The organism is Embleya scabrispora DSM 41855, from assembly GCF_000372745.1.
GTDB classification, from domain to species: domain Bacteria; phylum Actinomycetota; class Actinomycetes; order Streptomycetales; family Streptomycetaceae; genus Embleya; species Embleya scabrispora.
Map to the genome: position 1 here is coordinate 1 of NZ_KB889730.1, position 228,139 is coordinate 228,139.

Here is a 228,139-nt window from a genome sequence, read left to right on the forward strand (position 1 = left end):
ACTTTTGGCACGCTGTTGAGTTCTCAAGGAACGGACGCTTCCTTTGGTGCGGAGTCAACCGCGCCCTCCGGGCGTTTAACGTTCAGGTGTTTCGTTGTGTTTCTTTTGTTTCGCTTTCGCGTCTCCAGCNTAGCACACCGTTTCGGCGGCTTCGCTTTCCTCGCTTTCGGCTTCCACCGCGTTTCCGCGTTTTCCGCCTTCCGGACTCTAGCAGATCCTGCGACCCGCTTTTCGTCCGTTGCTTTCCGCCTTCGAAACTCTCGTTTCCTTGGCTTCCGGCTCTTCGAGCTTAGCAGGTTTTTCGACCCGCTTCGCTCACCGCTTCGGCTTCGGAAATTTGTTCTTCCCGCTGCTTTCTGCGACGCCCCGAACATTAGCGGATCGCATTTCCCACCGTCTAATCGGCAGCAATGTGCGTTCCGGCAATCTGCGGGGACACCCGACACGGAACGACGCGTGTGATGCGCATGCGCATCACACCCGGTTCAAGTGATCGGAATGGCCGCCCCGGGACCAGCCAGCGCGGGCGCCTAGGCTCGCGTCTGTCTCAGGTCTCCCTGTCGGGCAACTTGGAGGACCCTACCGGGGGTCGGGGCCGACTGCAAACCGGCACGAGGTGGCTCCGTTTCGGGTGTTCGAACCCGAGCAGACTCCCGGCATGGTGACCTCTACTGCACGACGAGTGAACCCGATCGCGACGGTCGTCAGCATCGTGGCCGCGGCGATCGCAGTCGTCATCGTCCTCCACATCATTCTGTTCGTCTTCGAGGCCAATCCCGCCAACAGCGCGGTGGAGACCATGGCCGACTGGTCGGACTGGCTGACCCGTTGGTCGAGGGACCTCTTCACCCCCGACAACGACAAGGCACGAGTGGCGGTGAACCAGGGACTGGCCGCAGTGGTCTACCTCGCTGCCGGTGCGCTGATCTCCCGTCTGGTCGGCCGGGTCTGATCGCGAGCGCGGTCGGCTCGATACTTCCGTACGGTGGCGGCGCACCACTCGTAATGATTGGTGTGGAGTACCGAACTGCACCGCCGCCGACCGGAGGGCCCCATGTCCCTGCTCACCCCGGACAGCCTGGGCGATCTCCTGGGCTTGTTCGACTTCGGGAACGGGTGTGTCACCCGAGTACAGATCGATGACCCGTTCAGCCCGGGCGGGGCCACGGCACGCGTCCTGGTCGACGCCCGGGACCGGGAACACGGCTGGCCGTGGATTCCTGTCGAGTTCACCCTCTCGGGGCTTCGCGACTACCGGGTCGAACACGGCAAGGGTTTCTCCGGAATGCTCTATTTCGACCCGGTGCTCTCGCGATTCACCGATGAGACGTACGGCGATCTCTTCTATCTGGACTTCGATCCGGTGGACGGCCCCGGAGCGTACGAACCCGTCGACGCCGGCGACGTCGTCGGACGATCCCAGTGCTTCTTCGCCGCCGAGAGCTGCTCGTGGCGTGCTCTTCCGCCTACGGAGAGTCCTCGACTCAGGCTTATTGGTAACGCTTAGGTCTCAAACCTTTCACTCACTAGGTTCAGCTTCTACGTTCACTCGCACCTGAATCGGCCGCGAGTGTTCGAGTCGTGAGCACTCGACTGTCGATTCCTCCGTATTCGGTATGACATCGAGTCGAGGAACCATGAAGCTTCAGCGGAAGCGCTTCGCCGCCCTGCCCGCCGCGCTCGGCGCGGCTGCCCTGCTCCTGGCCCTGACCGGGAGTGCCGACGCGGCCCCCGGCCACGGCGACCACCGCCCGTCCGTAGCCGGGATGCGAATCCTGCTGAGCAACGACGACTCGATGCAGAACGCCAAGGCCGACGGCGGCGACGGCCGGGGCGTCTACGAGGTACGCCGAGCGCTGTGCGCCGCCGGGGCGGACGTCGTGGTGATGGCGCCCTGGCAATTCATGAGCGGCTTCGGCACGGCGGCCACCGGCAACGGCGCGCTCACCGTGTCCAGGCGCACCGCCATGCCGGCGGGCTTCGAGGGCGACTGTGCCCAGGCCCCGAGCAAGGGAGCCGTCTTCGGTGTGTGCAAGGGCGACGCCACGTGCGGCCCGACCACCCCGAGCGCCACCCCCGTGGACACCGTGCGGCTTGCCCTGCGCGGCGGACTCGCCGCCAAGGTCGGCTGGCACGACGGCCCCGACCTGGTGCTCACCGGGATCAACTCCGGGCCCAACGTCGCCTCCGTCACCAACGACTCGGGCACCCTGGGCGCCGCCATCGCCGCGATCGACAACGGCAAGCCGGCCATCGCGCTCAGCGGCGGCTTCGACATGGAGTCGTTCAAGGTGACCCCGGCCACCTACCGTGCGTTCGCCGACTTCCTGCCCTCGTATGTGGCGCAGCTCAAGGATCGCAAGGCGCTGTCGGACGAATACGTGATCAGCATCAACCACCCGAACGTGGTGCCGGGGAAGCTGCCCGGCCGACCGGTGTGGACCGAGATCGGTACCGAGACCGTGGTCGCGATCCGGTACTCGGCCGCGCCCGGCGGCGACACCTTCGCGATCGGCCAGGGCGACTGCGAGGTACCGGGCACCTTCTGCCGGCCGGAGACCAAGCGGCACGCCGACTGGACCGAGCTGAACAAGGGGAACATCACCGTCTCCGCCGTGACGGGTGACCGCACCCTGCGCGGTGGCGCGGACGACCGGCTGGAGCGTTTCGTCAAGACCGGCCGCTGATCCTTCGGCGGAGGTGCCTGGACCGTCCCGATCCGAGCTCGGACCGGGACGGTCCACCTCGGGCACCGACCGGCTCGATACTGGTCGGATGGCAGACAAGCAGCGTCGACGCGGTCGCGCGCCCGAGCCGGTCCGCGCCGAGGTGGGTTCCGGCAGCGCCGAGTTGGAGCCCGATCCGGATCGGGCCGGGGCGTGGACGCTGCGCCTGCACGGATCACCGCAGTCGCACGTGGATCTGGGCGACCCGACGTGGTTGGAGTTCGAGTACGTGCGTCGGCTCGGCCACGTGGTCGACCTGATCGCGGACACCGGCAAGCCGTTGCGGGCCTTTCACCTCGGTGGCGGCGGACTCACTCTGGCCCGCTACGTGGCGGCCACCCGGCCTCGGTCGCGACAGCAGGTGGCCGAGTTGGACGCGGAGTTGGTGGAGTTCGTCCGGCGGGAACTGCCGTGGGAGAAGAACTGGCAGATCCGGGTACGCACCGGCGATGCCCGCGAGGTGGCGGGCAAGGCGCCGGACGCGGTGTTCGATCTCGCCGTGGTCGACGTGTTCGCCGATTCCCGGGTGCCCGCGCATCTGACGTCGGCCGAGTTCGTCGGCGAGGTGGCCCGGACGCTGGCCCCCGACGGGGTGTACGCGGTGAACCTGGCCGACGGCGGGCGACTCGATTTCGTCCGGTCGCAGGTGGCGACGGTGCGCTCGGTGTTCCCGAATCTGCTGTTGATCGCCGACCCCGCGGTGTTGCGCGGGCGGCGGTTCGGCAATGTCGTCCTGATCGCCTCGCACGGCGAGCTGCCGGTCGCCGAGTTGGCCCGGCGCACTGCCGCCGACCCGTTCCCGGGACGGGTCGAGCACGGCTCCACATTGGCCGACTTCCCCGGCGGGGCGGCCGTGGTGCACGACGCCGGCGCGGTCGCGTCACCGGCTCCGCCCGCGCGTACCTTCGGCCGGAACTGAATTCACGCGAACCGGGTACGCCGGACCGCTACCGTCGCCGCTTGCGCTCCTCCACCCGGCCCTTGAGCAGGCCGACGAGCAAGAGCACGATCAAGGTCGCCACCAGCAGCACCACGGTGACCGCGGAGCCGAGCAGCACCTTGCCCCGGTCGGTCAGGGTGAAGACCGAGACCGGCAGCGTCCGCCACTCGGCCGGGTAGACCATGATCGTCGCGCCGACCTCGCCCATCGACAGCGCGATCGCCAGGCTCGCCGCCGCGGTGATCGACGGGAGCAACATCGGCAGCCGGACCCGCAGCAGCACCCGGGCGGCGCTCGCGCCGAGCGAGGCGGCCACGTCCGCGAAGGCCGCGTCGGTCCGGTCGAGTCCGGCCGACACCGTGGAGTACGCGAACGTCACCACCAACACCGCGTGGGCCGCGATGACGATCCACTTGGTGCCGTTGAGCAGGATCGGGCCGTCGCTGAAGGCCACCAGCATGCCGAGTCCGACCACCACCGACGGCACGGCGACCGGCAGGTGGAAGACCGCGTCGGTGAGCCGGCGGACGAAGCGCGGCGCGGTCCGGGCGGCGATCGCGGCCCAGGTGCCGACCACGATCGCGATCAGCGACGCGCCCAACGCGGTCTCGATGCTGACCACGAGGCTGTCGTAGTTGGTGCCCGCCGTGGCCTCGCGGATGTTCTCGCTCGTCCAGGACGCCGGCAGCACGCTGTTCCAGTCGCCGGCGAACGCGGCGATGCCCAGGATCGCCAGCGGGGCGAGCACGAGTGGGGCGAAGACGAGTGCGAAGAGCGCCCAGACGAAGGCGCGTCCGCTACGCGACCAGACCAGCACGGCCGGCTCCTGTCCGGGAGAAGACGAATCGGTAGACCGCGTACAGCGTGAGCGACAGCGCGACCTCGACCACCGCGACCACACACGCGCCCGGGTAGTCGAAGGTGACCGCGCCCTTGGCGTGTACGAGCATCGGCAGCGTGGTGACGTCCTTGGCGCCGATGAACAGCACGATCCCGAACTCGTTGAGGGTGAGCAGCAGGGTCAGGCTGCCGCCGGCCGCGAGCGCGGGCCATGCCTCGGGCAGCAGCACCCGGCGGATCACCAGCAGCGGTCCGGCGCCGAGCGAGGCCGCGACGTCGAGCCGGTCCCGGGGCACCAGCGCGAACGCGGCGAGCAGCGGGCGCATCACGAACGGGGTGTAGAAGGTGATCTCGGCCAGCACCACGCACCACGGCGAATACAGGAAGCCGACGAGCGGTTCGCCCAGGCCGAGGTTGTCCGCCGCCGCGTTGACCACGCCCGCCGTGCCGTACAGGAAGGTGAACGCCAGCGCGATCAGGAAGGACGGGAAGGCGAGCACGGTATCCACGATCCGACCGACCGCACGGGCACCGGGAAACGGGACGAAGGACAGCACCAGGGCGAGGAAGAAACCGACCACCAGGCAGCCGAGCGTGGACAGTACGGCGATCTCGACCGTGTTCCACAGCGCGTCGCCGAACGAGGGCGAGTTCAGCACGTCGCGCCACACGTCCAGGCCCACGTGCTCGTTCTTGTCGACGAAGGACTGCTTGACCACGAGCGCGAGCGGATAGAGGAAGAATCCGGCGGCGAGCACGAGCGGCGGGAGCACCCACAGCGCACGGGACGCGCCGCCGCGGGCCTTGCTCGCGCGCACCGGCACCGGGACCGGCTCGGCCGCGATCGGCGATTCGGTCAGGGTCGCGGTCATCCGGCCACTCCCGCCGGGACCAGGACGCACGGCTCGGCGGGCAGCGCCACGCCGAGCCGCTCACCCAGTGCCGGGACCTCGGCCAGGTCGGTGACATCGATCCGGATCTCCCGGCCCGACTGCCCCGACTGCCCCGACGCGCCGTCGAGCACGCAGGTCAGCCGGTAGTCGGCGCCGCGCCACTGGGTCGCGGTGAGCGTCGCGGACAGCGTGTCCGGGTGGTCGACCGCGGTCACCTCGAGGCTGTGCGGGCGGACCACCAGCAGCGCCCGCTCGCCCTCGGCGAACGCGCGGGTGGGATCGGCGGCGACGGTCAGTCCGCCCACCGCGACCTCGACCGCGTCGTCCCCGGCCGCGCACGCCGCGAGCACCCGCGCGCCGAGCAGGTTGGCCGCGCCCAGGAAGGAGGCGGTGAACTCGCTGGGCGGGCGACGGTAGAGCCGATCCGCGGCGTCCAGGTCGACCAGCCGCGCGTCGCGCATCACCGCGATCCGGTCGGCGAGCGCGAGCGCCTCGGTCTGGTCGTGCGTCACGTACATGATCGCCACGTCCGGCAGGTCCGCCCGCAGCCGCTGCAACTCGCCGAGCAGGTCGGCCCGCAGCGTCGCGTCCAACGCGGACAGCGGCTCGTCGAGCAGCAGTACGGGCGGGCGGATGGCCAACGCCCGAGCGATCGCCACCCGTTGTTGTTGCCCACCGGACAACTCGCGGGGATAGCGCCGGGCATAGCTCGCCATGCCCACCATGTCCAGCGCCTCGGTGACCCGGCGGGTCACCTCGGCGCGCGGCACCCGGCGGGCCTTGAGGCCGAACGCGACGTTGTCCGCGACCCGCATGTGCGGGAACAGCGCGTAGTTCTGCACGACGACGCCGATCCCGCGCTTGTTCGGCGGTTCGTACGTCACATCGCGTCCGGCCAGGGTGATCCGCCCGGAGGCGGGCCGGAGGAAACCCGCGACCGCCTTGAGCGCCGTGGACTTGCCCGAGCCGGACGGGCCGAGCAGCGCGACCGTCTCGCCGCGGGCGACCTCCAGGCTCAGCCCCTCCAGGGCCACGACGGATCCGTAGCGGACCGTCAGATCCTGGATGCCGATCGCCGCTGCGGCCGGCGCGGCGCCGACGGTGCTCGCCTCGGTGCGCTCGATGGCTGGTGCGGTCATGCGGGTTCCCTCCCTGTCCGCGGTTTCCTTGGGGTGTGGGTCGAGCCTCGGTCGACTCAGCGACCGACGGCCTTGTTGTACGCGGTCAGGTCGGCGTCCAGGTCCTTGAGGACCGTGTCCCAGTCCGGCGCCCAGATCTCCACACCCTCCAGGGCCTTGGCGATCTCGGCGGCGTTGGCGTCGGTCGGCTTGACGTCTTCGCGGGCGGGCAGGCCGAGCGCGTCGGCGGAGACCGAGGTCTGCGCCTCCGGGGAGAGCAGGTAGTCCATCAGCTTGCGGCCGGCGTCGGCGTGCGGGGCACCCGAGGACAGGCCCATGAAGTACGGCAGCGCGAACGTCGATGCCTTGCCCGCGTCGTCCGCCGGGAACCAGACCTTGAAGTCGGACTTGTCGTTGTGGATCGACGCCAGGTTCATCTGCAGGTCGCCGTTGGCCACGCTGAGTTCGCCCTTGCCGACCTTGGGCTGGAGCTTGCCGGTGGAGGAGGACGGGCCGACGTTGTTCGACTCGAGCCGCTTGAGGTAGTCGAGCGCGCCCTGCTTGCCGTACAGGTGCTGGAGCTGGATCAGCACGGCGGTGCCGTCACCGGCCTGGCCCGGGGTCGAGTACTGGAGCTTGGACTTGAACCGGCCGTCGGTCAGCTCTTGGAACTTGGTCGGCGCGGGCTTGGCCCGGTCGGGGTTGTAGATCCAGGACGCGTAGTTGTTGACCACCGCCACGAAGCGGCCCTGCGCGTCCTTCGAGGTCGCGGGCACCTTGTCGGCGCCGGCCGGCGCGTACGCGGTGAGCAGGTCCGCCTGGGCCGCGCGCTGGATGAACGGCGGCAGCGTGATCGCCACGTCGGCCTGCGGGTTGCCCTTCTCCTTCTCCATGCGCGTGACCACCTCGCCGGACCCGGACTCCACCAGGTTGACCTTGATCCCGGTCTTCTTCTCGAAGTCCGCGAAGCGCTTGGTGTACCAGTCGGCGAGCCCGTCCACGGAGTAGACGGTCACGCTGCCCGAGCCCTTGGCCGGGGCACTTCCGGGGGCGGCGTTCGCGGCGGGCTTGGTGTCGTCCGAGCCGCTCCCGCCGGTCCCGCCGCAGGCGGTCGCGGTGAACACGACCACGGTGGCGGCGGCGGTGAGGCCGAGGATGCGTCGCATGGGAAATCGCCCTTTCGAAAAGACGAATCAGCCCTGGAGCAGGGCGGGGAGGTCACGGATGGAGCCGAGTACGTGGGTGGCGCCGGCCGCTTCGAGCGCGGCGCGGTCGTGTGCGCCGGTGAGCACACCGGCGGCGACGCAGGCGCCGGAACGCAGCCCGGTGAGCACGTCGAACGCGGTGTCGCCGACCACGGCGACCGCGCGCAGGTCCTCGACGCCCAGCCGCAAGACCGCGGTGAGCACCAGGTCGGGGTAGGGCCGGCCGCGCCCGGCGTCGGCCGGGCACAGGGTCAGGTCGGCGAGGTCGGTCCAGCCGAGCGCGGCCAGGATCGCGTCCTGGGTGGGCCGTCCGAAGCCCGTGGTGAGGGCAACCTTGACGCCCGCCGCGCGCAGTGCGCGGATCGCGTCCTCGGCGCCGTCGATCGGCGTGCAGCGGCCCTGCGCCACCAGGTCGGCGTAGGCCGCCTCGAACGCGAGGTTGGCGGCCTGCGCGCGCTCCTCGTCGCCGTCGAGCAGGGCCCGGAAGACGGTGATCTTGCTCTCGCCCATGGTGGCATCGACGTAATCGAGCTTGCGCTCGAAGTCGGCGGAGCCGATCTCGACTCCGGCCGCGCCGATCGCGCGGGTGAACGCCTCGACGACGAGGCCGTCGTCGGCGACGGTGGTGCCGGCCATGTCCAGGACGGCGAGTTGAAAGTGCGTCATGAGTAGTGCTCCGGTTGGGCTTTCGGCGACGGGTGGCGGGATGGGGCCGGCGCGGCGGGTCGGTGCGCGGCCACGGCGGCGGGACCTGTCCGGCCTCAGAGGCCGGCGAGGTTCGCGGTGTGTTCCGCGATGGCGGGTGAGCAGGTCATCCCGCGTCCGCCGGGGCCGGTCACCAGCCAGGTCGCCGGGGCGACCTGCTCGCGGTGCACGACGCGGGCGGTGTCGGTGGTCTGCGCGTACACCCCGGCCCAGCGGCGGCGCACGGCCGGCAGCGGGCGGCCGAGCAGCCCTGCGGCGACCTCGGCCAGGTGCTCGTAGGGCGCGGAGTCCACGTCGAAGGTGAACGGCTCGTCGTATTCGTGGGTGTCGCCGATGGTCAGGCCGCCGTCCAGGCGTTGGACCATCAGCAGCTGCATGCGGTGTTCGGCGGGCACCGGTGCCTGCGGGTGGGCGCTCCGGAGCGCTTCCAGCGCGGTGCCGGCGTAGGCCGGGTAGTAGCGGAAGCTGTCGCCGTCGGCGACCGAGGTGGTCAGCCGCTCGTCGAGCGGGTCGGTCTGCATCATCTGCAGGCGTACCCGGCGCACCGGCAGTTCGGGGGCCAGCTCGCGGACCAGGCCGGTCAGCCAGGCGCCGGTGCACAGCAGCACCAGGTCGCCCTCGTGGCTGTGTCCGTGGTCGTCGCGCACGCCGGTGCCGCTCGGCAGCAGGTCGCGCACCTCGCGGCCGGGCAGCCAGGTGTAGCGGCCGCCGGCCGCGAGGTGCGCGCGCAGCGCGGGCAGCGCGATCCGGGACTCGACCGCGCCGTCCCGCTCGCACCACAGCGCCGCGTCGAAGGTGCCGCGCAGCGCCGGGTTGTGCTCTCGGGCCTCGCCCGGGGTGAGCAGCTTGAGGCCGCGCTCGGCGGCGTCGGGGAGGGCGAGGGCCGCCTCGGCCACCGCGACCTCCTCGGCGCCTCGGCACACGGTGAGCGAGCCGTTGGGCCGAAAGCCGGTGCCGGGCACGTCGGCGCCGATCCGCTCCCACAGCTCCCTGGCCCGAAGCGCGGTGTGCAGTTCGTCGCCGCCGGCCCGGCCACCGATCCACACCAGGCCGAAATTGCGCACCGAAGCACCGCGCGCCTCGCGCTCGCGCTCGATGTGCACGACCTCGTGACCTCGATCGATGGCCTGCCAGGCGTGCATGGTGCCCAGCACGCCACCTCCGACGACGATGACTCGCACCGGCTTCCTCCACGTTCTCGGGGGCGAATGCGACCAGCTTGGGAGTGGTCGATGCCGAGCATGCGGAGGCGATATGTCGCCCGGGTGAACAGTCCGTTAAGGTCCGAACCTGTTATCTTCTCGTTATCAAACCCGCCGAGCCTACGCCCGCAGGCGCGTGGCGAAACCCATCCGGTCCCCTCGGAACAGCGCCCGGACCCGCTCGATGGGCACCCCCTCCGGGTCGTAGGACGTGCGCATCACCAGCAACATCGGCAGCGCCGGGTTGGTCTCCAGGAGCAGCGCCTCGCGCGGCGCGGCCAGCACCGTCTCCACGGTCTCGTCCATCTCCGCGAACACCACGCCCAGGTCCTTCTGCAGGCACAGGTACAGCGAGCCCTCCGGGCGCAGGACGTCCAACAGCGTGGGAAAACGGTCCAGCGGCAGGTAGGTGCTCTCCAGGCCGATCGGCTCGTCGTCGGCGAGCAGCACCCGCTCCAGGTGCACGGTCAGGTCGCCGGTGCGGATCCGCAGCCGGTCGGCCAGGTCGGACTGCGCGACGTGGTGTTCGAGGGTGACCACGCGGCGGCCCGGGGTCAGTCCCATCGAGCGCACCGCCTCGGTGTAGCTGCCGAGGCTGACCGGCTGCATGAGCTTGGGCGGCGCGACGTAGGTGCCCCGACCGCGGGCGGAGCGCAGCCGGCCCTCCATCACCAACTCGCCGATCGCCGCCCGCAGGGTGCTGCGGGCGACGCCGTAGGTCGCGGCGAGTTCGCGTTCGGAGGGCAACAACGCGTCCTCGCCCAACTCGTCCATGAGTTGGAGCAGGCTCATCTTCACCGTGTACGACTTGGGGACACGGCCGTGTTCGGGGACGCCGTCGCGATAGGGACGGGCCGTGGAGTCTGGGCTGGGCACGCACGGAGCCTATTCGGCTGGCGCCGGGTACGTGCGACCCTTCCACGCCGCACCCCGCCCGCGGGCGTGCCGAACCGCCGAGTGCACGGTCATGCCCAGGTACAGCGTGGCCGCGAACGGCAGCAACACCGCCGCCGCGGCGGGCCGTTTGTAGTAGCGCACCATGGGCACGTAGGTCGCGGTCATCAGCGCCCACACGGCGAGCCCGAGCAGTGCGAGCGGGGCGTGTGCGCCGACGATCCCGGCGAACAATGCGACGGGTGCGGCCAGATAGACCAGGGCCAGGCCCACCACCGTGCCCGCGAGCAACAGCCAGGAATGCCTCAGCTGGGCGAACGCACTGCGCGCGACCATGTTCCACAGGTCGGCGAGCGCGGGGTAGGGCCGCACACTGTCCACGTGGTGTGCGGGGTCCGCGAGCACCAGTCGGATCCGGCCGCCGGAGCGCTTGATCGCGGTGCCCAGCGACACGTCGTCGATCACCGCGTCCCGGATCGCCGCCACGCCGCCGGCCCGCTCCAGGGCGGTGCGCCGGACCAGCACGCAACCGCCCGCGGCGGCCGCGACCCGCGAGTTCGGCCGGTTCACCCGGCGGAACGGGAAGAGCTTGCCGAAGAAGTACACGAAGGCGGGCACGATCAACTTCTCCCACCGGGTGTGTGTGCGCAGCCGGGCCATCACCGACAGCAGGTCGAGCCGGTCCCGCTCGGCCTCGCCGACCAGCCGGGCGAGCGAATCGGGCGCGTGCGCGATGTCCGCGTCGGTGAACAGGATCCAATCCACCTCGCCGACGGACTCGACGCCGTGCCGCAGCGCCCACACCTTGCCGGTCCAGCCCGCCGGCGGATCGCCCGGCGAGGTCACGGTCAGCGACACCCGGCCGGCCGCACCCAGCCGCCGGGCCACCTCGCCGGTCCCGTCGGTACTGCCGTCGTCGACCAGGAGCACCCGGGCCCGGCCGGGAAAGTCCTGCGCGAGCAGCGTGGGCAGGCTGTCGCCGAGCACCGCCGCCTCGTCCCGGGCGGGCACGATCACCGCCACCGACGCGGCGTCGGCCGCCGTCCCGGTCGAGCCCGCCAGGCGCACGTCGGTGCGCCAGAACCAGCCATGGCACAGCGTCAGATAGAGCCAGGCGAGGCCGGACACGGCGGTGACCCACAACAAGACGTCCACATCGAAAGCCTGCCGGCTCGCCCGCGCCACCCGAGCGCTCCTTCCGGGTGAAGTCCGCGCGCGAACGGAGTCCTCGTCTCAAGAGCGTGCTCGCGCGGCCCGATAGCGGGTACGGGAACTGTTCTCGACAGCTGAGTGAACTACCCATCGGCAGAAGGGCGGTGCCCGTCATGGGCGACGCGACGACGAGGACCCAGGAGCATGTTCGTGGCGGAGCCACCCGCCTGCAGGGATTCGAGGTCGGTACCCGCGTGCTCGTGCAGGTGGGTCTGAGTACCGGGCACATCGGCGAGGTGTGCGAGGTCTTCGCGGACGCGCATCGGCCGCCGCTGTCCCCGTACCAGTGGTACACGGTGCGTTTCGCCGACGGCTTGCGCCCGCTGTATCGCCACGACGAACTCGTCGAGCTCTCGTAGTCCCGTTCCCCCCGACCGGCCCCTTCCTTCGCTCTGCCGAGCTGCCCTCACAAACCGCGTGCGCCCGCGCCCCGATGGCGGGCGCACGCGGCATGCGACACCCGCGCGCCGCCCCGCGGCGGGACGAAAGGCGAGGTCGACGGGCCTTCGGCCGCGTGTCCAACGACACCGTCGGTCGGGTCTTGCGCTCGCACGCCCGCCGAGGCAGGGTGCGGGCACGGGATCTGAAAGGGCGTCAGAATGACGATCAAGCTGGGCGTGATGGCGCCCTTCGCGGACGGTCTGATCACCTCCGGCGGCTTCCTGCGCGACTTCGCCGGGACGCTGGAGGAGTGCGGCGTCGAATCCGTATGGACCGTCGAACACGTCGTGGTCGCCGAGGACTACGAACCCCTGTACCCGTACTCGGATTCCGGTCGCACCCCCAGCGCCGCCGGCGTCGTGCCGATGCCCGACCCGCTGGAGACCATCGCCTTCCTCGCGGGCGCGTCGCGCACGTTGCGGTTCGGTACCGCGATGGTGGTCGCCCCCCTGCACAGCCCGGTGGTGCTGGCCAAGCGGGTCGCCACCATCGACCGACACTCGGCGGGCCGATTGATGCTGGGCCTGGGCATCGGCTGGCAGAAGGAGGAATACGCCGCGGTCGGCGCGTCCTTCGCCGAGCGCGGCGCCCGACTGGAGGAGTGCGTCGGCGCGATGCGCGCGCTGTGGGCCGACGCTCCCGCCACCTTCCGCGGCCGCTTCACCACCTTCGAGCGGGTGCACTGCCTCCCGCGCCCCGAACGCGGCACGGTACCGGTGATCCTGGGCGGCAACAGCGAGCCCGCCGTGCGCCGAGCGGGTCGGATCGGCGACGGCTGGTTCCCGTACACGATCACCGCCGAAGAGTTCGAGGCGCGCGCCGAATTGTTGCGCGCGTCGGCGGCTTCGGCCGGTCGGGCCGAGGACGCGGTCGAGATCACCGCGTGGCCCGGCTCGTGCGACCGGGACCTCCAGCACGACCCGAACTGGGTACGTCGGTTCACCGACGCGGGCGCGAGCCGCCTGGTGTTCGCGCCCAACCCCGCCGAACTGGCCGGGCCGGGTGGACTGGACACGCTGCGTGAGCGGATCGCGCAGTACCGCGAGGCAGTCCTGGACAAGTTGTGAACACCACCGCCGAACCCGCCCCCGAGACGGTGAACATCCTCGACCAGGTCACCCTGACGAACGATCAGGTGGCGCTGTGGCTGGGCCAGTTCCATGATCGTTACCTGCCCGGCGCGCAGCGGCGCGGGATGCGGTTGGAACGGGTCTGGCGCTCGCCGGCGGGCCGGGACGCGACCACCGTGCACATTCTGTGGGTGTTGCCGGGCATTCGCGCCTTCTACAGGATGCGTGGTGCCGCGGCGGCCGACCCGGACGTCGCGGCGTTCTGGGCGGCCACCGACCGCTACGCGTTGAATCGGCAACGTCGAGCGTTGCAACCGGCGATGCCCGAATTCGTGGACGCGCCGGAGCCGGACCCGGCGGCCCCGGACGCGGCCTCCACCACCGGGACGGGCCCCAAGTCCGGTGCGGCGGAAACGAATCCCACCGAGACCGATTCCGCCGCCGCGGCCCCCACCGAGGCGGGCCGCACCGTACACGGCACCGGAGCACACGCATGACACGTTGGGTGGTGCTGGCCGCGACCATGCCCGGTTCCGGTCTCGATGGGGTGCGCTCGGCCGGTCCGGATCTGCCCGGCAGCGTCGGTGGGCACGGCTTCTCGTGGGATCTCGACGCCAACGCCGCTCCCGAACTGCCCACGCGTGCCGAGGCGGTCGCGCTGTGTCCGGTGCGCGCCGGGTTCGTGCCGCTGACCGGGCCCCGGATCAAGCGCACACTGTTGTTGACCGTGCGTGACGGCACATCCACCGACGTGCTCGCGGAGTTCGAGGCGGATCTGTCGGCGATGCCGGAGCACATCGCGACCATCCGTTCGTGGGCGCTCTCCAGGGTGGCGGGGCGGGCCGGGCCGGCGTCGCCGTGGACGCATGTGTGGGAGCAGGAATACGCCACGGTCGAGGGGCTGACCGGCGAGTATCTGCTGAACCCCTATCACTGGGCGCATGTGGACCGCTGGTTCGACGGCGAGGTGCCCGGGTCGATCGTCGAGCCGCGCCTGGCACACGTCTTCCGCCGCAGCGATCCGCCGGTGCTCACCGCGGCCGCTTCTGATTGACCGTCAATTTCGGCGCCCGACAAGGGCAACCAACAGGTGGGTCCACTCTCGGTCGGTGAACCGCAGGACGGCGCAGGCGCGTTGCTTGGAGTCGCGCACCACCACCTCACAGGGGCGACGGTTCACCACTTCGACGCAGTTCCCCTGCACGCTGCTGTAGGAGCTCCGTCGCCATGTCGGCGCGTGGGTTTCCTGCGACAAGGTCGCCATCGGCCCGTCACCCCTGACTCGTCGAGGCCACGCCGACGGGCGAGCAGAACCCGCTTCCTCCATGTGAGGGCCGGGGACATCGCCCGATCGGGTGAACCGTGTACACGCGGACACCGAAGTGGCGGCGAGAGTTGCACCACCGGGTTTCGTGGAGCATCCTACCGAGCACCCTCACTTTACGCGCTTACAAGATCACTTAAAGCGACCGGACGGGGCGGGGCCGCTTGCGGGGGCAAACGCAGCCCACGCAACAGGAGGTAGCTGCATGACCACCCTGGCCGATGCGGAAGTGGCGGATGCAGAGGACGAGATCAGCCCGACCATCACGCTGCCGGCGATGCCCGCGTGCGTGTCCGCCGTGCGGGAGCATGTCCGCGTGGCTCTGACGGTCTGGGAGCTCGACTCCTTGTCCGACATCGCCGTACTTCTCGCCTCCGAACTGGCGACAAACGCCGTACGCCACGCGGGCCTGGGACGCCCGTTCAGCGTCGTGGTCCGCCGAGATCGCGCCCCCGACGGCGCCGCGTGCGTATGGATCGAGGTGCACGACACGGACAGCCGGACGCCACAGGTGGTCGAGGCCGGCGACGACGACACCAGCGGCCGCGGCCTGCTGCTGGTCGAATCACTCGCGGACGGCTGGGAGTCGGTCCCCGAACCCGGCGGCAAGTGTGTGCGCTTCCGGCTCGCGATGACCGCCTGACCCCGCCCGCCCGGCACCCCGCTCACCGCCACACTCGATCGGCGCGCCCTCCGGCTCACCCCACCGGTGGCTCGCCCGCCGCCGACCCGGCCACGTACACCGGCAGTTCGTGCACGTGGGCGCGGCCCGGCGCGAGCGTGTCCACGGCGAGCCGGCCCAGGTGCGGGTGGTGGGTGAACAGCACCACCTGGAACCGGTCGGCCATCGCGTCCAGCACCGTGAGCATCGCCCGCGTGCGCCCGTCGTCGAAGGTCATCGCGATGTCGTCGAGCACTATCGGCATCGCCCGGCCGGCGTCCGCGTACGCGTCCAACGAGGCCAGCCGCAGCGCCAGATAGAGCTGGTCGCGGGTGCCCTCGCTCATCTCGTCCACACCGATCGACGCGGCCGTGAAAGCGGCGTCGAAGCCGTGCGCGGGGGCGGACGAGGAGCCGCCGGCGCGGCGCGCGCGCAGCACCGGGGCACCCTTGCGGCCGTCGGTCTCCACGAGCAGCCGATCGAAGCGCCCCGCGGTGAGCGCGGTGAAGACCTCCTCCGCCCGGGCCAGCACCGGAGCCTGGTTCTGTTTGCGGTAGTCCTCCATGCAGCGCAGCAGCACCTCGCGGGCCAGCCGCAGCCGGACGAACTCCTCGGTGTCCTCGGCGATCGCCGCGACCGTGCCGGCCGCCTCCTCCTGCGCCCGGGCGGCAGCCGTCGACTCGCGTTCCATGTCCAGCACGATCTGCCGGCGCCGGCCCAGTGCCTCGCCCGCCGCGGCGTACGCCGCCTCGGCCTCCTCGACGCGGCGCGCCGCGTCCTCGATCTCCACGTCGAGTTCCTCGGGCGCGTAGCGCGCGGCCTCCTGTTCGACCTCCGGCGACAACAGCTCGCGATGCTCGGCCAGTGCCCGCTCGATCTCCCGCAGCCGTGCGGATCGCCCCACCGCGCGGCGCAGTTCGTCGGTGTCGGCGGCGCCGGCCTTGGCGACCAGCGCGGCGAGTGCGCCCGCGATGTGCTCGACGGCCTCCCGCCCGGCCGCGACCGTCCGCTCCAGCCGGGCGATCCGCTCGGCAAGCCGATCGCGGGCCTGTTCGGCATTGCGGGCCCGGACGAGCTCCTCGTGCAGCGCGAGCACCGCCGCGAACGGCGGCCGGCCGTCGACCTCGGTCGGCACCGGGCGCCCGCAGCCGGCGAACACCTCGGCCACACGCGCACCGAAGCCGGCCACCCGGTCGGCCGCGCGGACCCGACGCAGCTCCGCCTCGGCCGCGTGGCCGACCGACGCCGCCACCTTGGCCAGCGTGCCCACGGCGGCGGCGACCGTGTCGGGGTCGCCCTCGGGCAGGTCCAAGCCGTGCACCAGGTCGTACCAGCGCTGCTCCCACGCGGCACGCTCGTCCCGGGCCCGATCCGACTCCGCGCCCGCCTCGGCGAGTTCGGCCTCGGCCTCGCGCACGGCCGCGAGCGCGCTCTCGCGCACCCGCGCCGCGTCGGCGAGCGCGTCGCGGCGGGCGTCCGCCTGTTCGATCAGCGCGGCCAGGGTGCTCGTCGTGGTCGGTGCGCCGGACTCGGCCAGCGCGGTGCGAAAGGCGGTCACCAATTCGTCGACTCGCTCGCGGCCGGCGGCCGATCGGGCCCGCGCCGTGCGCGCCTCGACCTCGACCCGGGCCAGGTCCCGGATCGCGTCCAGCAACGCGGCGGCGTCGTGCGGATCCGGCGCGGGCAGGCCGGCGGCGGCCCACGCCCGCGTCCACCGCTTCGCGAGCTCGTCCCGACGCTCGATCGCCTCCTGCCGCCGCTCGGCCAGTCGGGCCAGCGTGCGTTCGTCGTGGTCGAGGTCCACCAGGAGTCGGCCGCGCCGGACCGCGTCCTCGGCCCGGCGGGCGATCCGCTCGGCGATCTCGTCCGCGGCCCGAACCGCCTGCTCGAACGCGTCGATCCGGTCGTCGGTCAGCGGCGGACTCGCGCATATCCGCGTCCACAGCAGATCGCGCTCGGTGCGGGCGGCGGCCCAGTCGCCCGACGTGGGCGGCGGATCGGCCGGCGAGAGCCGGGCCAACTCGCGGCACCGCGCGTCGTGCTCGGCCACCGCCGCGTCCTGGGCCTTGGTGATCGTGTGCAGTTCGTCCAGGACCCGAGTCGTCTGCTCCACGTGCTCGGCGACCCACTCCCGGCCGGGCAGCCGCAGCCGCGCCGCCCGGTCGTCGGCGAACAGGGCCGGGTCGTGCAGACCGTGCCGGGCGCGCAGATCGTCCGCTTCGCGTTCGAGCTCGGCCGCCCGCTGCTCGTCGCGGGCGATGTCCTCGATCAGGCCGCCCGGCACCGCCCGACGCAGCGCGCGCAACGCGGCCGGGTCGCCGGGCTCGGGAATCAGGTCGCGGGTCGCCCGGGCCGCCTCCAGCCGGGCGCGACGATGGGCGACCTGCTCGGCGGCGCCGGTGAGCCGGGCCTCGCACATCTTGAGCCGGTCGCGCAGCTCGGTCACCCGTTCGCCCACGCCGGCCGGCACGTCGTACGCGGTCGGGTCGTCGAGGGCGCGGTCCGGGCGCACCCGGGACAGCAGTTCGGCGGCGCCCGCCCGGGTCTGCGAGGCCTCGGCGTCGGCGTCGGCGGCCAGGTCGACCGCGTCGCGAACGGCTGCGACGTCCGCGTGCAGCGCGTCCACCTCGGCGGCGTGCGCCGACAACGCCCGGTCCAGCACCACCTCGGCCGACTCTCGGCGGGCCTCGGCGAGATCCCGCGCGGCCCGGGCGGCCTCCCCCGCCGCCTCGCGGGCCCGCTCGTCCAACGCGGCGAGTTCGGCCGCGAGGTCGGCGGCGACCGGTGGGCCCTCGGCGAGCAACGCGGCCCGCTCGGCGTCCAGCGCGCTCCTGCGGGCCAGTACCGGAAGCGCCTGCCGTATGCGATCCAGCCGGTTCGCCGCGGCGCGCGCGTCGCTGCGGTCGCGGCCGAGCCGGTCGCGCTCCTCCTCGGCGCGCCCGGCCTCCTTGACCGCCTCGCCGAACACCGAGGGCGCCAGGCCGTCGTCCTGGACCCGCTTGCGCAGCCGGCTCAGCTCGGTCAGCCCGGCGTTGATCCGCTGGTTCTTTCCGCGCGTCTTGTACAGCTCGTCGGCGCGCTCCTCCAGGCGGGTCAGCACCTCGCCGAGCCGGGCCGAGGAGCGCGATTCGAACAGCGCCCGCCCGATGTCGCCCTCGCCCCGGAGCAGTTCGGCCCCGCCCTCGCGCAGCCCGGCGTGGTCCAGCGCGAACACGTGCCGGAAGTCGTCCCGGCCCACACCCGCGAGCACCCGGGTCAGCTCGGTCTCGGCGAGCACCGTGCCGTCCGCGCGGGTGAGCGGGTTCTTGTCCCGCTTGTGCCGCACCACGTCCAGCACGCCCCCGTGCTCGTCACGGACCAGCGCGCCGAGCCTGAGATCGCGCATCGCGTGCACGAAGTCGTACGAGGTCTGCCGGTCCATCCCGTACAGGAGTTGGTCCAGGGCGTGCCGCACGGTGGACTTGCCGGCCTCGTTCGGGCCGCAGATCACGTGCACGCCCGGCGCGCCGAGCTCGATGTGCCGGTCGGTGAAGCAGCCGAACGCGATCAGGTCGAGCCGATCGATTCTCATCCGGACTCCCCGTCGGTCCCGGTGACCAGCGCGGTGAGCAGGTCGACCGCCTGATCGAAGATGTCCGCGCGCCAGGCCGGGTCCGCGGGCGCGATACCCTCCTCGGCCACCTTGGCGTCGAGCGTGCGCAGCCCCGGCACGGCCCGGACCAACTGTTCCAGTGCGGTGGGATCGGCGCGCAGCATCCTGGCGGTGCGCGCCAGGTCCTCCACCAGCGCGGGCAACTCGACGCCCGCGTCGCCCAAATCGCGATGCCGGGTCTCCAGGCGGACCTTTTCCAGCCACACCCCGGAGAACTCGGCGGCCAGGGCGCGGGTTTCGAACACGAACCGGCGTTCGTCCCGCCACAACGCCTCGTGTGCGTCGCTGGCGCCGACGATCCGGACCCGGGTGGCCAGCAACCGGTCGCCGGCCGCGGACCGCTCCTCGGCCAGGTGCCGGCGGACCGAATCCAGCACGTCCTCGATTCCGGTCGCCTCCGTCGCGTCCACGTCCAGCCGCGCCCAACGCACCACATCCAGGTCGCGGTGCTCGATCACGGCCCGGCCCCGGTCGCCGTCCACGGTGATCAGCGTCGCGCCCTTGGGGCCGGTCTCGCGGGCGTGCCGGCCCTGCACGTTGCCCGGGAAGACGATCCACGGCTCGGCCTCGTGCACCACCTCGCGCGTGTGCACGTGGCCGAGTGCCCAGTAGTCGTAGCCGCGCGAGACCAGGTCGCCGACGCTGCACGGGGCGTAGTTCGCGTGGCCTTCGGCGCCGGTCAGCGCGGTGTGCAGCAGTCCGACGTTGAACATCCCGCCGCGCGGCGCCGGGTAGCTCACCGCGAGGTTGTCGGTCACGTCCCGGACGGCGAAGCCCTGGCCGTGCACGGCCAGTCCCAGGTCCTCGAACGCGATGGTCTCGGGCCGCACGGTGGAGAACCTGTGCACGTTGGCGGGCAGGCGCAACTCGCGGGTGATCCGGCTGTCCGCGTCGTGGTTGCCCGCGACCAGCAGGACCGGGATGTCCGCCTCGGCCAGGCGGCGCATCTGCACGGTGAAGAACAATCCCGTGTGGTAGTCCTTCCAGTCGCCGTCGTAGATGTCGCCCGCGAGCAGCACCGCGTCGACCGCCTCGGCCAGGGCCAGGTCCACCAGGTTGACCACCGCGTCGCGGGCCGCGCCGCGGATCCGGGTCGCGGGCGCTCCCTCGTAGCCGGAGAGTCCCCGCAGTGGGCTGTCGATGTGCAGGTCGGCGGCGTGCAGCAGCTTCATCGAGCGGGGCGCCTCCGGTCGGCGGTCACACGGGCAGCCCAGGATAGGCATACGACACCGACAGGGCGGCGGTTTCGGTCCGGTCCGGCAAGGGTGGGGCTGGCCCCACCCCCTATCCGCCAGGCACCTACCTGGTTCGCGGGCGGTCGTTTGGCCAGGCTGGAGGAAACGCTGCACATCCGTCCGGGAGTCGCCGTGACAGTTCGCCCCACCGACCGGAGCCGGTCGGCCCCGACTGCTCTCGCCGCCTGCGCGGTCTGCGCGGTGGCCGGCGCGATCCTGTGCCTGGCGGCCGCCCATCGGTACGGGTTCTCCGCCGACGTGGACCTGATCGGATTGTTGCGCCGGCCCGCGCCGCCGCTCACGCTGGTGTTCGGCGTCTGCGGTCTGCTGGTGGCGCTGCGCGCCCGGCCGGGCAGCGGAAAACCGGTTGAACCGGACCGGCGTTCGGCGGCACTGTGGAGACTCCGCCGAAGGGCGGTGGGTACGAGCGGGCCGCCCCGTCACGGGGAGGGGGCGACCCACTCACGCACTACTGGTTAGGATGTGCACGAAACCTACGCAGGCTCGCGTAGCTCAGCGGGAGAGCGCCTCGTTCACACCGAGGAAGTCACTGGTTCGATCCCAGTCGTGAGCACCGATCATCGGATGATCCGCATCAATCGAGGGCCGCTCCTGTGAGCGGCCCTCGGCACGTCCAGGAGAGTGCCCGGCAACAGTCGGTCCGGATCCGGGCCGATCACATCGCTGTTCGCCGCGTACAGCGCCCGCCACCCGCCGATCACGCCCAGGTCGCGAGCGATCGAGGACAGGGTGTCGCCCGCCTTGACCGTGTAGGTGGCCCCGAGCAGCCCGGCCTGTCGGGCACACTGCGGCCACGCCTCCCAGCCCTGCGTCCGCAGGATCTTCTCGGCGACGGTGATCTGTTCCCGGCGGGTGGCCCGATCCGGGCGGGTGGCGTACTCCTGCCCGCCCGCCTCGTTCCAGGTGCTCGGCATGATCTGCAGCCCGCCGTAGTAGCCGTTCCCGGTGTTCATGTCCCAGCGACCACTGCTCTCGCAGTCCGCGATCCGATCCCAGATCCGGTCCTCGACCGCCATGGCGGGTGCGGCCGGCACCACGACCAGCCCGGCACCCACAACGCCGGCGAGCAGGAACAGGACGGACGATCCGATCATCAGCTTGGCCATGCCAGCCGACAGTAGGCAGTGAACGCCCGGAATCGGGCGACCCGACCGGCGGCAGGCCGACGAATCACCCGAGTGCCCCAACGCGGACAACCCCGCGCCGGGCACGGTCGCCCGCGCGGGCGGCCCCGGGTCGTGTCCGGGGCAATTCGTGTCCGGAGGCGGGTCCCGGTGCCGGGACCGGAAACGTCGACCGGGAAGGTCGACCGGTTCTCGGCGGTCCTAGCCGAGGTCCGGCAGCAGGCCGGAGGGGATGTCCAGCCCCGAGGGGATCAGTCCGGACGGCAACAACCCCGAGGGCAGACCCGGCTGTTGGGGTGCCCGGGTCACGGGGGTCTTGCTCGGGCTGTCGCCGCCGTCGTCGCCGCGGGCGATCAGGATGATCACGGTCACCACGGCCGCCACCACCACGAGCGCGATCACCAGCGTGATCAACGGGTTGCCGCGCCGGCCGCCGCGCTGTGCGGGCGGGGGCGGCTGCCCCGGTTGTTGCGGATAGGGCGATGGCGGTTCGTGGTGCGACACGGCTTCGACTCCCCCAAGCGACCGGTGCCGGGGCCGAAATATCCCCGAACACCCATGCTGTCACGATCGGGATGCCCAGGTGTCGGTCTACCGAAGTCCAGGCAAAGTGATCACCGAATCGAGGGGAATCCCGAACCGAACCGGCACGGAACGACCGTTTCCGACCCTGTCGCCGGACGCCCGGAACGGTGCGTCACCCGCCCGCGCCCTCGGTCGGCACGGACCCTCGGTCGGCCAAGTCCTCGGTCAGCTCAGGTCCTTGGTCAGCAGTTCGAACTCCAGATCGTCGCGCAGCGGCCTGCCGAAGCGTTCGTTGCCGTACGGGAAGGGGGACAACACGCCGGTGCGGGCGAAGCCACGCCGCTCGTACCAGGCGATCAGCTCCTCGCGCTGGCGTATGACGGTCATCTGCATGCGCTTGGCGCCCCACCGCTCCACCGCGACCCGCTCGGCCTCGCCCAACAGCGAACGGCCCAGGCCGCCGCCCTGCCGGCCCGGTCGGATCGCGAACATCCCGAAGTAGACGACCGAGTCCGCGCGGTGCTCCAACTGACAACAACCCAGCGGCACACCGTCGCGCTCGGCGATCCACATCACACTGTCGGCCCCATCGACCACCGCCGCGACGCCCTCGACGTCGGTGCGTTGCCCCTCCAGGAGGTGCGCTTCGGTGGTCCAGCCCCGTCGGCTCTCGTCGCCGCGATAGGCGGACTCGATCAGCTCCACCAGGGCAGGGATGTCGGTTGATTCGGCTTGGCGGAAGGAAACGGATATGAGCCCCTCGGGGGACTCGTGCGTCCGCGTCGACGCGTCCTGCGGCACCATTGTTGTTTCTCGCCCCTCGTCGATTCGGCGATGTGTTCCATGCCGCCCCCGAGCGTACGGCGCGGGTTCCGCGAGGACCCCTCCGCTTTCGGTCCCGCTCGGGCGGTGACAAGGTGTCCGGAGCGTGGCAACCGGGTGGCCTCGCCACGGATCGAGGGCCATCGGGCGACAAGACACGGAAAAACGGGAGAAGTCGCACATGGTGAGGGCAGGTGTTCGCCGGCTGCTGGACATACGAAGGACCAGGCTCTCCCTGGCCCTGGTGGGTCTGTGGCTGCTCGCCGCATGCGTCGCCGTCCGACAGGCCAACGAGGTACTCGACCGACCCCATGACCGCAGGCTGCCGGATCTGGACGCCTGGCTCGGCCCCGAGGGCGTCCTGCACCTGCCCGGGTCGCTCTACGACACCGACTCGCGCGGCACCACGTTCAGCGGCACGCCGTTCGCGGGTTGGGTGCTGCGCCCACTCACCAAGGCGGCGGAGAACGCGTTGGGCGTCGCCTGGACGATCGTGACGCTGCTGATCGTGGCCGCGATCGGAGTGCTGGTCACGTACGCCCTCCCGGCGTTTCGCACACGTCGTGCCCGACTGCTCGCGGCCCCGCTGATCATCAGCCTCCTGGTGTTGTCGCTGCCGGTCCGAGGCAACCTCTCGCTGGGCCAGATGAGCCTGCTCCCGGTGCTGCTCGTGCTGCCCGCGATGCTCCGACCCGCTCCGGGCAGGCTCGCCTCGTTCGCCGCGGGTGTCGGCGCCGCGTTGCACCCGGCCATGCTGCTGTTCGCCGGCTACCTGTGGATGACCGGCAAACAGCGGGCGGCCGCGAACACGGTCGCCACCTTCCTGGGCTGTACCGCGCTGGCCTGGATCACGATGCCGCGCGACTCGTTCACGTACTGGGTGCACCACGTCGCGGGTGCGGGTCTGGGCGGCGACGCCGACGCGCTGTCCAACCAGTCGCTGCACGGCCTGCTGTTGCGGATCGGGCTCTCGGGGCCGCTGGAGATCGGGCTCGTGGTGCTGCTGTCCGCGGCGGTGTTGTGGTTCGGCATGCCGCGCGCGGTGGCCTACGCCAGGGACGGGCAGGCCCTGCTCGGCGTCGCGCTGGCCGGCTGTGTCATGGTCGCGGTGGCCCCGGTGTCCTGGCAGCACCAGCAGTTGTGGATCCTGCTCGCCGCCGCCGGTCGTCTCGGCGCCCGGCAGACCGACCGCATGGTGTGGCCCGTCGCGGTCTTCATGATCATGACGTTCGACAGCAAGACGCTGATCTGGGGCAAGTTGTCCGCCGTCCGGGTGATCGCCGACAACGGGCCACTGCTGCTCGCGATCGCCTCGGCGTGCGCGGTGCCGTTCATCACCAAGGCGTCGGTCAAGTGGACCCCGCAGCCGATGCCGCAGGGAGCCGCCACGCGGAGCCGGTTCTCCTGGGTCCCGGCGCTGCCGTTCGGCTGGCGTCCGCTGTCCCGGCCCAATCTGCTGCTCGAACTGCTGATGATCCGGGTCGGCTACCAGGTCTACTCGTTCATCCGGGCGTCGGTGCCCGACCAGCGCCGGGTCGCCGAGACGCACGGGCAGCAGATCATCGACCTGGAGAAGTTCCTGCACGTCGACGTCGAGCGGAGTCTGAACCACTTCGTGGCGAGGATCGGCTGGCTGGAGAACGGCATGAACTTCTTCTACGAGACGTTCCACTTCATCGTGCCGCTGACCATCCTGGCGATCCTGTACGTGCGCAAGCCCGCCGCGTACCGCTCGGCCCGCACCGTGCTGAGCGTGGCCACGATCACCGGCCTGGTCGGCTTCTGGCTCTACCCGCTCGCGCCGCCGCGGCTGATGCCCGGCTACGACTACATCGACACCGTGCACGGCGTGCAGGACCTGAACAATCCGGACTTCGGCGCACTCACCAAGATCTCCAACCAGTACGCGGCGATGCCCTCGCTGCACGTCGGCTGGTCGTTGTGGTGCGGCCTGATGATCCTGGCCATCGCACCCAAGGGTTGGCGCTGGCTGGGCCTGCTCTATCCGCTGTCCACCACGCTGGTGGTGATGGGCACCGCCAACCACTGGATCATGGACGCGGTCGGCGGCGCCGCGGTGGTCACCCTCGGCTTCGCGGTCCAATACACGCTCACCGGACGCTCGGCCTTCTCGGTCGAGCCGCCCGCCGAGCCCGTCCCGGTGTCGACCGGCGAGTCCGGTGTCGGGGTCGCCGAGGCGGCTAACACAACGGTGCCACCCGGGGCCGGCGAGTCGGTGACGATCACTCGTTCGCTGGAGTCAAACCAGGGTGATCCCGATCCTCGCGATGATCCCGACAAACAGCCGGTCAGTCACAAATAGTGACAATACTCCTGGCCATTACCAATACTTTGCCAACAGCGCCCGCATCTCGATCGTGCTTCGAGCGGTAGTCACTGTGGTCGGTGCCGGAGGGGCCCGACCTCCAGTGACACCACGAGGAGCACCATGACGCACATCTCGCGCCGCGTAGCCCAGGCCGCGCTGCTCATCGCCGCGGGCGCCGCCCCGATCATCGGCGCGTCGGCCGCGCACGCGGTGGACCTGCCCACGGGTGGCCTCGGCGCGCTGACCCAGCCGGACGTCGGCGGCCTCGCCGACGTCCCCGCAGCCTCCGAGAGCGCGGGCGACGTGGCGGCCGGGACGGCCGCGAAGACCCTCCCCGTGGCCTCGAAGACCGCAGGTCGGACGGCCGGTACCACCGCCGTCAACGCGAACAGGACGGTCGGCGAGACCGCCGCCGTGGCCGCCCCCGCCGCCGGCCAGACGGTCGGGCAGGCGGCTCCCGCCGCCGGGCAGCTCGCCAGTGGCGGCCTCCCCGCGGCGCCGTCCCTGCCCGCCGCGCCCTCCCTCGGCGGACTCCCGCTGGGCGGCTGATTCATTCGGCCGAAATTCCAGTGAAACCGGCGGGGCCGGTGCGGCGTGTCCATTGATGCCGCACCGGCCCCGCCGTATGTCCGAACCGGGCTCCTCCACCATTGGGAGTAGCAAACGATCGGGTATCCCTCCGTGGGATGACGTACAAAGAGCCGACGTGCGCATCCAAATGACTTGGTGCATGTCTACGCTGTTGTGCGAGCGTTACGAAGAGTCGCAATCCTGGACATAAGACACAGGAGACCCTTCCACCACCCCACAATCGAGGAGCACGGTGTCTGCCACGACGCGGGCCGCCGCGAACGGCCACAACAAGAACGGCACCGGCACCCCGGCCGCCGAGCGCGTGCGCGGGATCTCGGCGGGGGTGTTGATCTGGTACCTGCGGATCGTGGCGGCGCTCGACCTCGTGTCGGCGATCTCGGTCCCGCTGCGCGACCGGGTACGCCACCACGACACCGGCGAGTACTACACCCCGTTCCTGGTCACGTCCGGTTTCACGTCGGCAGCGCTCGCCGCGTTCCTCGCCATCATGCTCGGCCGACGCAAGCGCGCCGCCTGGGCGTTCACCGCGATCCTGCTGGTCCCCTCCACCGCCGTGTACATCTGGGCGCTGTGGTTCGACGACCTGCGCCAACACCCGTTCAACTGGTCCTCGACGATCATCACCCTGCTGATCTGCGTCGCGCTGCTGCTGAGCTTCGCCGAGTTCGGCGCCAAGGGTGACCGGGGCAACGTGCTCAAGGCCGGCCTGGTGCTGGCGGGCGGCGCGGTGGTCGGCGTGGTCCTGGGCTCGACCCTGGTCAACGCCACCGACCGGATCTCCACGTCGAGCATGGGCGACCGGATCCTGTACGCGGTGCTGCGCATCTTCACCCTGGCGCCGGACAGCGACCTGGGCTCGGTGTCGGTGCCGCGCTGGGTCGACATCGTGATCAACGTGGCGGGCGTGGCGCTGTTCCTGCTGGTGCTGTTCGTGCTGTTCCGCGCGCCCAAGGGCCGCGAACTGCTCACCCCCGACGACGAGGTGCTGCTGCGCGAACTGCTCGACAAGCAGGGCGAGCGCGACTCGCTGGGCTACTTCGCGCTGCGTCGGGACAAGGCGGTCATGTGGTCGCCGAGCGGCAAGGCCGCCGTCGCCTACCGGGTCGTGGGCGGCGTCTCGCTCGCGTCCGGCGACCCGATCGGCGACCCCGAGGCATGGCCCGGCGCGATCGACCGCTGGCTGGCCGAGGCCGAGGACCGCGCGTGGGTGCCGGCCGTGATGGGCGCCAGCGAGGAAGCCGGCACGATCTTCGCCCGGCACGGCCTGGACGCGCTGGAGTTGGGCGACGAGGCGATCGTCGAGGTGGCCGAGTTCAGCCTGGAGGGCCGCGCGATGCGCGGTGTCCGGCAGGCGTACAACCGGGTCAAGCGGGCCGGGTACACCACTCGGGTGCGCCGCCACGAGGACATTCCCGAGGGCGAGATGCGCGAGCTGCTCGACCTCGCCGACCACTGGCGGGACGGGCAGACCGAGCGCGGCTTCTCGATGGCGCTGGGTCGGCTGGGCGACCCCGACGACGGGCGCTGCCTGATGGTCGAGTGCATGGACGGCGAGGGCCGGCTGCGCGCGGTGCTCAGCTTCGTGCCGTGGGGGTGCAAGGGCGTCTCGCTCGACCTGATGCGCCGTGACCGGGACTCGGACAACGGTCTGATCGAGTTCATGGTGCTCGACGTGATAGAGGGCGCGAAGGCGTTCGCCGCGGCCAACGCCAAGCCCGCCAAGGGCAAGGGGAAGGGCCGGGCGCCGGAGCCGGAGGCCGAGGCCGCTCCCGAGCAGTCCTCGGCGATCGACATCGAGCGGATCTCGCTCAACTTCGCGATGTTCCGCTCGGTCTTCGAGCGCGGCAACAAGCTCGGCGCGGGTCCGGTGCTGCGGCTGTGGCGCACCGTCCTGGTGTTCTTCTCGCGCTGGTGGCAGATCGAGTCGCTGTACCGGGCCAACGAGAAGTACCGGCCGATCTGGGAGCCGCGCTACATCTGCTTCCGCAAGGCCAGCGAGCTGCCCCGGATCGGCATCGCGGCGGCTCGGGCCGAGGGCTTCCTGACCACGCCCACGCTGCCCCAGCTGTTCGGCGCCCGGCACGAGCAGCGGGTCGCGGCGCTGGCCAAGCGCAAGGCCGGGGACGCGACTCCGCCGCTCACCGGGTGGGCCGCCGAGCAGCGTGAGCCGGCCGAGCACAAGCAGCCCTGATCGTCCTGTCCGCCGGTTCGACCACGCCGAAGGGCGGCGCCCCCACTCGGGGGCGCCGCCCTTCGGCGTTCCGGTCCGCGCGTTCGCCGCGCCGGCCGCGTGCGGCTCAGACCAACCGGCGGATCTCGCCGCGCACGCGGTAGAAGCCGCCGCGTTCGGCCGGATGCACCGCGTCCACCACGTAGCGCGCACCGGCGACCCGCACGTTCTTCGGGAACTGCACGTTCCAGCCGTTCTCGTAGCCCGCCGTGACCACGTGCACCCGCAGCCGGCCGCCGCCCTGGTCGACGCATTCGACCACGACACCGGTGCCCGCGTCGGTGGTGGTGGCCACCTCGGTGGTCGGCACCACGGCCTCGATCGTGGCCGCCTTGACGTCGCGCACCTGCGGGACGGTGCCGCTCTGGGCCGCCTCGATGGCCGCCTCGCTCACGTCGATGCAGGCCAGCGAGCCGTCGGTGGTGACGATGTACAGCCGCTCGTCGCGGTATTGCATCGAGTAGGCCGAGCCGCACGTGGTGCCCAGCTTCCACAGCCGCTTGCCGTCCTCGGCGAAGCAGTACACCGTCGAGGAACTGTCGCCGGCGAACACGTACTTGCCGTTCTCGGCGGTCGCGCAGGAGAACACCGACGCGTCGCAGTCGTAGGTGGTGCGGATCGTGCCGTCCGACTTCGCGATCCGGTGCACCTTGTTGCCGGAGGTGCCCGCGTACACGTCGTCCTTCTCCTGCCAGCCGAAGAGCACGCTGCCCCTCGTCTTGACCCGCCACAGCTCCTTGCCGTCGGCGGCGGCGAACGCCTGCACACCGGCGCTGTGTCCGTGGTAGATCGCGTTCTCGTCGCAGCGCACCATCCAGGCGCCGGTGCCGTTGGTCGCCGCGGCCCACAACGACTCGTCCTCGTGGTCGATGGTGGTGCAGCCGCCGTTGGAGTCGGACACGCCCAACACGCCGTCGTGGATGTCGAGCCAGTAGATGTCGATGTTGTCGGTGATCTCGTAGGCCACGCGCGGGGCCTTGCCGCCGACGTCGTACACGTTGCCGTTGTCGCAACCGGCGTAGATCCACGAGTCGTCCGCGACGATGCACTTGACGCCGTTGGGCAGCTGGTAGCGGCCGGTCACCTCGCCGTTGTGGTCGAGGAACCACACGTCGCCGCGCTGGTTGCCGACCAGCACCCGCTCGGCGTCCACGAAGATGCCGAACGCCGAGGAGCCGGTGCGGTAGCGCCACAGCACGGGCGCCGAGTTGCGGGCCGTGGTCGGCCGGGACACGATCTCGCGACGGGTGATCGAGCGCGGCTGGCGCACGCCCTGGACGGCCGGTTCGTAGCCCTTGCGCAGCTTCGCGGCGACCTTCTTCTTCGCGTCCGCCTGGGCCTTCTCCGGACTCGCGTGGGTGGCCGAACTCGTCTGGCCCTTGGCCCCGATCCGCCCGTACGTGACCGTGACGTCGACGCCGTCGACGACGACCTCGTAGTACTTGTGCGCGCCGTCGCCTTCTTCGGACAGCTCAAGATAGGTACGGGTCTCGGACATGACGACTCCTCGGCTCCGCTGCTCTGTTCGGGATGCGGTGACTGTGGTGGCTGTGGTGTGCATGCTGTGGGTGCTGCCGGCGCGGCTGCGGGCCTCGCGGTCGTGGAGGTCCGCCGCGAGACTCGCGGCGGGGCGGGGAACCGTGCCGTACAAGGGGACTGATGCGCCGTCATCCCCCGTGGCGATGGGCAAGACCCTACTCACGCGAGCCGACAGCCGGCGGGCCGGTTCGGTGCGGTCTCACTCACTCGCACGGCGCAATCCGGGACCGAGGGTCCGTTGTCGGGCAAAGTGCCCCCTCGTCCGGCCGTCCCCTACTCCGGGCGGAGGAGTGGTGGGGGTGGAGCCCCTCCCCGGGGACGACGTTTCAGCCTCCGAGGCCGGGTTAATCTCCACTCATCCCGATCACCGGTCGCCGGTCCGGCCCCAGTACGGTCGGCCGAAGGCCCCGCTTGCCCGAGGAGTCCATGTGGCCGGGCACTTCAACACGTCCTTGGCTCCTGCGGCCTTCGGCGCCAGACCCGCCGGTGAGCGGCTGGCGCGCATCCGCAGATCCCCGCACTTTCGCGACGGTGCGTTCCAAAATCCCGTGCCGACCCGTCGAGGCAGCCCCGGCGCGGTCGGCAAGTTGTTGCGCGCGCAAAAGGCCGCGGCCGGGCTGCGTCGGCCGGCCGGCGCGATTCCGCTGGTCACCGCGTCCGCGTTGGACTTCGCCCGGGCGCCGCTGACCGGGCTGCGCGCCTGCTGGCTCGGGCACGCGACGGCGCTGGTCGAAATGGACGGCGTACGGGTGTTGTTCGACCCGGTCTGGAGCACTCGCTGCTCGCCGTCCGCGGCGTTCGGCCCGGCTCGGATGCACGCGGTGCCGGTGCGCTTCGCGGATCTGCCCGACCCGGACGTCGTGGTCGTCTCGCACGACCACTACGACCACCTCGACATGGCCACCATCCGAGCGCTGGGCAGGGGCGATGCGGCGTTCGTGGTGCCGCTGGGCATCGGCGCGCACCTGGAGCGGTGGGGCATCGCCGCGGACCGGATCACCGAGTTGGACTGGCACGAGGCGGGCAAGGTCGCCGGGCTGACCTTCACCGCGACGCCGGCCCGGCACTACTGCAATCGCGGCGCACGAGTGCTCGGCACCGTGCTGTGGGCGTCGTGGGTGGTCGCCGGGCCCGGGCACCGGGTGTTCCACAGCGGGGACAGCGGCTACTTCCCGGGCTTCGCACAGATCGGGCGCGAGCACGGGCCGTTCGATCTGACGATGATTCAGGCCGGCGCGTACGCGGAGGCGTGGCCGGAGGTGCACCTGCACCCGGAGGGCGCGGTCCAGGCCCATGCGGATCTCGGCGGCGGATTGATGTTGCCCATCCACTGGGGCACGTTCGACCTGGCGCCGCACGCGTGGGAGGAGCCGGCCGAGCGGTCGGTGGCGGCAGCCCGGGCGCTGGGCACGGACCTGGTGATCCCGCGGCCCGGTGCGCTGTTCGAGCCGGCACTGGTGGACGGCGCCGCGGTCGAACCGTGGTGGCGTGACGTGGCCGCGGAGCCGTCGCGATGGGCGGGTGACGTGGTCGCCGAACCGGCGGCATCGGTCACGGCGGTACCGGCGGCCTGACGGGGTGTCGGCGGATCTCGGGGATCTCGGCGGATCGAGTGCGGCAGGCCCGGGTGGGCCGCCGGTCACGGATCGAGGCGGGTCGGCGGGTGGTCGGCGGTGGGTCAGGAGACGTCCCAGAGGTCGGCGCGGACGCCGCGTGGCAGAACCATGACCGGGACGCGGGCGTTGCGGACGATCTTGTGCGAGGCGTCTCCGACGAAGACCCGTTTGATCGGGCCGATCCTGCTGGACGCGCAGATCAGCAGATCGTCCGCCCAGGTGACGGTGTCCAGCGCGGTGCGGACGTCGTCGCCCTCGGCGGTCTCCCCGTCGGCCGGCACCTCGATCTCGGTCATCGCCGCCGCGAGGTCCTGCCGGGCCTGCTCGCGCGCGGCGCGCAGCACCTGGTGTTCGGCGGCCTGGTGCTGTCTGCCGGAGTACAGCCGCACCGGTCGCAACACCAGTGTGAGCAGCCGTACATCCGTGTGCAGCCGGCGGGCGAACTCCACGCCGCAGGTGAGCACTCCGCTCGGGTGCGGCTCACGCTGGTAGGCGATCGTGCAGCGGGCGATGCCGGGCGGCGGGTGGTCGGCGAAGCCGCGCGGGGCCAGCGCCACCGGCACGGGTGAGCCGTGCAGGAGCTGATCGGCGGTGCTGCCGACGGCCACGCGCGCGGTCCGTCCGCCCGGCGCCGGGCCGATCACCACGAGTGCGGCGCGGTGTCGCTCGGCGATCCGGATCAGCCCCCGCCCGCTGCCCAGGTGGTCGTCGATCGCCCGCTCCACCGGCAACTCCGGTGCCCATTCGCCAAGTCGGGCCTGCGCGTCGTCCAGCAGCCGATCGCTCTCCTCGCGCAGGAACGCGCGCCACTCCGCGTCCACGGAGCCGACCCCGGCACCGGGCAGTGCGGGCGGGCGGACGTGCGCGAGCACGACCTCCGCGCCCAGTTGCCGGGCGAGCAGCATGCCCAACACCAGCGCGTCCCGGGCGCGCGGTTCCGGCCGGCAGCCCACCACGATCCGCATCCGCGCGCCGTCGCCGCTCACCGGCCCACCTCGGCACCCGCGGCGCCCTCGAGACGCCAGCGCGAGTGCCGGTAGCCGTACAGGAAGTAGATCGCCACGCCGACCGCCATCCAGACCAGGAAGACCTGCCATGTGGTCCCGGAGAGCCGGGCCATCAGGTAGATGCAGAAGCCGACACCCAGGATCGGGGTGATCGGGAAGAAGGGGGCGGTGAAGCCGCGCTGAAGATCCGGTCGGGTCCGGCGGAGCACCATCACCCCGACGTTGACCAGCGCGAACGCGAACAGGGTGCCGATGCTGGTCGCTTCGGTGAGTCGGCCGAGCGGGACCAGCGCGGCGAGCACGGCCACCCACGCGCCGGTGATCAGCGTGTTCGCCACCGGGCTCTGGGTGCGCCGGCTGACCTTCGCGAAGATGGGCGGGATCAGGCCGTCCCGGGACATCGCGAACAGGATCCGGGTCTGCCCGTACAGCACCGTCAGCACGACGCTGGCGATCGAGATGATCGCGCCCGCGGACAGGATCGTGGACGCCCACGAGCCGCCGGTGACATCGGTGACGATCTTCGCCAGCGTCGCCTCGCTGCCCTCGAACTGCTGCCAGGGCAGCGCGCCGAGCGCGGCGAGGGCGACCGCGACGTAGACGACGGTGACGATCGCGAGCGAGATCAGGATGGCCAACGGCAGGTCCCGGCGCGGGTTCTTGGCCTCCTCGCCGGCCGTGGAGGCGGCGTCGAAGCCGATGTAGGAGAAGAACACCTGGGACGCGCCGGCGCTGATCCCGGCCACGCCGAACGGTGCGAACGGGGACAGGTTGCCGTCCTCGAACGCGGTGAACGCGATGGCGCAGAAGAACGCGAGGGTGAGCAGCTTGATGAAGACCATGATCGTGTTGGCCACGGCACTCTCCGAGACACCGCGCACGAGCAGGATCACCGCGAGCAGTACGACGATCACGGCCGGGATGTTGAACGTGCCGCCTTCGCCCGGTGGTTGGCTGATCGCTTCGGGCAGACTCACCCCGAACGCGGAGTCGAGCAGTTCGTTGACGTACTGCCCCCAGCCGACCGCCACGGCGGAGATCGACACGCCGTACTCCAGCAGGAGGCACCACCCGCACACCCACGCGATGCCTTCGCCGAGCGTGGCGTACGCGTAGGAGTAGGACGACCCGGACACCGGGATGCTCCCGGCCAGTTCGGCGTAGGACAGCGCCGAGAACAGCGCGGTGACCGCCGCGAGCACGAACGAGATCACCACGGCGGGACCGGCCTTGGGCACCGCCTCGCCCAGGATGACGAAGATGCCGGTGCCCAGGGTCGCGCCGACACTGAAGAAGGTCAGTTCGAGCAACCCCATGGTGCGCCGCAGCCCGGGTCCCTCCTCGCCCTCCCCACCGGAGCTTTCCGCGAGGATGGCATCCACGGGTTTGGTCCGCAGCACTCCCAGGCGCGACCCGGTTGCGGCATGGCTGGCGGGCAATCCGGCCTCCCTGGAGAACATGTACCAAGAAGGAACGGGTGCCCCGCCGTCCGGGTATCGAACGGTCTTTCAGCCATTCGGACCGGTTCGGTGGCGTGCCCGGCGACCTGCCGCGGGATCATCCGGACCTGCTCCGGGGACACGCCCGTGATCAAGGCGATGGTGTCGACGGTCGGGGCGTCGTCGCGGTGGCCGGCATCCGCGACCGCTGTCTTCCCGACCGGCCACGTACGACGGCGCCGAAGCACCGAGTTGCCGTTCACCCGTGACACGACCGGCCGGGCGGTCGTCACATCCACTGCTACAGCGGGTACGGAAGAGGCCCTTTCCGGTTATCCCGGAAAGGGCCTCTCGCCTGCGTGTGCGCTCGGCAGGATTCGAACCTGCAACCTTCTGATCCGTAGTCAGATGCTCTATCCGTTGAGCTACGAGCGCTTGGTCGCTTTGACCGAGGTCAACAATACATGCTCGCCGGCCGGGGGTGAAATCCATTGTTCGAGGGTGCGTCAAACTCGGGCAATCAGTGATCAAGCGCCGTCATTTCGCGGGTGCTCGGCGGCCGAGCGGGTGATCGCGGGCCGGGCGCCGAGGGGCCCGGCGGGGTGTCGGCGGGCGGCTCGGCGAGGTTGGTCGGGTGGGGTGGATCCGGACCCGGCGGCGGCCGGCGGCGCCGGGTCGGGGTGGCCCGGGTGACCCCGACCGGCGGGGGCGGCGACGCGCGCGAAGTCGACCCGGCTCGTTCGCTGTGAGCTGAAATGGCCTTTTCGGACATGTCGGCCCGGCAGGGAAATCGGGGGCATCCGGTCGGGGCGCGCGGGCCGCCCGGTTCGGATCGACGGCGCGCTGTCGGAGGTTGTCGCCAGAGGAGGACGGGGCATCGAGCGGTGGCTCCGGCAAATAGTCGCATACCGGACATCACGCCCCGCGTTGTGACGCCGGGTCGTCGTGCGCTCACCGAAACGTCATCGTCATGAGCGCGAAACAGCCCGCCTGGTGGGACCAGACGGGCTGTTCGGGAAGCGGAGGCTCCGGGATTTGAACCCGGGATGGGGATGAACCCAAACCGCATTAGCAGTGCGGCGCCATAGACCGGACTAGGCGAAGCCTCCATCGGTGTTTGCCGACGAGGAACAGATTACTAGGCTCGTCAACGTGACTGCAAAAACAATGGGATAGTCGGTCGTGACATGCCCCGGCGGCGACGGGCAAGATGGCCGTCGCGCAGTCCGAGGACCGGAGGAGGTACGCGCTTCGTGAGCAGCAGGCCATCCCGAGGCGCTGCTCGCCTCGCAGCCATACTCGACGCCCTGCCGGATGCTCTCCTGCTGGTGAATCGCAACGGCACCGTCGTCAACGCGAACGCCATGGCACTGGAGGTTCTGGAGGCGCCGGGCACTCCCGTGGTCGGGCGCGGTCTCCTGGACCTGCTGCCCTCGTTCGACCATCGGCGCATCCCGGGTTCCGTCCGGGCCGGCGACTCGCGCGACACCCGGACCAAGCCGACCCGGATGTCCGCGCACCGTACCGACGGCGGCGTCTTCCCGGTCGAGGTGACCAGCGCGAACCTGCCCGCCGGGTACGACGACGAGTTGCTGATGATCGTCGTGCGCGACCTGACCGGCAAGGTCGACGTCGAGGCCGAACTGGCACGTCAGCAGCGGCAGACCGAGATGATCCTGCGCGCGGCCTGCGAGGGCATCATCGGCATCGACGCCGAGGGCGACATCGTGCTGGCCAACCCGGCCGCCGCCCGGATCCTGCGCCATCGCGCGAGCGACCTCGGCGGGAAGAGCGTGCACGAACTGCTCATGCACGCCCGGGCCGACGGCACACCGCTGCCCGCGCAGGAGTGCCCGCCGCTGGTGACCCTGGGCAACGGACGCCGGCAGCGGTTGCACGACCAGGTGTTGTGGCGCGGCGACGAGGGCTACGTGACGGTGGACATGATCACCGCGCCGATCCTGCTCGGCGGCGCCGTGGTCGGCGCCGTGATGACCTTCAGCGACACCGGACGGGAAAAACTGCTCGGCGAACGGCGGGCCCAGCTCGCCGAGTTGGTCGACGCCGAGATACTGGGCCGGCTCGCGGCGGTGCGCGGTCGGCTGAAGAAGGTGGCCGACGGCGCGGCCGGTGAGGTCGGCCACGGCGCCCGTCGCATGGTGCGTCAGGTCGCGGGCGAGTTGGAGAGCCTGGAGGAACTCGCGGGCGAGGTACTCGCGCACCAGGCCGCCGACACCGAGGCGGCCGAGCCCGAGGACGCCGACGCGGCGACCGAGCCGGAGCGGGTGCCGACCACGGTGGACGATCTCGTGGATCGGGCCATGGAGACCGTGACCTACCTCGCGCGCGGCGCGGGGGTGGAGTTCGCGGTCAACGCGTCCCCGGTCGGCGTGCGGGTGGACGTGGACGCGATGACCCGGGCCCTGGGGCACCTGCTCGCGGACGTCGTCGCGGCCGGCCCCGAGGGATCCACCGTCGTGGTCGCGGCCGCCCAGCGTGGCAACGTCGCCCGGATCGAGGTGCGTGGTCCGGAGAGCCGAGGCAGCGCGGTGCGGGTCCCGCTCGCGCGCGCGGTCGTCGAGGCGCACGGCGGCACCGTCGAGTCGCACACCATGCCCGGCCGAGGCAGCACGTACGTGGTCGAGTTGCCCGCCGACGCGGAGGCCGCCGAACAGGTCGAGAGTTCCGGCGAACACCGCGCGGCCAAGGGCCGCCGGGCCCGCCAGACCGGCCGACCGGACCCGACCGCCGACAAGAACGGCAGGAACGGCAAGGCCGACAAGGCCGCCAAGACGGGCACGGACGCCAAGGCCGAGGACGCGAAGACCAAGGCCGAGGCCGACGCGACGTCGACCGACGAGGACGAGAACGCGCCGATCGAGGCGACCGACCCGAAGCCGGACGACGCGACCGACGCCGACGCGGCCGAGTCCGAGAGCGGGGCCGACGCCGATTCGAAGGCACGTCCGGGCGCCGCGCGGGCGAAGGGCGCCCCCGACGCGCGGCCCGCGCCGGGCAGCGGGGTCGAACTCGCCGTGCGCGGACGCGGTGCGCAGCCGCCGCGGGCCCGTCTGGAGCCGGTCGGTTCCTCCACGCCGCCGGTGCCCGCGCCGCCGCCGCCCGGTTCGGTGGCCGCCGCGCCGCAGGGACCGTTCGCGTTGCCGCCCGGCACGGTCGCGCCGGTGCCGCTGGTGCCCGCGGGTTCCGCCGAGGGGCAGCACGAGCGGCCGGACGCCGACACATACGACGAGGCCGAGGAGGCCGCGCGCAACAACAGCGGCGCGTTCGAGGCGGTCTACCCGCCGCGCTCGCGTCGCGGTCGGCCCTCGCGCGACGCACACGACGCCGGCGAGTCCGCCGCCGGACCCTCCGGTTCGCACCGCGGGGTCGCCCACCACGGTGGTTCCGAGGTCGAGCGGGCCGAGCCGGCGGCGCTGCCGCAACGACCCGCCGCCCCGCCCGCCCAGGCACCCGCGGCCGGTGGGCGACTGAACGGCGCGCACACCCCGCAGGGCGCGCAGGCGCGTCGCCGGTTGTCCACGCCACCGGCGCCGATCCCGGCGCAGAACCGCGCGTCGGACGGTTCGGGACGCAGCACCAGCGTGCAGGATCGGCCGGGCCGACCCGCCGCCGCCGACATGCCCACCGAGTTGTTGCCGCCGATCCCGGCCGCGCCGGATCAGCCGGTTCCGGTCCGGGTCCGGCGGCCCGGCTTCCCGGACGGGCCGCCCGGTGACGTCGAGGCGATGTCCGGGGCCGACCTGCCGACCATGGTCACGCCCGCGCCGGACGGACAGCCGCGCCGGTTGCTGGTCTGGCCCGAGCCGGACACCGCGACGGCGGGCGCGCTGACCGCGCGCGGCTGGAGTCCGCTGCTGGTGCGTTCGCGCGAGGAGGTCGACGCGAGTGTCCCGGTGCAGCCGGCCGCGCTGTTCGTGGACCCGTTGACCGGCCCGATCACCCGTACCGCACTCCAGTCGCTGCGCACCGCCGCGACCGCCGCGCAGATCCCGGTGCTGGTCACCGCCGGGTTGATGCAGGCGACCCGGGACGCGGCGTTCGGTGCCGACCCGGCCGTGCTGCTGCGTTCGCTCGCACCCGCGGACAGCGCCGGGCACGCGTCGCGCGTACTCCTGGTGGAGGGCAATCCGGACATCGCGACGGCGTTCACCGCGTCCTTGGAACGGCGTGGCATGGACGTGGTGCACGCGGCCTCGGAGAGCGAGGCGGTGTCCAAGGCGTCCAGCGTCGAGCCCAATCTCGTGGTGCTCGACCTGATGCTGGTGCGTCGGCGCCGGATGGGCGTGGTCGACTGGCTGCGCAACAACGCGCGTCTGCACTCCACGCCGATCGTCGTCTACACCACGCTCGACCTGGTCGAACACGACCTGCACCGGCTGCAGACCGGCGAGACCGTGCTGTTCCTGGCCGAGCGTTCGACGCGCGAGGACGTACAGCAGCGCATCGTCGACCTGCTCGGCAAGATCGCGTCACCCTCGTAGCCGACCCGGTGGCAATGGGCGACCCGTGCCTCACCCGCGCGGGTCACCCGAACGGGCGGACCACCCGGATACGACCCGGGTCCCGCCCACGCGACGTCCGGGTCATTCGCACCGACGCCGAGAGCCGCTCCGGCAGCGAGGAATCGCACAGGTACGCACCCGGACCGCCGGCACCCGAGGGCCGCACGGCACCCGCCGTATCCGCACCGAACCGCAACGCCTCACCATGCCGCCGGCCCCTGGGCGTGCAGCCGACGACTCATCTCGCCGACGGTCAGCGCCAGTTCGGTGGCGAGGTCCATCGCCTGGGGGTGGTCGTGGTGTTCGCGCATCCACCAACACATGACCTGCACGATAGGCCCGGCGGACTCCGGATGTCCGATGATCGCGGTGCGCGCGCACAGCGGACGCGGCGGTCCGTCCCGATCGAGTCGGAACCAGTAGCCGTCCCGGAAGCCCAGCGCGGGATGGCCGAGCGCGTCCGGTAACACGACGTCGTACGGCCGGTGCGGTTCGGGTCGCACCTCCAACGGGTACATGGGGCGCCTTCCAACGGGAAGTCGAGGGTTCGCCGATCTCCCTCCAAAGGGCGGAAAAGCGGGAACTACCGAATGCTCGCGGCGTTATGCCGAAAACGATGCGTCATCCGGATCAACAGGACACCGTCGCATTCTTCCGCTCGGCCGGTCCGCTCGGCCGAGCGCCACGCCTGGTTCACCCGTACGGGCGCACGGCGGACCGTCACGGGCGCGTGGGCGGGCGCTCGACGGGCGCGACAGCGAAGGCTCCGGGGGCTGACAAGCACCCGATCGGCGAGAAAGAATCCCCTCATCTCGACCGGTCCCGGTCCGGCGAATGCAGGGAGGCCACACAGTGCTGAGCACGATGCAGGACGTGCCCTTGACGATCGCTCGCATCATGCGACACGGCACCACGGTGCACGGCGGTTCGGAGGTGGTGACCTGGACCGGCGGCGCACCCAGGCGGGCCACCTACGCCGAGGTCGGTCGCCGGTCCGCGCAACTCGCCCACGGCCTGCGTGAGCTCGGGATCACCGGCGACGAGCGGGTCGCCACGTTCTTGTGGAACAACCAGGAGCACCTGGAGTGCTACCTCGCGATCCCGTCGATGGGCGCGGTGCTGCACACGCTCAACCTGCGCCTGCCTCCGGAGCAGTTGATCTACATCGCGAACCACGCCGACGACCGGGTGCTGATCCTGGACGGCTCGCTGGCCGCACTGGCCGCCCCGCTGCTGACCCACCTGAAGACCATCGAACACATCGTGGTCACCGGCGCCGACACCGATCTGGGCCCGCTCGCCGATTCCGGCAAGCGCATCCACCGCTACGACGACCTGCTCGCCGGTCGGCCGACCGAGTTCGACTGGGCCGAGGACATCGACGAGCGACAGGGCGCCGCGATGTGTTACACGTCCGGCACCACGGGCAACCCCAAGGGCGTCGTGTACAGCCACCGGTCGACCTACCTGCACAGCATGCAGGTGTGCTCGATGGAGGCTTTCGGCCTGGGCACGTCGGACCTGGTGCTGGCGGTGGTGCCGATGTTCCACGTCAACGCGTGGGGGCTGCCGTACGCGGCGATGTTGTGCGGCGCCTCGATCCTGATGCCCGACCGGTTCCTCCAGTCGGAGCCACTGGCCACGATGATCGCCGCGGAGAAGCCGACGTTCGGCGCCGCCGTGCCGACCATCTGGACCGGGCTCCTGGACTACCTGGACGTGCACAAGACCGACGTGTCCTCGCTCAAGGAGGTCGTGGTGGGCGGCTCGGCCTGCCCGCCCGGCCTGATGCGAGCGTTCGAGGAGCGGCACGGCGTGCGCATCGTGCACGCGTGGGGGATGACCGAGACCTCACCGCTGGGTTCGGTGGCCCGACCGCCGGCCGGGGTGACCGGCGACGAGGCGTTCTCGTACCGGATCTCGCAGGGTCGTCTGCCCGCCTCGGTGCAGGCCCGGCTGGTCGGCCCGGACGGTGCCGACGTCCCGCTCGACGGCGAGTCGGTCGGCGAACTGCTGGTGCGCGGGCCGTGGATCGCGGGTGGCTACATCGGCGACGAAGGCTCGGTGGACGCCAGTGGCGGCGGCCGGTTCCAGGACGGGTGGTTGTGTACCGGCGACGTCGGCACGATCACCCCCGACGGCTTCCTGCGGCTGACCGACCGGGCCAAGGACGTGATCAAGTCGGGCGGCGAGTGGATCTCGTCGGTCGACTTGGAGAACACCCTGATGGGCCACGATGACGTGGCCGAGGCGGCCGTGGTGGGTGTGCCCGACGACAAGTGGGGCGAGCGCCCGTTGGCCACGATCGTGCTGCGCGAGGGCGCCACGACCACGGTCGAGCAGCTGCGCGACTATCTCGCGGGCAAGGTGGCCCGCTGGCAGGTGCCCGAGCGGTGGAGCCTGATTCCCGCCGTGCCCAAGACCAGCGTGGGCAAGTTCGACAAGAAGGTGATCCGGCGTCAGTACGCGCAGGGCGAGCTGGAGGTCAGCGAACTCGACCGGGGCTGAGCCCGGGCACGACGTCGCCGGTCGGGCCGTTTCGGGTCCGGCCGGCGCGTCGCCCGGAGGTTGTGGTCACAGCACCCCGACCGGCCCGTCGACCGCGTTGCGGTCGATGGCGATCCGCTTGCCGCCGTGGGTCTCCGAGACGTCGCCGGTGTACTGGTGCACCCGTCGGCCGGGCCAGTACCCGTCGGGCAGCGCTCCGTCTCCGGTGGTGGCGGCGTGACCGTCCCAGCGGGCGTACCAGACCGCGTCCGGGACCGAGCGCTGGTCGACCGCCCCGATCAGGTCGGCGATGCCGGAGCTGAGGCTGCTGTAGTAGCCCGCCACGTAGCCGCGTTCGCGGACCCGGTCGGACCACGCGGACACGAAGTCCAGCACCGCGGTTCGGCAATCGGCGTCGTCGTTGTCGTACGCCTCCATGTCGTACCAGAGGGCGCTGCCCGGCTTGAACCCGAGCGCGGCGCCGCGGTCCACCGCGTCGTCCGCCTCGGCGATCCCCTGCTGTGCCGCGCGCGCCGGGTCGATCCGACCCGGCTTGCCGGACTGTGAACAGGGCGCCTGAAGGCCGACCTGGATGGGCAGGAAGTCCCAGCCCTGACGGTGTACGGCCCTGACCCAGTCGGAGGTCAGCCGGGTGCTCTTACAGGCCCGGTTGTCGCCCGCGACGTAGATCCCGACCACCTCGTACGGCGAGTCCCGCCAGGCTTGCATGGTCTCCACGGTGGGTGCCTCGCACGCGTCGAAGCCCAACGCGCGCACGCTCCGGGATCGTTCCACCCGCGCACCGGCACCTTCGGCGAGCCCGGCCGGCAGCAGGCCGAGCACGGCGGTGAGCAACACGGTCGAGGCGATCCGACGAGTGGTCAGCGGACGCACGAGATCTCCTGGCGTGGTGGGGACGGGTGTCCCACCACGCTGCGCACCACGTCCGGCCGAGCGGGCGGACCGCCCGGGCGACGCGCCGATGCGTCACCCGGGTGGCCCAACGAGCGCACCGGGGGCGAGGCCCCTGTGCTCGGCTCGGCCTATTCGACGCCCAGCACCAGCCCCGACGTCGGCACCCCGGTGCCGGCCGTCACCAGCACGTTGTGCACGTTCTCGACCTGGTTGACCGAGCTGCCGCGGATCTGCCGCACGCCCTCGGCGATGCCGTTCATCCCGTGCAGGTACGCCTCGCCCAACTGGCCGCCGTGCGTGTTCGTGGGCAGCTTGCCGCCCAACTCCAGGCCGCCGTTCGCGACGAACGCCGGCGCCTCGCCGCGCCCGCAGAAGCCGAACTCCTCCAACTGCATCAGCACGAACGGGGTGAAGTGGTCGTAGAGCACCGCGGTCTGGATGTCGTCGGGGGTCAGCCCCGACGTCTGCCACAGCTGCTTGGCGACCACACCCATCTCGGCCAGCCCGGTCATCTCGTCCCGGTAGAAGCTGGTCATCTGGTCCTGGAGGCGACCCGCGCCCTGGGCGGCCGCGTTGATGATCGCGGGCTTTTGCTTGAGGTCCTTGGCCCGTTCGGCACTGACCACCACGATCGCCTGGGCGCCGTCGGTCTCCTGGCAGCAGTCGAGCAGTCGCATCGGCTCGACGATCCAGCGCGAGTTCTGGTGGTCCTCCAGCGTGATCGGCTTGCCGTGGAAGTACGCCTTGGGGTTGTTCGCCGCGTGCTTGCGGTCGGCGACCGCGACATGGCCGAACGCCTCGGTGGTCGCGCCGTACACGTGCAGGTAGCGCTGCGCGAACATGGCCACCCACGAGGCCGGCGTCAGCAGCCCGTGCGGCATGTTCCAGCCCAGGCCCACGCCCTCGACGGTGGGGTCGCGCTGGAGCACGCCGGAGCCGAACCGGCGGCCGGAGCGCTCGTTGAACGCGCGGTAGCAGACCACCACGTCGGCGACCCCGGTCGCGACGGCCATCGCGGCCTGCGCGACGGTGGCGCAGGCCGCGCCGCCGCCGTAGTGGATCCGGCTGAAGAAGGTCAGGTCGCCGATCCCGGCCGCGGCGGCGACCGCGATCTCGGGGTTGGTGTCCATCGTGAAGCTGACCAGGCCGTCCACCTCGGACGGCGCGATCCCGGCGTCGTCCAGAGCCGCGCCCACCGCCTCGACGGCCAGGCGCAGTTCGCTGCGACCGGACTCCTTGGAGAACTCGGTCGCGCCGATCCCGGCGATGGCGGCCTTGCCGCGCAGGTTGTCGGCGTGCTTGAGGCTCACGCTTCGGCTCCTTCCGGCAGCTTCACCGTGACCGTGCCGGTGACGTGGTTGCCGAGCTTGTTGGCTCCGACGACGGCGATCTCCACGAGTGGGGTGCCGTCCTCGGCGGTGGTCTTGGCGGTCACCGTGCCGGTGAGGGTCATGGTGTCGCCCGGGTAGTTCGGGGCGCCGAGCCGGATCGCGACCTTGCGCAGCTCGGTCTCGGGGCCCGCCCAGTCGGTGATGTAGCGGCCGACCAGGCCGTTGCTGGTCAGGATGTTCATGAAAATGTCCGGCGAGCCCTTGTCCGCGGCGAGTCGCGGATCGTGGTGCACGTCCTGGAAGTCGCGGGTCGCCAGCGCGGTCGCCACGATCAGCGTGCGGGTCAGCGGGATGGCCAGCGGCGGCAGTTCGTCACCGACGGACACCTCCGCGTGGGTTCGGCTCACGAGGTTCTCGGTGGTCATCGGCTGCCTCCCTGGGCGGGCGCGTGGGCGAGCAGCTTGCCGAGCGCGGCGAGCTGTTGGATGCCGCTGCCCAGGGTCACGTCGATCTGACGGCCCCACAGGAAGTGGCGGTGGATCGGGTGGTCGATGTCGGAGCCGGTGCCGCCGTGCAGGTGCTGGCACGCGTGCACCACCCGCTTGCCCGCCTCGGAGGCGAACCAGCGTGCGACCAGGGCCTGTTCGGTGGCCGCCTCGCCTTGGTCCAGGCGCCACGCGGCCTCCAGCGTGGTGACCCGGATGGCCTCGGTGTCCATGTACGCCTCTGCGGCGCGCAGCATCACGCCCTGCTTGGTGGACAGCGGCTTGCCGAACTGCTCGCGGGCGTTCACGTGTTCGACCGTGCGGGCCAGGCCGCGCTCGCAGACGCCGACCTGCTGCGCGGCCAGTGCGACGCGCGCGCGGTCGACGATCCAGGCGGCGACCTCGGGGCCGGCCTCGGCGGTGCCGACCAGTCGGCCCGGTGCGTTCGTCAGCCGCAGGTTGCCCGAGGCCCACGGCGCGGTGGTCGGCGCGGCCTCGATCTCCACGCCCGCGGCGTCCGCGTCCACGGTGAACACCGCGAGCGCGCCGTCGAGCGAGGCGGTGACCAGGACGCGGTGGGCGACGGTGAGCCAGGCCACCGCGCGCTTGTCGCCGTCCAGGCGATGGCCGGCACCGTCCCGGCGGGCGGTCACCTTCGGTACGGCGGGCAGCCCCGCACCGACCTCGGCGAGCGCACCGGCCACGATCCGCGAACCGTCCAGGAGCGCGGGCAGGTCGGCCTCGATCAGCTCGTTCGACCCGAAGCGCAGCAGCGGCAGCAACCCGTACACGACCGTGTCGAGCAGCGGGATCTGCGCGGTGAATCGACCCTGCTGCTCCAGCAGCAGCGCCAGGCCCACCAGGCCCAGCTCACCGCCGCCGTGCCGCTCCTCGATCAACGCGCCGACCAGACCGGCCTCGGCGACCTTGCCCCACAGCTCGGCGTCCAGGTCCGCGCCGGACTGCGCGAGCTTCTTCAGCCGCTCGTCGGTGGACTGGTCGGCGAAGATCCGCTCGGCCAGCGAGGACAGCTCCCGCTGGTCCTCGGTGAGGTTGAAGTCCATCAGTTCTCCCCAACCGCTCGGAACGCGGGCACGGTCAGCTCGGCGTCGTGGGTGACGAATTCCAGCTCGACCGGCATCCCGATACGGACCCGGTCGTGCGCGACGCCGAGCACGTTGCCGAGCATCCGCACACCCTCCTCCAGCTCGATCAGGCCGACCGCGTACGGCATGTCGAACGCCGGGAACTTCGGGTAGTGCATGGTGACGTGCGAGTACACGACGCCCTTGCCGGTCGACTCGACGGGGTCCCATTCGAGCGACGCGCACTTGTTGCAGCCGGGCGCGAACGGGAAGCGCGGCGTCGCGCAGTCCAGACACTTCTGGAACAGCAGCTTCCCGGCGGCCACGCCGTCCCAGAATGCCTGGTTGTCCTTGTTGACCACCTTGCGCGGGCGCAGCGGCCGCTCGGCGGGCGGCGCGGCCTTGGCCTTCTTCTTGTGCGGGGTGTAGCGCAGGATCCGGAAGCGGTGCGTGCCGACCAGTTCGCGACCGCTCTCGCCGTCGACGTAGATGTTGGTCAGCGTGGTGATGAAGTGGCCGGTGCCCAGGCCGGTGGTCTTCTCCTCGGACACGGTCTCGATCAGCTGGTCGTACTGCACCAGCTCGCCCAGCCGCAGCGGGCGCACGTACTCCTGCTCGCAGTTGGTGGCCACCACCGAGCCGAACCCGTTGTCGGTGAAGTGCTTGTACAACTCGCCGGTCGCCGAGTTCGCCGGGGCGCCACCCTGCATGCCGCGCATGATCCACACCTGGAGCATGGCCGCGGGCGCGACGACCTCGCCGAAGTGGGTCCGGGCGGCGGCCTCGGGGTCGGTGTACACCGGGTTGGTGTCGCCCATGGCCTCGGCCCAGTGCCGGATCATCGGCCCGTTGACCGGATCGAGCGCGAGCACGCCCGAGACGTCGTGCATGCCCTCGTACTTCTTGACGACCGCGAGGAAGGCGGCCTTGTCCTGGCTGATGGGGTCGGTCATGTCGTCCTTCACCGCTTCACTCGGGTCATGCCAAGGCGAACCATGGCGACGATCTCCCGCTGGACCTCGCTGACGCCGCCGCCGAAGGTGTTGATCTGCGCGCGGCGGTTCATCGCCTCCAGGAGGCCGTCGCTGAACGCGCCCGGCGACCTGGGTCGCAGCGTCGCGTCCGGGCCGACGATCTCCATCAGGTTGCGATACACCTCGATGGCACCCTCGGTGCCGAAGAACTTCACGCCCGACGCGTCACCCGCGTTGAGCGTGTTGTTGCCCACGTCGTGCACGAGCCGCCAGCTGAACATCCGCACGGCGGACAGGCGCGCGTAGGTCTCGGCGAACTTCAGCTGGACCCACGGCTGGTCGACCACCTTGACGCCCGGCTCGATCTCGGTCTCGCGGGCCCATTCCAGGACCTCGGCGAAGAAGTCCTCGGCCTGCATGCCCAGCGCCGCCAGCGCGACCCGCTCGTGGTTGAGCTGGTTGGTGAGCAGTTTCCAGCCCGAGTTCTCCTCGAACACCAGGTTGTCGTAGGGCACCCGGATGTTGTCGTAGTACGTGGCCGTCGTGGTCATCCCGCCGACGGTGACGATCGGGGTCCAGGAAAAACCCGGATCGGTGGTCGGCACCAGGATCATCGTGATGCCCTTGTGCTTGGGCGCGTCCACGTCGGTGCGGCAGGCGAGCCAGATCCAGTCGGCGCCCTGGGCGGTCGAGGTGAAGATCTTCTGCCCGTTGATCACCCACTCGTCGCCCTCGCGCACCGCGCGGGTGCGCAGCGACGCCAGGTCGGTGCCGGCCGAGGGCTCGCTGTAGCCGATCGCGAAGATGATCTCGCCCGCGAGGATCCTCGGCAGGTAGTAGCTCTTCTGCGCCTCGGTGCCGAATTTCATCAGGGTCGGGCCGACGGTGTTCAGGGTGACCATGGAGACCGGCGCGCCGGCGCGGTACGCCTCGTCGAAGAAGATGAACTGCATCTCCGGGCCCTTGCCCTGGCCGCCGTATTCGGTCGGCCAACCGATGCCGAGCCAGCCGTCGGAGCCCAGTTGTCGGCGCACCCGTCGGGTGGTGGGGCCGCCGGCCTCGCCCTCGCGGTCGAGTTCCGCCCGGACGTCGGGGGTGATCAGGCGGGTGAAATAGTCCCGCAGCTCTGCCCGTAGAGCGTCCTGCGCTGGGGTCGGGGCGAGATGCACGTCGCTGCTCCTTCACGTGCGTGGATCGCGTGGGTCGCGACGCGGGTCGACGCCCGCCGGGCACGGAAGGGTCGCGGTCGGGTCTGCCCCGCGCTGCACATCGATACGGACCGGGAACGCGTGTCACCCGGCAACATCGAATCTCTCCGACTCGGGATCGCTTGTCAATATCAAGCATTTTTGCGGAGCCGGGTCATGCCCGATTCGTCCGTTCTCCGACACCTCGCGCGGATCGCCGAAAACGGGTGGTCCGGGCGGACGGCCGCCGACACACTGCGGGCATGGAAATACCGAACCGACAGATCCGCGCCGCGTACACCGACGACACCGTGACGGTGTACCAGGCGTACAAGCCGCAGATCGCCGACGCGGCCATCCGCGACCAACGATTTCCGGCCACCTGGAGCCGGGAGCGGATGACCTGGGTCAAGCCCAGCTTCACCTGGATGATGTACCGCTGCGGCTGGGCGACCAAGCCGCGACAGGAGCGCGTGCTGGCCCTGGAGATCAGCCGCGAGGGCTTCGAGGCGGCGCTCGCCGGGGCCTGCCTGAGCCACTACGAGCACCCGACGTATCCCGACCGGGACACCTGGGGTCGGCGGCTGCACGCGACCACGGTGCGAATCCAGTGGGACCCCGAACGCGATCTGTTCCTGCGGCCGTTGGCGCACCGCTCGTTGCAGTTGGGGCTGGCCGGGTGGGCGACGCGCGCCTACGCCGAAGAGTGGACGCGCCGGATCACCGACGTGACCGCGCTCGCGCATCGCGTGCACGACCTGGTCCGCGCCGGTGACCCGACCGCCGCGGCCGAGGCGGTCCCGGTCGAACGGGTCTATCCGCTCCCGGACTCGCTGGTCCCGGTGATCGGCGCCACCCCGCGGGGCTGAGCGCCGATCGGCTCGGTACTCGGTTCGGTACTCGGCTCAGTGCACGGTCAGCCCACCGTCGATGCTGACGATCTGTCCGGTCATGAAGCTGCCCGCGTCGGACGCGAGCAACAGTGCCAGGCCGGTCATCTCCTCCGGCGCGGCGATCCGGTTCAGCGGCGCGGCGCCCCTCATCCGGGCCATCGCCTCGGGGCCGGTCTTGCGGACCATGTCGGTCTCCACCGCGCCCGGTGCCATCGCGTTGACCCGGATGCCGTGCTCGGCGAGTTCGCCCGCCATCGTGCGGGTGAAGGCGACCAGGCCGGCCTTGCCCGCGGCGTACAGCCCCTTGCCCTCGGCGCGGGTGAACACCGCCGCGCTGACCACGTTCAGCACCGACGCGCGCCCGGAGGCGATCAGGTGCGGCAGCGCGTACTGAACCAAAAAGACCGGTCCGCGCAGGTTCACCGCGAACGACTTGTCCCACGCCTGTGGGGTGATCTCGCCCACGGGTTGGGCCAGTTCGTTCGCCGCGTTGTTGACCACGATGTCGATGCCGCCGAAGTGGGCGACGGTCGCCTCCACCAGGGCGGCGAGTCGGTCGAGTTCGCCGCAGTGGGTGGGCACCGCGAGCGCCCGGCCGCCGGCTGCGGTGATCTCCTTCGCCACCGCGTCGCATGCGTCCGCCTTGCGGCTCGCGATCACCACCGAGGCGCCCGCCGCCGCGTAGGCGTGCGCGATCGCCCGGCCGATTCCCCGACTGCCGCCGGTCACGATCGCCACCCGACCGCTCAGGTCGAACATCGCGTTCGCGTCCCGTACTGCGCCTGCTTCGCTCATCCGTTGCCACCTCGTCGTCTGGAACGCGGTGCGCCGCGCCGGGCGAAACCGCCGGTGTGCCGCGCGGGCGGGCTCGCCGGTGCGACACGTGTGGAGATTTGTATTGCACAGTCAACTACTTCGGTGCAAGGTGTCGGAGCGACGCAACGGCCGGCGGAGGGTGGACACATGACCGGGCTCATCGACGCGCGCCGCACGTGGGAACTCGCCGAGAAACGCCTGGCCGCCGAGAGCGATCCGCGCCGACACGCGATCCTGACCACGCTGGTCGCGCACATGCGCGCCGAGCACGAGGGCGATCAGGACGCGCTGATGGCCACCGTGTCGCCGCGGACGGTCTACCACCAGTGGGGGGCGTCCCCGGTCGATCGTGCCCCCAAGAGTCATGCCGAGGTCCGCGAGTTCTATCGTGCCGTGGTCGACAACGACTGCGGCCGACTCGCGCACCACATCGACCGGCTGACGGTGGATCAGGACACGGTGGTGACCGAGGGATTGCTGCGGATCGCCTATCCGGGCCGGATCCTGACCCGGATGGGCCGGTCGGTACCGGACGTCGACGCGTTCTACCTGTACGAGACGCAGATGGCGATCATGTGGGGCTTCGACGCTGACGCGCTCGTGGTGTGCGAGGACAGTTATTCCACAGGTGACGGGTTCGCCGACATGCGCCGCCCGGACCCGGAAGAGGTGCCCGCGCGCAAGGGGGTCTGACGGCGTGGCACCGAGGTGGTGCGGTTGGTGCGGCCCACCATGGGACACGCCTTGTCCACAGGAATCCCTGCCATCCCCCAGAAGTTTCCACAGCCTGTGGATAACTTATGCACATCCTCGACAGAGCTGCGCACACCCCCGACACGGGTTCTGGCAGGAATCCATTCATGGTTGGCGTTCCCGCCACTCACCGCGGCCCGACGCCGGCGACCAGGATCGAAGACGAGCCGGACCCCCCTCTCACATCCCGGCCCCGAGGTTCTTCCCGGGATGGGAGAGGGGCCGATCCGGTCACTCGATCCCATCGGTCACGGGGCCGATGGGCGCGGGCGGCAGCAGGGCGGACCCCGACGGCAGGGGACGGTCGAAACGAGGACGGGCCGGACCGGGCCCTGGTACCGACCACGGCCCGGTCCGGGGATCCGACGGACCACGAACCGGGCCGTGCCGGCACCGACACGCTCCGGGATAGGTTGCCGCCATGCGTCGCGTGGGGATCCTGCTGTTCGACCCGGTACGGGTGTTCGAATACGCGGTGGCCTTCGAGATCTGGGGAGTCGACCGCACCGACCGGGGTGTTCCCCCGTTCGAGCTGCGCGTGTGCGGCCCCCGGCGCACCGGCGTGGAACTGGGAGCAGGCGTCGTCTGCGTCCCCGACCACGACCTGGACGGCCTCGAAGCGTGCGATCTCGTGATCGTTCCGGGCAACGAACACCGGACCGAGCCGCGGCGGGACGTGTTCCCCGACGACGTGCTCGAAGCCCTGCGGTCCGCACACCGGCGGGGCGCCACGATCGCGTCGTTGTGCTCGGGCGCCTTCGTACTCGCGGCCGCGGGCCTGCTGGACGGGCGACGGGCGACGGCCCACTGGCTGGACACCGACGACCTGGCCGACCGCTACCCGCAGGTCACGGTGGATGCCAACGTCCTGTTCGTCGGCGACGGTCCGGTCTGGACCTCGGCCGGCTCGGCGGCCGGCATCGACCTGTGCCTGCACCTGGTCCGGCTCGACCATGGGGCGGCGGCGGCCACCGAGATCGCCCGCACGATGGTGACCGCGCCGTTCCGGTCCGGCGGACAGGCCCAGTTCATCAGCAACCCGGTGCCGGCCTCGCCCACCGACCGGGGCGACACCCTGGGCCGCCTGCGCGGCCACGTCCTCGACGACCTGCGCCACCCCTGGACCGTCGCCGAACTGGCCGCCCTCGCCGGCATGTCCGAGCGCAGCTTCGCCCGCCACTTCGTCCGCAGTACCGGCACCTCACCGCTGCGCTGGTTGTCCACCCAGCGTGTCCTGGCCGCGCAGCGCCTCCTGGAGATCGGCGACCTCTCGATCTCCGCCATCGCCCGCCTCTGCGGCTTCGGCTCGCCGCTGACCCTGCGCCAACACTTCACCCGCCATGTCGGCGTCGCCCCCAGGGACTACCGCGCCGCCTTCCGCGGCGGCCTGGGCCGGCCCACCGCGGACGGCGACAGCGGGTAGCGGCGAACGGGCCCGGGGCCTGTCCGCCGCACCCCTGGGCCGACCGGCCGCCCGCTCGCCCCGGAGCGCCGGACGGCGCGCCGATGGTTTCGGCGATGGGTTTCGGCGACGGGTTTCGGCGATGCTCACGTGCCCGCCGCGACCCTGACCGTCAGGGCGAGGATCGAGTCCAGGGACGGGGCGAAGGCCAGGGCGCGGACCTCGGCGACCAGGGCCCGGGCGTCGCGGCGGCTGCCGCCGAGGCGTTCGCAGGTCTCCAGGTCGAACCGGTAGTCGCTCACCGCCGTCTCGCGGTGTGCCTCGCAAGCCCACTCGGCGCCGAGTCCGGCCAGGACCGTCTCCCGTCGCAGGCGCCAGGAGCGGCACAACTCGTCGAGCCCGCGGGCCGGCCCGCTCGCACCGGAGGCGGCCAGCCGTGCGGCGATGATCGCGTTGCCGGCCGCGATCCCGCCGGCGAGCCCGACCGTGCCACCGGTGCCGATCGGCTCGCCCACGAACCTTCCCGCGATGCCCATCGCGTCCCGGACCCGGGCCCGGTCCAGCGTCATCAGCCGGGCCGCCGCCAACGCGCCGCCGAGCACCCCGACCGAGCGTGAGCCGTCCGGCGCGGCCAACCGGCAGGCCAGTTCGTGCCCGGCGATCACCGCGACCAACACCTCGTCGCCGCGCGCCTTGACCTCCTGGCCGACCGCCAGCGCGACCGGCAGCACCACGGCCATCGCCGCGCCCTCGGGGTCGAGCCGCGTCGCGCCGATCAGCATGCCGTTCGCGAGCGCGGCGGCGGGAGCCGCGAGTCGGCCCGCGGCGTGCCCGATCAGCTCGGCCTCGGGTGGGCCGCCGATCCCGACCGCCACGTGCACGGCCGGGTCCACCAGCCCGATCCGCGCCGCGCCGACCCCACCCGCGATCGCGGTCAGGATCCGTCGACCGGTCGCCCGCCGTACCGCCACCGGAATATGACGCATCGTCAGTTCTGTGGCCCAATCGGCGAACTCGCCCGATACCGGCATGAAATCCCTCCCCGCATCCAGGCTGCACGACGACATGGGGCAAAAGCACGGCGCAATGTCCCATTGTGACCGTCCCGGTAACGTCGCGTCAGCCCCCAATCACCGCGGGCGCACGGTCGCGGGCGCGGAGCGCGCGGGGCCGGATCAGCGCACGACACCCGCCGCCCGCGCGGCGGTCAACCACTGCGGGAACTCGGCCAGGATCCGCTCGTACAGCTCGACGTCGGAGATCCGGTCGATGTCGTCCACCTGGAAGAAGCCGGCGTTGTCCACCAGTCGGCCGGGCATCGTGTCGATGCGCTCCAGAATCCCGTAGTTCGACCGACCCAGACCGACGAACTGCCAGAAGATCGGCAGTCCGGCCGCATCGGTCAACAGGCGCTGGATCTGCTTGCTGCGGTTGACGCCGCCGTCCGAGTAGAACAGCACCAGCACCGGCGCACCCGGCTCACGCCGGTAGCGCGCGATGATGTCCTCGATCACCGCCGGTTCGTTGTTTCCGCCGTACACGCCGGACAGGTGGTCGGGCACCCGCTGCGCGCCGTTCGGCAGCGGCGGCGACTGCGGCCGGTTGTTGCGCCCGTCGATGTACACGTTGTCCGCGATCCAGCGCGGCAGTTCGGGAATCCGGACCGGGTCCAGCGGCGCGAACTCGTCGGCGAAGATCCACGCGTCCAACTCGCCGTCGTCGTCGAGCCGGGCCGCGATCGGCGCCATCCGCTCGACCAGCCGCCCCACCGCGCCGTTTCCGTACAGCTCCCGCATCGACCCGGAGCGGTCCAGCACGATCGCCACCCGGGCGCGCACCTCGCGCAGGCCCTTCTTCTCCAGCGTGATCCGCACCGCCTCCTTGCGCAGCGAGATCCGCGCGCCCACCTCCGGCGGCAGCCCGGCCAGTTGCGGGTCCTCCGAGGGCGCGGGCAGCCGCATCGTCGGCTCGTCGCTGTACGGCGGCGGCGCCCACCCGGGCGTCGCGCCCACAGGCGCGACCGGCAGCGTCCCGGCCGGCCGTGCGGCCTCGACCTCGGCGGGCGCCTCGTCGTCCTCGCCGACGTCCACGCCGTAGTCGCTCGCGAGACCGGCCAGCCCGGTGTCGTAGCCCTGTCCGATCGCGCGCAACTTCCAGTCGCCCCGGCGCCGATACAACTCGCCGAGCACCATCACCGTCTCACTGCCGGCGGCCTCGACGGCGAACGTCGCGACGGCGGTGCCCGAGGCGTCCAGAACCGCCAGCGCGAGGCCGCCCACCCCGGCGAACGTGCCCTCGTGCACCGACGCGGCCAGCACCACCCGATCCACGTCGGCGGGCAGCACGGTCGGGTCCACCACGACCGCCTCGCCGCCGGCCGCCGGGCCGATGTGGCGCACCGCGCCGCCGGCCGCGACCGGCTGGTTGTAGAACACGAAGTCCTCGTCCGAGCGCACCTTGCCGTGCGATCCGAGCAGCAGCGCCGAGACGTCCGCGATCGGCGCGTTTGCCGCGCGGCGGATCACCAGGGTCAGCGGGCCCGCGGGAACCGGGACATTGGCCCCGGCGATCAGAGTCGTCATGGTCGTCAGTGTGGCCCGAATCGACCACCTGCCGCAGAGATGTGGGCGGCGTTCGGAAGACGGACGTGATCGGCATCACGGGTGATGGACCATCACATCGTGAATGATCGCCCCCATCCGGTGGGAACCAAGCGGTTATGGGCAACAACGGTCACCATCCGGGCGGACATCGCGCGGACCCCGGCGAGTGGAGCGAGGTCGAGCACGAACGTGCCCGGCTGCTGATCGAGCGCGCGGCCTCGATCGCCCGCCGCCTGGAGTCGCTGTGCGCCGCCGAGGCGGCCGCGAGGCAGCTCGGCCCGGGCCGCACCTGACGGTGCCGGCCGGGCCGGTCGAGAGGCCCGTGGGCCCTCGCGACGCCCCGTCCCCTCCACGGCACGTCGTGGTACTGCCGTTCATCACTGCGGCCGAAGGCGCACCGCATCGACCAAAGTGTATGAAACGGCCGAAGGCGACCGCATCTCCCGGTGTTCACACAGGAGATACGGCCGCCCTCGACCGATCGCGCAGGACTCGCCTTCGCGCACTGCTCGTTCCACGCACCACTCACTCGACGCCGTGCACCGCGTCACGGGCACCACACGGCGCACGCCGAACACTCGGGACCGGACCGGCCCCGGGGCGTTCTAGCGCAGGACCAACTGCTGGCCCGGGAGGATCAGGTCGGGGTTGGTGCCGACCACACCCTGGTTCTTCGCGTACAGCGCCTGCCAGCCGCCGCCCACGTTGTTGGCCGCGGCGATGCCACTGAGCGTGTCACCGGCCTTGACCACGTAGTTGCCGGCGGTCGACGCGGTCTCGGCGACCGGAGCCGCGGCGGGCTTGCTCGCCGGAGCGGTCTTCTTCGGCGTCTCGCTCTTGGGCGCGACGGTGGTCTTCTTGGGGGTGCTGCTCTTGGGGGTGCTGCTCTTGGGCGTCGACGACGCCTTCTTCGAGGTGGTGCTGCCGGCGTCCGTGGACGGGCTGCCGCCACCGCGGGTCAGACCGGCCTTGACCGAGCACACCGGCCAGGCACCGGGGCCCTGGGACTTGAGCACGTTCTCGGCGACCCGGATCTGCTCGGCCTTCGAGGCGTTCTGCGGGCTGCCGGTACCGCCGTTGGCGCGCCACGTGCTCTGCGTGAACTGCAGACCGCCGTAGTAGCCGTTGCCGGTGTTGATGGACCAGTTGCCGCCGCTCTCGCACTGGGCGACCTTGTCCCACGTGGAAGTGGTGGCAGCGCCGGCCGAGGTCGCGGTCGCGAGCCCGACGAGCGGGGTGGCGGCGACGACGCCGACGATGGTCGCGGTGCGCAGGCGGCGCTGGGTACGACCCATGCCGCGGTGCGTGTTGGTGCGACCGAAAGCGTTGCGGAGAGACATACATTCCTCTCGGAATTCCCCTGGGGCGGATGGACCGGCGCGATCCTTGCGGATCACCCCCACCCGGAACCGAACGGTCACGTCCAAGACGTGATGTCCGATGCCGCAACCCCGCGGCCCTCCCAGACCGCGAGTTCCGCCATGCCGTGCCGGCGAGAACCCAGGAGGTGCGATTTGCACATCGCCAGGACCATAAACAGGTTATCCGGCCCTTATCAACCCGCTCGGGCATTTACGCAGGTCAGGATAGGTATTAGAAATGCCCATCGCGCCCTGCCGGACGGCCTTCCGGGCCGGATTCGCGTTTACCGGGACCCAAACCCGGGAACGTTTTGCCCCTTTTGACCCCCGGTGATACACCCTCCGCAGTCAATCAGTGACACACTGTCGAATCATTACCGAAGGCGACCGCGTGATCACGCGTGCCGGTGGGGCGAAAGCCGCATTTCAACCGGGCCTTAAATGCCTTTATGTCCGGCTTACGCGCCCCGCGTGAGCGGCATCACAATTCCGCGGATGGCAGTCCGCGCGGGCACCGGGTATAACCGGCCGGCCACGGCCCGGCAGACCCTTCCCGGCCTGCGTGTATTCACGCTGCGAGAGCGCTCCGGCACCGGCCGGAAAAGTATGCCGAATGCGATCCGGGCCACATCGCGAACTGTGACCCGCGCCACTTTCACCCGTGCGTGGGGGTATTCACACCCCTTTCGAGGGGCGCCGGCGCGGAACACGATCCTCCGGAGCACGGGGCGCCGGGAAAGCGCGCCGCTATCACGATGCGTGGCGCCGGGAAAGCGGATTTCGTGCGCCGAAAGTCGCGCCGGGCGCACCCCTATATATAGGAGCGCACTTTTGGCGTCCGGTGTGCCCCGGTACGGGGGAATGCGTACCCCGGCGCGGATCGAGGGTCCGCCCGGCTCGCCGGGGGTCGCCGAATCCGCCGCGCGCGCCCGGGCACTCGGCCCGGAAAACGCCGGGGCACGGCGCGGTTCAGTCCGTCCGGACTCAGTCGCGTATTCCGCCCTTGGACCGCGGCAGCAGACCGCTTTCGATCGCGGTGACCACCGCGTGCGTGCGGTCGCTGACATCGAGCTTGGCGAAGACGCGCAGCAGATGCGTCTTCACCGTCGCCTCGGCGATCACCAGCCGCTTGCCGATGTCCGCGTTGGAGAGCCCGTCGGCCACCGCGTCGAGCACCTGCACCTCGCGCGTGGTCAACACCACCGGGGCGGGACGGCGCATGCGGGCGACCAGCCGCTCGGCCACCCGGGGGGCCAGCACGGTCTGGCCCCGGGCCGCCGAGCGAATGGCCTCGACGAGTTGCTCGCGGGTGGTGTCCTTGAGCAGGTAGCCGATGGCGCCGGCCTCGACCGCACGCTCGATCTCGACGTCGGTGTCGTACGTGGTCACGATCAACACCCGGGTCCGGCCGCCGAGACCGACGATCCGGGCGGTGGCGGCCACTCCGTCCAGGACCGGCATGCGCAGGTCGATCAGCGCCACGTCGGGCTCCAGCCGCTCGACCAACTCGACGGCGGCGAGGCCGTCGCCCGCCTCGCCGACGATCTCGATCGTGGGCTCGGAGGCCAGCAGCGCGACCACCCCCGCCCGCATCACCGAGTGGTCGTCCACCACGACGACACGCAGTGTGTCCTGTGTCATGTCCTTCACCCCTGACCATCGCTGGGAATCATCGCCAGGATCCGGGTGCCGTCACCGACCGAGCTGGTGACGGTGAACTCGCCGCCGAGTTCGGCCAGTCGCCTGCGCATGCCGTCCAGACCGAAGCCGCGGGCCCGATCGACCACGAACCCTCGGCCGTCGTCGGTGATCTCCAGTTCGACGCCGTGGGCATGCCGGGCGAGCACGACACCGACCGTGCCGGCGCCCGCGTGCTTGCGCACATTCGCCAGCGACTCCTGGGTGCAGCGCAGCAGCGCGATCCGGGTCTGCTGGTCGCATTCGACGTCGGGCAGTTCCGCGTCCACGGTGATCCCGGTGTCCTCGACGAACCGGTCCAGCGTGCGGCGCAGGGCCCGGGCGACCGACCCGGGGACCACGCCGCTCTGCGGGGCCGAGCCGACCAATACCCGGGCCTCGGCCAGGTTCTCCCGGGCGGTGTGCTCGATCGAGAGCAACTGCCGACCACTGGTCTCCGGGTCGGACGCGATGCCCGAACGCGCCGCCTCGGCCAGCACGATGATGGACGCGAATCCCTGGGCGAGGGTGTCGTGGATCTCCCGGGCCAGCCGTTCCCGCTCCTCCACCGCGCCGCGGCGCTGATTGGCCTCGGCCAACCGCTCCTGGGCACTGGCCAATTCGCTGCCCAGGGCCCGCACCCGCTCACCGCTGTGCTCGACGAACCGGTGTATCGACAGCCCGAGCGGCACGCTCACCGCGTAGGCGATCACGGTCGCGAGGGTGTTCCCGGTGAGCAGGTTCGGGCTCCAGCCCTGCGGGGCGACGCCGCCGAGCACGGTCGCGGCGGCGGCCAGGCCGCTGTACCCGATCGCGGACCCGGGGACGCCGGCCGCGAACCAGAAGTGCGGGAGGCTCGCCACGCAGGCCGTGGCACCGCCGTCGCGGGTGTAGGCCATCGCACCCAGACCGACGATCAGCACACCCGGGAAGGCCCCCGGTCGCAGCACCGGATTGCCGGGAAAGACCCGGGTGATCAGGTAGCACAGGCCGAGTACGACCGGCAGGCCCATCGACCAGTACCTGCTCGCCCCGGGGTCGTCCTTCCCGGCGACGACCATCGGGGCCAGACCCAGCAGTACCCAGAACAGGACGTACCAGCGGTGCAGCGTCCACGCCCGGAACCGGTCGGTGAGCTGCGGCCGTTCGGACATGCCGATCAGCCTACTTTTGCGGCCGGGTGGGCAACGGCGGCGGGGGTTTGCTCCCGGGTGCGGCGCACCCCGATCGACGGCCACCAGCTGCGCTCGCCCAGCAACAGCATGGTGGCGGGCAGGATCATGATCCGGATCACGAACGCGTCCAGGAGTACGGCCACCGCGAGGCTGAAGCCGAACTGCTTCATCTCGATCAGGTGCAGGCCGATGAAACTGGCGAACACGGTGACCATCACGAACGCGGCACTGGTCACCACGCCGGCCGAACCGCCGATCCCGTCGAGGACCGCCTGCCGGGTCGGCGCTCCGCGCAGCGCGGCCTCCCGGATCCGACTGATCACGAACACCTGGTAGTCCATCGACAACCCGAACAGGATCACGAACAGGAACAGCGGGACCCGCGAGCCGATCGAACCGGTCGAGTCGAAGTCGAGCAGCCCCTCGGCCCAGGTCCCCTGGAAGACCAGAACGAGCAGCCCGAGCGCGGCACCGGCCGAGAGCAGGTTCAACACCACGCCGACCAGGCCCAGGACCACGGAGCGGAACGCGAACACGGTGATCACGAAGGTCACCAGGAGCAGCGTCGCGATGATCAGCGGCAACTTCCCCTTCTGGTGCTCGGGGTAGTCCGCGTACCGGGCGACGTCGCCGGTCACCGCGACGTCGACACCGGACAGCCTGTCCACGGTGGCCGGCACGTAGTCCCCGCGGACCCGGTCGAGCGAGTCCTGCGCGGCGGCGGAGCTGACGAAGTGCGGTACGCGCAGCTCCAGCATGGTGGTCCGGTGGTCGAAGGACGTGCGCAGTTCGGCGATGCCCGCGAGTTCCGGGTCGGCGTGCGCGCGTTGTTCCAGCTCGCGCAGGGCGCCCGCCACCTCGTCGGCGCGACCGGCTTCGGCCCGGACCACGATCTGGTGCATCGACTTCAGCTCCGGGAACGCCTGGTTCTGCCGGTGCCAGGTCTCCATCGCGGGCAGGTCGCGCGAGTAGGTCTCCCGGCCGATGTCGGTCAGCTCGAGGTTCGCCAGCGGGGCGGTCAGGGCCAGCATGGCGAGCACGGCGACGGCGAGCGTGGCGGCGGGGCGGCGGCTGGTGATCCCCAGCACGGCCGCGGTGAGCCGACCGGCGCCGGTGCGCTGCGGCTTCGCCGCCGGCGTCTCGCCGCGTCGGGCCGCGCGCTCGGCCCGACGGGCCGCTCGGCGCTCCGCCCGGACACCGAGCTTGACCAGCAGCGCGGGCAACACGGTCAGCGAGCCGATCACCGCGACCAGGCTGACCAGGATCGCGCCGGTGGCGATCGAGGAGAAGATGACGTCGTCCGCGAGGAAGAGGGTGGCGCTGGACGCGGCGACCGCGAGCCCGGAGACCACGACGGCGTGTCCGGAGGTGGCCGCGGCCAGTTCCACCAGGGCCCGGGTGTCGAGCCGGCCGCCGGACCGGGCCCGTTCCTCACGTTCCCGCTTGAGATAGAAGAGCGCGTAGTCGACTCCGACCGCCAGGCCGATCAGCAAAATGACGTTGGTACCGACCCCGGCGTCCGGGAAAACGTGCGACGCGAGCATCGACAGCCCGATGGCCGCCGCGATCGCGGACAGGGCGAGCAGCAACGGCACGGCGGCCATCGCCGCCGAGCGGAACACGATCAGCAGCGTGATCAGGGTGACCGGCAGTGCGATCAGTTCGGTACGCGAGAGGTCCTCGCCACGCTGGCCCTGGACGTCCTTGCTGATCGAGGGACCGCCGCTCTCCGCGATCCGCAGCCCGGGATGGCCGGCTTGCACCTTCGCGGTCTGCGCGAGCAGCGGGTCGACGTGCTTCTTCCCGTCCAGCTCGGCGCCCTTCATGGTGACGTCCACCCGGACCGCCGTACCGTCCGCCGAGCGCACCGGCGCGGCCACGGACGACACCTCGGGCAGCTTCCGCATGCGCTCCACGATCTCGCCGGCCGCAGCGCCCGCGGCGCCCGCGTCCAAGGCCCCCGCCCCGGCCCGCGCGGTGATCAACACCCGCTCCACCGGTCGTTGTTGCAGCCCGCCCTCGGTGGCCATCGCCTCACCGCGACCGGCCTCGCCGACCCGGAAGTCGTCGGCGGTGGCCGCGTTCGTCCCGGCGGCGATACCGCCGCCGAGGCACAACGCGACAAAGAGAACCCAGCCGGCAATGGCTCGCCAGGGATGTCCGGCGCTCCACCGCGCCACCCGAACAGGAAGATTCGTCATGCCCGAAATCCTGGTCGCCGGGCCCGGATCCCGGACAGGCTCGACCGATGGAACCCGCCGTCCACCGATCGGTGGACAAGGACGAAACAACCGAGCACCCGGGGCCTCGGGGAGCCGATCGGCCCCACTTCCTCGCGCCCCGAGGGGCCGGGCCGCTCACAACCCCACGCCGGGTCGGACCGATCCATCCCCGACGCCCGCCGACCGCACCACGACACAGATGAGCGGCGGCCCCGAATCCTCCCGAGCACCGCCGCCCACCCGCGTCTTCACACATCCGCACCGCTTCCTGCGGAGGACGTGGGATTCGAACCCACGAGCAAGGTCACCCCTGCTAGCAGTTTTCAAGACTGCCGCCATCGGCCACTAGGCGAGTCCTCCAGCGCCGCGACCTGGTTGGGGCGCGGGCGGCATCAGTCTCTCATGAGCGGTGGCTGGGATCACTGGGGATTCCGGGCCGCCCATGTGTGGCCGGGTGGCGTGGGTCAGTTGTCGCCCACCCGCTGGCCCAGGGTGACCTCGGTGGTGGCTTCCTTGCCGTCGCGCTGGTAGGTGACCTTCACCTTGTCGCCCGGGCGGTGGCTCCAGATCTCGCTGAACAGGTCCTCGTAGGAGCCGATCGCCCGGTTGTTGAGCCTGGTGATCACGTCGCCGGCCTTCAGGCCCGCCTTCGCGGCCGGGCCGTTCGCGGTGACCGGGTCCTGGCCGTTGGTGCTCTGCGCCACGATCTGGGCGCCCGTGCCGGTGTAGCGCGAGTCGGGCAGGATGCCCATCTGCGCGTAGACCGGCTTGTTGCCCTGGATCAGCGTGTCCGCGACCCACCGGGCCTGGTTGATCGGGATCGCGAAGCCCAGGCCGATGCTGCCGGACTCCTGCTGCTGGCCGAACGGCGACTGCCCGCCGCCGCCGCCGGTCGAGCGGATCGCCGAGTTGATTCCGATCACCTCGCCGGCCGCGTTCAGGAGCGGGCCGCCGGAGTTGCCGGGGTTGATCGCCGCGTCGGTCTGGATCGCGTTCATGTACGAGACCTTTTGCTGGTCGCCGGAGGCCACCGGGCGGTCCTTGGCGCTCACGATGCCCGTGGTCACCGTGTTGGAGAGGGTGAACGGCGCGCCGATCGCGATCACCGGGTCGCCGACCGCGACCTTGTCGTTGTCGCCCAGCGGCAGCGGCTGGATGTTGGTGGGCATGTCGTCGACCTTGATCACCGCGAGGTCGTAGCCCTCGGCGCGGCCGACGATCTTGGCCGGCTTGGTGGTGCCGTCGGAGAAGGTCACGCTCAACTCGCCACCGGCGGCGGCCAGCGACACCACGTGGTTGTTGGTCAGGATGTGGCCCTGCTTGTCGTACACGAAGCCCGCGCCGGTGCCGCTCTCGGTGCCCTGGCCGGACACCTTGCCCTTGGTCTTGATCGTCACCGTGCTCGGGACCGCCTGCTTGGCGATACCCGCCACGCTCGTGGGCGAGCGGTTCAGCGAGGCGGGGTCCACCGGCGAGGAGGACGGGCCGACGCCCGCCGAGGCCGGCTTGTCGTCCCGCTCCACGATCCACGCGCCCACCCCGCCGCCGACGCCGCCGGCGAGCAGGGCGGCCACCACGGCCGCGACCAGGATCCCGGACGGCCGGCGCTTGGGCTTGGGCTGCGCGCCGAAACCGGGGTAGCCCGGGTAGCCGGGATAGGCACCGGTCGCGCCGAACGGCGGCACCCCCGCGCCGCCCGCACCCCCTGCGGCGGGTCCGGCCGCGAACGCGGCGGGCACCTCGGCTGACGGCTCACCCACCGGCGGCAGCGCGGCGGTCGACGGCCCGCCCTCCCCGTGCGGCTGTCCCACGGTGGGCGCCCCGACCGGCTTGGCGGGCACCTCGGAACGGAACTCCGGCTCCGCCGACGCGGGACCGACCCCGGTCCCCGGCTCCGCCGGCAGTGGTGTGGCGGAGGACGATCCGTGGCCCTCCCCTGGCACCGGTGAACCGACTTCGCCGCCGGTCACGTCGCGGTCGTCGCTCACGGTCTTCCTCCCACACACATCGGAATGTTTGATGCCCACAGACTTCCCGACGGCCTGTCTGAACACCGTAAGCGCCGGACGACCCGGCTGCCCGTCCCGCTTATCCCGGGGTTATCCGCGCAGGTCGAGCCGCTCGCAAGGGGGTGGAAATCTCGGCCGAATCACCGAGGAATCACCAAGGATCGGCCCCGTCAGGACCCGGTGCCCCGGTTCACGAGCCTTCACAAGCGTGATCGACCGCCCGCCGAGGCCGGGCCGAGCCGCACCCGATCGCACGAGAAACGTCGCGACGCACCCCACCGACCGCAGCACGACCCGCGGAACCGGCCGCACCCGTCCCGCGCCCCAGGCGCAGGCGACCGCCACAGGACACCACCGCCGGACACCCCGCCGTCACCGTACGCTCACCTCGGGATGGCACGATTGTCCCGTGTCCACCACCGGAGCGCGCTCGGTGCGCGCCAACGTGCAGGTCGTCGCCCACCGAGGCGCGTCCGACACCGTTCCCGAGCACACGCTCGCGGCCTACCTCCAGGCCATCGAGGACGGCGCCGACGCCCTGGAATGCGATGTCCGGCTGACCGCCGACGGCCATCTGGTGTGCGTGCACGACCGCAAGGTCGACCGCACCTCCAACGGCAGCGGCATCGTCTCGACGCTGGAACTCGCGGACCTGTCCGCGCTCGACTTCGGCTCCTGGAAGGAATCCGGCGTCGAACGCGAACGCCCCGAGGAACCGGAGGCCCCCGACTGGGACCGCCGCTCGGTGCTCACCCTGGAACGCCTGCTCGAACTGGTCGTGGACTCGCCCCGCTCGGTACGCCTGGCGATCGAGACCAAACACCCCACCCGGTACGCGGGCCTGGTCGAGCGCCGCCTGGTCGATCTGCTGGAGCGGTTCGGGCTGTCGCAACCCGGCGCGGAGGAGCCGTCGCCGATCCGGGTGATGAGCTTCTCCCAGTTGTCCCTGCGCCGGATGCGGCTGATGGCGCCCGAGCTGCCCACCGTGTTCCTGATGGAGCACGTACCGCTGCTCTTTCGCGACGGCACCCTGCCCCGCGAGGTGCGCATCGCCGGTCCCAGCATCGACATCGTGCGGGCCCACCCGCGCTACGTCGCCCGTCTGCATCGGGCCGGTCACCGGGTGCACGTGTGGACGGTGGACACCCCCGAGGACGTCGAGCTGTGCCTGCGGCTCGGCGTGGACGCCATCATCACGAATCGGCCACGACAGGTATTGGCCCAGGTGTCCGGTTAGACCCCATTAGGGGGCGTACGCTGGTAGCCTTTCGAGCCGTTATATCCGTCTTGGCAGGATCGCATACCCCTATACGCCCCTGGGCGAGTCCGAGCGCGCGGCGCCCCGCCGTTTCCCGTCCGTCGGCATCGGGCATCTCAAGCCCGACGCGCGAGACATGCGCGCGGGGCAGGCGTGTGCACTAAGGAGGCCGGGGGTGGCAATGGTCGTGGCCCGTGGGGTGCCCGATTCCGCGGCGGTGTTGGTACCGCACGCTCCGGTCGGTGTGTCCGCGGCTCGGCACCGCCTGGCCGGCGACCTCGACGCACGCGGCATCGCCGGGGACGTCGTGGACGACGCGGTGCTGATCCTGTCCGAATTGTTGAGCAATGCGCTCCGCCACGCCCGCGCCCTGCCGTCCGGCAACGTCCGCGCGGCCTGGTGGGTGCGTCCCGACGGGCTGCTGGCCATCGAGGTCACCGACGGCGGCAGTTCCACCCGTCCCCGGCAGGCCAGCCCGTCACTGAGCGCGCACGGCGGTCGCGGTCTGTCCATCATCGGCACGCTGGCGGCCGACTGGGGCGTGCGCGGCACGCCGGACGAGGTCACCGTATGGGCGCTGGTCCCGATCAAGCCGCGCGGCGACGACCGCCTGTGGGACGAATTCGACCTGGACACCGTGGACCCGCTCGACTGAACCCGGCCCCGCACCCACTCGGCCGAATCCCGGCCCCGCGCCCACTCGCCCGAATCCCGGCCCCGCACCCACTCGGCCGAACCCGGGTCGCGCACTCGCTCGACCGCACCCCGGCCCTGCACCCACTCGGCTGAACCCCGGCCCGGCGCGAGCCGCCCCACCCACGCCCCATCCACGCACCACACACCCCGCGGCACCCGCGTGATCACCCCCATCCGCCCCCGCCCGCCCGGGCGACCGCCGCGTCGCGCAGGCGTTCGGGCGTCAACCCGTGCCCGCGGAACTCAGTACCCTCGGAGCTGGTGAGTCGTCGACCACCATCCCCCCGACACCGAGGCGGAGAGACCGCAGCATGGGCAAGAAGGCCGCGCTGAAGGGCCACACCGGCAACAAGACCCAGACCGCAGCCGCCACGGGATCCGTCCCGGTCGTCGGCGGTCGCGAACCGTGCCCGTGCAACTCGGGCCGCCGGTACAAGGCATGTCACGGGCGCGAGGCGGCCACCGCCGCCGAGACGCTCGTCCTGCGTCCCTTCCAGGGGCTGCCGAACGAGTGCGACTGGATCGCGCTGCGCGAACTGGTCCCGGCCGCGACCGCGCGGCTGACCCTGACCGGCGAGCACGCCGACCAGGTGGTCACGCTCGCGACCGTGCTGCCGATGGCCTGGCCGGCGCTGCGCCGCGCCGACGGCGCGATCCTGGTGGGTCTGCAGACCCACACCAGCTCGGGCGACGTCAGTCGGGACCTCGCGCACGCCTTGGAGCGCGCGCTCGCCCAGGAGGACGGCACCTCGGTCGCCCCCGGCCCGCTGCCCGAGTCCGGCGACCGGCTGCAGGACCTGCTCGACCTGTCCAAGCCGCTGGAGATCACCGTCCACCCCGGCTTCGACTTCTGGGTGGACGACCCGGCCGCGATGAACGCCGAGGTGAGCGCGTCCCTGGAGCGGGCGAACGCGGCGGCCATGCCGACCGTGCGGCTGACCTCGGTGGACGCCGCGTACTGGTGCGGCACCACCGAGAAGAACCACCTGCGCTGGGTCATGCCGCACGCGGAGGAGGAGCTGCTCGACGCCATCGCGCGGCTGCACGCGGCCGGCGAGTCGAGCCTGGGCGAGGGCACCCGCTTCGTCGGCTCGTTCCGCGCGCACGGGCTGCTCGTCCCGGTGTGGGACCTGCCGACCTCGATGACCGCCGAGGACGTGGAGAAGCCGGCCCGTGAATTCGGTGAGCGCCTCGCCGCCGCGATGGCGGACACCAGCCCGCTGACGCCGCGTCAGCGCAGCGCCCGCAACGGCCTGCTCAACCGCCAGATCACGCTGAACTAGGCGGACCCCGGAACCCGGGCGGATCCCGGCCGACCCACGATGACGTGGGTCGGCCGGGCACGCGGTCGGGCACGGAACCCACGCGGCCAGGAGGCCCTGCCCACGGACTCACCCGCCCCGGGCCGAGGCGAGGCACACACGCACGGTCGAGCACCACGTCGAACGCCGCCCCGACCTCCCGCGGCCGCCGCGCCGACCTCACGGAGGCATACGCCTAGCGGTTCTCCGCGGTCGGCGACACGAGCAACGACGGTTGCGGGCCGGAGGCATCGTCCTCCTCCGGCGCGCTGCCGGGCCGGCGCGGCTCGGCGGCGGCGGCCGGCAGTTCGACGACGACGGTCAGGCCCGCCCCCGGTTCTGTCTCGACCCGCACACTGCCCCGGTTCGCGGCCACGCCCGCCCATACGATCGCCATGCCGAGCCCGCTACCCGTATCCGAACCGCTCCCCGAGTTCGCGCCGCCCGTCGTGCCGTTCCCGCCGCGCTCGCGCGCTGCCCGGAAGAAGCGGTCGAAGATGCGCTCGGCGTCCCGCGCTCGCATGCCGGGCCCCTCGTCGCGCACGCGCAGCACGGCGCGCCGCTCCCCGTCGTCGCCCACGGCCTCGGACACCGAAACGTGCACGTCCGCGGACACCGGCGTGTGGGCGCGCACATTGGTCAGCAGATTGCCGACGACCTGACTCAGCGTCGCCTCGTCGGCCAGCACCACGCAGGTATCCGGCACGTCCGTGTACACCTGCCGGGCCGCCTGCTGCGCGCGCAAGTCGGCGACCGCCCCCCGCACCACGCCCACCAGGTCGATGGGGCGCGGTCGCAACTGCGGGCGCTGGTCCAACCGCGCCAGCGCCAGCAACTCGTCGACCAGCCGGGCCATCCGCTCGGCCTCGACCCCCATGCGGTTCAGCGCCCGGGTGCGCTCGTCCTCCGACGCCAGCATGCCCTTCTCGTACAACTGCAGATAGCCGCGAATCGCCGCCAACGGCGTACGCAGCTCGTGCGACGCGTCGGCCACGAACCGCTTGAGGTGCGTCGCCGCGTGTACCCGGATCTCGAACGCCGACTCGACCTGCTGCAACATCGCGTTCAACGCGGTACGCAGCTGCTCGACCTCGCTGAACGACCTCTTGCGCGGCGCCACGCGCGCCGACAGATCGGGCCGGTCCGGACCACCCTCGGCGATGCCCGACGCGGTCTCGACCATGTCCTCCAAAGGCCGCAGCCGCCACCGGGCGACGAAGTAGATGGACCCGCCCAGCAGCACCAACAGGGCGGCACCGACCAGCAGTTCGAAGTGCACGACCCGGTCCACCACACCGTCGACGTCCTCGACCGAGCGCGCGAGCAGGATGTGATGCCCGTCGCCGAGGCGCACCGCGACGGCCCGGTAGTCGTCGCCCGCGAGGGAGATGCCGCGCGGCTCGGCGTGCGTCGTCACGCCTCGTGGGTCGCGGAACACCGCGGCCAGAGCGCGTTGCAGGGCGTCCGGCGCCCGGTCGGCGACCGGCAGGGCGATGCCCTGTTCGTCGACCAGCACGAAGATCTTGCCGTGCAGCCCGGCCGACATCAGCACGTCGCGCAGGCTCGCGGTCGGGCCCGGTTCGGACAACTGCACATGGGTGACGCCGGTCCGCTCGATGGCGACCCGGCCCGTGGTCAGGTCGTCGTCGACGCCCGACTCCAGGTAGTGCCGAACCCCCATCATGCTGAACCAGATCAACAGTGCCAGCCCGATCGCGAGCACCGCGATGCTGCTCAGCGCCAGCGTCGCCCGCATGGCGACGATGTGCGGACGCTTTCGCGCGCCGCGCGGCGAGAATCGCCGGCGGACCCGGTCCGTCCGCACGCTCTCGCCGGCACTCACGGGCCCGCCCGCCTTCCCCTCCCGGCGCAGGCGCGGTCCGCCGCCCGTTCGCCCATCCACCCCGCCCACGTCACTGCGCTCCTCGATCCCGCCGGTCGTCACCCGCGGTCCGCCGACCGGAGGCCGTAACCCACGCCCCGCCGCGTGGTGATCAGCGGCGGCCCGTCCGGCACCAGCGGGTCGAGCTTGCGGCGCAGATAGCTGATGTACGTCTCCACCACCGTCGACTCCACGACGTGCTCGTACTTCCACACCGCGCGCAGCAGTTGCTCCTTCGGCACGATCCGGTCGCCGTGCCGGATCAGGTGGCGCAGGAGCGCGAACTCGGTCGGGGTCAGCTCCACGCCGCGTCCGCCCCGGCGCGCGGTGTACGTCGCCTCGTCCAACTCCAGGTCCCCGTGCCGCAGTACGGGCGGACGCGGAACCGGCGGCGTGCTCTCGTCCGGCGTCGGCCGGGTGCGCCGCAGCACCGCGCGCGTTCGCGCGACCAACTCGTCCACGTTGAACGGCTTGGTGATGTAGTCGTCGCCGCCGAGGGTGAGCCCCTTGACGACGTCCGCGGGCGCATCGCGCGCGGTGAGGAACACGACGGCGATTTCCGGTCGTTCGGCGCGCAGCACCCGGCACACCTGGCGCCCGTCACCGTCCGGGAGCGAGATGTCCAGCAGCACGACGTCGGGCCGCACCCTGCGTGCGGCGGCGAGGGCCGCGTGCACGCCGTCCGCCGTGACCACCTCGAAGCCGTGGAATCGCAGGGTGATGGCCAGGACGTCGGTGATGCTCGGCTCGTCCTCGACCACCAGGACCGTGGCGCCCGCGCGCGGTTGACTGCTGCTCATGTCCCCAGTATCCGGCGGAAGTTTGCGGAACTTCGGAGGACTGATTGTGAGCTTCCTGTGAGTCCGCCGCCCGCTCGCCGCGGCGCCCCCCGATCGACCGAATCTGGCCCGGAGACGCACGACCGGGCCACGCGGCCCGCACGAGGAAGGAAGCGATATGGCGGCCTGGGCGCGCTGGTGCCTCAATCATCGGTTGGCGGTGCTCCTGCTATGGGTGGCCGCGCTGTTCGGAACCGTCGCGGCGAGCGTGACGGCGGGCAGTGCCTACTCCAATGTGTTCAAGATTCCCGGCACCGAGTCGTCGACCGCGTACGAGCGCCTGCAGAAGGCATTCCCCGACACGGCCGGCGATGTGGACAACGTCGTATGGCGAACCGAGCACGGCACCGTGCACGATGCCGCGGTACGCGACCGGATGGGCGCGCTGCTCGCCGACATCGCGCGCATGCCCGACGTCGGCCGTGTGGTCGGCCCGTACGACGCGGAAGGCGCCGGGCAGGTCAGCGCCGACGGCCACATCGCGTTCGCCCAGGTGACCTTCGTCAAGCAGCAGTTCGAGCTGGACACCGAGGACCTGAAGCACCTGATCGAGCGCGCCGAGCAAGCGCGCGGACCGGGGCTGCGGGTCGAACTCGGCGGTCCCGCGATCGAGGCCGCCCAGGAGCCCCCGGCCGGGCTCGCCGAGGCCGTGGGCATCGTCGCGGCGGGCATCATCCTCTTCCTCGCCTTCGGATCGTTGTTCGCGATGCTGCTCCCGCTGGTCAGCGGGGTGTTCGCGGTCGGCACCGGGATCTCGACGGTGGTCCTGCTCAGCCACGTCACCGACATTCCGGAGACCGCGACGCTGCTGGGCAGTCTGATCGGGCTCGGCGTGGGGATCGACTACGCCCTGTTCATCGTGACGCGGCACCGCAACGGCCTCAGGGCCGGCCTCTCCCCCGAAGAGGCCGCGGTACGGGCGCTGGACACCTCCGGTCGGGCCGTCGTGTTCGCGGGCGGCACGGTGTGCGTCGCGCTGCTCGCGCTGTTCACCGTCGACATCACCCTGTTCGACGGGATCGCGATCAGCACCACACTCGTCGTGGTGCTGAGCGTGCTCGCGTCCGCCACCCTGCTGCCCGCGCTGCTCGGTTTCCTCGGCGCACGCGCGCTCAGCCGCCGCGAACGCCGGGCACTGGCCGCGCGCTCCGCCGCCGGCGCCACCCCGCAAAACGAGGAGGCCGGGCGCGCCGCCATGCGCTGGGCGCGCCTGGTGCAACGTCGGCCCCGACTGCTCGGCCTGCTCGCCCTGGTCGTCATGGCGCTGTTGTCGATCCCGGCCCTCTCGCTCCGCCTGGGCGCCAACGACCAGGGGAACCAGCCGACTTCGCAGACCGTCCGGCAGGCGTACGACATGCTCGCCGAGGGTTTCGGCCCCGGCTTCAACGGCCCGCTGCTGATGGTCGCCGAACTCCACGGTCCGCGGGACCGGCAGGCGCTGGACACCCTGCTGGCCGAACTACGCCGCACCCCCGGTGTCGTGCGCGTCGTCGAGGCCCCGGTGCCCGCCGACGCCCGCGGCCTCGCCGCCGACACCCGGGCCGTGCAGGTCGTGCCCACGACATCGCCGCAGGCCAAGGCCACCGACAAGCTGATCGACACGCTGCGCGAGAAGACCGTCCCGGCCGCCGCGAAGGGCAGCACACTCAAGGTCCACGTCGGTGGTGAGACCGCGATGCAAAAGGACTTCGCCGCCGTGGTCGGCGACCGGATGCCGGGCTTCATCGCCCTCATCGTGGGGCTGGGCGCACTGCTCATGCTGGTCGCGTTCCGCAGCCTGCTGGTGCCGCTGACCGCCGCGCTGATGAACCTGATCGCCGCGTGCGCGTCGTTCGGCATGCTGGTCGCGATCTTCCAGTGGGGTTGGGGCATGGACCTGCTGGGGCTCGGCAAGGAGGGGCCGATCATCTCCTTCCTGCCGGTCATCATGTTGCCGCTGCTGTTCGGGCTCTCGATGGACTACCAGGTCTTCCTGGTCAGCCGCATGCACGAGGAATGGCTGCACACACGCGACAACGGCCGTGCGGTACGCGTGGGCCAGGCCGGGACCGGGCGGGTGATCAACTCGGCCGCGCTCATCATGATCTTCGTGTTCGGTTCGTTCGTCCTCAGTGGCGACCGCGGCGCCATGATGGCCGGCATGGGTCTGGCGGGCGCGGTCGCGCTGGACGCGTTCATCCTGCGCATGCTGCTCGTCCCCGCCATGATGCACCTGCTCGGACGCGCCAACTGGTGGCTGCCCGCGTGGCTCGACAAGCGGCTGCCGCATCTTGCGGTGGACCCGCCCGACCGGCCCGCCGGCGGCACGCCCGGCACCGCCGAGGACCCGGCGGGCAAGGTGCTGACGCCCAGCCGTTAGGCGGACCGGGACGAGGTGTCGAACGAGGGACGATCGCCCGCACGCCCGACAACGGGCGTGCGGGATCGGTCGAGGGCCGGCCCCGGATTGGAGATCCGCCGGCTTGTTGTTACCTTTGACCCAGCTCGGTCGCTGATGCATCCCCCGTCTTCAGCGGCCGGGCCTTTCACATTTCCGGGGTCTTTTCCGGGCTTTTCCCGTGCTCTTTCCGGGCCGCCATCGGGGCTTTCCTCGACCCTTTCACGGGGAATTCTCCGCATTCGCCGGCCGGGGTGTCGGCCGCATTCGGGAGCACCTCGGGGCGGGGCGGGCTCAGCGCTGAGCGGTCGCCGACCCCGAACGGAGCAGCTTGGTCAGGCCGTCCTTGGAGGCCATCTCGGCCACCGCGGACCAGCCGTCGAGCCCCTTGGGCGCGCGCACGCGCGGGGTGTCGCAGCGGCCTTCGGTCTCCTTGGGCTCGACCGTGCAGGTCACCCGCAGCGTGCCGCCGCCGGGTTGCAGCACGCTCATCACCAGCAACAGCGGGTCGGGCGTGGGGTTTCGGTAGTAGACCCGACCCCAGACCTCGGAACCGTCGCGCTCGACGCAGGTCTGCGCGCGCACCGCCCTGGGTCCGTCGATCGCCTTGCCGCACACGCTCTCCGTGCCCGCGGCGGGCACGGAACCGGCGCTTCCCGCCGAGGACTTCGCGGCGGGCTTGCCACCGATCAGTTCGAGCAGCCCGGCCGGACCGGACCGATCACCGTCGCCCACCCCGTTGCCGAACTCGGCCGCCTTGGCGGCGTTCGGGCGGGTGGTGGGCCCCGAGTCGGCGGTGTGGCGGCCCTTGTCCGGACCCGCCGAGTCCGCGGAGGCGGCGGCGAGCGGAACGATCAGGCACAGACCCACGACCGCGCCCAGAGCCACCGTGCGGATGTGACCCGTGCGTGGGCGCTGCATGGTGTCTCCTAGCGCGCGAAGCCCCTTTCACACGCGTCCCGACGAGCGGGATTCGGGCGCGGAACGGGGCCGGAATGATCGGCGCGCCGAGCTTATCGCGCCGCCACGACGTGCAGCGATCACCACATGTTGCGGTTACGCCACAACGATCACTCCAACGCGTGACGGCGCGCCTCGCTCAGGCCCTGGGCCCGGCGTGTTGGCAGGTGTCCACGAGGGTGCGGACCAGGTCTGCCACACCCGGCAACCACGGCCCGCCGGCCGTCGGGTCCCCGGATGGCGCCGGTGGTCGGGCCCAGCGCAACAGGCCGCCCTGCACCCGGGATGGCGGCAGCGCGAGGTAGCCACCGTCGCCGTGGAAGCGCAGGGTCGAGGGCACCGTGCCGTACCGATCAAGGCCGTATCGGTCCAGCAACTCACCCAGTTCGCCCAACTCGTATGGCTCAACCAGGAACGCGTAGCGGCCCGGCGCGGCGACGACCGGACCGGTACGCACACCGAGCCGGGCGAGTTGGTCGAGCGAGCGGGCACCGGCTTCCGACGGCACACTCAACGCCGCCACCCGCCCTCCCGTCGCCAGGATCACCGACGCGTCGGGGGTCTGTTGCCACCACCAACGCACCATGCGTTCGTCACATGTGGCCGCGAGCAGGGGAGGTTCACCCGGATGGGCGCCCGGCACGCGACATTCGGTCGCACCACAACGACACACGCCCGACCAGCGGTCGTATCCGACGCCGGGAACCACCGGCCAGCGCCATCTCGCACACGTCAGCACGGCCGACATCAATGCGGTGCGTTCCCTCCGTCGTCTTCCGAGGATCTCGCGCAGCATGCGCTCGTTCCTTTCCGTGAACGTGGAAGCACTATGCGTGATACTCAGGTACTCCGCAGCCGACCATGACGGGGCCACTTGGCGGCACATGGCGCGAGGTGGCGCAGGGGTGGCGAATTACGGCGCCCGGTACGGGTGTTGCCCTCGCGGATCGGACCTCGGGCGGGAGATGGGGGCTCCCGAGCGGACCGTTGTGCCATCCAATGCTGCGGTTTGCGCTGCGGTTGGGTCTATTGGTCTCTGCCTGGGGAGGCACCGCGTCCGATGCGACGCCGCGCCTATTCCAGCACTCCTCACCGAGGACGACGAACGGCCGGCCCTCGGAGGTTCCGCAGATCTCACGAGACCGCGATCACAGGATCCTGAAGCATACCCGCGATGTGGCTCTCTTCCGTTGTACCCCCAACGCCGGTGACCTTCACGCCGCCGCGCCGCGCCGTTGGGCAGGACGGGTACAACCGGCGGCATCCGGATCGAGGCGATCGGCTCGTAGGATCACGCCATGGCGGAGCACACGACCGGCACACCAACCGGCGACACGGCCGTGGTGATCCCGGCATACGACGAGGCACAACGCATTTCGGCCACGGTCGAGGCGGCGCGATCGATCGCCGGGGTGGACCTCGTGGTGGTGGTGGACGACGGTTCGCGGGACGAGACCGCTGCCGCGGCCCGGGCGTCGGGCGCCGTGGTCGCCCGGCACGGACGCAACCGCGGCAAGGCGGGCGCCATGGAGACCGGGGCCGCCGTGGTGGCCGCGATCGACGAGCGCGGGGCCCGGAACCGGCCGCGTCACCTGCTGTTCCTGGACGCCGACCTGGAGCACACGGCCGCCGCCGCGGCTCCGCTGATCGACTCGGTGCGGTCCGGGACGGCCGCGATGACCATCGCGGTGCTGCCGCCGCAACTGCGCGCCGGGGGCGGACGCGGGTTCGTGGTCCGGGCCGCCCGGGACGGGATCGCCCGGGCCTGCGGCTTCACCGCGACGCAGCCGCTTTCCGGCCAGCGCTGTCTGACCCGGGCGGCGTTCGAGGCGGCGTTGCCGCTCGCGGCCGGCTTCGGCGTCGAGACCGGGCTGACCATCGACCTGGTCCGCAAGGGCTTCCCGGTCGAGGAGGTCGAGGTCGAACTGCACCACCGGGTCACCGGCACCGACTTCGCCGCGCAGCGCCATCGGGCCCGGCAGTACGCACACGTGGCCCGGGCATTGGCCGAGCGAGGCGCGGCCGGGGCGTTGCCCGGGGCGATCCGCGGTCGTGGCTGAACCGGTGGCGGCACGGCCCGCCACGGCACGTCGCACGTCGATGTTTCACGTGGAACACCCGTTTGGACCGCTCGCGCTCGGCCTGTGTGTGTCGGCGATCGCCCTGGTCGTGCTGACCGGCCTGCTCGGGCCCTCCGCCGCACAGCCGCCGCTGCCGGGTGGGCCGTCCTGGCTGCCGCCGTACCACTTCCAGGCCCATCCCGCCGCGGGGCTGGTGACCGGCCTGTTGCTCACGGCGGCCCTGATCGGCGCGAGCGGCCTCGCCCTGGCGCTGCGCGAACTGGGCCGAGGCTGGGCACCGGACCCGGGTCGGCTCACCCTCGGCGGCGCGGTGGCCGCGCTCGCGGTGGTGTGCGTGCCGCCGATGGGCTCGGCCGACCACCTCGTCTACGCCGCGTACGGGCGCCTCGCGGCCACCGGTGGCGATCCCTACCAGGACACCGCCGCGACGCTGGTGCGGGACGGCGATCCGGTCGGCGTCGCGGTCGAGGCGCCGTGGACCGACGTGCCGTCCGTGTACGGGCCGGTGGCCACTGCGGAGCAGTGGCTCGCGGCCCGAATCGGCGGCACCTCCGTTCATACGATCGTGCTGGTGCTGACCCTGCTCGGGGCGGCCGCGTTCGTGCTGACCGGGCTGCTGCTCCAGCGCGCGGCGGGCCCGGATCGCATCGCCCGGGCCCGAGTGGCGATCCTGTGGTCGCTCAATCCGCTGCTGCTGTTCGTGGCGGTGGGCGCCGGCCACCTGGACGCGTTCGCGCTGGTGTTCGCGGTGGGCGCGCTGCTCGCGGTGCGCCGCTCCCCCGTACTCGCGGGTGTCCTGGTCGGCCTGGCCTGCGCGGCGAAGATCTCGCTCGGGCTGTACGTCCTGGCCTTGGCCTGGGGACTGCGCGGGCGGCCGCGCGCGCTCGCCGCGATGATCGGGTCGGCGCTCGTGGTCGGCATCGCCACCTATCTGCCGGTCGGCTTCGGTGCGTTCGATCAAATGCGCGAGAACACCAAGCTGGTCTCGCTCGCGGTGCCGCTGCGGCTGGTGCTGAAGCCGCTGGAGTCGGCCGTCGGCCACGACGGCGCCCGCTCGCTGATCGGCCTGCTGGGCTGGCTGCTGGGCGCGCTGGTGGTGTGGCTGCTGGCCCGAACCGCCGCCCGGGCCCGGCCCGCGGCGATGGCGCACGTGCTGCGCGACAGCGCCGCGGCGGCTGCGCTGCTGTCCCTGGCCTGGTTGCTGACCACGCCGTACAGCCTGCCCTGGTACGACGTCGCGGCCTGGGCACCGCTCGTGTTGCTCGCGCCCTCCGCGCTCGACTGGCTGCTGCTGGCCCGCAGCACGCTCCTGGTGTGCGCGTACGTCCCCGGCCGGGTGGTGCCGCTGCCGGACGCGGTGGATACCCTCCAGCGCACCCTGCGCGGCACCGTCGGCCCGTGGGCGGGCGCGGCGATCCTGGTCGCGGCGGTGCTGGTCAGTCGACGCGCGGGCGGCTTTCCACCGCTGCGATCACCGCGATCGCCAGGGGCGCCGCGATCGTGAGCGCGACCGCCGGGATCTGGATGCCGGAGTCGTTCACCGCGTAGCCGACCACCGAGGTCAGCCAGCACGCGATCAGCGTCGAGCGCAGCCACGGCACCGCCTCGAAGGACCGGGCCAGAGCCGGCGCACGCCACTTCGACGGATCACGCACAGCGAGAATGAGCAGCACGAACACGACCGGGATGATCAGCGTGAACGGCGTGGTGAACGAGTGCAGGTTGCCCATGATCTTGCGGTGCAGCGTGTCGCCGGCGTCGCCGTCGACGAGTTCCTGTACGAACCGACCCAGGTGCGAACGGCTCGCCGCCGGGCGGCGCCAGTCCAGCACGGCGATGGTGCCGATCACCACGACCGCGCCCAGACCGACCAGGCCGACCTTGGCCCACGAGATCCGGGTGCCGGTCAGGAGCAGGCCGAGCACCGCCAGGCCCGGGATCAGCGCGAGCACGCCACCGAAGTCGCTGCCGAAGGCGGGCCATCCGTCGGCCACCACCGCGACCGCGCCCACCGCCGAGAGCACCACGATCGCCGCACGCCGGCGATCGGCGGCGAGCAGTCGGCCCACCGGCCACCCGACCGCGAGCAGCACGGCCATCGCGAAGATCGTCCAGGCGACGTTGCCGAACCCGTAGAACCGGCCCGCCACCAGCGGGGACAGTCCGAACAGGGTGTTCAACTGGAGCGGTGAGCCGACCATCACGTCGCCGGCCAGGATCACCGCGGTGGCCGCGGCGACCACGCCGGCCGGGCCGTACGGGTGTTTGCGCCAGGGGCCGAGCAGCGCCAAGCCCGCGAGCACGGCGGCGAACGCCACGGTGAGTCCGAGCAGCGTCCAGGCCGGGTCGCCGGCCTGCTCCCACGGCAGCAGACCGACCAGGAACGACCCGCCGGGAACCGCGCCGAAGAACACCCCGATCACGGTCGCGGCGCGTATCACCGTGCTCCGGGCCCGAATCCGGCCGCTGCGGCCGAATCGCACGGCGAGCCACAGCGCGATCGCCGCGAAGACGATCGGCAGCAGGGTGAGCCAGGTGAAGAAGTACCAGACCTCGCGCACCGTGCGCGACGCCTGGGCACCCGCGTCGAACAGGCGCAACTCGTCGATCGCCGCGTTGCCGGACGGGCCGGCCACCCGGGTGTACACCGCGCCGACCAGCGCGCTCGGCGCGTCGATGCCCAGCGGCGCGAGCAGGCTCGGGGCCAGGTCGGTGAGCTGGACCAGGCCGTCGTTGCGGGTCGAGGTCGCGGTCAGGTAGCCGGAGGCGAAGGTCGTGCCCGACGCCGTGCCGGGTCCGGCGGCCAGGAGGGCGCGCACATGCGGGCTGCCGGTGTCGTCGGCAAGGCCCGCGACCACGAGTTGGGTGCGCGGCGGCAGCGTGGCGGCGATCCGGGCCACGTGCGCGTCCACCACCCGCAGCCGGTCGGCGCGGTCGACGCCGGGTCCGGTCAGGCCGCCGAGGTCGACCAGGGTCAGCGCGGAGCGCTCGATCAGCGCGGCGTCCACGGCGGCCGGGTCCGGCAGGTAGGCGCCGCGCACCCGACCGGTCGGATCGGCGCTCGCGTAGGCCGCGCCCGGGCCGACCGAGGTGACCGCCCCGCCGTGCTCCACGACCGAGGCGGCCAGTTGTCCGTACCTGGGGTTGTAGCCGAACTTGTCGTTGCGCTTGGCGATCGCGCGCATGTTCGGCACCGTCGCCGCGCCGTCCGGGGCCAGGGTCGGCGGCAGCGGTTCGGCGCACGGATCGGCGCTCTTGGCACTGGTGCGGACATCCGTCGAGCGGGCGCCCGCACCCGTGGTGAGCCACCCGTCGACGGGACACGCACGCGGATGCACGGTGCGCACCGACATCGCGGCCGAGGTCGCGTGCCGGGCCAGGGCGGCCAGGCCCGGAGTGCGTCCGGCATCGATGTCGGCCCAGGTCAGGCCCGGGATCCCGAGCAGCACGACATGGTCGGCGGCGGCCGCGCGGGCGGGCGCGGCACCGGCCGAGCCGGGCAGCGCCGACAACGCGACCACCGCCGTGAGCAGCGCGAGCAGCAACCGGAGGGGACGAGCGATCACGGGTGCCTGCTCCTCGACGTACGCGGCCTACACGGGGACGGATGATCGCCCCAGGCTATGCGGCGCGCTCCGCTGCCATGTTCAGGGCGCCAGTCCGGCCGCGTACGCCGCCGCGGTCGCCGCGCCCATCACCACCTTCACCGGTCGGCCCAGCGACGCCGCCACCGCGGCCACGTCCTCGTACTCCGGCTGGGCGTTGACCACCCTGCCGTCGAACATCGCGGTCTTGACCCGCACCGGCAGCCCCTCCACCCGTACCGTGCCGAACTCGCGGGCCAGCGCGCGCTTGGCCACCGGCACGATCCGTGCCCCTATCGTCGAGGTCTCCACGAACACCGTCCGCAGCGCGGCGTCCACCCGGTCCGCCGGGACCAGCACGCACAACGTGTGGGCGGGGCGGCCCTTCTTCATCAGGATCGGCACCAGCCACGCGTCGCCCGCGCCGATCGCGAGCAGCTTGCCCAACACCGCCGGCCACAGGCGCGGGTCGAGGTCGTCCACGTTGGTCTCGATCAGCACGTCCTCACCGGTCGGTTGCACCCGGTGCGCCTCGTGCCGCTCGCCGAGCACGACCCGCAGGATGTTGGGCACCTCCTCGATCCGACGGCTGCCCGCGCCGGTCCCGTCCGCGATGATCCGCAGGGCCGGCATCGGCCCCCAGGTCCGACACACCGAGGCGAGCAGGGCCGCGCCGGTGGGCGTGCACATCTCGTACGGGGCCGGGCCCGCGTATACCGGAGCGGCGGCCACCCGCATCAGTTCGAGCACGGCCGGCACCGGCACCGGCAGGACGCCGTGCGCGGCCCGAACGCTGCCGCTGCCCAGCGCGACCGGCGAGCCGACCGCGTCCTCGACGCCCAGTGCGTGCAGCGCCGTGCAGGTGCCGACCACGTCGGCGATCGCGTCCAGCGCGCCGACCTCATGGAAGTGCACCTCTTCCGGCAGACATCCGTGCGCGCGGGCCTCGGCGTGCGCGAGCCGGCCGAACACGTCGTGTGCCCGGGCATGCACGGGTTCGGCCAGATCGGCCCGATCGAGCAGGTCGCGGACGTCGTTCCAGGTGCGGTGCACATGGCTGTGCACGGTCTTGACCCTGGCCCGGGTCGCGGCGATCCCGTGTCGGTCGGTGCGTTCGGCGGTGATCAGAATCGGTTCGACGCCCACCGCGTCGACGGCTTGCTGGACGGCCTCCAGCGGGGCGCCGGCGTCGATCAGGGCCCCGAGCAGCATGTCGCCGCTCGCACCGGCCTGGCACTGGAACCATGCGATGGCCAAGCGGACACCTCCCGTCGCGGCCACTGTGACAGCCGACGGGCAGTCCTGCCGGGAAACCGACGAAGCGACCGAAACCGACCGCTTTCTTGCGTTTGACTGTTCCCGTACTTCGGTGCGCGCTTGATTACCGCGCCTCGCGGGTCCCGTCCGCCCGGGCGGACCGCGCCACCCGCGCCGCGAACACGCCCGCCCCGAAGCCGTTGTCGATGTTGCACACCGCGACCCCGGGCGCACACGAGTTGAGCATCGCCAGCAGCGCCGCGAGGCCGCCGAAGGACGCGCCGTAGCCCACGCTGGTGGGCACCGCGAGCACCGGCACCGAGACCAGGCCCGCCACCACGCTGGGCAGGGCGCCCTCCATGCCGGCGACCACGATCAGACAGTCCGCCGCGTCGAGTTGGGCATGCACCGCGAGCAGCCGATGGATGCCGGCCACGCCCACGTCCTCGATCCGCTCCACCTCGGCGCCGAACAGGCGCGCGGTGAACGCGGCCTCGCCCGCCACCGCCGCGTCCGAGGTGCCCGCGGAAACGACCCGGACCAGGCCGCGGGTCGCCGGCGGCGTGCCCACCGCCACGCACGTGCCGGCGTCGTCGGTGTACGCCTCGCCGGGAAACGCCGCGTACACCGCGTCGACCACGGCCGCCGAGGCCCGGGTGGCGAACGCGGGGCGCCGACTCGTCTCGCGCAGTCGGCGAAAGAGCGCGACGGTCTGTTCCGGGGTCTTGCCGGCCGCGAAAACCACCTCGGGATCACCGGTGCGCAGTTCCCGATGGGTGTCCACCCGGGCGAATCCCAGGTCCGCGAAACCCGCCGCGGGCCCGCGCACGAGGTCGTCGAGCGCCTCGTCCACGCCCGCCTCGCCGGCGGCCACGCGGTCGAGCAATTCCCGTAACTCGGCCCGGTCCACTTCCCCGATCGTAACCTTCCACCGGAACGGGCCCGTCCGGCACGGCCGTTCGGGGCGGACGCGGGCTCGCGAACCCGCCTGTCAGGACACCGGGACCAGCGCGTCCTTGCGCCAGCGCAGCGTCTTCTCGAAGCGCAGCACCGCACCGCGCCGGGGGTGGTTGCTGAGCTGCACGTGGTCGGTCATCGCCCGGATCAGCATCAGCCCGCGGCCGTTCTCCGCACCCGGGCCGACCGCAACCGCCGACCCGCGCAGCCGATCGGGCGGAAAACCCGGGCCGCCGTCGATGATCTCGACCCGACAACAGTCGCCGGTAATACCGGCGCGAATCTGATATTCGGAATACGGACCGCCTCGGGCGTGCTCCACCACATTCGCGCATGCCTCGGACAGGGCGAGGCCGATCTCCATCGCGACCTCGCGATCCACCCCCGCCGTCTCCATCGCGCCGACCAAAAGCCTGCGCGCCATCGGCACGCTCGCCGCATCCCGTGGCAGGTGGACAGTCCACCTCATGTCCATGAGCGGCCTTTCGACTTCTCTGGGAGTCCGGCTGTATCCGGCGGATCACACACCTGTTTTTATTGCCGTCGGTCGGTCCCGGTATGCGCACATCACTTGATCGGTCGTCGATAGTCCGTGAAGACGATTCGTTCGGCCGCATCCCGGGGACACCACCTGCCCGTCCGGTCGGCTTCGGGCCGGCTACGGGCGGCGGCCGGCCGTTGTCGGCCCCGGGCACAGGGGGCCGACACGCGATGAGACGATGGGGCGTCATGCAGGCCGTGTCCGTACCTTTCCGCGCTGTGCGCGCCGCCGTGTTCGCGGCGGTCTGCGCCGCGCTCGCGGCATGCGGTCACGCGTGGATGTCCGGTGCCCCGCTGCCGCTGTGGGCGCCCGTCACCGGTTTCGGTGTGGTGTTCGTCTCGGCCTTCGCCGGCGCCGGTCGGCAGCGCTCCCTCGGCTCGATCACCGCGCTGCTCGCGGTGGGCCAACTCGCGCTGCACTCCCTGTTCGCCACGGCCGCGAGCGCCGCCGTACCGGCCGGTTCCGGCGGCTCGGGAACGAGCGCCCTGCTGGACCGGCTGCTGTGCGGCCCGCGCGACTCGGCCGGGCACATCCTGCTGCCCCCGGGCTGGACGTCCGAACAGATCGTGCGCACCGCGCGGGTGGATCCCGCGCTGTTCCCGGCTCCGGCACCGGGCGGGCACCACCACATGTCCGGTTCGGGCCCGATGCTGCTGGACGGCGGCACCGGGATGGTGTGCGCGCACCTGATGGCGGCCCTGCTCACCGGCTGGTGGCTGCGGCGCGGCGAAGCCGCCCTGTTCGCCCTGATCCGGTTGGCCGCGGCGCCGCTGCGTGTGGTGCTCACGGTGCTGTGCGGCCTGGTGGTCCCGGTCGCCGAGCCGCCGGGCCGGGCTCGGCAAACCGGCGCGGAGCCGGACCTGAGCACCCATCAGACGCTGCTTCGGCATGCGGTGACCCGGCGCGGCCCGCCGGCGGAGTACGCGCTCGCCTGCTGATCCCGGGTGATCCCGCTCGACCGGGTGCCGGATCGGCGGTGGCGCGCGTCCGCCCTCCTGCCGTCCCCTCCCGGACCGAGGCCGACCCCGTGTGCCCTCGGCCGGATCACCCATGGAGCAGACACCCATGACCATGACCACCACGCGCCGCCGGTTGTCCGTGCTGGCCGCCTCGACCGGCGCCGGCATCCTCGTCTTCGCGGGCTCGGCCTCCGCGCACGTGAGCGTGCAGCCGGGCACCGCCGACCAGGGCTCGTACGCCAAGGTCGCCTTCCGGGTCCCCAACGAGCGCGACGACGCGGGGACCACCAAGCTCGAGATCACCCTGCCCGCCGAAAAGCCGCTCACGTCGGTGCAGACCCGGGCGATGCCCGGCTGGAAGGCCGAGGTCGAGAAGACCAAGCTCGCCACGCCGATCGACAACCACGGCAAGCCGCTCACCGAGGTGGTCTCCAAGATCACCTGGACGGCGGACGCCGGCACCCGGGTCAACCCGGGCACGTTCGAGGACTTCGAGGTGTCCATGGGCAAGCTGCCCACCGACACCGACAAGCTCGTCTTCAAGGCCGTGCAGACCTACGACAGCGGCGAGGTCGTGCGCTGGATCGACCTGCCCGGTCCGGACGGCAAGGAGCCGCAGTACCCGGCGCCGACCCTCAAGCTCACCGCCAAGGCGGGTGCCGGCACCACCCCGACCTCCGCCTCGGCCAAGCCCTCGACCGAGGCCAAGGCGTCCGTCGCCGCGGTCACCGAGGACAAGAGCGACGACTCGACCGCCCGCACGCTCGGCGTGGTCGGCATCGTGGTCGGCGTACTGGGCCTGGGCGCCGGCGTGTTCGCCGTCCTGCGCGCGTCGCGTCGGGGCACCTCCGCCTGATCCTCGTGCTCCCGCTCCGAGCCGCGGTCTCCGCCGCGGTTCGGGCGCGAACTTCCCGGCCCGGGTGCGCACACCGATCCCATCGATGCCCGTACCCGGGCCACCGGGCCCGCGCCGACGCCGCACGCGTCGAGTACGAGCCCTCGGCAGCAACGACCTGGAGAACGATGAGCAACGCAACGCAGTCCCTCGGCCGGACCCGCCGCACCGGCCTTCGCCTCGCCGCACTGGTCGCGGCCGGGCTGCTCCTGGCCACCGGGTGCGGTGATTCCGACAAGTCCGACAACGGCGCGCCGGTGAAGGTGCGCGAGGTGAAGTCCAAGTACAAGGGCATCGCCGTCGACCCCCCGTGGAGCAAGCCGGAACTGACCCTGACCGACACCTCCGGGCAGCCGTACGACTTCCGGGCCAAGACCGCCGGACGCACCACGCTGCTGTACTTCGGCTACACCCACTGCCCCGACGCGTGCCCCACGGTGATGGGCGACATCGTCCGCGCGCTCGGCAAGCTGCCCGCGCAGGACCGGGCCACCGTCGACGTGGTCTTCGTGACCACCGACCCGGAGCGCGATACCCAGGCGGCGCTGCGCGAGTGGCTCGACTCGCTGGACAAGTCCTTCGTCGGCCTGACCGGCCCGTTCGACAAGATCCAGGCCGCCGCGCGCCAGGTCGGAGTCTCCATCGAGCCGCCCACCACCGGCCCGGACGGCAAGGTCGTGAGCACCCACGGCACGCAGGTGATCGCCTTCACGCCCAACAACGAGGGGCCGGTCATGTACAGCGCGAGCAGCGGACTGCTCCCCGACGGCACCCCGAACGGGAACTCCGCCGACGACTTCGCCCATGACCTGCCGCTGCTGCTCCACCCCGAGGACGCCAAGAAGTGAAGCTCTTCCCCCTCCCCCGCAAGGCCGTACCGCTCGCCGTCGGCGGCGTGCTGGCGCTCGGCATCGGCGGCGTGCTGGTGGCATGCGCCGGCTCCGGCTCCTCCGACTCCGCCGACCGCAAGGCCGCCGCACCGGCGAACGCGGGCGCCGCCAAGGGCGCCCCGCAACTGCGCATCGTCGACCCGTACATTCCGCAGCCCTCGTCGGCGGACGTCGCGGCGGGCTACCTGATCGTGCAGAACGACGGCGACACCGCCGACCGGCTGCTCTCGGTGGCCAGCCCGCTGTCCGGCGAGGTGATGCTGCACCAGACCAGCGGCAACTCGATGCAGCACGTCCCGGGTCTGGACGTGCCCGCACACGGCAAGGGCGTGCTGGCCCGCGGCGGCAACCACATCATGTTCATGAGCCCGAACAAGGCCGTGAAGAAGGGCGACACCGTGCCGCTCACACTGACCTTCCAGCACACCGGTCCGGTCACCGTCCAGGTGCCCGTGCTCGGGGTGACCGAACGCCCCGGGGACGCGCCGACCGCGGGCACGCCCGCCTCGACCGCACCCGGCGGGGCCGCGCCGGCCCCGGAGACCTCGTCGGCCGCACCCGCCGCCGACCACCCGGGCCATGCGGGTCACTGACCCGGTCGGCCGCCCGGCCGCCGTCCCGGCACCGCCCCCGTCCTCGGCCCGAGCCGCCGGCGGGGCGGGCCGCCGTGCGCTCGCGTGGCTGCTCGCGCTGCCCCTGCTGCTCGCCGCGCTCGTGCTCGGCGGGGCCGGGGCGGCGTCGGCGCACGCCGTCCTGGAGTCGTCCAACCCGGCGTCCGGCTCGACCCTGTCGACCGCGCCGGCGACCGTCACGCTGCGGTTCAGCGAGGGCGTGGAGATCGGCCTCGGCGGGGTCAAGGTGTTCGACCCGGCCGGCACCCGGGTCGACAACAACCAGACCAAGCACGGGCCGGACGGCGACACCAGCGTGGTCACCCCGCTGCGCGGCGGCCTGCCCACCGGTACCTACACGGTCGCCTGGCGCGCGGTCTCGGCCGACTCGCACCCGATCTCGGGCGCGTTCACCTTCAACATCGGCCAGGCGTCCGGCGGCGTGCGGGTCTCCGACCTGACGGGCCAGGGTTCCACCGCGACCGACGTGCTGGAGCGGGCCGCGACCGGGGTCGCCTACCTGTCCTTCGCGGTACTCGGCGGCGCCGTGCTGTTCCTGCTGATCGCCCGGCCCGCCGCGATCGGCCGATTCCGGGTCTGGTTGCTGCTGTCCGGCGCGTGGGGCGGGCTGTTGCTGTCCTCGCTCGCGGTGCTGATGCTGCACGGCCCGAATGCCTCCGGCCTGGGCCTGTCCTCGGCCTTCGACGCCGAGGTGCTGCGCGCGACGCTGGACACCAAGCTGGGCAAGGCGATCGCGGCGCGGGTGCTGCTGCTCGGCGCGGCCGGCGCACTGCTCGGCTGGCTGATCGCCTCGCTCGCACACGCGACCGGCCGCACCCGGCACGTCCTGACCGGTGTCTGGGCCGTGCTGTGCACCGCGATCGCGATCACCTGGCCGATCGCCGACCACGCGTCGGTGGGTCGGCAGGTGGAACTGGCGATGGCCGCGGACACGTTGCACCTGCTCGCGATGACCACGTGGTTGGGCGGGCTGGCCGTCGTGGTCACGCTGATCCTGCGCCCGGGCGAGCCGGCGCCGGAGGCGGGCCTGGACGTGCCGACGGTGCGGATCTTCTCCCGGACCGCGTTCGTCGCGGTGTGCGCGCTGGTGGCCACCGGGTTGTACGCGAGCTGGCGGCAGGTGGGCTCCTTCGCCGCGCTGTTCGACACCACGTTCGGCCTGCTGCTGGTCTTCAAGGTCGACCTGGTGCTGCTCATGCTGGCCGGTGCGTGGGTCTCCCGGCGCTGGCTGATGCGGCAGCTGGAGGCGGCCGGCAAGTCCCCGCTCGGCAAGGGCTCGGCCGGCAAGGGCTCGGCCGGCGGCCCGAAGTGGGCCGTGCTGCGCAAGGCGGTCGCGATCGAGGCCGCGTTGGCGATCGCGGTGCTGGGGGTCACCACGGTGCTCACCGACACCGAACCCGGCCGCACCGCGCACGAGCGCAAGCAGTCCGAGGCGGCGGGACCGGTCAGTCGCACCGTCCCGTTCGACGCCGGTGGCGCGGCGGGCAAGGGCAAGCTCGACGTCACCGTCGACCCGGCCCGGGTGGGGCCCAACGAACTGCACGTCTACCTCTCCGATCCGATCGGGCGCATCCGTGAGGTGGAGGAGCTGACCGTGACGATGGCACTCCCTGGCAAGGGCATCGACGGCGCGGACGTACAGGTGCGCCGGGGCGGTCCCGGACACTGGCTCGGCGACCTGTCGATGCCGATGGCGGGGCGCTGGGAGTTGTCCTTCGCGATCCGTACCTCCGATGTCGATCGCATCACCGTGACGGTGCCCGTGGAGGTCAAGTGAGGCACGTACGCCGCCTCGTGCTGCTGTTCGTCGGCGTGTTGGCCTGTCTGACCCCGACGAACAGCGCGTTCGCGCAGGACTTGTCCGGCCAGGGGCCGAGCAATTTCCACACCGTGATGACCTCGCCGAGCGAGCTCGACCCGGGGCTGACGGTGAAGGTGATCGAGAACGGCGCGCGCGTCGAGGTGCGCAACACCGGTCCGCAGGACGTGATCGTGCTCGGGTACATGAGCGAGCCGTTCCTGCGGATCGGCCGGGGCGGGGTGTTCGAGAACCGCCAATCGCCCGCCGTGCAACTCAGCAGCGAGCGATGGGGCTCGGTCGACGAGAAGTCGAACCTGCAACCGACCGGCGCCCCGCAATGGCACCGGATCTCCGCCGAGCCGGTGGCCCGCTGGTACGACCAGCGGGTGCACTGGATCGTGCAGCAGCGGCTGCCACCGCGGGTGATGGCCGATCCGGACCGCGCACAGCGGATCTTCACCTGGACCGTACCGATGCGGATCGGCGACCGTGAGCTGGCCGCCACCGGCGAACTGCGCTGGCTGCCCGGCCCCAGCCCGTGGCCGGGCATCCTCGGGTCGATCGCGCTCGCGCTGGTGGTGCTCGCGGCGGTGTGGCTGCCGCCGGTCCGCCGGCGGGCCCTGCGCGGATACGGCGTACTCGCGGGACTGGTCGCGGCGGCGAGCGTGCTGCACCTGGCGCTGGTCGCGGCGGCCCGGGCCGGCGGCCTCGGCGCCTGGGCGGGCGCGTTCCTCGCCGGCAACCTGCTGCAACTGTTGTCCGCGGCGGTGGCGTTCGCGGGAGCGGTGCTGCTGGTCCGACATCGGGTGGGCGGCGCGTGGTTGGCCGCGCCGGCGCTCGGCGTGCTGGCGCTGCGGGCGGCCGGCTACGACCTGCCGGTGCTGTGGCGCTCGTCGTCGCCGTTCGTGGGCGGGCTCGTACTGGACCGGGCGCTGACCGTGCTCGTGCTCGGCGCCGGCCTGGGTGCGGCGCTCGCGCTGGTCGTGGTGGTGCGCCGGCGACCGTCCCCGGCGATGCCGGCCGGCGTCGACATGGTGGACGAGATGGACGAGACGGACGGTGAGCGCGACGCCGACGGCGCCCGCGAGCCGCTGGAACCTGCGAAGGACGACGTGATGAGCAGCCGGGAATCCTCCGATCGAGCGAGCAGCGGTTCCGCCGTCTCGCGCCGCCACTTCGTCGGTGTCGCGGGCGCGGCCGGCGCGAGTGGCCTGGTGGTCGGTGCGGCCGGCGGCGCGGCCGCGTTCGCGAGCGAGTCCGATGGCGGGACCGGCCCGGCGCTGGCCCACGTCGGCGCGACCAGCGTGCCGTTTCATGGGAAACATCAGGCCGGCATCACCACGCCGGCCCAGGCCAAGGGCGTGTTCCTGGGCTGGGACCTGGAACCCGGTGCCGACCGGGCCGCGGTCGCCGCCCTGCTGCGGCGCTGGTCGGACGCGGCCGCGCAGCTCGCCTCGGGCCGGCCGGTGGCGGGCGACGACCAGGTCGCGGCGGACGCGGGGGCCTGCTCGTTGACGGTCACCTTCGGCTTCGGCGCCGGCCTGTTCGACAAGATCGGGCTCGCCGCCAAGCGGCCCGCCGCCCTCAAGCCGCTGCCGCCGTTCCCGGACGACGCGCTGGACCCGGCCCGCAGCGACGGCGACCTGTTCGTCCAGGTGTGCGCGGACGACGGCCTGGTTGCCTTCGGCGCGGTGCGCGCGCTGCAGAAACTGGCCAAGGGGGTGGCCCGGATCCGCTGGCAGATGAACGGCTTCGCCCGCTCGCCGGGGGCCACGGCCAAGCCGATGACGCACCGGAACCTGATGGGCCAGATCGACGGCAGCAACAACCCGAAGCCGGCCGACCCCAAGTTCGACGAGAAGATCTTCGTCACCGGCCCGGCCGGCGCCGGCCCCGAACAGGGCTGGCTGACCGGTGGCACGTATGTGGTCTTCCGCCGGATCCGGATGCTGCTCGACGCCTGGGACGGCCTCGACAAGGCCCACCAGGAGCGGGTGATCGGGCGTACCAAGGACACCGGCGCACCGCTGAGCGGCGGGGGCGAACACAGCGCCGCCGACTTCGGCAAGCGCGGCCCCGACGGCGAACTGGTGATCACCGCCAACGCCCACATGCGAGTCGCGGCACCGGAGTTCAACCGGGGGGCGACGATGTTGCGGCGCGGCTACTCCTATCACGACGGGTTCGGCACGGACGGCGCACCGGACGCCGGGCTGCTGTTCGTCGCGTGGCAGCACGATCCCGACGACGGCTTCGTACCGATCCAGCGCAAGCTGGCTCGCGGCGACGCGCTGTCCCCGTTCGTGCGGCACGAGGCGAGCGCGCTGTTCGTGATCCCGCCGGGCTGCGCCCCGGGTGGGTATGTCGGTCAATCCCTGCTGGAGGGCTGAGTCCGATGCGGCGTCGATGGTTGGTCGGGGCCCTGGCCCTGCCGCTGCTGCTCACCGGCTGCGGGAGCTGGGGTGCGGAAGGCGGCCCCGGTTCGTACATGAGCGAGGCCGAGGCGACCGCCGCGGCGTCCGAGGGCGTCGCGGCGCTGGGCACCGACGGGGTGCAGCGGATCGAGTTGCGGGTGGACGACAAGCTGCGCTTCTCGCCGTCGGTGATCCGGGCCAGGACCGGCCCGCTGGTGATCACGCTGGCGGACACCGGAATCACCCCGCACCAGATGATCCTGCCCGGCGGTGCGCCGGTCGCGCCGTCCGAGGGCGGCAAGTCCCAGGACATCAAGCTGAGTTTCGGCCGGCCGGGTTCGTACACGTTCAACTGCATGTACCACGTGGGCACCGGCATGGCGGGCACGATCGAGATCACCGAGTAGTACGCCGCCGGACGGGACTGCTCCGGAGGAAGCCCGGCACCCTGGCCGGCTGCGGCAGGGTGCCGGGCTTCGCTGTGCGCGTTGTGCGTGTTGTGCGCGACCGGGCTTCGCGTTTCCCCGCCGGGCTCAGGGGATCAGCACGATCTTGCCGGTGGTGCGGTTCGCCTCGGCCGATTCGTGTGCCTTGACCACCTCGGTCAGCGGGAAGGTCTCGGTGACGATCGGGCGCAGGTCGCCGGCGTCCACCGACTCGGCGATCAGGGCCAGGCGTTCGGGGTTGGGGTCCAGGTCGAACGTGATCCCTCGGCGGCCCGCCGCCTCCGCCTTGGCCGCCGTGGCGTCGGCGGCGGGCGGATTGGTGATGTTGATCAGGATGCCGCCGGGGCGCAGCGTGGGCAGCGAACGGTCCTCGTAGTCGCCGCCGATCAGGTCGAGGACGACGTCGACGTCGCGAACCGCCGTGCCGAAGTCGGTGCTCGTGTAGTCCACGACCTCGTCCACCCCCAGCCCGCGAAGCAGTTCGTGCTTGGCCGCGCTCGCCGTGCCGATCACGTACGCGCCCCGGGCCTTGGCGATCTGTACCGCCAGGTGTCCGACACCGCCCGCCGCCGCGTGGATCAGCACCCGTTGGCCGGGCCCGATCCGTGCGCCCTCGACCAGGGCCTGCCACGCGATGGACGCGGACAGCGGCAGTGCCGCGGCATGCACGTGGTCGAGGGCGGTCGGCTTCGGCGCGAAGGATGCCTCCGAGGCCACCACGAACTCCGCGTAGCCGCCGGCCAGGTGCGGGAAGTCCGGGATGCCGTACACCTCGTCGCCGACCTCGAAGCGCCGCACCCCCTCGCCGACCCCGGCGACGACGCCGGAAACGTCCCAGCCGAGGGTGAACGGCGGCACCAGCCACATCCCGCCGGCCCGGATCTTGGTGTCGATCGGGTTCACCCCCGCGGCGCGCACTTCGACCAGTACCTCACCCGGTCCGGGCGTGGGTATCGCGGTCTCGATCAGCCGGAGAACCTCCGGGCCGCCGAGCTTGTCCTGGTGCACGGTGATCATGTTCGTCGTCATGTGGGCAAGCATCCGCGCCCCGGTATGTATTTGTGAAGAAGGCACTTTCCTGGTACCTGGGTACCTCATGCATACCCCTCCCGACCTGCGCCCTTTCGGCGGCGCCGACGTCTATCTCAGCGACTGCGCGTCCCGCGCCGTGCTGCACCTGATCGCGAACAAGTGGGTGGCGCTCGTCGTCGGGGCGCTGCATCCGGGCACCCTGCGGTACGCGGAACTGCGCCGCCGGCTGGGCGGGATCACCAAGAAGATGCTCACTCAGACCCTGCGCGACCTGGAACGCAACGGACTGGTCCGGCGCACGGTGCATCCGACGGTGCCGCCACAGGTCGAGTACTCGCTGACCGAACTCGGCGACAGCGTGAGCGGCCTGATGGAGGCGATCCGGGTGTGGTCGGAAAGCCACATCGAGGAGATCGCGGCGGCACAACTTGCCTACGAGGAGGCGGCGGCGAGCCGCACGGCGGCGGTCTGACGGACGCCGGCGGGTCGGCACCGGTCGGCACCGGCCGCGCGGATCAGCGCCTGTCGCGCGCTTCGCGAAGCGCCGCTCGGAGCTTGGCGACGCCGGCGTCGGCGGTATGGGCGTAACTGTCGTTTCGGCAGTCGACGCAGATCGCCCGGTCGCCGTACGTACCGCGGGGCATGTCGCCTTCGCAGGTACCGCACCGCGCGTCGTCGAGGCGTTCGGACGACGGCGCCGGCGCCTGGGCGGGAATCTTCGGGGACGGGGTTCGAGCGCGGATCCTCGGGGGCGGTGCGGGTGCGAACGGCCACGGTGGGGTGTAGTCGGGGTCCGCCGGCGGAATCTTGGTCGACAGCCGATGCTCGACCAACCGCGCGGGCGCGGCGATCCGGTCGGGCAGGCCGCAGGTGAGGGCGTACACGACCCGGTGGTAGGGGACACCACGCGCGAGCCACTCCGCGGCGAGCGGCGTGAGGTAGTCGATGTCACGGGCGCCCAGGGTCAGGCGAGGGGCGTCGAGGCGGAGTTCGCCCAGCAATTGCCCGGCCTGCTCGATGTGTTCGGGGAACACGAACGAGTCGAGCGGGTCGCGGTCGGCCGGGGACGCGCGTTCGGGCGCTCCGCGCGCGCACGTCCGGGTCGTGGGGAGGGGGGTGGAAAGGGATTCCCCACACGTATTCGGCATGTGCGTATCGGGGGGTTTACCGACCCACCGCGCGGCGGCCGGTCGGCCGGTGGCCGGGATCCTGGCTGTCGGTGCGACCAGGCGCTTCTCCCCTTCCCGCGCGGCGGCGGCGTCGAGTTCCGCGAAGGGATCGGCGGCGTTGGGGTCCTCGCACAGCACGGTCTGGGTGATCAGGCGCCCGCGCTCGTCCCGGACGGTCCGCCGACGCAGGTAGCCGTGCTCCTGGAGCTGGGCGAAGTAGCGCCGGATCGTACTCCGGCCTTCCCGGCGGCACTTGGCGGCGATCGCGCGCGAGTCGTAGGTGGCGACGTGCCGACGGGAGAGCAGCTCCTCGGCCAGTCCGCGAGCGCCGTACTCCAACCGGTCGTCGCGGGCGAGGGAGTTGGTCACCTGAACGAAGTCGCGCTTGTGCTCGGCCCGGACGATGGTCATCGGGCCACACCCGAAGGGGTGGGATATGCGCGGTTGGGCCCTGCGGCGGAAGGGATGTGGGTACGGTGGAGGACATCCATACGGGATATTGCTCATCTCGTATCGGGCAGGCCCCTGGCGCGGTGGTGAACACACTGCGCTGGGGCCGAAACCGGCTCAGGCAAGCTTCTTACGAGCGTGAGCTTAGGGTTACCAATCATCCGAAAGATCAAAATCCCACCAGGATTCACCCGAACGGGTCCATATACCGCAATTCGCGTGCCCACGGGGTGAGTTCCGGGCCGGTCGGCCCGCTCCGGACAGGCGCCGAAGGCCCTCGCCGCGGGTGCGACAAGGGCCTTGGGGTGGTTGACGGTCAGCGGGCGTGGGCCGGCAACTCGTTGGCCACCTGCGCGCCTTCCGCCACCACGGTCGACTTCCGGTCCCGGTTCGGGGAGCGCAGCACCAGCAGGGTGAGAGCGATCGCGGCGGCGATCAAGCCGGCGCCGATGCCGAAGGCGAGGGTGTAGCCGCCGGTCAGCGCCTCCGAAGCGGGCCTGCCCTCGGCGAGCAACCGCTCGGCCCTGGCGCTGGAGAGCGTGTTCAGTACGGCCAGCCCGAGTGCGCCGCCGACCTGCTGGGTGGTGTTGAACAGACCGCCGACCACTCCGGCGTCGTCGGCGGTGGCCCCGGACATGCCCAGTGTGGTGAGCGCGGGAATGGCCAGACCGAAGCCGGCCAGCAGCAGCATCGCGGGCAACACGTCGGTGACGTAGTCGCCGTCGGCCGGCACCCGGGCCAGGAACAGCAGCCCGACCAGGAGCAGGGCCAAGCCCGCGACCACGACATTGCGCTCGCCGAAGCGGGCGTTGATCCGGGCCGAGAAGCCGAGTGTGACGATGCCGACGACGACCGCCGACGGCAACATCGCGACGCCCGTCCGGGCCGCGCCGTAGCCGAGCACGTGCTGGAGGTACAGCGCGATCATCAACTGGAAGGCGAACAGCGCGCCGACCATCAGCGTCTGGATCGCGTTGGCTCCCGACACCCGCGCCGACCGGAACACCCGCAGCGGCAACAACGGCGTCCGCGCCCTGGCCTGGCGCACCACGAACCCGAGGGTCAGCAGCAGCGAGACCGCACCCGTGCCGAGTGTCCGCACCGAGACCCAGCCCTGTACGTCGGCCTCCACGATCGTGTAGACGAGCACCATCAGACCGGATGTGATCAGCAGCGCGCCCCACAGATCCGCGCCCGCGGACCGCCCGAGCCCCCGGTCGGCGACCAGGAGACGGAAGGCGAGCGCGGTGGCCGCGACGCCGATCGGCACGTTGACGAAGAAGATCCAGTGCCACGTGAACGCCTCGGTGAGCAGCCCGCCGAGCACGAGACCGATCGAGGCGCCCGCCGCGCCGACGAAGCTGAACGCACCGATCGCCTTGGCCCGCTCACGAGGGTCCGGGAACAGCGTGACGATCATGCCGATCGCCACCGCCGACGACATCGCGCCGCCGATGCCCTGGAGGAAGCGGGCGGCGATCAGCGATTCGGGCCCGGTCGCCACGCCGCACAGCAGCGACGCGGCGGTGAAGACGACCATGCCCGCGATGAACATCCGGCGCCGCCCGATCAGGTCGCCGAGCCGACCGGCCAGGAGGAGCAGGCCGCCGAAGGCGATCCCGTACGCGTTGACCACCCAGGCCAGGCCCGACCGGGAAAAGCCCAGATCGTTCTGGATGGCGGGCAGCGCCACGGTGACGATCGTGCCGTCGAGGACCACCATCAACACCCCGGCGCACAACACCGCGAGCGCCGACCAGCGTGACCTGTCCGTCGATTCAACCGTGCGTGACATATCTGCTCATCTCCCCGGGACGACCGGTCGGCGGAGGGCCGACCCACAGGAGAGACGTTAGCAGATGGTTTTGTTATAGACGATCTCTTTCAGACTCTTCTTTTACGGATCCTTCTCTGCCGAAACGCCTACCGCTTCGGCGTCCTGGCCCGTCGTACCGTCGCCTCGGACTCGACCGGGTTCGCGAGCACTCCGCCGACCAGGCGCGCCAGCGCGGAACCGAACACCGCGCGCTCGTCCTCGGGCAGCGCCTCCAGCACCTCGCGATGCACACCGTCGACGATGCCGCGCCCGGCCCGGATCAGGTCGCGCCCGGCATCGGTCACCACGATGATCCGCGCCCGCCGGTCGGTCGGCGCGGGCCGCCGCTCGGCCAGTCCGGCCCGCTCCAACTCGTCCATGGTGACCACCATCGTGGTCTTGTCCAGGTCGGCCAACTCGGCCACCTGAGCCTGGGTCAGGTCCCGATCGACCGCGTGCGCGAGCACGCAGAAACTGCGCGGAGTGACGTCGATCGCCGCGAGGGCGGCTGCCATCCGGGTGTTCATCACGTGCCCGGCGTGCACGAACATGCCGGTCAGGTCCAGGGCGGTCGGGGCCAGGCTCTCGGAAGTCATACGGGCAGCGTAACAAGATAGGTAAGCCGATAGATTGTTCTGTAGCAGAGTTAACGCCGCCGACCGCGATCTCGTCGACGGACCGGCCGGACGGTGATCAGCGACCGAGCGCCTGAGGCGCCGCACCGCGAGCGGCAGGAAGATCGCGGTGATCAGCACCGGCCAGACCATCGCCATCGGCAGCGCGTGCTCCTCGATCCAGCCACCCCGGTGCGGAGCCGGGTTGCCGAACAGGTCGCGGATCGCGCCGGCGGTGGACGAGACCGGATTCCACATCGCCACCGCCCCCAACCACTGCGGCATCATCGACGGCGGCGTGAAAACGCTGGAGACGATGCCGAACGGGAAGGCCACGGCGAACAGGCTGCCCACCGCCTCCGCGTTGGGCACCAGCAGACCTCGATCGCGATCGCCTCGGCATCCGTGGTTGCTCGGCGTCGATCAGGCCGGGCCGGTCCTGGGCCCCAACTCGTTGCAGGCCCTGGAACTGACGCCGGCCGCGATCGGGGACGCGGCGCTGTCGGATCGGGAGAAGATGACGGTCCTGTCGATCATCGACGGCGGCTACGTCAGCGGTATGGCGCGCACCCACTTCAACACCGTGCACGCGGAGCAGCGCACCGGCGTCAGCGACGAGCAGTTCCGGTCCGCCCAGGCCCCGTTGCTGAACGCGGCGATGACGAGCGGGCGCCATCCGAAGCTCGCCGCGCTCGCCGAGGACAGCTTCACCCAGGACGGCGAGGCGGTGTTCGAGTTCGGCCTGCGTCTCCTGCTCGACGGCCTGGAGACGTTCGTCGACCGCCGGGCCTGACGCCCGGCCCCGAAGGATGTCGGATTCGACGGACAAGGTCCCATGAAGCGGAACCGGCCGGCATCATCTTCGGTGCTCGGCTACGGGGAACGGGGACCATGAACGGAAAACTGTTGCGGACGCGGATGCGGGTACGGGCGTGGACGCGGACGGGGGCCCGGACGAGGGCCCGGACGCGGACGCAGACACGGGGGCGGGGGCCAACCCAGCCACAGGCGCGGGCGCGGGTCGCGCTCGGGGCGGGGATCGGGGCGGTGGCGCTGGCGCTGGCGCCCTTGGCCCTCGCGGCGCCGGCGACGGGAGCCACCGGCGCGTCGGTGACCGTGACGCCCGGAACGGCGAAGCCCGGGGACATGGTGGCGATCCGGGGTTCCGGGCTGACCGGCTGCGCATTGAACAAGGTGGACGTGTACCTGCTGTCGGCCAACGGTGGCAGTTCCGGGCAGTACCAGGATCTGCTCGCGGCCGACCTGCCGGTGGACACCGCACACGGCAACTCGATCGCGTTCCGGCACGAGGTTCCGGTTCCGATCTTCAGCTCGGTCGCGGAGGGCGGCATCTCCGGGCCGGTGAACCGGATCGCGGTGCGATGCACCGGTGAGCGAGAAAACGTCCTCGCACAGACAGCGATCGAGATCGACGCGTATCGAACCGAGGAGACCCGCAAGCAACCGGCCGACCTGTCCGCGAAGCGGCTGATTCTGGAGCCGGCCGCCGGGGCGCCGGGCACCGAGGTCACCCTGTGGACCGACCTGCACTGCGGAAACGCGAACGCGGACGACGACGCGCGGGTGACCTGGGGCGGGCGGGACCTGACCAAGCTCAGCGTCCAGAACACCGGGAGCAAGGGCGAGGCATATCGCTTCACCGTGCCGGACGGGCCGAATCGCGGCCCGCAACCGGTCACCGTGAGCTGCTTCGCGCAGGGGGCGGGGATGCCCGACAACGGGGTCACGCTGCGCACCGACTTTCGGGTCGCCCAGCCGGAGTTGACGCTGACGCCCACGCAGCCGACCGCCGGGCAACCGGTGCGGATCGCGGGCAGCGGATTCGTCGCGTGCGGCCGGCCGGTCGACGGCGGGGCCGGTGCGCTGACGGTGCGTCATGGCAGCACCGTGCTGGGGACGGTGCCGGTGGCCGCCGACGGGCGGTTCGCGGGCGAGGTCCGGGTCCCACGTGAACTCCCGGGCGGGGAGGGTACGTTGACGGTCGCGTGCGCGACGGGCGCGGGGTACGACGGCGACTTCTCGGTACGGGTCGCGGTGCTCGGCGCGGCCGGAACCGCGGCGCCGGCGACGGACCGGTCCGAGGCGGCGGTGAACCTGCCGAGCCCGAGCGCGCTGTTCGACGAGCCCCGGCCGGTGCTACTGGCCGGCGCGACGGCGGTGGTGGCGCTGCCCGTGCTGGGCTTCTCGGCCGAACTGTTCAACAAGACCTGGGAACAGAACCACCTGCGGATCCGACGCCGACTGCGCCCGGGAGCGGCGCGGCCTCGATCGCAGCCGCGGGTCCCCGAGTTGCAGGTGCTGGCGTTCATCCTGCTCTCGGCCGCGTTCTGCGTCGCGGTCGAACCGGGTACGGGCTGGAACGCGGGCACCGCCGCGCTCGCCCTGGCGCTGGTGGCGGCGGTACCACTGGGCGTGCTGGCCTACGAGGGCTCGGCGGAGGCGTACCGACGCCGCGTCTCGCGCATCCGGGCGCTGCCTCGGCTGTTGCCGGGGGCACTCGGCGTCGCCCTGGTCCTGGCCGCGGCCTCGCGCATGCTGCACCTGACGCCCGGCTACGTGTACGGCCTGTTCCTCGCCTTCACCTCGGCCGGCCTGCGGCGGATGTCACCGGCCGACGAGGGCCGCGCGATAGCCCTCGGCTCGTGGTCCCTGGCCGGCCTCGCGGTGGTCGCGTGGGTGTGGCGAATCCCGGTGACCCACATCCTGAACGAGTCGGACGGCGCGCCCTTCGGCTGGGTCTTCGCCGAGGACCTGCTCACCCAGTGCTTCGTGGCCGCGGTGGTGGGCCTGGTCTTCGGCCTCCTGCCGATGCGATTCATGGACGGCCACGCCCTGTGGCAATGGAACCGCTGGGCCTGGGCAGCCATCTACGCCCTGGCCGTCTTCCTCTTCGTCCTGGCCCTCCTCGACCCCACCGGCGCCGCCGAAGGCGTCACCCGAGCCATGTGGCTCCGTTCCACAATCCTCTTCGCCACCGCCGCCCTCGCCTCCCTAACCTTCTGGACCATCTTCCGCCTCCGCCCTCCTAGAGATCCCCAGAGGCCCTGAAACAAGGTGCGGACACACGAACCGCGACACGATTCTTATCCCGCACGCCGATAGCTCGAACGACGTATCCCACCTTGGGATCCTGGGCTCTGACAACCGCATTCTTCACCTGTGGAGCACGGGCAAAATCGACGATAATCCAACCTTGAGTTTCGAGGCTGTCACGGAGCCGTTCGATAGAGAATTGAACCTCATCCGCATCAACCCGGTCCACCTGCCAATAGTGCGCAGCTTCCCAGACCCTCCCGCCACGCTCCTCCGCATCGGATTCGCAGTCAGAGAGATGGAATACGTCGTCAGCTTGGTAGCTTCCGCGAATCCCTAGCCCGTCCAAAACTCTGCTCGACGTCACTCGCAGTGATTCTTTCACCGCTACGTATGCGGGATCGCTCTCAGCGATACTATTCAGGCTGCTCCCGCCGCATCCAACGAGGAATCCCACAAGAGACAGAACATAGAGGCAACGTTTCACGGGCGATCTCCCCACAAAAGGCGAACGTCCTCGTAGTTTCCGGAAACGATCGCTGCCTGATTGTCCAGGCTGGCCGAATGGCGTGTCGACCAGTACTCGCTATGTCCGTTAGCCCCATCGGTTGTGAACCGATTCGCCCCGAACTCAGAATCATCCGGGGTAACTCGTCGCGGCCTTCCACCATCATCCACAGCTGGGGCATGCGCTCCCGATCCCACGCCTGTAACGATGTCGTTCTCGGCCGCCGCCACCCAAACGTGATGAGGATTCACGTGAAGGTCGGCCGCTCGCGTTACATGCATCCCTGGACTTCCAGCGACGATGATATCTTTCGCAACAAGACCCCCACTAAGATGCGCCGCCTGCCCCAAGACTACTGAGCCATAGCTGTGGCCAATTACTGTCACATGACTATTCGAGTCAATACCTTGAGCAACTCCGACGCCTCTCAAGAATCTCACGAAGGCTGGCGCCGCCCTATCTGCATACGACGTACTCATGGCATGCGTCAGTGTGTCTGGGGCGTCGTATCCGACCCATGTGATAGCCGATACCTCGCCCGGGTCCTTTACCTGCTGAGTTGCCAGCCATAGACTCCGCATCCGGCTGACGTCCGCATCGATTCTCGCCAATCCCGCTCCCGTGCCCGGGACGTAGACCGCTGTGTGGGTGGCTTTGTCCGGGTTGCCGATGGCGATGATTGCGCGGCCGTCGTTTTTGGCGCTGAAGCCCATCAGGTACAGGTCGTCGGCGGAGCGGAGGGTCGCCTCCAAGCCCTCGATCGCGGCCAAGCGGTCCTTGAGGGCGGTGACGCGGAATCGCCACTTCGCGTCGTCGGTGCGCCCCGCCGCGTCCCGCTTGGCGCGCGCGGCGGCCAGTTCGGCAAGCAGGGCGACCTTCGTCTCGGCCAGCGCGACCCGGTTGGCGCGGTCCCGGACCTCCGTCGGCAACCCGTCCATCGCCCCCAGCACCGCCGGGTATCCGGCCAGGTACATCGCCCGCTCCGACGGGTTCAGCCCCGCCCACCACTTGGCCGCCGCGACCGGATCGCCCTTCGGGATGGTGGCGAGGTCCAGCCCCGCCAACGCCATCACGCACGCGCCGTCGGCGGCGGTGTCCGCCCAGTCGGCCGTAGCCATGGGACGCAGCCGTGCCAGCGTCTGCGCACAACGTGTGTCGACCTCGGTCGCCTTCCGGACCGGCGCGGCCAACCGCTGCTCCAACTCGTGACGCCGCGAGAGCATCGCCGGGTCGACGCCACGCGTCGGGTCGGCCGCCTCCAATCGCCCGTCCTCGAACACGGTGAACCCCGCGGCCGCGGCCTCCTCCAGCCCCGCCCGCAGATCGTGCTGCGCGTACCGCAGTTGCTCGGCCGCCGTGTCCAGCACGGTCAGCACGCACCGGGCCTCCTGTGCCGCGACCATGACCTGCTCACCACGCGCGGCCAAACCCCGCTCCGCCGCATCCGCGTCCGCGCCCTCCCAGTGCGCCGCCCGCAACGGCCCGCCCACACCGGTCGTCGCCCGCCCGACCACCCCGTCCAGCGCCGCCGCCAGGTCGGTCCACTCGGCCACCGCCCGATCAAGTCCACCCAACGCGGCGTCCCGAAGCTGCGTCAGCGTCACCATCAGCGCCGAGCCTCCGCGAACGCACCCGCCGCCGCCTGTTCGGTGCGGTCGTGCGCGTCGGCATTCGCCGTCAGCACCTCGCCGGCCCCGCCGTACGCGTCCGCGAGCGCCCGCAGGTGATCCGCCCACGCCGCCGCCAGCGCACCGGCCTCCGCGGCAACCGCGAACCCCGGACACCCGACGACCGCCGCACTCGGCTTCCCGGCCGCCTGTCGCAGCATCCCCGCCGCCTCACGAGCCGCCGCGGCCCCGTGCCGCAACGCCCCCGTCTCGACCCGAATCCGCGCCGAGCCACCCCCACCGGCCCCACCACCACCAGCCAAGATCCCTCCCAGTGGTCGTCTGATCACGCAATGGAATCAAACGATACCCATCGGAAACCCTCGCTCGGCTGCCCGGGCCCGCGAATCCCCCAAGAGCGAACAGACGGACCAACCACCGCGTAACCCGACCGCCCCGGGATCGTTCATACATCTGGGCGAACGCGCTGAGCCGTTCGAGGGACAGGAGCCACTCGAAGCAGCGGGGGCGACAGCCGGCACATACGCATCGTGGCGACCACATCGAGCGTCCGGGTCAAGAAAACCGCAGCAAACCGCAGCTCAGAGGGGTTCCGTAAGCAATCCTTACGGAACCTCCGACCCGCACGGCAATCCGAACATGACCTTCATCAGCGAGGCCGGTGCGTACTCACTGATTCTGCGAAGCAACAAGAGGACGGCCAATCCCTTCCGCCGCCGCCCGCACCGGTGACCTCACCAAGGGCATCGAGATCAACACGATGCCGTGGCCTGCCTCACCGGCCGGTTCGAGTCGGCGGCCCAGTTGTCCACAGACACTGCGCACATGACCCCTCCCACCTCGGAAACCCACAACCTCACCCAAGTTCTCCACAGCGATTTCCACAGGGTTATCCACAGGCCCGCACAGCCACCCACACCCGGCGATCCACGTCGTGTCACCCGGTGTCGGGCCCGGGACGAAGTGTCCGTGTACCGGCTCGCCCGCGAGCACGGCGTGAGCGGCACGACCATGCGCGCGGCGGTGCGCGACCGGCCCTACCGATGCGTGCGCGAGCCGCCCGTGCGCCCCCGACCCGACTGCGTCCGCACCAAGCGCCCGCGCGCCGCCAACTCGATGGTCAGGGCCACCGCGACCGCCTGGACCTGAAGCAGTGCGATCAACACGAACAGCTGTACCGCCCCCGCCTGCAACGGGGTCGCCCCACCGAGCAGCATGCCCACGAAGGCCCCCGGCAGGGTCACCAACCCCACCGTCCTGGTCTGGTCCAGGGCCGGGATCATCGCCCCGGAAGCGGCCGGCCGACAGATCTCCATCGCCGCGTCGCGATCGGTGAAACCCAAGGTCAGAGCGGCTTCGACCTCGCCGTGGCGCTGTGTCAACTCCTCCAGCGCCCGCCGCCCGGCCAGCACCGTCGCGGTCATCGCGCCGCCGATCAGGATGCCCGCGATCGGGATCAGCACGATGCCCTCGGTCGGCAGCAGACCGGTCGCCCACAGCAGCGCCAGGGTCGGCAACGTCGCCGTCACGATCGGCACCGCCGGCCAGAGCAACCGTCGGTTCGCCATCACCCGCCCGGCCGCCGTCAGGGCCGCGACGGCGTACATCATCATCACGAACAGGGCCGCGAAGCCGAGCCGATCCACCACGTGTGTGATGACGAACGACACCGCCAGCAACTGCGCCGCCGCCCGAACCCCGGCCACCACCACCGCCCGGCCGTGACCCAGTCGCGCCGCCCCGGCGACCACCGTCGCGGCGAGCAGAAGCAACACGGCGACGATCCCCAGGGTGGGGGTCACCGGTAGCAGTGTCGCGGCGTTTTCCACAGGCTCAGCCTCACCCTCGCGGCGGTACCGCGCATCGTGACCGTCCACACCACGGAACGCCACCGAAACACACCGGCCGGCTCAGTACAGTGACGACATGTCCGATGCCCGCACGCCCGCCGCCGCGCCCCGCTGGACCTACCTCGGCCCCGCAGGCACCTTTACCGAGGCCGCCCTGCGCATGCTGCCGGGCGCGGAGCACGCCGAGGCCACCCCGATGGAGTCGGTGCCCGCCGCCCTGGACGCGGTCCGCCGCGGCAACGCCGACGGCGCGGTGGTCGCACTGGAGAACTCGGTCGAGGGGGCCGTGTCCATCACGCTGGACGAACTGGCCACCGGTGCCCCGCTCGTGATCACCGCCGAGGTCCTGCTGCCGATCGCGTTCGCGCTGCTGGTCCGTCCCGGGGTGACCCTGGCGGACATCAAGACCCTCTCCAGCCACTCGCACGCGCAGCCGCAGGTGCGCAATTGGCTCGCGGCGAACCTGCCCGACGCGCACTGGTACTCGTCCGCGTCCAACGCCGACGCCGCCCGCCTGGTCCAGGAGGGCCGCTACGACGCCGCCCTGGCGGGCGAGTTCGCAGCCGGGCCGTACGGCCTGGTGCCGCTGATCACCGACATCCACGATGTCGAGGGCGCGGTCACCCGCTTCGTCCTGGTCGAGCGCCCGGATCGGCCCACCGTGCCCACCGGCGCCGACCGCACCACGGTGGTCGCGTACATCGTGGACGACCACCCGGGCGCGCTCCTGGAAATCCTTCAGGAGTTCGCGGTCCGCGGAGTCAACCTGACCCGCATCGAGTCGCGGCCGACCGGTGACGGGCTCGGGCACTACTTCTTCTCGATGGACGCCGAGGGCCACGTCGCCGACGCCCGGGTCGGCGAGGCACTGATGGGGTTGCGGCGCGTGTGTGCGGCGGTGCGTTTCCTCGGGTCCTACCCGCGCGCCGACCGGGTCCGCCCACAACTGCGCCGAGGCACCTCGGACGCCGAGTTCGCCAACGCGAGCGAATGGCTGGCCCGCGCTCGCGGCGGCGGGATCTGATTCGCAACAGCACCGGCAGCACCGACAGCACCGGCAACGACTCAGGGCACACGCACCGTGAGTGAGCCGGGCCGGATGTGGACCGCGAGCCGGGTGCCGGGCCCGATCGGGTCGCCGTCCAGCTCGCGCGGCTCCGGCCGATCGGTCTCGATCAGCACCCGTCGGCCGGTGAAGTGCTCGATCGGGCGCAGCCGTTGCTGCTTGACCGGCACCACGGCCGGCTCCTGATCGCGGCGCCGGCCTATCACTCGTACCGTGGCGTGCGCCCAACCGGTCATCCCGTACGGCGCGAACACCACCACGTCCAGCAGCCCGTCGTCCGGCACCGCTCCCGGCAGCAACTGCATACCCGCCTGGAGCGCGCCGACGTTGCCGACCAGCACCATCCGGGCCCGCCGCCGGATCGGCTCGCCGTCGTCCACGGTCAACGTCACCCGCATCCGCCGATCGCGCAGGTGCCGGGCACCGGAGACCACGTACGCGGGCCAGCCGACCTTCTTCTTGAGCGCGTCCGGCGCGTCCGCGACCATCGCCGCGTCCAGGCCGATGCCGGCCATCGCGGTGAAGCAGCGCGCTTCGACGCCCGCCGGGCCGGCGAGTTCGTCGTCCGGGTCCACCGTGCCCAGGTCGATCCGCCGGTCCCGCCCGTGCATGGCCACGTGCAGCGCGTCGGCCATGTCGATCGGCAGGCCGAGGTTGCGCGCGAGCAGGTTGCCGGTGCCCGCCGGGATCACCGCGAGCGGGGTGTCCGAACCGGCCAGCGCACCGGCACACTCGCGGATCGTGCCGTCGCCACCCGCGGCTATGACCAGGTCGACCCCCGCGGCCAGCGCCTTCGCGGTCACCCCCGCGCCCGGATCGAGCACCGTCGTCTCCAGCCACAGCGGCTCGGCCCACCCGGCGTCGTGCATGATCCGGTCGATCCGGGTGCGCGACTCGGCGACGTCGAGCTTGATCGGGTTGACCACCAGCGCCGCGCGGGGCAGTCCGCCGTCGGCCCCCTGTGGCGCCTCGCGCCGTCGGGAGAGATATCCCCAGACCGACTTGGGGGACAGCAGCGCGCGGTTCATCACCACCAGCACGACGCTCGCGTACAGCAGCGACATGAGCACGTCGCTGGGGTGGTGCATGCCGCGGTACATCCGGCTCCCGGCGACCGCCAGCGGTATCGCGCCGAGCAGCACCCACACCAGGACGGCCGGCCAGCGCCCGCGCAGTCGACTCGTGAGCAGCACCGCCAGCCCGCCGTACAGCGCGAACGCGGCACCGGTGTGCCCGGACGGGAAGCTCGACGTCGCGGCGGCCGCGTCCAGGCGCGGGACGTCCGGGCGATCGCGCGAGACGAAGAGTTGAACAAGGAAGAACACCAGTGCCTGACCGGCCACCGAGCAGGCCAGGAACATCGGGCCGCGCCAGGAGTGGCCGACGATTCGGGCCACCACGACCGCGAGCAGCGTGGTGGCGATGATCACACGGGTGTCGGCCATCGTGGAGAACAGGTGGGTGGTGTCGTTCCACCCGCCCGAGCGATGGTCGGCGAAGGCGCGGTCGAGATCGTCCTCGATCGTGAACGGCCAGACACCGTCGAGGGTCTTGGTGATCAGCAGACCGAGGCCGACCATGACGAAGGTCAATATGGCAAGGGGCAGGACGATACGGCGCAGGAACCGTCCTGCTTCGGTCAGCATGACCGACATTCTTACCCGGCCACCGATCCTTCAGTTCCGCCGATCCGAGGAGTGCCCGTCGGTTCCGGGCCGAATGTGCGAAATCTCCGGATCCAGGGCGTGCCCCTCGATCTCCGGTTCCAGGCCCTCCTCGGTCGCGTCCACGTCCGGTAGTCCCGCGTCGCGACGCCACCATTCGAAGACCGCCGAGGTCGCGGCGAGCACGATCAGACCGAGCACCCAGCCACCGACCACGTCCGTGACGTAATGCACGCCGAGCGCGACCCGGGTGAACCCGACTCCGACCGCCGAGGCGATCGCGACCACCCACGCGAGCGGCCGCCAGGCGCGCGGTATCAGCGGCAACAGCGCCAGCAGCAGCACGCCGGGGCCGACCACACCCATCAGCGCGTGCCCGGACGGGAAGGACCAGCCGCCGGCGTGATCGACCGGATTGGGCAGATTCGGCCGGGCCCGGGTGAAGACGAGCTTGAGCGACGCACCGAGCAGGCCGCCGACCACCATGGTGACCACCGCCCACACCACCAGTCGGCGGGCGCCGCGCCACCACAACCACACGCACATGATCGCCACCAGGAGGCGGTACATGTTCGGATCCCAGACCCAGTCGCTGAGAATCCGCAACGCGTGCTGCCACCCGGGGTGCTCCCGGACCCAGTCGTTGAGTCCGGTCGCGACGTCCTTGTCCAGGTCGAGCAGCGGCGACCACTTGGTCTCCACCAACAGCGCGAGCAGCCCGAACGGCAGGGCGCCCACCAGCAGCGCGAGCGTGACCAGGGTCATCCTGAGGCCGAATCGCCGGTCCGGGTCGAGCCGCTTCCCGGTCCAGGTGGGAGTGGAGGTCATCTCTCATTCTTAGCCCGGATTCCGGTCGACACGTCTGTTTTGCTGCCGTCGAGTTCGTCGCACTCGCGAAATCCGTTCGCGGGGCCCCGGTAGGCTTTGGCCGTGATCGACCTGCGACTGCTTCGTGAGGATCCCGACCGTGTCCGCGCTTCGCAGCGCGCCCGCGGCGAGGACGAGACCATCGTCGACGCGCTGCTCGCGGCGGACGAGCTCCGCCGCTCGTCCGGCTCCCGGTTCGACGCGCTCCGCAACGAGCAGAAGTCGATGGGCAAGCAGGTCTCCAAGGCCAAGGGCGACGAGCGGCAGGAGCTGCTGACCCGGGCCCAGACGCTGGCCGCCGAGGTCAAGACGGCGGACGCGGAGCAGGCCGAGGCCAAGGCCGAGACCGACCGGCTGCTCAAGGCGCTGGCCAACCTGATCGACCCGGACGCACCGATCGGTGGCGAAGAGGACTTCGTCACGATCGAGGAGATCGGCACGCCGCGCGACTTCGCGGCGGAGGGCTTCGAGCCGCGCGACCACGTCGAGCTGGGCCGGATGCTCAAGGCGATCGACGTCGAGCGGGCCGCGAAGGTGTCCGGCTCGCGCTTCTACTACCTGACCGGCATCGGTGCGCTGCTCGAACTCGCGCTGGTCAACATGGCCGTCGCGCAGGCGACCGAGGCCGGCTTCACGCCGATGCTGACGCCCGCGCTGGTGCGCCCGCACGCGATGGAGGGCACCGGCTTCCTCGGCCAGGCCGCGGAGAACGTGTTCCACCTCGAGGCGGACGACTACTACCTCGTGGGCACCGCCGAGGTGCCGCTCGCGGCGTACCACATGGACGAGATCATCCCGGCCGCGGAACTGCCGCTGCGCTACGCCGGCTTCTCGCCGTGCTTCCGCCGCGAGGCCGGCACGTACGGCAAGGACACCCGCGGCATCATCCGGGTGCACCAGTTCGACAAGGTGGAGATGTTCTGCTTCGTCGCGCCGGAGGAGGCCGAGGCGGAGCACCGGCGACTGGTGGCGTGGGAGAAGGAGTTCCTGAACCGGCTCGAACTGCCGTACCGGGTGATCGACGTCGCTTCCGGCGACCTGGGTGCCTCGGCCGCGCGCAAGTTCGACATCGAGGCGTGGATTCCGACCCAGGGCAAGTACCGCGAGGTCACCTCGACCTCGAACTGCACCGAGTTCCAGGCCCGCCGGCTCCAGGTGCGGATGCGCGACGAGCAGGGAACCCGCCCGCTGGCCACGCTCAACGGCACGCTGTGCGCGGTGCCGCGCACGATCGTGGCGATCCTGGAGAACCACCAGCGGCCGGACGGCTCGGTGGCCGTCCCACAGGCGCTGCGTCCCTTCCTCGGCGGCCGTGAGGTGTTGGAACCGGTGCAGGCGTGACCTTCTCCCTGGTCGCCACCGACCTGGACGGCACGCTCCTGCGCGAGGACCACACCGTCTCGGCGCGCAACCGCGCGGCGCTGGCCCGGGTCACCGCGGCCGGTGCCAAGCACGTGATAGTGACCGGACGCGCGGTGGCCTGGACACGTTCGGTGTTCGAGGCGCTGGGCTACCGGGGGCTCGCGGTGTGCGCGCAGGGCGCACAGGTCTACCACGCGGGCGAGCAGCGGCTGCTCACGTCGGTCACGCTGGACCGACGGTTGGCCAGGATGGCCACCGAGCGGTTGACCGAGGAACTGGGCAACGTACGGTTCGCGGTCAGCCGGGACGGGCTGACCGGCGAGGTCGTCGTGGAGCGCGGCTACCCGTACAACCCGGCGCTGCCCGTGCACATGGTCCGAGAGCGCGACGAGCTGTGGTCGGAACCGATCCTCAAGCTCTACCTGCACCACGACGACTACGACGACGACCGGCTGACCGCGTGTGCGCGCAAGATCTGCGCCGGTCTGGTGGACGTCACGCACGCCGGAACGGGCATCGTCGAGCTGCTGCCGGTGGGCCTGAGCAAGGCGGTCGGACTGTCCCTGGCCGCACGCAAGCTGGGCACCAAGGCCGCCGACACCATCGCGTTCGGCGACATGCCCAACGACGTCACCATGTTCAAGTGGGCCGCCCACGGCGTGGCCATGGCCAACGCCCATCCCGAACTGCTCGCCGTCGCGGACGAGGTGACCCTGTCCAACATGGACGACGGCATCGCGGTGGTCCTGGAACGCCTGTTCCCACAGGGCTGAGCCGGAGCAACCGATCGCCCGGCCGCCGGGCCCCGACCGCTCACCCGGACACTCGAAGTCCGCAACGTTCCCACCTCACGTGACGGGTGGGTGGGCGGGTACGACAACCTCCCGCGCCACACGTACGTGCACGTGAACCGGCCGCGACGCGCCCACGCCGCAGGCGAGCGCGCAGGCGGACAACACCAGCATCAGCACGATCGGCACCGTCCACCCGTCCGTGGCCTGATGGAGCGCTCCGGCGGCCAACGGCCCGAAAGCGGCGAACACATAGCCGACCGCCTGCGCCATCCCGGACAACTGCGCGGCCGTGTTCGGATCCGGCGAGCGCAGCACGATCAGGGTCAGCGCGAGCGACACCGCACCGCCCTGTCCGAGTCCCAGCAGCACCGCCCACAACCACGCCCCGCCGGTGGGCGCGACCATCAGGCCCACGTAGCCGGCCGCGATCAGGGCGACCGAACCGAACACCAGCGGGCTTTGGTTGCGCATCCGACCGGCGATGATCGACCCCGCCAGCGAGGCCGGGATCTGGACGAACGTGTTGAACGCGAAGATCGTCGCCGCGGTGCCCCTGCTCATCCCGTTGTCGGTGAGGATGGTCGGCATCCACGCGAGCAGTACGTAGAACAGCAGCGACTGCAAGCCCATGAACCCGGTCACCAGCCAGGCCAACGGCGACTTCCACAGGCCCGGCACGTGCGGCATCGCCGCCGCGACGCTCCCGCGCCGACGGCGCACGTGCGGCAGCCAGACCGCCACCGCCGCGAAGGCGAGCAGCGCCCAGATGCCGAGGGCCGGCTGCCAACCGTGCCCGATCGCGTTCTCCAGCGGCACCGTCGCGCCCGCCGAGACCGCGGCGCCGAACACCATGGCGGCGCTGTACACGCCGATCATCGCCGCCGCGCGGTGCGGGAACTCGCGCTTGACCACGCCCGGCATCAGCACGTTCAGCACCGCGATCCCGGCACCGACCAGCGCGCCGCCCGCGAACAGCGCGGTCAGGTCGGGAATCATCCGCAGCAGGATCCCGACGCCGACCACGACCAGCGCGCCCAAGAGCACGAGTTCGGTGCCGTGGCGGCGTGCCGCGATCGGCGCGAGCGGTGAGATCAGGCCCAGGAACAGCACCGGTATCGCGGTGATCAGGCTGCCCGTGGTCGCGGACAGGTGGAACACGTCCCGCAGTTCGCCCACGAGCGGGGACACGCTGGAGAGCCCGGCCCGCATGTTGAGCGCGATCAGCACGATGCCGGCGAGCAGCAGCGCACCGCCGGTCGCCCGCACGGTACCGCCGGCGGTCTTGCCGGTCGCGGGTATGCGCAGCTCGGTCGTGCTCATGCGTCGTACTCCATCGGGTGATGCTCCATCGGGTCGTGCTCCGTGGGTCGGTGCTCCACGGGTCGGTGCTGCGCCCGGTCGTGCAGCAGTGCGTCGAGGGCGATCACGGCGGGTTCCAGAATTCGTCGCACGGCCCGCTCGGCCGCGTCCGGGTCGCCCGCCTCGATCGCGTCGGCCAGCGCCACGTGCAGGGCGTGTGAGGCGTCCGGGAGGGTGCCGTCGCCGACCACCGTGCGGATGCCGCGCCACAACGAGTCGCTGAACCAGCGGTAGGTGGAGACCATCGCCGAGTTGTGCGACGCGATCGCGATCGCGGTGTGGAAGGCCACGTCCTGTTCGACCAGGTCGTCCAGCTCGCCCTCGGCCACATCACCGCGGTCGAAGTCGTGCGGCTCGCGGCTGTCCGCGCTGCCGTCCGCCGCGCCTCGGCGGATCAGCGCGCGGCGGATCCGGTCCAGGTCCTCGGCGTCGCGGCGCTGCGCGGCGAGCCGGGCGGCCTCCACGTCCAGCGCGCGGCGCATCTCGAAGATGTCCCGCAGGTCGGCGTGCTCGATCCGGCGGACCAGGTCACCGGGGTCCGTGATGGAGCGCACGTAGGTCCCGTCGCCCTGGCGCGACTCCAGCATTCCGGCGTGCACGAGCACACGGATGGCCTCGCGCACGGTGTTCCGACCGACCCGGAGCCGTTCGGCGATCACGCTCTCACTGGGAATGCGCGCGCCGATCGGCCAGGTGCCGGCGGTCAGCTGGACGCGGAGCTGGTCGATCGCGTCGTCGACGAGGGAACGTCTACCGGCTGCCTGGAGCGACATGGACTCTCCCGAATTCGTGGGGTTGCCCAGTCATCCTACAAGTACCTGCATAATGCACGCGACAGGCGGTCGAGAAGCCGACGCCGGCGGGGATCGACGACCGGTCCGCGGCGGAGAGGCGGATGGACACGATCAGCCGCCGCTCCCGGCGCTCCCGGCGCTCGTCGCCGGAATGATCCGGAAGTCCCGTCGGAAGACCAGGTTGTGCAGGTCGGCGGCGGCGATCGCGCGCAGCGTGGGCAGCTCCTCGGCGGCCTGCTCGGCGGTGAACACGTTCAGCGGCCATTCGCCGACCGTGCCGCCGCGCAGGTGTGGGTGGTGGAAACCGGCGCCGTAGAACGCGCGCAGGACGATCGGCGCGATGCCCGCCGCGCGCTGCTGCGGCCAGGACAGCGCCCAGACCGCCTCCACGCCGCCGTCCCGGGTGCGCCGCACGCCGGTGGCGGTGTACTCGCCGGTGCCCAGCAGCAGATCGGTGTCCAGCTCCGCGAGCGCCCGCCGGGCGTGCGGGTCGAGCAGCGCGACGGCCACGCGAAACAGCCCTTCCTTGTCCGGGCGCGAGATCGCGTCGCCGTGGGTGCCGTCGCGCAGGTCGGCGAAGTGCCGCAGCAGGGCGGTGGTGTTCATCGAATCCTCCGTGGGGGTCGGGCGCCGCGGTGGGCCGCCGCGTACGCGGTGCCCAGGCGGTGCCGGAAACTCGGGTCGGTCAGGAAGGCGCCGTGCCCGGTACCGGCCGGTTCGTGCAGTTCGACCGGGACACCGGCGGCGCGCAGTCGTCGGGCGTAGCCGCGGACGTCGTCCACGACCGGGTCGAGCGAGCCGACCGCGAGGATCGCGGGGGCGACCCCGGCGAGATCGGCCGCCTCGTGCGGGGTGCTGTACAGCGCTCGCGCGCCGACGGCGGCCGGGTGGACCGGCTCCTGCCCCCGGTACGCCCGCCAGGCCGAGCCCAGCGCGGCCCGGGACGGGAACGCCCCGGGACGGCTGCGGTAGGACTCGGCCCGGCGGTCCGGGTCGATCGGTGGGTAGGCGAGCACCTGCGCGGCGAGCGGGCGGTCCGGGTCGCGCCGGACCAGGGCAGCGGACGCGGCGATCGTGGCGCCCGCGCTGTCCCCACCGACCGAGACCGGCTCGCCGCCGGCCCGGTCCAGGGCTCGGTCCAGGACGGTGAGCACGTCGAGCAGGGCGGCGGGGTGCGGGTTTTCGGGTGCCAACCGGTAGTCGACGCCGACCACCGTCGTCGAGCCGATCCGGGCCAGGTGGGCCAGCGCGGGCGCCCAGTCGGCGGTGCCCCCCGAGCGCCAACTCCCGCCGTGGGCCCAGACCAGGAGGCCGACCGAACCGGGCCCGCCGGCGAAGATCCGGACCGGGACGTCGTGGTCGGCACCGGGAATGGTGATCGACGGCGGCAGGGGGTCGAGGGTGGCGTGGGTCGCGGTCATGACGGATCTCCTCGGTTCGCTCGCGCCGATCGATCGCGGCGGCTCGCGGCGGCTCGGGACGGGCAAGGTGGGTTCGCGGCGGGGTCCGGGCGGTCCGCCCGCGTGCCGCGGGCGACCCGCCCGAGGCCGCCGCCGGCGGCGCACCGGCATTCAGGTCCTCGTCCGCCCGGTCCGCCGCGGGGCCAGGAACAGGCCCGCCAGCAGCGCGCCGAGCAGGACCAGGGCCGAGTCGACCAGGATCGCCACGGCGACCCCGGACAGGACCGCGTCGGGTCCGGTGCTGCCGAGCGAGCTCATCCGCGCGGTGGCGATCGCGCTCATGATCGGGATGCCCATGGTGATGCCCACCTGCTGGGTCATCGTGGCCAGACCGGTGGCCAGCCCCTGCTCGGCGTCCGGCAGGCCGGAGGTCGCGGTGACCATGAAGCCCACGATCATCAGCATGTTGCCCACCCCGCCGACGAAGGTCGCCGCGAGCAGCAGCCAGATCCAGCCGCCCGAGCTGCCCAGGGCGACCAGCGACAGGGTGGCCAGGGCCTGGACGACGCCGCCCGCGACGATCGTGGTGCGGGTGCCGAACCGGCCCACCGCCCGGCCGCCGAGGGTGCCGCCGAGGACCGTGCCGATGCCCAGCACACCGAACGCGAGCCCGGTGGCCAGCGGCGAGTAGTCCAGGACCTCCTGGAGGTAGAGCGTGAGCAGGAAGACCAGCGAGGTCTCGGTGACGAACGCGATCAGGCCGGTGACGTTGCCCCACAGCACCGAGCGGCGCTTCATGATGCCGACCGGGACCAGCGGCGAGGCGGAGCGCCGCTCGATGAACCAGAAGGCGACCAGGAGCACGGCGCCGGCGACCAGCGAGCCGAGGGTGGCGGGCTCGCCCCAGCCCTTCGCGCCGGCCTGGGTCAGGCCGAAGACCAGGGCCAGCAGGCCGCCGGTGACCGCGATCGCACCGGGCACGTCGAGCCGGGGCCGATGGGCCGGCCGGGCGTCGGTGATCACGGACGGCGCGAGGATCAGCACCAGCGCGGCCACGGGCACGTTGACGAAGAAGGCCCAGCGCCAGGACAACATGTCGGTGAGCAGGCCGCCCGACACCGCGCCCGCGGTGAAGCCGGCCGACATCAGCGCGCCGTTCAGGCCCAGCGCCTTGTCCCGCAGCGGACCCTCCTTGAACGCGGTGGTCAGCAGCGACAGGCCGGCCGGGGTCACCGCCGCGGTGGCCAGCCCCTGGAGCACCCGGGCAGTCAGCAACATCTCGGGCGAGGTGGCGAAGCCGCCGAGCGCGGAGGAGGCGCCGAGGAGGGCCATGCCGCCCAGGAACAGTCGCTTGCGGCCGAACAGGTCCGCGACCCGGCCGAACAGCAGGGTGAATCCGGCGGCGGTCAGCGCGAACGCGGTGGCCACCCACTGCAGGTTGTTCAGCGAGAACCCGAGGCCCTCGCCGACCACGGGCAGTGCGACGTTCAGAATCGAGAAGTCCACCGCGATCATGAACTGGGCGCCGAGGAGGAGGGTGAGGATCAGCTTCTGCCGACCGGTCATCCGGTGTTGCCGTCCGGTCGGTGCGGGACGGACGACGGGTGGGGCCGCGATGGGCCTGGTGCCGTGTTCGAGCGTGGACATGCGAGGCTCCCGAGATGGTCTAACGGGTCTTCTTTCCCGTTAAGATGCTCCGAAGGTACACGCTGAATCGACTTAATGGAACAGGAGTCCCGTTATGACTTCGGACGGTCTCGCCGGCGACCTCCCTCCCGGCTCCGCCGGTCACATCCCGGAGCCGGTCGACGGCCCGGCCGACCCCGGCACGGTCCGCCCCGGCGGGCGCACCGCCCGAGTCCGCGAGGCGGTGCTGCGCGCGGCCGGGGACGCGCTCGCCGAGCACGGCTTCGCCGGCCTGGACCTGGCCGACGTCGCGCAGCGCGCCGAGGTCGGCAAGACCACCGTCTACCGGCGCTGGGGCAGCACCACCGCACTCGTCGCCGACCTGCTGGTGGACATGGCCGAGAGCTCGGTGTCGCGCACCGAGACCGGATCACTGCTCGGCGACCTGCGGGCCAACGCGCACCTGGTGCGCCGCACGCTCACCGACGAGCGACAGGGCGCGCTGTTCAAGGCGGTGATCGCGGCGGCGACCTGCGACAACCGCACCTCCGACGCGCTGCACGCGTTCTACGCGACCCGGATCAAGGAGTGGGCGCCGTGCGTCGAGGCCGCGATCGCCCGGGGCGAGGCACCGGCGGGCACGGACCCGCACGAGGTGATCAGGGCGGTGTCGGCGCCGCTGTACTACCGACTGCTGGCGAGCGGCGATCCACTGGACGAGGCGAGCGCCGAGCACGCCGCGACGGCCGCCGCCGCGGCGGCCCGGGCGGGAGCGTACGTGCGCTGATCGAACCGCGGCGCCGGCCCGTCCGCGAGGTCGGCACACCGGCGACGTATGGTCGACCGATGCGTTTGAGCACTGTCATCCTCCCGATCCACCGCTGGACCGAGGGCCGCAAGGTGTGGCGTCGCGCCGAAGACCTCGGGTTTCACGCCGCGTACACCTACGACCACCTGTCCTGGCGCAGCTTCCGTGAGCGTCCCTGGTTCGGGGCGGTGCCCACCCTCACCGCGGCCGCGACGGCCACCGAGCGACTGCGCCTGGGCACGATGGTCACCTCGCCCAACTTCCGACACCCGGTCACCCTGGCCAAGGACCTCGCGGCCATCGACGACATCTCCGAGGGTCGGTTGACCGCGGGCATCGGCGCCGGCGGCACCGGCTTCGACGCCACCGCCCTGGGCCAACGGCCGTGGTCCCCGCGCGAGCGTGCCGACCGGCTCGCCGAATTCGTCCCGCTGCTGGATCGTTTGCTCAGCGAACCGGAGGTGACCCAGGAGGGCACCTACTACACCGCGCACGACGTCCGGATGATCCCGAGCAGCCGACAACGGCCCCGGGTGCCGATGTACATCGCCGCGACCGGGCCCCGGGGCATGCGCCTGACCGCCCGGCACGGCGAGGGCTGGGTCACCTACGGCGACCCTCGCGATCCCAAGGGCATCCCGGCCCGGGACTGCCCGGCCGTGATCGCCGAACAGCTCGACCGACTCTCCGACGTCTGCGCCGACGAGGGCCGCAAGCCCGACGAGTTGGAGAAGGTCCTGCTCCAGGGCTCGACCCTGGAGCGACCGCTGGATTCGGTGGACGCGTTCGTCGACTACGCGGGCCGCTACCGCGAGCTGGGCATCACCGAACTGGTGCTGCACTGGCCGGTGCCCGACTCCGTGTTCGACGCCGACCAGGCCGTCTTCGAACGCATCGCGACCGAGGGCCTGCGCCAACTCGACTGAGCGATCCGACCCGGCGCGACGGCCACCCGAGCACCCGGCCCGGCCCCGCGGACTCGACGCATCGTTTCTGAGCGAGGATGTACCCGTGACGATCACGAATCGCCCACGCCTAGTGGCCACCGACCTCGACGGCACCATCGTGCGCGACGACGGGTCCATCTCCGAACGCACCCTCGCCGCGCTCGAACTCGTCGAGTCCGCCGGCGCCGAGGTGGTCTTCGTGACCGGCCGTCCGCCGCGCTGGATGAGTCGCGTCGCCGAGGTCACCGGCCACCACGGCCTGGCCATCTGCGGCAACGGAGCGGTCGTGTACGACCTGCGCGCCGAGCAGGTGGTGGGCACCCACACGATGGATGTGACCGCCGCCCGCAAGGTCACCCGGCTGCTCCGCGAGGCGGTGCCGGACGTGTCCTTCGCGGTGGAGACCGAGACCGGCTTCATGCACGAGCCGGACTACCCCGCGCTGGAGCGCGACGTATCGATCGTGCACGCGGTCGGTCCGGTCGAGGAACTGCTGACCGGGCCGGTGCTCAAGCTGCTCGCCCGGCATCACAGCCTGGACCCGGACGTGTTCCTCGCGCTGGCCCGCGACCGGGCCGGCGCGTACGCGGAGTTCACCCACTCGTCCGCGATCGCACTGGTGGAGATCAGCGCGCTGGGCATCAGCAAGGCCAGCACCCTGGCCTGGTTCTGCGCACAGCGCGGGATCCGCACCGAGGACGTGGTGGCGTTCGGCGATATGCCCAACGATCTGCCACTGTTGGCCTGGGCCGGGCAGGCGTACGCGGTGGCCAACGCACACCCCGAGGTGCTGGCCGCGGTGGCCCGGCATACCGGGAGCAATCAGGAGGACGGCGTCGCCCAGGTGCTGGAGAAGTTGTTCGGCTGAGCCGAGCGCCGGCGCGGCCGGTATCGGTGTACACACCAGCCGCCTCCCCGAACGCGTGACACAAAGACACGCTTACGCATGAAGGTTGCACAGAGTAGTTACTCGATAGCTTTACGTGACATAGATTGACGCCGTGTACATCCCCTCCCGGCCAGGGTCCCCACTGGCTGTGACGATCGACCGATACCGGGTCGGCAAGGCTCTCTCCTTCCGGCCCATCGCCGAGGGCCTCCTGAACCGAGGTTACGAGGTCGTCACCACCAGGGGGCGCTGGTTTCTCAAGCACTACCTGGACCAACGACCCGACACCATCCGCTTCCAGCACCGCATCACCCAGCGGCTCGCCGTCTGCGGAATACCCGCGATCCCGCCGGTGGCCGACCGGCGCGGGCACACCGTGCTCACCTCGCGCGGACGCTGGTTCGCGCTGTACCCCTGGGTGGACGGCACCCACCGGCGCGGCACCGAACTCGACGCCGGGGGTTGTGCCCGGGTGGGCGCGCTGCTCGGCGGCGTGCACGTGACGTTGCCGAAGCTGCTCCCACCCGTACAACAGCCGCTGCTGGTGCCCACGGCCGACCCGCACGAATCGTTGGCCACCATCGAGCGCCTGCTCACCCGGATCCGGGCCCGCGCCGGCACCGACGCGTTCGACCGGCTCGCCGAACTGCGCCTGATCGAACGGCGCGCGATGCTCTTGCGGCACGCGCACCGGCGACCACGCGACCACGAGGCGCCGCGGACCGGCTACGTGCACGGCGACTTCCATCCGCTGAACCTGCTGTACCGGGGCAACGAGCCGGTGGCGATCATCGACTGGGACCGGCTCGCGGCCCTGCCCGACACCGAGGAACTGGTCCGGGCCGCGCTGATCTTCTTCACCGACCCGATCTCGGGCACCCTCGACCTCGATCGGGTACGCGGCTTCGTGGCCGGGTATCGCGGCGTGGTCGATCCGGGATCCACCCAGCTCGCCGCCGCCGTGCACCGACTGTGGTGGGAACGACTGAACGACTTCTGGATGCTCACTCGGCACTACCTCGAACAAGACCCGCGGTGTGCCCCGCTGTTTCCCGCCTCCGCCGCGCTGATCGTGTGGTGGACGATGGCCTACGACGAGGTCCTGAAGGCTTTCCTGGGCTGAACGGGCCCCGGTACGAGGAAACCCGCGTGCGCCACGGATCGTGGCGCACGCGGGTTTCGCTTCCGCGGATCAGGGGGTCGTGCCGCTGCCGCCGCCCGGGTTGCCCGCACCGCCGCCGACCGGGTCCGCCGGTTTCGTCTCACCGCCGCCCTTGGTCGAACCCGCCGGCGTGCTGGCCGTCGTGGTCGGTCGCGACGTCTCGGACGACTTGGTCGGCGGGGGCGAGGACGGCGCCTGCGAGTGGCCCGAAGTCGTCCCGCCCGGGTCCCGCGTGTTGCCGGGCGCCGTTGCCCCACGCCACGTCTGCGTCGGGCTGGACGGGGTCGTGCCCGATGTCGCCTTGCCGCCCGGATTGGGCTGGTTGCTCGTGCCCGGCTGCGCGACACCATTGCCGCTCGGCGCCACGGAGGGGGTGTTCGGCTGCGTCGACGGGCTGTCACCGCCCCCCGGCAACCCCTTGACCAGGAGCACCGCCCCCACCACGACCAGGACCACCGCGAGCGCGGCCACCAGATAGAGCGGCACCTTGCGCTTGGGCGGCGGCTCGTGCGGCAGGATCGGGAGCGGTCCGGTGCCGCCGTCGTTCGCGGTCTGTCCGGGCACCGCCGCCCCGGTGCCGGTGCGGCCCGCGAGCGGCGGCATCGCCGCGGTGGCCTCGGCCGAGCCGGTGTGCGCCGAGGCCGCCGCCGTACCCGCGGCGACCTGACTCCACGAACCGAACTCGGGCCGCTGCTGGGCCGGCACCCGCGGCGGAACCACGACCGAGACCTGCTGGCCGGCCAACGCGCGGCGGATGTCCATCCGCATCTCGTCGGCGGTCTGGTACCGGTCGTCGGGGTTCTTCGCCAGCGCCTTCAACGCGATCGCGTCCAGGTGCGGAGGCACCCGCGGATCCATCATCGACGGCGGCCGCGGATCGTCCTGGACATGCTGGTACACCACCGACAGCGGAGTGTCACCGTTGAACGGCGGGCGCAGCGCGAGCAGTTCGTAGAGCAGACAACCGCTGGAGTACAGGTCGCTGCGCGCGTCCACGGTCCGGCCCAGGGCCTGCTCCGGCGACAGGTACTGCGGCGTGCCCATGACCATGCCGGTCTGGGTCATCGTGGTCGCCGCGCTGTGCATCGCGCGGGCGATGCCGAAGTCCATCACCTTGACCGCGCCCGAGTTGGTGATGATCACGTTCGCGGGCTTGATGTCGCGGTGGATGATGCCGTTCCGGTGGCTGTACTCGAGCGCCTCCAGGATGCCCTCGGTGACCCGAAGCGCCTGCTCCAGCGGTATCGGGTTCCCTTCGCCGAGCAGTTCCCGCACGGTCCGGCCCTCGACGCACTCCATCACGATGAACGGCACCAGCTCGTCGCCGACCCGGTCCTCGCCCGTGTCGTAGACCGACACGATCGCGGGGTGGTTGAGCGATGCCGCGTTCTGCGCCTCGCGGCCGAACCGCGAGCGGGCCACCGGGTCCTGCGCGAGGTCCGGGCGCAGCGTCTTGACCGCGACGGTACGACCCAGCCGTACGTCGTGGGCCATCAACACCTCGGCCATGCCACCGCGGCCGAGCTGGCGGCCGAGTTCGTAGCGGCCGGATCCGACCGTCTTCACCTGTGTGCCGGGCGCCTCATGGTCGTCCGGTCCATTCGGCGGGGTCATCGCTCCTCACCCTGCGCGTCGGGGCGGCCCGCCCGGGGCCGCCGAACTGGGGCGATGGAGTCCGCCGCGAACCGGGCAGAGCGGAAAACACCACGGGAGCGGGGGAGCACGACGGTTCCAACGATCGACCGGCCACAAAGGCACGCCGATTCCGGCGTCAGGGTTGTGGCCGGGGACTCGGCGATCATCCTCGGCAGTCCCCTCACGTGGCGCCCAGGCGTGAGCCCGCGCCGAAGTGCAGATGAAATGTGGTGCATCCTCGCTTCAAGTCCCGAAACGATACGGGATCAGCGGTACTGCCGACTGGGGAACCCATGGTAACGGGATTCCGAATTCCCGGCCGGTGCCTTCCCTCGCCGGGCCGGTCCACGCGGCGAGATCCGGCCGGCTGGTCCGCGCGGACCCGGTTCAGCGCAGCATCAGTATCGACGCGAGCACGGCCAGTACGCCCAGCACCGTCGCCGCGAAGGCCGCGCCCGCGCCGCTCCTGCGGCCGTACGCACCCGGTGCGCTGTGTGCGCCCGCCGAGCGCGCCCTGGGCCCGAACCCGGACAACACCCGGACCCACGGCGGACCACCACCGGACGAACGCGGCGGGCGCTGCCCGATCGGGGCCGCCGATCCCATCGGCCCCACCGACATCGCCGGTCCCGGCGACCCGGCCGGCGGCGCCGGGACGCCGGCGCCGTACAGGACCGAATCCCAGACGTCCTCGGGCAGGATCCGACGCACCGACTCGCGCATCCGCCCGGCGGTGTCGAAACGCAGATGCGGATCCTTGCGCAGCGCGTGCAGCACCAGATCGTCCACCGCACCGGGCACGTCGGGTCGGTACGCGGACGGCGGTGTCGGCTCCTCGCGCATGTGCCGATACGCGATGTGCACGGCCGTACCTCCGTCGAACGGCGGCACGCCGACCAGAAGTTCATGCAGCAGGCAGCCCACCGAGTACAGATCGCTGCGGGTGGACGCGGGGTGCCCGAACGCCTGCTCGGGGGAGAAGTACTGCGGGGTGCCCATGATCCGACCGGGGTCGGTGAGCGCGCCATCGGTGATGAACAGCGCCCGGGCGATGCCGAAGTCCATCACCTTGACCGCGCCGCCGGGCGTGATCATCACGTTGACCGGCTTGATGTCGCGGTGCACCAGGCCGCGGTCGTGGCTGTACTCCAGCGCGTCCAGCACCTTCGCGGTGATCGCGAGGGCACGCGGCCACGGCACCGGGCCGTGCGCCTCCAGCAGATCGCGCAGGGTCAGCCCCTGGATCAGCTCCATCACGATCCACGGCACCAGCACGCCGTCCTCACCGGGATCGGCACCCGTGTCGAAGACGGAGACGATCGTGGGGTGGTTCAGCGCGGCGGCGTGCTCGGCCTCGCGGGCGAACCGCGAACGCGCGATGGTGTCCTCGGCCAGGTCGCTGCGCAGCCGCTTGACCGCGACGACCCGGTCGAGCATCAGGTCGTGCGCCTCGTGCACCACGGCCATGCCACCGCCGCCGATCCGACGCCCGGTGCGATACCGCCCACCGCCGAAGACACGCCCGTTCGCCCGAGCCGGGTCCCCCGAAACGGTCACCGTCAGGCCGCCCTCCACGCTGCACGACTCGCGCACGACCTCGGCGCGCGTCGACCTACCGAAAAGCGCTCCCGTCGCATCGCCGACAGCCTGTCAGAGACACGACGAGAGCGCAGCGGGTCGGTGCCATCGGGCACCGACCCGGGGTACGCCCCTACCGGAACGCTAGAGGTAGGGACCCGACTGGGTGTGCGGCGGCTCGCCCTGCCCGCCGGGGACCACGCCGGGCGGAAGGGCCCGACGCATCGTCTCCAGCTGCGCACGCGCCGCCATCTGCTGTGCGAACAACGCGGTCTGGATGCCGTGGAACAGGCCCTCCAGCCAACCCACCAGCTGCGCCTGCGCGATCCGCAGCTCGGACTCGCTGGGCACCGAGTCGTGCGTGAACGGGAGCGAGAGCCGCTCCAGCTCCTCGACCAGTTCCGGGGCGAGCCCCTTCTCCAGTTCCTTGATCGAGCTGGCGTGGATCTCCTTGAGGCGCACCCGGCTCGCCTCGTCGAGAGGAGCCGCGCGCACCTCCTCCAGCAGCTGCTTGATCATGCTGCCGATGCGCATGACCTTCGCGGGCTGTTCCACCATGTCGGTCACCGCGAGTTCACCGCCCTCTTCACCGAGGCCGCCACCGAGCGCCATGCCATCCGGCCCGACGATCACCACCTGCGGGTTCTCACCATTCGCTTCGTTGTTCGGCGTATCCATACATCTCATCCTAGGAGCGCCGGGGGCTTACGCCGTCCTCCCGCGCACCACCGCGCGCGATCGTGTCAAAAGCGCCGCGAGCAGGGCCGCGAGGATCGGCAGCAGGATCAACGCGAGGCCCATCTGCGTCCACGGAATGACCAGCTCGGGAGCGTGCAGCCCGCTCTTGGCACTGGTGGGCATCACGTCCCACAGGGCCGACTTCTGACCCCGCCGCACGACCACCCCCGCGAGCACGCCGGCCGCCAGTCCGAGCGCGGTGCCCAGGAAGGCGATCACCCCGCTCTGGAACGCGGACAACCTGCGCCGCACACTCGGCGGCGCACCCACCGCGCCGAGCGTGGCCAGGTCCTTCTGCGCGTCGGCGAGCGCCAGCCCGGTGGCCACCCCGGACGCACCGATCGTGATCACCAGCGCGAAGGCGCCGAGCAGCAGCAGCCGTGCGTCGTCCTTGGGCTGGAAGCCGCGCTCGATGAAGACGAAGTTCCGGTCGGAGACCTTGGCCACCAGTTCCTCCAGCCGCTGCGCCTGCGCGTCCGAGGGCGAGTGCCCGGCGTCGTAGACCAGACCGGCCGGTTCGACGGTGCCGCCCAGCGTGGCGACCGCCTGCGGCGAGGCGAAGAAGCCGGGAAGCCCGAAGGGTGCCCGCACCGAGACGGCCGGCAGCCGGATCGTGGGGGAAGCCGCGGATCTCTCCTGCGGCGACATCACGAGCGGGCCGTTGCCGTTCATGATGTCCTGCGCCTGCACCTCGGCTGTCCCGTCCGGCCCCACGTATCCCTCCTCGAACAGCACGATTCCGCCCCGGGACAGCACCTCGGCCGCGCGCGGATCGTCCGCGCCGGTCAGCTTGCGCAGGAGGTCGGCATCGCCCACCGCCGAGCGGAAGAAGCCGCCCCGACCGTTGCTCCCGGTGCACCGCGGATCCGTTCGCCACCGCTGTGGATCGCCTCCGCCGTCCGCCATCGGGCAGCGGAACTCGGGCAGCTTCCCGGGCAGGTAGTCGACACAGGTGTTCGCGCCCTTGCACGGTCCGACCGGCTGTCCGAAAAGACCGCCCTTCGCGCCGGGCAGGACCCGCTCCGCGCCCCGCCTGATCCCTTCGGCATCCGCCGCGGTCAGCGGCAACTCGCCGGTGCCACCGGAGAGCGTGCGATCGGGGAATCCGACCAGAACGTGGTTCTTCTGCGCCTTGGGTCGATAGGCGTTGCGCTGATCCGCGGTCTGGCTCTGCCAGACCACCGCGATCACCACCGAACCCGCCACCGCGGCCATCACCGCCGCCACCGCGGGCGCGCTCCGCGGGCGGCTGCGCGCCGCGTCGCGCAGCGCCAGCCGAGGGCTCAACGGCAGGAACCGACCGATTCTCGCGGTGAGCCCGATCAGCGCCGGACAACACGCGACCAGGCCGAGTTCGGCCACCACGACGCCGGCGACGATGATCGTGTCGTCCGCCCGATCCGCGCCGTGCAACGCGATCGCGACTCCGAGCGCGAAACCCGACGCCCCGACGATCGGCAGCACCCGTGAGCCTCGACGCACCCCGCGGCGGCCGGTCAACGACGCGGCGATGTCCTCGCGGGACGCGAGCCAGGCCGGGATCAGCGCGGCGAGCACCCCGACGGCGACCCCCACCGCGCCGATACCGAACAGCTCCGGGACCCGGGCGTCGTAGCGGCCCAGCAGGCTGCCGGTGCGCTCGGCGAACCACGGCCGCATCAGCGCCGCCGCCACCAGTCCCAGCGCGGTACCGACCAGGGCGCCGACCGCGCCGAGCACGATCCCACCGCCCAGGACCACGCCGGCCACGTGCCGACGACTGCCGCCCGCGACCCCGAGCAGCCCGAGTTCGCGCCGCTTGCGCCGGGCGCCCACGGCGAAGGCCGGACCGGCCAGCAGGATCATCTCCAGCAGTCCCAGGCCCAGGCCGATGCCGCCGAGCCTGAGTGCGCGCGAGTCGGCCCACTCTTTGGGGCTCTCGTATTGCCGGTCGGCCCTGGCCGGTGGATGACGCAGCACCGCGGCGGACTCGACCAGGAAGCCCTGCCGGTTCGCGGCCAGAACCTTGGTCCAGGGCATGCCGCCGCGGACCCGGAGCAGCACCCGGGTCTCGTCCCTGCCCTCGCCCGCCCCCGGGCGGGCGAGCATCGCGTCGATCACCGCCCCCGGCATGGCGATCACCATCTGCTCGCGCAGGGCGTCGGGCAGGTCGACCGTGCCGACGATGCGCAACGTGCGACCGGTGGACTTCTCGGTCAGTTCGCCGCCGACCCGGTATCCGGCCGATCGGCGCAACCGCTCGGTGACGACCACCTCGTTCGCGGCCCGGGGCGCTCGCCCCTCGCGTTGGAAGACCATGCCCTTCGCGATCGGCTTGGCGTAGTCGAATTCACGGATCGCTACGTCGGTCCGTCCGTTCGCGGTGGAGATCGTGCCGAAGCGGGTGCGGTCCGTCAGCTGCTCGGACACGTCGGGGATCACCGAGCCCGGGTCCCGAACGGGTCTCGCCGAATCCGACGGGCTCGGCACCACGGACACGGGTGCGGTGTCCGGGGGCGTCGGGCGACCCAGGTCGGCGGGCCGCCAGTTGTTGCCGCCGGGCTCTTGGAAGATCGCGCTCGGGGGCTCTCCGGCCGCCCTCCCGCGCATCTGCTGCGAGGTGTCCGAAACCCGGGCGTCCGCCTGCCCCATCGAGCGCGAGATCACTTCGTCGGTGTCCAGTTGCACGCTCCGCCAGGTCACGTCGGCCGCGCTCATCCCCAGCACCGGGATCGCGATCATCGCGACGATCAGCGCGCTGCGTCCCTTGGCCCGCAGCGCGTCCCGACGGGCGATCCGCAGGGTCGCGCGCCACGAGCTCACACTCATCGCGAACCGCCCCGGGACAGCAGCGACTCGGCGCTTGCCGAGGGGCCGGTGTCGTCCACGAGCCGCCCGTCGCGCAGGAACACGATCCGGTCCGCCCACCCGGCATGCCGGGCCTCGTGGGTCACCAGGACCACCGCCGCGCCCGCCTCGCACCGCGCGCGCAGCACCCGCAACACCGCCTCTCCGGTGGTCGAGTCGAGCGCGCCGGTCGGCTCGTCGGCCAGCACCAGCCGACGCTCGCCCACCAACGCCCGGGCTATCGCGACCCGTTGCTGTTGGCCGCCGGACATGTCGTCGGGAAAACGCTCACCGAAGTGTTCGAGGCCGACCTCGATCAGCGCCTCCCGCGCGGCCTGCCGGGCCCGGCGGATCGACACGCCGTCGAGTTCGAGCGGCAGCGCGACGTTCTCCGCGGCGGTCAGCGCGGGAATCAGGTTGAGGTCCTGGAAGACGTAGCCGACGCTGCGCCTGCGCAGCGCGGCCATCCGGCGCCGGTTGAGCCCGCCCAGCGGCAGGCCCTCGACCAGGACCTCGCCGTCGGTGGGGCGGTCCAGGCCACCCGCGAGCATCAGCAGGGTCGACTTGCCCGACCCGCTCGGTCCCATCACGGCGAGCATCTCGCCCGGTGCGACGGCCAGATCCACCCCGACCAGGGCCTCGACACGCACGTCGCCCCGACCGTGGACGCGGCCCACCGACCTGAGTTCCAGTACCGGTTCCACTGTGCCCCCTGTACCCGTGGTCATCGTCGCGCCCCGCGTTTGCGGGCCGGTGCGGGACGTTCGTCCGCCGCGGGCACGGCCGGCTCCCGCTCGGCCGCTCGGCGGGCCAGCCGTGCCTCGCAGTGGTCCAGCCAGCGAACTTCGGCCTCCGCGTGGAAGATCAGTGATTCCAGGACGAGTTGCCACGCCATGTCGTCCTCGGCCGCGCGCGTCTTGAGCCGGGTGTAGTCCTGCAGCGCCCGCAGGGTGTGCGCGCGCTGTCCCTGGACCACCGAGCCGACGTCGATGCCGGGCACGGTGACGGCCATCGCGAGTTTGATCGCGAGTTCGTCCCGGGGCGGGCTGGTGCGCGACACCGGCGCCTCGAACCACGCGCGCAGTTCGATCCGACCCTTGTCGGTGATCCTGTAGAAGACGTGCCCGTCGTCGTCCTCGCCGTCGGGCGCGACCAGTCCGTCGCGGTCCAGGCGGCCGAGGGTGGTGTAGACCTGGCCGACGTTGAGCGGCCAGGTGGATCCGGTCCGGGCCTCGAATTCGCTCCGGAGCTGATAGCCGTATCGGGGGCCCTGATCGAGCAGTGCGAGCAAGCCGTGCTTGATGGACATACCGAGTATGTATACCCGGTATGCTCATGAAGGCAAGAGTGGCACGCGGCGGAAACCGCCTACGGGAGGGAGCGGATCGGCCGGCGAACGGGCCAGTCGTCAGTTGTCGTTGGAGAGACCGTTGCGGCAGTTGAAGTTGAACGTGTAGCGCTCGGTCTGCGCGTTGGCGACCGGTTGAAGGATCAGCAGCTGCATGATCCCGCTCACCTCGCCGAAGAGTTGCGGCGGGATGCGCCAGGTGATCGGAATGGTCTGCTGACGCGGGCCGGTACCGGTGAAATGCAGGACGTCCTGCGGAAGTGTGAACGGCAGATCGGACACCCACTGGAAGACCACGTCACCGGGGCCCGGCCCGTCCACGACCACGGTCCCGAGGAACTCCACCTGGTCGATCCCGTTGCAGCGCACCCAGGACCCGTTCGCCCGGTCGGCGCTCAGTCGCAGGCCGCTCACCCGGAACCGCTGGCCCAACGGCGGCGGCGGGGTCGGCGAGGCGCCGCCCGGGACGGCCGTCGCGGTGCTGCCACCCGACCCGCCGGACTGCCCTCCCGGGGCCGATGTGGCGGGCGCGTTCCCCGGGCGACCGCCCGAGCTCGGGGTGTTCCCGGGCGGCGCGGTCACCGTCTCGGTCACCGTGACCGTGGGCGCCGGGACCGGCTGCCCGTTCGTGGTCGGCGACCCGCCGGACGTGGGCGCGGTGCCGCCGGACGGCGCCGGGGTCGCCTCGATGCTCTGGTCCTGGGCGGGCAGTTGCGGCGGAATGTCCGCGGGTGAGGGGCCGGTCCCCTTGTGGCGAGCCTGGACGCCGGGGCCGGAGCCGCAGACGTTGGTGAGCACCAGCAGCGTGATGAGGGTCAGCGCGATGATCGTCGGGCCCAGCGGTATCCGCCGGTGAAACCCGCGGATCGACCACATCACGCCTCCTTCCCCCACCACCGGTCGGACGTTCTCGGAAGGTACCGCTGTATCACGATCCGCATCCTCGACGAGCCTGCACCCTTCATCCGAGATGCGCCAGACACACAGTCTGCCCGGCGGGACCGACGCCCGTCCCGCCTCTCAGCGTCGTCGCGGCGCCGGGAAACACCGGACAAGCAGTCCACCGGCGCAGACGATACCGGCTCCCCCGAGGGCGATCAGAGTCAAATTCACAACGGATGGACCGGTTTTGGGCAACGTGGGCGGCGCATCGAAGGCCGGAGGGGTGACAGGAGCGAAGGCGTCGGTCGGGGTGATCGTGTCCGGCTCCATCAGATACCGCGCGACAATTCGCCCACCGGAGCGCACGGCGTACACGCCGGGACGATCTTCCTCGGTGATCTCCGCCCCCCAGGAGCGCAGTTCGTTCAAACCGTCGGTGCCCCCGGTGAGCAGGAGTTCGTGCTCGACGTCGAGCACCGCCCGACCCGACTCGTCGGTCAGCGGCCGGGCGCCGTGTGCGGCCAGCCGCTCCAGGAATCGTTCCCACTGCTGCGGGGTCGGCGGATCCGCGACCGGCGCCGGCTTCGGCGGTCCGGTGGGCTCGGCCGGCGCATGCCCGTGCACCGGTGGATCGGGGCGCAGTTCGGCCGCGGCCGGCGCCCGACCGCGTGGGGAGGCGGCCGAATCGGCATCGCCGGCCGGGGCGGGCGCCGGCGGCGACCCGCCGATCGGGGCGGGCGAGGGACCGGACGCCGCGCTCGCGAGCACCGGGACGGCGGCCGGCGTCACGGCGCCGGGAAGCGCCGACGCACCGGCGAGGGTCGGGGCACCGGAGAGGACAAGGGCCGCCGCGAGCAGACACCCGGCAGCCGATCGACGTGCGAAGCCGCCGGGGGTAGGCATGCCGCCAGACTAAAGAAAATCGACAAAATACCCATTCACCGACATTCGTCTCACCGGGATGGTCATCCGATTTTCATTCGTCCGGCGGCAGGCCGGACCGAGCACCGCGCCCGCGCCCGGCGCGTCAGCGCACCTTCAACAGCACCTTGCCGATGTGTCCGCTCTCCTCGACCACGCGGTGCGCGTCGGCCGCCTCGGCCACCGGCATCACCCGATCGACGATCGGCCGGATCCGCCCCGCGTCCAGGAGCGGCCACACGTGCTCGCGTACGGCCGCCACGATCGCGGACTTCTCCGTCGTCGGCCGGCCCCGCAGCGAGGTCGCGGCGATCGCGGCCCGCTTCGTCAGCAGCTTGTTGAGGTCCAGTTCGCCCCGGACGCCGCCCTGCAGGCCGATCACCACGAGTCGGCCGTTGACCGCGAGCGCGTCCACGTTGCGATCGAGATACTTGGCGCCCATGTTGTCCAGGATCACATCCACCCCGGCCCCGTCGGTGGCCTCGCGGACCCGGGCCACGAAGTCCTCGTCCCGATAGTTGATCGTGACGTCGGCACCCAGTTCGCGACAGCGCGCCAGCTTGGCCGCCGAGCCCGCGGTGGTGAACACCCGGGCGCCTGCGGCCGAGGCCAACTGGATCGCCATCGTGCCGATGCCGCCGGCGCCGCCGTGCACCAGGAAGGTCTCGCCCTTGCGCAGATGGGCGACCATGAACACATTCGACCAGACCGTGCACACCACCTCGGGCAGCGCCGCGGCCGTCACCAGGTCCATTCCCTCGGGCACGGGCAGCAGTTGGCCGGTGGGCACCCGGACCCGCTCGGCATAGCCGCCGCCCGCGAGCAGCGCGCACACCCGGTCGCCGACCGCCCAGCCGGACACTCCCGCACCGACCTCGACGATCAGGCCGGACGCCTCCAGGCCCGGATAGGCCGACGCGCCCGGGGGCGGATGGTAGAACCCCTGGCGCTGCATCAGGTCGGCCCGATTGACCGCCGACGCGGCCACCTCCACCAGCACCTCGCCGGGTTCGGGTTTCTCGTCCGGGACCTCGGTCCAGCTCAGTACCTCGGGTCCGCCCGGCTCGGCAATCGTGATCGCGTACATGGCACCCAGCCTATGAGTCGCCCGTCTTCGGCTGCGGTTTGTGCGATTTGATCACCACAAGTCGGTCACCCGCGCCCAGCACCGCCGCCTCGGGGTCATCGTGCCGCAACGTACGGTGTCCGCGCACCACGGCCACCACCAGATCACCGCATTCGCTCGGCGACTTGCCCGCCTCGCGCTTGTCGATCGGCCGCTCGACCAGGTCCATACCCTCGCCGTAGTGCATGAGGTCCTCCATCACCTCGCCGACGTTCGGACTCAGCATGGAGACCCCGAGCAGTCGGCCCGCGGCGCTCGCGGTGGTCACCACCGAGTCGGCCCCGCTCTGCCGGATCAGCGGCGCGTTCTCGTCCTCGCGGACCGCGACCACGATCCAGGCCCGTCGATTCAACTGCCGCGCGGTGAGCGTGACCAGGGCGGCGGTGTCGTCCCGGTTGACCGAGACGATGATGTTCCGCGCCCGTTCCACCTCGGCCCGGCGCAGCACCTCGGCGCGGGTCGCGTCGCCGGCGACCACCACGAGCTTGTCGTCGTCGCTCGCCTCGCCCACCGCCTCGGGGTCGGAGTCGACGACCACGATGCTCTCGCGGGCGATCCCCTGCGCCATCAGCGTGTGCACCGCGCTGTACCCGGTCGTGCCGTAGCCGACCAGGATCGTGTGGTCGCGCAACGTGGACCTCCAACGGTTGAGCCGCAACTGCTCCCGCGTGCGCTCGGTGAGCACCTCGAGGGTCGTGCCGACCAGGATGATCAGGAAGATCACCCGCAGCGGGGTGATCAGCAGGACGTTCACCAGGCGGGCGCCGTCACTGGCGGGGGTGATGTCGCCGTAACCGGTCGTGGACAGGGTGACCGTCGCGTAGTAGATCGCGTCGAGCAGTGAGACGTGCTCGTCCACCGCGTCGCGGTAGCCGTCCCGATCGAGGTAGACGACCAGGATGGTGACCGCCATGACCAGCAGCGCCATCCCGAACCGGCGCAACACCTGCATCAGCGGGCCGGGTCGGTCCTTGGGGATGTGTACGGTCGCGCCCGCCTGACCGGCCAGGCCCGCCGGTCCGTCGGTGCGCTTCTTCAGCGCCGGCAGCGGCCGGGCGAGCGCGCCGCGCGGGCCGCGACGATCGGCCGGCCGGTCGTCGGGAAAGCGCACGGTCTTCATCGCGGCGCTCCCAGCACCTCGACCCGATCACCCGCACGCACGCCGCCCGGCGGCACCACCGCGATGCCGTCGGCGACCGCGAGTCCGCGCAACATCGCCGGGCCGGAGAAGGCCAGCGGGCGATCCGCGCGCATCGGCACCAGGCGGGTGTCGCACGGATGGCCGGCGATGTCGGCGCCGACCCGGATCCGGCGCGGGCGCGGTTCCGGGCGGCCGGAGAGCCGGCGCAGCAGCGGCACCGCGAGGGTGAGCATGCCGGCCACCGCGGCCAGCGGGTTGCCGGGCAGGCCGACCAGGTAGCGGCCGGCGCCGGGGCGCTCGCCGGGCAGGTGGGCGAGCAGCATCGGATGCCCCGGGCGCACCGCGACGCCGTCCACCAGGACGTCCGCCTCCAGATCGGTGAGCAGTCGGTGCACGTGATCGCGCGGACCGTCGGCGGTGCCGCCGGTGGTGATCACCACGTCGGCGCGGGACGCGAGCACGTGTGCGCGCAGCGTGTCCAGGTTGTCCCCCACCCGGCGAACCCGCAGCAGGTCGGCGCCGAGCGTACGCAGCCACGGCGTGATCAGCGGGCCGAGCGCGTCCCGGATCCGACCGTCCCGGGGCAGCCCCGCTTCGAGCAACTCGTCGCCCAGTACCAGGAGTTCCACCCGGGGCCGGTCGACCACCACGAGTTCGTCGTAGCCGGAGGCGGCGGCCAGCCCGGTGACCCCGGGGGTGACCGTGGTGCCGGCCGGCAACAACTCGTCGCCGCGGCGGCACTCCTGGCCGCACGCGCGGATGTCGGTGCCCTGCTGGATGTGCACGTCACCGAACAGCGTGCGGCCCTCGACCCGGCTCTGTTCGCTGCGCAGCACGGCGGTGGCCCCGCGCGGGACCCGCGCGCCGGTGGCGATCTCGACCGCGTCCCCGTCGCGCATCACGCCGATCTCCGCGCCCGCCTCGCCCGCCAGCAGCCGCCCGCGCACCCGCCACGGCCCGGGTCCGGCGACCGCCCACCCGTCCATCGCCGAGGTGTCGAAGGAGGGCAGGTCGGTGAGCGCGACAAGGGGGCGGGCCAGCACGTGATCGCGCGCGTGGTGCAGGGTGCGGGAGACCGCGGGCAGCGCTCGCCCGGCCGCGCGGGCGGTGGCGCGGGCCTCGGGCCAGCCCAGTGCCTGCTGCGGGTGCGGCTCGGCACGCGCCATGGTCCGACTCTCCCGAGGGGTCATCAGGCGCCCGGCTCGGAGCCCGTGCCGCGGCGCTCGGCGAGGTCCTGTGCCTGGCGCAGCGCCTGGGCCACCGCCGCCGCGCCGCCGCCCCGGCTCGCCGCCGCGTAACCGACCAGGAAGGAGGTGAGCGGCGCGGCCGGTCGCTGTACGTTGTGCGCCGCCACCCGGGTCATGTCCAGCAGCGCCGCGATGTCCACGTCCAGCTCGATGCCCAGTTCCTGCTTGACCGCTTCGGTCCACTCTTCCAAGCCAGTCATGTCTCTCCTCTTCGGGGCTGTGTCCATCCTCCCCGACCGTGTGTGCGCCTCGCGCACATCCGCCCAGGTGTCGCAGTCGAACACGGCGTCGGGATCGGCCCGGATCCGGCGCGGCGCGAGCGGCTCGATCACCCGGCGCAGCGGTGCTCCGACCGGTTCGGCCAGGGTCGCGACGCCGGCTCGCAGGGCGGCGGTGCGATAGGCGGCGAGCAGATACTGATCGCGCCCGTCCGCGTCGACCGCGACCGCGCCGGCCGGCGCGGGCTCCTCGTCCAGCACGGCCACCAGACGCTCGATCAACTCGGCCGGCACGAACGGCAGGTCGGCGGCGAGCAGCACGACCACCTCGGCCCGGACCAGCGGCAGCGCGGCGGCCAGCGCCGCCACCGGACCGCCGCCGGGCGGATCCTCGCGTACCCACTCCACTTCGCGCCCGGTGGCTCGGCGCGGCCCGGCGACCACGATCCGCTCGGCCCCGGCGACTGCGGCGAGCACCCGGTCGAGCAGCGAGACGCCCGCCACGAGCAGGCCCGGCTTGTCGGCGCCGGCCAACCGGCGGGCCGCGCCACCGGCCAGGACGACCGCGTCGTAGCCGCTCACGTCGGTGCGTTCGCGGAGGTCGTGGACCAGCGGAAGAGCGTCATCCCGACGCTGGTCGCGAGGTTGTAGCTGGACACCTTGGGCCGCATCGGGATGGCCACGAGCCGGTCGGCACGCGCGCGCAGCGCCGCCGAGACGCCGTGTCGCTCGGTGCCGAACGCCAGGATCGCGTCGTCCGGGATCTCGGTGGTGCGCAGGTCGGCGCCCTCCGGGTCGAGCACGAAGATCGGTCCGTCCGGCAACGTGTCCGGGGTCACCTTCGCGACCGTGGTCGCGAAGTGCAGCCCCGCGCTGCCCCGGACCACGTGCGGGTGCCACGGGTCCAGGTCTCCGGTGGTCATCACGGCGGCGACGCCGAATCCGGCGGCCAGCCGCACCACGGCCCCGACGTTACCCAGGTTGCGCGGGTTCTCCAGGAGCACGATCGGCGCGGTGCGGGCCCGCGTCGGCTCGGGCTCGGGGCGGGCGGCGAGCGCCACCACCCCGGTCGGGCCGGCGCGCGGAACCAGGTCGCGCAGGAACGGCTCGGACACCTCCCGCGCGGTCTCCTCCAGGTAGCCGCCCACGTCGGCCGCGAGTTCGTCGGCCAGGGCCCGGACGGCCGCCCGGTCGGTGGTCACCACGAGTTCGATCTCGGCGCCGAACCGCACCGCGTGCTTGACGGCGTGGAAGCCGTCGAGCAGCACCGCCCCGGGCGAGGCGGCCCGCCACAGCGCGAGGGTCTGCGTCTCGTGGGGATTCATGACAGCAGCGTAGGACCTGTCGATCGGGGCCCCGGACGCCCGGTGGCGGCGTGCGCCGCCCGGCGCCGGGACCCCGCGGTACGGCCGGATCAGACCCGGCCCGAGGCCGAGGCCACTCCCTCGAGTCCGTCGGACGTGCCCGGCGCGGGCGGCTCGGCGCCGCCCGCGGGTGCCGGTTTCGCCGCGGCCGGCCCGCGGCGCAGTCGAGCCGTCAGGCGGGTGACGACCCGCGTTCGGGTCCAGATCAGGAACGCGGTGGGCAGGAACAGCGCGTCGCCCACCGACATGGACGCGGAGAACGCGGGCAGGCCCAGCATGATCGCGATGCCGAAGTGCATGCCGAGCAGGATCACGATCGCGACGTACTTGACCCGCTTGGCGAAGAGCATGAACACGAAGCCGACCTGGACGAACACCGTGAGGTAGGCCAACAGCACGCCCATCTCGGCGTTCTCGCCGAGCATGTGGCTGAGCCCGGGCCACGGCGCGAAGTACTCCAGGTTCAGCACGTAGTGCATGGCCGTGCCGTCCTGCCAGTACGAGCCCTGCACCTTGTACAGCCCGGCCGCGCCGTAGATGAAGCACACCTCGGCGGCGATAACGAACAGCGCGCAGTTGTGCACGACGGTCACCAGACCGGCGCGTACCTGCTCGACCTGGCGCGGTAGTCGCCACAGCGCGCCGAAGGCGACCGCGATCCCGGGGATCCAGATCCAGCGGCAGACGAACGCGAAGGAGAACTCGGGATCGGGGGACCACGAGTCGCCTCGGCAGGTGGTGCCGAGCGTGACCATCGCGATCAGTGCGACCAGCACGCCGACCTCGTGTCCGGGGCCGGTGCCGGGGCGGATGCCGGTGCGCCTGGCCCGGCGCGCGTCCAGCGACCACACCCGTCCGCACGCGGTGAAGGCCAGGTAGATCGACATCAGCAGCAGGACGGTGTCGCCGCCGTCGGTCATCAGGATGGACCGGCTGTTGAAGGACACGACCATGATCGCGAACAGGATGCTCATCGCCCGGGTGTGCCACCCGAGCACGAACAGCGCGCTGATCACGATCGCCGCGATGTAGATGCCCTCGAACCACAGGCGCGAGTTGCTCTCCAGGAGCAGGCTCACCCCGCCGATGCCGTCCAGCAACTCCCGGGCCATGTCCGGCGACCAGGCCGACTGGTCGCCCCAGATCTCCCGGCGGTTGAAGTACTCGCGGATCAGGCCGACCAGGAAGACCAGGCCGTAGCCGATCCGCAACAGGGCCGCCTGGTGCACGGCGAAGGTACGAGTGCTGACGGTGTCGAGGGCGTTCACCAGCCACCCGCCGACGGCGTCCTCCATCCGGCGATACGCACTCGCCGCGACGCGCGGCTGCGGCTCAGCGGAAGTCATCGGGCTTCGTCTCCCACCAGCCGAGCGTGCGGTACGAGGTTTCCGGCTCGGTCTTCGCGTCCGGCTTGCCGATCGGCTTGGTCGCGACCCGGATCCGGACGGATTCGAGTGTGCGGTTCGCGCCCGCGTCCTGGAAGCGGTGCACCACGATCCGGCGCAGGTAGCGCTGGGTCAGCGGGCCGCGCGTGCCGATCGCCGACTCGTCCTTGGCGTCGTGCGCGTCGGTGTAGCTCGACCACGCGCGCCGGATCATGTTCTGGTCGGCCTTGCTGGGATACAGGTTGCCTCGGATGTGGTCCAGGTCGTCCCCGGTCAGGTCGGACCAGCCGGACTCGACGACGGTGCCGTCCGCGTTGCGCATCCGCGACTGGGCCTGGAGGCGGAAGTTCTCCGACATCGGATTGGGCGCGAACAGCGCCCAGTTCTGCTCGAAGTACGGGTAGATCCAGGTGCCGGTCTGCTTGCGGTAGTCCCCGCTCACCGCGTTGCCGGGCGCGACGTGCAGGAACACGAAGAACACATGGACCAGGGTCACCAGGATCGCGACCACGGCGAACAGCGCGGAGATCGAACGCACCGCCGTCGAGCGCCGCTCGTCCGCGGGCACCGCCGTGTCGATCGGTGTGTCGACGGGGGCGCGTTCCCCCGCCTGTGCCGGGATCCGGGCCGATGACCGATCCGGATCCGGTGCCGGGGCCCGGTCCGCCGTCGTGTCGGCGGTCGAGGCGCCCACCGTCGCACCGGCCTCGGAGCCGGGCTTCGACCGATCCGCCGGTTGCCCGGCCGCCGCGTCGTCAGGCGACTGCATGCCTCTCCCGTGGTCGATGGGTCCGCCGGTCCGGACCCGTGCTGCCGGCACGCTACCGGGTCCGGTCCGCCGGACGTACCGAAACCGTGGCCAACCACACGGTAGGGGCGGTTTCCGTGACCATAGAACGTGTTCTACTCTGAGGCCGGTGCGGCCCCGATTCCGCGGCCATGTCCGGCACGGGGGTGCGGACATGCCAAAGCCGGGGCCGCACCTCACGCCCGGCTCACAGGTCCAGCACGCCCTCGCGGTCGTGCGCCCGGTAGCGGCCGAGCAGTTCCTCCCGCCCCGCGTCGTCGAGCAGCCGGTACGCCGCGCCGCGCTCGGGCCGCCACCACACCTGCCCGGCCGCCCGAAAGCCCGCGCGCCGCAGGCCGACCTTGTGCACCTTGTTGGTCGCGGTGGTGGGCACCTCGTCCACCACCCGCACGAACATCGGCGCCATCTTGGTGCCCAGGTCCGGCTGCTCGGCCATGAACGCGGCGAACTCCCGCGGGTCGAACCCGGCGCCCTCGCGTATCTGCACGCACGCCATCACCTGGTCCCCGGTCACCGGGTCCGGCACCCCGTACACGACCACGACCTCGAACGGCGCGAAGCGAGCGAGGATGCCCTCGATGCCGGCCACCGCCAGGTTCTCGCCGTCCACCCGCAGCTTGTCGTCCGCGCGGGCGGCGAAGTAGAGGTATCCGGCCGCGTCCCGGTAGAAGTGGTCGCCCGTCCAGTACTGCCCGTCGCGCGCCCGGGCCGCCGACGCCTCCTCGTTGCGCCAGTACCCCTCGAACCCGTTGCGCCCGGTGTTGACCAACTCCCCGATCGCCGCGTCCCCGTTGACGAGCCGGCCCGCCGCGTCGAACTCGGCCCGGGCACACTCCTCGCCGGTCGCCGGATCGAGCACGGCGGCGTGCTCGGGACACGGCCCGACGGCGCCCGCGGGCGTGCCCGGCCGCCAGTTGACGCTCATCCCGCCCTCCGAGGAGCCGTACCCCTCGGTGAGCGCACATCCGAACCGGGCCTCGAAGCGCGCCATGTCCACCGCACCGGCCTCGGTGCCGAACCCGGCACGCAGCGGGTTGTCCCGATCGTCGGGCCGCTCCGGGGTGGCGAGCAGATAGGAGATCGCCCGGCCCACGTAGGTGAAGTAGGAGGCGTTGTAGCGACGGATGTCGGGCAGGAACGCGGACGCCGAGAACCGCCGGCGCAACGCGACCGCCCCGCCCGCCCGCAGCGCCGGCGACCAGTTCGCCATCAACGCGTTGCCGTGGAACATGGGCATGCAGATGTAGTTGACGTCGTCCGGCCCGAAGCCGAACTGCTCGGACAACACCGTCCCGGCGCCGGCCAACCGGCCCTGCGAGCACACCACACCCTTGGGCGCGCCGGTGGAGCCGGAGGTGAACACGATCAACAGGCGGTCCGCGGGATCAGCGACCAGGGCGGGCAGCGTCGCGTCCGTGTACGGGAGCAGCAGTTCGTCGTACGCGGGGTCGTCGACCACCAGGATCCGCTCCGCCGGGATGCCCAGGTCGAGCCCCTCCAGCAGCGGCAGGTGCGCTCGCTCGGTGACGATCACCTGGCACTCGGCGTGCGTGATGTCGCGGGCCAACTCCGCGCCGCGTCGCGTGGAGTTCACCCCCACGAGGGTGGCGCCCGCCACCGCCGCGCCGGAGAGCCAGTGCGGGAACTCGGGCACATTGTCGAGCAGGACGCCCACGTGCGGCTCGGCGCCGCGCGGCAGCAGCTCGGTGAGCAGTGCCGCCCGGGCGGCGGCGGCTCGGGCGAGTTCGTGGTGCGTCCAGGTCCGATCCTCGAAGTGGAGCCCGGTCCGTTGGTCGCCCCACTGGTGATGGACGAGTTCCGCGATCGTCACCATGCCGCACTCCCTCACCGAGATCCGGTCGAGCCGGATCTGATAGACCGTTAGATCTGATGCACCGTCATATTCTTTGCCCGCATTCTTGGCAAGATCAAGAAAAGTGTCACGGAGGTACGGGTATGAACTCGAACACCAGGCCGCTGCCGCCGGCCTCGGCCACCGCCCTCGCCGAGCTGATGGCCGGCACGCTGCCCGGACCCTCCAGCGTGACCGCGGAGGCGCTGGAGCTCGCGGACCGGGTACGGGATCTGGTCGAGGCGGTGGTGTGGACGGACGTGGACGCGGCGGTGCGCGCGGACGCGGCCCGACGCGTCGCGGAGCTGACCGCGCTGCTGGGCGCCGCCCGACGCCCGCAGGCGGTGTCGCTGATCCGCTATCCGAACGGCCGGCTGGAGCACCTGACCCAGATGGGCTCGGGTCGGCTCAACCCGCAGGCGCCCAGGCTGGTCTTCGAGGAGGTCGAGCCGAGGCCGGACGCGGCGGCCGACCCGGAATCGGTGGAGATCCGCGCCCACTGCACGCTGACCGCGGCCCACGGCGGGCCGCCCGCCCGGGCGCACGGCGGGATCGTGGCGGTCGTGCTCGACCAGTTGCTGGGCGTCGCCGCGTCCGCGGCCGGGGCGCCCGGGCTGACCGCCGGGCTGGACATCCGCTATCGCCGGGCCACGCCCTACGACGTGCCGCTGGAGCTGACCGGCCGCTGGACCGGCCGTGAAGGCCGCAAGAGCTTCGCGACCGGTGAGATCCGCGCCGCCGGCGAGGTGACCGCCGAGGCGACCGCGGTGTTCATCGCGGAACGCCGGTCCTGAGCCGACCCGCAGCCGGCCCGGGGGTCACACCACCGCGGGAGCGGTCTGCGTCTCGCTCACCATGGGCCGGCCGGCGGCCTCCCACGCCAACATCCCGCCGTCGACGTTGATCGCGTCCCAGCCCTGCTGCCCCAGATAGTGGGTGACCTGGGCGGACCGGCCGCCGACGCGGCACATCACGTAGACCCGCGTGTCGTGCGGGACCTCGTCGATCCGTTCCAAGAGCGTGCTCATCGGGATGTGCCGGGCACCGGCCACATGACCGGCGTCCCATTCGTGCACCTCCCGTACGTCCAGGACGAAGGCGTCGTCAGGGACCGCGGCGGCGGGCACGGCGGGCGGGGGCGACAGGTGCATCGAGTCTCCGGTGAGGTCAGGCGTCCGGAACCCGTCCGGCCGCGCTCATCGCACATTGTCGGTCATCGACGCCGCACACACGTGCCTCGAAAGAGCGAACCGCCCGATCGGTCCGCACGACACGCGGCCGAAATGACGGCTATGGGCGGCCCGGGAGGCAGGATGGGCGGGCAGGGCGCACCGCAACCTCCCGGGCCGACCGACGCCCATCCGGCCGGCCCGGGAGCGGGTACCGCGCTTTCAGCCGGGCTCGCGGTCAGGGATCGACGAGCGTGCCGAGCACCTTCTCCTTCTCCGCGATGTCGTGCAGAAGCTGATCGGCCAGGTGCTCGAGCAGCCCGTCCGGGTCGTTCGGGGCGAGCTGGAGCAGTTGCCCCATCGCGCCCTCCATCAGCTGATCACGCAGGCCGGCCAGCTCGGCCCGCCGGTGGGTGAGCCAGGCCAGCCGGCTGCGCAGCCACTGCCCCCGACTCTCCGCGTCCGGACCGATCGCGCCCTCCGGGGAGGTGGCCCATTCCGTACCGAGGGCCAGCAACTCGGTCACGTCGCCGCGCGCGTAGGCGGCGTTCACCCGGGCGATGAAGGTGCCGCGGCGCTGCTTCTCCTCGGGATCCTGGACCAGGTCCGGGTGCGCCCGGCGGGCCAGCTCACGAAAGAGCTTGCGCGCCTCGGCACCGGGGCTGACCCGATGCACCTCCGGTACCGGCATCGGCTCGTCGGCCGACTCGCCCATGCCGCCCGCCGCCTCGCCCGCGCCGTCGAGGGCACCCAGCAGCGAGTCGAGGTCCGGCATGTCCGTGACCACACCACGCAACTCGACCGCGCGCCGGATGTCCGCCGGATCGCCGGTGTGCGCCGCGATCGCCTCCGCGATCAGTGCGTCCAGCTCGTCGAGCCGCTCGTACAGCGGTCCCAGCCGGCGGTGGTGCACGATCGCCAGGTTGTCCAGCTCGACCTGAAGGGTCGTCACATCGACTTCGTCGTCGAGCAGCGCGGTCTCCGCGGCGGCGACCTGTTGTTCCAACTCGGCGATTTCGGGGTCCGACCAGGGGGTCGGCGCGCTGACCTCGTCCATCACGTCCCTTGTGTGCTGTTCTGTTCCCGCGCGACACCGGCCGGCGGGCGCGTCTGCCGGACTTTGAAGATCAAATCACTCGCAACACCCCCCAGCAGCCTATGTGGTAGGGCAGCATGGTCAGGCCGTCCCTGGCCAGTCGATCCAACAAAGCAGTTGGCTAGAGGGGATAAGATCCAGCCATGCCGCCCGACACCGCACGCACCCGAGCCAAACTTCTCGACGCCGCCCGCGCGGAGTTCGCCGAGCACGGCATCGCCGGCGCCCGCGTCGACCGCATCGCCCTGCGCGCCGGGGTGAACAAGGAGCGCATCTACGCGTACTTCGGCAACAAGGAGCAGCTCTTCCAGCACGTGCTGACGGAGTCGCTCCAGGAGCTCAACACGGTCGTCACGATGCCCAACGACGACCCGGCCGAGTACATCGCCCAGGTCTACGACTTCTACTGCGCCCGCCCGGAGCTGCTCCGGCTGCTGGTGTGGGAGGCGTTGTACTACGGCCACGACCCGGTTCCGGACGAGGAGCGGCGAGTCACGAGCTACGCCGCGAAACTTCAGGAGTTCGCCGATCATCTCGGCGTGAAGCCCTCACCCGACGTGGCCCAGCTGCTCTTCTCGCTCATCGGCGTCGCCGCCTGGCAACAGACGATGCCGCAGATGTCGCGGGTACTGCTCGGGGCCGACTCGGAATCCGAGGAGGCCCGGGCGAACCGGCGCAAGCACCTCATCGAGTTCACGCGAGCGTCCATCGCATCGATGAAGCAGTCATAGGGCGCACGGCCGGATGAAGGGTCCACCCTTCATCCGGCATGCCCACGCGATACCGTCCTTCCCACTCCATCCCCCTGGGAAGGCACACCCGAGGTCCTGCTCGTCCCCACGGATCCCCTGAACCACCGTCGTACCGACCCGCACCTCCAGGCGACGGCCGCGCTCACGCCGGCGACCCCGATGGCGCGTGGATCACCAAACCCTCGTGCGCGGCGACGCGCACGAGGTGGTGCGCCGCGCGCCCGGGGTCAGACCCCGGTCTCGGCCGGCAGCCGCCCCGACCGCACGGCCGCGAGCAGTTGTTCGTGGTCGGCCTCGGTGCGGTCCGCGTAGCTCACCGCGAAGCGGGCGAACGCGTCGTCCAGCCGGTCGCTCTTGCCGCAGTAGCCCGCGAGCACCTTGGGGTCCACCGAGTGACTGTGCGCGCGGGCCAACAGCGCGCCGGTCATCCGGGCGTAGTCGTCTATCTCGTGTGCGGGCAGCACGCTCGGGTCGATGCTCCCCTTCATGTTGCGGAACCGGCGCACCATGTACGCGCGCCCGTCGATCGAGGTCCACCCGAGCAGCGAGTCGGTGCCGGCCTGCATCCACTTCTGGCCCACCACGACCCGGCGCCCCTCGTGCTCGACGTGCGCGGGCGGCAGATACGGCGCGAGTGCCGAGGGCCGCGCCTCCTTCACCTGGAGCACCAACGGCTCGTCGCCGTTGCCCAGCAACAGCACCACGTAGGCCCGGGTGCCGACACTGCCCGTGCCCACCACCCGAAACGCCACGTCCTCGACCGCGAACCGGGCCAACAGCGGCCGGCGCTCGGTGGAGAGCGTGTCCACATAGCTCTCCAGGCCGGCCGCCACCGCATGGGCGAGCGCGTCGTCCACCGCGGTGAGCACCGGCGGCTCCGGAACGAAGTGCCAGGTGCCGTCGGAGCGCCGCCGGGTCGACTTGGCCGCGAACCGGGCACTGGTGTTGCGTCGGGCCTTCGCGGTGACCTGGGCCAGCAGGCCGGACAACTCGGCCGCGTCCGCGTGCGCCACCAGCGACTCGTCGGCGATCGCGTGCCACGCCTGCAACACCGGCATCCGGGCCAGCACCGTCATCGTCTTGCGGTAGGAGGCAGCGGCGTCGTAGGCGGCCCGGCGACACGCGTCCGCGTCCAGGCCGCCGACCCGACCGGCCACCACGAGCGAGGCGGTCAGTCGTTTGAGGTCCCACTCCCACGGTCCCTGCACGGTCTCGTCGAAGTCGTTGAGGTCCATCACCAGCCGACCCTCGGCGGTGCCGAACACCCCGAAGTTCCCCGCGTGCGCGTCACCGCAGATCTGCCCGGTCAATCCGGTGACCGGCTGCGTCGCGAGATCGGCAGCCATCAACCCGGCCGAGCCGCGCAGGAACGCGAACGGCGAGGCCGCCATCCGTCCGATCCGCAACGGCACCAGATGATCGAGCCGCCCGATGTTGGCCCGCTCGACACTCTCCACCACGTCGGGCCGATCCACCGCCGGATCGAAGCCCGCGTGCGCGCTCCGCGACACCCGCTCGCGCAACCCCTTGCCCAGCGCCTTCGACGCCACGTCCGACCTGTCCCGAAAACCCGGAACGATGAATTCCCGCCCCGCCGAAGTCCCCGACATGTACCGACCCTCCCCGGATCAAGCGCACGGCCCACCACGACCCGGCCGGGCACACCGGCCGGAGATACAGAAAGGCCCCAGGTCGATGACCTGGGGCCTTTGCTCGGTGCGCGAGGGGGGAGTTGAACCCCCACGCCCTTTCGGGCACTGGAACCTGAATCCAGCGCGTCTGCCTATTCCGCCACCCGCGCGAGCAATCAAAGATTAGCACGGGCTCAAGGTCCGATACGAATCCATACCCGCAGGCCCCACCGCTCACACCATGAGCATCCGTATGGCCACCCAGAGCAACCAACGGTTCATCTTTGTGGACCGGGATCCCCACGACCCCCACCTCTCCGGCATGCTTGCCCTGCACCGTACGGTGAACGGGCTTCGACCCCGATCACGCACACGGTCGCGGGACAACTACTGCAAGCGAGCCACGGAGGGGACGACAGGGTGTAGGAATCCCTGTGAAAGCCAACACTCCTTACAGTGGCCACGGTAGGGAACCGCGCCCGTTTCCCACGCGTGGATACGATCAGTGAGCAGACTGTAGGACCGGACCGGCCGATCGCGTACGGAAGGAGGTGCCCGTGGGTCCCCTGAAAAAGTTCGAGCAACGGCTTGAGGGCCTGGTCAACGGCGCCTTCGCCAAGGCGTTCAAGTCGGATGTCCAGCCCGTCGAGATCGCCAGCGCGCTCAAGCGCGAGTGCGACAACAACGCGACGATCTGGAACCGCGACCGAACCATGGTCCCGAACGACTTCGTCGTCGAGCTCGGCCAACACGACTATGAGCGCCTGAGCCCGTACGTGCAGCAACTCGGCGGCGAGCTGGCGACCGTGGTGCGGGACTACGCGCAACAACAGCGCTATTCCTTCATCGGTCCGGTGGAGGTCCACTTCGAGCATGCCGACGACTTGGACACGGGTCTGTACCGTGTGCGCAGTCAGGCACTCGCGGGCAGTCAGTCACACCTCGAACAACAGCCCCCACAACAACCGCCCTTCCCGGGCGGGGGGCCGCAACCGGAGCAGCCACCTCAGGGTTATGGATACGGTCGACCCGGCGGGCCACCCCCGCCCGGGGTGCCCGCGCCACCGCCCTTCGGCCCGCCCGGAACCCCGGGAACGCCGACGCCTGCCCGGCCGCAGCCGGGGGAGCAGGCGGCCTACGGTCAGAATCCGCCGCCGGCACCACGGCTGCGTACCTGGCTGGAGGTCAACGGGGTGCGTCACGAGCTCACTGCCCCGGTCGTGAAGTTGGGCCGCAGCACCGATGTGGAAGTTCGCGTGGACGATCCGAGCGTCTCGCGGCACCACGCCGAGATCCGCATCGGCGCTCCGGCGTCGATCACGGACCTCGGTTCGACCAACGGGATCGTCGTCGACGGCCAGCACTGTCAGCGTGCCGGTCTGCGCGACGGATCGCGCATCGTGCTCGGCAGCACCACTGTCGTGTTCCGCCAAGCCGAGGGGTGACAACGGGCGCATGTCTGAGCTGACCCTCACCGTTATGCGGTTGGGTTTCCTCGCTGTGCTGTGGTTGTTCGTGATCGTCGCCGTACAGGTGATCCGTAGCGACCTCTTCGGCACACGCGTGACCCAACGACCCGCGCGGCGCAGAACCGCCGCGCCCGCCTCCGCGGGAGGTGCCGCTCCGCCTCAGCAGGCGCAGCCGGCCCCGCCCCCGCAGCGGCAGCAGGCCCGGCCCCGCCGCGGCCAGCGCAACAATCCCAGCAAGCTGGTGATCACCGAAGGCTCGCTGACCGGCACGACGATAAATCTGACGGACCAGCAGATCACCATCGGCCGGGCCCACGATTCGACCATCGTGCTCGACGACGACTACGCGTCGAGTCGGCACGCCCGCATCTACCCTGCGCCCGACGGCAGCTGGGTGGTCGAAGACCTCGGGTCGACGAACGGTACCTACTTGGACCGTACGCGCCTGACCGGTCCGACCCCCGTGCCGCTCGGAGCGCCGATCCGTATCGGCAAGACCGTTATCGAGCTGCGCAGGTAGCCTGAATGAGCCTCTCTCTCCGCTTCGCCGCCGGATCCCACAAGGGCATGATCCGAGAAGGCAACGAGGACTCCGGCTACGCCGGTCCTCGCCTGCTCGCGGTCGCCGACGGCATGGGCGGGCAGGCAGCGGGCGAAGTCGCCAGCTCCGAAGTCCTGTCCACCATCGTCGAACTCGACGAGGACGTGCCCGGAGCCGACCTGCTGGACGCGCTGCGTTCGGCGGTCGATCGCGCCAACGACCGACTGCGTGTGATGGTCGACGACGACCCCCAGCTCGAGGGCATGGGGACCACGTTGACCGCGCTGTTGTGGACGGGGAGCCGACTCGGCCTCGCCCACATCGGCGACTCCCGTGCCTACCTCCTGCGTGACGGCGCCCTGGAGCAGATCACCCAGGACCACACCTGGGTGCAGCGCCTGGTCGACGAGGGCCGCATCACCGAGGAGGAAGCCGACCACCATCCGCAGCGCTCGCTGCTGATGCGTGCCCTGGACGGGCGCGGCCACGTCGAGCCGGACCTTTCGGTGCGCGAGGCCCGGCCCGGCGATCGTTATCTGATCTGCAGCGACGGCCTGTCGGGGGTGGTCAGTCGGGAGACGATGGAGGCCACCCTCCTGACCTACGGCAACCCCGGCGACGCGGTGCAGGAGCTGATCCAGCTCGCGCTGCGCGGCGGCGGCCCCGACAACATCACCTGCATCGTCGCGGACGTGGTGGATCCGGCCGATCAGCCCTCCGACAGCCCGATCGTGGTCGGCGCGGTGGCCAGCGTCGTGGACGACACCACGACACTGCCGACCACACCCGCGTCCCGGGCCCGCGAGTTGACCGCCGGCGAGTACGAGACCGAGTCGCTGGTCTCCGAGCCGGGCAGTCGGCGCAAGCCCAAGCCGAAGTCCACACTGCGCAGGACGCTGCCGATCTGGGGCGGGGTCGCGGTGCTCGTGGCCGCGCTCGGCGGCGCGTACTACTGGACGCAGACGCAGTACTTCGTGGCCGACAAAGGAGACCACGTCGCGATCTACCGGGGCATCGACTCGAAGATCCTGGGCCTCAACCTCGCGAGCACCTACCAGAGCTACGACGACCTGAAGCTCACGATGATCGGCCAGACCAATCGCGACGCGGTCAACAGCACGCTCGACGCGGCCAGCCTGACCGAGGCCCGGCACACCATCGACCGGCTCAAGCGGCAGGCCGACGTGTGTCGCAGGACGTATGCGGCGGACGACGCGAAGAAGGCGGTCGAGGGGGTGCCGGGCGGCCAGCCCGCGGGCAGCGTGGACTCGTTCCCGCAGCAGAACCCGGGCTTCCCGGCCGCGCTGCAGAGCAACGCACCGGTCGCCAAGCACACCCCGACCACCGCATCGCGAAGCACTCGAAGCTCGTCGACGGCCGACCCCGGGTCCAAGGGCAGAGGCACCTCGGCCACGAGCCCGACCGCACCGGCGAGTTCGGCACCGCCGAGTTCGCCGCCGCCGGCCACCGTGCCGGAGGCGCCCGGGTCGGGGCTCTCCGCCGAAGAGGCCGACCTGGCCAAGCAGTGCTATCCGCGACCGCCCGGAACCACCGGAACGAACTGAGGGGAGCGCCGTGAGCAACACGACGATCACCCCCCAAGCCGCACCGAATCGCCGCAACACCGAGTTGATGATGCTCGGATTCGCGGTTCTGGTGCCGATGCTGGCTTATGCCAACGTGGGACTGGCGGGGGACGGGTCACTGCCGGTGGGGAGCCTGGTCAAGTACGGGCTCGGCCTCGGCGTCTTCGCGGGCCTCGCACACCTGCTGGTGCGCAAGTTCGCGCCCTACGCCGACCCGCTGCTGCTGCCGTTGGCCACGTTCCTCAACGGCATGGGCCTGATGTTCATCAATCGGCTCGACCTGGACATCATCCAGGGAGTCGGTCTTCCCAACAACGTCAAGGGCACCGCGGCGGCCGGGTCCCAGCTGATGTACTCGGCGATCGGTGTCGCGCTGTTCGCGGTCGTGGTGGTCGCTTTGCGCGACCACCGTCTGCTTCAGCGCTACACCTACACGTTCATGGCGTTGGCCCTGGTGCTGTTGGTGTCCCCCATCCCGTTCCCGGGTGACACCTACGGCGCCAAGATCTGGATCCGGCTCGGACCGTTCTCGATCCAGCCCGGCGAGTTCACCAAGATCGTGATCACCATCTTCTTCGCGGGCTACCTGATGGCCAAGCGCGACGCGCTGGCGCTGGCCAGCCGCAAGGTGATGGGTCTGTACTTCCCGCGTGGCCGGGACATGGGCCCGATCATCGTGGTCTGGTTGCTCAGCATCCTGATCCTGGTCTTCGAACGCGACCTCGGTACCTCGCTGTTGTTCTTCGGCGTCTTCGTGGTGATGCTCTACGTCGCGACCGAGCGCACCAGTTGGCTGCTGTTCGGCGTCGTGATGGCCGTTGCCGGCGCGGTTGTGGTCGGCACGCTCGAACCGCACGTGCACGACCGGGTCGCGGCCTGGATGGACCCGATGGACGCGTACACGAACCCCGCCCCCGGGAAGTCGCAACAGCTGGCACAGGCGCTGTTCGGCTACGGCACCGGTGGGCTGCTCGGTACCGGCCTCAACCAGGGTCACCCCACCGAGATCGGTTTCGCGGCGCGCAGCGACTTCATCCTCACCACCGTCGGTGAAGAGCTGGGTCTCGCCGGAATGATGGCCATTTTCATGGTGTACGCGCTGCTGATCGAACGCGGTCTGCGGACCGCGTTGGCCGCTCGCGATCCGTTCGGCAAGCTGCTGGCGGCGGGCCTGTCGATCGCGCTCGCGCTCCAGGTCTTCATCGTGGCGGGCGGCGTCACCGGACTGATCCCGCTCACCGGTATGACGATGCCCTTCCTGGCGCAGGGTGGTTCGTCCGTGATCACCAACTGGGCCCTGGTCGCGATCCTGATCCGGATCAGCGATACGGCCCGCCGGCCGGCGCCTCCGGCCGGCGCCTTCGATCCGAGCGAGGGTGTCGCGCCCAGACGCGGCTCGCATGCCTCGGGCCGGAGCGCCACGCCCGCGGCCGGCTCCACCCCGCCGCCACCGAGTTCGACGCCGGCCGACGGCTCCGCCTCTCCCGAGGCGCTGACCGTGGCGGGCGGGGTGCCGAGCGCACCCGGCGGGCCACCGTCCTCGGGCGGATCTCCGACGCCACCCAGACCATTCGTTCCCCCGCCGAACCCCGGCGGCGGAACGCCATACGGCCCACCGGGCCAGAGCGGCCCCGGCGGGCAGCACCCGTGACGGCCGCCGCAACGCACGCCCAGGGGAGGGACATACCGTGAACAAGCCTTTGAGGCGGGTCTCCGTCTTCTGCCTGATCCTGGTCGCGGCGCTGATGCTTCGGGCCAACTGGGTCCAGGTCGTCAAGGCCGACGACTACGCGAACAACGGCAACAACAGACGCGCGGCGTACGAGAAGTACTCCCACCCGCGCGGCGACTTCCTGGTCGAGGGCAAGCCGATCACCAGCTCGGTCAAGACCGACAACCGGCAGTACGAGTACCTCCGCAAGTACGAGTTCGGCCCGATGTACGCGCCGATCACCGGCTACATCTCGCCCTACGTCGGCAGCAACCTGCTCGAGAAGCTCGACGACGACATCCTCAGCGGCAAGGACAGCCGGCTGTTCGTCCGCAAGGTGCTCGACACCGTGACGAACAAGGGCACCCGGGGCGGCAACGTCGCGCTGACGATCAACGCCAAGGCACAGGAGGCCGCGTTCAACGGCCTCGACGGCAAGACCGGCGCCGCGGTCGCGATCGACCCCGACACCGGCAAGGTGCTCGCGATGGTCAGCACGCCGTCCTACGACCCGAACGTGCTCGCCCAGAACGACCGCAACGCGGCCGCGAAGGCGTACGACGGGCTCACCCTGGACACGGACAAGACGCGCAAGACCCCGGACACCAACTTCGACCCGAAGAAGCCGATGGACAACCGGGCGATCCGGTACACCTACGCACCCGGCTCGACCTTCAAGCTGGTCACCGCCGCGGCGGCGCTGTCCTCGGGTCAGTTCAAGCCGGACACCGTGCCGAACGTGCCGCTCCAGGGGGGCAAGCTGTTCTACCCGAACTCGAACCAGTTCCTCCCGGACTCGCACGGCGAGTGCGCCGGCGCGACGTTGCAAGCGGCACTCGAGATGTCCTGCAACACCGTGTTCGCCAGCGTCGGTCAGCAGTTGTCCCAGGAGAAGGTGAAGGCCCAGGCCGACGCGTTCGGCTTCAACAACTTCGGCAAGGGCGCCAACCAGAACCCGCTCGACATCCCGAGCCGGGTCGCCCCCAGCGTGTTCCCCACCGGGCTGGACCAGGGCCAGCTGATGCGCTCGTCGATCGGCCAGGACAGCGTGGCCTCGACCCCGATGCAGATGGCCATGGTCGTTGCCGGGATCGTCAACAACGGCAAGGTGATGAAGCCCTACCTCGTGGACGAGTTGCGCGCGCAGAACCTCTCGGTGCTCGAGAAGACCCAGCCGGAGGTGGCAAGCCAGGCCGTCACCCCCGAGGTCGCGCAGATGCTCCAGGACATGATGAAGGGCGTCGTCGAGAACGGCACCGGCAAGGCGGCCAAGATTCCCGGGGTCACCGTCGGTGGCAAGACCGGCACGGCGCAGCGCGGCGTCAAGAACAGCGAGCCGCCCTACGCGTGGTTCGTCTCCTACGCCAAGGGCGCCGACGGCAAGAAGGTCGCCGTCGCGGTCGTGGTGGAGGACAGTGACGCCGAGCGCAACGAGGTCAGCGGCAGCAGCCTCGCCGCTCCGATCGCCAAGGCAATGATGGAAGCCGTGGTCAAGAAGTGAGCCATGGCCCGCAATCACACCGATAGAGACTCCGACCACTACTGCAATCAGATACCGACGTGTCCCCGTGACTCGGGTGTGACGACCCCCCGGGCCGTCACACCGGTACCGTGTCGGAGAACGCGCCGGACCGGTCGGGCAACCGCCTCGGTCTCGGCCGGCCGAAGACCGAAGGCCGTGGACCGGTAAGGGAAGGGCTGGAAGTTATGGAAGAGCCGCGTCGCCTCGGCGACCGGTACGAGATCGGCGCGGTCCTCGGCCGTGGTGGCATGGCCGAGGTGTACATGGGCCGTGACATTCGTCTGGGACGCAGTGTGGCGGTCAAGACACTGCGCGCCGATCTTGCCCGTGACCCTACGTTCCAGGCCCGGTTCCGACGCGAGGCGCAATCAGCCGCCTCGCTGAACCACCCGGCGATCGTCGCGGTCTACGACACCGGTGAGGACTACATCGACGGGATCTCCATCCCGTACATCGTGATGGAGTACGTGGACGGCTCGACGCTGCGCGAGTTGTTGCACTCCGGCCGCCGGTTGCTGCCGGAGCGGGCGCTGGAGATGACGGCCGGTGTGCTCCAGGCCCTGGAGTACAGCCACCGCAACGGGATCATCCACCGCGACATCAAGCCCGCCAACGTCATGCTGACCCGGCAGGGCACGGTCAAGGTGATGGACTTCGGCATCGCCCGGTCCATGGCCGACAACGGCATGACGATGACCCAGACCGCGGCCGTGATCGGCACCGCCCAGTACCTCTCCCCGGAGCAGGCCCGCGGCGAGACCGTGGACGCCCGCACCGACCTGTACTCCACCGGCTGCCTGCTCTACGAGCTGCTCACCGAGCGCCCGCCGTTCATCGGTGACTCGCCGGTCGCGGTGGCCTATCAGCACGTCCGCGAGGACCCGCTGCCGCCGAGCACCTTCGACCCGGAGGTGTCGCCGACGATCGACTCGATCGTGCTCAAGTCGCTGGCGAAGAACCCGGACAACCGGTACCAGAGCGCCGACGAGATGCGGGCCGACATCGAGCGGGCCCTGCACGGGCTCCCGGTGGGCGCACCGAGCGTGATGGCCGCGCCGATGGGTGGCGATCCGGCGACGCAGTATCTGCCGCCGACCGCGGGTGGGGCGACCCAGGTCATCCCGGCGCACGGCCGCGGGCCGAACACCGGGCAGTACGAGCTCGACGACAGCGACCGCCGCCGGGACGAGCCCAGGAAGTCCCGGGGCGGCGCGTGGATCCTGCTCGCCCTGGCCTGCGTCGCCGTCCTGGTCGCCGCGTTCTTCGTGGGCAAGGCCCTGATGGGCGACGGCGAGGACAAGTCGGCGAGCACGCCGACCCTGGTCGGGAAGACCCTGGAAGAGGCCAGAACGGCGGTGGAGAACGCCGGCTTCAAGGTCAACATGAACGACGATCCGACCAAGTGTCCGCAGGGCGCCACCGGGGCCAAGGGGAGCATCTGCGCGCAGGTCCCCCAGGCGGGCACGAGCGCCAAGAAGGGCGACACGATCCAGGTCTGGGCCTTCGGCGGTCCGAAGAAGACCACCGTACCCACCGGCCTCAAGGGTCTGTCCGAGGAAGACGCCACGGCCAAGCTCAAGGCCGCGAACCTGGTGGCCGACGTGCAGCGCAGCCAGACGCTGACCAATTGCCAGCGCGACACGGTGTGCTCGACCAGTCCCGACTCCGGTAGCGAGCTGAACGAGGGCGACAAGGTCACGCTGAACATCTTCAGTGGCAAGCCGCAGCACGACATGCCGAACGTGGTCGGCACCTCGTACGACGATGCCAAGGTCCAGTTGGAGAACCTCCAGCTGAAGGTCTCCAAGTCCGAGGCGTTCAGCGCGGACAAGCCGGCGGGCACCGTGATCAAGCAGAGCCAGACCGCGGGCTCGAAGATCACTGAGGGTGCGGGTGTCAACCTGACCGTCTCCAAGGGCCCGCAGCCGGTGACCACCACGCCGCCACCGTCCAACTCGACGGGTAACCCCGGCGGCAGCACCGGCAGCTCGTCCCCGCCCCCGTCCGGCGACAACCGCGGCGGCGGCAACCCGATCGCCGGCGGCGACCTCCGCGGCGGCCACGGCAATTGGCCCAACTGACCCGCGATCCCGAGTAGTCCGTACGAAGGCCCGAGGCCCCGAAAGCAACCGCTTCCGGGGCCTCGGGCCTTTCACGGTCGCGGACGACGGTCGGCGCCCACCCGGCGGCCAGGGTCCTGGTGGGTGGTTCGACCGGCGCCTGACCGGGGGTTTCGGTATTGGTCGGTGCCTCCGTGCACCTGTTATTGTCGAGCGCAACCCGGCCGCGGCGCCCCAGGCGTGCGGACAGGTGCACGAACGTCACTCGCAGGACGGAGAGGCCACGCTGATGAAGAAGCTGATCCTGGTGGCTTTGGCTGCTGTAGGTGGCCTGTTGGTCTACCGGCAGATCCAGGCGGATCGGGCCGAGCAGGATCTGTGGACCGAGGCGACGGACGCGGTTCCGGCGGGCACTGCCACCCGCTGAGCAGATCCTGCGGGAGACCCCGCAGAGGCTTGAATCCACCCGGAGAAACGTGCGTTTCACGTGAAACGTCCGTTTCTCCGGGTGAGGTAATGTCCAACGCCGACTCCGATTACCGGTAATCTGGTTCGGACACCGAGGGGCCTTAGCTCAGCTGGTAGAGCGCTGCCTTTGCAAGGCAGATGTCAGGGGTTCGACTCCCCTAGGCTCCACGTGATCGGACCCCGCCGACTTGCGACCACGCAGTCGGCGGGGTCTTTTGTGATCGGATCGGGCCGGATCGAATCACCCTGCGAACGCCCGCACCGCGGCGACTCCGGGTCGCCTGGCCCTGCCGTCGGCCCGGCGCACGCGCACGACGAGGGCCCGCCGCACCATCCGGTGCTGCGGGCCCTCGTCGGTGTGTGGTGGTCAGTCGGTCTTCGGTGCCGACGAGCGGAACTCGTCCTCGGCCGGCTTGACCCCGTTGTCCGACGAGTCGGCCGTCCGCGGCGTGGTCGCCGGGCCCTGCGGCAGCGTCTCCGGTTCGTCGGTCAGCCACTCGGGCTGCGCGTTGCGTCGACGCCACCATGTGAAGACCGCGTAGCCGCCACCGGCGACCACGGTGATCAGCAGAATGCGCCGGCCGCGTCCGCGACGCCGCTTCTTTCGGGCGACCTTCTCGATCTCCGCCGCGGTCACCTCGCCCTTGATCACCGACAGCGCCGCGCCGGCCCGGGAGAGGGCCTCGTCGCGGACCGGCTCGGCGGCGACCCGGGCCTGATCGACCGCCTGATGCACGCGCGGCACCACATCGTGGCGGACCCGATGCCGGGCCGCCTCCACGGCATGCTCCACGCGCGGGGCGGCGTTGTCCTTGGCATGCACCAGGGCCGGGACCACACGTTCGCGGGTGGTCTCGACCGCCCGATCACGAGCCGCGCCCGCGTAGTGAGCCGCCGCTTCCTTGGCGTTGGCGGCGTGTGGGGCGAGCCGCTCCCTGGTCCTGCCGGTCGCCTCACGTACCGGATCCATGCGGGTCACGACATCCTCCTACTCGCCGGGTTCATCCGCTATCTGTTCCCGACGATCCCGGGATCATGCGCCACGTTCGGGCCGGGGATCCGTACGGTGGAACGGTGCCCGCGGCGGTCTCGTGGCAGGAGCCGGCCGGGGCATGCGAGGATTTCGAGGATTCCAGAAGACCGTCCGTGTAACCGTAGGGAAGGCGCATCAGTGGCCGAGGAACTTTTCGCCACCATCAAGACCAACCACGGGGACATCCGTATCCGGCTGTTCCCGAACCACGCACCGAAGACGGTCGCGAACTTCGTGGAGCTCTCCCAGGGTCGGCGCGAGTGGGTCCACCCCGGCAAGGGGCAGAAGACCACCGACCGGCTGTACGACGGCACGGTCTTCCACCGCGTCATCGCCGGCTTCATGATCCAGGGCGGCGACCCGCTGGGCACCGGCACCGGCGGCCCGGGCTACCGCTTCGCCGACGAGTTCCACCCGGATCTGCAGTTCTCCAAGCCGTACCTCCTGGCGATGGCGAACGCGGGACCGGGCACCAACGGCTCCCAGTTCTTCGTCACCGTGGGTACCACGCCGCATCTGAACCACAAGCACACCATCTTCGGTGAGGTCGCCGACGCGGAAAGCCGCAAGGTCGTCGACGCGATCGCCGGCACCGAGACCGACATGCGGGACCGTCCGACCTCCGACGTCCTGATCAACACCGTCGAGGTCGAGACCGTCACGTCCTGAACCCCGAGCACGCGGGCCGGGGCCTTCGGGTCCCGGCCCGCGTCGCGTGCTTTGAAGGTGAGCATGAGCCCCGACGAACAACGACCGGGTACGGGCGGACCGGCCGGTCCGCCCGTGTGTTACCGGCATCCCGACCGCGAGTCGAACATACGCTGCACCCGCTGTGAGCGCCCGGTGTGCGGCGATTGCATGGTGAGCGCGTCGGTCGGTTTCCAGTGCCCGGACTGTGTACGGCAAGGCACCCGCACCGTCCGCGAGGCGCGCACCGTGGCCGGCGGCCGAGTCGCGCCCACGACCGCGAACGCGATCGTGACCAAAACCCTGATCGGGCTCAACCTCGCGGTCTTCCTCCTGGTCCTGGTGATCGGCGACAAGTTCGTCGACCGGATGATCCTGGTCGGCCGGTTCTTCGACGGGGGCGAGTGGCAGGGTGTCGCCGAGGGCCAGTGGTACCGCCTGCTCACCGCGGCGTTCCTGCATCAGCAGGTGTGGCACATCGGGTTGAACATGGTCGGCCTGTGGATGCTGGGGCCCCCGCTGGAGGCCGCGCTCGGCCGGACCCGGTTCGTCGCCCTGTACCTGGTCTCCGCCTTCGGCGGCACCGCGCTGTCGTACCTGATCGCCGACCCGCGGCAGGGCTCACTGGGCGCGTCCGGGGCGCTGTTCGGGCTGTTCGGCGCGATGATCGTGCTCGGCCGCCGACTCCGGTACGACCTGCGGCCGCTGACCATCCTGCTCGTGCTCAACCTGATGATCACGTTTCTCAACATGGGCACGATCGACTGGCGTGCGCACATCGGCGGACTGGTCACCGGCACCCTGGCCGCGATCGGCCTGGTCTACGCACCGCAGCGCAACCGCACATTGATCCAGGTGGGGAGTCTGCTCGCGCTGTCCGCGGTGATCGTGGCCATCGTGCTGATCCGGACCGCCCAAATCGGCTGATCGATCGCCCCACCATGGCCACGCAGTGAATCAGCTCAATGACCCGAAGTGATGAATCCGGGATGCGAGCCGTTACCCGCATCCCGGTCACTCGTTGGACCGTGGAGGGTTATCCACAGGATCTGCTTGGTTATCCCCACTGTGGATAACTCTGTGGAGTCTTCCTGGGGAAACTCGCTGACCTGCGCCGATGCGCTACTTCCACTGGGTGGACACACCGAAGCCGGCGGCGATGAAGCCGAAGCCGACGACGATGTTCCAGTTCTTCAGGGACTCGACCGGGAAGCGCATGTCGGTCACGTAGAAGACCACGATCCACAGCAGGCCGATCGCGAAGAGAGCCAGCATGAACGGCGCGACCCAGCGGCGCGAGTCCAGCTTTATGGTCGTCTTCTTGGGCGGCGGCGGGGTGAAGTCGTCCTTCTTACGGATCCGGGACTTCGGCACGAGAGTCTCTCCTGTCGATGTAGCCGGACGAGTGGGTGCGCAGCACACGCGACACGATCCGGTGATGTGTCGGTTAGCGTAGTCGCTGTCAGGTCCGGAAGGAGGGTACGGCGACGTGCGTATCTTCGCCATGCGGCCGTTCGGAACGACTTGGCGTGCGATCGTACCCCGGTTGTCCGCTCTTGTGGTGTTCGCCCTGGCCGGGCTGCTGTTCTGGATCAGCGCGGACACCTCACACGGCACCAATCTGCGCAGCGACGCGCAGATGCTTCGGCTGTCCGATGTGATCCGGGACCAGGGCCGGCGCAACGAGAGTGCCCAGCAGGATCTGTCCCGGTTGCAAAAGGACGTGGACTCGCTCGTGCAGGAGCAGGCCAACGACCCGCAGGCACGCGGTCGGATCGACGCGGTCGCGGATCCGGCCGGGGTCACCCCGGTGTCCGGGGAGGGACTGACGGTGACCCTGACCGACGCCCCGCCGGACGCGAAGTCACGGGTGCCCGGGGTGCGCGAGCCCACCGCGGACGACCTGGTGGTGCACCAGCAGGACATCCAGGGTGTGGTGAACGCGCTGTGGAGCGGCGGCGCACGGGCGATCCAGATCATGGACCAGCGGATCGTGGCCACCTCGGCCGTGCGGTGTGTCGGCAACACGCTGATCCTGCACGGTCGGGTGTACTCGCCGCCGTACGTGATCTCGGCGGTGGGCGATACCGGTGCCCTGCGGCGCGCGTTGGAACAGAGCAAGAGCGTGTCCAACTACACCGACTATGTCGAGGCGTTCGGACTCGGTTGGAAGGTCGAGGACAAGAAGCGCCTGGACGCGCCGGGGTATACGGGGCCCCTCGGCCTGGAGTATGCGAAAGTCTCCGGGACGTGATCGGCAGCGGTGAACCGAGGGGAGTCTGACGGCAGTGTTGCGGACCACGATGAGAGGCCTCGGGGAGGTCTTCATCACGCTGGGCGTCGTCATCCTGTTGTTCGTCGTCTATCAGCTCTACTGGACCGGCGTGCTGGCCGATCGGGCGCGGGCCGACGAGATGCGCAAGCTCGACGAGGCGCGCAAGCGGACCGTGGCGGCGATGCCCAGGGACGTGCCGGTCGCGCAGGCGCCCAAGCAGGCTCCGTACGAGGACGGCGAACCGTTCGGCACCATGTACGTACCCCGCTTCGGAAGCGACTGGTACAAGACGATCCGCCCCGGCGTCTCGCCCAAGGAACTGCAGAAGGGCCTGGGCTGGTACAAGGGCAGCGCGCAGGCGGGCGAGGACGGCAACTTCGCGATCGCCGGGCACCGCAAGACGTACGGCGACCCGTTCCTGAACGTGCCCAAGCTGCAAGTGGGCGACAAGATCGTGATCGAGGGCATAACGGAGTGGTTCGTCTACTCGATCGACAAGCCGGTCAGCCTCAACGGTGACAAGGCGGTCCTGAAGACCATTCCCGAGGACGTGCACGTGCTCGACGCCGTCCCGGAGAAGGCCTATAGGACTCCCGGGAAATACATCACCCTGACCACCTGCGAACCTGAGTTCGGCAGCACGCACCGATTGATCGTCTGGGGCCACCTGGAGTCGCGTACTCCGTTGGCGGCGGGCAAGCCCGCGGCGTTGCAGGGATGAGCGAGTCGAGCCGCGCGGGCGGCGAGCGAGAGAGGGCCTGGGCCTGATGTACGGCTGGATCTGGCGCACCCTGCCGGGGAACGTGTGGGTGAAGCTGTTGATCTCCCTGCTCCTGGTGTTGGCGATCGTGTACGCGCTGTTCACGTGGGTCTTCCCGTGGGCGGAACCGCTGCTCCCGTTCAGTGACGTGACGGTCGATCAGGAGAACGTCACGAACACCACCGGCCCGGGCGGCGCACCGCGCCCGGCCGGTGCGACCGGCGCGACCTCCCCCGCGGCGCTGCCGGGAGGGCTGCCCGGATGAGCGCGCGCATTCTCGTCGTGGACAACTACGACAGCTTCGTCTTCAACCTCGTGCAGTACCTGTACCAACTCGGCGCGACCTGCGAGGTGCGACGCAACGACGCGGTGACCGTCGAGGAGGCCGAGGAGTTCGACGGCGTACTGCTCTCGCCCGGGCCCGGAACACCCGAGGATGCCGGGATCTGCATGGAGATGGTCCGTCGCGAGGGCGGCCGGGTGCCGGTCTTCGGGGTGTGCCTGGGGATGCAGTCCATCGCGGCGGCGCACGGCGCTACCGTTGGCCGGGCCCCCGAACTCCTGCACGGCAAGACCAGCCCTGTGGAGCACGAGGGGTCGGGCGTCTTCGCCGGCCTGCCGTCGCCGTTCACCGCGACGCGCTATCACTCGCTCGCGGTGGATCCGGACACGATTCCGGCCGAACTGGAGGTGACCGCATGGACCGGGACCGGCGTGATCATGGGCCTGCGGCACCGCGACCGACCGGTCGAAGGCGTGCAGTTCCACCCGGAGTCGGTGCTGACGGAGTACGGCCACCGGATGCTGGCGAACTGGCTGGTGACGTGCGGGGACCCGACGGCGCCGGCCCGGTCGACGGGTCTGGCTCCCGTCGTGGGGCGCACGCCGCTCCCGGCCTGACCGAGGCGCCGACGCCCCAGGGCGGGTACGGATCCGGCGAGATCGCCCCATACGCGGCCGGAGCATACTCGGCCGACCTGGTCCAGCCCGGCTTCGCGGAACCGCCCACGGCGGCCCTTCCCGCCGTTTCCGAGCCGATCCCCGGTGGTCGCGCGGCGCGCCGACGGGCCGCGCAGAACCGGGCGGCCGCGGCCGGGCCGCAGACTCCGGGCGGGACGCCGCCGGTCGCGCCGACGCAGCCGTTTCCCGTGACGCCGGGGGCGGCGGGGCTGCCCGCCGTTCGACGGGTGTCGGGAGTGCCTGCCGTTCGACCGTCGCCGGCCGAGCCCATGGACGACCGGGACGTGTGGCTTCGGGCCGATGCGCAGGCGCCGGTCGGCGGGCCGGTGCTCGACCCGGCCGTTGCCCCGCTTCGCGATCCCGCGGTCGACCCGGCGCTGGCCCCGGCCGTGCGGTCGAGTCCGACGGCCGCGACTCCCACCGTCCCGGGTGGGCGGGCGGCCCGACGCAAGGCGCAGCGGAGGAAGCCGGGGCGAACCGGCGGCCGACCGCCCACCGCTCCGGCGGTCCCCGAGGGGGCCGGTCGGGCCGCCCGACGCCGGGCGGCCAAGCCGTCGACGAGTTCGCGGGTGCTGTCCGCAGGCGCCCGATTCGTCGGCGAACTCGCCATGACGGTGGGCCTGCTGCTGGTGCTGTACGTGGTCTACCTGACGTGGTGGACGAACATCGTGGCGGAGGGGAAGGCCCGGGACGAGGCGCACAACATACAGCAGAGCTGGGGCGACCCGGCTGCGGTGGATCCGCGCAACCCCGGCCAATTCGTCGCGCCGAACAAGGGATTCGCACTGTTGTACATCCCCAGGATCGGGATGGAGAAGCAGGCGATAGCCGAGGGCACCGATCGGGCCAAGGTGCTCAACAACGGCCTGGTGGGCCACTACACGGACCCGCAGACGGCGATGCCGTGGGACACCCAGGGCAACTTCGCGGTGGCCGCGCACCGCAACGGGCACGGTGAGCCGTTCCGCTACATCAACAAGCTCAAGCCGGGCGACAAGGTGGTCGTGGAGACCGCCACGACCTACTTCACGTACACCATCGACGCGGACCTGCCGCAGACCTCGCCGCAGCACATCGAGGTGATCGACCCGATCCCGGACCGGGGCCCGTACAAGAAGGCCGGCCGCTACATCACGCTCACCACGTGCACCCCGGACGGGGCGTCCACCTACCGGCTGATCGTCTGGGGGCATCTGGAGGAGGAGCGGCCCCGGACGAAGGGGAAACCGGACGCGCTGCTCGCCGCGGCCAAGTGACGACGCATCACATTCCGGTCTCCGGGACCTGACCATACTGCTTGTCTGTGCCAAGCTGTCGGTTCATGGGCGTTGTACGCAAGACGATTCGCGTCGGGGCGGAACTCCTCCTGACACTCGGTCTGGTCGGTCTGCTGCTGTGTGTCCACCAGCTCTACTGGACCAACTTCGAGGCCGAGGCCGCGGCCCGGAGCGAAGTCGAGCAACTGCGCAAGGACTGGGCCAAGCACCCCGGGGCGGCGGAATCCGAGGCGACGGAATCCGGGCCGCCCGCGGCACTGCCGCCGAGCGACGTCCTGGACGGCCCCACCGACGTCAGCGTCGACGGCGGCAAGGACGGCCAGAAGGTGCAGGGTTCGCACAGCATCCGCGGCGAGACACTGGCCATCCTGTGGATCCCCCGGCTCGGCTCGGACTGGTTCCGGCCGATCATCGAGGGATCGAGCCTGGCGTCCCTCTCGAAGGGCGTCGGCCACTACACCTACCCGCCCTACATCGGCCCCGGCGGCGCGGGCAATTTCGGGGTTGCGGGGCACCGCAACGGGCACGGCGAGCCGTTCCGCTACCTCAACAAGCTCAAGGCGGGCGACAAGGTGGTCGTCGAGACCAAGAGCCAGTGGTTCACCTACACGATCGTCAAGGGTCCGTTCATCACCAAGCCGTCCAACGGCTCCGTGCTCACCGCCCGACCGCCGGACCTGGGCGGCCCGGCCGGCCGCCGGCTGATCACCCTGACCACGTGCGATCCGGAGTTCACCTCCCGGAACCGGATGATCTACTGGGGCGAACTCACCAGCACCGACGCGAAGCAGGGCAACAAGAAACCGGCCGCCCTGCGCGACTGACCCGGTGGGCCGACCAGCCGCCGGCCTGGTACAACGACGAGCGCCTGCATTCAGCCCTCGACTACGTGCCGCCCGTCGAGTACGAGCAAGCGTACTGGCGAACCCAGGAAGCCAGCCGTCACACCGCCTGAACACACGATCGCCGACTCCATCAAACGCGGGTCAGCTCAATAAGGTGTGCCATGGCTTGTCAGCTCCTGTTCAGGGTTCGCTGATCGGCTCACCCGGCGACCGTTCCCGCGGTCGCCGGGCACTTCGATTCCGGCACTTGGTCGATGCCGGACGGCTTTACCGTGCTGGGGGGCTGACCAGTTCGGCCCAGATGTCATGGTCATGTCGTGAGGCGCCGAGTTGCATCGCGCGAGCAAGCGCGGTGACGCGTTCGGGCAGGGCTGCCGTACGCCACTCGGGGAACTGGTGGAGCCACGCGACCGCGCCGGACGGTGTGTGACCTGCTCGGCGCAACTGTCGGTAAAACAGGGTGAATTCGGCCCATCTTGGTCCGAGTACGGCGCGCCCCCATCCCACGATGTGAACCCTCGGGACGCTCAGCGCCGAATAGATCGACAGGTTGGTCGGGTGCAGGTTCGTGTGCAGCAGAAACTGTCCCCTCAACAGGTGCCGGTCATCCGCACTGAGCACGTCCGACCATCGATCGGACAGGGACGGCAGCGGCGAACCGTAATGGGTGCGTCTCGCGGCGTCCAAGGCGCGTGCGACGCGCGGCAGATCCGGGGACTCCGGGCTGAGGTTCACGAACCGCGCACGGTGAAACGCAGTGATGTTCGCGACCCACCCGCCCACCTGGTAGGTGCCTAGCATTTGCGTCGCGAGTTCGGCGACGCGCGGCGCAGCCACGGCTTCGCGGCGTAGGTACTCAGCCCCGCTGATATGGGATTCCGGTGCTGCCTTGACGACCACGGCTCGATGGGTGCGTGTTCGAAGTACCGCCACCATGGGCACGCTGCGCATCCACTCGAGTGGACTGGCCGTGCGCACGTGACCTATGTCGGACTCGATGGCATCGCGCAGCACAAAGGGCACGGTTGACCATCGGTAGTTCATGTCGACCTTCGCTGGTATTCGCGTTCGGGTGGGGGATATCGATGTGCGGGTTGGGGTCGTCGCATCAGTCGAGCCGGTATCGGACCCATCGACGGGCGGTGTCGGCAAGTTCCCGAGCGTGTGGGCGTGCCTGGGGCGAGCGTGCGATGTGCTCCCACATGCCGGAGAGCTTCGCGGCGAACGCCGTGATCAAAGGCTTGGGCGCCTTGGCGAACGCGGGCGCGTGCACCGCCCACGCTTCGGCCACCTCGGGTGAGTGCCCTTCGTGCATGAGTCGAACAACCAGATAAGCGGGATCGATCCATGCGGCACCGCGCGCCGACCATGCCCAATCGATCACGCGCACGTGTCCGTCTTCGATGAGCATGTTTGCCGGGTGCAGGTCGGAGTGGACAAGAGTGTCCCCATCCAGCGATACACCCCGTTCGAGCGTCGCGAGTATCCCGACGTTCGTGCGCGCCCATGGGTCGAGATCGTCAGGCGACTGTGTGTGGACGGCGGCCCACCCGGGCGCCCCGCTCCATCGGTCGGTGATCGAGCGCCGGGCGGCGGACGGACACGGGGTCAGAGCCTCGGCCATAGTGACCACCAGGTCGCCGATCACGTCCAGGTCGCCGGACGTCGGCGACAGCGACGGGTACCGGCCGCGTACGAACTCGAAGCCCAGCATCAACCACCCGTCCTGCGTAACCTCCCAAAGCAGTTGCGGAGCGAGCGACGCGGGCAGATGCGGGGCTACGGCAGCCTCATTGCGGTGTGTCCACGCGAAAGTCCGGTCTGCTCGAACGCCCTTGCAAAACACCGGACCATCCGCGGTGTCGAGCGTCGCCGAGAACTCCGACGACTTGCCGAACTCAGGGACGCGCGTCGAAAGGACCGGACCGGTGTGCCTCTGGATCTTTTCCCGGACCGACTCGGGTAGCTCGGTCCAAGCGTGGCGACGGGGCATTGTCGGTGCTCTCTCACTAGAGGACGAACAGGTGAAGGAAGGGGCGCCCCGCCTCGGACAACTCCGTTTCGGGGCACCCCTCTTGTGATCACGGGCTGTCGCTGCAACCCGCGTAGCACTGGGTGCACTTGCTGTCGCAGTCGCCGGCGGCGACCGCCCACAACTCGGCGTCGACCGGATAGCCGGCCGCCTTGATCACCTCAACCGTGCTGGTGACGCCCACTCGACCGTGGGCCATCGTGCGCGGCATGGTGTCCGGAACGTGGTGCACGAACCGACCGATCCGGTCGCAGAACTTGGCGTAGTCGACCGTGTGGAGCACCCACGCGTGCCAACCGACGTCGACCAAGGCCGAAGGGGTCATCGGTGCCTCCGGGTTCGCTGCGGCGACCGTGAGGAACACGGCCGTGCCGGACACGATCCGGTCGGCGAGTTCGGTGGTGATCTCGGGACGGTCCGCACGGATGCGGGCAATGAGCCTTGCGCGCACCGCTTCGGGGATGCGCACCCCCGTTGCGGCGCTCGGTGTGACGGTGCTTGTCATGCTCGTTCCACCTTTCGCTAGGCGTGCTTCGGTACCTTGCAGACCTCACCCGGCGTCCGTTCGGACATCCGAGCGGGGCCGATCCTGGGTTGTTACTCCGGCGCGATCCCGTACACGTTGCGCGCCATGTTGATCGCCATCGCTGCCGACCGTGCTGCGCCGAGCGGGTCCAGGCCGCCGAGTGCGATACGTCGCAACCCCTCGGCTCGCCATCCTTCGGGCAGTGATCGCAATGAAGCGTTGGCTTCGTCGGCGAGTCGTCCTCCGTCGATGCGCGGCCCCCACCTGTGTCCCCCGGACAACAGGTGTGCGTACCTGATTGCGGCGGCCAACTCAGCCATGCGCACTCCCATGCCGGCGACGTCGAAATGCCGGGCATCCGTCGTACCGACGCCATGGGCGGTAGTCATGTCCCACACCACGCCGGCACGCTCGGTCGGCGACAACGACCCCCAATGCCCGGCAGTCACAATGGCGTCGTGCATGGCGGGTCCGGCGTCACGAGCAACGGTGCGGATGATCTCCCGCGGCTGCCGTGTCCACTGATCGCACGCCTCGGCAAGCTCGGGAAGCGATCGGGGGTGCCCTGGCCCGGTCATGCCCTGCTCCCGCTCGACGGCGGCTCGACCCGATAGACCTCGGACGCCTGCACCATGTACGGCAAGCCGCCGGCGACCACGGCTAGAACCTGGTCCTGGTCGAGCCCATTGCAATCCTGGGCACGCTCGACAACTCCACACGTGATGCTGTGCCGGCGGCCCGGCAGCGAAGCCACCCAATCGCCTACGGCGTATCGCTCAGGAATGCGCCTGGGCTCCTCGCGCGGCAGTTCACGCGCCACGAAAACGGGTGCCACGCGGCCCCGCGAATCGACGGCGAAGCGGGGGCCGGTCACGACACGACCCCGTGTCTGCGACCGCGGGACGCCGTACCGGCACACGCGAGATACCAGCGGCGCGCCTGCCGAACAATCGCCGTGCGTTGGGCAACTTCACGCGGGGTCGACAGCGGTCGCCCGTTCGTGCGCTCGGCGGTAAGAGGTTTCGGACTCATGGAACCTTCCTCGTCGGACGTTCTACACCCCGGTTACTCGCACCCGGCCACACTTGGTGCACCTCATTTTTCGGGTGCCGCAGATGGCCGGCCCTTCCTGAACCTCGGTGCACTCACCGGGTGGACACTCCGGTTTCGAACCCATGCGCTCGTTCCTTGTGACTCGGTTGGTGCCCGGCGTGCCGTGCTGTGCGGAGAGATCAGCGCGGCACGCCGGGTCGGGCGCCCTGGTGACCACGTGCGGGCGCAGACACCAGGGCAGTTCAGTGGTCGGTGCGCAGGTAGAGGCAGCCTGGCGAACACACACACGGAGGCTCGGGACTTCTGTCTGCCGGCATGGCGTAGCTCGTGAAGGTCTCGGAGGGACGAACAGCGCTTCGGGACCCACCCGGCGCAAGCTGATAGGTGCCGATTGAAATCCGGTGCTCAATGGGCAGTGCCATCGCTTCAGCGTTGTGAACGGATGTCATTGCCCCAGCGAACCGTGTGGAATCGGGCTTCTCCACTGCATCGTCGCGGCACTCTTGATACACATCGGATGCACAGGCTTCGTCACCTGGTAGTCCAGGGCGAGACGGGGAAAGGGGCCTTGGTGAACCTTGCAGATCGGCGAAAGCTCCTGGGCTACAGTCAGGAGTCGTTCGCACATGCGCTCGGTGTCGACCGAACGACGGTTGGCCGCTGGGAGCGGGGAGACACCACCCCACAGCCTCAACTTCGCCCGAAGGCAGCGGCGTTGCTGCAACTCGACCTCACCGAACTGGACGCCTTGGTGGTCACACCGGAGGCCGTCTCGGAGAGGTTCACGGGGGTGCCGTTAGGCGACAACCCCGACTCGGGGAGCATTGACGACATGATTCGACGCGACTTCCTGCGCGCGATTGCCGTGACAAGTGCCCTTACATCTCTCCCTGTTGGGAGCGCCGAAGCCCTGGCGGAAGGAATCCAGCGGGGACACTCGTCCGATCATCTACAGATGAACGAGCACCTGTGGCAGGCGTACCTGCGGGCCCGGACGAAGGGTTCGATGTACCCGATTGTGCGCGACCAGCTCTCCACGCTGGGCAGTTCGCTCGAACGGGGGTCGGGCACAGAGTTTCGAGGACTGTGTGGCGCTGCTGCTGATCTCTTCCAACTGGCCGGTTAGCTGGCCTTCGACGGAGATCGCTACTCGGAAGCTGCGGCCTCCTACTCCATGGCAGCGACAGCCAGCAGAGATGCCGGATCATTCGATCTTTGGGCATGCGCCCTGGTCCGACACGCGTATGTCGAGCTGTACGAAAAGCGCTATCAACAGGCGGCCCGGACCTTGCTGGGAGCAGAGCGGGTCGCACGCCGTGGAGACAGTTCACTCTCTACACGTCACTGGGTTGCCTGTGTTCAGGCAGAAGCGTATGCCGGCCTCGGGGATTTGACGGCCTGCGAAAGCGCGCTCGACGACGCGGAGAAGGTCGCCGAACTCGACGGACCGGGTCGCAAGGGCGGCTGGCTTCGGTTCGATGGATCTCGACTCGCCGAAGAACGCGGAGCCCGGTACGTGCAGTTGGGCCGGCTCGACCTGGCCGAGCGCGTCTTGGTCGGTGCACTTGATCAAGGTGCGCTCGCACCTGGGCAATCGTTCCGGCGGCGCGCGGCCGTGCTCACCGACCTGGCAGCCATCGGGGCCAAACGGCGGGACTCGGAGCAGGTGGTGACCTACTGCCGGGAAGCCATTCAGCTCGCTCGTGAGTCCTCATCCGGGTACGTCGCCCGTAGGCTCCAAGGGCTTCTCATCGAGCTGGGGCCGCCGGCCCACGACGATCGCATCGCCGAACTGCGAGCCGAGATCATCGCTCTGAACACGGCCTGAGGAAAGGTTAGACATGTCGGATCATGACGGGGCACGACTGTTCCGCGAGACGTGGATTTCGAGCGTGCACAAGCACTTCCCGGGTGAACCCAAGCCGGGGTACGTGACGCCCTGGGACGACACCCCGGAGTGGGAACGTAAGGCAGCAGGCGCCGTATACAACCAGATTCGTCAGTTTCTCGAACTGAGCGCGGGCCACGCAGCCAGGCTGACACGCGAACAGAAGGGGCGATTCGTCGCCATCTGTTGGACGGCGCAGATGTTCAGGCACTTCGAGGATCCCAAGCCGGGCTACGTCGCCGACTGGTCGGATCTACCGGACTGGCAGCGGGAAACCGACTCCGACATCTTCGAAACGATCGAAGGTTCGTTGAGCTAGCCCAACCCCCGTCACACGGGCTGACTGCTGTGACGGGGCGTTGCGGTAACTCAGTTACAGCCGAAGAGTTTCGATGATCGTGGTCGCCATCGGCCTGCGCATTCGACATCCCTACCCAAACGACAACGGCGCTTGGTAGCTTCACTCTTCTCTTGATCTCGCCACGGAGGGTGACGATGAGCCTTGCAGTACGGGGCCACCTCTTGCTGATCGAGGGCGCCCGGCACCATGCGTCACGTCGACAGCTGCGCGGCAACGGCGCCAACCTGGGTGCGATGACCGAAATACCGTCTTCGCACTTCGCCCCTCGGGCCTCGGGTGTCGACGTGGTTCAGATAGACGACGCGGTCAACCCGCACTCCGTTCTGAGTCGCATCAAAGCGGCGGGGCGGAACCCGGGCCCTGTGGTCGTCTACGTCTCGGGCCTGCTGATGTTCGACCGTACCGGCGCCCTGCACCTCGGCCTGCGGGACTCGACTCCGCGCAGTGTTCGGTATGACGGGTTGCCGTGGGAATGGCTGGTCAACGCCCTGCGTTCCCGGCCTCGTAGCGAAACCCTGGTCATCGCGGACTTTGCGACGGATATGCAGAGCTGGGCGCCACTTCGTGACAACGCATCAGTGCTGACAGGCAGCCTGCCGGTCTGGGGTGTGATCAACCCTCCAAGCAAGGCGGCGGACGGCATCAGTCCCTTCACGCGTGCGCTGGCCTCGGTGCTACTGCGGGGCATCCCTCGGGTACCCGCGGAGGTGCATCCAGCCAATATCCATCGTGCGGTGGTCGAGCGGGCCGGCCTGGCCGTCGGCACCATCGAACTCGTGCCGAACCTGCTGGGGGCCGCGCCGGCGGCTTAGTACCGCGCGGCCCCGCGTGCGGGGCCGCCTTGAACACGTAGAGAAAATTTGAACGCATCGCGCCGGCAGCCGCCGCTGTCGCCCGGGGCGATCGTCTCCGCCGTGGCTCGCAGACGATGATGTGCCGGACGTCGCCCGGTGGGCTCGCCTCGGCCACAAGATGCCGGGTATCGCACGGGTCTACCAACACGTGACGCCGAAAATGGAGCAGCGGGTATCCGACGTCCTTGAGGCTCGCTGGGACGGCTCGCTCTTGGCGCTCGACGCGAACGAACGGGAAACGCTCGTCGGTCTGCTTCCGCACCTGGGACCGGTGATCGCCGACTCGGAGGGCAACCAAGCGGCCTGATCCGGATTCCCCCCGAACCTCCCCCAAGACGAATCAAGGGCCCTTCCCCAAGACACGGAGAAGGGCCCTTGATCTGCACTTTTGAGAGTGGGCCTAACAGGACTTGAACCTGTGGCCTCTTCCTTATCAGGGAAGCGCTCTAACCGTCTGAGCTATAGGCCCGCGTGCGTGCTCAGAGAGCGTACCGCACCGCTTGCCCGCCTCCAAAATCCTTAGTCCTCCTCGGCCAGCGTGACCTCGATGCCGCCCGTGAACGACGCGGTGAGGTTGTAGAGGAATGCGCCGAGGGTGGCCAGCGCGGTCACCAGGATGACGTCGACGATGGCCACGATGCCGCTGAAGAAGAGGGTGTTCTTCAAGGACAGGAAGTGCTGGAGGTCGAAGCCGGCGTTGCTCTCCGACTGGGTCGCCTCCTTGACCGTGTCCCCGACCGAGGCGAACACGCCCAGGCCGTCCAGGACCAGCCACAGCACGGTCACCGCGACCATCAGCACCACACCCAGTGCCAGGGACAGCAGGAACCCGACCTTCATCACCGACCACGGGTCCACCCGGGCCGCCCGCAGCCGGGCCCGCCGGGAGCGCGCGATCGGTCGGGCCTGTGCCTCCGGCCCGGACCGCCCTTGCTGCGCCATGGGCTGCCCCACTCGGTGAGCGGTCGACGGGACTCCGCCGGCCGGGGTGCCCCGGGTAGGGCGCGGCGAGGTGATCGTGCCGCCGCCCGTCGGGCGGGGGGCGGCCTTGCTGCCGTTGACCGCGGCCGGCGGCCGCTCCGTGCCTTCGCCGGCCGCTGCCGCGGGCGGGAAGGGGGACGCGAACGGAGTGGCCGCCGAAGGACGCGGCGGGCGAGCCGCCGCGTCCCCGGTGGACCCGGCTCCGTGCGCGGGGGGTGGGGCTGCCGGCTTCGGCGGCACCGGCCCCGTGGGGGGCGGTGCCGCCTCGCTGCGGCTCGTGCTGTCAGCGCGCCCGCCGGCCCGACCCCGGTCGGCGCGCTCGCCTCTCCCGCCGGCCGACTTCCGGTCTGTGCTCACGCGTCACCCTTCCTGCCCGCCGGGCGCGACCTCCCCTTCGACGGTGGAGGTCGGCTCGTGCGTGCCATCGGCCGCACCGGCTTCGGCCCCGTCGACCTCAGGGTCGATCTCGGCCTCGGGCTCAGGTTCGGCGTTACGTGCGATGCCGACAACGGCGTCGCCCTTACCCAGGTTGATCAGCTGCACACCCATCGTGTCACGTCCGGTGTGCCGGACACCCGCGGCGCGGGTGCGGATCACTCCCCCGCCGAGCGTGATGGCAAGGATTTCATCCGTGCCGTCCACGACGAGCGCCCCGACGAGTGAACCTCGGTCCTCGACGATCTTGGCGGCCTTGATACCGAGGCCCCCACGTCCCTGGACGCGATATTCATCCACACTGGTTCGCTTCGCGAAGCCCCCATCGGTGGCCGTGAACACGAAAGTACCCTCGCGCACCACGTTCATCGACAGCAGTTCGTCACCTTCGCGGAAGCTCATCCCCTTTACCCCGGACGTCGCCCGACCCATCGGCCGCAGCGTCTCGTCCGTGGCGGTGAACCGGATCGACTGCGCCTTCTTGCTCACGAGCAGCAGGTCGTCGTCGGCGGAGACCAGTTCGGCGCCGATCACCTCGTCGTCGTCACCGGCCTCGTCCGAGCGCAGGTTGATCGCGATCACGCCGGCCGCGCGGTTGGTGTCGTACTCCTTGAGCGCGGTCTTCTTCACCAGACCGGCCTTGGTCGCCAGCACCAGGTACGGCGCGACCTCGTAGTCGCGCAGGTCGAGCACCTGGGCGATCTTCTCGTCCGGCTGGAACGCGAGCAGGTTCGCCACGTGTTGTCCACGCGCGTCGCGACCGGTGTCCGGCAGCTCGTACGCCTTCGCCCGATAGACCCGGCCCTTGTTGGTGAAGAACAGGATCCAGTGGTGCGTGGTGGTCACGAAGAAGTGGTCGACGATGTCGTCCTGCTTCAGCTGCGCGCCGCGCACGCCCTTGCCGCCGCGCTTCTGCGAGCGGTACAGGTCGGTCCGGGTGCGCTTGACGTAGCCGCCACGCGTGATGGTGATGACGATGTCCTCTTCGGCGATCAGGTCCTCGATGGACATGTCACCGTCGAAGGGCACCAGCGCGCTGCGCCGGTCGTCGCCGAACTTGTCGACGATCGCGGCCAGTTCCTCACTGATGATCTGCCGCTGCCGGTCCGGCGAGGCCAGGATCGCCTGGTAGTCGGTGATCTTCGCCATCAGCTCGTCGTGCTCGGCCGTGATCTTCTGGTGCTCCAGGGCGGCCAGCCGGCGAAGCTGCATCTCCAGGATCGCGTTGGCCTGGATCTCGTCGATCTCCAGGAGCCCGATCAGGCCCGTGCGCGCCTCGTCGACCGTGTTCGAGGCCCGGATCAGCGCGATGACCTCCTCGATCGCGTCCAGGGCCTTGAGCAGACCACGCAGGATGTGGGCGCGCTCCTCGGCCTTGCGCAGCCGGAAGCGGGTCCGCCGGACGATCACCTCGATCTGGTGCTCCACCCAGTTGCGGATGAAGAGGTCGATCGAGAGCGTGCGCGGGACGCCGTCCACCAGCGCGAGCATGTTCGCGCCGAAGGTGTCCTGCAGCTGGGTGTGCTTGTACAGGTTGTTCAGCACGACCTTGGCCACCGCGTCGCGCTTGAGCACGATCACCAGGCGCTGGCCGGTACGCGAGGAGGTCTCGTCGCGGACATCGGCGATGCCGCCGATCTTGCCGTCCTTGACCAGGTCGGCGATCTTCTGCGCGAGGTTGTCCGGGTTGACCTGGTAGGGCAGCTCGGTGACCACCAGGCACTGCCGGTTCTGGATCTCCTCGACCTCGACCACCGCACGCATGGTGATCGAGCCGCGACCGGTGCGGTACGCGTCCTCGATCCCGCGCCGGCCGACGACGAGCGCACCGCTGGGGAAGTCCGGGCCCTTGATCCGCTCGATCAGGGCGTCCTGGAGCTCCTCGGCCGAAACGTCCGGGTTCTGCAGGAACCACTGCGCGCCCGACGCGACCTCGCGCAGGTTGTGCGGCGGGATGTTGGTCGCCATGCCGACCGCGATGCCCGCGGAGCCGTTGACGAGCAGGTTCGGGAAACGGGCCGGCAGGACCGTCGGCTCCTGGTTGCGGCCGTCGTAGTTGTCCTGGAGATCGACGGTTTCCTCGTCGATGTCCCGGAGCATCTCCATGGACAGCCACTTGAGCTTGCACTCGGTGTACCGCATGGCCGCAGCCGGGTCGTTGCCCGGAGAGCCGAAGTTGCCGTTGCTGTCCACCAGCGGCATCCGCATCGACCACGGCTGGGCCAACCGGACCAGCGCGTCGTAGATCGAGGTGTCGCCGTGCGGGTGGTAGGTGCCCATCACGTCGCCGACGACGCGCGCGCACTTGTAGAAGCCCTTCTCGGGCCGGTAGCCGCCGTCGTACATCGCGTAGAGCACGCGACGGTGCACCGGCTTGAGGCCGTCGCGCACGTCGGGCAGGGCGCGCGAGACGATCACGCTCATCGCGTAGTCGAGGTAGCTGCGCTGCATCTCGGTTTCGAGCCCGACGGGCTCGATCCGCAGACCGCCGGTGCTGTTCACCGCGTCCGCCGGGTCGCCTTCGGGCGCCGGGGTGTTCTCTTCGGCCATTGCTGGTCAAAGTCCTTTCGAGGTGTGGCTTGGGGCCGACTCGGAGGTGGACATCCGCGCTGCCGCGGGTCCCCCCGGCTGGTCAGATGTCCAGGAACCTGACGTCCTTGGCGTTTCGCTGGATGAAGGAGCGGCGAGCCTCGACGTCCTCGCCCATGAGCACCGAGAACAGTTCGTCGGCCTGGGCCGCGTCGTCGAGCGTGACCTGGCCCAGGACCCGGTGGTCGATGTCCATCGTGGTCACCCGAAGCTCCTCGGCGTTCATCTCACCGAGACCCTTGAAGCGCTGGATCGAGTCGTCCTTCGCGCGCTTTCCGGCCTGCCGCCCGAGTTCGAGCAGCGCGTCGCGCTCGCGGTCCGAGTACGCGTACTCGAAGTCGTCCCGACTCCACTTGATCTTGTAGAGCGGCGGCCGGGACAGGTATACGTGACCGGCCTCGACCAGCGGACGCATGAAGCGGAACAGGAAGGTCAGCAGCAGGGTGTTGATGTGCTGGCCGTCGACGTCGGCGTCCGCCATCAGGATGATCTTGTGATAGCGGAGCTTCTCGATGTCGAAGTCCTCGTGCACACCGGTGCCGAAGGCCGAGATGAGCGCCTGGACCTCGGTGTTCTGCAGGATCTTGTCGATCCTGGCCTTCTCGACGTTCAGGATCTTGCCGCGAATGGGCAGGATCGCCTGGTACATCGGGTCCCGGCCGGACTTGGCCGAGCCACCGGCCGAGTCGCCCTCGACGATGAAGATCTCGCACTTGGACGGGTCGTTGCTCTGGCAGTCGCTCAGCTTGCCCGGCAGCGACGCGGTCTCCAGCAGCCCCTTGCGCCGGGTCAGGTCGCGCGCCTTGCGGGCGGCCATCCGCGCGGTCGCGGCCTGGATCGACTTGCGGATGATGTCCGCGGCCTCGCTGGGGTTGCGGTCGAGCCAGTCGGTGAGGTGCTCGTGCACGACCCGCTGCACGAAGGTCTTGGCCTCGGTGTTGCCCAGCTTGTCCTTGGTCTGGCCCTCGAACTGCGGGTCGCCGAGCTTGACCGAGATGATCGCGGTCAGACCCTCGCGGATGTCCTCGCCGGCGAGGTTCTCGTCCTTCTCCTTGAGCAGCTTCTTCTCGCGCGCGTAGCGGTTGATCAACGCGGTCAGCGCGGACCGGAAACCCTCTTCGTGGGTGCCGCCGCCGTGCGTGTGGATCGTGTTCGCGTAGCTGTGCACACCCTCGGTGTACTGCGAGTTCCACTGCATCGCGACTTCCACCGCGATGGACCGGGACTTGTCCTCGGCCTCGATGTCGATCACCGACGGGTGCACCAGCTCGCCCTTGCGCGAGTTGAGGTAGCGCACGAAATCGGCGATGCCGCCCTCGTAGTGGTACGTGACCGCGAGCTGCTCGCCCTTCTCGTCCACGTGGTCCGGCCGCTCGTCCCTGAGCGAGATGGTCAGGCCCTTGTTGAGGAAGGCCATCTCCTGGAAGCGCCGGGAGAGCGTCTCGAACGAGTAGACCGTGGTCTCGAAGATGTCCTGGTCGGCCCAGAAGGTGACCGTGGTGCCCGTCTCGGTGGTCGCCTCGTGCCGCTCCAGCGGGGCGGTGGGTGTGCCCAGCTTGTAGTCCTGCGTCCAGCGGTAGCCGTCGCGGCGGATGTCCACCGCCAGGCGCGAGGACAGCGCGTTGACCACGGAGACGCCGACGCCGTGCAGACCACCGGAGACCGCGTAGCCGCCGCCGCCGAACTTGCCGCCCGCGTGCAGGATGGTCAGCACCACCTCGACGGCGGGCTTCTTCTCCACCGGGTGCATGTCGACCGGGATGCCACGCCCGTTGTCGACCACGCGCACACCGCCGTCGGCGAGGATCGTCGCCTCGATGTGCGTCGCGTGTCCGGCGAGTGCCTCGTCGACCGAGTTGTCGACGACCTCCTGGACGAGGTGGTGCAGGCCGCGCTCACCGGTGGAACCGATGTACATGCCCGGGCGCTTCCGGACCGCGTCGAGGCCCTCCAGGACCTGGATGTCACTCGCGCCGTACGACGGCGAGCCGAGCGCGGCGGGGGTTTCCGGCGAGCCGGCCACGTCATTCTCCTTGGGGTTGCCGGAATCGGCCACGAAGCGCCCTTTCTGGCACAGCACGGCTCCCTGCCCGGGAGCAGGATCGGCAGGGTGTGTCGAACGGCAGGCAGCCGACCCGACACGCCCCCGGGCACGGAGCCGCGGAAGTCGAAACAGGATCCGCATGAGCGGCATTGCTGGTTCAGTCTACCGGTCGGGGCGACACAAAGATGGGTTCCCAAGGGCCCTGTGTCCGCGTGTGGCGCCCTGATGTGCCCAGTCGCATGTCCCCCTACTTGCCCCCGGGTCCCGAATCGCTCTCATGGCTGTCCACGCGGCGTGAGCGACTCGGACGGTAACAGCGTGTCAGACCGGTATGACACCGGACACATCGTCCCCGCCGGCCCGGCCGATCGAAGCCGGTGGGCGCCCGGTGGCACCCCCGGGCACCCACCGCGGCCGGCCGAAAATCGGCTACGGCTGCGCGCGCCACTGGCCCCGGCGGCGCTCCTGCGCCGGGCCGAGGACCCGAATGAAGGTGACGGTGCCGTCCCCCAGCTCCTGATTGAGCCGAGCGAGCAGTTTCGGCGCGAGCCAGCGCACGTGGGTCGCGTAGTTGTCGGATTCGGCGCGAACCACCAGTTCTCCGTCCTCGAAGCGCTCCGGGCGGCAGTTGGCCGCCATCGCCGGGCCGACCATTTCCGGCCAGCGCTGGAGCACGCCGTGCACCGCCGCCGGTGTCTGCCAGCCGCGCTCGGTGACCAGGCGTCCCATGATCTGCCGCAGCGGCTGGGGGTCACGATCGTCGGGCCCCGAACCACTGCGTTTCAAGCCACGGCGGGTCTGCGTCCGGTCCTGCCGAAGATCGTGTCCGGTCCGGGCCTGGGCGCGGGCCTGGGTCAGCGCCGCGCGGGCCAGGTCGATTCCGCGAGTCGGCTCGACGGGCGGCTGCTCGGCCCGCCCGGGACCGCCGGCGGGCGGGATGTGGGCCTCGTCACTCATGCTCGACCCTTCGCACCTCACCCGCGGCGACGTCGTAGCGCGCACCCGCGAGCGCGGGCGGCACATCCTCGGCCACCGCGGCCGTGACCAGTACCTGTTCGCCGTGCGCGACCATCTCGGCGAGCCGCGCGCGGCGGGTGACGTCGAGTTCGGCGAACACGTCGTCGAGCACCAGGACCGGCTCGCCGCCGTCCGCGCGCAGCAGTTCGTAGGAGCCCAGCCGCAGCGCCAGCGCGTACGACCAGGATTCGCCGTGGCTTGCGTAGCCCTTGGCGGGCAGCGGGCCCAGGCGCAGCACGAGATCGTCGCGATGCGGGCCGACCAGCGTCTGACCGCGCTCGACCTCGGCCGCGCGACCGGCCGCGATCGCCGACGTGAGCACCGCGTGGATGCCGGCCCGGTCGGTGGGCAGCGGGTCCTCCGACATCGAACTGCGGTAGTCCAGCACGATCGGTCCACCGCCTGTGGACAACGCGTCGTACGCCTTGTCCACCAGCGGTTGCAGCGCGGCGACCAAATCGAGCCGGGCGTAGGTGAGTTCGGCGCCCGCGGCGGCCAGATGCTCGTCCCACACGTCCAGCGTGCTCAGCGCACCGCTGCGCCCGCCGCCCGCCCGTCGGGCCAGGGCCGCGGTGCGCAGCAGCGTGTTGCGCTGCTTGAGCACCCGGTCGTAGTCCTGGCGCACGCCGAGCAGGCGCGGGGTGCGCGCGGTCAGCAACTCGTCCAGGAACCTGCGGCGTTCGCCCGGGTCGCCCTTGACCAGGGCCAGGTCCTCCGGCGCGAACAGCACGGTGCGCAGCAGGCCGAGCAGGTCGCGCGGCCGGGTCGCGGGCGAGCGGTTGATCCGGGCCCGATTGGCCTTGCCGGGGTTGATCTCCAACTCGGCCAGCGCACTGCGGCCGTCCTCACGGACGATGCTGGCCCGTACGTACGCCCGCTCGGCGCCGAGCCGGACCAGGGGTGCGTCCGAGGCGACCCGGTGGCTGCCGAGCGTGGCCAGATAGCCGATCGCCTCGACGAGGTTGGTCTTGCCTTGGCCGTTGGGTCCCACGAACGCGGTCACGCCCGGTTCGAGGGGAACCTCGACCCGGGCGTACGACCGATAGTCGACGAGTGACAGGTGCGCTACATGCATGGGCGGGCGGGCCGATTGCTCAGCCCGCGTCGGCCTCCTTCGGCGGCGTGGTGTCGGCGCCCGGGGCGTCGGCCCCCTTGTGCGTCGACGCGGCGGTGACCGCGTGTCCACCGAACTGGTTGCGCAGCGCGGCGATCATCTTCATCTGCGGCGAGTCGTCCTGACGGGAGGCGAATCGGGCGAACAGCGACGCGGTGATCGCGGGCAGCGGGACGGCGTGATCGATCGCCGCCTCCACGGTCCAACGCCCCTCGCCGGAGTCCTCCGCGTAGCCGCGCAGGCCCTCCAGGTGCTCGTCGTCGTCCATCGCGCGCACGGCCAGGTCGAGCAGCCACGAGCGGATGACGGTGCCCTCCTGCCAGCTGCGGAACACCTCGCGGACGTCGGTGACCACGTCGGCGGCCTCCAGCAGTTCCCAGCCCTCGGCGTAGGCCTGCATGAGCGCGTACTCGATGCCGTTGTGCACCATCTTCGCGAAGTGCCCGGCGCCGACCTTGCCCGCGTGCACGAAGCCCGCCGGGCCCTCGGGCTTGAGGGCGTCGAAGATCGGCTGGACCTTCTCGATGTTCGCGGCGTCGCCGCCGCACATCAGCGCATAGCCGTTGTCGCGACCCCAAACGCCGCCGGAGACACCGCAGTCGACGAAGCCGATGTTCTTCGCGGCCAGCGCCTCGGCGTGCTTGATGTCGTCCGTCCAGCGCGAGTTGCCGCCGTCGACGAGCACGTCACCGGGAGACAGCAGTTCGCCGAGCTCGTCGACGGTGGCCTGGGTCGGCGCGCCCGCTGGCACCATCACCCACACCACCCGCGGCGTCGGCAGCGCGTCCACAAGTTCCTTGAGGCTGTGCACATCCGCGATCTCCGCGTTGCGGTCGTAGCCCACCACCGTGTGGCCCGCGCGCCGCAGACGCTCGCGCATGTTGCCACCCATCTTGCCGAGGCCGACGAGTCCGAGCTGCATCCTGAAATCCTTCGTTCGCTGCTGCGATGCCGGGTGGGCACCACCGAGGCCGCTTCCGCACCCCTTGTGGGGGCTTTTCACCGCGTCGACGGTACGCGGGTAGCGGTTGCCCGTGCTGCTGCGGGGTCATGCACGGTGGGCGCCTCCGAACCCGACACGGATTCGGCCCGGTTCAGCCGCCGGAGCCGGTTCAGCCGGAAAGGCGCACCGGCATGATCAGGTAGCGGTACTCGTCGGTGGCCTCGGCCTCGACGTCCGGCTTGCCGGTCATCACGGCCGGCTTCGTGGACGTGGTGAAGGAGATCTGGGCGACCGGGGAGCCGATCGCGCTGAGCCCTTCGAGCAGGAACGTCGGGTTGAAGGCGATCGAGATCTCCTCGCCCTCCAGCGTCGCGTCGATCGCCTCGGAGGCCTGCGCCTCGTCGCCGGAACCGGCTTCGAGCACCAGTCGGCCGTCGGAGAAGGACAGCCGCACCGGGGTGTTCCGCTCGGCGACCAGGGACACGCGCTTGACCGCGTCCACGAACGGGGCGGTCTCCACCGTCGCGACGGTCTCCGACTGCTCCGGGAACAGCGCGCGGTACTTGGGGAATTCGCCTTCGAGCAGGCGGGTGGTGGTGCGCCGGCCGGCACCCTCGAAGCCGATCATGCCCTCGCCGATCTTGTCCCCCGACAGCGCGATCTGCACGCTGTCGCCCTGGGTCAGCGACTTGGCGGTGTCGTTGAGGGTCTTGGCGGGCACCAGGGCCACCGCCGAGGAGAGGCCGTCGGCCTCGGGCTTCCAGTGGAACTGGCGGACGGCGAGCCGGTATCGGTCGGTGGCGGCCAGGGTGACCATGTCGCCCTCGATCTCGACCCGGACACCGGTCAGCATCGGCAGCGTGTCGTCGCGGCCTGCCGCGATGGCCACCTGGGCCACGGCGGCCGCGAAGACGTCGCCCTCGACAGACCCGGCGGCGGTGGGCATGTCCGGCAGCGCCGGGTAGTCCTCCACCGGAAGGGTGGGCAGGGTGAACCGCGCGCTGCCGCAGACCACGGTCACCTTGGCGCCGTCGGTGGACACCTCGACGGGGCGGTTCGGCAGGCTCTTGGAGATGTCGGCGAGCAGTCGCCCGGACACCAGCACCCGGCCCGGCTCGTCGATCTCGGCCTCGACGCCGCCGCGGGCGGAGACCTCGTAGTCGAAGCTGGACAGCGTCAGTCGCTGGTCCGCGGCTTCCAGGAGCAGTCCGGCGAGGACGGGAACCGCCGGCCGCGCCGGGAGACTGCGCGCGGTCCACGCCACCGCATCAGCGAGAACGTCACGCTCGACCCGGAACTTCACCGGTTCACCGCCTCCTGCCGTTACCGGCCGTCTGTCTGTCGTGTGTCTGCCGTTCGTTCGTTCGGCATCGGTGGCGGGCCGTCGGGGCCTACCACCGGGACACAGTCTGACGCACCGCGCCGACAGCCCGCGCAGCCCCCGGCAAACCCGCAGTCCACAGATTCGAGCCGCCCCGACCGTTTTCCGTGGATCTCTCTTGAACTACATGTGGTCGTAGTAGTAGGGGGTGTGGATACCGTGGATAACCCCTGTTTGCGCAGGTCAGGGCCGGTTTTTTGTCCACTTCGAGGTGTGGGTGAACCCGTGGATAAACCCCCTGTGTCTGTGGATGCCCGAATTGGCTCCACAGACCGTCCCCAGCCGTACCCGTACTTGTCCCCAGTCAATCCCCAGGTAGACGGCCACTTGTCCCCACCCTCTGCGGACGCCACTGGGCTGGGGATTCACCGTAAGGGGTGAAACCGGCCCGACTGTGGACAGATTCGTGGACAACCTGGGGACAAGCTCGGATTTTCGGTGGACGGGACGTGGACAACCAGACAACACGGTGGTGGACGGCGCGCGGCGAAGAAGTTATCCATAGTCTGTGGAGGAATCCATTCCACATCACCACAGGAACCTGACCTGCCGGCTCGCCGGCTTTTTCCCCAGGTCCCCCAAGCCATTGTGGGGAACTCGGCAGCCGGCGCGTCATCCCCACGGTGTGGATGTCCAAGTCATCAGCGATCGGTGGATAACTCGGCCCCGATTCGGTCGATGTGACGAAGGTCATACGGGGCATACGAAGGCCGGCGGCCCCAAAGGGGAACGCCGGCCGGTTCTCAGCGGTGATCGGGTGCCGATTCAGCTCTTGATGCGGTTCGTCAACTCGGTCACCTGGTTGTAGATCGAGCGCCGCTCGGCCATCAGCGAGCGGATCTTGCGGTCCGCGTGCATCACCGTCGTGTGGTCGCGCCCGCCGAACTGGGCGCCGATCTTGGGCAGCGACAGATCGGTCAGCTCGCGGCACAGATACATCGCGATCTGGCGCGCGGTGACCAGCACCCGACTGCGCGAGGTGCCGCACAGGTCCTCGACGGACAGACCGAAGTACGCGGCGGTGTGCGCCATGATCGTGGTCGCCGTGATCTCGGGCCCCGCGCTGTCCGGGATCAGGTCCTTGAGCACGATCTCGGTGAGCTGTAGGTCCACCGGCTGGCGGTTCAGGCTGGCGAACGCGGTCACCCGGATCAGCGCGCCCTCGAGCTCGCGGATGTTGCGGGAGATCTTGCTGGCGATGTACTCCAGCACGTCCGGCGGGGCGTTGAGCCCCTCCTGGATCGCCTTCTTGCGCAAAATCGCGATCCGGGTCTCCAACTCGGGCGGCTGGACGTCGGTCAACAGACCCCACTCGAATCGGTTGCGCAGCCGGTCCTCCAGGGTCACCAGCTGCTTGGGCGGCCGGTCGGACGAGATGACGATCTGCTTGTTCGCGTTGTGCAGCGTATTGAAGGTGTGGAAGAACTCCTCCTGCGTCTGCTCCTTGGTCTCCAGGAACTGGATGTCGTCCACGAGCAGAACATCGACATCCCGATAACGTCGACGGAAGCCGTCGGCCTTGCCGTCGCGGATCGAGTTGATGAATTCGTTGGTGAACTCCTCGGAGCTCACGTAGCGCACCCGGGTGCCCGGGTACAGGCTCTTCGCGTAGTGCCCGATCGCGTGCAGCAGGTGTGTCTTGCCCAGCCCCGACTCGCCGTAGATGAACAGCGGGTTGTACGCCTTCGCGGGTGCCTCGGCGACCGCCACCGCGGCCGCGTGCGCGAACCGGTTGCTGGAGCCGATGACGAACGTCTCGAACAGGTACTTCGGGTTCAGTCGGGCGGCCGGCTCGTGCTCCACCACACCGTGCTCGCGTCCGGTGCCCGGCCGGGCCAGCCGCAGCGGTCGCCCGCCGGGCACGTCGGCCGGTGGCACGGGCGGCGCCTGGTGGGGCGGCGGAGCCTGCTGAGGCGACGGTGATGGGCCCGACGACTGATCTCTGTCGCCGGATTGATGTGTCGAATTATCCACAAAGCTGTGGACGGAAGGTGTGGAAAAGCCGGGCGGCCCGAACAGGTCTTCGCGATCCGCGAAGAGGGTCCCTTCGGACGGCGGAATTCCCGGGTGATCCGATGAAGCCGGATTCCCCCCATAACCATATTGATCCCGAGAATCCCGCGGATCCCGCGGATCGCGGGCGTCCCGGGACTCGCGCGGTTCCCGGGGATCACGCAGATCGCGCTGTTCGCGGGCATCGCGCGCATCCCTGGGGTCCCGGGGGTCCCTGGGGTCGCGCTGCTCACGCGGATCGCGCTGATCCCGATACGGTCCGGGCGCGTAGCGCTCGTGCGGGTAGTCCTGCTGATACTGCGGCTCGGCGTAGGGGTCGCGGTCCTGGCGATACGGCTGCTGGCCGTACGGCTCCTGGGAATAGCCGTCGCGGCCGTAGCGGTCGCCGCCATAGGAGGAGCGACCGTAGGGGCCGGGGTTGTAGTCGTCGTGTCGGGGCGAACGGTCGTGCCGCTCGGGCACCGGCTCCGGCTCGCCCGCTCCCGGCTCGACACTGACCGCGAACCGGATCGGCCGCCCGAAACCGTGGCTCAACGCGTCCGTCACCACTTGGCGGAGCCGGGTCTCCAGGACTTCCTTGGCGAACTCGTTCGGCACCGCGAGCAGCGCGGTGTCGGAGAAGAGGGTCAGCGGCTGTGTCCGCTGGAGCCATCCTTTGTCCTTGGCCGTGACCGAGTCGTCGGTGGCCAGTCGTTCCAGGAACCGTGCCCAGACTGCGGCGAGGTCGCTGGTGATGTCAGCCACAGTGCACGCTCTTTCATTGCATCGACGCGGGTCTCGGGAGGGCTCCCAGTGTCCCGGACCCCGGGAGCGAGCGCTCCGGTCCGACCCACCTGTTCACGGTAGTGGCGCCCGGGAGCCTGCTCAACCCGTTGTCCACAGGCTGTGTACAGTCCATCGGAGGCCACGTTTGCGCAGGTGGGCGACGTGCCCCGGATCCCCCATTTGACCCCGTCGCCTGTTGGTACGTACCGTGGGCCGGTCTAGTTGTCTGACGACCGCTGCCGCATGTCCGAGATCATGTCGATGCGGACGTACGGTGGTGGCCGGCGGTCTTTTCTGCCGGCCCACGATTCAAATCCTGGAGCCCCCGAGTGAGCAAGCGCACCTTCCAGCCGAACAACCGTCGCCGGGCGAAGACCCACGGGTTCCGGCTGCGCATGCGCACCCGTGCCGGTCGCGCCATCCTTGCTGCCCGTCGCCGCAAGGGCCGCGCGGAGCTTTCCGCCTGAGTTCGCGGATCTCTCCGTGCTGCCTGCCGATAACCGGCTGAGGCGGCGCGAGGACTTCGCGATCGCGGTTCGCCGCGGGCGTCGAGCCGGCCGTCCGAATCTGGTCGTCCACCTGCATCGCCAGGAGACGAGTGGGCTCGTGACGTCCGAACGCACCCCGGTGACCGCGCAGCCGTCCGAGCCGGACACCCTGCGCCAATCTGTGGCAGAGGACCCGCACGCGGATGTGGAGCACGCTCCACCACCGCGTGCGGGTTTCGTCGTGAGCAAGGCTGTCGGCCCCGCGGTTGTCCGTAACGTCGTCAAGCGTCGGCTACGCCACCTCATACGCGATCGGATGGCCCTGCTTCCGGCAGGTAGCCTGGTCGTGGTACGGGCATTGCCACCCGCAGCCCAGGCGGACCATTCCGTCCTGGCACGGGATCTGGACGCAGCGTTCGACCGGCTTCTGGGCCGGGCCGGGCGCCCTGTCGCGGTTCGAGCGGATGGGCCCGCGGCCAAGCCGGGAGCGACGGCGTGAAGTACCTGTTCATGGGGTTCATTCGGGTCTATCAGTGGACGATCAGCCCGATGCTGGGGCCGGTGTGTCGCTTCTACCCGTCGTGCTCGCATTATGGGTACGAGGCGATGTCCGTGCATGGCGCCTTCAAGGGCACCTACCTCACCGTGTGGCGCATCCTGCGCTGCAACCCCTGGAACTCTGGCGGTGTCGATCCTGTGCCGCCGCGCACACGCCGACCGTGGCGACTCCCCGAGCGGAAGTCGCGCTCGGAGTCGGAGCCGCACGAGCGGCAGCAGACGTCCAGCACCGGCCGTACCGAGCCCGCGCCCGGTGCGAACACCACCGCCCGAGGAGCTTGACCGTGGGGATTCTTAACCCCCTATATACCGCCGTCTCCTGGATCATCGTCCAATTCCACTCGTTGTTCAGCCCGATCTTCGGCAAGGACAGCGGTTGGTCATGGGGCTTGTCCATCGTCTGCCTCGTCGTCGTCATTCGGATCTGCCTGATCCCGCTCTTCGTGAAGCAGATCAAGGCGACCCGCGGACTCCAGGCGCTGCAGCCGCGGATCAAGGAGGTCCAGAAGCGGTACAAGGACGACCGTGAGCGTCAGTCCCAGGAAATGATGAAGCTCTACAAGGAGACGGGTACCAACCCGCTCTCGAGCTGCCTTCCGATCCTGGTCCAGTCGCCGTTCTTCTTCGCGCTGTTCCACGTGCTCCAGCGCATCTCGCAGAACCGCACGGTCGGCGTGATAGATCGCGACCTGGTGAACAGCGCCCAGCAGGCGCACATCTTCGGCGCGCCGATCGCGGCGAAGTTCACCGACTCGGCGGCCAAGATCGCCAGCCTCGGGGCCGACCTGACCACCGTGCGGATCGTCACCATCGTGATGATCGTGCTGATGTCCGGGTCGCAGTTCTTCACCCAGCGCCAGCTGATGACGAAGAACACCGACCCCGCTTCGCTCGTGGGCAACCCGTTCGCGAAGCAGCAGAAGCTGATGATGTACGCGTTCCCGATCATGTTCGCGGTCTTCGGCATCAACTTCCCCGTCGGTGTGCTCGTCTACTGGCTCACCACCAACGTGTGGACGATGGGTCAGCAGCTCTTCGTGATCAACCGCAACCCCACGCCCGGCAGCCCGGCGTTCAAGGTGCGGCAGGAGAAGCTCGCGGAGAAGGCGCGCAAGCAGGGCAAGGTGCTGCTTCCCGACGGCAAGCTGATGGACGCCGCCGAGTACGAGGCCCAGCAGGCCGAGCAGAAGGCCCAGGCGGCTCGGCGTCAGCAGCCCACCAGGCTCACCAAGTCGCAGCGCAAGGCCCGCGCCCGGGAGGACGCGGACGCGACCGGCGGGGACGCCGAGGAGCCGGTGGAGACCGGCACGGCGGCGAGCAACGGCACGTCCGGCACCGCCCGCTCGAACGGCTCGGTGAAGGGCTCGACCGCGCGGACACCGCACTCCGGCGCGCGCAACGCCGGACCGCGCAAGCAGACCCAGAGCCGGAAGCACCCGAGGAAGAAGTGACCGCCCTCGACGGGCCGGCCGCCCACTCCACCGACTCGCTCACTCGTCCACAAAGGAGTTCCCCTGTGACGGAAGGCACGACCCCCGCCGTCGACTCTCCCGCCGCCTCGCGTCGGATCACGCTCACCGCGGAGGAGATCAGCCGTCTGGAGCAGGAGGGTGAGATCGCCGCGGACTACCTGGAGGCCCTGCTCGACATCGCCGACCTCGACGGCGACATCGACATGGACGTCGAAGGCGGGCGCGCGTCGGTCTCGGTGATCGCCGGCGACGAGAGCGAATCCTCCGGCGCCGATCTCAAGCGGCTCGTCGGTCGCGACGGCGAGGTCCTGGAAGCACTCCAGGAACTGACCCGACTGGCCGTGCACCGCGAGACCGGCGAGCGCAGCCGGCTGATGCTCGACGTGGACGGCTTCCGTGCCGCCAAGCGAGCGAACCTGGCGGAGATCGCCACCGAGGCGGTGGAAGAGGTCAAGGCGGGGGGTACCTCCCTCAAGCTGAAGCCGATGACCCCGTTCGAGCGCAAGGTCGTGCACGACACCGTCGCGGAGGCCGGACTGCGCAGCGAGTCGGAGGGCGAGGAGCCCAATCGCTGCGTCGTCGTCCTGCCCGCCTGATCGGATCCCTCCCCGGATCCGTTTCCGCAAACCGTCGCGCCGGCCCCACCTGCATCACGGGTGGGGCCGACGCCGTTCCTGGGATGATGTTCCACGTGAAACGTCAGGACGACACGACCCCCGACCCGCCGGCGGACGAGCGCGCGCCCGAGGCGCCGGAGGCGGCAGGTCGCCTCTTCGGTGCCAACCTGGACCGCGCGATCCGCTATGCCGATCTGCTGGCCGGGCCCGGTGTACGCCGGGGCATGGTCGGCCCACGCGAAGTCGGCCGGCTCTGGGAGCGGCACCTGCTCAACTGCGGGGTGGTCGCCGAATTGATCGCGGAGAACGCGATCGTGCACGACGTCGGTTCGGGTGGTGGCCTGCCGGGCATCCCGCTCGCGCTGGTCCGACCGGATCTGCGGATCACCCTCGTCGAGCCGTTGTTGCGGCGCACCACGTTCCTCGACGAGGTGGTGCAGGAGCTCGGCCTCGACAACGTCGAGGTGTTGCGCGGGCGCGCCGAGGAACTGCGCGGCCGTACCTCCGCCGACGTGGTCACCGCGCGTGCGGTGGCGCCGTTGGCCAAGCTGGCCGGATGGGGCCTGCCGCTGCTTCGCTCGGGTGGCGAGATGCTCGCGCTCAAGGGCGACTCGGCCGCCGAGGAACTTCTGGAGTCCGAGGCGGACTTGCGCAAGCTCGGCGCGGTGTCCTGGACGGTCGCGCATGCGGGTGCCGGCATCGTGGACCCGTTGACCACCGTGGTCCGGGTGCGGATCGGCACGGTCGTGGCCAAGGAGTCCAAGGCGACGAAGGCGCGTCGGGCCGCGAAGGCGGCCAGGCGGCGTCCCGGAAAGTAGTACACGGCCGGGTTGGGCCGGACGGCTGAAACGCCGTTCCTGCCCGCTCGGGGTGTGTCGTGAACGCCGTGTCATCGCCGTACCCGGGATCGTGTTTCACGTGAAACGTCTTCCCTGGAAACGCTTCTACTCCCCTGAGGCGCGCCGGAACGTGACACCCTCTGAGGGTGCCGCCGCAGTGCGTGGTCATTCCGTCGGCCAGAGTTCCCATGTCGCCGCGGCAGGAGAGGAGAGTGGACCGTTGCCGTCCGAGTATCCGACAGCCTCGATGCCGGCGCCCCGAGTGGGCGCCGCCGTCGACGTTTCACATGAAACAGAGGCACCCGGTATCGAAGACACGCCCATCGCCCGTGCGGCCAGACAGGCCGTCGAGACGATGGGCCGCGCCTCGGAGGGACTACCGCGCCCGGAGCGCACCCGGGTGATGGTGGTCGCGAACCAGAAGGGCGGCGTCGGCAAGACCACGTCGACCGTGAACCTCGCGGCGGCGCTGGCGATGCACGGCGCTCGTGTATTGGTGATAGACCTCGACCCGCAGGGCAATGCCTCCACGGCGCTCGGGGTGGACCATCACGCCGGCACGCCGTCGATCTACGAGGTGCTCGTCGAGGGCCGCGACCTGGCCGAGGTCGTCCAGCCGGTGCGCGACGTCGAGGGCCTGTTCTGTGCTCCGGCCACGATCGACCTGGCCGGCGCCGAGATCGAACTCGTCTCGCTGGTCGCTCGGGAGAGCCGGCTTCAGCGCGCCATCGCGTCGTATGAACAGCCGTTGGACTACGTCATGATCGACTGCCCGCCCTCGCTCGGTCTGTTGACCGTCAACGCGCTCGTGGCGGGCGCCGAGGTGGTCATCCCGATCCAGTGCGAGTACTACGCGCTGGAGGGGCTCGGTCAGCTGTTGCGGAACGTCGAACTGGTCCGTGCGCACCTCAATCCCGACCTGGCCGTGTCGACCATCCTGCTCACCATGTACGACGCCCGCACCCGGCTGGCCTCGCAGGTGGCCCAGGAGGTGCGCGACCACTTCCCGGACGAGGTGCTGCCCACCGCGATCCCGCGCTCGGTGCGGATCTCCGAGGCGCCCAGCTACGGACAGACCGTGCTGACCTACGACCCGGGTTCCACAGGGGCGTTGTCGTATCTTGAAGCGGCTCGGGAGATGGCGCTGCGCGGTGTGGCGAAGGAGAAGGAGGAAGTATGAGCGGACCACGCAGGGGTTTGGGCAAGGGGCTCGAATCCATGATCCCCACTCGGCCGTCGAAGCCGTCGTCCTCCGCCGCGGAGACTCTGCGCAAGATGGCGGCGATAGCGACCGACGAGCCGGCCATGTCGCCGGCCTCGGTTCCGGTCCAGGACTCGCCCCGCCGGGGACCGGTGCAGCCGGCCGCGCTGTATGCCGAACTGCTGCTCGATGTGATCACGCCGAACCCCCGCCAGCCTCGCGAGGTGTTCGACGAGGGCGCGATGGCCGAGTTGGTCCAGTCGATCCGGGAAGTGGGTGTGCTCCAGCCGGTCGTGGTTCGAGCGACCGGCGACGGTACCTACGAACTGGTGATGGGCGAGCGTCGGTGGCGGGCCTCCCGGGAGGCGGGGCTGACCCACGTTCCGGCGATCGTCCGGGTCACGCAGGACGACAAGCTGTTGCTCGACGCGCTCCTGGAGAACCTGCACCGTTCCGAACTCAACCCGCTCGAAGAGGCCATGGCCTACGAGCAGTTGCTGGAGGAATTCGCGTGCAGCCACGAAAGCCTCGCCAAGCGGATCGGGCGCTCACGCCCGTATGTGTCGAACACCCTGCGGCTGTTGAAGTTGCCGGCGGAGGTGCGCACCAGCCTGGCGGCCGGGACGCTGCTCGCCGGGCACGCGATCGCGTTGCTCAAGATCGAGGAATATCCGGATCAGCTGGCCAAGCTTGCCAATCGCATCATCCGCGAGGGCATGACGGTGCGTACCGTCGAGGAAATCGCCTCGCAGATCAGGAGTGAGGATTCGGCGCGGCCGGCGAAGGCGCAGAAGCCGCGCCCCGGTGGGATCGTCACGCCGGCCCTGAACCAGCTCGCGAATGGACTCAAGGACCGCTTCGAGACCGAGGTGAAGGTGGTCCTCGGCCCGAAGAAGGGGAAGATCGTTGTCGAGTTCGCGTCGATCGATGATCTGAAACGCATCCTGGCTTCGATGGCGCCGGGTGAGGGCGATCAGCTCGCCAAGCGACTGAGTGATCCGCAGGCTCAGGGAGGGCCCGGGCCGACGCCGGCTGCCCCCACCGCGGCCGATGACGAATCCTCGGTGCTGGTGCCGTAGTCGACGCGGGAGCAGTAGTGGACACCGGAACGAGGAAGGGGCCGCGGTCGTTGACCGCAGGCCCCTTCCTTGCTTGTGTTTCACGTGAAACGGGCCGCCGGTTCGAGTGCGGCGGCGCTGCTCGCGCACGTTTCACGTGAAACGTGGCAGCCATGGAGGGCCGATGAGGTCGATGCGTTGGGTCGTCGCGGGTCTGGGAGTGGGTGTCGTCGGCGGATTCGTCGGCGGGTTGCTCGGCGAGTTGCCGCGTTCCCGAATGCCGGGCACCGCGCCGTGGACGCCCGATGGGCCCGCGATTCCGGTCCATGCGCTGCCGCGGGGCTCACGCCGGCCGGTGGATCGGGTCTTACTCGACGAGCCGGCACTCGCTCGGGCGAGGGCCGATCGACTCAGGTGAAGACGGGCAGCCGCAGCATGCCCGTGGGCACGTCCTCGTCCGGCGGCAGGTAGAGCCGCTGGAGGGCCACCACGATCGACTCGGCGGCGTGGTCGCGGAATTCCGAGCCGGCCAGTCGGGCCGCGTCCTCCGCGTTGGTGAGGTAGCCCAGCTCGATCCGCACGGCGGGCATGCGCGTACGCCGGAGCAGCGTCCACGCCTTGCCGTGGGTCCGACCGTCGACCAGGCCCGTGCGCGCCACCAGTTCGCGCTGGACCAGGCTCGCGAAGTGCTCTCCGGTCGGCGAGCGTCGCCCGTACCGGTCGCTGCCGCTGCCGTAGTAGTAGCTGGATACGCCGCTTGCCCGCGGGCTTTGATTGCGGTCCGCGTGCAGTGATATCACCAGGTCCGCGTCGGTGGCATTGGCGAAGGCCGCGCGGTCCTCCTCGCCGACGCCGTCGGAGTCCAGACCTCGGGTGAGGTACGCCTGGACGCCCAGGGCGGACAGCCGACCCTCCAGCCGCCGGGCGAGGTCCCACACCACCTCGGCCTCGGTCAGCCCGTGTGCCACCACGCCCTGGTCCGTGCCGCCGTGGCCCGGGTCGATCACCACGGTCTTGCCGGCCAGTGAAGGACCGGAGCGGTGCAGCAGTTCGGACTCGCGCATCGCGTGCGGCTGACCGCCGACGACCGTGCGCGCGAGCCGGTCGAGGGCTCGGAACGTGGCCGGTCCACACGTGCCGTCCGTGCCGAGCCCGTAGTTGCGCTGGAATTCGCGCAGTGCGCGCTCGGTGGCCGGGCCCAGGATGCCGTCCACCCGGCCGCAGTCGAAGCCCATGTCGAGCAGCCGCTGCTGGAGGGTGGCCACGTCGTCCCCGACCGTCGGGTGACCGATCGAGTAGGACAGCATGCGGTCGCCGAGGCGCCATCGTGCCTCGTCGAGGTGACGGTAGGTCTCCGGGCCGACGATGCCGTCCACGGTCATCGCGCGCTGCTGCTGGAAATGCCGGACGGCGAGGTCCACGGAGTCGTCGAACACCGCGTCCGCGTAGCCGCCGTGGCCGTCCCCGTCGCCGCTGCCGGCGACGGTATGGGCACCGGCGGGCAGGAGGCCGAGCAGCACCAGTTTGGACCTGATCTCGGCCACTGCGGGGCCGGTGTCACCGCGTCGGTACCGCCGCTGCATGGTCATGGAAAGAAGTCCTCCCGAGTTTTGACGCAACACTCGATCGTACGCGCGCATTCGCCCGTTCCCGTACCGGAGCGGGGCTCTCGGGGACCGGATTCCGGCCCGAGCGGGTGATCCGCCGCCCTGGGCCGCCCGCCGGTCGTCGGTACGCCCTGACACGCGCGAAGGGCGCTTCCCGGTTCCGGGAAGCGCCCTTCGGGTGCCCGTGGCACGCCGTGTCGATCGCGTCGACTCAGACGTACTCGGCGAGCTCCTTGAGGAGCAGCGACTTGGGCTTCGCACCGACGATCGTCTTGACGATCTCGCCGCCCTTGAAGACGTGCAGGGTCGGGATCGACATCACGCCGTAGCGGGTGGTGATCTCCGGGTTCTGGTCGATGTTGAGCTTCGCGACGGTGAGCTTGTCACCGTTCTCGTCCGCGATCTGCTCGAGCGCCGGGGCGATCTGGCGGCACGGGCCGCACCACTCGGCCCAGAAGTCGACGAGCACTGCCTTGTCGCTCATCAGGACGTCGGTGTCGAAGGTCTTGTCGGTGACGGTGACGGTGGCCCCGGCCATGGTTGCTCCTCGGTGTGCTCGGGTGGAAGGAAGTAGGGACGAGTGTGGGTCAGGCGCCCGTGCCGTCGGCGAGCGAGGCGAGGTAGCGCTCGGCGTCGAGCGCGGCGGCGCAACCGGTGCCGGCCGCAGTGATCGCCTGCCGGTAGGTGTGGTCCACGACATCGCCCGCCGCGAAGACGCCGGTGAGGTTGGTGTGCGTGGTCGGGGCGGCGACCTTGATGTAGCCCTCGGCGTCCAGCTCGATCTGGTCCCCCAGCAGCTCGGTGCGCGGGTCGTGGCCGACCGCGATGAACAGGCCGGTCACCGCCAGGTCGCGCAGGTCGCCGGTGACGGTGTCGCGCAGCTTGACGCCGGTGAGCTTGCCGTCGCCCACGATCTCGGCGACCTCGCTGTTCCACGCGAACGAGATCTTCTCGTCGGCGAACGCGCGATGCTGCATCGCCTTGCTCGCGCGCAGCTCGTCCCGACGGTGGATGACGGTCACCGAGCGGGCGAAGCGGGACAGGAACGTGGCCTCCTCGATCGCCGAGTCGCCACCGCCGACCACCGCGATGTCCTGGTCCCGGAAGAAGAAGCCGTCGCAGGTGGCACACCAGGAGACACCCCGGCCGGAGAGCGCGTCCTCGTTCGGGAGATTGAGCTTGCGGTACGCGGACCCGGTCGCCAGGATCACCGTGTGTGCCTTGTGCACGGTGCCCGCGCCGTCGGTGACGGTCTTGACGTCGCCCGTGAGGTCGACGGCCACGACATCGTCCGGAATCAGCTCGGCGCCGAAGCGCTCGGCCTGCTTGCGCATGTTGTCCATCAGATCCGGACCCATGATGCCGTCCGGCCAGCCGGGGAAGTTCTCGACCTCGGTGGTGTTCATCAGCGCGCCGCCCGCAGTGACGGCGCCTTCGAAGACCAGCGGCTTCAGGTCCGCGCGTGCTGCGTAGACGGCGGCCGTGTACCCGGTCGGACCCGATCCGATGATGATCACGTTGCGGACGTCGCTCACGCTGAGCCTTTCCTGGTTCCTTGTCGAGCCTCGTGCCGGTGACCCGGCGTCGGCTGTGCGGGTCTGCGAGCCCCGCGCCCCGATGAGATGCGGTGTCTCGTTCGACAACGGATCCTAGGTGCGCACCATTCCCGGGTCCCAACGCCGCGAGCGCGGCGTGCCGGGGATCACCCTCGGGGGACCTCGGTGCTGAGCAGTACGGCGCCCCCGAGGTCGCTCGAAGACGTCGCCGAGAGCTTCGTGGCGCAGGACGAATCCACGACGACGACCTTGACCCGGCCGGCGTTCGAACCGTTCAGGACCACCACCCACGCCGGGGTGCCGGCGTAGGTGCCGGTGTCGACGGCCAGCGCCCGGGCGGCGTCCGGGCCGACCGCGGTCGCGACGCACCCGGGCAGTTCCCGGGTCGGCTGCGCGGTGGCGCGGCGAAGCAGTTGCGCGATCTGCTGGGGCAGTCCGGCGGCGGTGTACTCCCTGGGCGCGGCGATGGACGGCTTCGTGGCGCCCGGTGCCTGCTCCTCGGCGTTCGCGCGCGGTTGGTCGCCCGCCGTGCCGGACGGCCTGGCCGCGCCCTGGGGCTGGGATACGGCGGACTTGTCGTTGGCGGCGGAGGGACGCCCGGACGAGTCGCGGTCGTCGCCGGTGCCGACCACGACCGTGACGCCGAGGGCCACCGCGGCGACGGCGGCGGCCACGAGCAGCAGCGGACCGCGCCGGCGTCGGCGAGGGGCGGAGTCGAGTCGGACGACGTTGTGTTCGGCGACGTCGGCGGTGTCGCCGGCGCCGGCCGAGGAGACCGGGGAGGTCGGGGCGACCGGGTTCGGCAGGGCGAACAGCTCCGCGGTGGGGATTCCCACCGAAGGCGCCTCGGCGGGTCGCGGCGGCGGGAGCGCGGCCAGCGCGAGCGCGTCGTCGATCCGCGCGATCACGTCGGCCGGCATCGGCTCGACGGGCTGTCCGCCGAGCAACTCACGGACCTCGGCGAGCGCGTCCCGGGTGTCGCGACACTCGGCGCACTCGGCGAGGTGGGCCTCCACGGCGGTCGTCCGCTCCGGCGTGAGCAATCCTTCGACGAGGTCGGACAGCACCTCGACGTCGATGTGCTCGCTCATCGTGTGCCACCTCCCTCCATGCTCGTGCCGCCCGTGTCGGGGGTCGGACCGCCGGCTCTCGGTCGGTCGTCCGTCGATGGGACGGATTGTCCGGCTCCGGGGTTCCCGCGCGCCGGGGACGGCCCGGGCGGTCCCGCCTCGCGCAGGTGGCGCACCAGCGGCAACAGCTTCGCGCGGCCGCGGGCGCAGCGGCTCTTGATGGTGCCCGAGGCGACCTGGAGGATTCGGGCCGCCTCGTCGACGGGGTAGCCCTCCATGTCCACCAGCACCAGCGCGGCACGCTGCTCGGCCGGCAGCGTGGCCAGCGCGGCGAGCACCGCCGCCCGGGTCTCGCCGCGGATCGCCGGGTCCTCGTGGACCGGCGCGGGCAGTCGCTGGTCGAGATCCTCGGGCAGCGGTACGGCCGGCCGGGCGGCCCGACGTCGGGCCCGGTCCAGGCAGGCGTTCACCACGATCCGGTGCAGCCACGTCGTGACGGCCGCGCGGCCCTCGAACCCACCCGCGGCACGGTAGGCGGATACCAGGGCGTCCTGGAGGGCGTCAGCGGCTTCCTCGCGGTCCCCCAGCGTGCGCAGGGCCACCGCCCACAGCCGGTCGCGGTGCCGACGGACGACCTCGCCGAACGCCTCGGGGTCACCGGCGCTGTGCCGGGTGAGCAGATCGGCGTCGGTGACGTCCGCGTACGCCGATCCGGTCTGCTCGGTACTCACCGCCTACCTCCCCTGGGCCCGGGGTCATCCTGGCATGCGCCGCGGGGCGGTTGGAGAGGGGTTCGCCTCGACTGCTCGGACGGGGTCAGTCGAGGGTGGTGAAGGTGACCTCGCGCCAGGCGTTCTGATAGCCGGCGTTGTAGATCTGGTAGTCGCCGATGCTCGAGTCGACCTTGGGCATCGCCGTCATGACCAGCAGGACGTACTGCGCTCGGACGGGCTTGCCGACGGCGTCGACCTTCAACTCGGTGCCGTTCGTGGTGTTCTCGCCGACCTTGACTTTGAAGGCGCCCTCGGAAGTCGGCATCGACTTCGCGTCGGGCGCCGCCATCAGCTTGATGTCCGTGTGGGGACCGCCGGCGCCGAGGGTGATCACGGCACTGCGCAGCTCACGCACTTCACCGAGGTCGTAGACGATTCCGTAACCCTTGCGGTTGTACGTGATCTCCGGGCCGTCGATCATGTAGTTCGTGCGCCAGTACGTCGAGGGGTTGCGGTCGAAGGTCGACTTGACAGCCTCCGGTTGAATCGGCGAACCGCCGCCGATGGAGATCTCCTTGCCGCCGATCGGCGGCTTGGAGACCGGTGTCGGGGCGACCGTACTCGGCGCCGCGCTCGGCGACTTGCCGTCCCCCTGTCGCGTCAACGGGCCTTCCTTCTCCTCTCCATCCCCCACGTGGCTGGCCACCTGCCACGTCACCAACACGATCGCGAGGACCACGAGCACCGCGACCGTGCCCTTGACCGTGGCGCCGAACCGGCCGCCCAGCGGCGGCGGTACGACCGGTGGGCGGACGGAGCCGTTCGAGCCGCCGCCGGTGTAGCCGGTCGACGTGTAGACCGTCCGGGTCGGCGTCGGCGTGTAGACGGGGTACTCGTCCTGCTCCGGGCCACCGACGAACTCGCCCTGCTCGGGCGGATGGATCTCCGGGATCGCGCCGATCGCCGCGGACAGTTCGCCCGGTGTCCCGAACGCCGGTTCGTGCTTGACCTCGTGGCCCAGCGCGCGCATCGCCAGCGCGGCCAGCGTGTCGTCCACACCGGCTCGGATCTGGCCGGGTGCGCACAGCTTGCCACCGGTGAACGGTGCTGCCTGTAGGCCGTATTCGGTGCCCTCGACCCAACGCCGGGTCAGCGCCGCGTACATCAGCCTGCCGACCGCGTGCGTGTCGTCGCGAGCCGCGTCGGTGGAGTCGTGGCCGTACAGGGCCGCCTCGACCGCGAGACCGACGATCTTGTACTGGCCGGTGTGCATGCGCAGCACGTTCTCCGGCGTCAGGCGCAGGTGCGACAGGCCGGCCCGATGCGCGACGGACATCGCCTGGGCGACCGCGCGGGAGAGTTCGTACACCTCGTGTGGCGGCAGCGGCGCGCTCTCGAAGACCTTGGTGAGGTTGTCCGCGTCGGGTAGCCACTCCTTCACCACGTAGATCAGGCCGTCCTGTTCGGCACAGTCGAGGACCTGGACGAAGCGCGGGTCGCCCATCAGCGCGGCGGCGCGGGCCGCGGCGATCACGGCCCTGCCGTGCTCCCCGCCGGCGGGGACGATGTGCACGCCCACGGCGCGCCGAAGCTTCTCGTCGACGGCGCGCCAGGTCTCGCTGCGGCCGTTCTGCGACAGGCGGTGTTCGAGCCGGTAGCGGTCGGCCAATCGGGTGCCGCGGTTGACCCGCGGCGGCGCGGGTTCCGCGGCGGGCGTCGGCTCGACCGGTTCGACCGCGGCGGCCTCGGGTGCGGCCGGCTCGGGCTCGCTCGCCGTGCCGGGCCGGGCGGTGGCCTCGGCGGGCTTGGTCCGCTTCGCCCGCTTGTGCGTTACCGGTTCGTCCTCCGCGGACGCGGACTCGGTGGATGCGTCCTCGGCCGACGCGGGCTCTGCGGGCACGACTTCGGTGGCGGGGACCCGGGTGGGCGCGGCATCCGCGATCTCGGCCGCCGAATCGCCGTTCGCGGAGCCGTTGTTCGCCGCGTCGCCGGTCACGGACCCGCCGGCTTCATCGGCTGCGGCGGAGGTTTCGGATCCGACTTCTTCACCCGCGTCGGGTTCGGGTTCCGTACCGACGGGCAGAACCGTGGTGGTACTTCCCGAGGCACCACTCCCGGAGACCTTGCCGTCCGAACCGACCGGATTGTCCGACGACGAATCAGAAACCTTTGTCGGTACGGGGTTTGCCTCGTCCGTCGCTAGGTCGACGGATCCTGCGGTTCGGTCCGTCACCTCGGCCTCATCCTCCTCGTCGGCGTACTCATCGTAGAGGTGAGGTATCTCGGTCCGTTGGTCAGGGACGACCTCTACACACCATGAGACTCTCTGACCCCACTTCGGGTTGCCTCGTTGCAAGATCCGTAAGGAAACCGAGACCGGCGTACCGGGAGCTTTACCCCGGTTCCGGCGAGCGGCACACCCTCACTCGCCCATGGTGGTACATCCCACAGCGATCCGCCCGCCGAATCCCGGGTGCGGGATTCGGCGGGCGGATGCGCGTTCGCGGTCGAGCCGGTGGTCAGCGGCCGAGTCGGCCCTTGATCATCCCGGTCATCGCGGTCATCTCCTCGACCCGCATCCGGTTGGCCGCGATGAAGAACACGACGAACATCGTCACGATCCCCGCGCCCACCGCGATCGCCGAGCCGCCCATGGCCGAGCCGAAGTGGCCCGTGCACACCCGGGCCACGAAGAACGCCGCGACGCCGCCTATCCCGGCGGCGATCGACAGCCGGGTGTAGGTCCGGGTCACCCGTCGGCCGTCCAGGTCGCCGAGCCGCTTCTTGAGCCGCTGTGCGGCCAGCGCCACGCCCACCAGGTAGGCGAGGCTGTAGCCGCCCGCGATGCCCACGCCGGCCCACTTGGTGGGCAGCGCGACGTAGGCGAGACCCGCGAAGGCCGCCTGGGCGCCCGCGATCCACACCGTGTTCAGGAACGGTGTCCGGGTGTCCTCGTACACGTAGAACCCGCGCAGCAGCACGTATTGCGCCGAGTACGGGATCAGCCCCAGGCCGAGCGCCATCAGCATGTAGCCGATCCAGTGCGCGCTCTGTTCGCCCGTCGGGGCGAAGATGAAGCCGCCGATGTCTCGACCCAGCGCCACGAAGATGGCCGCACACGGGATCATCGCCACCGCCGACAGGCGCAGCCCGGAGGAGATGTCGCCGCGCACGCTGGCCAGGTCGCCGTCGGCGGCGGCCCGACTCATCCGGGGCAACATCGCGGTCATCACCGACACGGTGATCACCGCCTGCGGCAACTGCCAGATCAGCAGCGCGCTGCTGTACGCGGTGAAGCCGACGCCGAACTGGATGTTCTGGTCCCGCGCGTCGACGTCGATCGCGGTGGCGAGCTGGGTCACCACCAGGTAGCCCGCCTGGTTCGCCAGCACGAACAGGAACGTCCACTTGGCCAGCCCGAGCGCCTTGCCCATCCCCGAGCCGCGCCAGTCGAAGCGTGGTCGGAAGCGGAACCGGGCCGACTTCAGGTACGGGATCATCGCCATCGACTGCACGACCATCCCCAGCAGCGTGCCCAGGCCGAGCAACCGGATCTCGTCCGGGGTGATGGTGTCCGAGTTCTGCCCGGTGTTCTTCTGGGTACCGGCAACCCAGATGTACAGGCCGAACGTGGCGATGATGACGATGTTGTTCAGGACCGGAGTCCACATCATCGGGCCGTAGCGCTCGCGCGCGTTGAGGATCTGCCCGAACAGCACGTGCAGGCCCATGAAGAAGATGATCGGCAGGCAGTAGCGGGCGAAGGTGATCGCCAGCTCGTAGTCCTGGTGGTGTTTGGCCAGCGAGTTCGCGAACGCCCGGATCAGCAGCGGCGCACCGAACCAGGCGATCAGCACCAGCCCCGCCAGCACCGTCATGACCAGGGTGAGCAGGCGGTTCGCGTACGCCTCGCCGCCGTCGTCGTCCTGGCGCATCGCGCGCACCAGTTGCGGGACGAAGACCGCGTTCAGCGCGCCGCCGCCGACCAGGATGTACAGCAGCGTCGGCATCGTGTTGGCGACGTTGTACGTGTTCGCCAGGATCGCCGTGCCCAGGGCCGCCGCGGCGACCAGGTTGCGCACGAAGCCGGTCATCCGGGACACGATCGTGCCCGCCGCCATCACGGCGGAGGAGCGCATTATCCCGCCGAGCTTGCTGCCCTTCTTGCCCTCGCCGCCGACCGGGATGCCGGCCATCCGCTCCTCGGCGCCCGAGCCGGGCATCCGGTAGACGGGCGACGTGGACGGGTTCAGCGGGACCGGCGGGGCGTCCAGGACCGCGCTCGCGGACATCGACGCGGCCGCGGCCTCGGCCCGGTGCTGGGTCTCGTAGCGCTGGTACGCCTCGGTGTAGGAGGGCATGCCCGCGATGTCGCCGGCGAGGCCGAGGTTGATGCCGGTCAGCGTCTGGTCCATCAGCCAGCCGCCGGGCCGGTCGTAGTCGCCCCAGCCGCCCTGCCCCTGCTGCGGGACCGGCTGCTGCGGGACGTACGCCTGCTGATGCACCTGCTGCTGGTGTGGCTGCTGGTGCTGTTGCGGTTGCGGTTGCTGGTAGTTCTGTGCCGGCGGAGCCTGGTGCTGCTGCTGGTACGGATCACCCGGGCCGTATCCGCCGCCGTACTGCTGTGCCTGGGCGGGCGGGTCGTACTGCGCGGACGGGTCGTAGTGCAGGCCCGCGTCGTACGGGGCGGGCGCCTCCGGCGTGAAGATCTCGTCCACGCCCACGTACGGGTCGTTCGCCGGCGGGTCGCTCAACTCGTCCCGGAACCACGCGCCGCCACCCTGGTCGGGTTGCTGCTGCTGCGGAGGCTGCTGCTGCGCGTACGGGTCGTAGCCGACCGCGTTCGATCCGGAGCCGTACGGATCCCCGTAGACCGGTTCGGGTCCGGAGCCGTAGCCGCCCTGGCCGGGGTAGCCGTGTTGTGGGTACGCCGCCGGCTCGCCATACCCCGGTTGCGGTGCGTTCGGGTCGGCGTACCCCGGTTCGCCCGGCTGCGCGTACGGGTCCGGCGGCTGCGCGGCGTAGGGATCGACCGGCTGTCCGTACGGATCGACGTACTGCTGCAGGTATGGGTCGGCGGGCGGCCGACCCCGGTAGGGATCGTCGTGCGCGCCGTCGTCCGGCTCGGCGGAGCCGCCGGTGTACGGCTGACGTTCGTCGCTCCGGTCGCTCATGCGGGCGGGCCCTCGTCTTCTCGGTCAGGTTGAGTGTCCGCTGCCCACTTTCTCATTCGGGGCGGTCGGTCGTGGATCCCCACGGTGTGTGTCCGCGCGGGTCGGCCGGATCCGGCGGTCCGTTCCCGCCGGCGTAGGGGGCCGCGGAGTGGGCCGGCGGCCACCCGGATGCCGCCCGGATCGCATCCGGGCCGGCCTCCTCCGGGGAGCCGGCATCCGACGGCGTGTCGTCGCCGTGTTCACCATCCTCGTCGTTCGCGTCCCCGGCAAGGGCCGCTTCCCGACGTTTGCGCAGGAAGGCTCGGAGCGAGAACACCGCGAGCAGGAAGGCCAGGCCACCGATGATCCAGCGGGTCAGCGCGTCGATCGTGGTGGTGTTGACGAAGAACGACTCGGGCGGCCTGACCGATCGCCCGTCCGGGGTGAGCAACCGGACGTCGACCATGACCTTGCCGTTCGCGGCCGACTTCGCCGAGATCGGCACCTCCCGCCGACGCCCGTCGGGCACCGTCACGGTGATCGGTTCGCCGAGCTTGAGCCGATTGGGCTGATGCGAGTCCACCGCGATCCGCACGTTGACCGGCTGCTGGAGATTGTTCACCACGGTGACCGGGATGTTGCCCTCGTCGCCGGACAGCGTCACACCGGTTCTGCGGATGATGTAGACCAGCGATTGCAGTTCTCGCAGGCCGCGGGTGACGCCGAGCCGATAGCGGTCCATTCCCTGTGGGTCGCCGCGCCACTCGGTGGACAGCAGGCGCAGCAGCGCGGGGTTGAACGGGCCGGTCACCCGCTCGGGCCGGGTCAGGATCGAGGCGAAGGTCTGCATCGAGCGGACCAGGTCGTCGGTCTCGGCGAGGTACTGCGCGGACGGCTCGCTCGCGGAGACCGCCTTGGGGTAGCCGGCGAGCTTGCGCGCGGGCAGCGGGGCGGGCTCGGCGGCGAGGTCGGCCAGGGTCGCGCTGCTGGTCCAGTCGGCCGAGGCGTTGAGCACGTCCCTGAGCACGCCGGCCAGCGAGGCGTCCATGGTGCGCGGCGGGGCGATCAACAGGCTGCGAGCGGGCTTGACCGAGGGCTCCTGGAGCACGATGGTCAGCAGCTCGGCCAACAACTGCTGGGTGGCCTGCACGCTCTGCCCCGGCGCCTTGGTGTCCGCGGCCAGGATCCTGTCGATGTCCGGGTCGGTGACCAGCGCGGTGCCCTTGTCGGCTCCCGGCAGGGCGGCCGTGGCCAGCGGGGTGACCTTGAGTTCCTTGGTCGGCGGCAGCGACGCGCCGGAGGTGATCACGGTGCTTGCGCCGGCGCCGTTCGCGAGCTGGACGATCGAGGGGTCCAGCGCGCCGCCGGCGGGCCATGCCACGTCGGTGCGCACCGGGCGGCCCAGGGTGCGCTGCATGACGGTGGCGGATTCGGCGAGGGCCTCGCTCAGCTGCGGGCGCAGGTCCGCCGTGCCGGCTCCCAGGGCATGCGCCACCGCGGCCAGATCGGTGTCGGCGTACGGCAGGGCGATCACCGGCTGGGTGCCGATGCCGGTCTTGAGCCGGTCCAGCCATCCGGTGGCGACCTGGCCGCCCCCGCCGGCGTGCGTGTTCGTGGTCTCGTTCGGCGTCGCCTTGGCCGTGTCCTCGTCGCTGAGGGCCTTGCCGTTCCGGGACTTCTTCGATTTGTCGGGGGCGGGGTCCAGGCTGCCGGGCGGCGCGACCCGATAGCCGCCGGCCATCTCGGCGGCGGAGTCCAGCAGCTCGGGATCGATCGCCCAATCCACCTTCATCCCGGTGCCGATGTTCACCAGGTCGTACAACCGCCCGCCCGGGGCGAACTGCGCGGCGAGGTCGTCGTCGCGAAACACCGGCGTCTGGGCCTCGTCGCCGAGCGTGGTGCCGTCCCGGTGCGGCCGATCGACGAGCGGCCAGACCATGGCGACTCGCAGCTTCTGCACGTTCTTGAGGCCGTTCTTGGGAATCCACGGCAGGAACGTGCGGGCCGCGCCGGCCGTCTTGCCGCCGATCCTGGCCTCGATTCCCAGCGGGTAGGCCCCGGCCGCGCCCAGGCCCAGCGGGTCGGCGGGGAAGGTGAACGTCCACGGCTGGTCCGTGCCCGGAGCCAGGTTGTGCAGCACGACCGGCTTGGGATCGCGCAGCAGGGTGCCGTTGGACTGGGCGTCCTCGGGAGAGCTGATCCCGCTGCGGAAGAGCGGCTCGGAGGTGCGCACGCGCACCGCGACCTCCATCGAGTCGATCGCCCTGGTGCCGGTGTTCAGCACCCGGCCCTCGACGGTGATGCTGCCGCCGGCCTTGGCCACCGGGGTCATCTTGGTGATCAGGACCTGGATCCCGTCGCCGTCGGCGGCGCGCGCGGCGGTCGGCGGGAGCATCCCGAGCACGCCGGCGGCGAGCACCAGGGCCAGTATCAGCACGGCGAGCATTCGACCGCGAAGCACGATCACTCCGGGTCCGGGCCGGAATCGGCGATTGCTCACGCGCTGTCCGCCAACAGTTCCGGGGCGAGCGTGACCAACCGCCGCTCGTCGGGGTAGGCGAGGCGCGCCGTGAGCGCGCCGAGCGGAACCCAAGCCACCGCTTCGACCTCGATGTCGTCGTCCGACAGATCCCCGCCCGCCGCCTCCATGAGGTAGTGGTGGACGGTCTTGTGCACCCGCCGATCCGGCGCGGTGAACCAATAGTCGATCACCCCGAGCGGGGCCAGCACCCGACCCACGATGCCGGTCTCCTCCTCGACCTCGCGCAGCGCCGCGTCGACCACGCTCTCGCCGTTCTCGATGTGTCCCTTGGGCAGCGACCACAACAACCGGCCGCGGCGATCCCGACGCGCGATCAACGCCGCGCGCAGGGTGAGTCGATCGACCACCAGACCACCTGCCGAGGTTTCCTCGACCACCTGCAGCCGACGGCGCGGCGGCGTGGTCTCGGAAGGCATCCGCCAAGCTTAGTGCGACATGCGCCACGCCATCACGCCATGATCACCCCGTCGCACGGCCCGTTCGCGGATGCGGCCCCGGCGTAATGCGCGCGAGACCCGCGGCCTCGACCCGTAACCTTGTCTCCCGTGCCGAACGTCAAGAACACACCCCGCCCGGACGACTCGCCGGCCGGCGGCGAACTGAGCGCCGTCCAGCGCCGCGCCGTCACCGAACTGTTGCGCGTCGCCCCCGTCGCCGACGACCTCGCCCGCCGCTTCGAGGCGGCCGGGCACACGCTCGCGCTGGTCGGCGGTTCGGTGCGGGACGCCCTGCTCGGTCGGCTCGGCAACGACCTCGACTTCACCACCGACGCGCGCCCCGAACAGGTGCTGGCGATCGTCCGCCCGTGGGCGGACGCGGTCTGGGACGTGGGGATCGCCTTCGGCACGGTGGGATGTCGCAAGAAGCTCGCGAACTCGCCGGACTACCAGATCGAGATCACCACCTACCGCTCCGAGGCGTACGACCGCACCTCGCGCAAGCCCGAGGTCTCCTACGGCGACTCGATCGACGACGACCTGGTCCGTCGCGACTTCACGGTCAACGCGATGGCGGTCGCGTTGCCCGGCATCACCTTCGTCGACCCGCACGGCGGGCTGGAGGACCTGGCCGCGCGGGTGCTGCGCACGCCGGGCACCCCCGAGGACTCCTTCGGCGACGATCCGCTGCGGATGATGCGGGCCGCGCGCTTCGCCGCGCAGCTCGACTTCGAGGTCGCGCCCGAGGTGGTCGCGGCGATGACGGACATGGCCGAGCGGATCGACATCGTCTCCGCCGAGCGGGTCCGGGACGAGCTCAACAAGCTGATCTGCTCCGAGCACCCGCGCAAGGGCCTGGAGCTGCTGGTCTCCACCGGGCTGGCCGCGCGGGTGCTGCCCGAGCTGCCGACGCTGCGTCTGGAGGTGGACGAGCACCACCGGCACAAGGACGTCTACGAGCACACGCTCACCGTGCTCGAGCAGGCGATGGCGCTGGAGACGCCGGGCGAGCCGGACCTGATCCTGCGGCTGGCCGCGCTGCTGCACGACATCGGGAAACCGCGCACGCGGCGCTTCGAGCCGGACGGGCGGGTCTCGTTCCACCACCACGAAATGGTCGGCGCGCACATGACGCGCAAGCGGCTGAAGGCGCTGAAGTACCCGAAGGACGTCACGGACGACATCACGCGCCTGGTCGAGCTGCACCTGCGCTTCCACGGCTACGGCACGGGCGAGTGGACCGACTCGGCGGTGCGCCGGTACGTGCGCGACGCGGGGCCGCTGCTGGATCGACTGCACAAGCTGACCCGGTCGGACTGCACGACGCGCAACAAGCGCAAGGCCGCCACGCTCGCGAGCGCCTACGACTCGCTGGAAGAGCGGATCACCCAGCTCGCCGAGCAGGAGGAGCTGGACTCGATCCGGCCGGACCTGGACGGCAACGAGATCATGAAGCTGCTGGAGGTGCCGCCGGGACCGCTGGTGGGCAGGGCCTACCGGCACATGCTGGAGATGCGGCTCGAACACGGCCCGATGGACCACGAGGCGGCGGTCGCGGCGCTACGGGAGTGGTGGGCCGCCCACGGGGACACGTGAGCGGGCCACCACAGGGCGTGGGCGGGGGCTACTTCAGCCCTTGCCCAGCTCTTCGAGTTCCTTGTCGCTGACCTGACCGTCGGCCATGATCTGCTGCAGCTTCGCGATCACAGCGGGGGTGAACGTCAGGGCGGCACCGGGCACACCCGAGAAGGACTCCGGAGTTGTGTGGTCGGTGACCGTGACGCACAGCAGGCCCTTGTCCGAACCCTTGCGGTAGAGGCCGAGCACCGACCCCTTGCGGACGATCTCGTCGGCCTCGCACTTGTCGGTGTCGGAGGTGTCCGTGAACTTCGCGACCACCTTGAACGCCGCGTCGGACTTCGAGCAGGAGACCACCTTCGGGCTCTTGTCCTTGGTGCCCGTGATGCAGTCACCGACCTTCGCCTTGTCGACGGCGTCCTTGTTGAACACACCCTTGACCACGACGACGGCGATCGCCAGCACCACGAGGACCACGAGCGGGATGACGATCTTCTTGATCTTGCTGCTGCGCGGCGGGGGCGGCGGCGGGCCGCCGTAGAAGCCCGGCTGACCACCCTGCGGGAAGCCGGCGGGCGGCGGGAAGCCGCCCTGCGGCGGCTGCGGTTGGCCCGGCTGCTGACCCCAACCCTGCTGGGGCTGCTGGTTCCAGCCCTGATTCGGCTGCTGGGGGCCGTTCGGCCCGGGCGGGAAGGGATTGGACATGGGGACGATCTCCGTTGCAGGGGATTGGTGAGACAGTCTGGAACACTAGGGGTCCGGCCGGACACGCGCTGCGGGGATTCCCCTTGTACCGGTCGAACGTGAGCGGAATAACGGGCATAGCGGCGTTATTCGTATGTGCGACGGATCATTTCCGTGCGGCGAGACACAGAACGAAGCTCTCCACGGTGGGATCCGAGGTCAACGCGATGGGATCGCCCGGCACCGAATCGCAGACTCCCGAGAACGTGGTCCCCTGAACCCGCTCGACGACGATGAACCGCGCCGCCGGGTCCTCGCACTTCACCGGGTCCTGGTCGATGGTCGCCTTGTCGCGCAGACAGTCGCCCTCGTGGATCCGCGGTCCACCGTCCGCCTTGCGCACGTACCACCAACTCCCGGCGGCGGTGCCGCCGGCCAGCAGTACGGCCACCACCGCCACCAGCGCCCCGCGCCCGCGCCGGGGCCGCCTGCTCGGCGCGGCCGCCGCCCGGCGCGCCGCGCGTCCGTCGACCTGCGCCCGACGGACCACGGGCACGTGCGACATCGCCGCTTCCTGCGGCGGAAGCGGATGCCCGTGCGGCGGGGTGTTCCCGGTCCAGGCCGGTATGTACGGCAGAGGATCGTTTTCACCCGAGCCGGCGTTATTGGACATGGAGTATCTCCAGAGGTGCCGAAAATCGCTGGATGTGCAGATTAGAACTTCGCCCTTGCCATTGCACTACCCGCAGGTAATTTCCTGGACATGTAGCCGAGGAAAATAAGCCTCGACAGATGCCAAAAGGGATATCAGGGCCGGCCGCTGTCCGCCGGAGAGGTCGTAACGATCACCGGAGGGTGGCGGCGCGCTGCCAGTGTGTACAGGACACCGGTCGACGCGTACACCGCGGCCACCCCGATCAGCACCGCCGGCGAGCGGCCGTCGTCGGGCAATCCGAGCGCCGCCACGGCGGCCGCGCCCACGAACGCGACGTTGAACAGCACGTCGTACACGGAGAACACCCGACCCCGGTACGCGTCGTCGACGGTGGTCTGCACGACTGTGTCCACGCCGATCTTGGCGCCCTGCGAGGTCAGCCCGAGCAGGAACGCGCCCACCGCCAGCGGTGCGAAGGCGAACGGCAGGCCGAGCGCGGTCTGACACACCGCCCCCGCGAGCGCGCACGTGCCGATCCAGGCCGGGACGCCGATCCGGGTGGTGATCGCGGGCGTGGCCACGGCCGCGACGAAGAAGCCGAGCGCGGACACGGTGACCGTGATCCCGAAGGTGGCCAGTCCCCCGTCGGTGTCGCTCGGATCGTTGAACGTGTTGCGGCAGAGCAGCACGGTCATCACGGTGAGCACGCCGTAGCAGAACCGCATCGCGGTGATCGCCGCCAACGCGTGCGCGGGGGCCCGCCGTCGCCACACGTGCGTCGCGCCCTCGCGCAGCCCACGCGCCACCGAACGCAGCGCTCGGCCCACCCCGGGCAGCACCCGGTCCGGATCCGGCCCGAGCAGATCGGCCGGCATCGTCGCCGCGACCGCCGCCGAGCCCAGGTACAGCACCCCGGAGACCACGATCACCAGCGCGGTGGCCCCGGAGCCCTCGGCCAGGAACGTGTGCACGAGCACCGCCGCCCCGCCGCCGATCGCCGCCGCGACGGTGCCGGCCGTGGGCGACACCGAGTTCGCGGTCACCAGTCGCTCGGCCGGCACCACGCGCGGCAGCGACGCGGACAGCCCGGCGAGCACGAACCGGTTCACCGAGAGCACCACGAGCGCCGCCGCGTAGAAGACCGGATCGGGCACCCCGAGCAGCACCAGGCCCGCGGTCGCCGCGACCAGCACCGCCCGCAGCAGGTTGCACAGCACCAGCACCTGCCGTCGCCGCCACCGGTCGAGCAGCACCCCGGTGAACGGTCCGATCAGCGAGTAGGGCAGCAGCAGTACCGCGAACGCGGTCGCGATGTCCGCCGCCGAGGTCTGCTTCTCCGGCGAGAAGAACGCCTGGCCCGCGATGGCGACCTGGAAGGCCCCGTCGGACAGCTGCGAGGTCAGCCGGGTGGCGAAGAGCCGACGGAAGTCGCGCAGCTTCAACAGCGAGCGCAGATCACGGATGAGGGCCACGGCGCCCACCGTAGCCAGGCCGCCGCGCCCGCCGTCGCCGGCCTGCGGCCAAGGATCGGAGACCGGACCCGTCCCGGGCGGGTACGCCGAAGGCCCGGCTCCTGGAGGGGAGCCGGGCCTTCGATCACCCGTGCGCACCGCGAGGGCGCGCGTCGAGTGGAGCGGGTCAGCGCTCGATGTCGCCCTTGATGAAGGACTCGACGGCGTTGCGGGCCTCGTCGTCGAAGTACTGCACCGGCGGGGACTTCATGAAGTACGAGGACGCCGACAGGATCGGGCCACCGATGCCGCGGTCCTTGGCGATCTTCGCGGCGCGCACGGCGTCGATGATGACACCGGCCGAGTTCGGCGAGTCCCAGACCTCGAGCTTGTACTCCAGGTTCAGCGGGACGTCACCGAAGGCGCGACCCTCCAGGCGCACGTACGCCCACTTGCGGTCGTCGAGCCACGCGACGTAGTCCGACGGGCCGATGTGCACGTTGTCCGCGCCCAGGTCGCGGTCGACCTGCGAGGTGACCGACTGCGTCTTGGAGATCTTCTTCGACTCCAGGCGCTCGCGCTCCAACATGTTCTTGAAGTCCATGTTGCCGCCGACGTTGAGCTGCATGGTGCGCTCGAGCAGGACACCGCGGTCCTCGAAGAGCTTCGCCATCACGCGGTGCGTGATGGTGGCGCCCACCTGCGACTTGATGTCGTCGCCGACGATCGGCACGCCCGCCTCGGTGAACTTGTCCGCCCACTCCTTGGTCCCGGCGATGAAGACCGGGAGAGCGTTGACGAACGCGACCTTGGCGTCGATGGCGCACTGGGCGTAGAACTTGGCCGCGTCCTCGGAGCCCACCGGGAGGTAGCAGACGAGCACGTCGACGGCCTGGTCCTTGAGGACCTTGACCACGTCGACGGGAGCCTCGGGCGACTCCTCGATGGTCTCGCGGTAGTACTTGCCGAGACCGTCCAGGGTGTGACCACGCTGCACGGTGACGCCCGACGGCGGCACGTCGCAGATCTTGATCGTGTTGTTCTCGCTGGCACCGATGGCGTCCGTCAGGTCGAAGCCGACCTTCTTGGCGTCCACATCGAAAGCAGCCACGAACTCGACGTCACGCACGTGATACTCGCCGAACTGCACGTGCATCAGGCCGGGGACGCGGCTGTTCGGGTCGGCGTCCTTGTAGTACTCGACGCCCTGCACCAGCGAAGCGGCGCAGTTGCCCACGCCGACGATGGCTACGCGAACCGAACCCATTCCGGTTGCTCCCTGTGATCTCGACGAAGCCGCCATGAACCGGCGACCTCAGTTGTTGGATGCGGACGGGTCCGAGGCCACGTCCTGGGTGGGGGTCCGAAGCCGGTCGGCGTCCTGCGACGCGTCGACCGGTGTCTCGGGGCCGGCGGCGTCCGGAGTGGCTCCGGCATGTCGCTCGGCGGTGATGAGCTCGTTCAGCCAGCGCACTTCGCGCTCGACCGACTCCAAGCCGTGTCGCTGCAACTCGAGGGTGTAACCGTCGAGCTTCTCCCGTGTCCGGGTCAGCGACCCGCGCACCCGGTCGAGGCGTTCCTCGAGCCGGCTGCGCCGACCCTCGAGGATACGCATGCGCACCTCGTGGTCGGTTCGACCGAAGAAGGCGAAGTGCACGCCGAAGTTCTCGTCCTCCCAGGCCGAGGGCCCGGACTCGGACAGCAGTTCTTGGAAGTGCTCCTTGCCCTGTGCCGTCAGCTGGTAGACGATCCGGGATCGTTTGCTGCCGGCGAGTGCCGTCACCTCCGGAACCTCTTCCGCGAGCCAGCCCCGTTCCAGCAGGGACTTCAGGCAGGGGTAGAGGGTGCCGTAGGCGATGGCACGGAACGAGCCGAGCACGGTGTTGAGCCGCTTGCGCAGTTCGTAACCGTGCATGGGGGAATCGTGCAGCAGACCGAGGATCGCGAATTCGAGGACGCCACCGCGCCTGCTCATCGCCTTCCTCCATCCACTGCGGACCGGACCGGACGTGGAGCCTTTGCCACCGTGGGATACGGTCGCAGCCGACCTTCGTCCGGCCGGGGCTCCTGTGCCCCCGGCTCGATGTACCGGCCCGATGTATCGAACCGATACATCGAGACGATAGGTCTCCTTGCCGTGTGGTGGCAAGGCGGCCGCCGGTGACTCGGGTCACAGGCAGGTCACAGTGAGGTCGCGAAAGCGGTTCCGCGTAGTCTGTTCCGCCGTGTGGTACCTCAAGCCCCGCTTCCTGCGGAACCGCCCCCCGCGCGTGTGCGTCCTGGGGAGCGGAGAGCCACGACCCGTGCGTCCGACCTCCGCGTCGTACGGCCGAGGAGTAGCGAACGCATGAGTGAACATCGCCGTAGATCACAGCAGCCGCGCCCCGAGGGGCGCGGTGACTCGTATTCGGGGGGCGCGGGTGATGCCGGGGGCGGGACGCCACCCGGTGGCTCGTCGCTGCCCGCCGGGCCCGGAGGAGGCGACGAGGAGCGCCCGCTCTCGCGCGTGGAGGCTCGACAGGCCGCCCGTTCGGGTGGTCGGCGAGCCGCCAACGGCGCCGCCTCCGGCGGCCGATCGCGCGCGGAGGCCAGCCCGCCTCGGAAGAAGCGGTTCATCGACTACCCGAGGTATGGCAAGACCGGCGTGCGCCGCTGGTTGCCGTCCTTCAAGCAGATCCTGGCGATGATCCTTTTCTTCCTCGCGTCGATCATGGGCTTGGCGGCCCTGGCGTACGCGATGGTCAAGGTGCCGGACCCGAACGCGAACACGACCTACCAGTCGAACATCTACTACTACGCCGACGGGAAGACCGAGATCGGTCGGACCGGGCAGGTCAACCGGCAGAACGTGACGGTGGACCAGATCCCCAAGCACGTACAGCGGGCCGTGATCGCGGCGGAGAACCGGTCGTTCTACAGCGACTCGGGCGTCTCGCCGAAGGGCTTGCTGCGGGCCGGGGTCACCATGGTCAAGGGTGGCGACACGCAGGGTGGTTCGACCATCACCCAGCAGTACGTCAAGAACACCTACCTGACCCAGGAACGCACCTTCAAGCGCAAGTTCAGCGAGATCTTCATCGCGCTCAAGGTCGACCGGCAGATGCGCAAGGACGACATCCTCGTCGGTTACCTCAACACCGCCTTCTACGGCCGCAACGCGTACGGCATCCAGGCCGCCTCGCAGGCCTACTACGGCAAGAACGTCGGTGACCTGAACGTGGCCGAGGGCGCCTACCTGGCGACCCTGCTCAACGCGCCGGGCATCTACGACGTGATCGAGTTCCCCGGCCAGATCGACAAGGTCAAGGGGCGCTGGGCCTACGCGCTGGACGGCATGGTCAAGGAGGGCTGGCTGCCGAAGGCGGAACGGGACACGCTCCAGTTCCCGATGCCGATCAAGCCCAAGCCGGCCGCGAACAAGGCCGGTCAGGCCGGATACCTGATGAAGGTGACCGACCAGTACCTCAAGGCCAACAAGGTGATTCCGGAAGCCGAACTCGCCCGCGGCGGCTTCAAGATAGTCACGACGTTCGACAAGCCCAAGCAGGACGCGGCGGTCGCGGCGGTCAAGGACCAGTTGACCTCCGAGCTCAAGCCGGACAAGAACGAGGCGGATAAATACATCCGTACCGGCCTGGCCTCGGTGGTCCCCGGAGACGGGGCGGTGGTCGCCTTGTACGGCGGTCCGGACTTCGTCCAGCAGGAGTACAACGACGCGGTCAGACGGGACATCCAGGCCGGTTCGACGTTCAAGCTGTTCGTACTCGCGGCGGCCCTGCGCGACGGTGGAGCAGACGCGAAACCCATCGGCCCGGCCAGCATCTACAACGGTGACAGCAAGATCCCGATCAAGCTGCAGAACGGGCAGACGTTCAAACGGGACGACAAGACCAATCAGGACTATCTGGCGCCGAACGAGGGTGACGTCGACTACGGTCCGATCCCGATCACCAGAGCCATGGAGAAGTCGGTCAACACGGTCTTCCTCCAACTCGCCGCCGATGTCGGTCCGGAGAAGGTCAAGAAGGCCGCGATCGACGCCGGTCTGCCGCCGGACCTGACCTCGTTCCAGCCGACCCCGACGATGGCGCTCGGTGTCGCGCCGCCGAGCGCGCTGGACATGGCCGAGGCGTACGCCACCTTCGCCGCCCGCGGTCTGCACGCTGAGCCGTACTTCGTCAAGGAAGTCACGCACGACGGCTCGAAGGTCGAACTGCCCAAGCGCGAGACGAAGCAGCTGTTCGACAAGAACGTCGCGGACACCGTCAATCAGGTCATGATGCGGGTGGTGGACAACCCGCCGCTCAACGACGGCACCGGACGTGCGGCGAAGGCGCTGGGCCGGCCGGTGGCTGGCAAGACCGGTACCACGGACGGCAACAACTCCGCGTGGTTCGTGGGCTACACGCCCAACCTGGCCACGTCGGTGGCGCTGTTCCGGGAGGACCCGAACACGCACGCCCGTCTGTCGCTCAAGGGCCTGGGCGGTCGGGACTCGGTGCACGGTGGCGACATCCCCACATTGGTGTGGACCGCGTACATGAAGAGCGCGATGCAGGGCCTGCCCACAGTCGACTTCACCCAGCCGGGCGAGAAGTTCGAGGACAGGGACAAGGTCACCCTCCCGCCGACGAGCCCGCCGTCGACGTCGCGTGCGCCGTCGTCGCCGCCGCCGACGTCCAGTGCGCCGCCGACCACGCCGGCGCCGCCGTCGTCCACCACACCCGGTGGCGGTTCACATGGCAGCACGGGTGACCCCGGCGGCGGACACAGCACCAAGCCGCCGAGCAGCACCAAGCCGCCGAGCACGGATCCGCCCGGAGGCTCACAGGGCGGCCCCCGAGGCGGTGGCGGAGCGAACGGCTTCATCATCGGCGGCCGGGGCGGCTGACCAGTGGCGGAGCGGCACCCGCATTAGCCTTACGCGTGCCCCATCGCCTCGGCGGTGGGGCACGCGTTGTCATATCCGGCCGGCGAGGGCAGCCTCCTCGGGGAGCGCGAGAGGATGGGCGCCATGACGCCGACATCGACCGAACCCGTCCTGCCCACTCGGGACGACCCCGTGGTCCGGGCGGGCAGCGAACTCGTCGGCGGACCGGCCGGCCGCCGGATCCGGTTCGTGCCGAATCGGTGGTGGACCCCGGTCCGGGTGCTCGTGCTGCTCGCGGTGGTCTGTTTCGCGCTCGGCATCATGCAGAAGAAGCCCTGCTACGACGGCGGTTGGTTCACCGGCACCACGCAGTACTCGCACGCGTGCTACAGCGACATGCCGCACCTGTACGTCAATCGTGGTCTCGCGGACGGGAAGATCCCGTACTTCCAGGGGACCGGCGACAAGGACATGCCGTTCCTGGAGTACCCGGTCATCACCGGCGGGGTGATGGCCTTCGCCGGGACCCTGGCGCGGGCCGCCGGGGACATCACCGGGGGTGATCTGCGGGACGAGCAGCTGTGGTTCGTGATGATCAACGCGTTGATCATGATGGCCTGTGCCGTGGTGACCGTGATCGCGGTCAAGGGCACGTCCGGGCGACGGCCGTGGGACGCCGCGATGGTGGCCTGCGCACCCGCGCTGGCGCTGAACGGGCTGATCAACTGGGACCTGGTCGCGGTCGCGCTGACGGCGGTGGCGATGTGGTCGTGGGCGCGGCGCAACGTGGTGGTCGCCGGCGTGCTGATCGGCCTGGCGACCGCGGCCAAGCTGTATCCGGTGCTGTTGCTGGCCCCGCTGTTCCTGCTGTGTCTGCGCTCGGGCCGGATGGTGGCGTTCGCCAAGACGGCGGCGGCGGCGACGGTGTCCTGGCTGGTGGTGAACCTGCCGGTGATGCTGGACCCGGACGGCGGATGGCACATCCGCGAGGGCTGGAAACTCTTCTACACGTTCAGCCAGGACCGCCCCGCCGACTACGGGTCGATCTGGTTGATCATCCAGCAGCGCGACGGTCGACCCCTGGAGCACCTGAACACCTACGTCACGCTCAGCCTGGTGCTGTGCTGCCTGGCGATCGCCGCGCTGACCATGTTCGCGCCGCGCCGGCCGCGGTTCGCCCAACTGGTGTTCCTGATCGTGGCGGCCTTCATCCTGACCAACAAGGTCTACTCGCCGCAGTACGTGCTGTGGCTGATCCCGCTGGCGGTGCTCGCCCGGCCGCGCTGGCGGGACTTCCTGATCTGGCAGGCGTGCGAGGTCACGTACTTCATCGGCGTGTGGATGTACATCGCCTCGTTCTCCGGCAAGGGCCTGTCGCAGAACGCCTACCACGTGGTGATCCTGCTGCACCTGCTCGGCACCGCGTACATCTGCCTGGTGGTGGTGCGCGACATCCTGCGCCCGGACCGGGACCCGGTGCGGGCGGACGGCGAGGACGATCCTTCGGGCGGCGTGCTCGACCGGGCACCGGACGTCTTCGTGCCGACCTCGGTCCTGGTCCGCGCGCAGGGCTGAACACGTCGAAGCGGCCTCGGTCGCGGCGGGTGAACCGCCGCGACCGAGGCCGCTTTCGTCTGTCCGGGTCAGCGAATGGCGATCCGGTCGAAGTGCGTCGTGGTGTGCCGCAGCGCGGCCTCCAACTCGTCGCCGGGCTTGGGCGGAGCCACGTCGTTGGCCAGGAACAGCAGGCTGACCTGCATGTGCGGCGGCTCGGCGAACCAGCGCTGCTTGCCCGCCCAGGTGAACGGCGACAACGAGCGGTTGACGGTGGCCAGGCCGGCCCGGGCGACGCCCTTGGCGCGCGGCATCACCCCGCGCACGGTCTTGGGCGCCTCCAGGCCCACACCCTGCGCGGTGCCGCCGCTGACCACCACCAGGTGCCCGTCACTGGGCGCCTTGCGCTGGCGGTAGCCGAACCGCTCGCCGCGCGCGATCCGCACCACGTCCAACACGGTGCCCCGACTGGCGAGCGCGTCGTGGTCGCCCAACCACAGGTCGGTGCCGATCCGCGGTCGGAACTCGGTGTCCGGGTGCCGCTCGCGCAGCACCGCGAGCTCGGCCGCGGTGAGGTGGCTGACGTACATCGTGCGCACCGGCAGTCGGGCCGCGCGCAGCCGCTCGACCCAGCCCACCACCTCGGCCACCGGGTCGTATCCGTCCGGGTGGTCCAGCGGCAGGTGCAGCGAGAAGCCCTCCAGCCGCACGTCGTCCATCCCGGTGCGGAGCTTGACCAGCTCCTCCTCGGTGACCCCGTCGCGCTTCATCGTCGTCATGCACGCGACCACCACCCGGCAGCCCACCAGATCCCGGGCGGCCTGCACCGAGGAGACCGTGCGGATCGTGCGATCCGGCAGCGGGACCGCCTCCTCGCCGCGCAGGTACGGCGTGAGCACCAGGACCTTGCCGTCGAAGTGGTCCTTGACCACCGCGGCCTCGTACGTGGTCCCCACGGCCACGGTGTCCACGCACATCCGGGCGGCCTCCGCGGCCAGCCTGGGGTTGGTGAATCCGTACCCGTTGCCCTTCATCACCGGCACCAGACCGGGGAACCTGTCGCGTAGCCCGTCCTGGTGCTTGCGCCAGCGGGCGGCATCGACGTAGAGCGTGAGCGACATGGGCGTTTCGGGGCCTTCCGTGTGCGGGACTTGCCCTTGGGGAACGCAGGGCGGAGGCGGGGAACACACGACGTCTGCTGCGTCGCGGTGATCACGTGAACGAGCCGACGGCACGGGTGCCGCCGGCGTCGCGTCAGCGGCGGGACATGTACATGTCCAGTGCCTTGTGCAGCATCTTGTTGAGCGGGAAGTCCCACTCGCCGAGATACTCGACGGCCTGGCCGCCGGTGCCGAGCTTGAACTGGATGAGCCCGAAGAGGTGGTCGTTCTCGTCCAGGGTGTCGCTGATGCCGCGCAGGTCGTAGGCGGAGGCGCCGAGTGCGTACGCGTCCCGCAACATCCGCCACTGGATCGCGTTCGAGGGGCGCACCTCACGCTTGTGGTTGGCCGACGCGCCGTACGAGTACCAGACGTGGTCGCCCACGGTGACCATCGTGGTGGAGGCGAGCACCTCGCCCTCGTGCTTGGCCAGATACAGCCGCATGCGCTCGGGGTCCTCGGCGTTGAGCGCCTTCCACATGCCCTGGAAGTAGGCCAACGGCCGCGGGGTGAAGTGGTCGCGCACCGCGGTGACCTTGTACACCTCGTGGAAGACGGGCAGGTCGTCGTAGCCGCCCTGGACCACGTCCACGCCGGCCTTCGTGGCCTTCTTGATGTTGCGGCGCCACAGCTGGTTGAAGCCGGCGTGCACGTCGTCCAGGCTGCGCCGGACCAGCGGCACCTGGAACACGTAGCGCGGCTGCACGTCGCCGAAGCCGGCCCCGCCCGACGCGTCCTGCTGCCAACCCAGGCCGCGCAACTGCCGCTCCAGCTCGGCACCCCGGTCGTCGGTCCAGTCCGGGGTCAGATCGCGCAGCCGGTTCGCCGACTTCGCCGCGATCGCCTTCTTGATCGTGTCCGCCTCCCAGCGGGCGATCACCACCGGCGGGCCCATCTTGACCGAGAACGAGCCGCGGCTCTTGAGGTGCGCGAGCATCGGGTCGAGCCACTTGCGAAGATCGCCGTCGAACCAGTCGATGACCGGGCCCTCCGGCATGTACGCGAGATAGCGCTTTATCTTCGGCAGTTGCCGATACAGCACGAGTGCCGCGCCCACGACGGCGCCCGACTCGTCGATCCAACCGATGCTCTCGGATCGCCACTCACTCTTCACCGCGCCCCACGAAGGGCACTGAAGAAAGCTCACGGAGGGCCTGCCCTTTATGAAGGCGAGATGTTCCTCGGCGGTGAGCGTCCTCAGGCGCAAAGACATGTAAGAGCTCCTCGGGATCGGTTCGGCCGTGACAGAGGTTACTGCGCCTTTGGGCGCTATGGATCGTGCCTGGTGACCCGAGTCGGACCGTACGAGGACGAGGCGGACCTTACCCGTCGAATCGGATGCTCTTTCCGGTCCGCGTCCGACCCCGACCCACACCCGACTCGGCCCGCCGGATTCCTGTCCGGCGGGCCGAGTCGGGTGCGTCGAGTGCGCGAGTGGGCGGTCAGTACAGTCCGCCGTGGAACATGTTCATGAACAGGGCGACGGCGGACACGCCGAGCGCGATCACCGTGACCACCCGTTCCCCCGTGGTCGCGGAGAACATCTGACTGACCAGACCGGTCACCACGCCCGCGAGCGCGGTCCACGCGCCCAGGACGTGCATGTCCTCGAAGATCGCGCAGATGCCCCCCACCAGCGCGAACAGCACCACCGTGGCGACCAGCGCGTTCTCTCGCGGGTGCGCACGACCGTCGGAGTTGAGGGTCAGTCGGGGTCGATGCGTTCCTGCGGCCGGCGCGGTTCCCGTTCGGCGGATCGTCTGTGCCATCACGCACCTCCGGCGAGTGACTACGAGGCGGACCTTTTGTCCGTATATTCCATCCCCCAGGGTGACCGGCGTCATGCTCGGATTTCAAGACTGTGACCGGGTCCGGGTAGGCTGTACCGTCCGCTGCACTCTCGGCACCCCCGTGTGTTCACATATCGGGGGCCGCCTTGGCGTGGCGGCATTACGCAAGCCCTCCTGCCACGGAGATTCCGTGGCCGATCAGTCCACAGGAGGTGGGTGTTCACATGCGTAGCTACGAACTCATGGTCATCCTCGACGCGGACCTCGAAGAGCGCGCGGTCACGCCGCTGCTCGAGCAGTTCCTCAATGTCATCCGCAACGACGGTGGCAAGGTCGAGAAGATCGACACGTGGGGCCGTCGCCGGCTCTCGTACGAGATCAAGAAGAAGTCCGAGGGCATCTACGCCGTCGTGGACCTGGCCGCGGAGCCCGCGACCGTCAAGGAACTCGACCGTCAGATGAACCTCAACGAGTCGGTGCTGCGGACCAAGGTCCTGCGCCCCGACCAGCGCTAGTCCGAGCTCGCGCGCACCACCAACCGCACCGCACGTCGAAACGCAGCACTGCGCTGAAATCAGCGAAGGGGTCAGCATGGCAGGCGAGACCATCATCACTGTTGTCGGAAACCTGACTGCCGACCCGGAACTGCGCTTCACGCCCAGCGGTGCCGCTGTCGCGAACTTCACCGTGGCGTCCACGCCGCGCACGTTCGACCGTCAGACGAACGAATGGAAGGACGGCGAAGCGCTGTTCCTCCGGTGTTCGGCCTGGAAGCAACTGGCGGAGAACGTCGCGGAATCCCTCCAGCGCGGCACGGGCGTCATCGTCCAGGGCCGGCTGAAGCAGCGGTCCTACGAGACCAAAGAGGGCGAGAAGCGCACCGTCGTGGAGCTCGAGGTCGACGAGATCGGCCCGACCCTGAAGTGGGCCACCGCCAAGATCACCAAGACCAGCCGCGGGGGCGGCGGTCAGGGTGGGTACGGCGGCGGTCAGCAGCAGGGCGGTGGCGGTTACGGCGGCCAGCAGGGCGGCGGACAGCAGGGCGGCGGTGGCTACGGCGGCCGTCCCCAGCAGGGCGGTGGCGCACCCGCCGACGACCCGTGGGCCACTCCCGCAGGGGGCGGCCAGCAGCAGGGCGGCGGCGGCGCGGGGGGCTGGGGTCCCCCGCCGGGCGGCTACTCGGACGAACCCCCCTTCTAGGCCGCAAGGCCGAGGGAACGGTTCGCACCCCGAGCTGAAGACTTCTGAAACGATCTGGAGAGCACAATGGCGAAGGCGCCTGCGCGCAAGCCTAAGAAGAAGGTCTGCGTGTTCTGCAAGGAGAAGATCTCCTATGTGGACTACAAGGACACCAACCTGCTGCGGAAGTTCATCTCCGACCGCGGGAAGATCCGCGCTCGTCGCGTGACCGGTAACTGCACGCAGCACCAGCGTGACGTCGCCGTGGCTGTCAAGAACAGCCGCGAGATGGCGCTGCTGCCGTACACCAGCACTGCTCGCTGAGAAAGGGTGATCTTGTCATGAAGCTCATCCTCACCCACGAGGTGACCGGTCTCGGTGAGCCCGGCGACATCATCGAGGTCAAGGACGGCTACGGCCGCAACTACCTCATCCCGCGCGGCTACGCGATCCGCTGGAGCCGTGGCGGCGAGAAGGACGTGGCGGCCATCCGTCGCGCCCGCAAGGTCCGCGAGATCCGCACGCTCGACCAGGCCGCCGAGGTCAAGGGTCAGCTCGCGGGTCTCAAGGTGACGCTCCAGACGCGCGCCGGCGAGACGGGCCGACTCTTCGGCTCGGTCACCGTCGCGGACGTCGTGTCGGCCATCAAGGCCGCCGGCGGTCCGGACATCGACAAGCGTCGCGTCGAGATCGGTACGCCGATCAAGACCGTCGGGTCGCACCGCATCACGGTCCGCCTCCACCAGGAGGTTTCGGCCGCGCTCGACCTCGACGTCGTGCCTGCCTGACCTGAAGCACCCGAACGGCCCGACCCCTCCCCGGGGTCGGGCCGTTCGGCGTTTTCGAGTAGCCGACTGAGTAGCGGTACTCATGTCCCGAACACCCCTGTCGCCGCAGGCTGGAGACACACGCCGGGTGGGCCGGCGGGGCAAAGGGGCGGACGGTCATGGCCAGGTTCATCCGACAGTGGTTGCTGCGTGTGGTCAGCTTCGCGCTGACCGGTCTGTATCAGCTCTACCGCGTCCATCCCATCGTCTGGCGCTGGACCGCGCGCAACTATCGGCCGTGGATGCAGGGGTTCGCGCGTCGGCACGCGTGGATGACGTGCCAGTTCGCCGCGCTCGACGTCCCCGCCTATCGCGACTTCCTGCGCCGGCATCGTTGGCGCTTCCGCTGGTTCGACCTCACCTCGTACCCGGAGACGTCCAAGGAGAACTACGTCAAGGCGTACCCCGAGGACACCCGCTGCTGGTTGGGCACGCTGGAGGTGGCCGGGACGGTCGTGGACGAGTCGTCCGGGTCCTCCGGGACGCCGCACAACTGGCTGCGTTCGCGGCGCGAACTCAAGTCGGTGCACCGCAACGTGGCGGGCTACACCTCGCTCGTCTTCCCCCGGCGGAAGTTGTTCGTGATCAACGCGTACTCGATGGGCGCGTGGGCCACCGGCACCAACACCGGGATCGCGATGGCCCGGGTGGCGATGGTCAAGAACACCGGCCCGGACATCGACAAGATCGTGGACACGCTGCGCCACTTCGGGCCGCGCTTCACCTACCTGGTCACCGCGTACCCGCCGTTCCTCAAGCACCTGCGCGACCGGCTGGACGCCGACGGCTTCGACTGGCGCCGACACGCGATGTACGGCTTCGTCGGCGGCGAGGGCATGACCGAGGCGCTGCGCGACTACCTGGAGGAGCGCTTCGTCAAGGTGCGCTCCGGCTACGGCGCCTCGGACCTGACCATCGGGATGGCCGGCGAGAGCGACGCGACGGTGTGGCTGCGCAAGCGGCTGCTGACCGACGAGCGGCTGCGGGCGCGGCTGCTCGGCCCCGACGAGGGCCGGGTGCCGATGGTGTTCCAGTACAACCCGCTGGAGACGTACCTGGAGACCAACGCCGAGGACGAGGTGATCTGCACGATCAACTCGACTGCGGTGATGAGCCCGAAGGTGCGCTACAACATCGGCGACGAGGGCCGGTTGCTGACCTTCGAGCAGGTCGAGGAGATGATCCGGCCGGATGCCCGGGCGTGGGTCGACTGGGAGCGCGCGGCCCGGGCCGAGGGCATGCGGCTGCCGCTGCTGCTGCTGTACGGGCGCAAGGACAGCACGATCTCGTACATGGGCGCCAACATCTATCCGCAGGACGTCGAGTACGGGCTGTACCGGGACAACCCGATGGCGGCGCACCTGGAGGGGTTCTGCCTGACCGTCGACGAGTACGCCGACCTGGAGAGCAGGCCGGTGGTCAACCTGCAACTGCGGGACGGGACCTCGCCGGCCGACGTGGATCGGGACAAGCTCGCCCGGGTGTGCCGCGAGGGTGTGGTGCGCCACCTGGCCCGGGTCAGCCGGGACTTCGCCCAGTCGCTCGCCGAGGACCCGACGGCGGCCGATGTGCGGGTGCTCGTACACGACTTCGGGACCGGGCCGTTCCTGCGCGGCACCACGAAAATCAAGAACGTCTACCTCGTGGAGGGGGAGCAGCGATGAGGACCACCGACTTCTCGGCGGCGCCGCCGCAGGCGCAGGGCGAGGCGTTGTTCATCGGGGCCACGCACTACCGGGGACCGCGCGCGCTGCTCTCACTGCTCCGGCCGTATCTGCGGATGGTACGCACGATGAAGCGGATGGACGGCTATCGCTGGCACAAGGTGTACCGGCAGGGGCCGTTCACGCTCGGCACGATCGCGGTGTTCGCCGATCGGGACGCGCTGCTGCGGTTCGCCCGCTCCAAGGCGCACCGCGACCTGATGTGCTGGATGACCGATCACGGCGACCGCAACGGCACGGCCGGGTTCATCCGGCTCTTCGACGCGCAGCCGAACGGCTACAGCAACGGAGCGTGGCGGGCCGAGGGCAACGAGATGGCGCACATCGAGGAGTTCACCCCGATCGGGTCCGAGGACAGCGGCGCGCCGGTGCACCGGAAGGCGAAGTCGTGACGCTCACCGTGGAGCGGGTCGCCTCCCGGGGCGCGTTGCGCGACTTCTGCGAACTCCCGTTGCGACTGCACCCGAAGGACCGCTACGTGCCGGTGCTGCACGGGCAGGTGTGGCAGTGGCAACGGGCCGGGATCGAGTTGTATGTGGTGCGCGATCGGGCCGGGCGGGCGGTGGGCCGGACCTGTCTGCACACCGACGGGCGCTTCGACGCCAAGCTGCGCGGCCGGCACCAGTTGTTCGGCCTCACCGAGTTCGCCGACGACCCGGCGGTGTTCGCGACCCTGATGGAGCTGATGGAGCGGCGAGCCGCGCGGGCCGGTCGCAAAACCCTGTTCGGGCCGGTCGCGCTGCTGCCGAACCAGACCGGCGGGGTGATCACCTCCGGGTTCACCGAGCGCGGCTTCGTGGACTCGGCGTGGAATCCGGCGCGCTATCCGGAGACCTACGAACGAGCCGGGTTCGCCCGCCGGTTCTCCGCGTCCACCTGGATCTGCCCGGACCTGCGCGAGCGCACCGACGATCCGGACACGACATATGTGTTCGACGACGCGCGGATCGCCGCCGAGAAGTTGGTGATCCGGCGCGGGTCGCGTCGCCGGTTGGCCGAGCAACTGCCGATCCTGCACACGATGTTGAATGCGAGTTTCGGGCAGCTCGGCTACTACACGCCGATCGAGCTCGACGAACTGCGGGCGCAGACCGACGGGTTGGCCCATCTTCTGGACGAGTCGCTGCTGCTGTGGCTGGAGCGGGCGGGCGAGCCGATCGCGTTCACCCTCGCCGTGCCGGACATCTCGGAGTTCCTCATTCGGATCGGCGGGGACCTGCACCTGGGCAACCAGCTTCGGCTGTTGGCCACGCGCGGGCGCTATCGCCGGGAGGCGGTGCTGATCATCAAGGGCACGGTGCCGGCGGCGCAGGGGCGCGGCTATCTGACGTTGTTGGCGCGCGAGCAGTATCGCGCGCTGCGGGCGGGCGGCTACGACGCGTTGCGCAGCACGTGGGTGGAGGACGACAACAAGGCATCGGCCGCGCAATACCGCCGGATCGGCGGCCGGGAGCTGCACGGGCACACGTTCTACCAGCGAACGGTGGGGATCGACGGATGAGCGCGCAACTGGCGGAACTGTTGCGGTCGGCCGGGCGGGCGCCCAGCGCGCACAACACGCAGCCCTGGACGGTGACGCCGAGCGGTGCCCTGGGCTACGCGTTGTCCTGGGACGTCGAGCGCGAGCTGCCGGTCGGCGACCCCACGCGGCGGGACCTGTTCCTGGCGCTGGGCGCGTTCACGGAGGCGTTCTTGATCGCGTCCGCGGCGCTGGAGGTGCCGCTGCGGGTGGAGTGGGGCGCGGCGCCGGAGCGGGGTGCGGTGGCCCGGTTCGTGCGGGCGGACGAGTGTTACCCGACCCCGTTCACCGCCGCGGATCTGGCGGGGCGGCGCAGTGCGCGCGGAGCGTACGCGCCGGGGACGCTGCCGGACGCGTTGCTCGCCGAGGCGACGCGGGCGTTCGCCGGGTCGGCGGGTCTGTGGCGGGGTGGGACCCGGGCGCTGGCGCCGTTGCTGGACGAGGCGGATCGCCGGCTGTTCGGTGATCCGGCGCTGGTCGCCGAGTTGCGCCGGTGGTTGCGGCTGCGGCCGATGCCGGCCGGTCATCCGCACGCTCGCGACGGGCTGACCGGGCGGGCGCTGGCGCTGTCCCGGATCGAGGAGCGGGCGCTGCACGCGGTGCTGCGCCCGGCCGCGTATCGGGTGTTGCGGCGGGTCGGGTTGGCACGGGGTTTGGCGGCCGCGTCGCGGGGGTTGTTGCGGTACGACGGGAGTGTGCTGGTGGTGACCGCGCCGAGTGGGCCGGTGCGGCCGGTGGACCTGCTGGAGTCGGGGCGGGGGTTGTTGCGCTGTTGGCTGACGCTGGCGCGGGACGGCTACGCGACGCATCCGCTCAGCCAGGTGATCGACTGTGCGCGGACCGCCGGGGAGTTGGAGGGCACGGTGGGGGCCACGGCGCTCGCGGTGTTCCGGGTCGGGCGCCCGGTGGCCGAACCGGTGCGTTCCGCGCGGTGGACGGACTGAGCGGTGGGGCTGGGCGTCGTGGCTCGGGCGTCGTGGCCCGGGTCGGGTGGCCGGCGGGCGAAGCTGCTCGAACGAGTCGGCGAGTCGGCTTGCTTGGTACCCCCAGGGGGTATAAATTCGTCGCCGTGGGGCCGATCATGGTCCTCGGGTCGACGAAAGGACCACCGTCATGAGCACCGCCACCTTCACCGTCAGCGGGATGACCTGCGGCCACTGCGTCTCGTCCGTCACCGAGGAGGTCTCCGAGGTATCGGGCGTGACCGACGTCGAGGTCGAGCTGGCCTCGGGTCTGGTGACCGTGACGTCCGAGCAGCCCGTGGACGCGGACGCGGTGCGCGCGGCCGTCGTGGAGGCGGGCTACCAGGTCGTCGGGGCGTGAGTCGTCGCCGTCCCGTCGACTCGGCCGACGGGACGGCTCTCGACCGATCGCAGGTCGGCCGACCCGACCGTGGGGGCAGGCGATCCGACCGGCGTGGTGGGTACCAGCCGGCTCTGCCGTGGCCTCGGCCGGCGGGGCGCCGGAGCGTCAGCGTTTGCCGGTCACCAGCCACGCGTCGCCGTACGCTCGCCGGCCGAGCAGGAGCACGCGGGCGACCATGAAGGTGCCGATCGCCCACCACCACACCGCGATCAGGCCGCCGCCGAGGGCCAGCACGGTGCCCAGCGCCGCGCAGAAGGCGGCCAACACGATGGGCATGGTGAGCGCGAGGTAGCGGCCGTCGCCCGCGCCGATCAACACCCCGTCCAGCACGAACACCGCACCGGCCAACGGTTGGAGTGCGGCGACCACGAGCAGGGTGCCGGCCAGCAGGTCCCGCACCGCCGGGTCGGTGGTGAACAGCGGGATGTACAGCGGGCGCGCGGCGATCACCACGATCGCGAACAACACGCCCGTCCACATCCCCCAGACCAGCATCCGGCGGGTCGCCACGCGGGCGCCGCTCGCGTCGCCGGCGCCGAGCGCCCGGCCCACGATCGCCTGTGCCGCGATGGCCAGGGCGTCCATCGCGAAGGCCAGGAACGTCCACACCTGCCAGGCGACCTGGTGGGTGGCGATCGAGGTGTCACCCATGTGGGTGGCCGCCACGGTGGCCACGACCAGGATGGCCCGCAGGCTGACCGTACGGACGAACAGCGGTGCGCCGGCCGAGGCGGAGGCGCGGATGCCGGCCGCGTCCGGGCGCAGTGACGCGCCGTGCCGGCGGGCGCCGCGCACCACGGTGACCAGGTAGACCAGGGCCATCGCGGTCTGCGCGAGCACGGTGCCCCACGCGGACCCGGCGATGCCCCAGTGCAGGCCGTACACGAACCCGACGTTGAGCAGCAGGTTGGCGCTGAAGCCCAGGACCGCGACCACGAGCGGGGTCCGGGTGTCCTGGAGTCCGCGCAGCACGCCGGTGGCGGCGAGGACGACCAGCATCGCCGGGATGCCCAGCGAGCCGATCCGCAGGTAGGTCACCGCGTGCGGCGTCGCGCTGTCCGAGGCGCCGAACGCCGCGACGATCCACGGGGCGCCGACGAGGCCGACCACGAGCAGCCCGATGCCCAGCAGCGCGGCCAGCCAGACGCCGTCCAGGCCCTGGCGGATCGCGGCGCGCGGGTCGCCCGCGCCCGTGAGTCGGGCGACCGCGGCGGTGGTCGCGTAGGCGAGGAACACGCACAGGTTGACCAGGGTGGTCAGCATCGTGCCCGCGACGCCGAGGCCGGCCAGCTGGGGTGTGCCGAGCCGGCCGATGATCGCCGAGTCGACGAGCACGAACAGCGGCTCGGCGACGAGCGCGAAGAAGGCCGGGATCGCCAGCCGCAGGATGTCGCGGTCGTGGGCGCGGCGCTGCGAGCGGCCGGCGGGTGGTGGGGTGGGTTGCTCGGTGGGGGTCGGTTCCGGTGGCGGGGAGGGGACCGTGGACGGCACGCGTCCACCGTAGTCATCCACAGGTAAGGGTCACAATGCGCTCCTGGTCATTACCGGCGAGCGCGGGGCGTACGCGGGTGCACACGTGGGGCGATAGCCGCATGATTCGCCCAACAGTTTTTCACATACACAGCCGGTGGATAGAGAATCCGCAGGTCAGACCGGGTTTGTAGACATGATTGCGAAGCGTTCGCGGCTGACTGCGCACAGCTTGTGCACAGCTGGACCCACCTCTCTCCACAGGTTGTCCACAGTTATCCACAGGGCCTGTGTATGACCGTCTTGGCGGTCCTGGAGTCCACCCGTACGGTGAAGGGCCGCATGCCGCGTCGTGCGGCGGATCTGTCGGCCGTGTGGCGTAAGAAGGACACGGTGTACTGCGGTGCGACCTCGCGCGAGCCTTTGTGAAAGGAGACCCCGGGCATGAGCGTCTCCGAGTTCGAAGAGGCCAGGCCCGAGCCGGCCCGCGAAGGATTCGAGCGCACCCCGCCCCAGGACATCGCGGCCGAACAATCGGTGCTCGGCGGCATGATGTTGTCCAAGGACGCGATCGCCGACGTCGTGGAGAACCTCAAGCCGATCGACTTCTACCGGCCCGCCCACGAGCTCGTCTACAACGCGATCCTGGACCTGTACGCGCGTGGCGAACCGGCCGACGCGGTCACCGTCGCCGCCGAGCTGACCAAGCGCACCGAGATCGGCCGGGTGGGCGGCGCTCCGTACCTGCACACCCTGATCTCGTCGGTGCCCACCGCCGCCAACGCCGAGTACTACGCCCGGATCGTGCGCGAACAGGCGGTGCTGCGCCGCCTGGTCGAGGCGGGCACGCGCATCGTACAGATGGGCTACGCGGCCGACGGCGAGGTCGACGACATCGTCAACAACGCCCAGGCCGAGGTCTACAAGGTCACCGAGCAGCGCACCACCGAGGACTACGCGCCACTGGCCGACATCATGGAGGGCGCCCTCGACGAGATCGAGGCGATCAGCTCCCGCGGCGGCCAGATGTCCGGCATCCCCACCGGCTTCACCGACCTCGACTCCCTTACCAACGGCCTGCACTCCGGCCAGATGATCGTCATCGCGGCCCGCCCGGCGATGGGCAAATCGACGCTCGGGTTGGACATTGCACGCGCATGTTCGATCAAGAATGGGCTTGCCAGTGTGATCTTCTCGCTGGAGATGGGCCGCAACGAGATCATGATGCGTCTGTTGTCGGCGGAGGCTCGGGTCGCGCTGCATCACATGCGGTCGGGGAGCATGACCGACGACGACTGGACGCGGCTCTCGCGCAAGATGGGCGAGGTCACCGCGGCGCCGATGTACATCGACGACTCGCCGAACCTGTCGATGATGGAGATTCGGGCCAAGTGCCGCCGGCTCAAGCAGAAGCACGACCTGCGACTGGTGATCATCGACTACCTCCAGCTGATGCAGTCGGGCGGCTCGCGCCGGGCGGAGAACCGCCAGCAGGAGGTCTCCGAGATGTCGCGAAACCTCAAGCTGCTGGCCAAGGAACTCGAGGTCCCGGTCGTCGCGATGTCCCAGCTGAACCGTGGCCCGGAGCAGCGCACGGACAAGAAGCCGATGGTCTCCGACCTTCGTGAATCGGGTTCCATCGAACAGGACGCCGACATGGTCATCTTGTTGCATCGTGAGGATGCCTACGAGAAGGAGTCGCCGCGGGCGGGGGAGGCGGACCTGATCGTGGCCAAGCACCGTAACGGGCCGACGGCGACGATCACCGTGGCGTTCCAGGGGCACTACTCGCGCTTCGTGGACATGGCGCAGAGCTGAGCCGCGGCGGGGCCGTGGGGGCTTTCGGGGGTGGCGCGGAGGACATCGCGATCGTGGGCTCGCCCCGGTCGCATCGTCGCCGCCCACCGGACGCCCCCCGTCCCGGTGGGCAGCGGCGCGCGGGGCGGGGGTCCGGCGGGCGGCGACGGCGGGAAGTCCGGTCCGGAGCCCCTCCCCCCTCGGAAGGCTCCGAACCGCTCCCGGTGCGGCGGACCCGATCACGGGGTTGTTCGGGCCCGCCGCATGAGTTCGATCATGGTGGGCTCCGCTTGGGATTCGTTGGGCGCGCGCTTGGCGCCCACTGTCGCCTTTCCGCACCGACCCCACTCGTGTTGATCGTCCCCGCGCACGAGCTTTAGATACTCCCGCTGTAGTAGGCCGCGGTACCCGCGTCTGCGAGGGCGGTGCGGCCCTGTACCCCCGGGGGCGCAACTTGTGTCGCGGGCCCCGATTTCATTTGAAGTGCCTGTTCGGCCCTGCCTACCTTCGAAGCGGACACCACCGGCGTTCTCTCGGGTCGTGCGGCGATCCGGGTCTTGTGAATTCGATCACAAGGTGTATTCGGGGGTCGGTCACATCACGGGATCGCGCACGCAACCGAGGAGACATCGATGTTCGGACGACTCGGCAGGCTCGTCGTCCACAACCCCTGGAAGGTCATCGCAGCCTGGCTGATCGCAGCGGTGGCCCTGGTCATGTTCGCGCCGAAGCTGAGCGATCTGACCAACCAGGACCAGGCGAGCTTCCTGCCCGGCAAGTACGAGTCCGTGCAGGCCCAGAAACTTGCGGAGAAGGCATTCCCGCAGTCCACCGAGCAGACCGCACTGATGGTCTTCAAGCGCGGTGACGGCAAGAACCTCACCGAGGCCGACAAGAACAAGGTCAAGGAGATCAGCGGCCGGCTCGGCGCGGCCGGCGTCGAGCATGTGAGCAAGGTCGAGGCGGGCGACGCCAAGGACAAGATCGCCCTGGCCACGGCCTACATCAAGGGCGACCAGCAGGACAAGTTCGTCAACGAGGCGCTCAAGGAACTGCGCGACAAGGCCAAGCCACTGGTCGAGGGGACCGACCTCAAGCTCGGCTTCACCGGTGGCGTGGCGATCAACGTCGACAACGAGGACGCCTTCAAGAAGGCCGAGATGATCGTCATGGTCGTCACCCTCGTGCTGATCATCGTGCTGCTCCTGGTGATCTACCGGAGCCCGATCGCGGCCCTGCTGCCGGTGATCATGGTCGCCCTGGTCTCGATGGTCGCGTCGCCGGTGATCGCGATCGTCGGCAAGGCCACCGACCTCCAGGTCGACCAGTCGCTCAACACGATCCTGATCGTGGTGTTGTTCGGCATCGGTACCGACTACATCCTCTTCCTGCTCTTCCGCTACCGGGAACGGTTGCGCGCGGGCGACGACAAGAAGCAGGCGATGGTCGTCTCGGTCGAGCGGGTGGGCGAGGCCATCGCCTCGGCCGCCGGCGCGGTCGTGATCGCCTTCGGCGCGATGTTGCTCGCCACCTTCGGCGCGTTCAAGTCGATGGGTCCGGGTCTGGCCATCGCGGTGATCGTGATGGCGGTGGCCGCGTTGACCCTGGTGCCCGCCGTGGTCTCGTTGGTCGGTCCGACGGTTTTCTGGCCGTCCAAGACCTGGCAGAAGCAGCCCAAGGGCACCGCGTTCCACAAGATCGGCGGTGTGGTGGGCGGCAAGCCGCTCGCGGTGGCCGTGGTCTCCGGCGTGATCATGATCGCCTTCGCAGCCGGCGCGCTGAACTTCAAGGCCGACTACGACCAGTTCGGCCAGCTGCCCGGGGACACCGAGTCGGCCAAGTCGATGAAGGACATGCAGCTCGACTTCGCGGCGGGCACCCTCAACCCGACGCAGGTCTACCTCAAGAGCAGGAACGGTCAGCCGATCGACAAGGGCGCGGCCGAGCAGTTCGCGCGCTCGCTCAAGGACGTCGCGGGCGTCGGCGACGTGAACGGCGCCGGCGGCCCCGAGGAGAACTCGCACGTCAAGGTCAGCGACGACCGGATGTCCGCCGAGATCGCGATCGTGCTCAAGGAGAGCCCGTTCGCGAACAAGGCGCTGGACACCATCGACCCGCTGCGCGACTTCGTCCACGAGCACCAGCCCGACGGCACCAAGGCGATGGTCGGCGGCCAGACCGCCTCCTTCACCGACATCCGCAAGGCCACCAACCGCGACCTGTCGGTGATCTTCCCGGTCGCCGGCCTGCTGATCGCCCTGGTGCTGGGCCTGCTGCTGCGCAGCGTGGTGGCTCCGTGGTATCTGATGTTGGCGGTGGTTCTGGGCTTCATCGCGACCATCGGTGCGACGGTCTTCGTCTTCCAGACGTTGCTGGGCAACTCCGGTGTGATGTTCATGCTGCCGGTGATGATCTACATGTTCGTGGTGGCCATCGGCACCGACTACAACATCCTGATGGTCGCCCGATTGCGCGAGGAGGCGAAGGAGGGCAACGAGCCGCGGAAGGCCGCCGCCCTGGCCGTCGAGCACGCGGGTCCCTCCATCGCCGCCGCGGGTGTCATCCTGGCAGGGACGTTCGCGTCGCTCATGATGGCGGGCATCGACATGATGACCCAGATGGGCTTCGCCGTCTCGGTCGGCATCTGCATCTCGGCCTTCGTGATGTCGATGTTCCTGGTCCCCTCCGTGACCGCCCTGATCGGGCACGCCGCGTGGTGGCCCGGACACGCCGATCGGGCCCCCGGGCCGGTCGGCCGAGGCGGGCAGGATCGGGAGCCGGTACTGGCCGGGGACCGCTGATCAGGTAGTACCCGAGGAGTTCGGATGTCCGTGGAAGGCCCCGCGCGAGTCGCCGTGCGGGGCCTTCCCGCGTCCGCGAACGGTTCGCGACCGAGCGAGTCGGTCGAGCCCTGGCTGCTGCCGGTGCCCAAGCCGCTCGCGCGCTGGCTGCCCTGCCGGACGTGGGTGGGCGAGCTGTTGCTGGTCGCGCTGGTGCTGCTGTGCGTGATCGGCGGCTCGCTCGGCGGGTCCACCAGGGATCACAACCCCGGGCACCCGAACGCGCTCAACCTGGTCATCGCCGGGATCACCTGCCTGGTGCTGCTGGGCCGGCTGCGGTGGCCGCTGACGGTGCTGGCGCTGACCGAGGCGGGCCAGGTCTTCTACCTGGCGGCCGATGGTCTGGACGGCCCGATCCTGATCCCGACCATGGTCGCGCTGTACACGGTGGCCGCCAGCGGGCAACTGCGCCGCTCGGTGCTGATCGCCTCGGCGGTCGCGGTGGTGCACACCGGGATGCGGATCGGGCTGACCCCGGACGGGTTCCTGTCCCCGGAGAAGTACCTCTCGGGCATCTGGATGTACCTGCCGGTCGCGATCGGCGAGGCGGTCCGCGCCAAGCGGGCCTACTGGGCGGAGGTACAGGCCCGGCTGGCCCGCGCCGAGCACGAGCGCGAGGACGAGGCCCGGCGCCGGGTCACCGCCGAACGCATGCGGATCGCTCGCGAGCTGCACGACGTGGTCGCGCACAGCATCGCGATGATCAACATCCAGGCGGGTGTGGCGGCGCACGTGATCGACCGGGACGTGCCGCAGGCCAAGGAGGCGCTCGTGCACATCAAGGTGGCCAGCCGGGACGCGCTGGCCGAACTGCGCACCACACTGGGCGTGCTGCGCCAGGACGGCGACAACGACCTGCCCACCGAGCCGACCCCGGGCGTCGAGGACGTGGACGCCCTGGTGGCGTCCTATCGCAACGCGGGCCTGCCGGTGCTCCTGGAGGAGTCCGGCGAGGCCCGGACCCCGTCCGCGCCGGTCGGCCTCGCGCTGTACCGGATCGTCCAGGAGTCGCTCACCAACGCGATGAAGCACGCCGGCGACGGCGCGTCGGCGATCGTGCGAGTCGTGTACGGCGAGCACGCGGTGGAGGTCGACGTGCTCGACGACGGTCGGGGCAGCCCCAAGGCGAAACAGGGCAAGCGCGCCGACGGCACCGGACACGGGTTGCTCGGCATGCGGGAACGGGCGGTCGCCGTGGGCGGCTCGCTCGCGGCGGGACCCGGCCCCAACGGCGGTTTTTCGGTACACGCGGTGCTGCCGCACCACAAGGGCGCGCTCGTCGCGCGTCGGGACGGAGATTCCTCATGACGGTGCGCGTGCTGATCGCGGACGACCAACTGCTGGTCCGGTCGGGCTTCAAGGTGCTCGTCGGCAGCGACCCCGAGCTGGAGGTGGTCGGCGAGGCGGCGAACGGCACCGAGGCCCTGGCCCTGGCCAGGGAGAGCCGGCCGGATGTGGTCCTGATGGACATTCGCATGCCCGGCATGGACGGCCTGGAGGCCACCCGCCGGATCGTCCAGGACGACGACCTCGTGGGCGTACGGGTGCTCGTGCTGACCACGTTCGAGGTCGACGAGTACGTCTTCGAGGCGCTGCGGGCCGGGGCCAGCGGCTTCCTGGTCAAGGACACCGACCCCGAGGACCTGCTCAAGGCGATCAAGACCGTCGCCACCGGCGACGCGCTGCTCTCGCCGGGGGCCACCCGGGCGCTGGTGGCCCGCTTCCTGTCCCAGCCCGAGCCCAAGGTGGCCGCGCCGGATCGGCTGGAGGCGCTCACCGACCGCGAGCGCGAGGTGCTCTCGCTGGTCGCGGCCGGGATGAGCAACGACGAGATCGCCGAGCACCTGTTCGTCTCGCCGCTGACCGCGAAGACCCACGTCAGCCGGGCGATGGTCAAGCTCGGCGCACGCGATCGGGCGCAGCTCGTGGTGATCGCGTACGAGTCGGGCATGGTCCGGCCGGGACGCGGCTGAGCACCGCGCCCCGGCACGCCCCGGGGCGTGCCCCGCCGGACACGCCCCACAGCCGCCCTAGCCGAGATCGGTCGCCAGCAGGGTGTGGATGCCCTCGACGTTGGTTCGCAGGTAGGCCGCCAGGCTCGCCGGCACCAGGCCCACCGAGGCCAGCCCGGCGGGGGTGAAGGGCACCCGCACGATGTCGTACTCGCCGTTGGGCTCGTCCACCTCGGGGCCGTGCCGCAGCGCCGGGTCCATCGATTCGAGCCGGCACACGAAGAAGTGCTGGATCTTGACCCCGCCGGGCTCGGGCACGGTGTCCACGAACGCGGGCACCGGCCGGCCGATCTTGCCGCCGAGCTCCTCGAACACCTCGCGTCGCAGCGCCTCGACCACCGTGGTGTCCTCGGGTTCGACGCCGCCGCCGGGGGTGATCCAGTACGGGGGGCTGTCCGGCTTCGTGCGTTTGATCAGCACCATCCGGTCCTCGTCGTCGAGCAGGATCGCGCGTGCCGTCCGCTTCACCACTGAACGCATCGTCGGTGCCCTCTGCTTTCTTGCCGGACGTTGCCCCCGTCTGAAGTCTCCCTTTCCGGCCGGACGGGTGGTTTATGCCTGCGCGGCGCCACGTTCGGGATCATGACCAGCGCGCGGCGCGCGCGATCAGCTCACCGTGCAGACGCGCGATGTGCGGTTGGCTCAAAGTGCCCTCCCGTACCGCCAGGAACACCGTGTGCAGCGGCGGCAGTTCGGGCTCCAGAAGCGCGACCACCGCGCGCCGGTCCAGCGCCTCGGCGCACAGGTAGCGCGGCAGCACCGCGATGCCGTGCCCGGCGCGTACGCAATCCAGCACGGCGCGCAGGTCGGGCACCGTCACCGCGGCCGGGGCGGTGGGCTTGGCGTCGAACACGGTCGACCAGTAGCGCCGGATCAGCGGTTGCTCCTCGGCCTCGCCGACCAGCGGCACCCCCTCCAGCGCGGCCGGACCCTGGGCCCGGATCCGGCCCTGCGGCAGCCGCGCCGCCCAGTACGGCGCGCCGATCAGGACGTACTCCTCGTCGGTGAGCGGCGTGCCCACTATCCCGCGGGCGCGCGGGCGCACATCCGAGATCACCAGGTCGTGCCGGGCCGCCGCCAGGCCCGTGAGCAGGACGTCGCCGGAGCCCAGGGTCACCCGTAACCGCAGGCCGCGCCGGACCAGGTCGGCCAGCGACGGCAGCACGCGCAGCGCGGTCATCTCGGTCGGGCCGCCCAGGTGCACGGTGCGCCGCAGCGGGTCCACGCCGCGCACCTCGCGGGCCGCGATCTCCTCGATCGCGTCCAGGTGCGGCGCGAGCCGACGGGCGAGTTCGTCGGCGGGTCCGGTGGGCGCCACGCCACGCGGCAGCCGCTCGAACAACTGCTTGCCGACCTGCTTCTCCAGAGTGCGGATCTGCGCGGTTATCGCCGGCTGTGAGAGCCCGAGCGACGCGGAGGCCCGGGTGAAGGAACCCGCGCGGTGTACGGCCAGGAAAGTACGCAACAGCGTCAGGTCCACGGGTCCCCCGTCTCGTGTCCCCCGACCACTCCCGAGAGCCGGGGACATCACGTGATCTTGCCCGAAGTCGCAGGTCAGTCCGGCGAGGCGGTGTCCAGGGCACGCAGGATGTCCGCGACGAGATCCGCGGTGTCCTCGCAACCGGCCGAGAACCTGACGAATCCCCCCGGCACATCGTTGCCGGCCCAGCGTGCACGTCGTTCCGCCATGCTGTGCACACCACCGAAACTGGTGGCGTCGAAGACAAGTTCGAGTGCGCCCAGGAATCGACGAGCGGTGTCCGCGTCGGCGAGCGTGAAGCCCACGACGCACCCGAACCGCCGCATCCGACGGGTGGCCACATCGTAGGCCGGATCGCCTTCGAGCGCGGGGTGGCGCACGTTCGCGACATCGGAGCGTTCGCTCAGGACCCTGGCGACGGCCAGTGCGTTGACCGCCTGTCGGTCCACCCGCAACTGGAGGGTGGACAACGAACGATGCGCCAACCACGCCTCCATCGGCCCGGGCACCGCGCCGGTGAGCGAGCGCCAGGAACGCACCCGGGCGGCGAGTTCGGCGCTCGCGCAGGCGACGTAGCCGAGCAGCACGTCGCTGTGCCCGGTCAGCGCCTTGGTGCCGCTCGCCGCCGAGATGTCGGCGCCGAGCGCGAGCGGGAGTTGGCCCAGTGGGGTGGCCAGGGTGTTGTCGACGGCCACCAGGGCACCGCGCGCGTGGGCGAGCGCCGAGATCCGTTCGATGTCGCACACGTCCAGGCCCGGGTTGCTCGGGGTCTCCAGCCAGACCAGGCGGGCGTCGACCAGGGCCGCTTCGAGCTCGGCGCCGGCGGTCGGTACCAGCCGTACGGTGATCCCGCGCGCGGCCAGGTGCTCACCGACCGCGCGGGTGGCCGGGTAGCCGTCGGACGGCAGCACGACCACGTCGCCCGGCTCGGTGAGTCCGAGCAGGACGGCCGAGACGGCGGCCATCCCGGACGCGAACGTGACGGTGTCGGCGGCCCCCTCCAGCGCGCCGATCGCCTCCTCCAGGCCGACCCAGGTCGGGTTCGCGTAACGCCCGTACTGATAGGGCCCGTCCACCTCGCCCGGCATGTGGTACGTGCCGGCGAACACCGGTCCGGGCAGGAAGGGGTCGCCCGGCGCGTGGCCCGGGCTGCCGGCCCGGACCGCCCGGGTCCCGTCGCTCCATTCGGCGGACAAATCGCGACTCCTTCACTGCCTGTTTCACGTGAAACCTCGTCCGGGGCCATCGCCGCGCGCGGCCGTCAGTCGCGGTCCAGGATCATGCTCAGGAACCAGCTGACCAGACCGATGACCAGGGCGCCGAGCAGGGCGGGCCAGAAGCCGTCGATGTGGAAGTCCAGGTCCAACCTGTTGGCGATCGCCTCGGTCAGCCACAACATCAGCGCGTTGATCACGAACGTGATCAGACCCAGCGTCAGTACGAACAGTGGCAGCGAGAACAGCTTCACCACCGGTTTGATGATGGCGTTCACGACCCCGAAGATGAGGGCCACGAAAATTATCGTCTTGGCCTTGGTGCCGGCGGAGGCGCCGTCGGCAAGATCGATTCCGGATACGAACCAGCTGGCGAACCAGATGGCCAGGGCGTTGGCGACCAGTTTGATGAGCAGGCTTTTCATATCTTGATGCTGGCATCCGGCGGGACCTTCCCGCTTGGCCCTCGGCAGAAAGTGTGTCCGTGTCGGTAAGGAGTTGGTCACATGAAGGTCTTTCGGCTCGATGATCTGGACGCGGAGCGCGCGTTCGAGCAGGGCGCGTACCTGAAATTCCTCAGCGAGCGGCACTTCTCGATGGGCCTGTACGCGCTCGAGCCGGGCGAGACCGACACCCAGAAGCCGCACGGCCAGGACGAGGCGTACGTGGTGATCAGCGGCCGAGCCACACTCACCGTGGGCGACGAGTCCACCGCCGTGGCGCGCGGCAGCGTCGTGTACGTACCGGCGCAGGTGCCGCACCGTTTCCACCGGATCACCGAACCGCTGCGGGTCCTGGTGTTCTTCTCGCCGCCGGAGGGCTGAGCCCGAGGGGGGTGGGCGCCGGGGGCGGACGGGCAGCGGGCGCACCTGTGGGCGCCCCGGGCCCGTGTACGACAATCGGACCTTGGGATCCAGCGATCGGATCTCGGGATCCGACGATCGGGAGTACATCTGATGGCGCTGAGCGACGAACTCTGGGCTGCCATCGAGGACGTCTACGCGGCGATCCTCGACCATCCGTTCATTCACGGACTGACCGACGGCACGTTGCCGCGCGAGGCGTTCCGGCACTACGTCGTGCAGGACTCGCACTACCTGCGCGACTACGCCAAGGCGCTCGCGGTGTGTGCGGCCAAGGCGCCGGACGAGGCGACGACCGTACAGTTCGCGGGCGACGCGGCCGGCGCGATCGCCGCCGAGCGTTCGCTGCACGAGGGCTTCATGGTCGACTTCGGCAGCTCGGTGGCCGACGCCACGGCGACCGAGCCGGTGCTGCCGAGCACCCGGGCGTACGTCAGCTACCTGCTCGCCACGGTGCACAACGGCTCGTTCGCCGAAGGTGTCGCGGCGGTGCTGCCCTGCTACTGGATCTACGCCCGAGTGGGTGAGGCGTTGCTGGCCAAGGGCTCGCCCGACGAGCTGTACGGGCGCTGGATCGCCACCTACGGCGCCGAGGAGTTCCAGGCGACGGTGCGCGCGGTGCTCGACCTGGTGGACCGGCTCGGCGAGGACCTCTCGGCGGTCGAACGGGCTCGGATGATCGAGCACTTCACCACCACGGCGCGCTACGAGTGGATGTTCTGGGACGCCGCCTGGCGCGGCGAGCGCTGGCCGGTCTGAGCGGGTCCGGGGATACCGGATCGCTCTCGGGCGGACCGGAACCGGTTCGCCCGGGTACGGCGTGTCCTCCCGGGGAATGTGCTTCCCGGGTGTGCACGTCTCTCGCGGGGTCGGCGTGACTGGGGGTTGGACGATGGAGACATGGCCGCGGTGGGCGCGCATCGGCGTTCCGGCGCTCGTGCTGGTCCTGCTGTGCTGGTTGCTGATCTGGCTGTTCTCGGCCTTCCTGATGATCATCGTCAAGGGTGTCGTCGGGCTGTGCGTCACGGTCGGGATGGTCGTGCTCGCGCGCACCGCGGTGGTGGGCGGCCGACCGCGCGACCCGCTCGGCTGAACCCGGCGCTGGTCGTGCGGCCGGCGGTGTGCCAGGGTGGGGGCGCACCACACGGAGATACACGGGAGCTCGGGGCACCGGGCTGAGAGGGCGCTGAGGCCGCGCCGACCGCAGAACCTGACCGGGTAATGCCGGCGTAGGGAGCCTTCCATGACCTCGCACGACACTTCGCTGCCCGCTGCCCCGTCGGCCGACCCGGCCGACGGACGGACGGTCACCAGCGGACCGATTTCCCCCGCCCACCACCGTGGTTACGTCGCCGGATCGCGCGAGGACCTGCGCGTTCCGGTACGCACGGTGCATTTGACCAACGGCGAGACGGTTCGCCTGTACGACACCTCGGGCCCGTACACCGACCCCGCCTTCGAGGTGGATGTGCGACGCGGTCTGCCCGCGCTGCGGGAGGCTTGGATCGAGGAGCGCGGCGACACCGCCCGCTACGACGGCCGGATCGGCGCGCTGACCCCGGCCGGATTCGCGGTGCCGGGTGCCGGCGCCCGACCCCGGCGCGCGTCCGGGTCCGAGGCGGTGACCCAACTCGCTTACGCGCGACGCGGGTTGGTCACCCCGGAGATGGAGTTCGTGGCGATCCGCGAGGGCTTGGCGCCCGAGTCGGTTCGGGACGAGATCGCCGCGGGTCGTGCGGTGTTGCCCGCGAACATCAACCACCCCGAGATCGAGCCGATGGTGATCGGCAAGAACTTCCTGGTCAAGGTCAACGCGAACATCGGCAACTCGGCGGTCTCCTCCTCGATCGAGGAGGAGACCGACAAGCTGGTGTGGGCGATCCGGTGGGGCGCGGACACCGTGATGGACCTGTCCACCGGCAAGGACATCCACACCACACGCGAGTGGATCGTGCGCAACTCACCGGTCCCGATCGGCACCGTGCCGCTCTACCAGGC

General features: G+C 70.6%; 204 protein-coding genes, 7 tRNA genes and 1 pseudogene (1 of these 212 cut by a window edge). 97 read left to right on the forward strand and 115 right to left on the reverse strand.

Going from position 1 to position 228,139, the window contains the following annotated elements; genetic code table 11:
* Window positions 1–658: 658 nt before the first annotated feature.
* The 4 genes from A3IC_RS0146990 (at window position 659) to A3IC_RS0147005 (ending at window position 3,645) form a co-directional block, all read left to right on the forward strand.
* Window positions 659–952, forward strand: a complete 294-nt coding sequence (locus tag A3IC_RS0146990) for a hypothetical protein (protein WP_040878645.1) — start codon at window positions 659–661, stop codon at window positions 950–952.
* Between the two features lie 102 nt (window positions 953–1,054).
* Entirely contained in the window at window positions 1,055–1,507 is a 453-nt protein-coding gene (locus tag A3IC_RS0146995; protein ID WP_020556997.1) for a hypothetical protein, read from the forward strand.
* A 130-nt stretch (window positions 1,508–1,637) separates the two neighbouring features.
* The gene (locus tag A3IC_RS60725; protein WP_020556998.1) at window positions 1,638–2,687 is read left to right on the forward strand and encodes a 5'/3'-nucleotidase SurE; all 1,050 of its coding nucleotides are present in this window, start codon (window positions 1,638–1,640) and stop codon (window positions 2,685–2,687) included.
* 88 nt (window positions 2,688–2,775) lie between these two features.
* Window positions 2,776–3,645: a spermidine synthase gene (locus A3IC_RS0147005; protein ID WP_020556999.1), complete on the forward strand. Its 870-nt coding sequence runs from the start codon at window positions 2,776–2,778 to the stop codon at window positions 3,643–3,645.
* 28 nt (window positions 3,646–3,673) lie between these two features.
* Here A3IC_RS0147005 and A3IC_RS0147010 read toward each other — a convergent pair whose 3' ends face one another.
* The 8 genes from A3IC_RS0147010 to A3IC_RS0147045 form a co-directional block, all read right to left on the reverse strand.
* On the reverse strand, window positions 3,674–4,483 hold the full coding sequence (locus A3IC_RS0147010) for an ABC transporter permease (protein ID WP_020557000.1): 810 nt from the start codon (window positions 4,481–4,483) through the stop codon (window positions 3,674–3,676).
* Window positions 4,464–5,378: a 2-aminoethylphosphonate ABC transporter permease subunit gene (locus tag A3IC_RS0147015; RefSeq protein ID WP_020557001.1), complete on the reverse strand. Its 915-nt coding sequence runs from the start codon at window positions 5,376–5,378 to the stop codon at window positions 4,464–4,466. The genes A3IC_RS0147010 and A3IC_RS0147015 overlap by 20 nt, the downstream gene beginning before the upstream one ends.
* Complete coding sequence (locus A3IC_RS0147020; protein ID WP_020557002.1) at window positions 5,375–6,538, reverse strand: ABC transporter ATP-binding protein; 1,164 nt, start codon at window positions 6,536–6,538, stop codon at window positions 5,375–5,377. The genes A3IC_RS0147015 and A3IC_RS0147020 overlap by 4 nt, the downstream gene beginning before the upstream one ends.
* A gap of 56 nt (window positions 6,539–6,594) precedes the next feature.
* Window positions 6,595–7,683: a 2-aminoethylphosphonate ABC transporter substrate-binding protein gene (locus A3IC_RS0147025; protein WP_020557003.1), complete on the reverse strand. Its 1,089-nt coding sequence runs from the start codon at window positions 7,681–7,683 to the stop codon at window positions 6,595–6,597.
* 27 nt (window positions 7,684–7,710) lie between these two features.
* Window positions 7,711–8,388: a phosphonatase-like hydrolase gene (locus A3IC_RS0147030; protein ID WP_020557004.1), complete on the reverse strand. Its 678-nt coding sequence runs from the start codon at window positions 8,386–8,388 to the stop codon at window positions 7,711–7,713.
* Window positions 8,389–8,483: 95 nt separating this feature from the next.
* Complete coding sequence (locus A3IC_RS0147035) at window positions 8,484–9,608, reverse strand: TIGR03364 family FAD-dependent oxidoreductase (RefSeq protein ID WP_026219556.1); 1,125 nt, start codon at window positions 9,606–9,608, stop codon at window positions 8,484–8,486.
* Between the two features lie 141 nt (window positions 9,609–9,749).
* Window positions 9,750–10,427: a GntR family transcriptional regulator gene (locus A3IC_RS0147040; protein ID WP_020557006.1), complete on the reverse strand. Its 678-nt coding sequence runs from the start codon at window positions 10,425–10,427 to the stop codon at window positions 9,750–9,752.
* A gap of 87 nt (window positions 10,428–10,514) precedes the next feature.
* A complete protein-coding gene (locus A3IC_RS0147045) occupies window positions 10,515–11,678 on the reverse strand; it encodes a glycosyltransferase (RefSeq protein ID WP_020557007.1) in 1,164 nt (387 codons plus the stop codon).
* 170 nt (window positions 11,679–11,848) lie between these two features.
* Between A3IC_RS0147045 and A3IC_RS0147050 the strand changes: the two genes are divergently transcribed.
* From A3IC_RS0147050 to A3IC_RS63630, 4 genes are all read left to right on the forward strand, one after another.
* Entirely contained in the window at window positions 11,849–12,094 is a 246-nt protein-coding gene (locus tag A3IC_RS0147050; RefSeq protein WP_020557008.1) for a hypothetical protein, read from the forward strand.
* Window positions 12,095–12,334: 240 nt separating this feature from the next.
* Entirely contained in the window at window positions 12,335–13,243 is a 909-nt protein-coding gene (locus A3IC_RS60730) for an LLM class F420-dependent oxidoreductase (protein WP_020557009.1), read from the forward strand.
* The gene (locus tag A3IC_RS60735; protein ID WP_020557010.1) at window positions 13,240–13,743 is read left to right on the forward strand and encodes an NIPSNAP family protein; all 504 of its coding nucleotides are present in this window, start codon (window positions 13,240–13,242) and stop codon (window positions 13,741–13,743) included. Before A3IC_RS60730 ends, A3IC_RS60735 begins: the two co-directional genes overlap by 4 nt.
* Window positions 13,740–14,300 (forward strand): Dabb family protein, encoded by a 561-nt coding sequence (locus tag A3IC_RS63630; protein ID WP_020557011.1) that lies wholly within the window; start codon window positions 13,740–13,742, stop codon window positions 14,298–14,300. The genes A3IC_RS60735 and A3IC_RS63630 overlap by 4 nt, the downstream gene beginning before the upstream one ends.
* A gap of 3 nt (window positions 14,301–14,303) precedes the next feature.
* Here A3IC_RS63630 and A3IC_RS66375 read toward each other — a convergent pair whose 3' ends face one another.
* Window positions 14,304–14,573 (reverse strand): DUF397 domain-containing protein, encoded by a 270-nt coding sequence (locus A3IC_RS66375; RefSeq protein WP_321184053.1) that lies wholly within the window; start codon window positions 14,571–14,573, stop codon window positions 14,304–14,306.
* Window positions 14,574–14,775: 202 nt separating this feature from the next.
* Here A3IC_RS66375 and A3IC_RS60745 point away from each other — a divergent pair, with 202 nt between their 5' ends.
* Window positions 14,776–15,213 carry an ATP-binding protein gene (locus A3IC_RS60745; protein WP_020557012.1) on the forward strand — a complete coding sequence of 146 codons (438 nt, stop codon included), beginning with the start codon at window positions 14,776–14,778 and terminating at the stop codon, window positions 15,211–15,213.
* A 55-nt stretch (window positions 15,214–15,268) separates the two neighbouring features.
* On the opposite strand, the gene A3IC_RS0147075 is transcribed toward A3IC_RS60745, so the two are convergent.
* Window positions 15,269–18,802, reverse strand: coding sequence for a YhaN family protein (locus A3IC_RS0147075; RefSeq protein WP_020557013.1), 3,534 nt, complete (start codon window positions 18,800–18,802; stop codon window positions 15,269–15,271).
* Window positions 18,799–20,055 carry a metallophosphoesterase family protein gene (locus A3IC_RS0147080; RefSeq protein ID WP_020557014.1) on the reverse strand — a complete coding sequence of 419 codons (1,257 nt, stop codon included), beginning with the start codon at window positions 20,053–20,055 and terminating at the stop codon, window positions 18,799–18,801. Before A3IC_RS0147080 ends, A3IC_RS0147075 begins: the two co-directional genes overlap by 4 nt.
* Window positions 20,056–20,250: 195 nt before the next feature.
* On the opposite strand from A3IC_RS0147080, the gene A3IC_RS69485 reads away from it, so the two are divergent.
* On the forward strand, window positions 20,251–20,598 hold the full coding sequence (locus A3IC_RS69485; RefSeq protein WP_158696383.1) for a hypothetical protein: 348 nt from the start codon (window positions 20,251–20,253) through the stop codon (window positions 20,596–20,598).
* Window positions 20,599–20,620: 22 nt separating this feature from the next.
* Window positions 20,621–20,692, forward strand: a tRNA-Val gene (locus A3IC_RS0147085).
* Between the two features lie 4 nt (window positions 20,693–20,696).
* On the opposite strand, the gene A3IC_RS72825 is transcribed toward A3IC_RS0147085, so the two are convergent.
* From A3IC_RS72825 to A3IC_RS0147100, 3 genes are all read right to left on the reverse strand, one after another.
* On the reverse strand, window positions 20,697–21,245 hold the full coding sequence (locus A3IC_RS72825) for a LysM peptidoglycan-binding domain-containing protein (protein WP_020557016.1): 549 nt from the start codon (window positions 21,243–21,245) through the stop codon (window positions 20,697–20,699).
* A 219-nt stretch (window positions 21,246–21,464) separates the two neighbouring features.
* Window positions 21,465–21,767 carry a hypothetical protein gene (locus A3IC_RS0147095; protein ID WP_020557017.1) on the reverse strand — a complete coding sequence of 101 codons (303 nt, stop codon included), beginning with the start codon at window positions 21,765–21,767 and terminating at the stop codon, window positions 21,465–21,467.
* Between the two features lie 246 nt (window positions 21,768–22,013).
* The gene (locus tag A3IC_RS0147100; protein WP_020557018.1) at window positions 22,014–22,592 is read right to left on the reverse strand and encodes a GNAT family N-acetyltransferase; all 579 of its coding nucleotides are present in this window, start codon (window positions 22,590–22,592) and stop codon (window positions 22,014–22,016) included.
* 199 nt (window positions 22,593–22,791) lie between these two features.
* Here A3IC_RS0147100 and A3IC_RS60750 point away from each other — a divergent pair, with 199 nt between their 5' ends.
* From A3IC_RS60750 to A3IC_RS0147115, 3 genes are all read left to right on the forward strand, one after another.
* Window positions 22,792–24,933: a bifunctional glycosyltransferase 87/phosphatase PAP2 family protein gene (locus A3IC_RS60750; protein WP_106669227.1), complete on the forward strand. Its 2,142-nt coding sequence runs from the start codon at window positions 22,792–22,794 to the stop codon at window positions 24,931–24,933.
* A 126-nt stretch (window positions 24,934–25,059) separates the two neighbouring features.
* The gene (locus tag A3IC_RS0147110) at window positions 25,060–25,488 is read left to right on the forward strand and encodes a hypothetical protein (protein WP_020557020.1); all 429 of its coding nucleotides are present in this window, start codon (window positions 25,060–25,062) and stop codon (window positions 25,486–25,488) included.
* A gap of 274 nt (window positions 25,489–25,762) precedes the next feature.
* Window positions 25,763–27,724 carry a phosphatidylglycerol lysyltransferase domain-containing protein gene (locus A3IC_RS0147115; RefSeq protein ID WP_020557021.1) on the forward strand — a complete coding sequence of 654 codons (1,962 nt, stop codon included), beginning with the start codon at window positions 25,763–25,765 and terminating at the stop codon, window positions 27,722–27,724.
* Window positions 27,725–27,830: 106 nt separating this feature from the next.
* Here A3IC_RS0147115 and A3IC_RS0147120 read toward each other — a convergent pair whose 3' ends face one another.
* Window positions 27,831–29,261 carry a WGR domain-containing protein gene (locus A3IC_RS0147120; protein ID WP_020557022.1) on the reverse strand — a complete coding sequence of 477 codons (1,431 nt, stop codon included), beginning with the start codon at window positions 29,259–29,261 and terminating at the stop codon, window positions 27,831–27,833.
* Between the two features lie 469 nt (window positions 29,262–29,730).
* On the opposite strand from A3IC_RS0147120, the gene A3IC_RS0147125 reads away from it, so the two are divergent.
* Window positions 29,731–30,876, forward strand: coding sequence for an MBL fold metallo-hydrolase (locus A3IC_RS0147125; protein ID WP_020557023.1), 1,146 nt, complete (start codon window positions 29,731–29,733; stop codon window positions 30,874–30,876).
* A 104-nt stretch (window positions 30,877–30,980) separates the two neighbouring features.
* Here the strand turns inward: A3IC_RS0147125 and A3IC_RS0147130 are convergent, their stop codons facing one another.
* From A3IC_RS0147130 to A3IC_RS0147145, 4 genes are all read right to left on the reverse strand, one after another.
* Window positions 30,981–31,904, reverse strand: a complete 924-nt coding sequence (locus tag A3IC_RS0147130) for a universal stress protein (RefSeq protein ID WP_020557024.1) — start codon at window positions 31,902–31,904, stop codon at window positions 30,981–30,983.
* Window positions 31,901–33,385, reverse strand: a complete 1,485-nt coding sequence (locus A3IC_RS0147135) for an amino acid permease (RefSeq protein WP_040878614.1) — start codon at window positions 33,383–33,385, stop codon at window positions 31,901–31,903. Before A3IC_RS0147135 ends, A3IC_RS0147130 begins: the two co-directional genes overlap by 4 nt.
* A 341-nt stretch (window positions 33,386–33,726) precedes the next feature.
* Window positions 33,727–33,799, reverse strand: a tRNA-Arg gene (locus A3IC_RS0147140).
* Window positions 33,800–34,384: 585 nt separating this feature from the next.
* Window positions 34,385–34,473 (reverse strand) — tRNA-Ser (locus tag A3IC_RS0147145).
* Between the two features lie 144 nt (window positions 34,474–34,617).
* Between A3IC_RS0147145 and A3IC_RS0147150 the strand changes: the two genes are divergently transcribed.
* A complete protein-coding gene (locus tag A3IC_RS0147150) occupies window positions 34,618–37,866 on the forward strand; it encodes a PAS domain-containing protein (RefSeq protein WP_026219561.1) in 3,249 nt (1,082 codons plus the stop codon).
* Window positions 37,867–38,087: 221 nt separating this feature from the next.
* On the opposite strand, the gene A3IC_RS0147155 is transcribed toward A3IC_RS0147150, so the two are convergent.
* A complete protein-coding gene (locus A3IC_RS0147155; protein ID WP_020557027.1) occupies window positions 38,088–38,405 on the reverse strand; it encodes a hypothetical protein in 318 nt (105 codons plus the stop codon).
* Between the two features lie 334 nt (window positions 38,406–38,739).
* On the opposite strand from A3IC_RS0147155, the gene A3IC_RS0147160 reads away from it, so the two are divergent.
* Complete coding sequence (locus tag A3IC_RS0147160; RefSeq protein ID WP_026219562.1) at window positions 38,740–40,395, forward strand: long-chain fatty acid--CoA ligase; 1,656 nt, start codon at window positions 38,740–38,742, stop codon at window positions 40,393–40,395.
* A gap of 66 nt (window positions 40,396–40,461) precedes the next feature.
* On the opposite strand, the gene A3IC_RS0147165 is transcribed toward A3IC_RS0147160, so the two are convergent.
* The 6 genes from A3IC_RS0147165 to A3IC_RS0147190 all read right to left on the reverse strand — a co-directional run bounded on the left by A3IC_RS0147165 (window position 40,462) and on the right by A3IC_RS0147190 (window position 46,333).
* Window positions 40,462–41,268, reverse strand: a complete 807-nt coding sequence (locus A3IC_RS0147165) for a glycoside hydrolase domain-containing protein (protein ID WP_020557029.1) — start codon at window positions 41,266–41,268, stop codon at window positions 40,462–40,464.
* Between the two features lie 149 nt (window positions 41,269–41,417).
* Window positions 41,418–42,599 (reverse strand): lipid-transfer protein, encoded by a 1,182-nt coding sequence (locus tag A3IC_RS0147170; protein WP_020557030.1) that lies wholly within the window; start codon window positions 42,597–42,599, stop codon window positions 41,418–41,420.
* The gene (locus tag A3IC_RS0147175) at window positions 42,596–43,045 is read right to left on the reverse strand and encodes a MaoC family dehydratase (protein WP_020557031.1); all 450 of its coding nucleotides are present in this window, start codon (window positions 43,043–43,045) and stop codon (window positions 42,596–42,598) included. Before A3IC_RS0147175 ends, A3IC_RS0147170 begins: the two co-directional genes overlap by 4 nt.
* Window positions 43,042–44,169, reverse strand: coding sequence for an acyl-CoA dehydrogenase family protein (locus A3IC_RS0147180; protein ID WP_020557032.1), 1,128 nt, complete (start codon window positions 44,167–44,169; stop codon window positions 43,042–43,044). Before A3IC_RS0147180 ends, A3IC_RS0147175 begins: the two co-directional genes overlap by 4 nt.
* Window positions 44,169–45,143 (reverse strand): bifunctional MaoC family dehydratase N-terminal/OB-fold nucleic acid binding domain-containing protein, encoded by a 975-nt coding sequence (locus A3IC_RS0147185; protein ID WP_040878653.1) that lies wholly within the window; start codon window positions 45,141–45,143, stop codon window positions 44,169–44,171. Before A3IC_RS0147185 ends, A3IC_RS0147180 begins: the two co-directional genes overlap by 1 nt.
* Window positions 45,144–45,151: 8 nt before the next feature.
* A complete protein-coding gene (locus A3IC_RS0147190) occupies window positions 45,152–46,333 on the reverse strand; it encodes an acyl-CoA dehydrogenase family protein (RefSeq protein WP_020557034.1) in 1,182 nt (393 codons plus the stop codon).
* A 281-nt stretch (window positions 46,334–46,614) separates the two neighbouring features.
* Here A3IC_RS0147190 and A3IC_RS0147195 point away from each other — a divergent pair, with 281 nt between their 5' ends.
* The gene (locus A3IC_RS0147195; RefSeq protein WP_020557035.1) at window positions 46,615–47,220 is read left to right on the forward strand and encodes a DUF4291 domain-containing protein; all 606 of its coding nucleotides are present in this window, start codon (window positions 46,615–46,617) and stop codon (window positions 47,218–47,220) included.
* A gap of 36 nt (window positions 47,221–47,256) precedes the next feature.
* Here the strand turns inward: A3IC_RS0147195 and A3IC_RS0147200 are convergent, their stop codons facing one another.
* The gene (locus tag A3IC_RS0147200) at window positions 47,257–48,039 is read right to left on the reverse strand and encodes an SDR family NAD(P)-dependent oxidoreductase (RefSeq protein WP_020557036.1); all 783 of its coding nucleotides are present in this window, start codon (window positions 48,037–48,039) and stop codon (window positions 47,257–47,259) included.
* 168 nt (window positions 48,040–48,207) lie between these two features.
* Between A3IC_RS0147200 and A3IC_RS0147205 the strand changes: the two genes are divergently transcribed.
* Both A3IC_RS0147205 and A3IC_RS60755 read left to right on the forward strand, forming a co-directional pair.
* A complete protein-coding gene (locus tag A3IC_RS0147205) occupies window positions 48,208–48,753 on the forward strand; it encodes a nuclear transport factor 2 family protein (RefSeq protein ID WP_020557037.1) in 546 nt (181 codons plus the stop codon).
* Window positions 48,754–49,234: 481 nt separating this feature from the next.
* Window positions 49,235–50,236: a GlxA family transcriptional regulator gene (locus tag A3IC_RS60755; RefSeq protein ID WP_040878617.1), complete on the forward strand. Its 1,002-nt coding sequence runs from the start codon at window positions 49,235–49,237 to the stop codon at window positions 50,234–50,236.
* 125 nt (window positions 50,237–50,361) lie between these two features.
* On the opposite strand, the gene A3IC_RS60760 is transcribed toward A3IC_RS60755, so the two are convergent.
* Window positions 50,362–51,246, reverse strand: a complete 885-nt coding sequence (locus A3IC_RS60760) for an MmgE/PrpD family protein (protein WP_020557039.1) — start codon at window positions 51,244–51,246, stop codon at window positions 50,362–50,364.
* Between the two features lie 144 nt (window positions 51,247–51,390).
* Window positions 51,391–52,797: a VWA domain-containing protein gene (locus A3IC_RS0147220; protein WP_020557040.1), complete on the reverse strand. Its 1,407-nt coding sequence runs from the start codon at window positions 52,795–52,797 to the stop codon at window positions 51,391–51,393.
* Window positions 52,798–52,934: 137 nt separating this feature from the next.
* On the opposite strand from A3IC_RS0147220, the gene A3IC_RS69490 reads away from it, so the two are divergent.
* Window positions 52,935–53,111: a hypothetical protein gene (locus A3IC_RS69490; protein ID WP_020557041.1), complete on the forward strand. Its 177-nt coding sequence runs from the start codon at window positions 52,935–52,937 to the stop codon at window positions 53,109–53,111.
* Window positions 53,112–53,423: 312 nt separating this feature from the next.
* On the opposite strand, the gene A3IC_RS72830 is transcribed toward A3IC_RS69490, so the two are convergent.
* From A3IC_RS72830 to A3IC_RS0147255, 6 genes are all read right to left on the reverse strand, one after another.
* Window positions 53,424–54,158 (reverse strand): transglycosylase family protein, encoded by a 735-nt coding sequence (locus A3IC_RS72830; protein ID WP_169400970.1) that lies wholly within the window; start codon window positions 54,156–54,158, stop codon window positions 53,424–53,426.
* Between the two features lie 1,005 nt (window positions 54,159–55,163).
* Window positions 55,164–55,820, reverse strand: coding sequence for a response regulator (locus A3IC_RS0147235; protein ID WP_040878655.1), 657 nt, complete (start codon window positions 55,818–55,820; stop codon window positions 55,164–55,166).
* A gap of 5 nt (window positions 55,821–55,825) precedes the next feature.
* Window positions 55,826–57,010, reverse strand: coding sequence for a sensor histidine kinase (locus A3IC_RS0147240; RefSeq protein ID WP_020557044.1), 1,185 nt, complete (start codon window positions 57,008–57,010; stop codon window positions 55,826–55,828).
* A 5-nt stretch (window positions 57,011–57,015) separates the two neighbouring features.
* Complete coding sequence (locus A3IC_RS60765) at window positions 57,016–59,232, reverse strand: MMPL family transporter (RefSeq protein ID WP_040878619.1); 2,217 nt, start codon at window positions 59,230–59,232, stop codon at window positions 57,016–57,018.
* Between the two features lie 292 nt (window positions 59,233–59,524).
* Window positions 59,525–59,613 (reverse strand) — tRNA-Ser (locus A3IC_RS0147250).
* A gap of 104 nt (window positions 59,614–59,717) precedes the next feature.
* On the reverse strand, window positions 59,718–61,241 hold the full coding sequence (locus A3IC_RS0147255; RefSeq protein ID WP_020557046.1) for a S1C family serine protease: 1,524 nt from the start codon (window positions 61,239–61,241) through the stop codon (window positions 59,718–59,720).
* Window positions 61,242–61,671: 430 nt separating this feature from the next.
* On the opposite strand from A3IC_RS0147255, the gene A3IC_RS0147260 reads away from it, so the two are divergent.
* The 3 genes from A3IC_RS0147260 to A3IC_RS0147270 all read left to right on the forward strand — a co-directional run bounded on the left by A3IC_RS0147260 (window position 61,672) and on the right by A3IC_RS0147270 (window position 64,499).
* Entirely contained in the window at window positions 61,672–62,499 is an 828-nt protein-coding gene (locus A3IC_RS0147260) for a glycerophosphodiester phosphodiesterase (RefSeq protein WP_020557047.1), read from the forward strand.
* A gap of 202 nt (window positions 62,500–62,701) precedes the next feature.
* Complete coding sequence (locus A3IC_RS0147265) at window positions 62,702–63,175, forward strand: ATP-binding protein (protein WP_020557048.1); 474 nt, start codon at window positions 62,702–62,704, stop codon at window positions 63,173–63,175.
* Window positions 63,176–63,527: 352 nt separating this feature from the next.
* Entirely contained in the window at window positions 63,528–64,499 is a 972-nt protein-coding gene (locus A3IC_RS0147270; RefSeq protein ID WP_020557049.1) for a DUF5926 family protein, read from the forward strand.
* Window positions 64,500–64,713: 214 nt separating this feature from the next.
* On the opposite strand, the gene A3IC_RS60770 is transcribed toward A3IC_RS0147270, so the two are convergent.
* Together A3IC_RS60770 and A3IC_RS0147280 are read right to left on the reverse strand one after the other, a co-directional pair.
* Complete coding sequence (locus A3IC_RS60770; RefSeq protein ID WP_079027170.1) at window positions 64,714–66,273, reverse strand: sensor histidine kinase; 1,560 nt, start codon at window positions 66,271–66,273, stop codon at window positions 64,714–64,716.
* Window positions 66,274–66,458: 185 nt separating this feature from the next.
* Complete coding sequence (locus tag A3IC_RS0147280) at window positions 66,459–67,199, reverse strand: response regulator transcription factor (RefSeq protein ID WP_020557051.1); 741 nt, start codon at window positions 67,197–67,199, stop codon at window positions 66,459–66,461.
* Window positions 67,200–67,356: 157 nt separating this feature from the next.
* On the opposite strand from A3IC_RS0147280, the gene A3IC_RS0147285 reads away from it, so the two are divergent.
* The gene (locus A3IC_RS0147285; RefSeq protein WP_020557052.1) at window positions 67,357–69,597 is read left to right on the forward strand and encodes an MMPL family transporter; all 2,241 of its coding nucleotides are present in this window, start codon (window positions 67,357–67,359) and stop codon (window positions 69,595–69,597) included.
* Between the two features lie 312 nt (window positions 69,598–69,909).
* On the opposite strand, the gene A3IC_RS63635 is transcribed toward A3IC_RS0147285, so the two are convergent.
* Both A3IC_RS63635 and A3IC_RS0147295 read right to left on the reverse strand, forming a co-directional pair.
* Complete coding sequence (locus A3IC_RS63635) at window positions 69,910–70,536, reverse strand: hypothetical protein (RefSeq protein ID WP_020557053.1); 627 nt, start codon at window positions 70,534–70,536, stop codon at window positions 69,910–69,912.
* Between the two features lie 178 nt (window positions 70,537–70,714).
* Complete coding sequence (locus A3IC_RS0147295) at window positions 70,715–71,368, reverse strand: bifunctional DNA primase/polymerase (RefSeq protein ID WP_026219566.1); 654 nt, start codon at window positions 71,366–71,368, stop codon at window positions 70,715–70,717.
* Window positions 71,369–71,873: 505 nt separating this feature from the next.
* Between A3IC_RS0147295 and A3IC_RS0147300 the strand changes: the two genes are divergently transcribed.
* Both A3IC_RS0147300 and A3IC_RS0147305 read left to right on the forward strand, forming a co-directional pair.
* Window positions 71,874–72,635 (forward strand): glycosyltransferase family 2 protein, encoded by a 762-nt coding sequence (locus tag A3IC_RS0147300; protein ID WP_020557055.1) that lies wholly within the window; start codon window positions 71,874–71,876, stop codon window positions 72,633–72,635.
* 49 nt (window positions 72,636–72,684) lie between these two features.
* Window positions 72,685–74,160 (forward strand): glycosyltransferase family 87 protein, encoded by a 1,476-nt coding sequence (locus tag A3IC_RS0147305; RefSeq protein WP_020557056.1) that lies wholly within the window; start codon window positions 72,685–72,687, stop codon window positions 74,158–74,160.
* Here A3IC_RS0147305 and A3IC_RS0147310 read toward each other — a convergent pair.
* The 4 genes from A3IC_RS0147310 to A3IC_RS0147325 form a co-directional block, all read right to left on the reverse strand.
* Window positions 74,093–76,222, reverse strand: a complete 2,130-nt coding sequence (locus A3IC_RS0147310; RefSeq protein WP_020557057.1) for an alkaline phosphatase family protein — start codon at window positions 76,220–76,222, stop codon at window positions 74,093–74,095. The two genes, A3IC_RS0147305 and A3IC_RS0147310, sit on opposite strands and share 68 nt — an antisense overlap.
* 81 nt (window positions 76,223–76,303) lie before the next feature.
* The gene (gene larC / locus A3IC_RS0147315) at window positions 76,304–77,497 is read right to left on the reverse strand and encodes a nickel pincer cofactor biosynthesis protein LarC (RefSeq protein WP_026219567.1); all 1,194 of its coding nucleotides are present in this window, start codon (window positions 77,495–77,497) and stop codon (window positions 76,304–76,306) included.
* A 124-nt stretch (window positions 77,498–77,621) separates the two neighbouring features.
* A complete protein-coding gene (larB, locus tag A3IC_RS0147320) occupies window positions 77,622–78,407 on the reverse strand; it encodes a nickel pincer cofactor biosynthesis protein LarB (RefSeq protein WP_020557059.1) in 786 nt (261 codons plus the stop codon).
* Window positions 78,408–78,488: 81 nt separating this feature from the next.
* Entirely contained in the window at window positions 78,489–78,929 is a 441-nt protein-coding gene (locus A3IC_RS0147325; RefSeq protein WP_026219568.1) for an ATP-binding protein, read from the reverse strand.
* A 284-nt stretch (window positions 78,930–79,213) separates the two neighbouring features.
* On the opposite strand from A3IC_RS0147325, the gene A3IC_RS60780 reads away from it, so the two are divergent.
* From A3IC_RS60780 to A3IC_RS0147360, 7 genes are all read left to right on the forward strand, one after another.
* Complete coding sequence (locus A3IC_RS60780) at window positions 79,214–79,933, forward strand: hypothetical protein (RefSeq protein ID WP_020557061.1); 720 nt, start codon at window positions 79,214–79,216, stop codon at window positions 79,931–79,933.
* A gap of 127 nt (window positions 79,934–80,060) precedes the next feature.
* The gene (locus A3IC_RS0147335) at window positions 80,061–80,810 is read left to right on the forward strand and encodes a YcnI family copper-binding membrane protein (protein ID WP_026219569.1); all 750 of its coding nucleotides are present in this window, start codon (window positions 80,061–80,063) and stop codon (window positions 80,808–80,810) included.
* Window positions 80,811–80,977: 167 nt separating this feature from the next.
* Window positions 80,978–81,697 carry an SCO family protein gene (locus A3IC_RS0147340; protein ID WP_020557063.1) on the forward strand — a complete coding sequence of 240 codons (720 nt, stop codon included), beginning with the start codon at window positions 80,978–80,980 and terminating at the stop codon, window positions 81,695–81,697.
* Window positions 81,694–82,332 carry a copper chaperone PCu(A)C gene (locus A3IC_RS60785; RefSeq protein WP_020557064.1) on the forward strand — a complete coding sequence of 213 codons (639 nt, stop codon included), beginning with the start codon at window positions 81,694–81,696 and terminating at the stop codon, window positions 82,330–82,332. The genes A3IC_RS0147340 and A3IC_RS60785 overlap by 4 nt, the downstream gene beginning before the upstream one ends.
* Window positions 82,319–84,148, forward strand: coding sequence for a copper resistance CopC/CopD family protein (locus tag A3IC_RS0147350; RefSeq protein WP_020557065.1), 1,830 nt, complete (start codon window positions 82,319–82,321; stop codon window positions 84,146–84,148). The genes A3IC_RS60785 and A3IC_RS0147350 overlap by 14 nt, the downstream gene beginning before the upstream one ends.
* 1,139 nt (window positions 84,149–85,287) lie before the next feature.
* Complete coding sequence (efeB, locus tag A3IC_RS0147355; protein ID WP_026219571.1) at window positions 85,288–86,562, forward strand: iron uptake transporter deferrochelatase/peroxidase subunit; 1,275 nt, start codon at window positions 85,288–85,290, stop codon at window positions 86,560–86,562.
* A 5-nt stretch (window positions 86,563–86,567) separates the two neighbouring features.
* Window positions 86,568–86,993, forward strand: coding sequence for a cupredoxin domain-containing protein (locus tag A3IC_RS0147360; protein WP_020557067.1), 426 nt, complete (start codon window positions 86,568–86,570; stop codon window positions 86,991–86,993).
* Between the two features lie 126 nt (window positions 86,994–87,119).
* Here the strand turns inward: A3IC_RS0147360 and A3IC_RS0147365 are convergent, their stop codons facing one another.
* Window positions 87,120–88,061, reverse strand: coding sequence for an NADP-dependent oxidoreductase (locus tag A3IC_RS0147365; protein ID WP_020557068.1), 942 nt, complete (start codon window positions 88,059–88,061; stop codon window positions 87,120–87,122).
* A gap of 67 nt (window positions 88,062–88,128) precedes the next feature.
* On the opposite strand from A3IC_RS0147365, the gene A3IC_RS0147370 reads away from it, so the two are divergent.
* On the forward strand, window positions 88,129–88,536 hold the full coding sequence (locus tag A3IC_RS0147370) for a winged helix-turn-helix transcriptional regulator (RefSeq protein ID WP_020557069.1): 408 nt from the start codon (window positions 88,129–88,131) through the stop codon (window positions 88,534–88,536).
* Between the two features lie 43 nt (window positions 88,537–88,579).
* Here A3IC_RS0147370 and A3IC_RS67110 read toward each other — a convergent pair whose 3' ends face one another.
* From A3IC_RS67110 to A3IC_RS64025, 4 genes and pseudogenes are all read right to left on the reverse strand, one after another.
* On the reverse strand, window positions 88,580–89,644 hold the full coding sequence (locus A3IC_RS67110; protein WP_020557070.1) for a hypothetical protein: 1,065 nt from the start codon (window positions 89,642–89,644) through the stop codon (window positions 88,580–88,582).
* Window positions 89,645–89,999: 355 nt separating this feature from the next.
* A complete protein-coding gene (locus A3IC_RS0147380) occupies window positions 90,000–91,478 on the reverse strand; it encodes a DHA2 family efflux MFS transporter permease subunit (RefSeq protein WP_052174126.1) in 1,479 nt (492 codons plus the stop codon).
* Between the two features lie 128 nt (window positions 91,479–91,606).
* On the reverse strand, window positions 91,607–92,095 hold the full coding sequence (locus A3IC_RS0147385; protein ID WP_026219572.1) for a MarR family winged helix-turn-helix transcriptional regulator: 489 nt from the start codon (window positions 92,093–92,095) through the stop codon (window positions 91,607–91,609).
* Between the two features lie 108 nt (window positions 92,096–92,203).
* Window positions 92,204–92,494: pseudogene (locus tag A3IC_RS64025) on the reverse strand (ABC transporter permease); the annotation flags it as partial.
* A gap of 28 nt (window positions 92,495–92,522) precedes the next feature.
* Here A3IC_RS64025 and A3IC_RS60790 point away from each other — a divergent pair.
* Complete coding sequence (locus tag A3IC_RS60790) at window positions 92,523–92,906, forward strand: TetR/AcrR family transcriptional regulator C-terminal domain-containing protein (RefSeq protein ID WP_020557073.1); 384 nt, start codon at window positions 92,523–92,525, stop codon at window positions 92,904–92,906.
* Between the two features lie 254 nt (window positions 92,907–93,160).
* A complete protein-coding gene (locus A3IC_RS0147395; RefSeq protein ID WP_020557074.1) occupies window positions 93,161–95,182 on the forward strand; it encodes an FGLLP motif-containing membrane protein in 2,022 nt (673 codons plus the stop codon).
* Between the two features lie 468 nt (window positions 95,183–95,650).
* On the opposite strand, the gene A3IC_RS0147400 is transcribed toward A3IC_RS0147395, so the two are convergent.
* Both A3IC_RS0147400 and A3IC_RS0147405 read right to left on the reverse strand, forming a co-directional pair.
* Window positions 95,651–97,282 (reverse strand): alpha/beta hydrolase, encoded by a 1,632-nt coding sequence (locus A3IC_RS0147400; protein WP_020557075.1) that lies wholly within the window; start codon window positions 97,280–97,282, stop codon window positions 95,651–95,653.
* Window positions 97,282–97,503, reverse strand: coding sequence for a hypothetical protein (locus A3IC_RS0147405; protein WP_020557076.1), 222 nt, complete (start codon window positions 97,501–97,503; stop codon window positions 97,282–97,284). The genes A3IC_RS0147400 and A3IC_RS0147405 overlap by 1 nt, the downstream gene beginning before the upstream one ends.
* 253 nt (window positions 97,504–97,756) lie before the next feature.
* On the opposite strand from A3IC_RS0147405, the gene A3IC_RS73945 reads away from it, so the two are divergent.
* Window positions 97,757–98,035, forward strand: a complete 279-nt coding sequence (locus A3IC_RS73945; protein WP_425387409.1) for a BRO family protein — start codon at window positions 97,757–97,759, stop codon at window positions 98,033–98,035.
* A gap of 305 nt (window positions 98,036–98,340) precedes the next feature.
* On the opposite strand, the gene A3IC_RS0147410 is transcribed toward A3IC_RS73945, so the two are convergent.
* Window positions 98,341–99,114 (reverse strand): ABC transporter permease, encoded by a 774-nt coding sequence (locus A3IC_RS0147410; RefSeq protein ID WP_040878661.1) that lies wholly within the window; start codon window positions 99,112–99,114, stop codon window positions 98,341–98,343.
* 115 nt (window positions 99,115–99,229) lie between these two features.
* Here A3IC_RS0147410 and pheA point away from each other — a divergent pair, with 115 nt between their 5' ends.
* Entirely contained in the window at window positions 99,230–100,177 is a 948-nt protein-coding gene (pheA, locus tag A3IC_RS0147415; protein ID WP_020557078.1) for a prephenate dehydratase, read from the forward strand.
* A 41-nt stretch (window positions 100,178–100,218) separates the two neighbouring features.
* Here pheA and A3IC_RS0147420 read toward each other — a convergent pair whose 3' ends face one another.
* Both A3IC_RS0147420 and A3IC_RS0147425 read right to left on the reverse strand, forming a co-directional pair.
* Entirely contained in the window at window positions 100,219–101,865 is a 1,647-nt protein-coding gene (locus A3IC_RS0147420; RefSeq protein WP_158696385.1) for a bifunctional phosphatase PAP2/diacylglycerol kinase family protein, read from the reverse strand.
* A gap of 30 nt (window positions 101,866–101,895) precedes the next feature.
* The gene (locus A3IC_RS0147425; RefSeq protein ID WP_020557080.1) at window positions 101,896–102,711 is read right to left on the reverse strand and encodes a phosphatase PAP2 family protein; all 816 of its coding nucleotides are present in this window, start codon (window positions 102,709–102,711) and stop codon (window positions 101,896–101,898) included.
* A gap of 102 nt (window positions 102,712–102,813) precedes the next feature.
* Here A3IC_RS0147425 and serS point away from each other — a divergent pair, with 102 nt between their 5' ends.
* Entirely contained in the window at window positions 102,814–104,091 is a 1,278-nt protein-coding gene (gene serS, locus A3IC_RS0147430; protein WP_026219573.1) for a serine--tRNA ligase, read from the forward strand.
* Window positions 104,088–104,885, forward strand: a complete 798-nt coding sequence (locus A3IC_RS0147435; protein WP_020557082.1) for an HAD family hydrolase — start codon at window positions 104,088–104,090, stop codon at window positions 104,883–104,885. The genes serS and A3IC_RS0147435 overlap by 4 nt, the downstream gene beginning before the upstream one ends.
* 75 nt (window positions 104,886–104,960) lie before the next feature.
* On the opposite strand, the gene A3IC_RS0147440 is transcribed toward A3IC_RS0147435, so the two are convergent.
* The 5 genes from A3IC_RS0147440 to A3IC_RS0147460 all read right to left on the reverse strand — a co-directional run bounded on the left by A3IC_RS0147440 (window position 104,961) and on the right by A3IC_RS0147460 (window position 110,025).
* Window positions 104,961–106,226, reverse strand: coding sequence for a CynX/NimT family MFS transporter (locus A3IC_RS0147440; protein ID WP_020557083.1), 1,266 nt, complete (start codon window positions 106,224–106,226; stop codon window positions 104,961–104,963).
* On the reverse strand, window positions 106,223–107,038 hold the full coding sequence (locus A3IC_RS0147445; protein WP_020557084.1) for a FadR/GntR family transcriptional regulator: 816 nt from the start codon (window positions 107,036–107,038) through the stop codon (window positions 106,223–106,225). Before A3IC_RS0147445 ends, A3IC_RS0147440 begins: the two co-directional genes overlap by 4 nt.
* 132 nt (window positions 107,039–107,170) lie before the next feature.
* A complete protein-coding gene (locus A3IC_RS0147450) occupies window positions 107,171–107,665 on the reverse strand; it encodes a hypothetical protein (protein WP_020557085.1) in 495 nt (164 codons plus the stop codon).
* On the reverse strand, window positions 107,662–108,480 hold the full coding sequence (locus A3IC_RS0147455; protein WP_020557086.1) for an alpha/beta hydrolase fold domain-containing protein: 819 nt from the start codon (window positions 108,478–108,480) through the stop codon (window positions 107,662–107,664). Before A3IC_RS0147455 ends, A3IC_RS0147450 begins: the two co-directional genes overlap by 4 nt.
* A gap of 150 nt (window positions 108,481–108,630) precedes the next feature.
* Window positions 108,631–110,025: an MFS transporter gene (locus A3IC_RS0147460; RefSeq protein WP_020557087.1), complete on the reverse strand. Its 1,395-nt coding sequence runs from the start codon at window positions 110,023–110,025 to the stop codon at window positions 108,631–108,633.
* 175 nt (window positions 110,026–110,200) lie between these two features.
* Between A3IC_RS0147460 and A3IC_RS0147465 the strand changes: the two genes are divergently transcribed.
* The 4 genes from A3IC_RS0147465 to A3IC_RS0147480 all read left to right on the forward strand — a co-directional run bounded on the left by A3IC_RS0147465 (window position 110,201) and on the right by A3IC_RS0147480 (window position 113,852).
* On the forward strand, window positions 110,201–110,872 hold the full coding sequence (locus A3IC_RS0147465; protein ID WP_020557088.1) for a TetR/AcrR family transcriptional regulator: 672 nt from the start codon (window positions 110,201–110,203) through the stop codon (window positions 110,870–110,872).
* Window positions 110,873–110,931: 59 nt separating this feature from the next.
* Complete coding sequence (locus A3IC_RS0147470; RefSeq protein ID WP_020557089.1) at window positions 110,932–111,819, forward strand: LLM class flavin-dependent oxidoreductase; 888 nt, start codon at window positions 110,932–110,934, stop codon at window positions 111,817–111,819.
* A gap of 85 nt (window positions 111,820–111,904) precedes the next feature.
* Window positions 111,905–112,708, forward strand: coding sequence for an HAD family hydrolase (locus A3IC_RS0147475; protein ID WP_026219576.1), 804 nt, complete (start codon window positions 111,905–111,907; stop codon window positions 112,706–112,708).
* A gap of 169 nt (window positions 112,709–112,877) precedes the next feature.
* Window positions 112,878–113,852 (forward strand): phosphotransferase, encoded by a 975-nt coding sequence (locus tag A3IC_RS0147480; protein ID WP_020557091.1) that lies wholly within the window; start codon window positions 112,878–112,880, stop codon window positions 113,850–113,852.
* A gap of 69 nt (window positions 113,853–113,921) precedes the next feature.
* Here A3IC_RS0147480 and A3IC_RS72835 read toward each other — a convergent pair whose 3' ends face one another.
* The 16 genes from A3IC_RS72835 to A3IC_RS0147560 form a co-directional block, all read right to left on the reverse strand.
* Window positions 113,922–115,505, reverse strand: coding sequence for a protein kinase domain-containing protein (locus A3IC_RS72835; protein ID WP_020557092.1), 1,584 nt, complete (start codon window positions 115,503–115,505; stop codon window positions 113,922–113,924).
* A gap of 408 nt (window positions 115,506–115,913) precedes the next feature.
* On the reverse strand, window positions 115,914–117,083 hold the full coding sequence (locus A3IC_RS60795; RefSeq protein ID WP_158696386.1) for a protein kinase domain-containing protein: 1,170 nt from the start codon (window positions 117,081–117,083) through the stop codon (window positions 115,914–115,916).
* 165 nt (window positions 117,084–117,248) lie between these two features.
* Window positions 117,249–117,782, reverse strand: a complete 534-nt coding sequence (locus A3IC_RS0147495; protein ID WP_026219578.1) for a bacterial proteasome activator family protein — start codon at window positions 117,780–117,782, stop codon at window positions 117,249–117,251.
* Window positions 117,783–117,809: 27 nt separating this feature from the next.
* Complete coding sequence (locus tag A3IC_RS0147500; RefSeq protein ID WP_020557095.1) at window positions 117,810–120,650, reverse strand: ABC transporter permease; 2,841 nt, start codon at window positions 120,648–120,650, stop codon at window positions 117,810–117,812.
* Entirely contained in the window at window positions 120,647–121,396 is a 750-nt protein-coding gene (locus A3IC_RS0147505; RefSeq protein ID WP_026219579.1) for an ABC transporter ATP-binding protein, read from the reverse strand. Before A3IC_RS0147505 ends, A3IC_RS0147500 begins: the two co-directional genes overlap by 4 nt.
* Window positions 121,393–121,977, reverse strand: a complete 585-nt coding sequence (locus A3IC_RS0147510) for a PadR family transcriptional regulator (RefSeq protein ID WP_020557097.1) — start codon at window positions 121,975–121,977, stop codon at window positions 121,393–121,395. The genes A3IC_RS0147505 and A3IC_RS0147510 overlap by 4 nt, the downstream gene beginning before the upstream one ends.
* Window positions 121,978–122,076: 99 nt before the next feature.
* Window positions 122,077–122,892 (reverse strand): hypothetical protein, encoded by an 816-nt coding sequence (locus A3IC_RS0147515; RefSeq protein WP_026219580.1) that lies wholly within the window; start codon window positions 122,890–122,892, stop codon window positions 122,077–122,079.
* Between the two features lie 144 nt (window positions 122,893–123,036).
* The gene (locus A3IC_RS0147520; RefSeq protein ID WP_026219581.1) at window positions 123,037–123,801 is read right to left on the reverse strand and encodes a hypothetical protein; all 765 of its coding nucleotides are present in this window, start codon (window positions 123,799–123,801) and stop codon (window positions 123,037–123,039) included.
* Window positions 123,802–123,925: 124 nt separating this feature from the next.
* Window positions 123,926–124,906, reverse strand: coding sequence for an NAD(P)H-quinone oxidoreductase (locus tag A3IC_RS0147525; RefSeq protein WP_020557098.1), 981 nt, complete (start codon window positions 124,904–124,906; stop codon window positions 123,926–123,928).
* 10 nt (window positions 124,907–124,916) lie between these two features.
* On the reverse strand, window positions 124,917–126,065 hold the full coding sequence (locus A3IC_RS0147530; RefSeq protein ID WP_020557099.1) for a potassium channel family protein: 1,149 nt from the start codon (window positions 126,063–126,065) through the stop codon (window positions 124,917–124,919).
* Window positions 126,062–127,252: a molybdopterin molybdotransferase MoeA gene (locus A3IC_RS0147535; RefSeq protein ID WP_020557100.1), complete on the reverse strand. Its 1,191-nt coding sequence runs from the start codon at window positions 127,250–127,252 to the stop codon at window positions 126,062–126,064. Before A3IC_RS0147535 ends, A3IC_RS0147530 begins: the two co-directional genes overlap by 4 nt.
* A gap of 23 nt (window positions 127,253–127,275) precedes the next feature.
* Window positions 127,276–128,133 carry an NTP transferase domain-containing protein gene (locus A3IC_RS0147540; RefSeq protein ID WP_020557101.1) on the reverse strand — a complete coding sequence of 286 codons (858 nt, stop codon included), beginning with the start codon at window positions 128,131–128,133 and terminating at the stop codon, window positions 127,276–127,278.
* Entirely contained in the window at window positions 128,130–128,876 is a 747-nt protein-coding gene (locus A3IC_RS0147545; protein ID WP_020557102.1) for a TrmH family RNA methyltransferase, read from the reverse strand. The genes A3IC_RS0147540 and A3IC_RS0147545 overlap by 4 nt, the downstream gene beginning before the upstream one ends.
* An 89-nt stretch (window positions 128,877–128,965) precedes the next feature.
* On the reverse strand, window positions 128,966–130,261 hold the full coding sequence (locus A3IC_RS60800; RefSeq protein WP_052174127.1) for an HTTM domain-containing protein: 1,296 nt from the start codon (window positions 130,259–130,261) through the stop codon (window positions 128,966–128,968).
* Entirely contained in the window at window positions 130,248–131,069 is an 822-nt protein-coding gene (locus A3IC_RS60805; RefSeq protein ID WP_020557104.1) for a DUF5819 family protein, read from the reverse strand. Before A3IC_RS60805 ends, A3IC_RS60800 begins: the two co-directional genes overlap by 14 nt.
* Window positions 131,070–131,295: 226 nt before the next feature.
* A complete protein-coding gene (locus A3IC_RS0147560) occupies window positions 131,296–132,942 on the reverse strand; it encodes an AMP-binding protein (protein WP_020557105.1) in 1,647 nt (548 codons plus the stop codon).
* Window positions 132,943–133,064: 122 nt separating this feature from the next.
* Between A3IC_RS0147560 and A3IC_RS0147565 the strand changes: the two genes are divergently transcribed.
* A complete protein-coding gene (locus A3IC_RS0147565) occupies window positions 133,065–133,754 on the forward strand; it encodes a PaaI family thioesterase (protein ID WP_020557106.1) in 690 nt (229 codons plus the stop codon).
* A 24-nt stretch (window positions 133,755–133,778) separates the two neighbouring features.
* Here A3IC_RS0147565 and A3IC_RS0147570 read toward each other — a convergent pair whose 3' ends face one another.
* Window positions 133,779–134,111, reverse strand: coding sequence for a rhodanese-like domain-containing protein (locus A3IC_RS0147570; protein ID WP_020557107.1), 333 nt, complete (start codon window positions 134,109–134,111; stop codon window positions 133,779–133,781).
* A gap of 256 nt (window positions 134,112–134,367) precedes the next feature.
* Entirely contained in the window at window positions 134,368–135,186 is an 819-nt protein-coding gene (locus A3IC_RS0147575) for a hypothetical protein (RefSeq protein WP_040878631.1), read from the reverse strand.
* Between the two features lie 182 nt (window positions 135,187–135,368).
* Between A3IC_RS0147575 and A3IC_RS0147580 the strand changes: the two genes are divergently transcribed.
* Window positions 135,369–135,956: a TetR/AcrR family transcriptional regulator gene (locus tag A3IC_RS0147580; RefSeq protein ID WP_020557109.1), complete on the forward strand. Its 588-nt coding sequence runs from the start codon at window positions 135,369–135,371 to the stop codon at window positions 135,954–135,956.
* A gap of 248 nt (window positions 135,957–136,204) precedes the next feature.
* Here the strand turns inward: A3IC_RS0147580 and A3IC_RS0147585 are convergent, their stop codons facing one another.
* Entirely contained in the window at window positions 136,205–137,587 is a 1,383-nt protein-coding gene (locus tag A3IC_RS0147585) for a DUF2252 domain-containing protein (protein WP_079027162.1), read from the reverse strand.
* 107 nt (window positions 137,588–137,694) lie between these two features.
* Window positions 137,695–137,778 (reverse strand) — tRNA-Leu (locus A3IC_RS0147590).
* A 387-nt stretch (window positions 137,779–138,165) separates the two neighbouring features.
* Here A3IC_RS0147590 and A3IC_RS0147595 point away from each other — a divergent pair.
* The 8 genes from A3IC_RS0147595 to A3IC_RS0147630 all read left to right on the forward strand — a co-directional run bounded on the left by A3IC_RS0147595 (window position 138,166) and on the right by A3IC_RS0147630 (window position 147,133).
* Complete coding sequence (locus A3IC_RS0147595) at window positions 138,166–139,053, forward strand: FHA domain-containing protein (RefSeq protein ID WP_020557111.1); 888 nt, start codon at window positions 138,166–138,168, stop codon at window positions 139,051–139,053.
* Window positions 139,054–139,063: 10 nt separating this feature from the next.
* On the forward strand, window positions 139,064–139,597 hold the full coding sequence (locus A3IC_RS0147600; RefSeq protein WP_026219582.1) for an FHA domain-containing protein FhaB/FipA: 534 nt from the start codon (window positions 139,064–139,066) through the stop codon (window positions 139,595–139,597).
* 5 nt (window positions 139,598–139,602) lie between these two features.
* A complete protein-coding gene (locus A3IC_RS0147605) occupies window positions 139,603–141,183 on the forward strand; it encodes a PP2C family protein-serine/threonine phosphatase (RefSeq protein ID WP_020557113.1) in 1,581 nt (526 codons plus the stop codon).
* Between the two features lie 10 nt (window positions 141,184–141,193).
* Complete coding sequence (locus A3IC_RS60810) at window positions 141,194–142,855, forward strand: FtsW/RodA/SpoVE family cell cycle protein (protein ID WP_020557114.1); 1,662 nt, start codon at window positions 141,194–141,196, stop codon at window positions 142,853–142,855.
* 37 nt (window positions 142,856–142,892) lie between these two features.
* On the forward strand, window positions 142,893–144,416 hold the full coding sequence (locus A3IC_RS0147615) for a peptidoglycan D,D-transpeptidase FtsI family protein (protein WP_026219583.1): 1,524 nt from the start codon (window positions 142,893–142,895) through the stop codon (window positions 144,414–144,416).
* Between the two features lie 206 nt (window positions 144,417–144,622).
* Window positions 144,623–146,518 carry a Stk1 family PASTA domain-containing Ser/Thr kinase gene (pknB, locus tag A3IC_RS0147620; RefSeq protein ID WP_020557116.1) on the forward strand — a complete coding sequence of 632 codons (1,896 nt, stop codon included), beginning with the start codon at window positions 144,623–144,625 and terminating at the stop codon, window positions 146,516–146,518.
* 268 nt (window positions 146,519–146,786) lie between these two features.
* Window positions 146,787–146,924: a DLW-39 family protein gene (locus A3IC_RS69495; protein WP_020557117.1), complete on the forward strand. Its 138-nt coding sequence runs from the start codon at window positions 146,787–146,789 to the stop codon at window positions 146,922–146,924.
* Between the two features lie 136 nt (window positions 146,925–147,060).
* Window positions 147,061–147,133 (forward strand) — tRNA-Ala (locus A3IC_RS0147630).
* Between the two features lie 199 nt (window positions 147,134–147,332).
* Here A3IC_RS0147630 and A3IC_RS69500 read toward each other — a convergent pair.
* Entirely contained in the window at window positions 147,333–147,935 is a 603-nt protein-coding gene (locus A3IC_RS69500) for a DUF5324 family protein (protein WP_020557118.1), read from the reverse strand.
* Between the two features lie 201 nt (window positions 147,936–148,136).
* Between A3IC_RS69500 and A3IC_RS69505 the strand changes: the two genes are divergently transcribed.
* Window positions 148,137–148,667, forward strand: a complete 531-nt coding sequence (locus A3IC_RS69505) for a peptidylprolyl isomerase (protein ID WP_020557119.1) — start codon at window positions 148,137–148,139, stop codon at window positions 148,665–148,667.
* A 63-nt stretch (window positions 148,668–148,730) separates the two neighbouring features.
* Window positions 148,731–149,612: a rhomboid family intramembrane serine protease gene (locus A3IC_RS0147645; protein WP_026219584.1), complete on the forward strand. Its 882-nt coding sequence runs from the start codon at window positions 148,731–148,733 to the stop codon at window positions 149,610–149,612.
* A gap of 195 nt (window positions 149,613–149,807) precedes the next feature.
* On the opposite strand, the gene crgA is transcribed toward A3IC_RS0147645, so the two are convergent.
* On the reverse strand, window positions 149,808–150,059 hold the full coding sequence (gene crgA / locus A3IC_RS0147650) for a cell division protein CrgA (protein WP_020557121.1): 252 nt from the start codon (window positions 150,057–150,059) through the stop codon (window positions 149,808–149,810).
* 130 nt (window positions 150,060–150,189) lie between these two features.
* Between crgA and A3IC_RS0147655 the strand changes: the two genes are divergently transcribed.
* The 6 genes from A3IC_RS0147655 to A3IC_RS60830 all read left to right on the forward strand — a co-directional run bounded on the left by A3IC_RS0147655 (window position 150,190) and on the right by A3IC_RS60830 (window position 154,781).
* Complete coding sequence (locus A3IC_RS0147655; RefSeq protein WP_026219585.1) at window positions 150,190–150,939, forward strand: DUF881 domain-containing protein; 750 nt, start codon at window positions 150,190–150,192, stop codon at window positions 150,937–150,939.
* Window positions 150,940–150,988: 49 nt separating this feature from the next.
* On the forward strand, window positions 150,989–151,681 hold the full coding sequence (locus tag A3IC_RS0147660; protein WP_052174133.1) for a class E sortase: 693 nt from the start codon (window positions 150,989–150,991) through the stop codon (window positions 151,679–151,681).
* A 46-nt stretch (window positions 151,682–151,727) separates the two neighbouring features.
* Complete coding sequence (locus A3IC_RS63640) at window positions 151,728–151,985, forward strand: hypothetical protein (protein WP_020557124.1); 258 nt, start codon at window positions 151,728–151,730, stop codon at window positions 151,983–151,985.
* A complete protein-coding gene (locus A3IC_RS0147670) occupies window positions 151,982–152,620 on the forward strand; it encodes an aminodeoxychorismate/anthranilate synthase component II (RefSeq protein WP_020557125.1) in 639 nt (212 codons plus the stop codon). Before A3IC_RS63640 ends, A3IC_RS0147670 begins: the two co-directional genes overlap by 4 nt.
* A gap of 329 nt (window positions 152,621–152,949) precedes the next feature.
* Complete coding sequence (locus A3IC_RS63645; protein ID WP_158696389.1) at window positions 152,950–153,936, forward strand: class E sortase; 987 nt, start codon at window positions 152,950–152,952, stop codon at window positions 153,934–153,936.
* 65 nt (window positions 153,937–154,001) lie between these two features.
* Complete coding sequence (locus A3IC_RS60830; RefSeq protein WP_020557127.1) at window positions 154,002–154,781, forward strand: class E sortase; 780 nt, start codon at window positions 154,002–154,004, stop codon at window positions 154,779–154,781.
* Between the two features lie 288 nt (window positions 154,782–155,069).
* Here the strand turns inward: A3IC_RS60830 and A3IC_RS0147685 are convergent, their stop codons facing one another.
* The 4 genes from A3IC_RS0147685 to A3IC_RS69510 all read right to left on the reverse strand — a co-directional run bounded on the left by A3IC_RS0147685 (window position 155,070) and on the right by A3IC_RS69510 (window position 157,938).
* Complete coding sequence (locus A3IC_RS0147685) at window positions 155,070–155,846, reverse strand: hypothetical protein (RefSeq protein WP_158696390.1); 777 nt, start codon at window positions 155,844–155,846, stop codon at window positions 155,070–155,072.
* 64 nt (window positions 155,847–155,910) lie between these two features.
* Window positions 155,911–156,795 carry a phosphotransferase gene (locus tag A3IC_RS0147690; protein ID WP_026219587.1) on the reverse strand — a complete coding sequence of 295 codons (885 nt, stop codon included), beginning with the start codon at window positions 156,793–156,795 and terminating at the stop codon, window positions 155,911–155,913.
* 88 nt (window positions 156,796–156,883) lie between these two features.
* Entirely contained in the window at window positions 156,884–157,339 is a 456-nt protein-coding gene (locus A3IC_RS0147695) for a glycine-rich domain-containing protein (RefSeq protein WP_026219588.1), read from the reverse strand.
* A gap of 92 nt (window positions 157,340–157,431) precedes the next feature.
* Window positions 157,432–157,938, reverse strand: coding sequence for a hypothetical protein (locus A3IC_RS69510; RefSeq protein WP_158696391.1), 507 nt, complete (start codon window positions 157,936–157,938; stop codon window positions 157,432–157,434).
* Window positions 157,939–158,984: 1,046 nt separating this feature from the next.
* Between A3IC_RS69510 and A3IC_RS73285 the strand changes: the two genes are divergently transcribed.
* The 5 genes from A3IC_RS73285 to A3IC_RS60840 all read left to right on the forward strand — a co-directional run bounded on the left by A3IC_RS73285 (window position 158,985) and on the right by A3IC_RS60840 (window position 161,823).
* Window positions 158,985–159,539 carry a helix-turn-helix transcriptional regulator gene (locus A3IC_RS73285; RefSeq protein ID WP_321184056.1) on the forward strand — a complete coding sequence of 185 codons (555 nt, stop codon included), beginning with the start codon at window positions 158,985–158,987 and terminating at the stop codon, window positions 159,537–159,539.
* 48 nt (window positions 159,540–159,587) lie between these two features.
* Window positions 159,588–160,241: a hypothetical protein gene (locus A3IC_RS73290; RefSeq protein ID WP_321184057.1), complete on the forward strand. Its 654-nt coding sequence runs from the start codon at window positions 159,588–159,590 to the stop codon at window positions 160,239–160,241.
* A 13-nt stretch (window positions 160,242–160,254) separates the two neighbouring features.
* Entirely contained in the window at window positions 160,255–160,620 is a 366-nt protein-coding gene (locus tag A3IC_RS0147715; protein WP_020557135.1) for a hypothetical protein, read from the forward strand.
* A gap of 176 nt (window positions 160,621–160,796) precedes the next feature.
* Window positions 160,797–161,474, forward strand: coding sequence for a hypothetical protein (locus A3IC_RS0147720; protein WP_158696392.1), 678 nt, complete (start codon window positions 160,797–160,799; stop codon window positions 161,472–161,474).
* A 160-nt stretch (window positions 161,475–161,634) separates the two neighbouring features.
* The gene (locus A3IC_RS60840) at window positions 161,635–161,823 is read left to right on the forward strand and encodes a hypothetical protein (RefSeq protein WP_191864088.1); all 189 of its coding nucleotides are present in this window, start codon (window positions 161,635–161,637) and stop codon (window positions 161,821–161,823) included.
* A gap of 88 nt (window positions 161,824–161,911) precedes the next feature.
* Here A3IC_RS60840 and A3IC_RS0147730 read toward each other — a convergent pair.
* The 9 genes from A3IC_RS0147730 to dnaA all read right to left on the reverse strand — a co-directional run bounded on the left by A3IC_RS0147730 (window position 161,912) and on the right by dnaA (window position 174,777).
* Window positions 161,912–161,985: transfer RNA gene (locus A3IC_RS0147730), tRNA-Ile, on the reverse strand.
* Window positions 161,986–162,035: 50 nt separating this feature from the next.
* Window positions 162,036–162,458, reverse strand: a complete 423-nt coding sequence (locus A3IC_RS0147735) for a DUF3566 domain-containing protein (RefSeq protein WP_020557138.1) — start codon at window positions 162,456–162,458, stop codon at window positions 162,036–162,038.
* Between the two features lie 399 nt (window positions 162,459–162,857).
* Window positions 162,858–165,482, reverse strand: coding sequence for a DNA gyrase subunit A (gene gyrA, locus A3IC_RS0147740; protein WP_020557139.1), 2,625 nt, complete (start codon window positions 165,480–165,482; stop codon window positions 162,858–162,860).
* An 82-nt stretch (window positions 165,483–165,564) separates the two neighbouring features.
* Window positions 165,565–167,601, reverse strand: coding sequence for a DNA topoisomerase (ATP-hydrolyzing) subunit B (gene gyrB, locus A3IC_RS0147745; RefSeq protein ID WP_020557140.1), 2,037 nt, complete (start codon window positions 167,599–167,601; stop codon window positions 165,565–165,567).
* 393 nt (window positions 167,602–167,994) lie between these two features.
* On the reverse strand, window positions 167,995–168,522 hold the full coding sequence (locus A3IC_RS0147750) for a DciA family protein (protein WP_020557141.1): 528 nt from the start codon (window positions 168,520–168,522) through the stop codon (window positions 167,995–167,997).
* Window positions 168,515–169,657, reverse strand: a complete 1,143-nt coding sequence (gene recF, locus A3IC_RS0147755) for a DNA replication/repair protein RecF (RefSeq protein ID WP_020557142.1) — start codon at window positions 169,655–169,657, stop codon at window positions 168,515–168,517. The genes A3IC_RS0147750 and recF overlap by 8 nt, the downstream gene beginning before the upstream one ends.
* Window positions 169,658–169,676: 19 nt before the next feature.
* Window positions 169,677–170,618, reverse strand: coding sequence for a phosphogluconate dehydrogenase (NAD(+)-dependent, decarboxylating) (gene gnd, locus A3IC_RS0147760; protein WP_020557143.1), 942 nt, complete (start codon window positions 170,616–170,618; stop codon window positions 169,677–169,679).
* A gap of 190 nt (window positions 170,619–170,808) precedes the next feature.
* A complete protein-coding gene (gene dnaN / locus A3IC_RS0147765; RefSeq protein ID WP_020557144.1) occupies window positions 170,809–171,942 on the reverse strand; it encodes a DNA polymerase III subunit beta in 1,134 nt (377 codons plus the stop codon).
* Window positions 171,943–172,785: 843 nt separating this feature from the next.
* The gene (gene dnaA / locus A3IC_RS0147770; RefSeq protein ID WP_020557145.1) at window positions 172,786–174,777 is read right to left on the reverse strand and encodes a chromosomal replication initiator protein DnaA; all 1,992 of its coding nucleotides are present in this window, start codon (window positions 174,775–174,777) and stop codon (window positions 172,786–172,788) included.
* Between the two features lie 350 nt (window positions 174,778–175,127).
* Here dnaA and rpmH point away from each other — a divergent pair, with 350 nt between their 5' ends.
* The 8 genes from rpmH to A3IC_RS60850 all read left to right on the forward strand — a co-directional run bounded on the left by rpmH (window position 175,128) and on the right by A3IC_RS60850 (window position 181,052).
* Window positions 175,128–175,265, forward strand: coding sequence for a 50S ribosomal protein L34 (gene rpmH / locus A3IC_RS66405; RefSeq protein ID WP_010849920.1), 138 nt, complete (start codon window positions 175,128–175,130; stop codon window positions 175,263–175,265).
* A 16-nt stretch (window positions 175,266–175,281) separates the two neighbouring features.
* Window positions 175,282–175,785, forward strand: a complete 504-nt coding sequence (rnpA, locus tag A3IC_RS66410) for a ribonuclease P protein component (RefSeq protein ID WP_079027165.1) — start codon at window positions 175,282–175,284, stop codon at window positions 175,783–175,785.
* Window positions 175,782–176,126, forward strand: coding sequence for a membrane protein insertion efficiency factor YidD (gene yidD, locus A3IC_RS0147775; RefSeq protein ID WP_020557146.1), 345 nt, complete (start codon window positions 175,782–175,784; stop codon window positions 176,124–176,126). Before rnpA ends, yidD begins: the two co-directional genes overlap by 4 nt.
* A gap of 2 nt (window positions 176,127–176,128) precedes the next feature.
* Entirely contained in the window at window positions 176,129–177,295 is a 1,167-nt protein-coding gene (yidC, locus tag A3IC_RS0147780) for a membrane protein insertase YidC (protein WP_026219589.1), read from the forward strand.
* Between the two features lie 65 nt (window positions 177,296–177,360).
* On the forward strand, window positions 177,361–177,912 hold the full coding sequence (locus A3IC_RS0147785; RefSeq protein WP_020557148.1) for a Jag family protein: 552 nt from the start codon (window positions 177,361–177,363) through the stop codon (window positions 177,910–177,912).
* An 86-nt stretch (window positions 177,913–177,998) separates the two neighbouring features.
* A complete protein-coding gene (rsmG, locus tag A3IC_RS0147790) occupies window positions 177,999–178,751 on the forward strand; it encodes a 16S rRNA (guanine(527)-N(7))-methyltransferase RsmG (protein ID WP_052174134.1) in 753 nt (250 codons plus the stop codon).
* A 268-nt stretch (window positions 178,752–179,019) separates the two neighbouring features.
* On the forward strand, window positions 179,020–179,952 hold the full coding sequence (locus A3IC_RS60845; RefSeq protein ID WP_079027166.1) for a ParA family protein: 933 nt from the start codon (window positions 179,020–179,022) through the stop codon (window positions 179,950–179,952).
* Complete coding sequence (locus tag A3IC_RS60850; RefSeq protein WP_106669231.1) at window positions 179,949–181,052, forward strand: ParB/RepB/Spo0J family partition protein; 1,104 nt, start codon at window positions 179,949–179,951, stop codon at window positions 181,050–181,052. Before A3IC_RS60845 ends, A3IC_RS60850 begins: the two co-directional genes overlap by 4 nt.
* Window positions 181,053–181,441: 389 nt before the next feature.
* Here the strand turns inward: A3IC_RS60850 and A3IC_RS0147805 are convergent, their stop codons facing one another.
* From A3IC_RS0147805 to A3IC_RS0147845, 9 genes are all read right to left on the reverse strand, one after another.
* Window positions 181,442–182,620, reverse strand: a complete 1,179-nt coding sequence (locus A3IC_RS0147805) for an N-acetylmuramoyl-L-alanine amidase (protein ID WP_020557152.1) — start codon at window positions 182,618–182,620, stop codon at window positions 181,442–181,444.
* Window positions 182,621–182,849: 229 nt separating this feature from the next.
* Window positions 182,850–183,176, reverse strand: coding sequence for a thioredoxin (gene trxA, locus A3IC_RS0147810; protein WP_020557153.1), 327 nt, complete (start codon window positions 183,174–183,176; stop codon window positions 182,850–182,852).
* Window positions 183,177–183,225: 49 nt separating this feature from the next.
* Window positions 183,226–184,173 carry a thioredoxin-disulfide reductase gene (gene trxB / locus A3IC_RS0147815; protein WP_020557154.1) on the reverse strand — a complete coding sequence of 316 codons (948 nt, stop codon included), beginning with the start codon at window positions 184,171–184,173 and terminating at the stop codon, window positions 183,226–183,228.
* 167 nt (window positions 184,174–184,340) lie between these two features.
* Window positions 184,341–185,285 (reverse strand): anti-sigma factor family protein, encoded by a 945-nt coding sequence (locus A3IC_RS0147820; protein ID WP_020557155.1) that lies wholly within the window; start codon window positions 185,283–185,285, stop codon window positions 184,341–184,343.
* Window positions 185,282–185,995 carry an RNA polymerase sigma factor SigM gene (gene sigM / locus A3IC_RS0147825; RefSeq protein ID WP_020557156.1) on the reverse strand — a complete coding sequence of 238 codons (714 nt, stop codon included), beginning with the start codon at window positions 185,993–185,995 and terminating at the stop codon, window positions 185,282–185,284. Before sigM ends, A3IC_RS0147820 begins: the two co-directional genes overlap by 4 nt.
* 85 nt (window positions 185,996–186,080) lie before the next feature.
* Entirely contained in the window at window positions 186,081–187,973 is a 1,893-nt protein-coding gene (locus A3IC_RS0147830) for a protein kinase family protein (protein ID WP_020557157.1), read from the reverse strand.
* A 523-nt stretch (window positions 187,974–188,496) separates the two neighbouring features.
* Complete coding sequence (gene murJ, locus A3IC_RS63650; protein WP_020557158.1) at window positions 188,497–191,151, reverse strand: murein biosynthesis integral membrane protein MurJ; 2,655 nt, start codon at window positions 191,149–191,151, stop codon at window positions 188,497–188,499.
* 52 nt (window positions 191,152–191,203) lie between these two features.
* A complete protein-coding gene (locus A3IC_RS0147840; protein WP_158696393.1) occupies window positions 191,204–193,591 on the reverse strand; it encodes a DUF6049 family protein in 2,388 nt (795 codons plus the stop codon).
* A gap of 35 nt (window positions 193,592–193,626) precedes the next feature.
* Window positions 193,627–194,088 (reverse strand): NUDIX hydrolase, encoded by a 462-nt coding sequence (locus A3IC_RS0147845; protein WP_020557160.1) that lies wholly within the window; start codon window positions 194,086–194,088, stop codon window positions 193,627–193,629.
* Window positions 194,089–194,217: 129 nt separating this feature from the next.
* Between A3IC_RS0147845 and A3IC_RS0147850 the strand changes: the two genes are divergently transcribed.
* A complete protein-coding gene (locus A3IC_RS0147850; protein ID WP_020557161.1) occupies window positions 194,218–195,705 on the forward strand; it encodes a CCA tRNA nucleotidyltransferase in 1,488 nt (495 codons plus the stop codon).
* Between the two features lie 33 nt (window positions 195,706–195,738).
* Here A3IC_RS0147850 and A3IC_RS60860 read toward each other — a convergent pair whose 3' ends face one another.
* From A3IC_RS60860 to A3IC_RS0147875, 5 genes are all read right to left on the reverse strand, one after another.
* Window positions 195,739–196,392: an LppU/SCO3897 family protein gene (locus A3IC_RS60860; protein ID WP_020557162.1), complete on the reverse strand. Its 654-nt coding sequence runs from the start codon at window positions 196,390–196,392 to the stop codon at window positions 195,739–195,741.
* A 145-nt stretch (window positions 196,393–196,537) separates the two neighbouring features.
* Window positions 196,538–197,044: an LppU/SCO3897 family protein gene (locus tag A3IC_RS0147860; RefSeq protein WP_020557163.1), complete on the reverse strand. Its 507-nt coding sequence runs from the start codon at window positions 197,042–197,044 to the stop codon at window positions 196,538–196,540.
* A gap of 134 nt (window positions 197,045–197,178) precedes the next feature.
* On the reverse strand, window positions 197,179–198,498 hold the full coding sequence (locus A3IC_RS0147865; protein ID WP_040878682.1) for an MFS transporter: 1,320 nt from the start codon (window positions 198,496–198,498) through the stop codon (window positions 197,179–197,181).
* A 166-nt stretch (window positions 198,499–198,664) separates the two neighbouring features.
* Window positions 198,665–199,744 carry an inositol-3-phosphate synthase gene (locus tag A3IC_RS0147870; RefSeq protein ID WP_020557165.1) on the reverse strand — a complete coding sequence of 360 codons (1,080 nt, stop codon included), beginning with the start codon at window positions 199,742–199,744 and terminating at the stop codon, window positions 198,665–198,667.
* Window positions 199,745–199,792: 48 nt separating this feature from the next.
* Window positions 199,793–200,452 (reverse strand): PadR family transcriptional regulator, encoded by a 660-nt coding sequence (locus tag A3IC_RS0147875; protein WP_020557166.1) that lies wholly within the window; start codon window positions 200,450–200,452, stop codon window positions 199,793–199,795.
* A 531-nt stretch (window positions 200,453–200,983) separates the two neighbouring features.
* Between A3IC_RS0147875 and A3IC_RS60865 the strand changes: the two genes are divergently transcribed.
* On the forward strand, window positions 200,984–203,368 hold the full coding sequence (locus A3IC_RS60865) for a transglycosylase domain-containing protein (RefSeq protein ID WP_020557167.1): 2,385 nt from the start codon (window positions 200,984–200,986) through the stop codon (window positions 203,366–203,368).
* 114 nt (window positions 203,369–203,482) lie between these two features.
* A complete protein-coding gene (locus A3IC_RS0147885) occupies window positions 203,483–204,922 on the forward strand; it encodes a glycosyltransferase family 87 protein (protein ID WP_020557168.1) in 1,440 nt (479 codons plus the stop codon).
* Window positions 204,923–204,990: 68 nt separating this feature from the next.
* Here the strand turns inward: A3IC_RS0147885 and A3IC_RS0147890 are convergent, their stop codons facing one another.
* The 3 genes from A3IC_RS0147890 to A3IC_RS0147900 form a co-directional block, all read right to left on the reverse strand.
* Window positions 204,991–206,022, reverse strand: a complete 1,032-nt coding sequence (locus A3IC_RS0147890; protein ID WP_020557169.1) for an alanine racemase — start codon at window positions 206,020–206,022, stop codon at window positions 204,991–204,993.
* A 133-nt stretch (window positions 206,023–206,155) separates the two neighbouring features.
* Entirely contained in the window at window positions 206,156–207,274 is a 1,119-nt protein-coding gene (locus A3IC_RS0147895) for a lipid II:glycine glycyltransferase FemX (protein ID WP_026219593.1), read from the reverse strand.
* 229 nt (window positions 207,275–207,503) lie between these two features.
* The gene (locus tag A3IC_RS0147900; protein WP_020557171.1) at window positions 207,504–207,830 is read right to left on the reverse strand and encodes a hypothetical protein; all 327 of its coding nucleotides are present in this window, start codon (window positions 207,828–207,830) and stop codon (window positions 207,504–207,506) included.
* A gap of 245 nt (window positions 207,831–208,075) precedes the next feature.
* Between A3IC_RS0147900 and rpsF the strand changes: the two genes are divergently transcribed.
* From rpsF to A3IC_RS0147945, 9 genes are all read left to right on the forward strand, one after another.
* Window positions 208,076–208,366 carry a 30S ribosomal protein S6 gene (gene rpsF / locus A3IC_RS0147905; protein WP_020557172.1) on the forward strand — a complete coding sequence of 97 codons (291 nt, stop codon included), beginning with the start codon at window positions 208,076–208,078 and terminating at the stop codon, window positions 208,364–208,366.
* A gap of 76 nt (window positions 208,367–208,442) precedes the next feature.
* Window positions 208,443–209,051, forward strand: coding sequence for a single-stranded DNA-binding protein (locus A3IC_RS0147910; protein ID WP_020557173.1), 609 nt, complete (start codon window positions 208,443–208,445; stop codon window positions 209,049–209,051).
* Between the two features lie 66 nt (window positions 209,052–209,117).
* Window positions 209,118–209,354 carry a 30S ribosomal protein S18 gene (gene rpsR / locus A3IC_RS0147915; protein WP_020557174.1) on the forward strand — a complete coding sequence of 79 codons (237 nt, stop codon included), beginning with the start codon at window positions 209,118–209,120 and terminating at the stop codon, window positions 209,352–209,354.
* A gap of 17 nt (window positions 209,355–209,371) precedes the next feature.
* A complete protein-coding gene (gene rplI, locus A3IC_RS0147920; protein WP_020557175.1) occupies window positions 209,372–209,818 on the forward strand; it encodes a 50S ribosomal protein L9 in 447 nt (148 codons plus the stop codon).
* Window positions 209,819–209,976: 158 nt separating this feature from the next.
* On the forward strand, window positions 209,977–211,521 hold the full coding sequence (locus A3IC_RS0147925) for a phenylacetate--CoA ligase family protein (RefSeq protein ID WP_020557176.1): 1,545 nt from the start codon (window positions 209,977–209,979) through the stop codon (window positions 211,519–211,521).
* Window positions 211,518–211,973, forward strand: coding sequence for a hypothetical protein (locus tag A3IC_RS0147930; protein ID WP_020557177.1), 456 nt, complete (start codon window positions 211,518–211,520; stop codon window positions 211,971–211,973). Before A3IC_RS0147925 ends, A3IC_RS0147930 begins: the two co-directional genes overlap by 4 nt.
* Complete coding sequence (locus tag A3IC_RS0147935; protein ID WP_020557178.1) at window positions 211,970–213,082, forward strand: hypothetical protein; 1,113 nt, start codon at window positions 211,970–211,972, stop codon at window positions 213,080–213,082. The genes A3IC_RS0147930 and A3IC_RS0147935 overlap by 4 nt, the downstream gene beginning before the upstream one ends.
* Window positions 213,079–214,044, forward strand: coding sequence for a nitroreductase family protein (locus A3IC_RS60870; protein WP_020557179.1), 966 nt, complete (start codon window positions 213,079–213,081; stop codon window positions 214,042–214,044). The genes A3IC_RS0147935 and A3IC_RS60870 overlap by 4 nt, the downstream gene beginning before the upstream one ends.
* Window positions 214,045–214,213: 169 nt before the next feature.
* The gene (locus A3IC_RS0147945) at window positions 214,214–214,423 is read left to right on the forward strand and encodes a heavy-metal-associated domain-containing protein (protein ID WP_020557180.1); all 210 of its coding nucleotides are present in this window, start codon (window positions 214,214–214,216) and stop codon (window positions 214,421–214,423) included.
* A 147-nt stretch (window positions 214,424–214,570) separates the two neighbouring features.
* Here the strand turns inward: A3IC_RS0147945 and A3IC_RS0147950 are convergent, their stop codons facing one another.
* The gene (locus A3IC_RS0147950; RefSeq protein ID WP_026219594.1) at window positions 214,571–215,956 is read right to left on the reverse strand and encodes an MATE family efflux transporter; all 1,386 of its coding nucleotides are present in this window, start codon (window positions 215,954–215,956) and stop codon (window positions 214,571–214,573) included.
* Between the two features lie 273 nt (window positions 215,957–216,229).
* On the opposite strand from A3IC_RS0147950, the gene A3IC_RS72840 reads away from it, so the two are divergent.
* From A3IC_RS72840 to A3IC_RS0147970, 5 genes are all read left to right on the forward strand, one after another.
* Window positions 216,230–216,364, forward strand: a complete 135-nt coding sequence (locus A3IC_RS72840; protein WP_281174604.1) for a hypothetical protein — start codon at window positions 216,230–216,232, stop codon at window positions 216,362–216,364.
* A 15-nt stretch (window positions 216,365–216,379) separates the two neighbouring features.
* Window positions 216,380–217,753 carry a replicative DNA helicase gene (gene dnaB, locus A3IC_RS0147955; RefSeq protein WP_020557182.1) on the forward strand — a complete coding sequence of 458 codons (1,374 nt, stop codon included), beginning with the start codon at window positions 216,380–216,382 and terminating at the stop codon, window positions 217,751–217,753.
* Window positions 217,754–218,364: 611 nt separating this feature from the next.
* Window positions 218,365–220,533, forward strand: coding sequence for an MMPL family transporter (locus A3IC_RS0147960; RefSeq protein WP_020557183.1), 2,169 nt, complete (start codon window positions 218,365–218,367; stop codon window positions 220,531–220,533).
* 24 nt (window positions 220,534–220,557) lie between these two features.
* Window positions 220,558–221,880, forward strand: coding sequence for a sensor histidine kinase (locus tag A3IC_RS60875; protein ID WP_052174128.1), 1,323 nt, complete (start codon window positions 220,558–220,560; stop codon window positions 221,878–221,880).
* Complete coding sequence (locus A3IC_RS0147970) at window positions 221,877–222,545, forward strand: response regulator (protein WP_020557185.1); 669 nt, start codon at window positions 221,877–221,879, stop codon at window positions 222,543–222,545. The genes A3IC_RS60875 and A3IC_RS0147970 overlap by 4 nt, the downstream gene beginning before the upstream one ends.
* Before the next feature lie 57 nt (window positions 222,546–222,602).
* Here A3IC_RS0147970 and A3IC_RS0147975 read toward each other — a convergent pair whose 3' ends face one another.
* From A3IC_RS0147975 to A3IC_RS0147990, 4 genes are all read right to left on the reverse strand, one after another.
* Window positions 222,603–223,064 (reverse strand): NUDIX domain-containing protein, encoded by a 462-nt coding sequence (locus A3IC_RS0147975; protein ID WP_040878640.1) that lies wholly within the window; start codon window positions 223,062–223,064, stop codon window positions 222,603–222,605.
* Between the two features lie 100 nt (window positions 223,065–223,164).
* Window positions 223,165–224,064: a LysR family transcriptional regulator gene (locus tag A3IC_RS0147980; protein WP_020557187.1), complete on the reverse strand. Its 900-nt coding sequence runs from the start codon at window positions 224,062–224,064 to the stop codon at window positions 223,165–223,167.
* A 74-nt stretch (window positions 224,065–224,138) separates the two neighbouring features.
* Entirely contained in the window at window positions 224,139–225,260 is a 1,122-nt protein-coding gene (locus tag A3IC_RS0147985; protein ID WP_020557188.1) for a cystathionine gamma-lyase, read from the reverse strand.
* A 65-nt stretch (window positions 225,261–225,325) separates the two neighbouring features.
* Window positions 225,326–225,703: a phage holin family protein gene (locus A3IC_RS0147990; protein WP_020557189.1), complete on the reverse strand. Its 378-nt coding sequence runs from the start codon at window positions 225,701–225,703 to the stop codon at window positions 225,326–225,328.
* 81 nt (window positions 225,704–225,784) lie between these two features.
* On the opposite strand from A3IC_RS0147990, the gene A3IC_RS0147995 reads away from it, so the two are divergent.
* The 4 genes from A3IC_RS0147995 to thiC form a co-directional block, all read left to right on the forward strand.
* Window positions 225,785–226,102 (forward strand): cupin domain-containing protein, encoded by a 318-nt coding sequence (locus A3IC_RS0147995; protein ID WP_020557190.1) that lies wholly within the window; start codon window positions 225,785–225,787, stop codon window positions 226,100–226,102.
* Between the two features lie 132 nt (window positions 226,103–226,234).
* Window positions 226,235–226,900 (forward strand): thiaminase II, encoded by a 666-nt coding sequence (gene tenA / locus A3IC_RS0148000; RefSeq protein WP_020557191.1) that lies wholly within the window; start codon window positions 226,235–226,237, stop codon window positions 226,898–226,900.
* A 133-nt stretch (window positions 226,901–227,033) separates the two neighbouring features.
* Complete coding sequence (locus A3IC_RS0148005; protein WP_020557192.1) at window positions 227,034–227,234, forward strand: hypothetical protein; 201 nt, start codon at window positions 227,034–227,036, stop codon at window positions 227,232–227,234.
* 150 nt (window positions 227,235–227,384) lie between these two features.
* Window positions 227,385–228,139, forward strand: partial view of a phosphomethylpyrimidine synthase ThiC gene (gene thiC / locus A3IC_RS0148010; protein ID WP_020557193.1) — the beginning only. Its footprint extends 1,027 nt past the window's final position; 755 of the gene's 1,782 nt are visible here — the first part of the coding sequence; it begins with the start codon at window positions 227,385–227,387; its stop codon lies beyond the right edge, outside the window.

Bases quoted from the DNA above. Each gene is read 5' to 3' on its own strand.
- A3IC_RS0146990 (WP_040878645.1), top strand. From the start codon at position 659: ATGGTGACCTCTACTGCACGACGAGTGAACCCGATCGCGACGGTCGTC.
- A3IC_RS0146995 (WP_020556997.1), top strand. From the start codon at position 1,055: ATGTCCCTGCTCACCCCGGACAGCCTGGGCGATCTCCTGGGCTTGTTC.
- A3IC_RS60725 (WP_020556998.1), top strand. From the start codon at position 1,638: ATGAAGCTTCAGCGGAAGCGCTTCGCCGCCCTGCCCGCCGCGCTCGGC.
- A3IC_RS0147005 (WP_020556999.1), top strand. From the start codon at position 2,776: ATGGCAGACAAGCAGCGTCGACGCGGTCGCGCGCCCGAGCCGGTCCGC.
- A3IC_RS0147015 (WP_020557001.1), bottom strand. From the start codon at position 5,378: ATGACCGCGACCCTGACCGAATCGCCGATCGCGGCCGAGCCGGTCCCG.
- A3IC_RS0147020 (WP_020557002.1), bottom strand. From the start codon at position 6,538: ATGACCGCACCAGCCATCGAGCGCACCGAGGCGAGCACCGTCGGCGCC.
- A3IC_RS0147025 (WP_020557003.1), bottom strand. From the start codon at position 7,683: ATGCGACGCATCCTCGGCCTCACCGCCGCCGCCACCGTGGTCGTGTTC.
- A3IC_RS0147030 (WP_020557004.1), bottom strand. From the start codon at position 8,388: ATGACGCACTTTCAACTCGCCGTCCTGGACATGGCCGGCACCACCGTC.
- A3IC_RS0147050 (WP_020557008.1), top strand. From the start codon at position 11,849: ATGGGCGACGCGACGACGAGGACCCAGGAGCATGTTCGTGGCGGAGCC.
- A3IC_RS60730 (WP_020557009.1), top strand. From the start codon at position 12,335: ATGACGATCAAGCTGGGCGTGATGGCGCCCTTCGCGGACGGTCTGATC.
- A3IC_RS63630 (WP_020557011.1), top strand. From the start codon at position 13,740: ATGACACGTTGGGTGGTGCTGGCCGCGACCATGCCCGGTTCCGGTCTC.
- A3IC_RS66375 (WP_321184053.1), bottom strand. From the start codon at position 14,573: ATGGAGGAAGCGGGTTCTGCTCGCCCGTCGGCGTGGCCTCGACGAGTC.
- A3IC_RS60745 (WP_020557012.1), top strand. From the start codon at position 14,776: ATGACCACCCTGGCCGATGCGGAAGTGGCGGATGCAGAGGACGAGATC.
- A3IC_RS0147075 (WP_020557013.1), bottom strand. From the start codon at position 18,802: ATGAGAATCGATCGGCTCGACCTGATCGCGTTCGGCTGCTTCACCGAC.
- A3IC_RS0147080 (WP_020557014.1), bottom strand. From the start codon at position 20,055: ATGAAGCTGCTGCACGCCGCCGACCTGCACATCGACAGCCCACTGCGG.
- A3IC_RS72825 (WP_020557016.1), bottom strand. From the start codon at position 21,245: ATGGCCAAGCTGATGATCGGATCGTCCGTCCTGTTCCTGCTCGCCGGC.
- A3IC_RS0147100 (WP_020557018.1), bottom strand. From the start codon at position 22,592: ATGGTGCCGCAGGACGCGTCGACGCGGACGCACGAGTCCCCCGAGGGG.
- A3IC_RS60750 (WP_106669227.1), top strand. From the start codon at position 22,792: ATGGTGAGGGCAGGTGTTCGCCGGCTGCTGGACATACGAAGGACCAGG.
- A3IC_RS0147110 (WP_020557020.1), top strand. From the start codon at position 25,060: ATGACGCACATCTCGCGCCGCGTAGCCCAGGCCGCGCTGCTCATCGCC.
- A3IC_RS0147120 (WP_020557022.1), bottom strand. From the start codon at position 29,261: ATGTCCGAGACCCGTACCTATCTTGAGCTGTCCGAAGAAGGCGACGGC.
- A3IC_RS0147135 (WP_040878614.1), bottom strand. From the start codon at position 33,385: ATGTTCTCCAGGGAGGCCGGATTGCCCGCCAGCCATGCCGCAACCGGG.
- A3IC_RS0147155 (WP_020557027.1), bottom strand. From the start codon at position 38,405: ATGTACCCGTTGGAGGTGCGACCCGAACCGCACCGGCCGTACGACGTC.
- A3IC_RS0147175 (WP_020557031.1), bottom strand. From the start codon at position 43,045: ATGACCACCGAGAACCTCGTGAGCCGAACCCACGCGGAGGTGTCCGTC.
- A3IC_RS0147180 (WP_020557032.1), bottom strand. From the start codon at position 44,169: ATGGACTTCAACCTCACCGAGGACCAGCGGGAGCTGTCCTCGCTGGCC.
- A3IC_RS0147185 (WP_040878653.1), bottom strand. From the start codon at position 45,143: ATGACCGACCCCATCAGCCAGGACAAGGCCGCCTTCCTCGCGGTCGTC.
- A3IC_RS0147195 (WP_020557035.1), top strand. From the start codon at position 46,615: ATGGAAATACCGAACCGACAGATCCGCGCCGCGTACACCGACGACACC.
- A3IC_RS0147200 (WP_020557036.1), bottom strand. From the start codon at position 48,039: ATGAGCGAAGCAGGCGCAGTACGGGACGCGAACGCGATGTTCGACCTG.
- A3IC_RS0147205 (WP_020557037.1), top strand. From the start codon at position 48,208: ATGACCGGGCTCATCGACGCGCGCCGCACGTGGGAACTCGCCGAGAAA.
- A3IC_RS60755 (WP_040878617.1), top strand. From the start codon at position 49,235: ATGCGTCGCGTGGGGATCCTGCTGTTCGACCCGGTACGGGTGTTCGAA.
- A3IC_RS60760 (WP_020557039.1), bottom strand. From the start codon at position 51,246: ATGCCGGTATCGGGCGAGTTCGCCGATTGGGCCACAGAACTGACGATG.
- A3IC_RS0147220 (WP_020557040.1), bottom strand. From the start codon at position 52,797: ATGACGACTCTGATCGCCGGGGCCAATGTCCCGGTTCCCGCGGGCCCG.
- A3IC_RS69490 (WP_020557041.1), top strand. From the start codon at position 52,935: ATGGGCAACAACGGTCACCATCCGGGCGGACATCGCGCGGACCCCGGC.
- A3IC_RS72830 (WP_169400970.1), bottom strand. From the start codon at position 54,158: ATGTCTCTCCGCAACGCTTTCGGTCGCACCAACACGCACCGCGGCATG.
- A3IC_RS0147235 (WP_040878655.1), bottom strand. From the start codon at position 55,820: ATGACACAGGACACACTGCGTGTCGTCGTGGTGGACGACCACTCGGTG.
- A3IC_RS0147240 (WP_020557044.1), bottom strand. From the start codon at position 57,010: ATGTCCGAACGGCCGCAGCTCACCGACCGGTTCCGGGCGTGGACGCTG.
- A3IC_RS60765 (WP_040878619.1), bottom strand. From the start codon at position 59,232: ATGACGAATCTTCCTGTTCGGGTGGCGCGGTGGAGCGCCGGACATCCC.
- A3IC_RS0147265 (WP_020557048.1), top strand. From the start codon at position 62,702: ATGGTCGTGGCCCGTGGGGTGCCCGATTCCGCGGCGGTGTTGGTACCG.
- A3IC_RS0147270 (WP_020557049.1), top strand. From the start codon at position 63,528: ATGGGCAAGAAGGCCGCGCTGAAGGGCCACACCGGCAACAAGACCCAG.
- A3IC_RS60770 (WP_079027170.1), bottom strand. From the start codon at position 66,273: ATGCGGGCGACGCTGGCGCTGAGCAGCATCGCGGTGCTCGCGATCGGG.
- A3IC_RS0147280 (WP_020557051.1), bottom strand. From the start codon at position 67,199: ATGAGCAGCAGTCAACCGCGCGCGGGCGCCACGGTCCTGGTGGTCGAG.
- A3IC_RS0147285 (WP_020557052.1), top strand. From the start codon at position 67,357: ATGGCGGCCTGGGCGCGCTGGTGCCTCAATCATCGGTTGGCGGTGCTC.
- A3IC_RS63635 (WP_020557053.1), bottom strand. From the start codon at position 70,536: ATGCAGCGCCCACGCACGGGTCACATCCGCACGGTGGCTCTGGGCGCG.
- A3IC_RS0147300 (WP_020557055.1), top strand. From the start codon at position 71,874: ATGGCGGAGCACACGACCGGCACACCAACCGGCGACACGGCCGTGGTG.
- A3IC_RS0147325 (WP_026219568.1), bottom strand. From the start codon at position 78,929: ATGGACATGAGGTGGACTGTCCACCTGCCACGGGATGCGGCGAGCGTG.
- A3IC_RS0147335 (WP_026219569.1), top strand. From the start codon at position 80,061: ATGACCATGACCACCACGCGCCGCCGGTTGTCCGTGCTGGCCGCCTCG.
- A3IC_RS0147340 (WP_020557063.1), top strand. From the start codon at position 80,978: ATGAGCAACGCAACGCAGTCCCTCGGCCGGACCCGCCGCACCGGCCTT.
- A3IC_RS0147350 (WP_020557065.1), top strand. From the start codon at position 82,319: ATGCGGGTCACTGACCCGGTCGGCCGCCCGGCCGCCGTCCCGGCACCG.
- efeB (WP_026219571.1), top strand. From the start codon at position 85,288: ATGAGCAGCCGGGAATCCTCCGATCGAGCGAGCAGCGGTTCCGCCGTC.
- A3IC_RS0147360 (WP_020557067.1), top strand. From the start codon at position 86,568: ATGCGGCGTCGATGGTTGGTCGGGGCCCTGGCCCTGCCGCTGCTGCTC.
- A3IC_RS0147365 (WP_020557068.1), bottom strand. From the start codon at position 88,061: ATGACGACGAACATGATCACCGTGCACCAGGACAAGCTCGGCGGCCCG.
- A3IC_RS0147370 (WP_020557069.1), top strand. From the start codon at position 88,129: ATGCATACCCCTCCCGACCTGCGCCCTTTCGGCGGCGCCGACGTCTAT.
- A3IC_RS67110 (WP_020557070.1), bottom strand. From the start codon at position 89,644: ATGACCATCGTCCGGGCCGAGCACAAGCGCGACTTCGTTCAGGTGACC.
- A3IC_RS0147380 (WP_052174126.1), bottom strand. From the start codon at position 91,478: ATGTCACGCACGGTTGAATCGACGGACAGGTCACGCTGGTCGGCGCTC.
- A3IC_RS0147385 (WP_026219572.1), bottom strand. From the start codon at position 92,095: ATGACTTCCGAGAGCCTGGCCCCGACCGCCCTGGACCTGACCGGCATG.
- A3IC_RS0147400 (WP_020557075.1), bottom strand. From the start codon at position 97,282: ATGGTGACGCTGACGCAGCTTCGGGACGCCGCGTTGGGTGGACTTGAT.
- A3IC_RS0147405 (WP_020557076.1), bottom strand. From the start codon at position 97,503: ATGCTGCGACAGGCGGCCGGGAAGCCGAGTGCGGCGGTCGTCGGGTGT.
- pheA (WP_020557078.1), top strand. From the start codon at position 99,230: ATGTCCGATGCCCGCACGCCCGCCGCCGCGCCCCGCTGGACCTACCTC.
- A3IC_RS0147420 (WP_158696385.1), bottom strand. From the start codon at position 101,865: ATGCTGACCGAAGCAGGACGGTTCCTGCGCCGTATCGTCCTGCCCCTT.
- A3IC_RS0147425 (WP_020557080.1), bottom strand. From the start codon at position 102,711: ATGACCTCCACTCCCACCTGGACCGGGAAGCGGCTCGACCCGGACCGG.
- A3IC_RS0147440 (WP_020557083.1), bottom strand. From the start codon at position 106,226: ATGAGCACGACCGAGCTGCGCATACCCGCGACCGGCAAGACCGCCGGC.
- A3IC_RS0147445 (WP_020557084.1), bottom strand. From the start codon at position 107,038: ATGTCGCTCCAGGCAGCCGGTAGACGTTCCCTCGTCGACGACGCGATC.
- A3IC_RS0147450 (WP_020557085.1), bottom strand. From the start codon at position 107,665: ATGAACACCACCGCCCTGCTGCGGCACTTCGCCGACCTGCGCGACGGC.
- A3IC_RS0147455 (WP_020557086.1), bottom strand. From the start codon at position 108,480: ATGACCGCGACCCACGCCACCCTCGACCCCCTGCCGCCGTCGATCACC.
- A3IC_RS0147460 (WP_020557087.1), bottom strand. From the start codon at position 110,025: ATGACCGGTCGGCAGAAGCTGATCCTCACCCTCCTCCTCGGCGCCCAG.
- A3IC_RS0147465 (WP_020557088.1), top strand. From the start codon at position 110,201: ATGACTTCGGACGGTCTCGCCGGCGACCTCCCTCCCGGCTCCGCCGGT.
- A3IC_RS0147470 (WP_020557089.1), top strand. From the start codon at position 110,932: ATGCGTTTGAGCACTGTCATCCTCCCGATCCACCGCTGGACCGAGGGC.
- A3IC_RS72835 (WP_020557092.1), bottom strand. From the start codon at position 115,505: ATGACCCCGCCGAATGGACCGGACGACCATGAGGCGCCCGGCACACAG.
- A3IC_RS0147495 (WP_026219578.1), bottom strand. From the start codon at position 117,782: ATGGATACGCCGAACAACGAAGCGAATGGTGAGAACCCGCAGGTGGTG.
- A3IC_RS0147500 (WP_020557095.1), bottom strand. From the start codon at position 120,650: ATGAGTGTGAGCTCGTGGCGCGCGACCCTGCGGATCGCCCGTCGGGAC.
- A3IC_RS0147505 (WP_026219579.1), bottom strand. From the start codon at position 121,396: ATGACCACGGGTACAGGGGGCACAGTGGAACCGGTACTGGAACTCAGG.
- A3IC_RS0147510 (WP_020557097.1), bottom strand. From the start codon at position 121,977: ATGTCCATCAAGCACGGCTTGCTCGCACTGCTCGATCAGGGCCCCCGA.
- A3IC_RS0147515 (WP_026219580.1), bottom strand. From the start codon at position 122,892: ATGTGGTCGATCCGCGGGTTTCACCGGCGGATACCGCTGGGCCCGACG.
- A3IC_RS0147520 (WP_026219581.1), bottom strand. From the start codon at position 123,801: ATGCCTACCCCCGGCGGCTTCGCACGTCGATCGGCTGCCGGGTGTCTG.
- A3IC_RS0147525 (WP_020557098.1), bottom strand. From the start codon at position 124,906: ATGTACGCGATCACGATTGCCGAGCCGGGCGGACCCGAGGTACTGAGC.
- A3IC_RS0147530 (WP_020557099.1), bottom strand. From the start codon at position 126,065: ATGAAGACCGTGCGCTTTCCCGACGACCGGCCGGCCGATCGTCGCGGC.
- A3IC_RS0147535 (WP_020557100.1), bottom strand. From the start codon at position 127,252: ATGGCGCGTGCCGAGCCGCACCCGCAGCAGGCACTGGGCTGGCCCGAG.
- A3IC_RS0147545 (WP_020557102.1), bottom strand. From the start codon at position 128,876: ATGAATCCCCACGAGACGCAGACCCTCGCGCTGTGGCGGGCCGCCTCG.
- A3IC_RS60800 (WP_052174127.1), bottom strand. From the start codon at position 130,261: ATGACTTCCGCTGAGCCGCAGCCGCGCGTCGCGGCGAGTGCGTATCGC.
- A3IC_RS60805 (WP_020557104.1), bottom strand. From the start codon at position 131,069: ATGCAGTCGCCTGACGACGCGGCGGCCGGGCAACCGGCGGATCGGTCG.
- A3IC_RS0147560 (WP_020557105.1), bottom strand. From the start codon at position 132,942: ATGGTGACGATCGCGGAACTCGTCCATCACCAGTGGGGCGACCAACGG.
- A3IC_RS0147565 (WP_020557106.1), top strand. From the start codon at position 133,065: ATGAACTCGAACACCAGGCCGCTGCCGCCGGCCTCGGCCACCGCCCTC.
- A3IC_RS0147570 (WP_020557107.1), bottom strand. From the start codon at position 134,111: ATGCACCTGTCGCCCCCGCCCGCCGTGCCCGCCGCCGCGGTCCCTGAC.
- A3IC_RS0147575 (WP_040878631.1), bottom strand. From the start codon at position 135,186: ATGGACGAGGTCAGCGCGCCGACCCCCTGGTCGGACCCCGAAATCGCC.
- A3IC_RS0147580 (WP_020557109.1), top strand. From the start codon at position 135,369: ATGCCGCCCGACACCGCACGCACCCGAGCCAAACTTCTCGACGCCGCC.
- A3IC_RS0147585 (WP_079027162.1), bottom strand. From the start codon at position 137,587: ATGTCGGGGACTTCGGCGGGGCGGGAATTCATCGTTCCGGGTTTTCGG.
- A3IC_RS0147600 (WP_026219582.1), top strand. From the start codon at position 139,064: ATGTCTGAGCTGACCCTCACCGTTATGCGGTTGGGTTTCCTCGCTGTG.
- A3IC_RS0147605 (WP_020557113.1), top strand. From the start codon at position 139,603: ATGAGCCTCTCTCTCCGCTTCGCCGCCGGATCCCACAAGGGCATGATC.
- pknB (WP_020557116.1), top strand. From the start codon at position 144,623: ATGGAAGAGCCGCGTCGCCTCGGCGACCGGTACGAGATCGGCGCGGTC.
- A3IC_RS69495 (WP_020557117.1), top strand. From the start codon at position 146,787: ATGAAGAAGCTGATCCTGGTGGCTTTGGCTGCTGTAGGTGGCCTGTTG.
- A3IC_RS69500 (WP_020557118.1), bottom strand. From the start codon at position 147,935: ATGGATCCGGTACGTGAGGCGACCGGCAGGACCAGGGAGCGGCTCGCC.
- A3IC_RS0147645 (WP_026219584.1), top strand. From the start codon at position 148,731: ATGAGCCCCGACGAACAACGACCGGGTACGGGCGGACCGGCCGGTCCG.
- A3IC_RS0147655 (WP_026219585.1), top strand. From the start codon at position 150,190: ATGCGGCCGTTCGGAACGACTTGGCGTGCGATCGTACCCCGGTTGTCC.
- A3IC_RS0147660 (WP_052174133.1), top strand. From the start codon at position 150,989: ATGAGAGGCCTCGGGGAGGTCTTCATCACGCTGGGCGTCGTCATCCTG.
- A3IC_RS63640 (WP_020557124.1), top strand. From the start codon at position 151,728: ATGTACGGCTGGATCTGGCGCACCCTGCCGGGGAACGTGTGGGTGAAG.
- A3IC_RS0147670 (WP_020557125.1), top strand. From the start codon at position 151,982: ATGAGCGCGCGCATTCTCGTCGTGGACAACTACGACAGCTTCGTCTTC.
- A3IC_RS63645 (WP_158696389.1), top strand. From the start codon at position 152,950: ATGGACGACCGGGACGTGTGGCTTCGGGCCGATGCGCAGGCGCCGGTC.
- A3IC_RS60830 (WP_020557127.1), top strand. From the start codon at position 154,002: ATGGGCGTTGTACGCAAGACGATTCGCGTCGGGGCGGAACTCCTCCTG.
- A3IC_RS0147685 (WP_158696390.1), bottom strand. From the start codon at position 155,846: ATGAACTACCGATGGTCAACCGTGCCCTTTGTGCTGCGCGATGCCATC.
- A3IC_RS0147690 (WP_026219587.1), bottom strand. From the start codon at position 156,795: ATGCCCCGTCGCCACGCTTGGACCGAGCTACCCGAGTCGGTCCGGGAA.
- A3IC_RS0147695 (WP_026219588.1), bottom strand. From the start codon at position 157,339: ATGACAAGCACCGTCACACCGAGCGCCGCAACGGGGGTGCGCATCCCC.
- A3IC_RS69510 (WP_158696391.1), bottom strand. From the start codon at position 157,938: ATGACCGGGCCAGGGCACCCCCGATCGCTTCCCGAGCTTGCCGAGGCG.
- A3IC_RS73290 (WP_321184057.1), top strand. From the start codon at position 159,588: ATGGCAGCGACAGCCAGCAGAGATGCCGGATCATTCGATCTTTGGGCA.
- A3IC_RS0147715 (WP_020557135.1), top strand. From the start codon at position 160,255: ATGTCGGATCATGACGGGGCACGACTGTTCCGCGAGACGTGGATTTCG.
- A3IC_RS0147720 (WP_158696392.1), top strand. From the start codon at position 160,797: ATGAGCCTTGCAGTACGGGGCCACCTCTTGCTGATCGAGGGCGCCCGG.
- A3IC_RS60840 (WP_191864088.1), top strand. From the start codon at position 161,635: ATGCCGGGTATCGCACGGGTCTACCAACACGTGACGCCGAAAATGGAG.
- A3IC_RS0147735 (WP_020557138.1), bottom strand. From the start codon at position 162,458: ATGGCGCAGCAAGGGCGGTCCGGGCCGGAGGCACAGGCCCGACCGATC.
- gyrA (WP_020557139.1), bottom strand. From the start codon at position 165,482: ATGGCCGAAGAGAACACCCCGGCGCCCGAAGGCGACCCGGCGGACGCG.
- A3IC_RS0147750 (WP_020557141.1), bottom strand. From the start codon at position 168,522: ATGAGTGACGAGGCCCACATCCCGCCCGCCGGCGGTCCCGGGCGGGCC.
- recF (WP_020557142.1), bottom strand. From the start codon at position 169,657: ATGCATGTAGCGCACCTGTCACTCGTCGACTATCGGTCGTACGCCCGG.
- gnd (WP_020557143.1), bottom strand. From the start codon at position 170,618: ATGCAGCTCGGACTCGTCGGCCTCGGCAAGATGGGTGGCAACATGCGC.
- rsmG (WP_052174134.1), top strand. From the start codon at position 177,999: ATGTTCCACGTGAAACGTCAGGACGACACGACCCCCGACCCGCCGGCG.
- A3IC_RS60845 (WP_079027166.1), top strand. From the start codon at position 179,020: ATGCCGGCGCCCCGAGTGGGCGCCGCCGTCGACGTTTCACATGAAACA.
- A3IC_RS60850 (WP_106669231.1), top strand. From the start codon at position 179,949: ATGAGCGGACCACGCAGGGGTTTGGGCAAGGGGCTCGAATCCATGATC.
- A3IC_RS0147805 (WP_020557152.1), bottom strand. From the start codon at position 182,620: ATGACCATGCAGCGGCGGTACCGACGCGGTGACACCGGCCCCGCAGTG.
- trxA (WP_020557153.1), bottom strand. From the start codon at position 183,176: ATGGCCGGGGCCACCGTCACCGTCACCGACAAGACCTTCGACACCGAC.
- A3IC_RS0147820 (WP_020557155.1), bottom strand. From the start codon at position 185,285: ATGAGCGAGCACATCGACGTCGAGGTGCTGTCCGACCTCGTCGAAGGA.
- murJ (WP_020557158.1), bottom strand. From the start codon at position 191,151: ATGAGCGACCGGAGCGACGAACGTCAGCCGTACACCGGCGGCTCCGCC.
- A3IC_RS0147845 (WP_020557160.1), bottom strand. From the start codon at position 194,088: ATGCCTTCCGAGACCACGCCGCCGCGCCGTCGGCTGCAGGTGGTCGAG.
- A3IC_RS60860 (WP_020557162.1), bottom strand. From the start codon at position 196,392: ATGTCCAATCCCTTCCCGCCCGGGCCGAACGGCCCCCAGCAGCCGAAT.
- A3IC_RS0147860 (WP_020557163.1), bottom strand. From the start codon at position 197,044: ATGTCCAATAACGCCGGCTCGGGTGAAAACGATCCTCTGCCGTACATA.
- A3IC_RS0147870 (WP_020557165.1), bottom strand. From the start codon at position 199,744: ATGGGTTCGGTTCGCGTAGCCATCGTCGGCGTGGGCAACTGCGCCGCT.
- A3IC_RS0147875 (WP_020557166.1), bottom strand. From the start codon at position 200,452: ATGAGCAGGCGCGGTGGCGTCCTCGAATTCGCGATCCTCGGTCTGCTG.
- A3IC_RS0147885 (WP_020557168.1), top strand. From the start codon at position 203,483: ATGGGCGCCATGACGCCGACATCGACCGAACCCGTCCTGCCCACTCGG.
- A3IC_RS0147890 (WP_020557169.1), bottom strand. From the start codon at position 206,022: ATGTCGCTCACGCTCTACGTCGATGCCGCCCGCTGGCGCAAGCACCAG.
- A3IC_RS0147895 (WP_026219593.1), bottom strand. From the start codon at position 207,274: ATGTCTTTGCGCCTGAGGACGCTCACCGCCGAGGAACATCTCGCCTTC.
- A3IC_RS0147900 (WP_020557171.1), bottom strand. From the start codon at position 207,830: ATGGCACAGACGATCCGCCGAACGGGAACCGCGCCGGCCGCAGGAACG.
- rpsF (WP_020557172.1), top strand. From the start codon at position 208,076: ATGCGTAGCTACGAACTCATGGTCATCCTCGACGCGGACCTCGAAGAG.
- A3IC_RS0147910 (WP_020557173.1), top strand. From the start codon at position 208,443: ATGGCAGGCGAGACCATCATCACTGTTGTCGGAAACCTGACTGCCGAC.
- rpsR (WP_020557174.1), top strand. From the start codon at position 209,118: ATGGCGAAGGCGCCTGCGCGCAAGCCTAAGAAGAAGGTCTGCGTGTTC.
- rplI (WP_020557175.1), top strand. From the start codon at position 209,372: ATGAAGCTCATCCTCACCCACGAGGTGACCGGTCTCGGTGAGCCCGGC.
- A3IC_RS0147925 (WP_020557176.1), top strand. From the start codon at position 209,977: ATGGCCAGGTTCATCCGACAGTGGTTGCTGCGTGTGGTCAGCTTCGCG.
- A3IC_RS0147930 (WP_020557177.1), top strand. From the start codon at position 211,518: ATGAGGACCACCGACTTCTCGGCGGCGCCGCCGCAGGCGCAGGGCGAG.
- A3IC_RS60870 (WP_020557179.1), top strand. From the start codon at position 213,079: ATGAGCGCGCAACTGGCGGAACTGTTGCGGTCGGCCGGGCGGGCGCCC.
- A3IC_RS0147945 (WP_020557180.1), top strand. From the start codon at position 214,214: ATGAGCACCGCCACCTTCACCGTCAGCGGGATGACCTGCGGCCACTGC.
- A3IC_RS72840 (WP_281174604.1), top strand. From the start codon at position 216,230: ATGACCGTCTTGGCGGTCCTGGAGTCCACCCGTACGGTGAAGGGCCGC.
- dnaB (WP_020557182.1), top strand. From the start codon at position 216,380: ATGAGCGTCTCCGAGTTCGAAGAGGCCAGGCCCGAGCCGGCCCGCGAA.
- A3IC_RS0147960 (WP_020557183.1), top strand. From the start codon at position 218,365: ATGTTCGGACGACTCGGCAGGCTCGTCGTCCACAACCCCTGGAAGGTC.
- A3IC_RS60875 (WP_052174128.1), top strand. From the start codon at position 220,558: ATGTCCGTGGAAGGCCCCGCGCGAGTCGCCGTGCGGGGCCTTCCCGCG.
- A3IC_RS0147970 (WP_020557185.1), top strand. From the start codon at position 221,877: ATGACGGTGCGCGTGCTGATCGCGGACGACCAACTGCTGGTCCGGTCG.
- A3IC_RS0147975 (WP_040878640.1), bottom strand. From the start codon at position 223,064: ATGCGTTCAGTGGTGAAGCGGACGGCACGCGCGATCCTGCTCGACGAC.
- A3IC_RS0147990 (WP_020557189.1), bottom strand. From the start codon at position 225,703: ATGAAAAGCCTGCTCATCAAACTGGTCGCCAACGCCCTGGCCATCTGG.
- A3IC_RS0147995 (WP_020557190.1), top strand. From the start codon at position 225,785: ATGAAGGTCTTTCGGCTCGATGATCTGGACGCGGAGCGCGCGTTCGAG.
- tenA (WP_020557191.1), top strand. From the start codon at position 226,235: ATGGCGCTGAGCGACGAACTCTGGGCTGCCATCGAGGACGTCTACGCG.
- A3IC_RS0148005 (WP_020557192.1), top strand. From the start codon at position 227,034: ATGGAGACATGGCCGCGGTGGGCGCGCATCGGCGTTCCGGCGCTCGTG.